Genomic DNA, 230686 nt, shown 5'->3' on the forward strand with positions numbered 1-230686 from the left:
GCTCGCGCCGGTCGCCGCCGCGGGCGGTGCGGCCGCTCCAGTCGTGTCCGGCGCTCTCGAAGAAGCGCTCGAGCGCGTCGTGCCGCTCCCGCAGCTCGGCGAGGGGATCGGCGGCGGGCAGCGGCCGGCAGAGCGTCTGCGCGACTCCGTTGATCCGTCCCACGCCGCTCACGGCGGCGAGCCGGAGCCAGTAGTCGAGATCGGCGGTGCGCGGCAGGTCGACGGCGTAGCCGCCCAGCGCGTCGGCGACGCTCCGGCGCACGAGCGCCGCGTGGTCGAGAACGAGATCGGAGCCGTGACGCGAGGTCCGCTCGATCCAGTCCGAGCCGCTCCACAGCGTCCAGTCGACCCGTCCGCGGGCCTCGGGCGCGGTGGCGTCCGAGATCTCGGCCGCGCCGTAGACGGCGCCGATCCACGGGTGCGCGGCGAGCAGCGCGGCGGCGCGCTCGAGTGCCCCCTCGGTCAGGACGTCGGTCACGGGGAGCACCATCACGGCGTCCCCCGAGGCGAGCGCCAGACCGAGGTTGCGGGCCTCGAGCGCCCCGGCGCGGGAGGGGACGACCCGGACCCGCGGATCCGTCACCGCGAGCGACCAGGCCGTCACGACGACGACGTCCAGGCGGACGCCGGTCTGCGCGAGCACGCTCGCGAGGGCCCGCGGCAGGCGGTCGTCGTGCTCCTCGACCGCGATCACGACCGAGACGAGCGCGGGGGCGCCGCTCGGAGCGAGGGCCGGGGTGCGGTGCCCGCGGACGGCGCTCATGCGCTCGCTCCCTCGAGCGCGGTGCCGGCGCGGCGGACCGGTGCCGGATCGATCCGCGCCGCAGCGGGGACGCCGACCCAGGTCTCCCCGGCCGGCTGGTCGCGGAGCAGGACCGCGCCCATCCCGAGGGTCGCCCTGCGGCCGATGCGGGCGCGCTCGCGCACCGACGCGCCCATGCCGAGGTACGCCTCCTCACCCACGCGCACGCCGCCGCCGAGGATGACGCCGGCGCAGAGCGTCGTGAAGGAGCCGATGCGGTTGCCATGGGTCAGGGTGACGTTGGGCATCGTGACGACGTGGCGGCCGAGCGATACATCGGCCGTGAGGACGACGCCCGCCATCACGATGCTCCCCGCACCGATCCGGCAGTCGTCGGGGACGTGCACGTCGGGGTGGACCAGCCGGGCGTAGCGCGAGTCGACGACTCCCACCGCGCGCAGCCGGTCGACGAGGCGGGCGCGCGCGCTGCCGTGGCCGACGCAGACGACGATCTCGGCGCGCGGGTGCTCGCGGACCGCGTCGAGTCCGCCGATCACGGGGACTCCCGCCAGCTCGGAGCCCCAGCGGGCCGCGCCGTCGTCGACCACGGCGACGGGTCTGTGCCGGCCGGAGGCGGCGACCAGCGCGAGGGTCTCCCGCGCCAGTCCGCTCGCGCCGACGATGATCAGCTCAGGCATCCGCGGGCACCTCCGTGAGGCGCGCGGGGGCGAGGACGGCGTCGATGACGCGGTCCTGCTCCTCGGCGGTGAGGGCGTGGAAGAGCGGCAGGATCAGCGTGCGGTCCGTGAGCCGCTCGGTGACGGGCAGTCGGTCCGCTCCCGGGTGCTCGCGGTACGGAGGCTGGCGGTGGGCCGCCATGATCCCGCGCCGCGCCGAGATCCCGCGCGAGGCGAGCTCGGCCATCAGTCCGTCGCGATCGAGCGGGTACTCGTCGCCGATCTCCACCCAGTACGACTGGTAGTTGCCGGTGCCGTGCGCGGGGTCCTCGACCGGGCGCAGGCCCGGGACCGGTGCGAACGCCTCCGAGTACCGCGCCGCGAGCGCGCGACGGCGGGCCACGAGCTCGCCGAGCCGGCCGAGCTGCACGAGACCGAGGGCCGCCTGCAAGTCCGTCATCCGGTAGTTGAAGCCGACCTCGTCGTACTGCTCGGGCGGTGCCAGCAGGCTGCCGTGGCGATCGGCCGCCGACACCGACATCGAGTGCTCGCGGAGGCGGCGGGCGCGCGCCGCGAGGCCGGCGTCGTTCGTGGTCAGCATCCCGCCCTCGCCGGTGGTGAGGAGCTTGCGCGGGTGGAACGACCACGCCGTCAGGGCGGCGGAGGCTCCGACCGGGCGGCCGCGGTACTGCGCACCGGCCCCGCAGGCCGCGTCCTCGAGCACGACGATCCCGAGCGGATCGCACAGCGCGCGGATCGGATCGAGGTCGACCGGGACTCCGCCCTGGTCGACCGCGATCACCGCGCGGGTCGCGGGGGCGAGCGCCGCCCTGATCGTCTCGGCCGTGACGTTCCCGGTGACCGGGTCGACATCGGCGAAGACGGGGCGGGCCCCGGTGTGCACGACGGCGTTGGCAGTGGCGATGAACGAGAAGGAGGGGACCACCACGTCGTCGCCCACCGTCACTCCCGCGACGACCAGGCCCAGGTGGAGGGCCGTCGTGCAGCTCGACAGCGCGACCGCGTGGTCGACGCCCATCGCGGAGGCGAACGCCTCCTCGAACCGCGCGACCCGCGGACCCTGGGCGATCCAGCCGGAGGCGACGACCTCGGCGAGGGCGTCCACCTCTTCCTGGCCGAGCCACGGGCGCATGACGTCGATGCGCGGCAGCACGTCGGCGCTCATCGGCTCGCCCCGCTCAGCGCAGGAGCGTCGGCGCGCTCGCCGCGCCACCACTGCACGAGCGAGCGCAGCCCGCTCGCCAGGTCGATGTCGGCGACGAAGCCGAGCTCGTCGCGCGCCGCACGCGTGTCGGCCAGGCGCCGGGTGACGCTGTTGACCGAGCGGGCGGGCGCGAACTCGACCTCGAGGTCCGACTCCATCACCTGCAGGAGCGTGCGGGCGAGATCGAGGAGGCTGGTCTCGACTCCGGCGCCGATGTTGAACGCCCCGTCGTGCCCCGCGGTGGCCGCGATCACGTTGGCGCGGGCGACGTCGTCGACGTGCACGAAGTCCATCGTCTGGCTGCCGTCACCGAGGATCAGCGGCGGCACCCCCGACTCGATCCGCTCCATCCAGCGCACGAGCACCTCGGTGTAGAGGCCGTGCACGTCCATCCGCGGTCCGTAGACGTTGAAGTAGCGCAGCGCCGTCGAGTGCAGGCCCGCCATCGCGCCGAAGCTGGTCAGCATGCCCTCGTTGAAGGCCTTCGCCGCGCCGTAGATCGTGTCGTTGGCGTAGGGGTGGTGCCGCTCGTGGGTGGGGAAGCGGGTCGCGAGACCGTAGATCGAGGCGCTCGACGCGGCGACGACGCGGCCGACGCGGTGAGCGGCCGCCGCCTCGAAGACGGTGAAGGAGCCCTGGGCGAGCACGTCGAAGGCGAGCCGCGGATCCTCGGCGCACTGCGTGATCCGGATCGCCGCCTGGTGGAAGACGACGTCCTTGCCGCGGACGAGCGAGTCGACGAGGTCGCGGTCGCGGATGTCGCCCTCGATCAGGCGCACCCGGCCGTCGGCCAGCGCGCCCTCGAGGTTCTCGCGGCGGCCGCGGACGAGGTTGTCGAGGATGTCGACGCGGTTCACCCCGGTCGCCAGGAGGCGGTCGACGATCGTCGAGCCGATCGTGCCGGCGCCGCCGGTCACGAGGACGTCCGCGCCGCCCAGGGTCACGGGGGAGGGGGTCAGCGCAGCCACGAGGCCTCCTCGAGACGGAGCGCCGGAGCGCTGGTGCGGCTGACCTGGCTGGCGTCCAGGAGCCGGTCGCTGACCTGCTCCAGCACGTTCAGCACGCGGAGCGCGGCGCGCCCGTCGGTGCGGGGCGCTCGGCGCTCCGAGATGGAGTTCGCGAACTCGGCGACCATGTCGGCGAGCGGCTCGCGCTCCGGCAGCGCCGGCGACCAGGTGTCGCCGAGGCGGTACGAGATGGCCGCGTCGCGACGCGAGGCTCCGGTGCGGAGGGAGGAGTTCAGGTCGACCCCGCGGTCGAAGACGCTCAGCCGCTGCTGCGGGTTCACGTCGTCCCAGACGAGCGTGCGCTGGGATCCCCCGATCACCATCCTGCGGATCTTGGTCGGGCTCAGCCAGTTGACGTGCACGTTCGCGATCGCCCCCTCGCCGAGCGGCACGGTGAGGTAGCCGACGCACGAGCGCCCCGAGCCGAGCGGGTCGGAACCCTGCGCGGCCACGGCGCCCTCGCGCAGACCGCCGGGGATGATGAAGTCGAGGATCGACAGGTCGTGCGGAGCGAGGTCCCAGAAGACGTCGACGTCGGGCTGGATCAGCCCGAGGTTGATCCGAACGGCATCGACGAACAGCACGTCGCCGAGCGAGCCGGAGGCGATCAGCTCCTTCATCTTCAGCACGGCCGGCGTGTAGCAGTACGTGTGGTCGGCCATCAGGACGACGCCCGCGCGCTCGGCGGCGTCGACCATGTCGATCCCGAGCACGCTGGAGTCGGCGAGCGGCTTCTCGACGAGCACGTGCAGTCCGGCGGCGATCGCGGCCATCGCGATGGCGTGGTGGGTGCGGGCGGGGGTCGCGATCGCGATCGCGTCGAGCCCGGGCAGGTCGAGCACGTCCGAGAGCGAGCGGAGGACGGGCACGGAGCCGTTCGCGCGAGCGACGTTCTGCGCGCGCACCGGGTCGAGATCGCAGATCGCGACGAGGTCCCAGTCGGAGCTGGCGGCGAAGTTCCGGGCGAGGTTCGGGCCCCAGTAGCCGGCGCCGACGAGAGCGACGCGGAGCCTCCGGGACGGGATGGTGGTTGTCATGGCGGTGTCCTTCGGGTGAGGAGGAGGGCGTGCGGGCACGCCGAGGGGACCGCGCTCCCCGACCAGGGAGAGGGGGAGCGCGGACGTGGTGGAGCGGCGCGGCAGGCGCGCCGGAGGAGCGGCGCGGAGCGCGCCGGGGAGAGCCGACGCGGGGTCCGGGCGTCAGCGGGCGAGGGGCGCGCCCCGTGGATCAGGGGCGGGCGCCGTCAGTGCGGGGAGTCGCGGGTCGTCAGTACGCGCCGACCGGGCGCAGCATCACGCGCAGCGTCCGCCAGAGGATCAGCAGATCGCCCGTCAGCGACCAGTTCTCGACGTAGTAGAGGTCGAGACGGATCCCGTCCTCCCAGTCGAGCTCGGAGCGGCCGCCGGTCTGCCAGAGACCGGTGATGCCGGGCTTGATGTACAGGCGCCGATTGACGGTCTCGTCGTAGCGCGCGACCTCGCTCGGGAGCGGGGGTCGCGGCCCGACCAGGCTCATGCTGCCGCGCAGCACGTTCCAGAACTGCGGGAGCTCGTCGAGCGAGTAGCGCCGCAGCACACGTCCCAGCGGCGTCACCCGCGGGTCCTCTCGCAGCTTGAACAGCAGCCCGGAGCCCTCGTTCGCCGTCTGCAGCTCGAGGAGCCGCGACTCGGCGTCGACGGTCATGGAGCGGAACTTCAGCATCGTGAACGTCCGTCCCGCTCGCCCCACCCGCTCCTGGCGGAAGAGGGCCGGCCCGGCGCTGTCGCGGCGGATCAGGACGGCGAGCACCGCGAGAGCCGGGGCCAGCACGAGCAGCGCGAGGGAGGCGACGATCACGTCGACCGCCCGCTTGAGCGCGTGCCGGGGCCCGGAGTAGCGCGGCGGCTCCACCCGCATCAGCGGAAGGCCGTCGACGGGCCGCCAGTGGATGCGCGGTCCCGCGACACTGCTGAGCCCGGGGGCGAGCACCAGCTCGACCGCGAACGGCTCGAGCGCCCAGCAGAGACGCCGGAGGAAGGCGTCGCCGCCGTCGACCGGGCCCGCGACGATGACCGCGTCGGCCCGTCGTTCGACGACGGAGCGGTCGACCTGATCGATCGGTCCGACGATCGGGAGGGAGCGCCCGCCCACGAGGATCGAGCGCTGGTCGCCGCCCGCGTGGTCGGCGAGGGCGACGCCGACGACGTCGTACTCGACGCGTCCGCGACGCCGCTCGATCTGACCGACGACGTGCGCGACGTCGCTGGTGCGACCCAGCACGACGACCCGCGAGAGGGAGCGGCCGGCACGTCGCTCCCGAGTCAGTCGACCCCGGGCGAGGGCGTGCACGGCGAGCATCCCGGCGAGGCCGATCGGCAGCGCCACCAGGACGTGCAGGCGCGGCAGGTCGATCCGGGTCAGGACCGAGGCGACGGAGGCGATCCCGAAGGTCAGGATCGTCGCCGACAGCAGTCGGCGGAACTCCTCCGCGCCCGATCCGCAGTACTGGTCGAGGCGGCGCTGCGAGAGCTGCACCGCGCCGATCCAGAGGCCGCAGAGGACGGCCGCGACGGCGAGGTCGCGCGTCGAGGGCTCAGCGCTCCAGCGCAGGGCCGCGGAGAGGCCGACGGCGCCGAGGAGGACGAGGGTGTCCGCGGCCAGGACCCGTCGCGAGAAGCGCCGCCGCCAGTCCGAGGCCGCCGCTCTCGGGGCGGGCACGAGGACGAGGGCGCCGGGGTCGCGCCGGGGTGGCCGGGCCGCGGCGGAGACGGCGGTCACCGCCGGCTCCGGCTCTCACCGCCGCTCGTATCTCGGGTCGCCGGGGGGTGGCGACGGGGAGTCGAGGGTGGACAGAGCGGGATGGGCGCGCCGAGGAGGCGCACCGAAGGTGCGTACACGTGGATCAACCTGCATTTCGGGTTTACAGGGAAAGGGATTTCTCAGGTGGGCACTGACCGCGTCGCGGTTTCGGGGCCGCGGGGGCGTCATCGCCTCGTCGACACCACCTCGACCGCCGAGCTCCCAGGATGAGCAGGGCGGGCGACGTGGCGCCTCGTGTCGGCGGCGGTCTCGCGACAGGGTTCGCGATCTCCGCCGGACCGATGGTCTGGTGGTGCTCTGCCGAACATAGCGGGAGAAATGGCGCGTTCTGCGACCCCACTACGGGGGTCACGATAATGGTGACACTCAGCTCTTGGCTCCCAACCGCGTGTCAGGCGGCCGCCTCCTAGAATCGTCTCGATGCCGATCGCGCGATCGGGTCGCGCCTCGGCATCGAGGGTTCCCGGACGCCCCCGACCGCCAGGAATCGTGACGGAGCGAGAGGGAGCCCGGCGCGGTTCGGAAGGTCACCTTCCGGACCGCGCTCCCTCCCTCTCGGATATCACTCGCCGGCTTCTCCCGGTGATATCGCGAGTCCACCGGCGGAATGCGTCTCGAGCTTCTCCGAACCGCGCGGCATCGCGACCGGACACGCCGTCTCATCAGGGGTTCCTGCAACCCGTTTCATTCTCGCGGTACCGCGGGAGAAGGCGCTCGATATCTCCGTCGAGAGAGCATTCGGCACCGTTGTCCGCGCATTCGCCGACATCACTTCTCCGAATGCCGGGGCTCCTTCTCAGTTCACTCTCTCGAGTGCGGACAGCCGCCTCCGCGAGGTGTTCCGGCCTGCCTCCGGAACCGGTCCGCCGACGCCCCGCGGGCGACTAAAGTCGAGGGGTCTGCAGAGCCTGAGGAGTGCCCGCGCGTGTCGAACGAATCGTCGAATCCCCCCCAGAACGAGTCGTCCTTCGAGGTGACCGAGGCCGGGACGGGGTTCACGCACTTCACGGATCGGGCCGTCGTCGCCCTCCGCGTCAACGGAGAACTGCGCGATCTGGCCACCGAGGTCGTCCCCGGCGACCGCATCGAGCCCGTCCTGATCTCCTCGCCGGCGGGTCTCGACATCCTCCGCCACTCGGCCGCGCACGTGCTCGCCCAGGCCGTGCAGCAGATCAACCCGGAGGCGAAGCTCGGCATCGGCCCGCCCGTCACCGACGGCTTCTACTACGACTTCGACGTGACCGAGCCCTTCACCCCCGAGGCGATGAAGGCGCTCGAGAAGGCGATGGACCGCATCATCCGCCAGGGGCAGCGCTTCGTGCGCCGCGTCGTGACCGAGGACGAGGCCCGTGCGGAGCTCGCCGGCGAGCCCTACAAGCTCGAGCTGATCGGCCTCAAGGGCGGCGGATCCGACGGCGAGTCGGTCGAGGTAGGCGGCCCCGAGCTCACGATCTACGACAACGTCGACCCGCGCACCGGCGACACGGTCTGGAGGGACCTCTGCCGCGGCCCCCACCTCCCCAACACCCGGATGATCGGCAACGGCTACGCGCTGACCCGCAACGCCGCCGCCTACTGGCGCGGCTCCGAGAAGAACCCGCAGCTCCAGCGCGTGTACGGCACCGCCTGGCCCACGAAGGACGAGCTCCGCGCCCACCAGGCACGGCTCGAGGAGGCGGCGCGCCGCGACCACCGCAAGATCGGCCACGAGCTCGACCTCTTCTCGTTCCCCGACGAGATCGGCTCCGGCCTCGCGGTCTTCCACCCCAAGGGCGGGATCATCCGCTACGAGATCGAGCAGTACATGCGCGAGCAGCTGCTCGCCCACGACTACGAGCTCGTCTACTCGCCGCACATCACCAAGGGCGATCTCTTCACGACCAGCGGTCACCTGCAGTGGTACTCCGAGGGGATGTTCCCCCCGATGCACCTCGACGAGCTGCAGGACGAGGACGGCACGATCACCCGCCAGGGCCAGGACTACTACCTGAAGCCCATGAACTGCCCCTTCCACAACCTGATCTTCCGCTCGCGGGGGCGCAGCTACCGCGAGCTGCCGCTGCGCCTGGCCGAGTTCGGCACCGTCTACCGCTACGAGAAGAGCGGCACGCTGCAGGGCCTCACCCGCGTGCGCGGACTCACGCAGGACGACGCGCACATCTACGTCGCCCAGGAGGACGTGGCGGCCGAGCTGACCCGCAACCTCGAGTTCGTGCTGCAGGTGCTGCGCGACTACGGCCTCGACGACTTCTACCTCGAGCTCTCGACCAACGAGGAGGGCAACCCGAAGTTCGTCGGCGACCCCGAGCAGTGGGAGTCGGCGATCGAGTCGCTGCGCGCCGTCGCCGTCGAGTCCGGCCTCGAGCTGGTCCCCGACCCGGGCGGAGCCGCGTTCTACGGCCCGAAGATCTCGGTGCAGGCGCGCGACGCGATCGGCCGCACCTGGCAGATGTCGACCATCCAGCTCGACTTCAACCAGCCCGAGCGCTTCGAGCTCGAGTACACCGCGTCCGACGGCACGAAGAAGCAGCCGGTGATGATCCACCGCGCCCTGTTCGGCTCGATCGAGCGCTTCTTCGCGATCCTCACCGAGCACTACGCCGGTGCGTTCCCGGTCTGGCTGTCGCCTGTGCAGGTGATCGGCATCCCGATCGCCGACGAGTACCTGCCCTACCTCGAGGGCGTCATCGGCGAGCTGAAGAAGTCGGGCGTCCGCGCCGAGATCGACTACTCGAGCGACCGCATGCAGAAGAAGATCCGCAACGCCACGCTGCAGAAGGTGCCGTTCCAGCTGATCGTCGGCGAGAAGGACCGCGACGCGGGCGCGGTGAGCTTCCGCTTCCGCGACGGGACGCAGGAGAACGGCATCCCCGTCGCCGACGCCGTCGCCCGCATCCGCGAGGCGATCGCGACGAAGGCGCAGGTCTGATGACCGACGGCGATCTCATCCCCGAGGGCGCCGAGGGCTCCGCGCACCTCGCGGGCGTGCCCGACGAGTTCCAGCGCCTGTGGACTCCGCACCGGATGGTGTACATCCAGAAGGGGCAGCCCGGCGCGCACGACTGCCCGTTCTGCGTCGCCCCCACGCTGAGCGACGAGGAGGGCCTCATCGTCGCCCGCGGGACGCACGCGTACGTGCTCCTCAACCTCTTCCCCTACAACTCCGGACACCTGCTGGTCTGCCCGTACCGGCACATCCCGCTCTACGACGAGGCCACCGCAGAAGAAGTGGCCGAGATCGGCGCCCTCACCCAGACCGCGATGCGCGTCATCCGCGAGGTCTCGAACAACGACGGCTTCAACCTCGGGATGAACCAGGGCGCCGTCGCCGGAGCCGGGATCGCCGCGCACCTGCACCAGCACGTGGTGCCCCGCTGGGCGACCGACGCCAACTTCTTCCCGATCATCGCCCGCACGAAGGCGCTGCCGCAGCTGCTCGGCGACGTCCGTGCGAGCATCGCCGCCGCCTGGCCCGCCGACTAGACCAGCCGGGCGGTGCGTGTCCAGCGCGGATCGCATGCGGCACCCTCTCGTAGACTCATTGCTGCCGTCGGCGGAAGACGCCGCACAGAACAGGACACCCCGAACATGACTGACACCACCACCTCGTCCTCGTCCGCCCCCGAGCAGTTCGGCTCGAGCCGCGTCAAGCGCGGGCTCGCCGAGATGCTCAAGGGCGGCGTCATCATGGACGTCGTCAACGCCGAGCAGGCCCGCATCGCGGAGGACGCGGGAGCGGTCGCCGTGATGGCGCTCGAGCGCGTCCCCGCCGACATCCGCTCGCAGGGCGGTGTGGCGCGGATGAGCGACCCCGACCTCATCGACGGCATCGTCGCGGCCGTCTCCATCCCCGTGATGGCGAAGGCGCGCATCGGCCACTTCGTCGAGGCGCAGGTCCTCGAGGAGCTCGGCGTCGACTACATCGACGAGTCCGAGGTCCTCTCGCCCGCCGACTACGTGAACCACATCGACAAGTGGAAGTTCACCGTGCCCTTCGTCTGCGGCGCGACCAACCTGGGCGAGGCGCTCCGCCGGATCACCGAGGGCGCCGCGATGATCCGCTCGAAGGGCGAGGCCGGCACCGGAGACGTCTCAGAGGCCACCAAGCACATCCGCACCATCTCGGCCGAGGTCAACCGCCTGAAGTCGCTCACGCACGACGAGCTCTACGTCGCCGCGAAGGAGCTGCAGGCGCCCTACGACCTCGTCGCCGAGATCGCTCGCACCGGCAAGCTGCCCGTCGTCCTCTTCACCGCCGGCGGAGTCGCGACTCCGGCCGACGCCGCGCTGATGATGCAGCTGGGCGCCGACGGCGTCTTCGTCGGCTCCGGCGTCTTCAAGTCGGGCGAGCCCGCGAAGCGCGCCGCCGCGATCGTCAAGGCGACGACGTTCTTCGACGACGCGAAGGTCATCGCGGAGGCGTCCCGCGGACTCGGCGAGGCGATGGTCGGCATCAACGTGGCCGACGTGCCCGCGCCGCACCGCCTCTCCGAGCGTGGCTGGTAGCCCCGGCGAGCCGCCCGTCGCGGGCGAGGGCGAGACGCGCGAGTCCCTCGAGGGGCTCCATGTCGGCGTCCTCGCTCTCCAGGGCGACTTCCGCGAGCACGCGCACGTGCTGCGCGAGCTCGGCGCCGAGGTCGTCCTGGTGCGGCGCCCCGCCGAGCTCGCCTCGGTCGCGGGCCTCGTGATCCCCGGCGGCGAGTCCACGGTGATGGACAAGCTGTCTCGCCTGTTCGGCCTCGCCGGGCCCGTGACGGAGGCGATCGAGGCGGGTCTGCCCGTCTACGGCACCTGCGCGGGGCTGATCATGCTGGCCGACCGGGTCCTCGACCGCATCGACGGGCAGGCCAGCTTCGGCGGGCTCGACGTCACCGTCCGGCGGAACGCCTTCGGGAACCAGCTCGACTCCTTCGAGACCGACCTCGACATCCCCGCCATCGGCGATCCGCCGATGCATGCGGTCTTCATCCGCGCTCCTATCGTCGAGGCGCTGGGGGAGCGGGCGACCGCGCTCGCCTCCGTCGCCGACGGCCGCGTCGTCGCCGTCGAGCAGGGCAACCTGCTCGGCACCTCGTTCCACCCCGAGATCACCGGCGACTACCGCTTCCACGAGCTGTTCCTGCGGAAGGTCGCCGCGACGCGCTTCGGCGCCTGAGCACACCGCGCCGCGCGCTCCGCCAGGGGTGGACGGTGTCGGTGGTGCGGTCCACAGTGGTCGCATGCCCGAACTCCCCGAAGTGCAGGCGCTCGCGAGCGACCTCGACGAGCGTCTCGGCGGCCGCGTCCTCGAGAGCCTCGGCGTGTACGCGATCTCGGCGCTCAAGACCGTCGCGATCACCCCGTCGTCCCTCGCGGGCGAGACGATCCACGGAGTGAGCCGCCACGGCAAGTTCCTCGACCTCGCGATCGGCGACGCCCACGTCCTCCTGCACCTCGCGCGCGCCGGCTGGGTGCGCTGGCGACCCGAGCGGCCCACTGCTCCGGTCAAGCCGGGCCGGGGTCCGCTCGCGGCACGCCTCGTCCTCGACGACGGCTCCGGCTTCGACATCACCGAGGCCGGGACGAAGAAGAGCCTCGCGCTCTCGATCGTGGCCGACCCGCGCGATGTGCCCGGCGTCGCCCGCCTCGGACCCGACCCGCTGGACCCCGCGTTCACCCGCGAGATCCTCGGTGCGATCCTCGCCACCGCCGGCCGCGCGCAGCTCAAGGGAGTCCTCCGCGACCAGTCCCGGATCGCGGGCATCGGCAACGCCTACTCCGACGAGATCCTGCACGTCGCCCGCATGTCGCCGTTCAAGCCCGCCACCCTCACCGCCGAAGAGCTCGACCGCCTCTACTCCGCCCTCCGCTACACCCTCGAGGAGGCCCTCGGCCGTGCCGTCGGCCTGCACGCCGCCGACCTCAAGCGCGAGAAGAAGCTCGGCATGCGCGTCCACGGCCGCACCGGCGAGCCCTGCCCCGTCTGCGGCGACACCGTCCGCCAGGTGATCTTCGCCGACTCCACCCTCCAGTACTGCCCCACCTGCCAGACGAACGGGAAGCCCCTCGCGGATCGTGTCCTCTCGAGGTTGCTCAAGTAGCAGATCCGCCGGCGGCGGATCTGCTACTTGAGCAACCTCGTCTGCGCCGGTCCCTGCCCGGCGCAGCGCAGTCGGCTCCCACAGGTGGTCGCGCGGGTGGAGCGTCCTGCGTACGGCTACGCCGATTCGCTGACACGCGAATCGTCAGTTCGGCGGTGCTCGCGGCCGGGCCGGTCCTTGCCCGGTCCGGCGCGGTCGGCCTTCAGAGGTGGTCGCGCGGGTGGAGCGTCCTGCGAACGGCTACGCCGATTCGCTCGCACGCGAATCGACGGTTCGCCTCGCGGGGCTCGCCGATCTGCAGGCTCTCCTTCAGATCGGACTCCCGCCCGTCCGCTCGCGAGCATGCTGGTCGAGTAGCCCCGCAGGGGCGTATCGAGACCAACGTCCGTCAGCAGGGTGGAACTGCAGACCTCCCGGCGGATCGGGTCGGACCGACGAGGCGGCCCCGTCCCGATCTTCCGCGCGGGCGGGCGAGCGTCCTCGCGCGGCACCGCTCGCGCCTCCGGAGCCTCGATTAGACTGCATCAGCTGATAGGCGGCGCCTGCGGGGGTCGCGCCGAAACGAACTTCCGAGGGAGCACCGTGTCCGGGCATTCCAAGTGGGCCACGACCAAGCACCAGAAGGCGATCAAGGACTCGCGTCGCGCGAAGTCGTTCGCCAAGCTGATCAAGAACATCGAGGTGGCCGCCAAGATCGGCGGCGCCGACCTCTCCGGCAACCCGACGCTCGTCGACGCCGTGCAGAAGGCCAAGAAGACCTCGGTCCCGAACGACAACATCGACCGCGCCATCAAGCGCGGCGCGGGCCTCACCGGCGAGGTCATCGACTACACGACGATCATGTACGAGGCCTACGGCCCGAACGGCATCGCGCTGCTCGTCGAGTGCCTGACCGACAACAAGAACCGCGCCGCCGCCGACGTCCGCACGGCGATGACCCGCAACGGCGGCACCATGGCCGACCCGGGGAGCGTCGCCTACAACTTCGCCCGCAAGGGCGTCATCACCGTCCCGCACGGCGACGGCGTGACCGAGGACGACGTGCTCGTCGCGGTCCTCGACTTCGGAGTCGACGACGTCATCGACCACGGCGGGAGCTTCGAGGTCCGCACCGAGCCGAGCGAGCTCGTCCCCGCCCGCTCCGCGCTGCAGGAGGCCGGCATCGACTACGACGCCGCCGACGTCGAGTTCGTCGCGTCGCTCCAGGTCGAGGCCGACGCCGAGACCGCGCGCAAGGTGTTCCGCCTCATCGACGCGCTGGAGGACTCGGACGACGTGCAGAACGTCTACACGAACCTCGACATCACGCCCGAGGTGCGCGCCGAGCTCGAGAACGACGAGGAGTGACGCGGTGACCCCGGTCCGTCCCGGGCAGGCGCTCTGATGCGCGTCCTCGGGATCGATCCGGGGCTCACCCGCTGCGGTGTGGGCATCGTCGACGTCGCCCGCGACCGGCGGGCGACGCTCGTGCACGTGAGCGTGCTGCGGACGCCCACCGACGACGCTCTCGAGCGCCGCCTCCTCGCGCTCGGCGACGGCATCGAGGCGCTCCTCGACGAGCACCGTCCCGACGCGGTGGCGATCGAGCGCGTCTTCGCGCAGAACAACGTCCGCACGGTGATGGGCATCGCTCAGATCAGCGGAGTCGCGCTCGTCGCGGCCGCGCGCCGCTCGCTCCCGGTCGGCATGCACACCCCGAGCGAGGTGAAGGCCGCGGTGACCGGATACGGCGCCGCGGACAAGCGCCAGGTCACCGCGATGATCCAGCGCGTCCTCCGTCTCGACGCCCCGCCCACCCCGGCCGACGCCGCCGACGCGCTCGCTCTCGCGGTGTGCCACGCCTGGCGCGCGCCGCTCGCGTCGGGCCCCGTGGCGGGCGCAGACGAGACGCCGGCGCAGCGGGCGTGGCGCGCCGCGGAGGCCTCCACTCGAACGCCTGTTCGAGGTCCTAGACTGTTGCGGTGATCTCCTCCCTCCGCGGCACCGTCCTCTCCGCCCGCGGGAGTCTCGCCGTCGTCGACGTCCACGGCGTCGGCTACGCGGTCAACGTGACCCCGCAGCACGCGATCGAGCTGCGCGTCGGAGACGAGACGACCCTCACCACGACGCTGATCGTCCGCGAGGACTCGCTCACCCTCTACGGCTTCCCCGACGCCGAGCAGCTCGAGATCTTCGAGCTGCTCATCGGAGTGACGGGGGTGGGTCCGAAGTCGGCCCTCGGCGTCCTCGGCGCGATCGAGCCCGATCGCATCGCGCAGGCCGTCGCCGACGAGGACGACGCCGTGTTCCGCAAGGTGACCGGCATCGGCCCCAAGACCGCGAAGCTGATCGTCCTGAGCCTCGCCGGCAAGCTCGCCGTCCGCCCGCGCGCAGCCCGCGGCTCGGGTCCCGGCGCCACCGCCGCCCAGAGCGTCCTGTCGGCGCTCGTCGGCCTCGGCTGGCCCGAGCGCGTCGCGGCCGAGGTCGTCGACGAGATCCTGCTCGACGCGCAGGCGTCCGACGCTGCCGACGTGCAGGCGCTCCTCCGCCTCGCTCTCGCCCGACTCGGCCCGGCGGCGCGATCGTGAGCGACGACGTGCTCGGTCCCGAGGTCGCCTCCGAGGCCGAGATCGCCTTCGAGGGGGCGCTGCGGCCCAAGAGCCTGAGCGAGTTCGTCGGGCAGCGCAAGGTCCGCGGGCAGCTCGAGCTGCTGCTCAAGGCGGCGGCGATGCAGGGCCGCACCCCCGACCACATCCTGCTCGCGGGCCCTCCCGGTCTCGGCAAGACGACCCTGGCGATGATCGTGGCGGAGGAGAGCTCGTCGCCGCTGCGCCTGTCGAGCGGACCGGCGATCCAGCACGCGGGCGACCTCGCGGCCGTGCTGTCCTCGCTCCTGCCCGGCGAGATCCTCTTCATCGACGAGATCCACCGGATGGCGCGCGCGGCGGAGGAGATGCTCTACCTCGCGATGGAGGACTTCCGCATCGACATCATGGTCGGCAAGGGTGCCGGAGCCACGTCCGTCCCCCTCGATCTCGCGCCCTTCACGCTGGTCGGGGCGACCACCCGCTCCGGTCTGCTCCCCAATCCGCTCCGCGACCGCTTCGGCTTCACCGCCCACCTCGAGTTCTACGCCGAGGACGAGCTGCGGCAGGTCCTCACCCGCGCCGCTCGCCTGCTCGATCTCGACATCGACGGCGAGGCCGTCGCCGAGATCGCCGGCCGCTGCCGCGGGACTCCCCGCATCGCGAACCGCCTCCTGCGCCGTGTCCGCGACTTCGCCCTCGTGCACGGAGGGCGGGCCGACGTGACCGCCGTCCGTGCGGCCCTCGAGCTCTACGACGTCGACGCGCTCGGTCTCGACCGCCTCGACCGCGCGGTGATGGACATCGTGCTGACCCGCTTCGACGGAGGCCCGGTCGGCCTCAACACCCTCGCCGTGTCGGTGGGGGAGGAGGCGGACACCGTCGAGTCCGTGGTCGAGCCCTTCCTGGTGCGGATCGGACTGCTGACCCGCACGCCGCGCGGCCGGGTCGCGACTCCGGCGGCCTGGCGGCACTTCGCCCTCACACCTCGTGGTGCGCCCTCGGCGGGGCCCCAGCAGTCGCTCTTCGGGGATGACCTATAATCTTCAAGGCCCGACGGGCCGCTCGATCCGCTCACGACCGGCACTGACGCCGAGGATCGCCACCCACTCCGGAAGGCTCACCCATGGATCCGACGATCATTCTGCTCGTCCTTCTTCTCGCCGTGATGATCATCTTCATGTTCCGCAACAACAAGAAGCGCCAGCGCGATGCGGAGAAGATGAAGAGCGGTCTCGTCCCCGGAGCCGAGCTGATGACCGGCTCCGGCCTGTTCGGCACCGTCGTCTCGATCGACGAGGACGAGAACAAGATCATCATCGAGTCGACGCCCGGCACGCTCCTGACGATCCACCGCCAGGCGATCGCGCGCATCATCGACCCGACCGAGAACGAGACCGCCGTCGCCGACGCCGACGAGGTCGAGCCGGTCGTCGCGGCCGAGTCGCCCGCGTTCGGCGAGCGCGACTCCGCGCACCAGGCCGACCCGCTGGTCGACCCCCTCGACCGCGACCGCAAGCCGGACGCGCAGTAGTCTCCAGGGCGGGCCGGGCGCGAGAGCGCCTCGCCCGCCCTTCCGCGTCCGGGGCTCGACCCCGACCGATCACCGTCGAACGAAGAGAAAGCTGAGCCCTGGGTGGCCGCATCAACCCCCGTCCGCAAGGCCCGGCGCTCACTGAGCTGGCTCGGTGTCCTGATCCTCGCCCTCGTCGGGCTCAACACCGCGGCCGTCCTCTGGGGCGGCGGCTCCTGGACTCCGAAGCTCGCGCTCGACCTCGAGGGCGGCACCCAGATCGTCCTGCAGCCGCAGCTGACCGACGGTGAGACCGTCTCGTCCGAGCAGCTCACCCAGGCCGTCTCGATCATCCGTCAGCGCATCGACGCGTCCGGCGTGTCCGAGGCCGAGATCACCACCCAGGGCTCGAGCAACATCGTCGTCTCGATCCCGGGGACCCCCGACGACGAGACGCTGCAGCGCATCGAGGCCTCGGCGAAGCTCGACTTCCGCCCCGTGCTGGTCGCCAGCCAGGCCACGAACTCCGCGGTCGGAGGCGACTCGACCTCGTCACCGACGCCCACTCCCGTGGATCCGTCGCTCTCGACCACGCCGACCGCGTCGCCGTCGAACGCGAGCGACCTCGCCTACATCACCCCCGCGCTCGAGGCTCAGTACACCGCCTTCGACTGCGCGTTCCTGAACGACCAGGACCCGAACCTCGCGCCCGCCGACCAGCCGCTGATCACCTGCGACGACACCGGCACCGTGAAGTACGTCCTCGGCCCGGTCGAGATCACCGGCGAGGACATCTCCGACGCCTCGAACGGCCTGATGACCACGTCCTCCGGTGCCAGCACCGGCACCTGGGCGGTCAACCTCTCGTTCGACGACCAGGGCACCGAGGCCTTCGGCGCCGTCACGTCGCGACTCGTCGCGCTGACCGGCTCGCAGAACCAGTTCGCCATTGTCCTCGACGGCAGGGTCATCTCGGCGCCGTCGACGAACGCCGCGATCACCGACGGCAACGCGCAGATCTCCGGCTCGTTCACCCAGGAGTCGTCGAAGACCCTGGCCGACCAGCTCAAGTACGGTGCGCTGCCGATCGGCTTCCAGGTGCAGAGCTCCGACAGCATCTCGGCGACGCTCGGATCCACGCAGCTCGCGAGCGGACTGCTCGCCGGCCTCATCGGACTGATCCTGGTCGTCGTCTACTCGATCGCGCAGTACCGCGTGCTCGGTGCCGTGACCATCGCGTCGCTGCTGGTGGCGGCGATCGTCACCTACCTCGTCGTGACGATCCTGTCCTGGCGCGAGGGCCTGCGGCTCTCGCTGGCGGGAGTGGCGGGTCTGATCGTCGCGATCGGCATCACGGCCGACTCGTTCATCGTCTACTTCGAGCGCATCCGCGACGAGCTGCGCGACGGCCGAGGGCTCGAGTCCTCGGTCGAGGCGGGCTGGCGGCGGGCGCTGCGCACGATCTTCGCGTCCGACATGGTGAACCTCCTCGCCGCCGTCGTGCTCTTCGCCCTGGCGGTCGGCAGCGTCCGCGGCTTCGCGCTCACGCTCGGCATCACCACGCTGATCGACCTCGTGGTCGTGATCCTCTTCACGCACCCGATGCTGCAGCTGCTCGCCACGACGAAGTTCTTCTCCGAGGGGCATCGGGCCTCCGGGCTGGATCCACGGGCGCTCGGTGCCGTCTACCGCGGCCGGGCGGCGTTCCGTCCGCAGGACGCGGTCGTCGCGGGCAAGGGCTCCTCCGCCGCCCGCGAGGCCGCGAAGCGCCAGACCATCGCCGAGCGCAAGGCCGCTGAGGCGGCCGGCCGGTCGACGTCCAACGATGCGAACGGGAAGGACGCGTGATGGCCAGCTTCTCGCAGTTCGGAAACGACCTCTACACCGGCAAGCGCTCCGTCGACTTCGTCGGCCGCCGCCGCACCTGGTACCTGATCTCGATCGTGATCATCCTGCTGACCGTCCTCGGGACGGCGGCGCGGGGCGGCTTCAACTTCAGCATCGAGTTCACCGGCGGCTCGGAGTTCACGGTCACGTCGCCGTCCAGCCTCGACCAGGACGCGGCGACCGATGCCGTGACGTCGGTCTCGGCCGACGCCGTCCCGCGCGTCTCGGTCGTCGGCGACGACTCGATCCGCGTGCAGACCAGCCAGCTCTCGACCGACGAGTCGACCGCTGTCCGCAACGCCCTGGCCGAGGCCTACAGCGTTCCCAACGATCAGGTCGCCTCCTCCTTCATCGGAGCGGCCTGGGGCTCGGACGTGACGCAGCAGGCGGTGCGCGGCCTGATCATCTTCGTGGTGCTCGCCGCCCTCGCCATGTGGGCGTACTTCCGCACCTGGAAGATGTCGCTCGCCGCCATCGTCGCCCTCCTGCACGACCTCGTGATCGTGGCAGGCGTCTACGGCATCACCGGCACGGAGGTGTCGCCCGCCGCGGTCATCGGCCTCCTCACGATCCTCGGGTACTCGCTCTACGACACGGTCGTGGTCTTCGACAAGATCCGCGAGAACACGGTCGAGGCGCTGGGGAGCACCACGCGCACCTTCTCCGAGACGGTGAACCTCGCCGAGAACCAGACCCTGGTCCGCTCGATCAACACCTCGATCGTGGCGGCCCTGCCGGTCGCGGCGATCCTCGTGATCGGCGCGTTCGTCCTCGGCGCCGGGACGCTGCGCGACATCTCGCTGGCGCTCCTGATCGGCATCATCGTGGGCACGTACTCCACGATCTTCGTGGCCGCCCCGCTCTACGCGCAGCTGCGCAGCCGCGAGCCCGAGATCTCGAAGCACGACAAGCGCGTCACCACGGCTCGCGAGCGCGCCGTGACACCTGTCGTCCAGGGCTCCTAGGAGGATCGCGATGGCCGAGTACGCACAGGTCTCCGCAGTCGACGCGGTCGGCCTCGTCGAGCGCGACGAGGTCTGGCTGCTCGACGTGCGCGAGCCGCACGAGTGGGCGCTCGGCCACGCGCCCACCGCGCACCACATCCCGATGGGCCAGATCGGCGAGCGGCAGGACGAGCTGCCGGCCGACGCGCCGATCCTCGTCGTCTGCCACTCGGGAGTCCGCTCGGCGATGGTGGTCCAGGCCCTCGATCGCGCCGGCTACGAGACGGCCAACATCGAGGCCGGGATGACGGCCTGGTCGGCGGCGGGCGGTGCGGTGGTCGCCGGCGACGGCACCCCCGGCCGCATCGACTGACATCCGTCCCGTCCGCCCACGGCGGAGCGGTCACCGCGGAGGTCGCCGCGGGCGATAATGGAGCGATGGAGATGCCCGCGTGAGCGACACGACGACCACGTCCTCGACGGCTGCCCTGCGCAGGCTCGTCCCGCGGATCTTCTCGCGTGCTCAGCCCTCCGGGGCGGTCGACACCCTCGTGCGCACTCTGCGGATGCACCACCCGAAGACCGACATCGCGCTGATCGAGCGGGCCTACTCGGTCGCCGAGCGCGCCCACGCCGGGCAGAAGCGCCGGAGCGGTGAGCCGTACATCACGCACCCCCTCGCCGTCGCGCAGATCCTCGCCGATCTCGGCATCGGCTCGAAGACGATCGCGGCCGCTCTGCTGCACGACACGGTGGAGGACACCGACTACACGCTCGACGAGCTCCGGGCCGACTTCGGCGACGAGGTCGCGATGCTGGTCGACGGAGTCACGAAGCTCGACAAGGTCAAGTACGGCGACAGCGCGCAGGCCGAGACCGTCCGCAAGATGATCGTCGCGATGTCGAAGGACATCCGCGTGCTGATCATCAAGCTCGCCGACCGCCTGCACAACGCCCGCACCTGGGGCTTCGTCCCGGCGGAGTCGGCGGCCCGCAAGGCGACGGAGACCCTCGAGATCTACGCCCCCCTGGCGCACCGCCTCGGCATCCAGGCGATCAAGTGGGAGCTCGAGGACCTCTCGTTCGCCGTGCTCTACCCCAAGATCTACAACGAGATCGAGAGCCTCGTGAAGGTGCGCACGCCGCAGCGCGAGGAGTTCGTCCAGAACGTCATCGACCTCATCAGCGAGGACCTCCGCGCCGGCAAGATCCGCGGCCGCGTCGTCGGCCGGCCGAAGCAGTACTACTCGATCTACCAGAAGATGGTCGTCCGCGGTCGCGAGTTCGACGAGATCTACGACCTCGTCGGCATCCGCGTGCTCGTCAACTCGGTGCGCGACTGCTACGCCGTGCTCGGCTCCATCCATGCGCGCTGGACCCCGATGCCGGGCCGCTTCAAGGACTACATCGCGACCCCCAAGTTCAACCTCTATCAGTCGCTGCACACGACCGTCGTGGGCCCGAAGGGCCGTGCGGTCGAGATCCAGATCCGCACCAACGAGATGCACCAGCACGCCGAGTTCGGCATCGCTGCGCACTGGAAGTACAAGGAGCAGATGGCCACCGGCAAGGTGCCCACCGACGGCTCGAACGACACCGACCTCGCCTGGCTCGCCCACCTCTCGGACTGGCAGTCCGAGACGACCGACCCCAACGAGTTCCTCGACTCCCTCCGCTTCGAGATCGGGGCCAAGGAGGTCTACGTCTTCACGCCGAAGGGCCGGGTCATCGGCCTGCCGACCGGCGCGACTCCGGTCGACTTCGCGTACGCGGTGCACACCGAGGTCGGTCACCGCACGATGGGGGCCAAGGTCAACGGCCGCCTCGTCCCGCTCGAGTCCTCGCTCACCACCGGCGACGTGGTCGAGGTGTTCACCTCGAAGAACCCCGATTCGGGCCCGAGCCAGGACTGGCTGAACTTCGTCCAGAGTCCCCGCGCCCGCAACAAGATCCGTCAGTGGTTCACCAAGGAGCGCCGCGACGAGGCCATCGAGCAGGGCAAGGACTCGATCGCCCGCGCGATGCGCAAGCAGAATCTGCCGCTGCAGAAGCTGATGAGCCAGGACACCTTCACCGAGGTGGCCAGCCAGCTGCGCTACAACGACGTCGAGGCGCTCTATGCGGCCGTCGGCGAGGGCCACGTCTCGACCCAGTCGGTGCTCGAGAAGGTCGTCGCCTCGATCCAGGGCGATCCGGAGTCGGACGAGAACGAGGTCACCCTCCCGCGCTCGCCCCGCCCGCGCAGCCGCAGCAGCGAGTCGGGCGTCCTCGTCAAAGGCGCTCCCGATATCCTCGTCAAGCTCGCCAAGTGCTGCACCCCCGTCCCCGGCGATCAGATCGTCGGCTTCGTCACCCGGGGCGCCGGCGTCTCGGTGCACCAGGCGAACTGCCACAACGTGCAGGAGCTGCTGAAGGAGCCGGAGCGGATCGTCGACGTCGAGTGGGCGCCGTCGTCCAAGAGCATCTTCCTGGTGCAGATCCAGGTCGAGGCGCTCGATCGGTCGGGCCTGCTCAGCGACGTCACCCGCGTGCTCTCGGAGCACCACGTCAACATCCTGTCGGCGACCGTGTCGACCTCGAGCGACCGCCTCGCGATCAGCCGCTTCGTCTTCGAGATGGGCGACACCACCCACCTCGATCGCGTGCTGAACGCCGTCCGCCGGATCGACGCGGTCTACGACGTGTATCGGGTCAACGCCGGCTGAGCCCCTCACGGAGCGACCGCGGGCGACTCGGTGCCGCCCGCGGCGCCGAGCGCCGTCCTCAGGCGGTCCTCCGCGATCCGTCGACCCGCCACGGTGGGCCCGGCACCGGGTCGGAGACGCTCGAGCAGCTCGGGCAGCGAAGTCCCGGTCGCCGCGGCCAGGGTGCGCAGCAGGGCGTCGTCGCACTCGCCGCGGGTTCTCGCGAGGTCGATCAGCGTCCGCTCGGGAGTCGTCACGAGGCACCCGCCGATGACGAGGACGTCGGCGTCCGTCAGGCGGACCTCGTGGTAGCGGACCCGGGACAGGACCGGCGGATGCAGCCTGTTGCGGCGGTCGATCGAGGCGCTGTGGATCCTCGGCGGGTCGATCGTCGCGCCGTGGATCCAGGCCGCTGAGCGCCGATCGGCGACCGTCCCGCGGGGGAGGACCGCGAGCAGCGCCGCTGCGCGCACCGCCGGCCCGAGCGGCAGATCGGCGACGAGGTAGCCCTCGTCGACCGCGATCAGCTCGCCGTCGAGGCGGGCGGCGCAGAGCTCGGCGAGGGGCAGGTGCCCGGGGAGCAGAACGGAGGGGAGGCGCGTCATCCACTCAGAGTGGACGAGGCGCCTCCCCTCCGGGACGTCATCGGCGAGTCTGTGGACAGATCCGCGTCAGCCGGGGAGGTGGGGGAGCTCAGCCGAGCGCGTCGAGCCAGACCTTGCGGGCGTCGAGCGCCTCCTGGGCCTGCTGGATCGCCGCACGGTCGCCGCGCGCCTTCGCCTCGTCGAGCTCGTCCTGCAGCTTCTGGATCGCCGCGGTCAGCTGCGACGCGAGCCCCTCCGAGCGCGCCTTGCGCTCGGGGTTGCTGCGGTTCCAGTGGTCCTCGTCCAGCTTGCGCACGTGGGCCTCGACCTTGCGGAGGCGGTCCTCGATCGTGCGGACCTGCTCGCGCGGGACCCGTCCGACGGCGTCCCAGCGCTCCTGGATCGAGAGCAGGACCCGCTTGGCCTTCTCGCGGTCCTCCTCCTGCAGGAGCGGCTCGGCCTCCTCGAGAAGGGCGAGCTTGAGGTCGAGGTTCTCGGTGTACTCGACGCTCTCCTGCGCGACGATCTCGGCCTTGGCGCCGTAGATCGCGTCGCCGGCGGCCTTGAAGCGCGCCCAGAGCGCGTCATCGAACCGCTTGCCCGCGCGCCCGGCGACCCGCCACTGCTCCAGCAGGGCGCGGTACTCCGGGATCGCCTCGGCTCCGCGCGATACGAGGGCCTCCGCCTGGTCGATGAGCGCCTGCTTGGCCGACTTCGCCTCACGGTGCGAGGAGTCGAGATCGGCGAAGAACGCCTTGCGGTTCTGCTCGATCGTGGTGCGGGCACCGCGGAAGCGGCGCCACAGCTCGTTCGCCTCGTTCTTGGGCAGTCGAGGACCCTGCTGCTGGTGGTTCTGCCAGCGGGCGAACAGGTCGTCGATGGCGGCGCTGGCCTGCTTCCACTGCGTCTTGGCCGGGTCGACGGCCGCGAGGGCCTCGGCCTCGGCGACGATGGCCTCGCGGTGCGCGAGAGCCTCGGCCAGCGCGGCCTTCGACTCTGCGGCCTGCTGCTCCGTCAGATCCTCGACGGAGCCGCCGAGCGCACCGATGCGCTTCTGCAGCGACTCGAGGTCTCCGACGGCGCGGGCGTCGGCGATCGCCGCGGTCAGCGACTGCACGGCGCGGGCGACGTCTCCCGCCGGAGCACCCCGCTTCGCGCGCTGCTCGAGCAGCGAGACCTGCCCGGCCAGCTCGACGTACTTGCGCTCGTAGTAGGCGAGCGCCTCCTCGGGAGTCGCATCGGGGTACTGGCCGACCTCGCGCTCCCCGTCGCCGACGCGGACGTAGACCGTCCCGTCGTCGCCGACCCGTCCCCACGGCTGCTGGTCACTCATCGCTCGGAGCCTCACCTTGCTGTTCGATGTCGTGCTGTTCGATACCGGACTCGTCCCCGTCGTCTCCGACAGCGGACCCCTCGGTATTGGGCTGTTCTCTCACAGCCCGGTCGTCGGCCGGTGTGGCACGACGGCCGGTGGGCCGGTGACCGCGCTCGGCCGCGAACGGGCAGTGGGGTTCAGCCTATTGCACTCCCCGCATCCGGGGTTCGTGCCCGGGGCGGCGGGGCGCCGCAGCGCTACTGGACGGTGACGGAGGTGATGGCGACCGGCTCGGCGGGGGCGCCGTCACCGGATCCGTCGGCGGTGCCCTTCGCGACGACGTCGCTGGTCAGGGTGTCGAGCCCCGAGGTGACCTGGCCGATCACGGTGTAGCCGCCCGCGGCGTCGGCCGGGAGCTCGGTGTCCTGGTAGACCATGAAGAACTGGCTGCCCTGGCTGTAGCCGTTGCCCGACTGGCGGGCCATCGCGATCGTGCCCGCCGGGTAGACCCCGTCGGCGGGGGCGTTCTCGACCGGCCCGTAGCTGTAGCCGGGCCCGCCGGTGCCGTCGCCGTTCGGATCGCCGCACTGCAGCACGTAGAGCCCCTCGGTGGTGAGGCGGTGGCACGAGACGCCGTCGTAGAAGCCCGACTGCGTGAGCGAGATGAACGACGACACGGCCTGAGGAGCGGCGGCACCGGCGAGCGTGATGCCGAGCGCGTCGGTGTTGATCGTCATGGTGCCGGTCCAGTCGCGGCCCTCGGCGATGTCGCTCGAGGGGACGTCCCCGGTGTTCGCTCCGGTGGCGGCCGGCGTCGGCGTGGCGCTCTCGGAGGTCGTCGGCTCGGCGACCGGGGTGCCGGGCCCGCCGGAGAAGTAGAAGAGCTGGGCGGCGACCGCCAGGGCGATCACGATCACTCCGGCGACGGCGGCGATGACGTTGTCGCGGGTCCGGCGCTTCACGCGGGTCCGGTGGAGGCTCTGGCGGGCCTGGTAGGCCCGGAGCCGGGTGCGCGCCTCGCGGTCGTTCGACTTGCCTTGAGCCACGTGTTCCTCCGCCGTGTCCGATCGCGCCCCAGTCCGGCGCGGCGGTCCGCGCGAGCGCGAACGGCGTAGAGCCTACGAGAATCGGCCGATCGTCGACAAAACGCGTCCTCCGGAGCGACCTGGCGGGCTCCGTCGTCCCGTCCCGGTGTCGGAGGCCGTCGTTACGCTGGACGGCATGACCATGCAGCAGGCAGGACTCCGCTCGGGGGCGACTCCGCTCGCGGTGCGGATGCGGCCGCGCAGCCTCGACGAGGTCGCCGGCCAGCGCCACCTGCTCACCCCCGGCTCCCCGCTCGTCGCCCTCGCGGCCGACAAGACCGGCGAGCGCGGAGCTGTCTCGGTCATCCTCTGGGGCCCTCCCGGCACCGGCAAGACCACGCTCGCCCAGGCGGTCGCGCACTCCAGCGGGCGCCGCTTCGTCGAGCTGTCCGCGGTGACCGCCGGGGTGAAGGACGTGCGCCAGGTGATGGAGGAGGCGCTTTCCACCCGCGATCTGTACGGCACCTCGACCGTCCTCTTCCTCGACGAGATCCACCGCTTCACGAAGGCCCAGCAGGATGCGCTGCTCCCCGGTGTCGAGAACGGCTGGGTCATCCTCATCGCCGCCACCACCGAGAACCCGTCCTTCTCGGTCATCGCCCCGCTGCTCTCGCGGTCGCTGCTGCTGACCCTGGAGCCGCTGAGCGACGACGACCTCGGGATCCTGGTCGATCGAGCCCTCACCGACGAGCGCGGGCTCCGCGGTTCCGTCGAGCTCGCCGACGAGGCGCGCGCGAGCATCGTGCGCCTCGCCTCCGGAGACGCACGGCGCGCCCTCACAGCGCTCGAGGCGGCGGCGACCTCGGCGCGCTCGGAGGCACGGGAGGCGGATCGCGTCGCGCTCGCGGAGCGCTCCGACGGGTCGGACGACGACGAGGACGACGAGGAGGAGGAGGAGGAGGAGGACGCTCCCGAGGCCGCCGAGCCCGGCCTGCCGCTCATCACCACCGAGGTGGTCGCCCGCGCCGTCGACCGAGCGCTGCTGCGCTACGACCGCAACGGCGACGAGCACTACGACGTCATCAGCGCCTTCATCAAGTCGATCCGCGGATCCGACGTCGACGCGGCGCTGCACTACCTGGCCCGGATGATCGAGGCGGGGGAGGATCCGCGCTTCATCGCCCGCCGCATCATCGTCTCGGCGTCCGAGGACATCGGCATGGCCGATCCGCAGGCCCTGGTCGTCGCGATCGCCGCCGCCGACGCCGTCCAGTTCATCGGGATGCCCGAGGGGCGCATCCCGCTCGCCCAGGCGGTCGTGCACCTGGCCACCGCTCCCAAGTCGAACGCCTCCTACTCCGCCATCGACCTCGCCATCGCCGATGTGCGCGCCGGGAAGGCCGGCCGGGTGCCGGCGCACCTGCGCGATGCGCACTACCCCGGAGCGAAGCGGCTCGGGCACGGCAAGGGCTACCGCTATCCGCACGACGCCGACCTCGGAGTGCTCGAGCAGCAGTACCTCCCCGACGCGCTGGAGGGCGCGCGCTACTACCGGCCGACCGAGCACGGGAACGAGCGCGACGTCTCGGCCCGGCTCGCGAAGCTGCTGCGGATCATCCGCGGCAAAGGCTGACGCCTCCCGCCTCTCCTCTGCCGCGTTCCTGTCAGCGGGTGACGCCCGCGACCCGAGGTGGTAGTCTTGCGAGGTTGCCCACCGCTCTGTAGCCGAGCGGAGCAGCGATCCCTCTGAATCGCGCAGTTCGTCACCGCGGTCACCCTTCCGCACGCACCCGCGAGCGGACACGACCACGGCGTCCGCCCTCCTCCCGGAGCAGGCGGTCGAGAGCTGCGACCGAACCTCTCAGACCTTGGAAGGACCACAGTGTCGACCACCTCACGTACCCGCTCGAAGACGCGCCTGTCGCGCGCCCTCGGCATCCCCCTGACCCCGAAGGCCGCCCGCTACCTCGAGAAGCGTCCCTACGCTCCCGGTGAGCACGGCCGCTCGAAGCGCAAGGCGGACTCCGACTACGCCGTCCGCCTTCGTGAGAAGCAGCGTCTGCGCGCCCAGTACGGCATCCGCGAGAAGCAGCTGCGCATCGCCTTCCAGGAGGCGCGCCGCACCCAGGGCCTGACCGGTGAGAACCTGGTCGAGCTCCTCGAGATGCGTCTCGACGCCCTCGTCCTGCGCTCGGGCTTCGCCCGCACCACGGCGCAGGCCCGCCAGTTCGTCACCCACCGCCACATCATGGTGGACGGCAAGACGGTCGACCGCCCCTCCTTCCGCGTGAAGCCGGGCCAGGTCATCCACGTCAAGCCGCGCTCCGAGGGCACCGACCCGTTCCAGGTCGCTGCCGCCGGTGGACACGTCGACGTGCTCCCCAAGACCCCGGGCTACCTCGAGGTCGAGATCGACAAGCTCCAGGCGACGCTGCTGCGCCGCCCGAAGCGCGCCGAGGTCCCCGTGACCTGCGAAGTGCAGTTCGTCGTCGAGTACTACGCGGCTCGCTGAGTCGACCCCCGCACGAGGAAGGCCCCGGTCCACGCCGGGGCCTTTCCCGTTAAGTCCCCGCGACGGGCCGTGCGGAGCCCCCGCCGCCCCGCGTCTAGGCTGGAGTGCCGCAACGCGCGGCGTCGAGAGGGAGGTCACCGTGTCCGGTGGAGACATCGCAGGACTCATCGCCGCGGGCGTGTTCGCGATACTGGTCGCGATCGCGGCCATCCCCCTCTGGAAGCTCGGGCGCGTCTTCGACAGCACCAGCGAGGCGATCAAGCAGGCCAGCGACGGCCTGACCCCGATCCTCGACGAGTCGGCCTCGACGCTCCGCGAGGCGAACCAGCAGCTCGCCCGCGTCGACACCATCACGAAGGACGTCGCCGAGGTCACCGGCAACGTCAACGCGCTCGTCGCCCTCACGGCCGCCACGATCGGCGGGCCGCTGATCAAGCTGGCCGGCTTCACGGCAGGCGTCCGTGCCGTGCTCGTGGCGGGTCGCACCGCCGACAAGGCCGGTGCCGCCGTCGGCCGCAGTGCCGCGAAGGCCTCCAAGCGCACCCGCAGGTCCGCCTCCAGGTAGCCCGGGGCTCGCGCCCTACAATCGAGAAGGCTCGCGCACCCCGCCGCCGTGGAAGGAACCCCCGTGAAGAATCTCGTCCTGATCGTCGTCGGGGTCGGCCTCGGCTTCGCCCTCGCGCACCAGGTCGCCCGGACTCCCGCCGGCGCCCGCCTGTTCGAAGACCTCAACCGCACGGCGAAGGAGCTGGGCGAGGCCGTCTCGGACGGCTATCACCAGCGCGAGGCCGAGCTCAAGGCCGCCATCGGCGAGGGCTGAGACCCCGCCACCCGACATCCGCGTCGTTCACCGACCGAACCGTAACGGAACCCATGCAGACCGCTGACATCCGCAACCGCTGGCTCGACTTCTTCGGGAGCCGCGGTCACACCGTGGTCCCCTCCGCCTCCCTCGTGAGCGAGGACCCGAGCCTCCTCTTCACGGTCGCCGGCATGGTGCCGTTCGTGCCCTACCTCACCGGAGTCGTCCCGGCGCCGTACCCGCGCGCGACGAGCGTGCAGAAGTGCATCCGCACCAACGACATCGAAGAGGTCGGCAAGACCCCGAGGCACGGCACGTTCTTCCAGATGAACGGCAACTTCTCGTTCGGCGACTACTTCAAGGAGGGGGCGATCGGCTACGCCTGGGAGCTCCTCACCGGTCTCGAGAGCGACGGCGGCTACGGCTTCGACGAGAAGGACCTCTGGGTCACCGTCTACAAGGACGACGACGAGGCCATCGCGCTCTGGAAGAAGATCGCGGGCCTCCCCGACGAGCGCATCCAGCGGCTCGACAAGGACACCAACTACTGGTCGACCGGTCAGCCCGGCCCGGCCGGCCCCTGCTCCGAGATCTTCTTCGACCGCGGCCCCGCCTACGGCATCGATGGCGGCCCCGCCACCGACGACGACCGCTACGTCGAGATCTGGAACCTCGTCTTCATGCAGTACCTGCGCGGGGAGGGCACGAGCAAGGTCGACTTCGACATCCTGGGCGAGCTGCCGCGCAAGAACATCGACACCGGCATGGGCCTCGAGCGCGTCGCGTTCCTCAAGCAGGGCGTCGAGAACATGTACGAGATCGACCAGGTGCGCCCGGTCCTCGACCGCGCGTCCGAGCTCTCGGGCCGCCGCTACGGCGCCGTGCACGAGGACAACGTCCGGATGCGCGTCATCGCCGACCACGTCCGCTCCTCGCTGATGCTGCTCTCCGACGGCGTGACGCCGTCGAACGAGGGGCGCGGCTACATCCTCCGCCGCCTCATGCGCCGCACGGTGCGCGCGATGCGCCTGCTCGGAGTCGACACGGCAACGTTCCCCGAGCTGTTCGCCGCCTCGCGCGACGCGATGGCGGCCGCCTACCCCGAGGTGCGGGACGACTACGAGCGGCTCTCGACCAGCGCGTTCGGCGAGGAGGAGGCGTTCCTACGCACCCTCGCCGCCGGCACCGAGATCCTCGACCTCGCGGTGCTGAAGACCAAGAAGGCCGAGGCCGCGACGCTCCCGGGCGACACCGCGTTCCTCCTGCACGACACCTTCGGCTTCCCGATCGACCTCACGCTCGAGATCGCCGAGGAGTCGGGGCTCGCGGTCGACCGCGAGGCGTTCGACTCGCTCATGACCGCGCAGCGCACCCGCGCGAAGGCCGATGCGAAGTCGAAGAAGTCGGCCCTCGCCGACCTCTCGGTCTACGCCGACTTCCGCGCCCGCGGCGAGACCCTCTTCACCGGCTACGACGTCCTCGAGACCGAGTCCCGCATCGTCGGACTGATCGTCGGCGGCCACGTCGTCACGAAGGCCGTCGCGGGCGACATCGCCGAGGTCGTCCTCGAGGCCACGTCGCTCTACGCCGAGTCGGGCGGTCAGGAGGCGGACGCGGGTCGCATCGTCGGCTCCGGCTTCGACCTCGAGGTCCTCGACGTGCAGAAGCCCGTCAAGGGGCTCATCAGTCACACGGTCCAGGTCGCGAGCGGCGAGGTGGGCGTCGGCGACGCCGCCACCTCCGTCGTCGACCGCGACTGGCGCCGCGGCGCGACCCAGGCGCACTCGGGCACCCACCTCATCCACGCCGCGCTCCGGCAGGTCCTCGGCCCGCAGGCGCACCAGTCGGGCTCCTACAACAAGGCCGGCTACCTGCGCCTCGACTTCTCGTGGAACCAGGCTCTCTCGCTCGAGACCCGGAGCGAGATCGAGGACATCGCCAACACCGCCATCCGCGACAACCTCGAGGTCGTCACCCGCGAGCTCCCGCTCGACGAGGCGAAAGCGCTCGGCGCGATGGCCCTGTTCGGCGAGAAGTACGGCGACGTCGTGCGCGTCGTCGACATCGGCGGTCCCTGGTCGCGCGAGCTCTGCGCCGGCACCCACGTCGGCACCTCCGCCGAGGTCGGCCTGATCAGCCTGGTCAGCGAGTCGTCGGTCGGATCCACGAACCGCCGCGTCGAGTCGCTCGTCGGCCGCGAGGCGTTCAAGGACCTGGCCGCCGAGCGCGCCCTGGTCGGCACGATCTCGTCATCGCTCAAGACGCCCCGCGAGCAGCTGCCCGAGCGCATCTCCGAGCTCGTCGCGAGCCTCAAGGCCGCCGAGAAGAAGATCGCGGCCTTCGAGGCGCGCGCTCTCGCCGACCGCGTGCCCGCGATCGCAGCGAACCGCCGCACCGTCGGCGGAGTCACCGTCGTCGCCGAGAACATCGGCACCGCAGGCTCCACCGACGAGCTCCGCTCCCTCGTCACCTCCGTGCGCGAGCGCCTCGGCCAGGAGGCGGCGGTCGTCGCCCTCGCGGCGGACGTGTCCGGCAAGCCCGCCGTCATCGTCGCCACCAACCAGGCCGCCCGCGACCTCGGCCGGAAGGCGGGCGTCCTCGCCCGCCGTGCCGCCGGGATCCTCGGCGGAGGCGGAGGCGGCAAGGACGACCTCGCGCAGGGTGGTGGCTCGGACGTCTCGGCGATCGGCGCGGCACTCGAGGCCGTCGTGACGGAAGCGACCCGCTGAATGGAGCGGTTCGGCGTGCGGCTCGGCATCGACGTGGGTCGCTCCCGCATCGGAGTCGCGCGCTCGGACGCCGACGGACTGCTCGCGCTGCCGGTCGAGACCGTCGCGCGCGCGGAGGACGACTCCGACATCGCCCGCATCGCGGCGATCGCCGCGGAGTACGACGCCCGCGCGATCGTCGTCGGCCTGCCCCTGTCGCTGTCCGGAGGCGAGACCGCCTCCACCGACGACGCGCGCTCCTTCGCGGCGCGGGTCGCCTCGGCCGTGCCCTCCGCGCCGGTCCGGCTCGTCGACGAGCGGCTCTCGACCGTCACCGCCCAGGGCGCCCTGCACCTCTCGGGCCGCAGCACCCGCGGCTCCCGCACCGTGATCGACCAGATCGCCGCCGTGGTGATCCTGCAGCACGCCATCGATTCCGAGCGCTCCTCCGGTACCCCGGCGGGCAGCGCGCTCGAACCGAACGAAGGACGACCAACCCGTGACCGACGTCCCCCCGAGCCGCCGCGCCGCCCGCGCAGCCGAGGCCGATCATCAGAGTCCGCAGTCCCAGGATCCGTCGTCCGCCTCGAGTGAGGTCCCGGCCGGGAACGATCCGCTCGACCGGCTCTTCTCCGGGCCGGACGTGCCGGCACCCCGCGATCGCGGTGTCGCCGTCGCGCCCGCGCACCCGGAGGCGGCTCCCGCTCCCAGGCGCCGCAAGCGCGAGCGGAAGCCGCGCAACCGCCGTGGACTGATCGGCGGGCTGCTCGCCTTCGGTGTGTTCGTGGCGCTCGTCGCGGTCGCCGTGACGATCTTCATCGAGCCGGTGCGAGCGCTCTTCGCGGAGCCGGAGACCACCGACTACACCGGCACCGGCACCAGCGAGGTCGTCTTCACGATCCACCAGGGCGACACGGGGAGCGACATCGCAGCGAACCTCGCGACCGACGGCGTCATCAAGTCGTCCCCGCCGTTCTACGACCTCCTCGTCTCGCAGACCCCGGAGCCCGTGTTCCAGCCCGGCGCCTACTCGCTGAAGGCCGAGATGAGCGCGAAGGCCGCCCTCTCCGCCCTGCTCGACTCGGAGTCGACCCGCCTCGCCAACACGTTCGTCATCCCGGAGGGCACCGCCCTCGCGTCGGCCCTGCCGCTGATCTCCGACGGCACCGGCGTCCCCCTCGCCGATCTGCAGGCGGCTGCGGCCGACTGGGGCTCCTTCGGGCTCCCGGCCGAGGCGACCAGCCTCGAGGGCTTCCTCTTCCCCGCGACGTACGACGTCGATCCGAGCACCCCGGCGCACGACATCCTGCAGACGCTCGTCGACCGGATGTACCAGTCGCTCGACGCCGCGGGGGTGCCCGTCGACCAGCGCTACCGGACCGTGGTCTTCGCGTCGCTCGTGCAGCGCGAAGCGCGCGTCGCGGAGGACTTCCCGAAGGTCGCGCGGGTGTTCCAGAACCGGCTCGACCAGGGCTGGCGCCTCCAGTCGGACGCCACCGTCGCCTACGGCACGGGAGCGACCGACCGCGTCACGACGACCGATGCCGAGCGCGACGACGCGAACAACATCTACAACACCTATCAGCGCGACGGGCTGCCTCCCGCGCCGATCTCGAACCCCGGTGACGTCGCCATCGACGCCGTGCTGCGCCCCGCCGACGGCACCTGGATGTACTTCGTCACCGTGAACCTCGAGACCGGCGAGACGGTCTACTCCACGACCGACGCCGAGCACGAGGCCGCCGTCGCGCAGTGGCAGGCCTGGATGCGGGACCACCCGGAGTACCAGTGATCGAGGGTCCGAGGCGCCTCGCGGTCCTCGGATCCCCGATCGCGCACTCGAAGTCGCCCGCGCTGCACGCGGCGGCCTACGGCGTGCTCGGGCTCGAATGGACCTACACGGCCGTCGAGGCCACCGAGGCGACGCTCGCCGATGTGATCGCGCGGGAGCGCTGGCACGGGCTGTCGCTGACGATGCCGCTGAAGCACGCCGTCCGGCCGCTGCTCGCCGAGGAGGATCTGGTCGCGCGGGCGACGGGCGCCGTCAACACGGTGCTCGTCGAGGGGGAGCGGCTCCGGGGCTTCAACACCGACGTCGCGGGGATCGTCCGCGCCCTCGCCGAGGCGGGGATCACCTCGGCCGACCGGGTCGAGGTGCTGGGCGGAGGCGCGACCGCCGCCTCCGCGATCGCCGCCGCCGCCGAGCTGGGCGCCGCGCGGGTGACCGTGACGCTGCGCTCTCCCGAGAGGGCGGCGGCCCTCGAGCCCGTCGCGACCGCCCTCGGGGTCGTCCTCGACGTCCGCCCGTTCGCCGACTGGGAAAGCGGCGCGCCGCATCCGCTCGTCGTCTCGACCCTGCCGGGGGGCGCTGCCGACGCTCTGCGCGTGCCCGACGTGGTCGCCGCCTCCTCGACGCTGTTCGACGTGGCGTACTCGCCCTGGCCGAGCACCCTCGCGCTCCGCTGGCGCGCGGCGGGGTCGCCGGTCGTCTCGGGCTTCGGCATGCTGCTGCACCAGGCGCTCGTGCAGGTGCGGATCTTCGCCGGGGGAGATCCCGCGGTTCCGCTGCCGCGGGAGGGCGCGGTGCTCGAGGCGATGCGCGCGGCGGTCCCGGTCGATCCCGGCGCCTGAGATCGGGCGCCGGAGCGCATGTGCGAGAATCGTGGGATGCTCCGTTGGCTCACGGCCGGGGAATCCCACGGTCCCGAACTCGTCGCCGTCCTCGAAGGACTCCCCGCAGGCGTCCCCGTCTCCCTCGACGACATCAGGGCGGATCTCGCCCGCCGCAAGCTCGGCTACGGCCGTGGCGCGCGGATGAACTTCGAGCAGGACGAACTGGCGGTGTCCTCCGGAATCCGCCACGGCGCCACGATGGGCAGCCCCATCGCGCTGCGCATCGGCAACACGGAGTGGCCGCGCTGGGTCGACGTCATGTCGGCAGAGCCGCGCGATCCCGAGACCCTGCCGAAGGGCCGCGGCGCCGCGCTCACCCGCCCGCGCCCCGGGCACGCCGACCTGGTCGGCATGCAGAAGTACGGCTTCCCGGAGTCGCGCAACGTGCTCGAGCGCGCCTCCGCCCGCGAGACGGCCGCCCGCGTCGCACTGGGCGCCGTCGCCCGCCGGTTCCTCGGCGAGCTCGGCATCACCCTCGTCAGCCACACCCTCGCGATCGGCCCGGTCCGCGTCCCCGAGGGCTCGGCGCTGCCGACCCCGGACGATGTCGACGCCCTCGACGCCGATCCGCTGCGCTGCCACGACGCCGCCACGAGCGCGCTGATGGTGGCCGAGGTCGACCGGGCGCACGACGACGGCGACACGCTCGGCGGCGTCGTCGAGGTGCTCGCCTACGACCTCCCCCCGGGTCTCGGCTCCTACGTGCACTGGGACCGCCGGCTCGACGCACAGCTCGCCGCCGCGCTCATGGGCGTCCAGGCGATCAAGGGCGTCGAGGTCGGCGACGGCTTCCTCACCACGACCCGCCGGGGCTCCGAGGCGCACGACGAGCTGTTCCAGGCCTCAGGAGGCATCGGCCGCTCGAGCGACCGCGCCGGCGGCACCGAGGGCGGCATGAGCACCGGCACCGTCCTGCGCGTCCGCGCGGGGATGAAGCCGATCGCGACTGTTCCGCACGCCCTCCGCACCGTCGATGTGTCGACGGGAGAGGCGGCCGGCGCGCACCACCAGCGCTCCGACGTCTGCGCCGTTCCCGCCTCCGGCGTGGTCGCGGAGGCGATGGTCGCCCTCGTGCTCGCCAACGCCGTGCTCGAGAAGTTCGGCGGCGACAGCGTCACCGAGACCCGCCGCAACCTCCAGGGCTACCTCGCCGCGATCCCGGGGGAGCTGCGGACCCTGCCCGCGAGCGACCCGGCGCTCGGCCTCGCCTGATGCGCGCCGGCTCCCGGGCGACGGCCCGCTGATGGCGGGTCACGATACCGGCGCGACTCGCGCGCGCGTCGTCCTGATCGGCCCGATGGGCGCGGGCAAGACGACGATCGGCAAGCGGGTCGCGAAGGCCCTGGCGGCCGAGTTCGTCGACTCCGACGCCGAGTTCGTCCGGATGCACGGTCCGATCGCCGCCTACTTCGATCGGCACGGCGAGGACGCCTTCCGCCGCGAGGAGCGCTCGATCGTCGAGCGCCAGGTGGGCCGCGACGTCGTGCTGAGCCTCGGCGGCGGTGCCGTGCTCGATCCGGCCACGCAGGCCGACCTGGCCGATGTCCCCGTCGTCCTCCTGACCACCACGGCCGAGGCCGTCGCCTCGCGCCTGGGCTCCGGCGTCCGCCCGCTCGTGCGCGGGGGAGTGGCCGACTGGACGCGCCTGCACGAAGCGCGGCGGCCGACTTACGACGCGCTGGCGGATCACACCGTCGACACCTCCCGGCGGCCGATCACCCTGATCGCGGCCGAGGTCGCCGACTGGGTGCGCGACCGCCACCGCGCCGAGCACCCGCCCTTCGACGACGCGACCGCCGCCGGCGGACCCGCACCGACAGAATCGGCGGCCGAGACCGGCCGCCCGAGTGGAAGACAGTCATGACCGACGGCACCACCGCCCTCACCGTCTCCGGAGACAACGGCTACGACATCACCGTCGGCCGGGGACTCCTCGACGGCCTCGCCGACGCGATCGGGCCCCGCGCCGCCAAGGTGCTGATCGTGCACCCGCCGACCCTCGCGGTCCTCGCCGCCGAGATGCGCGAGAGCCTCCTCGAGCGCTACGAGGTGCTCCTCGCGGAGGTCCCGGACGCCGAGGCGGCCAAGCGCGTCGAGGTCGCCGCCTTCTGCTGGCAGGTGATGGGGCAGTCGGACTTCACCCGGACCGACGTGGTCGTCGGCTTCGGCGGCGGAGCGATCACCGACCTCGCCGGCTTCGTGGCGGCCACCTGGCTGCGGGGCGTCGACCTCGTCCAGGTCCCGACGACCGTGCTCGGCATGGTCGACGCCGCGGTCGGCGGCAAGACCGGCATCAACACGGCCGAGGGCAAGAACCTCGTCGGAGCGTTCCACGCGCCGCGCGCCGTCGTCGCCGATCTCGACGTGCTCACCAGCCTCCCGCGCAACGAGATCCTCGCGGGCTTCGGCGAGATCGTGAAGTACGGCTTCATCGCGGAGCCCGAGATCCTCGACATCATCGAGTCCGACGTCGACCTCGCGACCGACCCGACCTCCGAGGAGTTCCGGCGTCTGGTCGAGCTCTCGATCGGCATCAAGGCTCGGGTCGTCGGCGAGGACTTCACCGAGCAGGGCCTGCGCGAGATCCTGAACTACGGTCACACCCTCGGCCACGCCATCGAGCACGCCGAGCGCTACCAGTGGCGGCACGGAGCGGCGGTGTCGGTCGGCATGGTCTTCGCCGCCGAGCTCTCGCGCTTGACCGGCACGCTCAGCGACGCCGTCGTCGATCGGCACCGGAGCGTGCTCGAGTCGCTGACCCTGCCGACGAGCTACCCGCTCGGCCGGTGGGAGACGCTGCTCGCCTCCATGCAGCGCGACAAGAAGTCGCGCGCGGGCATCCTCCGCTTCGTGGTGCTCGACGACCTCGCGCGGCCGAGCATCCTGCAGGGTCCCGAGACCTCGCTCCTCTTCGCGGCGTACCAGGAGATCGGCGCGTAGGAAGGCGCCTACGCGCCGCCGCCCAGGGCCGCGGTCCGGGCGGCGGTGTACTCCGCCTCGGTGATCGTGCCCGCCGCACGGAGATTCTCGAGCTCGGCGAGGCGGTCGGCGAGTGGACGGTCGGCGGCGAGACCGCCCTTGGCGAAGCGGGCGGCGACTTCGGTCTGCAGGGTGAGCGGATTCACTCCGAGCTTCTTCGCGCGGCGGACGTTGGCGACGACGATCACGACCATGATCACGACGACCACGCCGAAGAAGATCGGGAAGAACGTCGTTATGACGGTGAAGAGTCCTGAGGATCCGGGATCCGAGGGGATGTCCATCTGTCTCTCCTTCTCGCGCGTGATCCTCCACCGTCCCGCGCGGAGGGCGCGGGGTCAAGCCGCTCGGACCCGGCGTCCAGGCTCGGGCCGCCGGGAGCGCCCTCGGCTTCGAGGCGGTCTTCGACTACACTCGACGGGTTGGCCGTACCGGCCGATATCGCCGTGCCCGGAGCCGGGCGACGCGGCAGCAGACTTCCACCGAAACGGATCCCCCTTCGCATGGCCTCTACCACCGACATCAAGAACGGCACCGTCCTCAACATCGACGGTCAGCTCTGGAACGTCATCGACTTCCAGCATGTGAAGCCGGGCAAGGGCGGCGCGTTCGTCCGCACGAAGATGAAGAACGTGCTCACGGGCAAGGTCGTCGACAAGACCTTCAACGCCGGCGCGAAGATCGAGACCGCCAACGTCGACCGTCGCGACTTCCAGTACCTCTACCGCGACGGTGCCGACTTCGTCTTCATGGACACCAGCGACTACGACCAGGTGACGGTCCCCGAGGCCGTCGTCGGCGACGCGGCCAACTTCATGCTCGAGAACCAGAACGTGACGCTCGCCCTGCACGAGGGCGACCCGATCTACATCGACCTCCCCGCCTCCGTGGTCCTCGAGATCACCTACACCGAGCCGGGCCTCCAGGGCGACCGCTCGACCGGAGGCACCAAGCCCGCGACGGTCGAGACCGGCTACCAGATCCAGGTCCCGCTGTTCCTCGAGCTCGGCACGAAGGTCAAGGTGGATACCCGCACGGGCGACTACCTCGGCCGCGTCAGCTGAGCCGGGCCACCGGTGAGTGCTCGCACGAAGGCGCGCAAGCGCGCCCTCGACATCCTCTACAACGCCGACGTCCGGCAGATCTCCTTCGCGCAGTCGCTCCGCTCGGAGGCCGAGCGCGCGGTGAACGAGCCGGCGCGCGAGGCCTCCTGGCTCTACGCCCGCGAGATCGTCGACGGAGTCATCGACCACGCCGACGAGATCGACGCGCTGATCTCCGACCTCGCCCAGGGCTGGACCCTGTCGCGCATGCCGATGGTCGACCGCGCGATCCTCCGGATCGGCGTCTGGGAGATCCTGCACAACGACGCGGTGCCCGACGGCGTCGCGATCTCGGAGGCGGTGGAGGCGGCGACCGTCCTCTCGACCGACGACTCCGCCGGCTTCATCAACGGCCTGCTCGCCTCGGTCGCGGAGACGCGCGCGACGGCGTGACTCCGCGTTCGTCCGCTCGCCGTGTCTCCTCGGCGCTGCTGTCCTCCCCTCCCTCGCTGATCGAGTAGCCCGCGAAGCGGGCGTATCGAGATCCACCAGCTTCAGAAGGCCGGAGCAGAAGCCGCCTCTGTTGAAGCTCGTGGGTCTCGACACGCCCCTGCGGGGCTACTCGACCAGCATGCAGGGGCGCCGGGCGCCGCCTTCCTCCTCACCATTGTGATACGGAGCGGCTTCATCGCTGGACGCCGCCTGCGGGTGGGGTGCCGGGCGACTCGGACCTATACTCGACGAGGCTTTTCCTTTAACAGCCGTCCAGTGAGGCGGGGAAGGAGGTCGGTGTGACGGCACGAACAGTGCTCAACGACGCTGACATCACGCGCGCGCTGACGCGCATCGCTCACGAGATCCTCGAGTCGAACCGCGGCGCCGACTCGCTGGTGATCCTCGGGATCCCGACGCGCGGCGTCGTCCTCGCCCGGCGCATCGCCGAGACGATCGCCCGCATCGAGCCCGACGCCGATCCGGTGTTCGCCGGCTCGCTCGACGTCACGATGTACCGCGACGACCTCTCGCGCCACCCGGTGCGCACCCCCGCCCGCACGGCGGTCCCCGCGAGCATCGACGGCCGCACCGTCGTCCTCGTCGACGACGTCCTCTTCTCCGGGCGCACCATCCGCGCCGCCCTCGACGCCCTGAGCGACATCGGCCGCCCGCGGGCCGTCCGGCTCGCCGCACTCGTCGACCGCGGTCACCGCGAGCTGCCCATCCGCGCGGACTTCGTCGGCAAGAACCTGCCCAGCAGCCTCAGCGAGCGGATCAACGTGCGCCTGGTCGAGACCGACGGCGAGGACCTCGTCGCCATCGAGTCCGCGCGCGCCGCCGACGGGAGCGCCTCGTGAAGCACCTCCTCTCGACCAGGGACCTCGGCCGCGCCGAGGCGATCGCGCTCCTCGACATCGCCGAGGACATGGCCGACGTGCAGAACCGCGAGGTCAAGAAGCTGCCGACGCTGCGCGGCAAGACGGTCGTCAACCTGTTCTTCGAGGACTCGACCCGCACCCGCATCTCGTTCGAGGCGGCGGCGAAGCGGCTCTCGGCCGACGTCATCAACTTCAGCGCCAAGGGCTCGAGCGTGTCCAAGGGCGAGAGCCTGAAGGACACCGCGCAGACCCTCGCCGCGATGGGCGCCGACGGCGTCGTGATCCGGCACAGCGCCTCCGGAGCCCCGGCCGTGCTCGCGGCGAGCGGCTGGATCGACGCGTCGATCCTGAACGCAGGCGACGGCACCCACGAGCACCCGACCCAGGCTCTGCTCGACGCGTTCACCATCCGCCGCCGCCTGCACGGCTCTCAGGCCTCGCGCGGCAAGGGCCTCGACGGAGTCGCGGTGACGATCGTGGGCGACATCCTGCACTCGCGGGTCGCCCGATCGAACGTCTGGCTGCTCACGACCCTCGGCGCCGAGGTCACCCTGATCGCGCCTCCCACGCTGGTGCCGGTCGACACCCGGGACTGGCCCGCGACGATCCGCTTCGACCTCGACGATGCGATCGACACGGGACTGCCCGACGTGGTGATGCTGCTGCGCATCCAGCTCGAGCGGATGTCGAGCGGCTTCTTCCCCAACGGCCGCGAGTACGCGCGCATCTGGGGTCTCGACGACGAGCGGCTCGCCCGTCTCGGCCCGGATACCATCGTCATGCACCCCGGACCCATGAACAGAGGCGTCGAGATCTCCTCGGCGGCCGCCGACTCGAGCCGCTCCACAGTGCTCGAGCAGGTCGCGAACGGGGTCTCCGTCAGGATGGCCGCGCTCTACCTGCTGCTGTCCGGCGAACGGGAGGTCTACTGATGAATCGGATCCTTGTGTCGGGCGCCACGCTCGCCGACCAGTCCACGGCCGACGTGCTGATCGACGGCGGCGTGATCGTCGAGATCGGCACCGACCTCGACTCGAGCGGCGCCCGCGTCATCGACGCCGACGGCCTGCTCGCGCTGCCCGGCCTCGTCGACCTGCACACCCACCTCCGCGAGCCGGGCTTCGAGCAGAGCGAGACCGTGCTGACCGGCACCCGTGCCGCCGCGGCCGGAGGCTTCACCGCCGTCTTCGCGATGGCCAACACCTCTCCGGTGCAGGACACCGCGGGCGTGGTCGAGCAGGTGCAGAGCCTGGGCGAGGACGCGGGCTACGCGACCGTCCGCCCGATCGGCGCCGTCACCGTCGGCCTCGCGGGGGAGTCGCTCGCCGAGCTCGGCGCGATGGCCCGCAGCCGCGCCGCTGTCCGCGTCTTCTCGGACGACGGCAAATGCGTCTCCGACGCGCTCCTCATGCGCCGCGCGCTCGAGTACGTGAAGGCCTTCGACGGAGTCGTCGCGCAGCACGCCCAGGAGCCGCGCCTCACGATCGGCGCGCAGATGAACGAGGGCGCCGTCTCGAGCGCGCTCGGCCTGCAGGGCTGGCCGGCCGTGGCGGAGGAGGCGATCATCGCCCGCGACGTCCTCCTCGCCGAGCACGTCGGCTCGCGCCTGCACGTCTGCCACGTCTCCACCGCCGGCTCCGTCGACGTGATCCGCTGGGCCAAGGCCCGCGGCATCGATGTCACCGCCGAGGTGACCCCGCACCACCTGCTCCTCAGTGAGCAGCTGGTCGCCGGACACGGTCGCGACGGAGCCGCCTACGACGCCCGCTTCAAGGTCAATCCGCCGCTGCGTCGTGACGAGGACGTCCTCGCCCTCCGCGAGGCGCTGGCCGACGGCACCATCGACATCGTCGCCACCGACCACGCCCCGCACCCGGTCGAGGCCAAGGAGTGCGAGTGGGATTCCGCCGCCTTCGGGATGGTCGGCCTCGAGAGCGCGCTGAGCGTCGTGCACGCCGCGGTCGTCGACGACGGCCGCCTCTCCTGGTCCGACGTCGCCCGCGTGCTCTCCTCCGCCCCCGCGCGCATCGGCCGCCTCGACGGCTACGACCGCGGTCTCGTCGTCGGCGCCCCGGCGAACGTCGTGCTCTACGACCCGGAGGTGCGCCGGCGCTTCTCGACCGACGACCTGCGCGGTCGCAGCGTCAACTCGCCCTACCTCGACCGCGAGCTGCCGGGACGCGTCGTCGCGACGCTGCACCGCGGCTACCCGACCGTCCTCGACGGCGAGCTGGTCGACGCGTCGACCGTCGCCGAGTCCGCGAGGTCGGCCCGTGGATAGGACCGCCATCACGATCGTCTTCGTCGCCGTCCTCGTGCTGGTCTTCGCCGGCATGGCCCTGTCGTGGCGCGCCCGCCGCCGCCGGTCGGCCGACCTCGCTCCCGAGGCGGTCCCCGCGGCCTCCCTCGGCGCCGAGGTCGAGGCCGTCGAGCTGCCCTACGTCGCGACCACCCGCTTCGAGCAGCCGCTCGAGCGCGTCGTCCTGCCAGGCCTGGGCTTCCGCGGCCGCTCGATGCTGCGCCTGCACGAGCGCGGAGTCGTGATCGCTCCCGTCGGCGAGCGCGAGACGGTCATCCCGGCAGCGCTGCTCCGCGGTGCCGGCGAGGGCAGCTACGTGATCGACCGCGCGGTCGAGGAGGGCGGCCTGCTGGTCGTCTCCTGGTCGCCCCGCGGCGACGAGACCGTCGACAGCTACCTCCGCGTCGCCGAGCCGCTCCTGCGCGCGCACCTCGTCGCCGAGATCCGCCGGCTCGCCGGCACCGAGACCCCCCGTTCCCCCGTCGCCGACGGCGACTCCACCCCGACCCAGAAGGGCTCCTAGTCCGTGCCAACCACACGCCTCAGCACCGAACCCACCGCCGTCCTCGTTCTCGAGGACGGGCGACGATTCTCGGGTCAGGCCTACGGCGCGCGCGGCCGCACGCTCGGTGAGATCGTCTTCGCGACCGGCATGACCGGCTACCAGGAGACGCTCACCGACCCGTCCTACGCCGGGCAGATCGTCGTGCAGACCGCCCCGCACATCGGCAACACCGGGACCAACGACGAGGACAGGGAGTCGCGCCGCATCTGGGTCGCCGGCTACGTCGTCCGCGATCCCTCCCGCGTCGTCTCGAACTTCCGCGCGCAGCGCTCGCTCGACGACGACCTCGAGGCCGACGGCATCGTCGGCATCTCGGGCGTCGACACCCGGGCGATCACCCGCCACATCCGCTCGGCCGGATCGATGCGCTCGGGCGTCTTCTCGGGCGACGACCTCGCCCTGCCCGCCGAGGAGCAGCTCGCGCTGGTGCTCGGCGGCGCGCAGATGGAGGGCCTCAACCTCTCCTCCGCGGTCTCGACCGACGAGCAGTACACCGTGCCCGCTCAGGGCGAGCGGGTCGGCTCCGTCGCCGTGATCGACCTGGGCGTCAAGACCTCGACCGTCAACTACCTCTCGGAGCGCGGCTTCGACGTTCACGTGCTGCCCGAGTCGGTCACCGCCGAGCAGGTGCTCGAGCTCGACCCCTCCGCGCTGTTCTTCTCGAACGGCCCCGGCGACCCGGAGGCGTCCGACCGCCACGTGGAGCTGCTGCGCACCACGCTGCGCGCCGACCTGCCCTTCTTCGGCATCTGCTTCGGCAACCAGCTGCTCGGCCGCGCCCTCGGCTTCGGCACCTACAAGCTGCCGTTCGGGCACCGCGGGATCAACCAGCCGGTCCTCGACAAGCTGACCGGCCGCGTCGAGATCACCGCGCAGAACCACGGCTTCGCGGTCGACGCGCCGATCGACGGCGAGCTCGACTCGCCCGAGGGCTTCGGCCGCGTCGAGGTCAGCCACTACAGCCTCAACGACTCGGTCGTCGAGGGCCTGCGCTGCCTCGACATCCCCGCCTTCTCGGTCCAGTACCACCCGGAGGCGGCGGCCGGCCCGCACGACTCCAACTACCTCTTCGACCGCTTCCGCGCCATGGTCGTGCAGCGCACGGCAGAGCAGGACGGCGCCGAGCCCCTTTCCACCAGCGACTCCGGAGACCAGAACTGATGCCCCGCAGAGAAGACATCAAGAGCGTCCTCGTGATCGGCTCCGGGCCGATCGTCATCGGCCAGGCGGTCGAGTTCGACTACTCGGGCACCCAGGCCTGCCGCGTGCTGCGCGAGGAGGGCGTCCGCGTCATCCTCGTCAACTCGAACCCGGCGACGATCATGACCGACCCCGACTTCGCCGACGCGACCTACGTCGAGCCGATCACGCCGAAGGCCATCGAGGCGATCATCGCCAAGGAGAAGCCGGATGCGATCCTGCCGACCCTCGGCGGCCAGACCGCGCTGAACGCCGCGATCCAGCTGCACGACCTCGGGATCCTCGAGAAGTACGACGTCGAGCTGATCGGCGCGAGCTTCGAGGCGATCAACCGCGGCGAGGACCGTCAGATCTTCAAGCAGCTCGTGCTCGACGCGGGCGCCGGCGTCGCCAGGTCGTACATCGCGCACACGGTGGAGGAGGCGGTGGAGTACGCCGAGGACCTCGGCTACCCGCTCGTCATCCGCCCGTCCTTCACCATGGGCGGCCTCGGCTCCGGCTTCGCGTACACCCGCGAGGAGCTCGTGCGGATGGTCGGCGACGGACTGCACCAGAGCCCGACCACCGAGGTGCTCCTGGAGGAGTCGATCCTCGGCTGGAAGGAGTACGAGCTCGAGCTGATGCGCGACACGGCCGACAACGTCGTGGTGGTCTGCTCCATCGAGAACGTCGACCCGGTCGGCGTGCACACCGGCGACTCGATCACGGTCGCCCCGGCGCTGACCCTGACCGACCGCGAGTACCAGAAGATGCGCGACATCGGCATCCAGATCATCCGCGACGTGGGCGTGGACACCGGCGGCTGCAACATCCAGTTCGCGGTCGACCCGGCCGACGGCCGCATCATCGTGATCGAGATGAACCCGCGCGTCTCCCGCTCGTCGGCGCTCGCATCCAAGGCCACCGGCTTCCCGATCGCCAAGATCGCCGCGAAGCTCGCGATCGGCTACCCCCTCGACGAGATCCCGAACGACATCACCAAGGTGACGCCCGCGAGCTTCGAGCCGACGCTCGACTACGTCGTCGTCAAGGTGCCCCGGTTCGCCTTCGAGAAGTTCCCGGCCGCCGACCCGACCCTCACCACGACCATGAAGTCGGTCGGAGAGGCGATGGCCATCGGCCGCAACTACGCCCAGGCGCTGCAGAAGGCGCTCCGCTCGCTCGAGAAGCGCGGCTCCTCGTTCCACTGGGGCGACGAGTCGCGCTCGGCCGACGAGCTGCTCGAGATCTCGAAGACCCCGACCGACGGCCGGATCGTGACCGTGCAGCAGGCGCTGCGCGCGGGCGCGACTGCCGAGCAGGCGTTCGAGGCGACCAAGATCGATCCGTGGTTCCTCGACCAGATCGTGCTGATCAACGAGATCGCCGACCTCGTCCGCGACGCCGCATCGCTCGACGCGGGCGTCCTGCGCCTGGCGAAGGACCACGGCTTCTCGGACGTGCAGATCGCTCAGCTGCGCGGACTCGACGAGGCCGAGGTGCGCCGCCTCCGCTACTACCTGGACGTGCGCCCGGTCTACAAGACCGTCGACACCTGCGCGGGGGAGTTCCCGGCGCTCACTCCGTACCACTACTCGTCGTACGACGAGGAGACCGAGGTCGTCGCGGCCGACCGCCGCAAGGTCGTCATCCTCGGCTCGGGCCCCAACCGGATCGGGCAGGGAGTCGAGTTCGACTACTCCTGCGTGCACGCCTCGTTCGCCCTCTCGGCCGCCGGCTACGAGACGATCATGATCAACTGCAACCCCGAGACGGTCTCGACCGACTACGACACCTCCGACCGGCTCTACTTCGAGCCGCTCACGCTCGAGGACGTCCTCGAGGTCATCCACGCCGAGTCGCAGTCGGGCGAGCTCGTCGGCGTCGTCGTGCAGCTCGGCGGCCAGACCGCCCTCAGCCTCGCGGGCGGCCTCGAGGCGGCGGGCGTGCCGATCCTCGGCACCACTCCGGCGGCGATCGACCTCGCGGAGGAGCGCGGCGCGTTCTCGCGGATCCTCGACGAGGCGGGCCTGCTCGCCCCGAAGAACGGCACCGCGACCGATCTCGACGGTGCCCTCGAGGTCGCGGCCGGCATCGGCTTCCCCGTGCTCGTGCGCCCCTCGTTCGTCCTCGGCGGCCGCGGCATGGAGATCGTCTACAGCACCGACCAGCTCGAGGACTACTTCGACCGGATGGCGGGCCAGGGCATCATCGACGCCACCCACCCGCTGCTGGTCGACCGCTTCCTCGACGACGCGATCGAGATCGACGTCGACGCCCTCTTCGACGGCGAGCAGCTCTACATCGGCGGCGTGATGGAGCACATCGAGGAAGCCGGGATCCACTCCGGCGACTCCGCGTGCACCCTGCCTCCCGTGACCCTCGGCCGCACGCAGATCGACCGCGTCCGGGAGGCGACCCTCGCCATCGCGCAGGGCATCGGTGTCCGCGGGCTGCTCAACGTGCAGTTCGCGATCGGCCAGGGCGTGCTCTACGTCCTCGAGGCGAACCCGCGCGCCTCCCGCACCGTCCCGTTCGTCTCGAAGGCGCTCGGCATCCCGCTCGCGAAGGCCGCCTCGCGCCTGATGGTCGGCGAGACGATCGCCGAGCTCAAGGCCGAGGGTCTGCTGCCCGAGCGCGACGGCTCCGACGTGCCGATGGACTCGCCGATCGCCGTGAAGGAGGCGGTCCTGCCGTTCAAGCGCTTCCGCACCAAGGACGGCCAGATCGTCGACTCGCTGCTCGGCCCCGAGATGCGCTCGACCGGCGAGGTCATGGGCATCGACCGCGACTTCCCGCGCGCCTTCGCGAAGAGCCAGGACGCGGCGTACGGCGGCATGCCCGCGAGCGGCACCGTGTTCATCTCGGTCGCCGACCGCGACAAGCGCGCGATCGTGCTGCCGGCGCTCCGGCTCCGCCAGCTCGGCTTCGAGATCCTCGCCACCGAGGGCACCGCGGAGGTGCTCAACCGCAACGGCATCCAGGCCCGCGTGGTGCGCAAGTACAGCGAGGAGGCCGTCGACGACGCGCCGTCGATCGTCGAGCTCGTGAGCCGCGACGAGGTCGACGTCGTGATCAACACGCCCAGCGGAGGCGCCTCCCGCGCCGACGGCTACGAGATCCGGGCCGCCGCGGTCGCCGCCGACAAGCCGCTGTTCACCACGATCGCCCAGCTGGCGGCCGCGGTGGCGTCGCTCGATGCGGCCGCCGAGCCGTTCGAGGTGACCAGCCTGCAGGACTACGCGCTGCGCCGGTCGGAGCGCACGGCGTGACGTCGTTCGGGGAGCGCCTCGGGCGGGCGTTCGACGCCCACGGGCAGCTGTGCGTGGGGATCGATCCGCACGCGTTCCTGCTCGACGCGTGGGGCCTCTCCGACGACGCGGCCGGGCTCGAGAGCTTCGGCCGCGCCGTGGTCGAGGCCTCGGCCGGTCGGGTGGGCGTCGTCAAGCCGCAGGTGGCGTTCTTCGAGCGGCACGGCTCGGCCGGGTACCTCGCCCTCGAGCGGGTCCTCGCCGATGCGCGCGCGGCCGGCCTGCTGGTGATCGCCGACGTCAAGCGCGGCGACATCGGCACGAGCGTCACGGCGTACGCCGAGGCCTGGCTCCGGCCGGGATCGCCGCTCGAGGCCGACGCGATGACGGCCTCGGCCTACCAGGGGCTCGGCTCGCTCGACGGGATGCTCGCCCTCGCGGAGGAGACGGGCAAGGGCGTCTTCGTCCTGGCCGCGACCTCCAACCCGGAGGCGGCGCCGATCCAGCGCGCGATCGTCCAGGACGGCGCCCGCAGCGGCTCCCCCCTGGCCAGCGCGGTGCTGGCCGACGTGGCATCCTGGAACGAGGAACACGCGCGCTCGTCGATCGGCTCGATCGGCGTGGTGCTCGGGGCCACCGTCGCCCTCGGCGACTTCGGCATCGACACCGCCTCGCTCCGGCGCCCCGCACTCCCGGTCCTGGCCCCCGGCTTCGGCCACCAGGGTGCGACGGTCGCCGACGCGTCGCGGCTGTTCGGCGAGCTGGCCGCGGCGACGATCGTCAGCGAGTCGCGCAGTGTCCTCGGAGCGGGCCCCCAGGGGATCGCCGCCGAGATCGACCGACGCGCCACACACATCCAGGAGACCCTTGTCCGCTGAAACCGTCAGCCCCCAGAGTGTCGATGCGCAGGGCTCCGAGGCATCGAGCGCCGAGCCCGCCGGCCGCCGACCGTCCCCGCCCGAGGTCGACCGCCGCGCCGCGTCCGAGGCGGCGATCGCGGCCCGTCGCGCGCGCGCCGAGGTCAAGCGGGACGTGGCCTCCGGCGCGCGCCCCGCGACCGCCGTCCTCGCCGCGGCGCAGGCCGACCCGACCGGGGTCGAGGGGCGGATGCGCGTCACCGACCTGCTGCGCGCCGTCCCCGCACTCGGGGTGGTCAAGACTCCGCGCGTGATGGAGCAGCTGCAGATCGCGCCGTCCAAGCGCCTCGGCGGTCTCGGCCGCCGCCAGGTCGAGGGACTGCACGGGTTCCTCGAGCAGCGGGAGTCGCGCCAGCGCCGCGCCGAGCGCAACCGCCTCGTCGTGCTCGCCGGCCCGACCGCCGTCGGCAAGGGCACGGTCTCGACCTACATCCGCGAGAACTACCCCGACGTCCTGCTCTCGGTCTCGGCGACGACCCGCTCGCCGCGCCCCGGCGAGATCGACGGAGTGAGCTACTACTTCGTCGACGACGCCGCGTTCGACCGCATGATCGAGGCGGGGGAGTTCCTCGAGTACGCGACGGTGCACAACGCCTACCGCTACGGCACCCCGCGCGGACCGATCGACGCCGCTCTCGCGCAGGGCCGGCAGGTGATGCTCGAGATCGACATCCAGGGTGCGCGCCAGGTGCGCGAGCGGATGCCGGACGCCCGCCTGGTGTTCCTCCTCCCGCCCAGCTGGGACGAACTCGTCCGCCGGCTCGTCGGCCGCGGCACCGAGAGCCCGGAGGAGCAGGAGCGCCGTCTCGCCACCGCACGCGTCGAGCTCGCGGCGCAGGACGAGTTCGATTTCGCGGTGGTGAACAGCACCGTGCCCGAAGCGGCCCGCGAGGTCGTAGAATTGATGTCGCCTCGTGCCGACGGCGCACCCGCCGACGCGGGTCGCTGAGACCCGGGCCACCGACCACCTCCGGGCCGACGCCCCGGTGCCGCAGGGCTCACGCCCCCGTCACCTCGCGCCGTGCCGCTCCGGAGCCGCAGATCGGCGCTGGTGCCCCGCACAGCGCTGATCAGCCCAAACAAGGAGACACCATGGCCAACAACCTCGGCATCATCGACCCGCCCATCGACGAGCTGCTCTCGAAGGTCGACTCGAAGTACGCGCTCGTCATCTTCGCCTCCAAGCGCGCGCGCCAGATCAACGACTACTACGCCGACCTCCACGAGGGCAGCCTGTTCGACAACGTCGGCCCGCTGGTCGACTCGACCATCGACGACAAGCCGCTCTCGGTCGCTCTGCACGAGATCAACGAGGACAAGCTCGTCGCAGCTCCGCTGGCCGAGTAGCACGACCGGGTGCGCACCTCGCGGAAGGCCGCGGCGCGGCTGAACGTCGTCGTCGGGATCACCGGCGGCATCGCCGCCTACAAGGCCGTCGGAGTCGTGCGCGCCCTGGTCCTCGAGGGTCACGACGTCCACGTCGTGGCCACCGAGGCCGCCCTGCGCTTCGTGGGCAAGCCGACGCTGGAGGCGATCTCCCGGAACGCCGTCCACACCGAGCTCTACGAGGGCGTCGCCGAGGTCCGCCACGTCGCCATCGGGCAGGCGGCCGACCTCATCGTCATCGCACCGGCGACGGCGCACACGCTCGCCAAGCTCGCGACCGGCCTCGCCGACGACCTGCTCGGCAACACCGTCCTCGCCTCCACGGCCCCGGTCGTCGTCGCTCCGGCGATGCACACCGAGATGTGGGCCAACGCCGCGACCGTCGCCAACATGGAGACCCTCCGCTCGCGCGGCGTGCACGTCGTCGGCCCCGCGGTGGGCCAGCTGACGGGCACCGACTCCGGAGCCGGCCGCATGGAGGAGCCCGCGACGATCGTCGCCGAGGCCCTCGCGGTGCACGCCCGCTCCACCGGAGCGCGCCGCGACCTCGAGGGACTCCGCGTCCTCGTCACCGCCGGTGGCACCCGCGAGCCCCTCGACCCGGTCCGCTTCGTGGGAAACCGCTCCAGCGGGCGCCAGGGCGTGGCCCTCGCCGTCGCGGCGGCCGCCCGCGGCGCGCAGGTGAGCGTCATCGCCGCGAACCTCGACATCGAGGCGCCGCGCGGGATCGACGTCAGCGGCGTCGGCACGGCGCTCGAGCTGCGCGACGCGGTGCTCGCGGCCGTGAAGGACGCCGACATCGTCATCATGGCCGCCGCGGTCGCCGACTACCGGCCCGCGAGCGTGGCCGAGGCGAAGATCAAGAAGGAGCAGCAGGGCGACCGCCTGGTCCTCGAGCTGGTCAAGAACCCCGACATCCTGGCCGAGATCTCGGCCGCGAAGACCGCAGGCCAGCTGATCGTCGGATTCGCCGCCGAGACCGAGCCCGGACGCGAGGCGATGCTGGAGCTCGGGCGCGCCAAGATCGCGCGCAAGGGCTGCGATCTGCTCGTCCTCAACAGGGTCGGCTGGAGCGAGGGCTTCCAGAGCGACAGCAATACCGTCGTGGTCCTCGATCGGGCCGGAGATATAGTGATCGAGGCTTCCGGCACCAAGTCGTCGGTCGCCGATCGCGTCCTCGACGTGGTCGCGCGCTGACCGACGCCCCGCCCGTTCGACGGGTCCTGGAGCCGCGCCTCCTCGGCGCGGCCACGCCGCCCGCGGGCGCGAGAACGCTCCGCCGTGGCGCGGAAGCGCCTCGATACAGGGGCGAGAAGATCCGGCACGAGAACCTCCGGCACGACACGACCCGGCACGAAGAGAGACGCTGACCCCATGACCTCCGGACCCCTCCGCCTGTTCACCTCCGAGTCCGTGACCGAGGGCCACCCCGACAAGATCTGCGACCAGATCTCGGACCGCATCCTCGACGCCCTGCTCCGCGAGGACCCGCACAGCCGGGTCGCCGTCGAGACGCTCGTGACGACCGGTCTCGTGCACGTCGCGGGCGAGGTATCGACCTCGGGCTACGTCGAGATCCCCAAGATCGTCCGCGACACGATCGTCGAGATCGGCTACGACTCCTCCGAGAAGGGCTTCGACGGCCGCTCCTGCGGCGTCTCGATCTCGATCGGCCAGCAGTCGCCCGAGATCGCCGCCGGAGTCGACACCGCCCTCGAGGTGCGCACCGACTCCGCCGACGACGACGTGTTCGACCGCCAGGGCGCCGGCGACCAGGGCCTGATGTTCGGCTTCGCGACCGACGAGACCCCCGAGTACATGCCGCTGCCGAGCTGGCTCTCGCACCGCCTGGCCGAGCGCCTCGCCGCCGTCCGCAAGTCGGGCGAGCTCGACTACCTCCGGCCCGACGGCAAGACCCAGGTGACCATCGGCTACGAGGGCACGACGCCCCGGTCGATCGACACGGTCGTGCTCTCGACCCAGCACTCCGAGCACGTGAGCACCGAGCAGATCCACGCCGACATCGAGTCGCACGTCATCCGCCCCGTGCTCGAGACGGTCGATCTCGACTCCTCGGCGGTCCGCCTGCTCATCAACCCGACCGGCCGCTTCGAGATCGGCGGCCCGCAGGGCGACGCCGGGCTCACCGGCCGCAAGATCATCGTCGACACCTACGGCGGCGCCTCGCGTCACGGCGGTGGCGCCTTCTCGGGCAAGGACCCGTCGAAGGTCGACCGCTCGGCCGCCTACGCGATGCGCTGGGTCGCGAAGAACGCCGTCGCCGCGGGTCTCGCCTCCCGGATGGAGGTGCAGGTCGCGTACGCCATCGGCAAGGCGGCACCCGTCGGCCTCTACGTCGAGACGTTCGGCACGGGGAGGGTGTCGGACGAGCTGATCACCGAGGCGATCCGCTCGGTCTTCGACCTGCGCCCCGCGGCGATCATCCACGCCCTCGACCTCCTCCGCCCGATCTACTCCCAGACCTCGGTCTACGGCCACTTCGGCCGCGAGCTGCCCGACTTCACCTGGGAGCGCCTCGACCGCGTCGACGACCTCCGCTCCGCGGCGGGTCTGTCGTAGCGAGCCCCGTGATGGCGGACGCCGCTGCTCCGGCGGGATTCGTCGCGCGGGTGCTGCTCGACTCCCCGCTGCCGCAGCTCGATCGGCTGCTCGACTACGCGATCCCCGAGGCGCTGCGGGCCGAGGTGCGGCCGGGCGTGCGCGTGCGCGTCCCCCTGCGGACCGGCGGCCGCATCGCCGACGCCTTCGTCGTCGAGGTGGGCGAGGGCTCCGAGCACGTGGGAGCGCTGAGCGAGCTCGAGGAGCTCGTGTCGCCGCTGCCGGTGCTCACGCCCGAGGTCTGGGCCCTGGCCCGACGGGTGGCCGACCGCGCGTCCGGCGGGGCGAGCGACGTGCTGCGGCTCGCTGTGCCCCGGAGGCACGTGCGGGTCGAGCGCGCCTTCCTCGCGGCCGAGGCCGTCGACGGCGCGGCGCCCGTCGAGGCGGGCGGCGTCTCCGGGTACCCGGCCGACGCGTTCGCCCCGCTCGCGGACGGCGGAAGGCTGGCGGTCGCCTCCGTTCCGACCCCGGTGCGCCTCGACTCCGGAGCCTGGGTCGGCGGCTGGGCGCTCACCCTCGCCGAGCTGGCCCGCGACACGCTCGCGACGGGGCGCGACGCGATCCTCGCCGTCCCCGACTACCGCGATCAGGAGCAGCTCGAACTCGCCCTCGCCGAGACCGTTCCGAGCGACGCGATGGTGCGCCTCGACGCCCGGCAGAAGGGCGCCGGGCGCTACGCCGCGTTCCTCAGCTGCCTCCGGCCCGGACCGCGGGTCGTCGTCGGCAACCGCTCCGTCCTGTACGCGCCCTCGTCCGCACTCGGCCTGATAGCGCTGTGGGACGACGGCGATCCGCTCTTCGCCGAGCCGCTCGCTCCGTACGCGCACGCCCGCGACGTGGCCCTGGTGCGCCAGGAGCAGAGCGGAGCAGGCCTGGTGCTGCTCGGCAACACCCGGACGGTCGACGTCGAGCGACTCGTCGAGATCGGCTTCGCCGCCGAGGTCGGGCCGCGCCCGTCGAGGCGACCGCACGTGGTGCCGACCGCCCAGCAGTCCGCGGCCGACGAGCACGACGCGGCGGCGCGCATCCCCTCCTCGGCCTGGCGCCAGGCGCGGGCGGGCCTCGACTCCGGTCCGGTGCTCGTCCAGGTCGCTCGGCCCGGCTACGCGCCGGTCGTCGCGTGCGCCCGCTGCCGCACGGTGGCGCGCTGCAACCGCTGCCAGGGTCCGCTCGGCGTCCACGCTGCCGGCGCCCGGCCGAGCTGCGGCTGGTGCGGGCTGATCGCAGCGGAGTGGACGTGCTCGGTCTGCGAGGCCACGACGCTCCGGCTGGTCACCCTCGGTGCCGGGCGCACCGCCGAGGAGCTCGGGCGCGCGTTCCCCGGGGCGAAGGTCGTCGTCGCCGACGGACAGCGGCCCGTTCTGACCCTCCCCGACGAGCCCGCGCTCGTCGTCGCCACCCGCGGAGCGGAGCCCCGAGCCGACGGCGGCTACCACGCCGTGCTCCTGCTCGACGGCGAGCGGATGCTCGCCCGCGAGAGCCTGCGGGTCGCCGACGACGCCCTGCGCACCTGGTCGAACGCCGCCGCGCTCGCCCGCCCCGGCGCCCCGGTGCTCCTGGTCGGCGTCGGCGGCCGTCTCGCCACCGCGCTCGCGACCTGGCGGCAGGCCGAGTACCTCCGCGGCGAGCTGGTCGAGCGCCGGGCGCTCCGCTTCCCGCCCGCGGTGCGGCTCGCGACCGTCAGCGGCGATGCGCACGCCGTCGCGGAGGCGCTCGAGACGCTCGACGAGGCGGATCGTCACGAGGTGCTCGGGCCGGTCGGCCTCGAGGACGGCTCCGTCCGGGCCATCGTGCGCTTCGACTACGCTCGCGGAGCAGAGGTGGCCGCCCGCCTGCGGGCCGCGGTCATCCGCAACGCCACCCGTCGCCGCCGCCCGCCGACCACGCCGGGCCGCTTCCGCCCGGCCCCCAAGCTCCGCGTGCGCCTCGACGATCCCGACATCCTCTGACCCCAGGAGCCCCTCGTGCGCCTCGTCTTCGCCGGCACGCCGGCCGCCGCCGTCCCGACCCTGCGCGCCCTCGACGCCTCCGAGCACGAGATCGTCGCGGTCGTGACGCGCGAGGACGCCCCGGTGGGCCGGAAGCGCGTGCTCACTCCGTCGCCGGTCGCCGCCGTCGCCGAGGAGCTCGGGCTGCCGTTGCTGCGGGCGAACCGGCTCGACGAGGCCGTCACCGACCGGATCGCGGCGCTCGAGCCCGACCTCGGCGTGATCGTCGCGTACGGCGGTCTCGTGCGGGCGCGCCTCCTGGCCGTGCCGCGACTCGGCTGGATCAACCTGCACTTCTCGCTGCTCCCGCGCTGGCGGGGTGCCGCGCCGGTGCAGCGCGCGCTGATGGCGGGGGAGTCGCCGATCGGCGCGAGCGTGTTCCAGCTGGTCGCCGAGCTCGACGCCGGCGACGTCTACGCCGAGATCTCGGAGGAGGTCGACGGCCGCTCGGCGGGCGAGCTGCTCGACGTGCTGGCCGACTCCGGCGCGGCTCTCACCGTCTCCGTCGTCGACGACCTCGCCGCGGGCCGCGCCGTCGCCGTGCCGCAGACCGGCGAGGTCACCCTCGCCCCCAAGCTCGACGTGACGGACGGGCGCTTGGACTGGAGCCGGTCGTCGTCGCAGGTCCTCGCCCTCGTCCGCGGAGTGACGCCCGAGCCCGGTGCCTCCACCTCGCTGGGCGACCTGCGGGTCAAGGTGCTCGCCCTGCGGGCGGTCGCCGAGGCGCCGCAGCTCGCCCAGGGGGAGGTGCGCCTCGACGCCGGCCGCGCGCTGGTCGGCACCGCCGACGGGGCCGTCGAGCTCGTGAGCGTCCAGCCGGCGGGCAAGAACCCGATGCCCGGCGCCGCGTGGGCGCGCGGCCTGCGCGAGAGCGCGGTGCTCGCGTGAGCGCCGTGGCACCCGCGCGCCAGGTCGCCTACGACGTCCTCCTCGCGGTGAGCGGCTCCGACGCCTACGCGAATCTCGTGCTGCCGGCGAGGATCCGCGCCGCGGGCCTCTCTCCCGCCGACGCCGGACTCGCGACCGAGCTCTGCTACGGCACACTGCGCCTCTCCGGCTACTACGACCGGGTCATCGCCCTGGCCGCGGGCCGCGCCGTCGACGCGATCGACGCGCCCGTGCTCGACGCCCTGCGGCTGGGCGTTCACCAGCTCCTGGGCACCCGCGTCGCCGCGCACGCCGCCGTCAACGAGAGCGTGGCGCTGGTCGCCGCGGGATCCTCGCGCGGCGCCGTCGCCTTCGCGAACGCGGTCCTGCGCGCGGTCTCGCGCTCGAGCGCCGAGGAGTGGGGCACCCGCGTCTCGACCGCCGCCACCTCCGGCGACGACCGCCTCGCCGCCCTGAGCTCGCACCCGGCCTGGATCGTGAAGGCCCTGCGCCGAGCCCTCGCCGCGGAGGGCGCGGCCGACGAGCTCGACGCGCTGCTCGCCTCCGACAACGCCGCCCCCCGGGTGAACCTGGTGGCGCTTCCCGGTCTCGCCGAGGCGGCCGAGCTGCCCGACGCCGAGGCCGACCGCTACTCGCCGGTGGGCCTGGTGAGCACCGGCGGCGATCCGGAGGCGTTCCCCGCCGTCCACGACGGCCGGGTCCGCGTGCAGGACGAGGGCTCGCAGCTGGCGGCCCTCGCCCTCTCCCGCGCGCGCCCGATCACCCCCGGCGAGCGCTGGCTCGACCTCTGCGCCGGCCCGGGCGGCAAGGCCGCGCTGCTCGCCGCGGAGGCGCGCGGCGGGGGAGCGACGCTCCTCGCCAACGAGGTGGTGCCGGCGCGAGCGGGTCTGGTGCGCCAGGCGCTGGCGGCCGTCGATCCGTCGGTCGAGGTGCGCGTCGGCGACGGCCGCGAGATCGGCCGCGAGCACTCGGGGGAGTTCGACCGCATCCTCCTCGACGCCCCGTGCACGGGTCTCGGCGCGCTGCGACGCCGTCCGGAGGCGCGCTGGCGCAAGTCGGCCGAGGATGTCGCGCAGCTGGCCGAGCTGCAGGGCGAGCTGCTCGACGCCGCACTCGAGGCGCTCGCACCGGGCGGACTGCTCGCCTACGTCACCTGCTCGCCGCACCTCGGCGAGACCCGTCGCGTCCTCGCGCTGGCCGAGGAGCGGCACCCGGGCGCGCTGGAGCTCGTCGACACCCCCGGGATCCTCCGGAGCGTCACCCGCGAGCCCCTCCCGCTCGGCGGGTCCGGCTCGCACGTCCAGCTCTGGCCGCACCGCCACGGCACCGACGCCATGTTCATCCAGATCCTGCGTCGCACCGACTCCTGACCCGCCCCGCGAGGGTCCCCGAGGATGAGGGAGCCGGGTCGCCCCGCCTAGGCTGGGAGTCATGCCCGCACGGATCAACCCCAGCATCCTGTCCGCCGACTTCGTCAACTTCGAGGCCGAGCTGCAGCGGATCTCGACGGCCGATCTGGTGCATGTCGACGTGATGGACAACCACTTCGTCCCGAACCTCACCTTCGGGCTGCCCATGGTGCAGCGCCTCCAGGAGGTGTCGCCGCGCCCGCTCGACGTGCACCTCATGATCGACGACCCCGACCGCTGGGCACCGGGCTACGCCGAGACGGGCGCCTACTCGGTCACCTTCCACGCCGAGGCCGCCCGCGACGCCGTCGCCCTGGCGCGCCGCCTCCGCGAGATCGGGTCGCGCGCGGGCATCGCACTGAAGCCCGGCACCCCGGTCGACGACTACCTCGACCTGCTGCCCGAGTTCGACCAGGTGCTCGTGATGACGGTCGAGCCCGGCTTCGGCGGCCAGTCGTTCATGGCCGAGACGATGCCGAAGCTGCACGCGCTCCGCGCCGCGGTCGAGCGGACCGGGCTCGACGTCTGGCTCCAGGTCGACGGAGGGATCGCCCCCGGCACGATCGAGATCGCCGCCGAGGCGGGCGCCGACACCTTCGTCGCCGGCTCCGCCGTCTTCGGCGCCGATGACCCGGAGGCCGCCATCGCCGCCCTGCGCGACACCGCGACCGCGCACCTGCACCGGCACTGACCGGCCGGACGCTCCTGCAGACCGCACGTGCTCCTGCAGACCGCGCGCACCCCGCGCCGCCCCGCCACCCGCGGCGTATAGACTTCCCGGGTGAAAACTTTCGACGACCTCTTCGCCGAGCTGGGCGAGAAGGCCGCCGCCCGTCCCGCGGGCTCGGGCACCGTCCGCGAGCTCGACGCCGGGGTGCACTTCATCGGCAAGAAGATCGTCGAGGAGGCAGCCGAGGTCTGGATGGCCGCCGAGTACGAGGGTGACGAGCGCACGGCCGAGGAGATCTCGCAGCTGCTCTACCACTTGCAGGTGCTGATGCTGGCGAAGGGCCTGTCGACCGCCGACGTCTACCGGCATCTGTGAGCACCCTCTCGGGGGTGCGTCGTCGCTCAGCGCCGACGCGCCACCACGCTCCGCGCGCCGGGAGGCCCGCGCCCACCGATCCACCGTCGAGCTCTCGAGGACTCCCCGTGACCACCACCCCTCCCGCCGCGACCGCACTCCTGCGCGTGGCCGTGCCCAACAAGGGCTCCCTCTCCGAGACCGCCGGTCAGATGCTGGCCGAGGCCGGCTACGTCGGCCGTCGCGACCCCAAGGAGCTGCACGTCGTCGACGAGCGCAACGGGGTCGAGTTCTTCTACCTCCGCCCGCGCGACATCGCGACCTACGTGGGATCCGGCGCCCTCGATGTCGGAGTGACGGGGCGCGACCTGCTCATCGACTCCGGCTCCCAGGCGCGCGAGATCGCGAGCCTGGGCTTCGCGGACTCGACGTTCCGCTTCGCCGGCCCCGCCGGTCGCTACAGCTCGCTCGAGCAGATCGACGGCCTGCGCGTCGCGACCAGCTACCCCGGACTGGTCGGCGGCTTCCTCCGCGAGCACGGCGTCGAGGTCACCCTCATCCGCCTCGACGGAGCCGTCGAGTCGGCCATCCAGCTCGGTGTCGCGGACGTGATCGCCGACGTCGTCGAGACCGGCACCACGCTCCGCAAGGCGGGCCTCGAGATCTTCGGCCCGGTGATCCTCGACTCCACCGCCGTCCTGGTCTCCGCCGCGGGCGAGCCGGCGGGCATCCCCGTGCTGCTGCGGCGCCTGCAGGGCGTGCTCGTCGCGCGCGAGTACGTGCTGCTCGATTACGACTGCCCCGCGTCGCTCCTCGAGGAGGCCACGGCCATCGCTCCGGGCTTCGAGTCGCCGACCGTCTCGCCGCTGCACGACCCCGAGTGGCTGGCCGTCCGCGTCATGGTCACCCGTGCCGACATGAACCAGGTGATGGACCGCCTCTACGATCTGGGCGCCCGCGCGATCCTCGTCACGTCGATCCACGCCGCTCGGCTCTAGGGAGGCGCCGTGAGCCTCGCCGTCCGCGTCATCCCCTGCCTCGACGTCGCCGCCGGGCGCGTGGTCAAGGGCGTCAACTTCCAGAACCTGCGCGATGCGGGAGACCCCGTCGAGCTCGCCCGCCTCTACTTCGAGCAGGGCGCCGACGAGCTGACCTTCCTCGACGTCACCGCCACGGTCGACGACCGCTCCACCACCTACGACGTCGTCCGCGCGACCGCCGAGCAGGTCTTCATCCCGCTGACGGTCGGCGGCGGTGTCCGCGGCGTCGACGACGTGTCGCGCCTGCTCGCTCACGGCGCCGACAAAGTCGGCGTCAACTCGGCCGCCATCGCCCGCCCCGAGCTGATCGGCGAGATCGCCGACGTCTTCGGGGCGCAGGTGCTGGTGCTCTCGCTCGACGTGAAGCGGAGTGACGCGGCCGCGTCGGGCTTCGTCGTCACGACCCACGGCGGTCGCCGCGAGACCGACCTCGACGCTCTCGCCTGGGCGAGCGAGGCCGTCGAGCGCGGCGCGGGCGAGCTGCTGGTCAACTCCATCGACGCCGACGGCACCAAGCAGGGCTTCGACCTCGAGCTCATCGCCGCCGTGCGCGAGCTGAGCACTGTCCCGGTGATCGCCTCCGGAGGCGCCGGCGCCGTCGACCACTTCGCCCCCGCCATCGAGGCCGGCGCCGACGCCGTGCTCGCCGCCTCCGTCTTCCACAATCGCGAGCTCACGATCGGCGACGTGAAGCGCGCCCTCGACGACTCCGGGATCGAGATCCGCCGATGACCCCCGCCGCCCTCGCCGAGGTCCTCGACCGCGCGAGCTTCGACCCGAGCGGCCTGCTGCCCGCGATCATCCAGCAGCACGACACCCGCGAGGTGCTGATGATGGGCTGGATGGACCGCGAGGCCCTCCGCCGCACCCTGACCGAGGGGCGCGTGACGTTCTGGTCGCGCTCCCGCCGGGAGTACTGGCGCAAGGGCGACACCTCCGGCCACGCCCAGTACGTGCGGGGCGCCGCGCTCGACTGCGACGCCGACACCCTCCTCGTGCAGGTCGAGCAGATCGGTGCGGCCTGCCACACGGGAGCGCACGCCTGCTTCGACGTCGACCCGCTCGATCCGGTCGCCGACCTCCGGCCGGGGGAGTGAGCGCATGACCGGTCGGCGCCTCAAGTCCTCGGTGATCCTCGGGATCGTCCTGCTGGCGGCGCTCGAGCTCACCTCCTCGACCCAGACCTGGTTCACCCTCACCCTCGCCGCGACCGTCGGCGACGGCACGCCCCTCGCCGTCGTCGGCACGGTCGCCGCCCCCGCTCTCTCGGCCCTCGCGCTGGCCGGCCTGGCACTGGCCGCCGCGCTCGCCATCGCCGGGCCCGCCTTCCGGGTGGTCCTCGGCGTGCTGCAGGTCGTCCTCGGCGGATCGGTCGTGCTGGCCGCGTCGACCGCGCTCGGCGACCCGGTGCGGGCGGGGTCGTCGCTCGTCACGAACGCGACGGCGATCGCCGGGCAGGAGTCGGTCGCCGCGCTCGTCGACTCGTCCGGCTCGACCGCCTGGCCGATCGTCGCCCTCGTGGCCGGAGTGGTGACCGCGGTCCTCGGCGTCGTGGTCATCGCGACGGTCCGCCGCTGGCCCGGCGCGAAGAAGAAGCGCGCCTCGCGATTCGAGCCGGCCGACGGCTACGGGCACGGCGCGTCGACCGTCGAGACCGAGGAGGGCAGCATCGACCCGGTCGTCTCCTGGGACGAGCTGTCGCGCGGCGACGACCCCACCTCCGCCCGCTGAGGACCCCTGCACCGGCGGGGCCGCTCAGGCACCGCACGCTAGACTGCTGGGGTCCCGATGCACGTCCAGGAGGAGACCCATGAGCACCGAGCACGACGACGACAACCACGGCCACTCGCCCGCAGCGTGGACGGCCATCGTCATCATGCTGGTCGGGTTCACGATCGGCACCGTCGCCTTCTTCTTCGATCAGGCGATCGTCGTGTGGCTCTCCGCCGGCCTCGTCGTCGTGGGCCTGCTCGTCGGCGTCGTGATGGCCCGGCTGGGCTACGGCGTCAACGGAGCCAAGGCCAACCCGAAGGCGCGCGCGTAGAGTGCTGACCGATCTGACCGCCGGCGCCCTGGCCGATGCGGCCCGCCGCCGCGAGAGCGTCCCCCTCGCCGTCGTCGAGCGCCGCGCCTCGGAGCGTCCGCCCGCCCTCGACGCGCTGGCCGCCCTCGCTCCCGCCGAGCGGGTGCGGATCATCGCCGAGGTGAAGCGCTCCAGCCCCTCGCGCGGCGCACTGGCCGAGATCCCCGATCCCGCGCACCTCGCCGCGCAGTACGAGCTCGGCGGAGCGGGCGCCATCAGCGTCCTCACCGAGGAGCGCCGGTTCAAGGGCTCGCTCGCCGACCTCGAGGCCGTGCGCGCCCGCGTGTCCGTCCCCGTCCTCCGCAAGGACTTCATCGCCGAGCCCTACCAGGTGCTCGAGGCGCGGGCCGCGGGGGCCGACCTCGTCCTCCTGATCGTGGCGGCGCTCGAGCAGAGCGTGCTGCGCGAGCTGCACGGGCTCGTGCTCGAGCTGGGCATGACGCCGCTGGTCGAGACGCACTCGGGCGAGGAGCTCGCCCGGGCGGCCGATCTCGGCGCCCGCCTCATCGGCGTGAACGCCCGCGATCTCTCGACGTTCGAGCTCGACCGCGACCTCTTCGGCCGACTCGCCGACCGCTTCCCCGCCGACGCCGTGAAGGTGGCCGAGTCGGCCGTCCTCTCGGCCGACGACGTCGCCCACTACCGCCGCTCCGGCGCCGACGTCGTCCTCGTCGGCGAGGCCCTCGTCACCGGCGGCGACCCCGTCTCGACCCTCGACTCCTTCCTGCGCGCGGGCGACCTCCCCGGCGTGCAGGCACCCAACTGATAGGCGGCACTGCCATGGCACTCCGGGATGAACTCGGTCCCTACTTCGGCGACTTCGGCGGACGCTACGTCCCCGAGTCCCTCGTGGAGGCCCTCGACGAACTGAGCGCCGAGTACGACCGCACCAAGGTCGACCCCGCGTTCCAGGCGGAGCTCATGGAGCTGCACCGCAGCTACACGGGCCGCCCCTCGATCATCACCGAGGTGCCGCGCTTCGCCGAGCACGCCGGCGGCGCGCGGATCATCCTCAAGCGCGAGGACCTCAACCACACCGGCTCGCACAAGATCAACAACGTGCTCGGCCAGGCGCTGCTGACCAAGCGCATCGGCAAGACCCGGGTGATCGCCGAGACCGGCGCTGGTCAGCACGGTGTCGCGGCCGCCACCGCCGCGGCCCTCTTCGGGCTCGAGTGCGTCGTCTACATGGGCGAGGTCGACACCGAGCGCCAGGCGCTCAACGTCGCGCGGATGCGCCTGCTCGGCGCCGAGGTCGTCTCGGTGACGACCGGCTCGCGGACGCTCAAGGACGCGATCAACGACGCGATGCGCGACTGGGTCACCAACGTCGAGACGACCAACTACATCTTCGGCACCGTCGCGGGCCCGCACCCGTTCCCCGCCCTCGTGCGCGACTTCCAGAAGATCATCGGCGAGGAGGCGCGCGAGCAGGTCCTCGAGCTCACCGGCTCGCTGCCCACCGCGGTCACCGCCTGCGTCGGCGGCGGCTCGAACGCGATGGGCATCTTCCACGCCTTCCTCGACGACCCCGAGGTGCGCCTCGTCGGCTTCGAGGCCGGCGGCGACGGAGTCGACACCCCGCGTCACGCGGCGACCATCAGCAAGGGCCGCCCCGGCGTACTGCACGGCGCCCGCACCTTCCTCCTGCAGGACGAGGACGGCCAGACCACCGAGTCGCACTCGATCTCGGCGGGTCTCGACTACCCGGGCGTCGGCCCCGAGCACTCCTGGCTCGCGAGCATCGGCCGCGCCGACTACCGCGCCGTCACCGACGCCGCCGCGATGGACGCCCTGATGCTGCTCAGCCGCACCGAGGGGATCATCCCCGCCATCGAGTCCGCGCACGCCCTCGCCGGCACGCTCGAGCTCGGTCGCGAGCTCGGCCCCGAGGCGACCATCCTGGTCAACCTGAGCGGTCGCGGCGACAAGGACATGACCACCGCCGCGCACTACTTCGGTCTGATGGACCAGGGCGCGGTGCAGTCGTGAGCGGCATCGGACCGAGCGTCGCCGAGACCGTCCGCCGGCGGAACGTCGAGGCGGCGGGCGCCCTGATCGGCTACCTGCCCGTCGGCTTCCCCGATCTGGCGACGAGCATCGACGCGGCGGTCGCCCTGGCCGAGAACGGCGTCGACGCGATCGAGCTCGGCCTGCCCTACTCCGACCCCGTGATGGACGGCCCGGTCATCCAGGAGGCGACCCAGGCCGCGATCGCCGGAGGGTTCCGCCTGCGACACGGGTTCGAGGCCGTCCGCGAGATCCGTGCCCGCGTCGACGTGCCCGTCCTCGTGATGACCTACTACAACCCGGTGCTGCAGTACGGCGTCGAGCGGTTCGCGACCGACCTCGCGGAGGCCGGCGGCTCGGGGCTCATCACCCCCGACCTCATCCCCGACGAGGGTGCGGAGTGGATCGCCGTCTCCGAGCGCCTCGGACTCGACCGCGTGTTCCTCGCCGCCCCCTCCTCGACCGACGAGCGCCTGCGCCAGGCCGTCGGCCAGAGCCGCGGATTCGTCTACGCCGTCTCGACGATGGGCATCACCGGCGCCCGCGCCGATGTCGACCGCGCCGCCCGGACCCTCGTCGACCGGCTGCGCGCGGCCGGCTCCGAGAGCGCCTGCGTCGGAGTCGGCGTCTCGACCGGCGCGCAGGTCGCCGAGATCCTCGCCTACGCCGACGGCGCCATCGTCGGCTCGGCGCTCGTCCGCGCGCTCGCCTCCGGGGGAGTGGACGCGGTCGCCGAGACCGCGCGGGGCCTCGCCGAGGGCACGCGCGCCGCATCCGCTCGCTGACGAGCTCCCACTACACTCGGGATGCCCACCGGGCGCGCTGTCGTCGCGCCCGCGGGCATCCCTCCTTCGAAAGGTCGACCTGACGGTGTCCCTCCCGCTGAGCATCCCGAGCCCGCCCGAGGCGTGGAGACAGTACGACTTCTCCATCGGGACCTTCACGTTCTCGATCCACGCCTACGCGCTGTGCATTCTCCTCGGCATCGTCGCCGCCACGATCATGACGAACCGGCGCCTGGTGCGCCGCGGCGCCGAGCCGTGGGTCGTGCTCGACATCATCATCTGGGCGGTCCCGCTCGGCATCGTCGGAGCGCGGGTCTTCCACGTGCTCACCCACCCCGGCGACTACTTCTACGCGGGCGCCGACCCGTGGGAGGTCATCCGGATCTGGAACGGCGGCAACGCGATCTTCGGCGGCCTGATCGGCGGTGCCGTCGGCGCCTGGATCGGCTGCCGGTGGACGGGAGTCCGGTTCTGGACCTTCGCCGACGCCCTCGCGCCCGGCATGCTCGCGGCGCAGGCGCTCGGCCGCATCGGGAACTGGTTCAACGCCGAGCTGTTCGGCCTCCCGACGACGCTTCCCTGGGGTCTCGAGATCTCGTCCGACAACCCGGCGTTCCCGAAGGGCCTCCCCGAGGGGACGCTCTTCCACCCCACGTTCCTCTACGAGATCGTGTGGAACGTCGTCGGCATCGCCGTCATCCTGCTGCTCGAGCGCAAGTTCAGGCTGCAGTGGGGCACCGTGTTCGGCACCTACCTGATCTGGTACGGGGTCGGCCGCATCTGGTTCGAGTCGATCCGCATCGACCCCAGCGAGGTCTTCTGGGGCATCCGGACCAACGTCTGGGCCGCGCTGATCGCCGTGGTGATCGGGCTCGTCCTGATCGAGATCCAGCGCCGCGAGCACCCAGGAGGCGAGCCCTCCGCCTACCGCCCCGGCCGCGAGTGGACGCCCGCCCCGGCTGCGGTAGAATTCGAGGACGTCGACTCCGACCCGACGCACGCCACCACTGCCGACTCCGGCGACGACGCCGAGACGACGACGGTCTCCCGCACCTGAGGGAGGCCACGGGTCCGCCCGTGACCGCCCCGAGGTTGCCCGACGATCGCTCGATCATCACGCGGGGCCGACGCCACAAGCGCTGCCACCCGGACGTGATCGATCGGGCGCCCGATCACCCCGCACGCGCCCACGGCGCTCGATCCCTCGGCACTCGCTCCCACTGAGCTCGACCCACCCGACGTGACAGCCACCTCCGTCACTTCGCAGACACGGCCCTCCCGATCGGGGAGCCGCACCTCCCTCACCACCGCGGGCCAGCGACGTCCCGATCCGCCACAACTCTCGTGAAGACGGTTCCCATGGCACCTGCCCAGCACTCGCCCCGCGTCTCCTCCCTGCCGTTCCTCGGCGCCCCGGCGGCCCAGGGGATGTACGACCCGTCGGCCGAGAAGGACGCCTGCGGCCTCGCGATGGTCGCCACCATGCGCGGCACCGCCGGCCACGACATCATCGACCTCGCCCTCGAGGCGCTGCGGCACCTCGAGCACCGCGGCGCCGTCGGCTCCGACGCCGGCACCGGCGACGGCGCGGGCATCGTCACCCAGATCCCCGACGAGTTCCTGCGCGCCGTGGCGCCGTTCGAGCTCCCCGCCCTCGGGCAGTACGCCGTCGGCAACGCGTTCCTGCCGGTCGACGTCTTCGAGCGCGAGCGCGTCAAGTCGACGATCGCCGAGATCGCCCGGGAGGAGAACCTCTCGGTGCTCGGCTGGCGCTCCGTCCCGGTCCAGCCGGACGAGATCGGCACCCTGGCCCGCGCCGCGATGCCCGCGATCGAGCAGCTCTACGTCACGAGCGACCTCACCGACGACACCGGGGTCCCGCTCGCCTCGGTGCGCCTGGACCGGTTGACCTTCCGCCTCCGCAAGCGCGTCGAGCGCGAGCTCGAGGTCTACTTCATGTCGCTCTCGAGCCGCACGATGGTCTACAAGGGCATGGTGACGACGCTCCAGCTGGAGCCGTTCTACCCCGACCTCTCGGACGAGCGCTTCGCCTCGAAGCTCGCCCTCGTGCACTCGCGCTACTCGACCAACACCTTCCCGTCGTGGCCGCTCGCGCAGCCGTTCCGGATGATCGCGCACAACGGCGAGATCAACACGGTGCAGGGCAACCGCAACTGGATGCGCGCGCGCCAGTCGCAGTTGAAGAGCGCCGCCCTCGGCGACCTCTCGCCGCTGTTCCCGATCGTCTCGCCCGGGCGCAGCGACTCCGCCTCGTTCGACGAGACCGTCGAGCTGCTGAACCTCGCCGGTCGCTCGCTGCCGCACGCGATCATGATGATGGTGCCGGAGGCGTGGGAGAACCAGGCCGCCGCCATCGACCAGAAGCGCCGCGCGTTCTACGAGTACCACTCGATGCTCATGGAGCCGTGGGACGGCCCGGCCGCGATCGTCTTCACCGACGGCGAGCTCGTCGGCGCGACCCTCGACCGCAACGGCCTGCGCCCCGGGCGCTACGTCGTCACCGACGACGGCCTCGTCGTGCTCGCCAGCGAGATCGGCGTGCTCGACATCGACCCCGCGAAGATCGTCCGGAAGGGCCGCCTCCAGCCGGGGCGCATGTTCCTGGTCGACACCGAGCAGGGCCGCCTCGTCGAGGACGAGGAGATCAAGGCGCAGCTCGCCGACTCCGCTCCGTTCGAGGAGTGGCTCGACAAGGGCCGCATCAACCTCAAGGACCTGCCCGAGCGCGAGCACATCGTGCACACTCCGGCGTCCGTCAACCGCCGCCAGCGCACCTTCGGCTACACCGAGGAGGAGGTCCGCCTCCTCCTGCTGCCGATGGCGAAGGCCGGGGCCGAGCCGCTCGGCGCCATGGGCTCCGACACTCCCGTCGCGGTGCTGTCGAAGCGGCCGCGCCTCCTGTTCGACTACTTCACGCAGGCGTTCGCGCAGGTCACCAACCCGCCGCTCGACTCGATCCGCGAGGAGGTCGTCACCTCGCTGCGCCTCGGTCTCGGCCCGGAGCGCAACCTGCTCTCCTCCGGGGCGGAGCACGCCCGCCAGGTCGTCCTCGACTTCCCGGTGATCGACAACGACGAGCTCGCCAAGATCCAGCACATCGCGCCTCGCCCGCTCAGTCACATCACCACGACGATCCGCGGGCTCTACCGCGTCGACGCGGGCCCCCGCGCCATGCAGGACCGCATCGACGAGATGTGCAGCGAGGCCGACGAGGCCATCGCGGCCGGCGCGCAGTTCCTCGTGCTGTCCGACCGCGACTCCACGAAGGACCTGGCGCCGATCCCGTCGCTGCTCATGCTCGCGGCCGTGCACCACCACCTGATCCGCACCGAGAACCGGATGCGCGTCGGGCTGGTCGTCGAGGCCGGCGACGTCCGCGAGGTGCACCACGTCGCCACGCTGATCGGCTACGGCGCCTCCGCGGTCAACCCGTACCTCGCGATGGAGACGTGCGAGGACCTGGTGCGCAGCGGCATGCTCTCGGACATCTCGCCCGAGAAGGCCGTCAAGAACGTGATCAAGGCGCTCGGCAAGGGCGTGCTCAAGATCATGTCGAAGATGGGCATCTCGACGGTGTCGAGCTACGCGGGCGCGCAGACCTTCGAGGCCGTCGGGCTCAGCCAGCAGTTCGTCGACCAGTACTTCACCGGCACCGTCTCGAAGCTCGGCGGCATCGGGATCGACGTGGTCGCCGAGGAGAACGCCGCGCGCCACCGCGCCGCCTACCCGGAGGACGGCGCGATCATCGCGCACGAGCGCCTCGCGGTCGGCGGCGAGTACCAGTGGCGCCGCGACGGAGCCCCGCACCTGTTCAACCCGGACACGGTGTTCCGCCTGCAGCACTCCACCCGCAACCGCCGCTACGACGTGTTCCGCGAGTACACCAAGATGGTCGACGACCAGTCGACCTCGCTGATGACCCTCCGCGGCATGTTCGCGCTCGACACCGCGGGCCGCACGCCCGTCCCGATCGACGAGGTCGAGCCGGTCGAGTCGATCGTCAAGCGCTTCTCGACGGGAGCGATGAGCTACGGCTCGATCTCCCCGGAGGCGCACGAGACGCTGGCCATCGCGATGAACCGCCTCGGCGGCAAGTCGAACACCGGTGAGGGCGGCGAGGACACCGAGCGCCTGCTCGACCCCGAGCGCCGCTCCGCGATCAAGCAGGTCGCCTCCGGGCGCTTCGGCGTCACGAGCATGTACCTGACGCACGCCGACGACATCCAGATCAAGCTCGCCCAGGGCGCCAAGCCCGGCGAGGGCGGTCAGCTGCCGCCGACGAAGGTCTACCCGTGGATCGCGCGCACCCGCCACGCGACAGCGGGCGTCGGGCTCATCTCGCCGCCTCCGCACCACGACATCTACTCGATCGAAGACCTGAAGCAGCTGATCTTCGACCTGAAGCGGGCGAACCCGTCGGCGCGCATCCACGCCAAGCTGGTCAGCCAGTCGGGCATCGGAGCGGTCGCCGCCGGCACCGCGAAGGCCCTCGCCGACGTCATCCTGGTCTCCGGCCACGACGGCGGCACCGGCGCGAGCCCCGTGAACTCGCTCAAGCACGCCGGCACCCCCTGGGAGCTGGGCCTCGCCGAGACGCAGCAGACGCTGATGCTCAACGGCATGCGCGACCGCGTCGTGGTGCAGGTGGACGGTCAGATGAAGACCGGCCGCGACGTCGTGATCGGGGCGCTCCTGGGCGCCGAGGAGTTCGGCTTCGCGACGGCTCCGCTGATCGTCGAGGGCTGCATCATGATGCGCGTCTGCCACCTCGACACCTGCCCGGTGGGCGTCGCGACCCAGAACCCGGAGCTGCGCAAGCGCTTCTCGGGCAAGCCCGAGTTCGTCGTCAACTTCTTCGAGTTCATCGCGCAGGAGGTGCGCGAGTACCTCGCCCAGCTCGGCTTCCGCAGCATCGACGAGATCGTCGGCCACCGCGAGCTGCTCGACGTCAACCAGGCGATCGAGCACTGGAAGGCGAGCGGTCTCGACCTCACGCCGATCCTCGTGGGCCCCGTCTTCTCGGCGGAGGAGCCGCGCCGGCACGGCCGCGCCCAGCAGCACGAGCTCGAGCACCACTTCGACAACGAGCTGATCCGGCTCTCGGCGAACGTGCTCGACCACCGCGGCACGGTCGTGATCGAGCGCGAGATCAAGAACACCGAGCGGGCGGTCGGCACGATGCTCGGTCACGAGGTGACCGTCCGCTACGGCGAGAACGGCCTGCCCGCCGACTCGATCACGGTGCTCCTCACGGGGTCCGCCGGTCAGTCGCTCGGCGCCTTCCTCCCCGCGGGGATCACGCTGCGCCTCGAGGGCGACTCGAACGACTACGTCGGCAAGGGGCTCTCGGGCGGACAGATCGTGGTGCGCCCCGACCGGCGCAGCACCTTCGACGCCTCGACCAACGTGATCGCGGGCAACGTCATCGGCTACGGGGCGACCCAGGGCACGATGTTCATCCGCGGCATGGTCGGCGAGCGCTTCCTGGTCCGCAACTCCGGAGCGACCGCGGTCGTCGAAGGGGTGGGCGACCACGCGCTCGAGTACATGACCGGCGGTCTCGCGGTGATCCTCGGGGCGACCGGGCGCAACCTCGGCGCGGGCATGTCCGGCGGCACGGCGTACATCCACGACCTGCAGCGCGAGCTCGTGAATCGCGACGCTCTCGCCTCGGGCGAGCTGACGCTGTCCGAGCTCGGCAGCGCCGACGTCGAGATCCTCCGTGATCTCCTCGAGCGGCACGTGGCCGAGACCGAGTCGACCCTGGCCCAGGGGATGCTCGACGATTTCGACGGAACCGTCTCGCGTTTCGTCAAAGTACTGCCCCGCGACTTCGCCGCCGTGCTCGCCACGCGCGCATCGGCGGTCGAGGAGGGGCTCGACCCCGATGGCGACATCGTCTGGGGACGGATTCTGGAGGTGACCGGTGGCTGATCCCAAGGGGTTCCTGAAGGTGCAGGACCGGGAGCTGCCCAAGCGGCGCCCCGTGTCCGTCCGCCTGATGGACTGGAAGGAGGTCTACGAGCAGGGCGACTCCGCCGTCCTGCGTCGGCAGGCCGGCCGCTGCATGGACTGCGGCATCCCGTTCTGCCACAAGGGCTGCCCGCTCGGGAACCTGATCCCCGAGTGGAACGACCTGATGTGGCGCGGCGAGGGCCGCCAGGCCATCGAGCGCCTGCACGCGACGAACAACTTCCCGGAGTTCACGGGTCGGCTGTGCCCCGCGCCGTGCGAGTCGTCGTGCGTGCTGGGCATCAACCAGCCCGCGGTCACGATCAAGCAGATCGAGGTCTCGATCATCGATCAGGCCTTCGGCAACGACTGGGTGCAGCCGCACCCGCCCGAGCGCCTGACCGGCAAGACGGTCGCCGTCGTCGGCTCGGGGCCGGCGGGTCTCGCCGCCGCGCAGCAGCTCACCCGCGCCGGGCACACCGTCGCGGTCTACGAGCGCGACGACCGCATCGGCGGACTCCTGCGCTACGGGATCCCCGACTTCAAGATGGAGAAGAAGCACCTCGAGCTGCGTCTGAACCAGATGAAGGCCGAGGGCACGCGGTTCCGCGCCGGAGTCGACATCGGCTCCGACATCACGTGGGACGACCTGCGTGCGCGCTACGACGCCGTCGTGGTCGCGACCGGCGCCCTCGTGCCGCGGGATCTGCCGATCCCCGGTCGCGACCTCTCCGGCGTCCACTTCGCCATGGAGTACCTGGTGCAGTCGAATCACGCCATCGCCGGCGACCGCGTCTTCGAGCAGATCTCGGCCGAGGGCAAGCATGTCGTCGTCCTCGGCGGAGGCGACACCGGCGCGGACTGCATCGGCACCGCGCACCGCCAGAAGGCCGCCTCGGTCACCAACCTGGCGATCGGCAAGCAGCCGCCGTCGGAGCGTCCCGAGGGCCAGCCCTGGCCGATGGACCCGACGGTGTTCGAGGTCTCGAGCGCCCACGAGGAGGGCGGGGAGCGGATGTTCCTCGCCTCGACCGTGGAGTTCCTCTCCAACGAGGTCGGCGAGGTCCGCGCGGTGCGCGTGGCCGAGACCGAGTACCTCGACGGGCGCCGCGTCCCCAAGGCCGGCACCGAGCGCGAGATCCCGGCCGATCTGGTCCTGCTCGCCCTGGGCTTCACCGGCCCCGAGTCGCACCATCTCGCGGGCCAGCTCGCCGTGCCCTTCACCGAGCGCGGCAACGTCGACCGCGGAGCGAACTTCGAGACCAGCGTCCCCGGCGTGTTCGTCGCCGGAGACGCGGGTCGCGGACAGTCCCTGATCGTCTGGGCGATCGCCGAGGGCCGCTCCGTCGCTGCCGAGGTCGACCGCTACCTCGAGGGCAGCACCCAGCTCCCCGCACCCGTCGGGCCCAACGACCGCGGCTTCACGCTGTAGTCGCAGGGACGCGATAGTCTCTGGCCGCCAGCAATCCCTGCTCACCCTCCCCGCTAACGACGCGCCTCCGGGCGCAGAACAACGGAGCACCCCCTCAATGAGACGAGCGAAAATCGTCGCCACCCTCGGCCCGGCAACGTCCTCGTACGAGACCATTCGTGCGATCATCGACGCCGGCGTGGACGTGTGCCGCATGAACCTCAGCCACGGCAGCTACGACGTGCACGAGGCGATCTACCGGATCGTCCGCCAGGCGGCCGACGACGCCGGCCGCGCCGTCGCGATCCTCGTCGACCTCCAGGGTCCGAAGATCCGCCTGGGCAAGTTCGAGGGCGGACCGTACCCGCTCGCCGAGGGCGACGTCTTCACCATCACCACCGAGGAGGTCCTCGGCACCAAGGAGCTCTCGGGCACCACGTTCAAGGGCCTCCCCGACGACGTGAACCCGGGCGACATGCTGCTCATCGACGACGGCAAGGTCGCTGTCCGCGTCACCGCCGTCGACGGCCCGCGCGTCATCACCGAGTGCGTCGTCCCCGGCAACATCTCGAACAACAAGGGCATCAACCTGCCCGGAGTCGCGGTCAACGTCCCCGCCCTCTCGCAGAAGGACGAGGACGACCTCCGCTGGGGCATCCGCCTCGGCGCCGACATCATCGCGCTGTCCTTCGTGCGCAACGCCAGCGACATCGTCCGCGTGCACGAGATCATGGCGGAGGAGGGCCGCAAGGCTCCCGTCATCGCCAAGATCGAGAAGCCGCAGGCCGTCGACAACCTGCAGGAGATCATCGACGTCTTCGACGGCATCATGGTCGCCCGCGGCGACCTCGGCGTCGAGCTGCCCCTCGAGGCCGTCCCGATCGTGCAGAAGCGCGCCGTCGAGCTCGCCCGCCGCTGGGCCAAGCCCGTCATCGTAGCGACCCAGATGCTCGAGTCGATGATCGAGAGCCCGCGCCCCACCCGCGCCGAGGCCTCCGACGTCGCGAACGCGATCCTCGACGGCGCCGACGCGGTCATGCTCTCGGGCGAGACCAGCGTCGGAGCCTGGCCGGTCGTCACCGTCCAGACCATGGCCCGCATCGTCGAATCGACCGAGGAGCACGGGCTCGAGCGGATCCCCCCGCTCGGCAGCAAGCCGCGCACCCAGGGCGGATCGGTCACGCTGGCCGCCGCCGAGGTCGCCGAGTTCGTCGAGGCCAAGTTCCTCTGCGTGTTCACCGAGTCGGGCGACTCCGTCCGCCGCATGACCCGCCTGCGCCACGGCATCCCGATCATCGGGTTCACGCCCGAGCCGGCGGTCCGCCGCCGCATGGCGCTCAACTGGGGCGTCCAGTCCTTCGTGACGCCGCGGGTGAACCACACCGACGCGATGTTCGCGCAGGTCGACGAGGTGCTGCTGCGCGAAGGACTCGCCCAGCCCGGCGAGACCGTCGTCGTCGTCTCCGGATCCCCTCCCGGCCGCGCCGGCACCACCAACGACATGCGCGTGCACGTCGTCGGCTCCTCCACCTCGGACAAGCCCGTGGAGAACTGGGACCACTGAGTTCCTGCAAAGGCCCGGTCGCGTTGCGGCCGGGCCTTTGTCGACGGGCTCCTCGCTGTGCTCGTCGCCCGTCGCGCGGTCGGCTTCCGCGGGTGGTCGCGGTGGGGGAGCGTGTCGCGTTCCGGGTACGACGATCCGCTGTCACGCGGATCGCCGGTGACCCTGCGGAGGGGTCGACTGGATTGCAGGCCTCCGTTCTCGGCTCGGCAGCTGCGCTGCGAGGCCGCTCGGCGCGCATGCCGGGGACAACGTGCGTACCCGCTCGCCGCGCGCGAGCATGCTGGTCGAGCAGCCGCCGGAGGCGGCGTATCGGGACCCACCACCGTCAGTCGTGCGGGAAGCCACGTGCCTGCTCGCCTGCACGTGTCGCTCGCACGCATGCTGGTCGAGTAGCCGCCGAAGGCGGCGTATCGAGACCGATCTCCGTACGGGCATCGGTCTCCTGTGGGTGCTGCTGGTGCCGCCGCCGCCAGGGGCATGACGACGCCCGCGTCGTCCCCGGAGGCGCCGTGTCCGGGGGTGCGTCGGGCCCGCGCTAGCGTGGGCGCATGCGACTCGGCGTGCTCGACATCGGCTCCAACACGGTCCACCTGCTGCTGGTCGACGCGCATCCGGGAGCGCGGCCCGTGCCGTACCGGTCGCACAAGCGCAGCCTCGCGCTGGTCGCGTACCTCGACTCCGCCGGTGACATCACCGAGGAGGGGCAACGCGAGCTGATCTCGTTCGTGGCGGAGGCGCACGAGGTCGCCCGCGCCCACCGGGCGGAGGATCTGCTCGCCTTCGCGACGTCCGCGATCCGCGAGGCGGGCAACGGCGCGGCGGTCCTCGACCGCGTGCGCGCCGAGACCGGGGTGCACCTCCAAGAGCTCGGCGGCGAGGCCGAGGCCTCCGCGACGTTCCTCGCGGTCCGCCGCTGGTTCGGCTGGGGCGCCGGGTCGATCCTCGACCTCGACATCGGCGGCGGGTCCTTCGAGCTGTCGCAAGGCGTCGACGAGGTCCCCGAGCTCGCCGTGTCCGTCCCGCTCGGTGCCGGTCGCGTCACCCGCGATCTCCTGGTCGGCGATCCGGCGTCGGCCACCAGCGTCAAGGCGGCCCGCCGTCACGCCCGCGAGATCCTGGCGGAGCCGGTGCGCGCCTTCCTCGCCCTCGGCCGCCCCGATCTGGTCGCCGGCACCTCGAAGACGTTCCGCTCGCTGGCGCGGATCGCGGGCGCCGCTCCGAGCGCGGCCGGCCCGCTCGCCCGCCGCGAGCTGCACCTCATCGATCTCCGGCTGTGGTCCTCGCGCCTGGCTGCGATCAGCGCCGCCGATCGCTCAGCGCTGCCCGGCGTCTCGGTCCTCCGTGCGCCGCAGCTCCTGGCCGGCGCTCTCGTCGCTGAGGCGGCGATGGACGCGCTCGGCGTCGAGAAGCTCGTCATCTGCCCCTGGGCGACGCGCGAGGGGCTGATCATCCGGCGCTTCGAGCTCCTCGACGCCCGGCTGCAGCGCGAGGACCTTCAGGCCAGCGTGATGCTGTAGGCGAAGGCGCGCTGCTCGCCCGGCTGCAGCACGAACTGGCCGGGCTTGTCGAGGATGTCGCCGTCCCACCCCGCCGGGGTCGGGATGCTACGCCACGGCTCGATGCAGACGAACGGCGCCCCGACCGGCTTCCACACGCCGACGACGTCGAAGTCGCCGGAGTCCACCTCGATCGTGCGCGCACCGTCGGCCTCGAGCCGGAGCGTCCTGCGGCGCGGCTCGTCGAAGATCATCACGCCCTCCTCGAAGTGCGCATCGTCGACGGTGAGCACTCCGTCCTCGAGCGGTGCCGGGTGCCGCTCGTCGAGCAGCAGGTTCTCGGGCGCGCGGCGGAACCCCTCCGGCTCCGCCTGAGCGAAGCTGATGCGGTGCCCGCCGGTCGCCCCCGGCAGCGGAAGCGCGAACGCCGGGTGGTTGCCGACGGAGGCGCCGAGCGGACCCGTGCCGCGGTTCTCCACCGTCTGCGTGATCCGCACGCTCGAGCCGGTGACGGCGTAGGCGATCAGCAGCGTCCAGTCGAACGGGAACACCGCGCGGGTGGCGTCGTCGCTCCGCAGTCGGAACACGGCCTCGTCGCCCGAGACGCCGGCCAGCTCGAAGACGCGGTCGCGGGCGATGCCGTGCTGGCCCATCCGGTGGTCGACGCCGTCGTGGTGCAGAGTGTCGCCCGGCAGGCGCCCGATGATCGGGAAGAGGACCGGGGCGTGCCGGCGCCACTCCGGGCCGGCCTGCCAGAGGTACTCCCGGCCGGCGTCGTCGCGGAGGGAGGTCATCTCGGCGCCCGCGGTGGTCAGGGCGACGCGGAGTCCGCCTCCGCCGATCGCGAGGACAGTGGGTTCGGGGGAGTCGCTGCTGGTCATGCTCCGATTCTGCCCCCCTCCCGCCGCGGGACGGCCGTGTCGGAGGGTCGTGACAGCATGGACCGGTGCCTCCCGAAGCGTCCTCCTCCGCGTCCTGGCGCGCCCGCGTCGGCGAGCTCAGCGGGGGAGCCGCGGCCGAGAGCACCGGGCCGCTCACGCCGATCGGGCTGCAGTTCGAGCTGCGCCGCCTCGTGCGCCGGGCGGACGACCCCTGGCGCGCCCCGGCGAGCGAGCGGGTCGTCGCCACGGGCTACGACGCCGCCGACCGCGACGACCACCGCCTCGCGACCCGGCCGGTCGTCGCCGGGCGCGGGGGAGCGTGGAACCGGACGACCCTCACCTGGAAGTCGCTGAACCACCAGACCCACCGGCTCTCCCTCGATCCCTCGCACCAGCGCTGGTTCGCGGAGTTCGCCGCGCTGCACCGCGCGACCCGGACGGTCCACCTCGGCCAGGACCCCGACTGGATCCACCTCGACGACTACGAGAGCCCGCTGCTCTGGCAGCTGCTCGCACAGGCCGAGGCGCTGCGGATCCCGCTGCTCGCCCCCGACAAGGGCGCCCTCGCCCTCGCGTCGGCCGCCCAGGTCTCGCTGCGCGCCGAGTCGAGGTCGGGCGCCCTCGAGCTCCGACCGGTGCTGCGGATCGACGACACGGAGCCGCCCGTCGAGTCGGCGCGTCCGATCGCCCGGCACGGCCTCTACGCGGTCGTCGGCGGCGATCCGTCCCGCCTCGTGCTCGCGCCGACGCCGCTCCCGCTCGACGACGAGGAGCTCCGGCTCCTCCGCCATCCCGGGAGCACCCTCGTCCCCCCGGACGATGTCGACGAGTTCCTCCGCGAGCACCTGGTGCCGCTGCGCGGCCGGGTCGCGGTGCGGAGCGACGACACCGCACTCGTGCTCGACGAGCCCGAGCCGCCGCGCCTGGTCTGCACCGTCTCGTTCGAGCCGCGCCGCGTCGCGCGGGTGAGCTGGCACTGGCGGCGCACTCCCGATCGCGCCGGCGAGCTCGACGGTGGCGGGCCGGTCGACCTCGAGTCGGCGATCCTCCGCAGGGCCACGGCCGTGCTGGCCGAGGCGGGGTCGTCGATCGTCCCCGACACCGATCGGCCCGCCGTGCTCCGCGGAGCGGATGCGGCGGTGTTCGTGGTCGAGCAGCTGCCCCTGCTCGACGCGGTCGGAGGCGTCAGGATCGAGCGCGAGGGCGTGCCGCCCGACTACCGGCTGCTGAACGGTGCCCTCACGCTCACCCTCACGGCCGTCGACACCGAGAGCGCCGACTGGTTCGACCTCGGCGTGGTGGTGAGGATCGGAGACGTGACGGTGCCGTTCGGTCCGCTGTTCCGCGCGCTCGCCACGGGCGGCGACCGCATCCGCCTGGTCGACCACTCCTACCTCTCGCTGGCGCACCCCGGCCTCGACCGGCTGCGCGAGCTGCTGAACCACGCCGACGACATCGACGAGTGGGAGACGGGCGCCCGCATCGGTCGGCACCAGACCGCGCTGTGGGACGAGCTCGAGGAGCTGGCCGACGAGACCGTCGCGTCCGACGCCTGGCGGCGGGTGCTCGAGACCGCGCTGGCCGCCGGCGCACCGGTGGAGGTGCCTCCGCCCGCCGGTCTCGTCGGCGAGCTGCGCCCCTACCAGCTCGACGGCTACGCCTGGCTCGTGCACCGGCGCCGGCACGGGCTGGGCGGGATCCTCGCCGACGACATGGGGCTCGGCAAGACGCTCCAGACCCTCGCGATGATGCTCGAGGCCGTCGAGGAGTCGCGGGCCTCGGGCGAGCGTCGCGCGCCTTTCCTCGTCGTCGCCCCCACCTCGGTGGTGCCGGGCTGGCTGTCCGAGGCGGCGCGCTTCGCGCCGGGTCTGCGCGTGCACGCAGTCACCGGCTCGCGGGCGGGGAGCACGGGGTCGCTCTCGGGCGTCCCCGCCGACGTCGACGTCGTCGTCACCAGCTATGCGGTGCTGCGCCTCGCGGCGGAGCAGTGGAGCGCCCGCGAGTGGTCGGCGCTCGTGCTCGACGAGGCGCAGTTCGCGAAGAACCCGGGCTCGCAGACGCACCGAGCCGTCCGCGGCATCGGCGCTCCGATCACCCTCGCGCTCACGGGGACGCCGCTCGAGAACTCGCTCGACGAGCTCTGGGCGATCCTCGCGCTCGTCGCACCGGGCCTGCTGCCGTCGCTGCGGCGCTTCCGCGAGGAGTACACCCGGCCCATCCAGCACGCCGAGGCGCCGGTCGGCATCACGTCGCCCGATCTCTCCGACGGACGCACCGTTTCGCAGTCCGAGGGCGCGCGCCGGCGCCTCGACCGGCTCCGCTCGCGCATCCGCCCCTTCCTCCTGCGCCGCACCAAGGAGGCTGTGGCCCCCGAGCTGCCCGAGAAGCAGGAGCAGACCCTCGAGGTCGCGCTCGCTCCCGGCCACCGCGTGCTCTACGACACGTATCTGCAGCGCGAGCGGCGCAAGCTCATGGGCCTCGTCGAGGATCTCGACAGGCAGCGCTTCACCGTGTTCCGCTCGCTGACCCTGCTGCGCCTGCTGGCGCTCGACGCGTCGCTGGTCGATCCCGCCTACAGCCATGTCCCCTCCGCCAAGCTCGACGCGCTGCTCGAGCACCTCGACGACGTGATGGCCGAGGGCCGGCGCGCGCTGGTGTTCAGCACCTTCACCTCGTACCTCGAGCGGGCGGCGGTCCGACTGCGCGCTCGGGGCATCCCGTTCGTCCAGCTCGACGGGTCGACCCGCGACCGAGCGGCCGTGATCGAGGCGTTCCGCTCGGGCGACGCTCCGGTCTTCCTGATCAGCCTCAAGGCGGGCGGGACGGGACTGACCCTCACCGAGGCCGACCACGTCTTCATCCTCGACCCGTGGTGGAACCCGGCGGCCGAGGCGCAGGCGATCGACCGGACCCACCGGATCGGTCAGCAGCGCCGCGTGAACGTCTACCGCCTCGTCGCGAAGGACACGATCGAGGAGAAGATCGTGCGGCTGCAGGCCCGCAAGACGCGGCTGAGCACCGCGGCGCTCGACGAGGGCGAGCTCTTCGGCCGGGCGCTGACCGCGGACGACGTGCGGGAGCTCCTCGCCGAGTAACACCCGAGGAGGGGTGACGCAAGAGCCAGCACCGACCCAGGAGCCGCGCGCACACTGAGCGGATGAGCTCTCGCCGCCCCCGCCCCCGCCCCGACTGGGTCGCCGCTCTCGAGACGGGCGAGGACGCGGGGCTGTTCGGCCCCGGCAGCGCCGTGTGGGCCGTGAACGGCGCCATGCCGACCACCATCGCGGGAGTGCGGGCGCTGCTCATGCAGACGCTGCACGCGGGCGCCATGGCGGGCGTGCACGACCACTCCCGCTACCGCGAGGACCCGATGGGGCGCCTCGACAACACCATCCGCTGGGTGCTGACCACCACCTTCGGCGACACCCGCGCGGCGAGCGGCGCCGCCCGCTGGGTGACCGGTGTGCACGAGCGGATCGTCGGCTCCTACGAGGACGCCGCGGGGACCGAGCGCGACTACTCCGCGCAGGATCCGCGCCTCCTGCTCTGGGTGCACGACGCCTTCACCGACGCCTTCCTCGGCGCCCACGAGATCTGGGGCCGGCCGATCCCCGGCGGCCCCGACGCCTACGTCCGCGAGTGGGCGGCGTCCGGTCGTCTCCTCGGCGTCGAGTCACCGCCGGAGACTGTCGCCGAGCTCCGTGAGCAGCTCGCGGGATTCGCCGGCGAGCTGAAGCCCGATCACCGGGTGCGGGAGGCGGTCGGCTTCCTGCGTCGCGTGAAGCTGCCCGGCGAGGCCGGCGTCGTCTACCCGCTGCTGTTCGCCGGAGCCGTCGCCTCGCTCAGCCCGGAGGTGCGGCGCCTGCTCGGACTCCGCCGGGCCTGGTGGCCGGCGATCACGGCGAACCGCCTCCTGATGCGCTTCCTGGAGCAGTACCTCGGCAGGGTCTCGCCGAGCGAGCAGGCCGCCCGTGCCCGCATCGAGGGTCTGGAGCGCGCCCGCGCCGATGCGCGCTGAACCGACTCGGGGTGCTTTTCCGAACACCTGTCCGGGAAGTGGTAGACTTCCCTGGATGACTTCCGCTCGCCTCGCCTCCCTGCCCGGAGCGGAACACCCCCTCAGCCCGCGCGCGGGCGATCCCCGGTCCCGCCGCACCCGCCGTCGAGTCTTCGACGCGGTCGAGCGGCTCGTCATGCAGGCCGAGGGCGAGCGCGCGGAGGGCATCGCCGTCAGCGACATCGTGCGCGAGGCCGGCATCAGCCGCAGCTCGTTCTACGCGCACTTCGACGACGCGGCCCATGTCGCCTCCGCCCTGATCCGCGAGGATCTGGTGGTCGCCGAGGTCGCCGGGGCCGACGCGACCGACGGCAGCGGTGCTCTCGCACTGCGTCGCGGCTACGCCCGCCTGATCGACCGGCTCGTCGACCGGCACGCGTTCCACGCCCGCCTCCGCGCCCGCGCCTCGGCGCGCGTGGCCTCCGACGACGCGGTCCTCGACACCGTCCTCGCCCTGCACCGCGAGGTCCTCGCGCGCGTCGAGGTCCCCGGCTCCGTCGACCCCGAGCTGACCGCGACCTTCGCCGCCGGCGGTGTGCTCGCCGTCGTCGGCTCGTGGCTCGCCGGATCCCTCGACGGCACCGACGAGGAGCTCGTCGAGCGCCTCGTCGCCCTCCTGCCTCCGTGGCTGGCCGATGCGCCGCTGCGGACCCTCGACCCCACCACAGGCCCCACGATGAAAGGCACGACATGATGTTATTCGAGGTCGGCGAGACGCTGGTCTACCCGCACCACGGAGCGGTGACGATCACCGGACTCGAGAAGCGCTCGGTCAAGGGCGTCGAGAAGACGTTCATGACGATGAACGTGCACACGAGCGAGCTGACGATCACCCTTCCCGTCGAGAACGCCGAGCTCGTCGGCGTCCGCGAGATCATCGACGACGCCGGAGTGCAGGCCGTCTACGACGTGCTGCGCAGCGATGTCGCGGAGGAGGCCAGCAACTGGTCGCGCCGCTTCAAGGCCAACCAGGAGAAGATGGCGAGCGGCAGCGTCTACCGCGTCAGCGAGGTCGTCCGCGACCTGTGGCGTCGCGAGCAGGCCGGTGGAGTGTCGGCCGGCGAGAAGCGCATGCTCCTCAAGGCCCGCCAGATCCTGGTGTCCGAGCTCTCCCTCGCCCTCAAGGGCACCGACGAGGAGGCCTCGGCCAAGCTCGACGAGGTCCTCGCCTCGGCGATCTGACCCGGGTCGGTCGCGGCGTGCGGGGTCAGTCGGCCCGGCACGCCGCGACGACCTGTCGCGAGACCTCGTCCTGCGCGGCGCTGCCGTCGACGCGGACGAGGAGTCCCGCGGCGGCGTAGACCTGCTCGAGCGGCGCGGTCTCGCGCTCGTAGACGGCGATCCGGTGCCGGATCACCTCCGGGTCGTCGTCGGCGCGGTTCTGGTCGGCGGCGCGCGCGAGCAGCCGCTCGACCACGACCTCAGTGTCGGCGGTCAGCATCACGACGCGGGCGACGGCGGCGCCCCGCTCCGTGAGCATCCGGTCGAGCTCCTCGACCTGCGCCGGAGTCCGCGGATAGCCGTCGAGGATGAATCCGTCGCGGGCGTCCGGCTCGTCGATCCGCTCGGCGACGAGGGCGTTCGTCACCTCGTCCGGCACGTACGCGCCGGCCTCGACGATCGCCTGCAGCCGGCGGCCGAGCTCCGTGCCGTCCGCCACGTGCGCACGGAAGAGCTCGCCGGTCGAGATCGCCGGCACGCCCAGGGCCTCGGCCAGGACCGCCGCCTGAGTGCCCTTGCCCACGCCGGGTGGTCCCATCATGATGACGCGCATCGCTCGTCCTCCTCGGTGTCGTCAGGCGATCGTAACGGTGCGCGAGCGGGAGCCGTCGCGGCGCCCGAGGCGTGCGTCACCCGTTCTAGGCTGGTCGCGATCGAGGAGAGGCCGGATGGCGGATGACGCGGAGCGGGCGGCGGCCCGGCTCGTCGACGTGCTCGCGGAGCTGTCCGCCGAGCTCCACCGGCGCGGAGTCGAGGACCAGGCCCTCGCGGAGCTCCGGCGCCCGCGCGCGATCCTCGGCTTCCGGCGCGCCCCGGTCATGGCGCCCGTCACCCGCGCCTGGCGGCTCGGCGTCGTGCTGCTCGAGCGCTCCGGCGGGCTCTTCGCCACCGGCTCGGTGACGCGGGCCGTGGCTCCGCTGCACGCCAACAACCAGTCGGAGTCGCAGGAAGCGCGTCGCGAGATCCGGCGCGCCGCGTTCGACGGCCCGTTCCGCGAGGGCGAGATCGTCAACTACGGCTGGCGCCGACTGCAGACCGATGCCGCAGGCCTCGCCGCGGGTCAGGAGCCGCTGGCGCTGCGCGGGGCGGACGTCCTCGTGCGCTGGGCTCCCGGTCTCGGCGAGCAGGGCCTCATGCCGATCGAGCGCTACCTCGCCGACAGGATCGACCTGCTCGACGTCTGACGCCCTCCGGGGTCACTCCTCGACGGCGACCGGGTGGAACCACGGCGGGTACACCGCGACGCGCGGCGATGCGGAGGTGCCCTCGAAGAGCGCCTTGACCTTGTTCTTCATCGTCACGGACGGCACGCCGACCACCGTGATCTCCTCGAGCGGGAACCGCTCCGGAACGAGCGCCTCGGCGCTGCGGAGCGCCGGCTCGTCGACGAGGAGCCGGGCGAAGGTGCGCACCAGGGCGTCGCCCTCGCTGAAGCGGGTGAGCACGTGGGAGGCGTCGCCGTCGCTCAGGACGGGAGCCGAGGCGAGGGAGCCGACGAGCACCACGAACTGCGACGCGGTGGTGCCCTGCGCGCGGGGCGACCAGTGCGGAGCGACCTTCTCGCCGCGCAGGTCGGCCCAGAGGGCGGCGTCGGGGGAGAGGAAGAAGGGGACGAAGCCGGCGACGTTCGCGCCGTCCTTGATCTGCACGGCGCGGCGGTGCTCGCGGGTGGTCTCGGCGCTGACGTCGATCGCGGGGCGCTCGGCGAGGTGCTCGTCGGCGATCAGGGCACCGGAGGCGACGATCGCGGCGAGGTTGTCGAGGTGCGTCACGTGGTAGATCCGCTGCGCGGCGATGTCGACCTTGGGCAGCGGCTTCTCCCGCGCGGTTCCGCGCGCGGCGGCCCGAGCTGTCGCGGCGCGGGAGGTCCCGGGGACGCGCACGGGCACGCGGGGAGTGCGCGCCGGCGGCTCGGGGAGCTTGGCGGGCGAGCAGACGTCGCAGAGCGCGATGTCGAGGCCGTGGATGCATTCGGTGGGCACTCTGTAGTCCTTCTGCGGCCGGTCTCGGGGTTCCGGGCGCAAGGACGACGTTACGCGACCGCAAGGGCCTTGCGGGGCTGGCGGCGGCGATCCGCGGCCGCCGGAGGGGAGCCGCCGCGCATCGGCTGGGAGGCTGCGGTCTGCAGGGGGCGGCCGCGTAGCGTGGACGGCATGAAGCGCGCAGTGCCCGCCGAGGGTCAGGAATCCGTCTGGGACTACCCGAGGCCGCCGAGAGTCGAGCCGAGCTCCGAGCACGTCGTGGTGCGGCTCGGGGGCGCGGTGGTCGCCGAGTCGCGCGCCTCGTTCCGCGTGCTCGAGACGAGTCATCCGCCCGTCTACTACCTGCCGCGCGGCGACTTCGCGGAGGGGGCGCTCGAGCCCGCTCCCGGCCGGAGCGTCTGCGAGTTCAAGGGCGCGGCCTCCTATCTCTCGGTGCGGGGCGGCGGGGTCGTGGCCGAGGCGGCCGGGTGGACGTACCCGGAGCCGATGCAGGGCTTCGACGTGCTCCGCGACACGATCGCGCTCTACCCGGGGCGGATGGACTCCTGCACGGTGGACGACGAGGTCGTGGAGCCGCAGCCCGGCGACTTCTACGGCGGCTGGATCACCTCCCGCGTCGTCGGCCCATTCAAGGGGGCGCCGGGCACCATGTTCTGGTGACCGCGCCCCTCCGCTCGGCGTAACGCCGGGTAACCGCCCGGCGCCCCGCGCTCCTCCCGTGCGACTGTTGTCCGCGCCGGACGGCGGCGACGAGGAGGCGGTGGACCATGGACGCGGACGACGCGCGCACAGGACGCGGGGGCGAGTGGGGCTTCTCGACTCGCCAGCTCCACGCCGGGGCGGCGGACGACGCCCTGCACGCGCGCCGCACCCCGATCTACCTGACCGCCGGCTTCAGCTTCGACTCCTTCGACGAGGCGCGCGACCGCTTCGCCGGCGCGGACGGCTACACCTACACCCGCGTCGGCAACCCCACGACGGACGCGGTCGAGCGGCGGATCGCCGCCCTCGAGGGCGGTCGCGAGGCGCTCCTCGTCGGGAGCGGGCAGGCCGCCGTCTCGGTCGCCCTCCTCACCCTCGCCTCCGCGGGCGACCACGTCGTCGCCGCCGCGAGCCTCTACGAGGGGACGCGCAACCTCCTCCTCGAGAACCTCGCCCGCCTCGGCGTCTCCACGACCTTCGTCGAGGACGCCGACGATCCGCTCGCGTGGGAGCAGGCGATCACCCCGCGCACCCGCGCCGTGCTGGTCGAGTCGATCCCGAACCCGCGCAACGACGTCGTCGACCTGCAGCTGGTCGCCGACGCCGCGCACCGGTCCGGCGTGCCCCTGGTCGTGGACAACACCTTCGCCACTCCGTACCTCCTGCGGCCGATCGAGCACGGAGCCGACGTCGTCGTGCACTCGGCGAGCAAGTTCCTCGCGGGGCACGGAGCGGTCATCGCGGGAGTCGTGGTCGACTCCGGCCGGTTCGACTGGGAGGCCGCGTCCGCCGGGTTCCCGCATCTCGCCACCGGAGAGGTCGCCCCCGAGCGCGCGTTCCTCGCCTACGCCCGCGACGTCGTCGCCGGCCGCATGGGCCCGACGGTCTCGCCGCTCACCTCGTTCCTCCTCGAGCAGGGGCTGGAGACGCTGTCGCTGCGTGTCCGCCACCAGTCGCGGAGCGCCCTGCTCGTCGCCCGGTGGCTCGAGGCGCGACCGGAGGTCGAGAGCGTCGACTACAGCGGCCTCTCGTCGAGCCCGTCGCATACCCTCGCCCAGCGCTACCTGCCGCTCGGGCAGGGGTCCGTCTTCTCGTTCACGCTGCGCGGCGGCCTGGAGGCGGCGCGGCGCTTCTCCGACGCCCTCGACGTGTTCACCCGGATGACGCACCTGGGCGACGTCCGCTCGCTGATCCTGCACCCGGCCAGCACCACGCACACCGGCCGCACCCTCGAGCAGCTCGAGGCCGCCGGGATCGGGCCGGGCCTCCTCCGCCTGTCGATCGGCATCGAGGACGTCGAGGATCTGCTGGCCGATCTCGAGCAGGGCCTCCGGGCCGCGGCGACCCTCCCGCTCCGGCTGGCGGAGGCGTCGTGAGCGCCCCGCAGCACTTCGCCTGGTTCCTCTCGCGCGGCTTCGGCCCGCAGGCCTGGGGTCGGCCGGACTGGGACTGGGACCGCTCGTGGACCGGCCCCGAGCTCTACCGCCGGAGCGCCCGCGAGCTCGAGCAGGCCGGCTTCGACCTGGTCATCATCGAGGACGCGCTCTCGCTCGGCAGCGCCGGCACGCTCGACCTCCGTGTCCGTCGCGCCTACGGCGGGCCCAAGCACGACCCGATGCTCCTCGCGCCCTACCTCTTCGAGGCGACGCGGCACCTCGGAGTCGCGCCCACCGTGAATCCGATGGCCTACAGCCCCTACCAGGCCGCCCGCCAGTTCGCCTCCCTCCAGCACCTCAGCGGGGGCAGGCTCGGCCTCAACGTCGTGACGGATGTCGGCAGCAGCCGCCACTTCGGGCTCGAGAAGGTCCCCCACGACGTCGCCTACGACCGCGCACACGAGTGGCTCGACTCGATCCGGGAGCTCTGGCGCAGCTGGGACGACGGCGCCCTGATCCAGGACGCGGCGACCGGTCTCTTCGCCGACGGCACGCGGCTGCGGCCCGTGCAGCACCGCGGCACCCACTACACGTTCGACGGACCGCTCAACGCGCTGCCCTTCGACGGCGGCGAGCCCGTCATCGTCTCGCCCGGCGGCTCGCCCCGCGGCATCGACTTCGCGGGAGCCCAGTCCGAGATCCAGCTCGCGCTCGCCTCGCTCGACGTCGGCACCGTCCGGGCCTACCGCGAGCGCGCCCGCGCCGCGGCGGCGGCGCACGGCCGCGACCCCGACGACCTCACGGTCCTCTTCGTCTTCAAGCCGATCGTCGTCGCGAGCCGCGAGGAGGCGGAGCGGCTCGTCGCCGCCTCCGCGCACCCCGACGACGCGGCCCTGCTCGCCGTCGCCGCGGCGCAGTCCAGCGACCTCGAGACCGACCTGACCTCGCTCGATCTCGATCGGCCGATCGATCCCGTGGTGTTCGGGGAGCACGTGTCACGCGGCAGCATCGCCGGGCTCTACGGCGGGGCGGGACAGGACGCGCCGCTGCGCGAGCTGCTCACCGCCAAGGCCAGGCTCGGCCTGATCGCCGACCGTCAGGGCGTCGTCGGCACCGCGGAGGAGGTCGCCGACTTCATCCAGGAGCTCGGCGACGAGGCCGACAACGACGGCATCGCCTTCTCGGGCGACTTCCACCCGGTCACGCTGCACCGGATGCTCGACGAGCTCGTCCCGATCCTGCGCCGTCGCGGCATCCTGCGCCGGAGTCACCCGAGCGGCGGGCTGCGGGGGAGTCTCGCCGAGTTCTGACGCTCACGCCGGCGGCGCGAGCAGGACGGCCCTGGCCGACTCGATCCCCTCGACCTCGAGCGGCCAGTCCGGGCGGCGGAAGGCCTCGGGCGTCACGCGGAAGCGCGACTCCTCGACCGCGACACCGTCGGCCCCGATGGTGCGCTGCGTGCCGTTCGGCCGGTAGCCGAGCGCGGTCGACACGCCGATCGACGCGGTGTTCCAGGCCAGTGCGCTGCTCTCCGCGACCTCGGCGCCGAGGTGATCGAAGGCGAGCGCGAGCACCGCGGCGCGCATCTCGCGCCCGAGCCCCCGGCCCTGAGCCGAGCGCGTCAGCCACGAGCCCGACGACACCGTCCGGGTCGCGGCGAAGCCCTCGGCGAGGAGGTCCTGGCAGCCGACGACGACCCCGCCCTCGAGGATCGCGAAGGCGACGCGCCAGGAGTCGGCGGTCGTCGCCGCCCTGAGCGACCAGTGGTAGCGCGCCAGGTCCGCCGGCAGCCGCTCGGGAGGCGCCTCCGCCCACGGCGACGGGAACGGCGAGCGGCCGGCCTCGTGGATCCCGGCCGACGCGGCTGCGGCGAGACCGCTCAGATCGGAGTCGCGCACCGGGTGCAGCTCGAGCCGCGGGGTGCGCAGGACCAGCGAGAAGAGGGGCCAGACGTCAGAGGGATCGCTCATCCGACGACGCTAGCGAACGCCGCCGCGCCGCACGGCGCACGTCGTACCGGTGATGGGATTCGAACCCACAAGCCCTCTCGGACAGAGCATTTTGAGTGCCCCGCGTCTGCCATTCCGCCACACCGGCGCACAACAAGCCCGTTGAGAATACCGTAGGCTCTTCGGCGTGACAGACCAGGAACCCACGTCGACCGCACCCCGTCGGGTCGTCGTCGCCGAAGACGAATCGCTCATCCGCATGGACATCGTGGAGATCCTCCGCGACAACGGCTTCGAGGTCGTCGGTGAGGCCGGCGACGGCGAGACCGCCGTGGCCCTCGCCACCGAGCTCCGTCCCGACCTGGTGATCATGGACGTCAAGATGCCCCAGCTCGACGGCATCTCCGCGGCCGAGCGCCTCTCGAAGGCGCACATCGCCCCCGTCGTGCTCCTCACCGCCTTCAGCCAGAAGGAGCTCGTCGAGCGGGCGAGCGAGGCGGGCGCCCTCGCCTACGTCGTCAAGCCGTTCACGCCGAACGACCTGCTCCCCGCGATCGAGATCGCGCTGTCGCGCTACGCCCAGATCATCACCCTCGAGGCCGAGGTCGCCGACATGGTCGAGCGCTTCGAGACCCGCAAGCTCGTCGACCGCGCCAAGGGCCTGCTCAACGAGAAGATGGGCCTCACCGAGCCCGAGGCGTTCCGCTGGATCCAGAAGGCGTCGATGGACCGCCGCCTCACCATGCACGACGTCGCGCAGGCGATCATCGAGCAGCTGAGTCCCAAGAAGTAGGGTCGGCCGCTCAGCGGCTGCCGATCACGGCCAGAGGCGGGTGCGCTCCCAGGGGGAGCCGCCCGCCTCCGTCGTTCCGGGGCGGTACTCCAGCCGCACGTGGTCCTGCTCGGGCGACGTCGAGCCCTGCCAGAACTCGATCCGCTCGGGGACGACGCGGTAGACGGCCCAGTCCCGGTCGAGGGTGGCGGGGGAGCAGCCCACGGCGACGCTGGTCTGCAGCGTGACGAGACCGAAGTCGGCGGAGCTGCGCATCGGCTCGCTCTGGCGACCGACGAGGAGCGCGGTGCGCGCCGCCTCCGATCGCCGGCGGAAGTCGTCCGCCGACTCGTCGGCGGTGCCCCGCTCTGCGCGGCCCTCGACCCTGACCTGGCGACCCTGCACCGGCCAGAAGAAGGTGAGCGACGCGTGCGGGTTCGCGGCCATCGCCCGGCCCTTGGGGCTGGAGGCGTGGGTCGAGAACGCCCAGCCGCGGTCGTCGATGTCGCGCAGCACGAGCACCCGCGCGGTGACGTCGCCCTCCGCGTCGGCGGTCGAGAGCGTCGCGCCGTGGGGGAGGAGCTGCCCGGCCGCCGCCGACTCCTCGAGCCACTGCGAGAACAGCTCGACGGGATCCGCCGGCGCGGCCTCGGCATCGAAGGCGGGCAGCTCGTGCGGCATGGACGGCATCGAACGCAGCAGGTCTCGGAAGGTCACGCCCCGAGCCTAGGTCGCTCCCGCCGCCCCGTCCCGGGCTTGCGCTCGGGCCTTTAAGCCCCGCCTAGCAGTGGCCACTATCGGCGCTTCCGCCGGCAGACCAGCCTGGCTCCGCGAGGCGAACCGGGAAAACGCGTGTCAGCGTTTTCCCGTAGCCGCCCGCGACCCGCTCCACCAGACGCAACCATCTCGTCGAGCCGACCGCGCCGCGGCGGGCGGGGACCGCCGCGGAATCAGACGGATCTGATGATGTTGGTGATCCTCACCGTCGAGAGGCGGCGCCCCTCCTCGTCGCGGATCACGATCTCGTGAGTGGTGAGCGTGGAGCCGAGGTGGATCGCGTCGCAGGTGCCGATCACGAAGCCGGAGCGGGTCGAGCGGCTGTGGCTCGCGTTCAGCTCGATGCCCATTGCGACCCTGCCCTCGCCGGCGTGCACGTTCGCCGCGATCGAGCCCATCGACTCGGCGAGCACCACGTGCGCGCCTCCGTGCAGGATGCCGAACGGCTGGCGGTTGCCCTCGACGGGCATCGAGGCGACGGAGTGCTCGGGGGTGAGCTCGTGCCAGACGATGCCCATCGTGTCGGCGAGCTCGCCGCCGCCGCGCCCGATCGAGCCGACGAGATCGAGGGCCGGCGGGCGGGTCCAGGCGGTGTCGCGGGGCGCGGGATCGGTCACGGTACTCCTCGTCGTGGTGCCTCGCGAGGGTCTCGGCGTGCGGGCTCGAACGGGCCGGATCCGGTGTCGGAGGCGCTGTGTAGTCTTGCCCTGTGTCAGATCCGGAACAGCCTACCCTCCTGCTCATCGACGGTCATTCGCTGGCTTTCCGCGCCTTCTACGCGCTCCCGGTCGACAGCTTCCAGACCCGCGACGGCCAGCACACGAACGCCATCCACGGCTTCCTGTCGATGCTGATCCTGCTGCTCAAGAACGAGAAGCCCACGCACCTCGGCGTCGCGTTCGACATCTCCCGCTACTCCTTCCGCACGCGCGAGTACCCCGAGTACAAGGGCACGCGCGGCGAGACCCCTCCCGAGTTCAAGGGCCAGGTGCCGCTGCTCGAGGAGGCGCTGCACGCGATGAACATCCGCACCGTCTCGAAGGAGGACTTCGAGGCCGACGACATCCTCGCGACCCTCGCCAAGCAGGGCGCCGAGGCCGGCTTCCGGGTCCTCGTCGTCTCGGGTGATCGCGACACCATCCAGCTCGTCACCCCCGACGTCACCCTGCTCTACCCGTCGACCCAGGGCGTCTCGCAGCTCACCCGCTACGACCGCGACAAGGTGTTCGAGAAGTACGGGGTCGAGCCGCACCAGTACCCCGAGATCGCGGCGCTCGTCGGCGAGACCAGCGACAACCTGCCCGGAGTCGACAAGGTCGGCCCGAAGACCGCGGCGAAGTGGGTCAACCAGTACGGCACCGTGGCCGACATCATCGCCCACGCCGACGAGATCAAGGGCGTCGTCGGCGAGAAGCTGCGCGAGCAGAAGGAGAACGCGCTCCGCAACCGCCGACTCAACCGCCTCGTCACCGATGTCGAGCTGCCGCTCGGCCCCGCCGACCTCGATCGCCGACCGATCGACGTCGACGCCGTCCGCGAGATCTTCAGCCGCCTCGAGTTCAAGACACTGCAGGAGCGCGTGCTCACGATCGCCGCCGACGAGGGTGTCGAGGGCGCCGCCTCCGCTCTCGCCGGCGACACCGTCGTGACCGCCGCCCCCGCCGTGCGCACGCTCGTCGACGAGGAGCTCGCACACTGGCTCGACCGGGTCTCGGCGAAGGGGACGACTCCGGTCGCGGTGCAGGTGCAGCTCGGCCCCGACGGCCTCGACGCCATCGGGCTCTCGACCGAGACCGAGTCGGCGTTCGTGCCGTGGGCGGCCGGCCGCCCCGACTACACCGCACTCGAGGAGTGGCTCGCGAGCGACGCTCCCAAGGTCTTCGCCGACGCGAAGCCGCAGATCAAGGCACTGCGTCGAGCGGGGCTGACCGTCTCCGGTCTCGCCTTCGACACGCGCGTCGCGGCCTATCTGCTGCAGCCCACCGGGCACGCGGCGACGCTGCCGGCGCAGGTCGCGCAGTACCTCGACGAGGCGATGGCGCAGGGCGACCCGAATCAGCTCGTGCCGAGCGTCGAGCCGATGGGCCCGGCGACGGAGGCGTGGTACGCGTTCCGCCTGGTCGCGCCCCTCACCGAGCTGCTCGGCGAGGGCATGCTCTCGGTGCTCGTCGACATCGAGCTGCCGATCGTGCAGGTGCTCGCGACGATGGAGCTCACGGGCGTCTCGATCGACTCCGAGGTGCTGGCGCGCCTCCGCGGCGAGCTGACGACCACGGCCGCCGAGCTCGCGAGCCGGGCGTTCGCCGAGATCGGCCACGAGATGAACCTCGGATCTCCCAAGCAGCTCCAGCAGGTGCTCTTCGAGGAGCTCGCGATGCCGAAGACCCGGGCGACGAAGACCGGGTACACGACCGACGCCTCCGCCCTCGCCGACCTGCAGGACTCGCACCCGCATCCCTTCCTCGGCCTGCTGCTCGAGCACCGCGACGCCACGAAGCTGAAGCAGATCATCGAGACGCTCGAGAAGTCGGTGACCGCCGACCAGCGGATCCACACCAGCTACGACCAGACCGGCACCGCCACGGGCCGCATCTCGTCGAACGACCCCAATCTGCAGAACATCCCGGTGCGCAGCGAGGTCGGCCGCCGCATCCGCACCGCCTTCGTGCACGGCAGGGAGGCGAGCACCCTCCTCACCGCCGACTACTCGCAGATCGAGATGCGGATCATGGCGCACCTGTCGGGCGACGCCGGGCTGATCGAGGCCTTCCACAGCGGCGAGGATCTGCACCGCTTCGTCGGTGCGCGCATCTTCGGCGTCGAGCCGGTCGACGTCACCTCCGCGATGCGCAACAAGGTCAAGGCGATGTCGTACGGGCTCGCCTACGGGCTCAGCGCCTTCGGCCTCTCGAAGCAGCTGCGGATCTCGAGCGCCGAGGCGAAGCAGCTGATGACCGACTACTTCGTCCGCTTCGGAGCGGTGCGCGACTACCTCCGCAGCGTGGTGGAGCAGGCCCGGGAGGCGGGATACACCGAGACGATCTTCGGCCGCCGCCGGCCGTTCCCCGACCTCCAGAGCGCCAACCGCGTCCTCCGCGACAACGCCGAGCGCGCGGCGCTGAACTCGCCCATCCAGGGCTCCGCCGCCGACATCATGAAGATCGCGATGATCGGCGTCCAGGCCGACATCGACGAGCAGGGTCTCGGCTCGCGGATGCTCCTCCAGGTGCACGACGAGCTGATCTTCGACGTCGCTCCCGGCGAGGAGGAGGCGCTCGAGGCCGTCGTCCGCTCGCGGATGGCCGGAGCCGTCGATCTCAGCGTGCCGCTCGAGGTGCAGGTCGGTCACGGAGCCGACTGGGACGACGCCGCGCACTGACCCCGCGGCGCACGAGGGCCTGGCTAGGCTCGAGCGCATGACCTCCGACACCTCCCGTCAGCCGACCGCCGTCGATCTCGTCGCGGAGCGCTGGGTCGACACGCTGGTCGAGCTCGATCCGACCATCGGCACGTACATCGGCCGGGCGGAGTCGGGCGGCCGCCTGGGCGACCTCTCCCCGGAGGGTCGTGCCCGCTCCCGCGAGGCCGTGACGGCGGCTCTCGTCGAGCTCGAGGCCGCGACACCGGTCGACGCGGTCGACCGCGTCACCGTCGCCGATCTCGGCTCCGAGCTGCGGCTCACCCTCGAGGCCCACGACGCTCAGCTGCCGCTGCGCGATCTCAACGTCATCGCCTCCCCTCCCCAGGAGCTGCGCGACGTCTTCGACCTCATGCCCACGGACGACGTCGCCGACTGGGAGGCCGTCGCCGACCGCCTCCTCGCCGTCCCCGCCGCCCTCGCGGGCTACCTCGAGACCCTCCGCGAGGGCATCGACTCCGGAGTGACGCCCGCGGCACGCCAGGTGCGGCTCGTCGCCGAGCAGGTCGACTCGACCGCGGCGCCGCACGGATTCTTCGCCTCGCTCGCCGCCGACGCGGCTCCCGCCTCCGGATCGCTGCCCGCCTCCCTCGCGCTCCGGCTCGAGGAGGGCGCCCGCCGCGCCGCCGCCGCGTACGGCGGACTCGGGCGCTTCCTCCGCGAGGAGCTCGCCCCGGCGGCCCGCGAGGAGGACGCCGTCGGCCGCGAGCTGTACGCGCTGCAGTCCCGGCGCTTCCTCGGCGCGGTCGTCGACCTCGACGAGACCTACGAGTGGGGCATCGAGGAGCTCGCTCGGATGACGGCCGAGCAGGAGGCGATCGCCCGCGAGATCCTGCCCGGCGCCTCCGTCGCCGAGGCGATCGCGCACCTCGACGCCGATCCGTCCCGCACCCTGCACGGCGTCGACGCCCTGCAGGGCTGGATGCAGGAGACGAGCGACCGCGCCGTCGACGAGCTCGCCGGGACCGCGTTCGACATCCCCGACGAGCTCCGCCGGCTCGAGTGCCTGATCGCGCCCACGCACGAGGGCGGCATCTACTACACCGGGCCGAGCGACGACTTCGCGCGCCCCGGCCGGATGTGGTGGTCGGTGCCCGACGGCGTGACCGAGTTCGCGACCTGGCGCGAGCTCACCACCGTCTACCACGAGGGCGTGCCCGGACATCACCTCCAGGTGGGCCAGGCCGTCGTCAACCGCGGGCAGCTCAACACCTGGCGCCGCCAGCTCGCGGGCAGCTCGGGACACGCCGAGGGCTGGGCCCTCTACGCCGAGCGCCTGATGGAGGGCTTCGGCTACCTCGACGACCCGGCCGACCGGCTCGGCATGCTCGACGGGCAGCGGATGCGCGCGGCGCGCGTCGTCCTCGACATCGGCGTGCACCTGGGCAAGCGGATGCCGGGCTCGACGGAGGTCTGGAGCGCCGCGTCCGCCCTCGCGTTCATGCGGGCGAACGTGAACATGGACGACGCCTTCATCCGCTTCGAGGTGAACCGCTACCTCGGCTGGCCGGGCCAGGCGCCCTCGTACAAGATCGGGCAGCGGATCTGGGAGGAGCTTCGCGATGGGACCGCAGCCCGCGAGGGGTCGGCGTTCTCTCTGGCCGGATTCCACCGCCGCGCACTCGATCTCGGCGGGGTCGGGCTCGACACGCTGCGGGCGAGCCTCGCGGGCTGACTCCGAGCCCTCGATCCGCGCGGATCCGGCGCGCACGGAGGCCCTGGGAGATTGCTAGCACCCTGCTGGGTCGGATAGTCTGGACTGTCACGTTCGTGGCGCCGCTGTGCCCTCGGCGTGCGATGAGGTCCGGAGTCATCCTCCAGAGCATCGTCCCGTCGCCGGAGGCACCGCACACCCCTTCACTCCGCGGCACCCGTCACTGCGCCCCTCCTCGGGGCGTCCGGCGGTGGCCGCCCGATACCCATCCATCCTGGAGCATCCCTTAATGACAACCGCAACGACCGAAAAGGCAGCCAAGCAGGTCGCGATCAACGACATCGGGTCTGCTGAAGACTTTCTTGCCGCGGTCGAAAAGACTCTGAAGTTCTTCAACGACGGAGACCTCATCGAAGGCACCGTCGTGAAGATCGACCGCGACGAGGTCCTCCTCGACGTCGGCTACAAGACCGAGGGCGTCATCCCCTCGCGCGAACTCTCCATCAAGCACGACGTCGACCCCTCCGAGGTCGTCAACGTGGGCGACAGCGTCGAGGCTCTCGTCCTGCAGAAGGAGGACAAGGAGGGTCGCCTGATCCTCTCGAAGAAGCGTGCGCAGTACGAGCGTGCGTGGGGCGACGTGGAGAAGATCAAGGAGTCCGACGGTGTCGTCACCGGTTCGGTCATCGAGGTCGTCAAGGGCGGTCTCATCGTCGACATCGGCCTCCGCGGCTTCCTCCCGGCCTCGCTCATCGAGCTGCGCCGCGTCCGCGATCTCACGCCGTACCTCGGCCAGGAGATCGAGGCGAAGATCCTCGAGCTCGACAAGAACCGCAACAACGTGGTCCTGTCGCGCCGCGCGCTCCTCGAGCAGACCCAGTCCGAGAGCCGCACGACGTTCCTGAACAACCTGCACAAGGGTCAGGTCCGCAAGGGCGTCGTGTCGTCGATCGTCAACTTCGGTGCGTTCGTCGACCTCGGCGGCGTCGACGGTCTCGTGCACGTCTCCGAGCTCTCCTGGAAGCACATCGAGCACGCCTCCGAGGTCGTCGAGGTGGGCCAGGAGGTCACCGTCGAGATCCTCGAGGTCGACCTCGACCGCGAGCGCGTGTCGCTCTCGCTCAAGGCGACCCAGGAGGACCCGTGGCAGGTCTTCGCCCGCACCCACGCGATCGGTCAGGTCGCACCGGGCAAGGTCACGAAGCTGGTCCCGTTCGGTGCGTTCGTCCGCGTCGCCGACGGCATCGAGGGCCTCGTCCACATCTCCGAGCTCTCGGGCAAGCACGTCGAGCTCGCCGAGCAGGTCGTGTCGGTCGGTGAGGAGGTCTTCGTCAAGGTCATCGACATCGACCTCGACCGTCGCCGCATCTCGCTCTCGCTCAAGCAGGCGAACGAGAACATCGACCCCGAGGGGACCGAGTTCGACCCGGCCCTCTACGGCATGGCGACGGAGTACGACGACCAGGGGAACTACAAGTACCCCGACGGCTTCGACCCCGAGACCAACGAGTGGCGCGAGGGCTTCGAGTCGCAGCGCGAGGCCTGGGAGCAGGACTACGCCGCGGCGCAGGCCCGCTGGGAGGCCCACAAGGCCCAGGTCGCCAAGTCGCAGGAGGAGGCGGCCACCGTCTCCGAGGGCGTCTCGGTCGGCGGCGGCTTCACCAGCGAGGCGACCGGAGCCGGCACCCTCGCCGACGACGAGTCGCTCGCCGCACTGCGCGAGAAGCTGTCCTCGAGCAACTGATCGAGTGCACGCGTCTGAACGGCCGGTCCCCTCGGGGGCCGGCCGTTCGGCGTTCCCGCCCTCTCTGCTTCACGGGGTGACCGCTGGATAGGGTGGCCGGGTGCATCTCGTAGCCCTCACCGGCGGCATCGCCTCCGGCAAGTCGACCGTCGCCCGCCGCCTCGCCGAGCACGGAGCGGTCGTCGTCGACGCCGACGTGCTGGCCCGAGAGGTCGTCGAACCGGGGGAGCCCGCACTGCAGGCCGTCGTCGAGCGCTTCGGCCCGGCGATGCTGCGGGAGGACGGATCGCTCGACCGCGCCGCTCTGGGTGCCGTCGTCTTCGCCGACGCCTCCGCCCGCGCCGATCTGAACGCCATCACGCATCCCGCGGTGGGGGAGCGCTCACAGCGGCTGTTCGACGAGGCCGCGGCGGCCGACCCTGGGGCCGTCGTGGTGTACGACGTGCCCCTGCTGGCCGAGGGCCGGGGTGCGGGCGAGTTCGACGAGGTCGTCGTCGTGCACGCGCCCGAGGCCGTCCGCGTCGAGCGCCTGGTGGCGCTGCGCGGCATGTCCGAGGCGGAGGCCCGGGCCCGCGTCGGCGCGCAGGCGACCGACGAGCAGCGGCTCGCCCTCGCCGACGTCGTCGTCGACTCCTCCGGAACCTTGGAGGACACCCTGGCGCGGGCGGACCTGCTCTGGGAGCGCCTCGTCTCGCGCACAGGTCGAGCGAGCGGCCCGACGGCCGTCGATCAGCCGCCGTCCGTAGGGTAGGTCGCTCGACATCGGAACGCCGAGAGAGAGGCTGCAATGAGCTCCTTCGGACCTGTCCCACCCGCTGTCGAATCCCGGCGCACCGTCCTCGCCGCCGGAGCCGGTGCCCTCCTCGGCGCGGGTGCCCTCGCCGCTCGAGGAACCGCGGGAACGACCTCCGTCGTCGTCCGACCGGCGGGGACGGAGCGGATCGTCGACGTCCACGACTACCTCGATGCGTCGATGGCCCCCGGGCCCGCTCGGGACACGGCGGCCTGGAAGGCCGCGCTCGCAGCCGCGGCGGTCCCGGACGAGGGCGTCGCCCCCGAGGAGCACCACGCCGTCGTGACGGCGATCGGAGGCAGCTTCACGGTGGAGGAGACGCTGTCCTGGGACACACGGGTCAGCATCATCGGGCACTGCGAGATCGTCAACGCGGGCAGCGGCTTCCTCTTCCGCACGGTGAGCCCGGTGGTCCAGAAGACGGCCGCGGGATTCACCCGTCAGCATCAGACGGTCCTCAGCGACATCCACCTGGTCGGCTCGGGGGGCAGCAGCGGCATCGCGATCGGCGCCGCGCCCCATCTGCGCGAGTCGGGTCCGAAACCCGCCTACCTGACGCTGGTGAACGTGGTCCTGCGCTCCTTCGACATCGCCGTCGAGCTCGGGTCGCACGCCTACCTGCTCGAGTTCCGGTCCTGCTCGATCCAGGGCAACAGGATCGGCGTCCTGGCGACGAAGGAGGCCGTCGACGCGGGTGAGCGCATCTCGATCCAGAGCTGCGACCTCACCAGCAACACCCAGAGCGCCATCGAGATCCTCGGCGACCAGGAGTTCTTCGTCAATCAGTGCTCGTTCGACACCTTCTCGACCAACCAGAGCCGAGCCGCCCTCGTCGAGCTGGGCCAGATCTACTTCACGAACTGCCACTTCGAGATGCAGATACCGGATCGGAACGGCTGGTTCGAGCTCGCGGGGTGGGGTGCGCTGCTCACGCTGACGGACTGCCGCTACCTGGTGCGCGGCCGCGTGGAGGTCCGCGCCGAGGCCGAGCGGGGCCTCATCGAGTTCTCCGGCGCCGGCGGGCAGCGTGCCGTCGTCAGAGGGGGTCAGTTCCAGGGCGGCACGGCACTCCTGCCGTTCCTGGCGCGGGGGGACGGCGTCCTGACGGTCGAGGACACGTCCGCGCTGCCGAGGACGGCGCTGCGTCCGCACGCCGGTGAGAGGGAGCGCGGGGTGCTCGATGCGTCAGCGGCTCGATCGTCGCTCGCCGACGACTGGGTCGCCTCCGGTGAGGCGGAGGTCACGCCGGTGGACTCGCCGGTCTCCGGCGTCCGCGCCTTCGCGGTCGGGGACGGATCGGGCGAGGGGGCCGTCCATCTGTTCGTCGGCATCAAGACCGGTGCCCGAGTGCTCGTGAGCCTCGACGCGCTGTTCTCCGGCGCGGGGAGCGCCACTGTGGATCTGGGATTCTCGACCGCTCGGCGCACGGAGGGACTCGGCCAGGACTGGTACTCGGCGTCCCGGATCGTCGACTCCGACAGCTTCGCGGGGATCCGGCTCGACGGCGCCTACTCGATCCCGGCGCCGGACTGGGCGGGCTTCGCCGTGCTGCGCATCCGGACGGGGGCGATGGGTCCCGACGATCGCCTGTACCTCCGCGACCTGCGCTTCTCGCGTCTCTGAGCGGCGCCGTTCGCGCCCAGCGCACGCCGGGCTCCGTGTCGGTGGTCGCGGCTACGCTTCGAGCATGGAGCCCACCCGTGCCGTGCATCCCTTCGAGGTCGTCAGCGAGTACAAGCCGAGCGGCGATCAGCCGGCCGCGATCGCCGATCTGAGCGCCCGGATCCGGGCGGGCGAGGCCGATGTCGTGCTCCTCGGCGCCACGGGAACGGGCAAGTCGGCGACCACCGCGTGGCTCGTCGAGGCCGTCCAGCGACCCACGCTCGTGCTCGCCCACAACAAGACCCTCGCGGCGCAGCTCGCGAACGAGTTCCGCGAGCTGTTCCCCAACAACGCGGTCGAGTACTTCGTCTCGTACTACGACTACTACCAGCCCGAGGCGTACGTCCCGCAGACCGACACCTTCATCGAGAAGGACAGCTCCGTCAACGCCGAGGTCGAGCGCCTCCGCCACTCGACGACCAACTCGCTGCTCAGCCGACGGGACGTGATCGTCGTCTCCACCGTCTCGTGCATCTACGGTCTCGGTCAGCCCGAGCAGTACCTCGAGGCGATGGTGGCCCTCCAGGTCGGCCAGCGGGTCGACCGCGACCGCCTGATCCGCAAGTTCGTCTCGATGCAGTACGCGCGCAACGACGTCGACTTCGCCCGCGGCACCTTCCGCGTCCGGGGCGACACGATCGAGATCATCCCGATGTACGAGGAGCTCGCGATCCGCATCGAGATGTTCGGCGACGAGATCGAGGCGCTCTACACGCTCCACCCGCTCACCGGCGACATCGTGAAGAAGCTCGAGTCGGTCTCCGTCTTCCCCGGTTCGCACTACGTGGCCAGCCAGGACGTCATGCACCGCGCGATCGACACGATCCAGCAGGAGCTCGAGGTGCGCCTCGCCGATCTCGAGAAGCAGAACAAGCTGCTCGAGGCCCAGCGCCTCCGGATGCGCACCACGTTCGACCTCGAGATGATGCAGCAGATCGGCTTCTGCTCGGGCATCGAGAACTACTCCCGCCACATAGACGGCCGCGAGTCGGGCGAGGCGCCGCACTGCCTCCTCGACTACTTCCCCGACGACTTCCTCGTCGTCATCGACGAGTCGCACGTCACCGTGCCCCAGATCGGCGCGATGTACGAGGGCGACGCCTCCCGCAAGCGCACGCTGGTCGAGCACGGCTTCCGCCTCCCCTCGGCGATGGACAACCGTCCGCTCAAGTGGGAGGAGTTCAAGCAGCGCGTCGGCCAGACGGTCTACCTCTCGGCGACCCCCGGCCGGTACGAGATGGGGATCGCCGACGGCATCGTCGAGCAGATCATCCGCCCGACCGGCCTCATCGACCCCGAGATCGTCGTCAAGCCGACCAAGGGCCAGATCGACGACCTGCTCGAGGAGATCAAGCGCCGCACCGAGCGCGACGAGCGCGTGCTGGTGACGACCCTGACCAAGCGGATGGCCGAGGAGCTGACCGACTTCCTCACGGAGGCCGGCGTCCGCGTCCGCTACCTGCACTCCGACGTCGACACCCTGCGGAGGGTCGAGCTGCTCTCCGAGCTGCGCGCCGGCGTCTACGACGTCCTCGTGGGCATCAACCTCCTCCGCGAGGGACTCGACCTGCCCGAGGTGTCGCTGGTCGCGATCCTCGACGCCGACAAGGAGGGATTCCTCCGCTCCTCGACGTCGCTGATCCAGACCATCGGCCGCGCCGCTCGCAACGTGTCGGGCGAGGTGCACATGTACGCCGACCGGGTGACCGACTCGATGCGGCTCGCGATCGACGAGACCGATCGCCGCCGCGAGAAGCAGGTCGCGTACAACCTCGAGCACGGCATCGACCCGACGCCGCTGCGCAAGAAGATCGCCGACATCACCGACGCCCTCGCCCGCGAGGGTGCCGACACGGCCAAGCTCCTCGCGGGCCGCGACGCGAAGAAGAAGAGCCCGACGCCGAACCTCCGCAGGCAGGGGCTCGCCGCGAACGGCGGCAACGACCTCGAGGCGATCATCTCCGACCTCAACGGCCAGATGCTCCAGGCGGCGGGCGAGCTCAAGTTCGAGCTCGCGGCGCGCCTGCGCGACGAGGTCCAGGAGCTCAAGCGGGAGCTCCGTCAGATGGAGAAGGCGGGTCACCTCTCCTGAGGGCGGGCGCCGGGGCGGGGGCGGCCGATGCCGTCCCCGTCCGCAGAGCGGCGCCCGAACCGCAAGCTCCGATGACCGGTATCAGCGCCCAGCGAACGCCCCCGGGCGATGTCGGTGGCTCCGCATACACTTTCGAGGTGTCGATCGCGAATGCCGTAACAGACCCCTCGTCCACCCCCTCTCCCTCCTTCCACCGCTTCGTCAGCTCCCTCGACGAGTCGGTGTCGAAGCTGGTCGTCAGTGGCGCCCGGGTGCACAACCTGCACGACGTCGACCTCGAGATCCCGCGTGACTCGATGGTCGTCTTCACCGGTCTGTCGGGGTCCGGCAAGTCGTCGCTGGCCTTCGACACGATCTTCGCCGAGGGGCAGCGCCGCTACGTCGAGTCGCTGTCCGCCTACGCCCGCCAGTTCCTCGGGCAGGTCGACCGCCCCGACGTCGACTTCATCGAGGGCCTCAGTCCCGCGGTCTCGATCGACCAGAAGTCGACCAACCGCAACCCGCGCTCCACCGTCGGCACCATCACCGAGATCTTCGACTACATGCGCCTGCTCTGGGCGCGCATCGGCGTGCCGCACTGCCCCATCTGCAGCGAGAAGATCTCAGCGCAGACCGTGCAGCAGATCGCCGACCAGATGATGGAGCTCGAGGGCGGCACCCGCTATCAGATCCTCAGCCCGGTCGTCTCGCAGAAGAAGGGCGAGTTCGTCGACCTCTTCAAGGAGCTGACCGCCGGCGGCTACTCGCGTGCGATGGTGGACGGCAGCCTGATCCAGCTCAGCGATCCGCCGACCCTCAAGAAGCAGTACAAGCACGACATCTCGGTCGTGGTCGACCGCCTCGTCGCAGGCCCCGACATCCTCGGCCGCCTCACCGACTCCCTCGAGACAGCTCTGCGTCTCACCGACGGCATCGTGCAGATCAACTTCGTCGACGGTGAGGGCGAGGGCGCGTGGACCACCTTCTCCGAGAAGCTGTCCTGCCCCAACAACCACCCGATCTCGCTGACCGAGATCGAGCCGCGCACCTTCTCGTTCAACGCGCCTTTCGGCGCCTGCCCCGAGTGCTCCGGCCTCGGCACGCGCATGTCGGTCGACGACGAGCTGCTCCTCGGCGACCCCGACCTCAGCATCGCCGAGGGCGTCATCATCCCCTGGACCACCCAGGGCAAGGGCCTCTTCCAGTACTACGAGAAGCTGCTCGACGGCCTCTCGCGAGACCTCGGCTTCAAGCTGACCACCCCGTGGAAGCGCCTGAGCTCCGAGGTGCAGCAGGCAGTGCTGCACGGCGACAACTTCGAGGTCAAGGTCAAGTGGAAGAACCGCTACGGCCGTGAGATGAGCTACACCTCCGGCTTCGAGGGCGTCGTGCCCTACATCGAGCGCCAGTACGTGCAGGCCGAGACGGATGTGCAGCGCACCCGCTGGTCCGAGTTCCTCCGCGAGGTGCCCTGCCCCGTCTGCAAGGGCTCGCGCCTCAAGCCCGAGGTGCTCGCCGTCCTCGTGCACGGAGCGAGCATCGCCGACATCGCCGACCTCAGCCTCGGCGACGCGCAGGAGTTCATGGGCCGGCTCGAGCTGACCCCGCGCGAGGCGACGATCGCCGCGCAGGTCCTCCGCGAGATCCGGGCGCGCCTCGACTTCCTCATCGAGGTCGGGCTCAACTACCTCAACCTCTCGCGAGCGGCCGCGTCGCTCTCCGGAGGCGAGGCCCAGCGCATCCGACTGGCCACCCAGATCGGCTCCGGACTCACCGGCGTGCTCTACGTGCTCGACGAGCCGAGCATCGGCCTGCACCAGCGCGACAACCGCCGCCTCATCGACACCCTGCTGAAGCTCCGCGACCTCGGCAACACGCTGATCGTCGTCGAGCACGACGAGGACACCATCCGCACCGCCGACTGGATCGTCGACATCGGCCCGGGCGCCGGCGTCAACGGCGGAAAGGTCGTGCACTCCGGCTCGTACGACGCCCTGCTCGAGAACACGCACTCGCTCACGGGCGACTACATCTCGGGCCGCAAGTCGATCGACATCCCGAAGAAGCGCCGCAGGATCGACCGCAAGCGGATGATCAAGGTCGTCGGGGCCAACGCCAACAACCTCCGCAAGGTCGACGTGGAGTTCCCCCTCGGCACCTTCGTCGCGGTCACCGGAGTCTCGGGGTCGGGCAAGAGCACGCTGGTCAACGACATCCTCTACCGGGTGCTCGCCAACCAGCTCAACGGGGCGCGCAAGGTGCCGGGCAAGCACACCCGCGTCACCGGCCTCGAGAACCTCGACAAGGTCGTGCACGTCGATCAGAACCCGATCGGCCGCACCCCGCGCTCCAACCCCGCCACCTACACCGGCGTCTTCGACCGCATCCGCAACCTCTTCGCCGAGACGACCGAGGCGAAGGCCCGCGGCTACCTCCCGGGCCGGTTCAGCTTCAACGTCAAGGGCGGCCGCTGCGAGGCCTGCTCGGGCGACGGCACCATCAAGATCGAGATGAACTTCCTGCCCGACGTCTACGTGGCCTGCGAGGTCTGCGGGGGAGCGCGCTACAACCGCGACACCCTGACGGTCCACTACAAGGGCAAGAACATCGCCGAGGTCCTCGACATGCCGATCGCCGAGGCTGCCGACTTCTTCGAGCCGATCACCTCGATCCACCGCTTCCTCAGGACGCTCGTCGAGGTCGGCCTCGGCTACGTGCGGCTCGGGCAGAGCGCGACGACGCTCTCGGGCGGCGAGGCGCAGCGCGTCAAGCTCGCCACTGAGCTGCAGCGCCGCTCCAACGGCCGCAGCGTCTACGTGCTCGACGAGCCGACCACCGGCCTGCACTTCGAGGACGTCCGCAAGCTCCTCCTCGTGCTGAACTCGCTCGTCGAGAAGGGCAACACGGTCATCACCATCGAGCACAACCTCGACGTCATCAAGTCGGCCGACTGGCTGATCGACATGGGTCCCGAGGGCGGTGCCGGCGGCGGGCAGGTCGTCGCGATCGGCACACCGGAGCAGGTGGCGAAGGTCGCGGAGAGCCACACCGGCGGGTTCCTGGCCGAGATCCTCGGCCGATAGCGCGGCCGGGCGGGCACGGGGCATGGCGCAGACACTCGACTACCGGCCCAAGGCCGGCGAGATCCCGACCCTCCCGGGGGTCTACCGATTCAAGGACGCGAGGGGCCGGGTCCTCTACGTGGGCAAGGCCAAGAACCTGCGCGCGCGACTCAGCAACTACTTCGCGCCGCTGCCGAGCCTGCACGAGCGGACCCGGCGGATGGTCACCTCGGCGTCGGGCGTCGAGTGGACCGTCGTCGGCACCGACGTCGAGGCACTGCAGCTCGAGTTCACCTGGATCAACGAGTTCGACCCCCCGTTCAACGTCAAGTTCCGCGACGACAAGTCGTACCCCTACATGGCGGTGACCCTCGGCGACGAGGCGCCCCGCGTGATGGTGACCCGCAACTCGAAGATCCGCGGGGCGAGGTACTTCGGCCCCTACCCGAAGATCTGGGCCATCCACGAGACCATCGATCTGATGATCAAGGCCTTCCCGATCCGCACCTGCAACGACTCGAACTACAAGCGGGCCATGCAGAGCGGGAAGCCGTGCTTCGCCTCCCAGATCGGCCGCTGCGGCGGTCCCTGCTCGCACCGCGTCACCTTCGCGGAGCACCGCGAGATGGTCGACCGGTTCGTCGCGTTCATGGGCAGCCACGACCGGAGGATGATCGGCGAGCTCGAGAAGGAGATGCGCGAGGCCGCGGGCGAGATGCAGTACGAGCGCGCCGGCAAGCTGCGCGATCAGGCCGCCGCTCTCGACGCCGTGCTCGCCAAGAGCGCGGTCGTGCTCAAGGACAACGTCGACGTCGACCTCTACGCGATCGTGCACGACGAGCTCGCGGCGTCCGTGCAGCAGTTCCGCGTGCGGGGCGGACGCATCCGCGGCGAGCGCGGCTGGGTCGTCGACAAGGAGCTCGACATGACGACGGCCGAGCTCGTCGACACGGCACTCCAGGCGGCCTACGAGAACGGCGACATCCCGCCGAAGGAGGTCGTCGTCCCCGAGCTGCCGGAGGACAGCGAGGCGCTCGAGGAGTGGCTCTCGAGCCTCCGCGGCGCCAACGTCAGGCTGCGGGCGGCGCAGCGCGGCGACAAGGCGGCGCTGCTCGAGACCGCGACGCAGAACGCCGGTCACTCGCTGATGCTCTACAAGACCCGCCGCTCGGCCGACTTCACCGCGCGCACCCAGGCGCTGGAGGACATCCGCGACGCCCTCGGCATGACCGAGGCCCCGCTCCGGATGGAGTGCTACGACGTCTCGCACCTCAGCGGCACCAACATCGTCGCGTCGATGGTCGTCTTCGAGGACGGCCTCGCCCGCAAGGACCAGTACCGCCGGTTCTCGATCGCGGAGTCGACCGACGACACGGAGTCGCTGCACCAGGTCCTCACCCGGCGACTCGCCTACCTGAAGGAGCCGGTCGAGCCGGCGATCCTCGATCCCGAGACGGGGGAGGCGAAGCGCCGCAAGTTCGCCTACCCGCCCCAGCTCCTGATCGTCGACGGCGGTCAACCGCAGGTCGCGGCCGCCCAGCGCGCCCTGGACGAGTCCGGAGTCACCGGGATCACCCTGTGCGGCATCGCCAAGCGACTCGAGGAGATCTGGCTCCCCGACTCCGACTTCCCGGTGATCCTGCCGCGCAACAGCGACGCCCTCTTCCTCTTCCAGAGGATCCGCGACGAGGCCCACCGCTTCGCCATCACCCACCAGCGCCAGCGCCGCAAGCGCGACATCGCGTCGCAGCTCGGCGAGATCCCCGGGCTCGGTGGCACGCGGGTGCGCGATCTGCTCAAGCACTTCGGATCCGTCGCGCGGCTGCGCGAGGCCTCCGACGCCGAGATCGCCGAGGTGAAGGGGATCGGGCCGACGCTGGCCGCCGCGATCCACGGGTACCTGCACCCCTGACGCCTCCGCCCGGTGTCGGGCCCACGCCCTAGGCTGGACATCCGACCCTCCGAGGAGGGCGCGGGCCCCCGTCACGAGCGACGCAGAACTCACGAGCGACGCAGAACTCACGAGCGACGCAGAACTCACGAGCGACGCAGAACTCACGAGCGACGCAGAACTCACGAGCGACACAGCACTTTTCGAGCGCCACAGACACTTTCGAGCGACACAGATACGAGCACGGAGAACCCATGAGCACGGAGAGCGAGCAGCAGGACGTGCTGATCGTCACGGGGATGTCGGGTGCCGGCCGGTCCACGGCCGCGAACGCCCTCGAGGACCTCGGCTGGTACGTGGTCGACAACCTCCCGCCGCAGATGCTCCGACCCCTGGTCGACCTCGCCCAGCGCGCGGGCGACACGCTGCCGAAGATCGCGGCCGTCGTCGACGTCCGCGGGCGCGACTTCTTCGCCGACCTCGGCGAGATCGTGCGCGAGCTCAAAGCGGGTGTCGACCTCCGCGTCGTGTTCCTCGAGGCGACCGACGCTGCCCTGGTGCGCCGCTTCGAGCAGGTGCGGCGCCCGCACCCGCTGCAGGGCCGAGGCACGCTGCTCGACGGCATCTCGGCGGAGCGCGGACGACTGGCGCAGCTGCGCGAGTCCGCCGACATCGTGATCGACACCTCCGACCTCAACATCCACCAGCTCGCGACGACCATCACGGAGCGATTCGCCGAGGCCGGGCGTGCGGGCCTCCAGATCACCGTGATGAGCTTCGGCTTCAAGTACGGCCTGCCGACCGACGCCGACATGGTCGCCGACGCGCGCTTCCTCCCCAACCCGTACTGGATCCCCGAGCTCCGCCCGCACACCGGGCTCGACGAAGAGGTGAGAGAATACGTGCTGGCCCAGCAGGGGGCGGAGGAGTTCATCGACTCCTACTCGCGAGCCCTGCGCCCGGTGCTCGACGGCTACCAGCGCGAGAACAAGCGCCACGCGACGATCGCCATCGGCTGCACGGGGGGCAAGCACCGCTCCGTCGCGGTCGCCGGACGCATCGCGGCCCGACTGGCCGAGCTGCCGGGAGTCGCCGTGAACGTGGCGCACCGCGACCTCGGCCGAGAATGATTCCCGCGCGCTCCGCCGCGCACCCGACGTAAGGAAGACTCCGTGGCCCTCACCGCAGACGTCAAGGGCGAACTGGTCGCGATCGTCTCGCGCAAGAACACCGTCCGTGCCGCCGAACTGGCGACCGTCCTCCGCTTCTCCGGCGGACTGCACATCATCTCGAACCGCCTCGCGGTCGAGGTCGAGCTCGACTCCGCAGCTCTCGCGACCCGCGTGCGCCGCGATCTCGCAGAGCTCTACGGCGTCCGCAGCGAGGGCACCATCATCTCCGCCGGCGGATCGCGCCGGACGACCAGCTGGCTCGTCCGCGTGGTCGAGGGCGGCGACACGCTCGCCCGGCAGACAGGGCTGCTCGACCAGCGCGGTCGCCCGGTGCGCGGCCTCCCGAACCGGCTGACGACGGGCTCCCGGGAGGAGCTCGCCGCAGTCTGGCGCGGCGCCTTCCTCGCGCAGGGCTCGCTGACCGACCCGGGCCGCTCGGCGGCGCTCGAGATCGTCTGCCCCGGCAACGAGTCGGCGATGGCCATCGTCGGCGCGGCCGGCCGCCTCGGCGTGCAGGCGAAGTCGCGGGAGGTGCGCGGTGTGCACCGGGTCGTCGTCCGCGACGGCGAGAGCATCAGCGCGATGCTCACCCTGATGGGCGCCACCTCGACGGTGGCGAGCTGGGAGGAGCTGCGCCAGCGACGCGAGGTGCGCGCGACCGCGAACCGGCTCGTCAACTTCGACGACGCCAACCTCCGCCGGTCGGCGCAGGCCGCCGTCGCCGCGTGCTCGCGTGTCGAGCGCGCGATGGAGATCCTCGGCGACGACATCCCCGAGCACCTGCGCTACGCCGGTCGACTCCGGCTCGCGCACCGCGACGCGAGTCTCGACGAGCTGGGCCACCACGCCGACCCCCCGATGACGAAGGACGCGGTCGCCGGTCGCATCCGCCGCCTCCTCGCGATGGCCGACAAGCGCGCCGCCGACCTCGACATCCCCGGCACCGACGCGAACCTCCCGGCCGAGCTGCGCGACCTCTGAGCCGTCCACCCGGCGAACGCTGAGTGTCTCCTGGTTGAACGGGGGAGACCGTCCGAGTGCGCGGGTGCCCCGTCACTAGACTGGAAACGTCGCTCGGACACGCCGACCCCCGCTCCAGCGCCTCGCGCTCGGACGGTCGGAGCCGGTGGGACTGCCGAGGTCGACGACCACGAACAGGAGATCGCACATGGCTGACTACACGCTCGCCGAACTGCCCTACGACTACTCGGCCCTCGAGCCGAACATCAGTGGGCGGATCATGGAGCTCCACCACGACAAGCACCACGCCACCTACGTGACGGGCGCGAACACCGCCCTCGCCGCGCTCCAGGAGGCCCGCGACACCGAGAGCCTCGCGAACGTCAACAAGCTCCAGAAGGACCTGGCGTTCAATCTCGCCGGTCACGTGAACCACACCGTGTTCTGGAACAACCTCTCGCCCGACGGCGGCGACAAGCCGGTCGGCGAGCTCGCCGCGGCGATCGACGACAACTTCGGCTCGTTCGACAAGTTCCGCGCCCACTTCACCGCCTCCGCCCTCGGCATCCAGGGCTCCGGCTGGTCGATCCTCGCGTGGGACTCGCTCGGCGAGAAGCTCATCATCGAGCAGCTCTACGACCACCAGGGCAACCTCGCCGCGGCGACCGTGCCGGTGCTGCTGCTCGACATGTGGGAGCACGCCTTCTACCTCGACTACGTCAACGTGAAGGCCGACTACGTCAAGGCGTTCTGGAACATCGTGAACTGGGCCGACGTCTCCGCGCGCTTCGAGAAGGCCCGCGAGAAGACTTCGGGCCTGCTGCTACTGTCATAGCGATCTCGGCGTCCCGGGCCTCTGCGCCCGGGACGCCCGGGCCGGTTCCCACCGGCCCACTGCGATCAACACCCTCCACTGCACCGTCGAGGTGCCCTTCCTCATCAGGAGATATCTGTGTCCGTCAAGATCGGCATCAACGGCTTCGGCCGTATCGGCCGTAACTTCCTCCGTGCGGCCCTCGCCAAGGGCAGCGACCTCGAGATCGTCGCGGTCAACGACCTCACCGACAACAAGGCGCTCGCGCACCTCCTGAAGTACGACTCCATCACCGGACGCCTCGACGCGACGGTGGAGCTCGACGGCGACAAGATCGTCGTCAACGGCAAGCCGATCATCGTCCTCGAGGAGCGCGACCCCGCGAACCTCCCCTGGGGCGAGCTGGGCGTCGATGTCGTCATCGAGTCGACCGGCCGCTTCACCAAGTCGGAGGATGCGCGCAAGCACATCACCGCCGGCGCCAAGAAGGTCATCGTCTCGGCACCCGCCTCGGGCAGCGACGTCGCGACCATCGTCCTCGGCGTCAACGAGGGCACCTACGACCCCCAGGTGCACGACATCGTCTCGAACGCGTCCTGCACCACGAACTGCCTCGCGCCGCTCGCCAAGGTGCTGCTCGACAACTTCGGCATCGAGCGCGGCCTCATGACCACGGTCCACGCCTACACGGCCGACCAGAACCTCCAGGACGGCCCGCACAGCGACCTCCGTCGCGCGCGCGCCGCCGCGGTCAACATCATCCCGACCTCGACCGGTGCCGCCAAGGCGCTCGGCCTCGTCATCCCCGAGCTCGTCGGCAAGCTCGACGGCTACGCACTGCGCGTCCCGGTCCCGACCGGCTCGATCACCGACCTCACCGTCGAGCTGACCACGCCGGCCACCGTCGAGGAGATCAACGCGGCGTACAAGGCCGCGGCCGAGGGCGACCTCAAGGGCATCCTCAAGTACACCGAGGACCCGATCGTCTCGAGCGACATCGTGACCGACCCGCACTCGTCGATCTTCGACTCCGGCCTCACCAAGGTCATCGGCAACCAGGTCAAGGTCGCCTCCTGGTACGACAACGAGTGGGGATACTCCAACCGCCTCGTCGACGTCGCCGAGCTCGTCGCCGGCAAGCTCTAGGGCTCGCAGCAGTGACCTTCCGCACTCTGGACTCACTGGGTGCACTGTCGGGCAAGCGCGTCGTCGTCCGCTGCGATCTGAACGTCCCCCTGAAGGACGGTTCGATCACGGACGACGGCCGCGTGCGCGCGTCCGTCCCCACGCTCCAGCGGCTCGTCGCCGAGGGTGCCCGAGTCGTGGTCGTGAGCCACCTCGGGCGCCCCGACGGGGAGCCCGACCCGAAGTACAGCCTCGCGCCGGTCGCGAAGCGACTCGGTGAGCTCCTCGACGCCCCCGTGGCGTTCGCCGGCGACACTGTCGGCGACGAGGCCTCCTCCGCGGTCGAGGCCCTCGGCGACGGCGAGATCGTCGTCCTCGAGAACCTGCGCTTCAACGCAGCCGAGACCAGCAAGGACGCGGACGAGCGCCGCGCCTTCGCCGAGAAGCTGGCCGCCTTCGGCGACGCCTTCGTCTCGGACGGCTTCGGAGTCGTCCACCGCAAGCAGGCGAGCGTCTACGAGCTCGCGCAGCTGCTCCCGAGCGCTGCCGGCACTCTGATCGCCGCCGAGCTCGAGGTCCTCGACCGCCTCACCGAGAAGCCGGAGCGCCCCTACACGGTCGTGCTCGGCGGATCGAAGGTCTCGGACAAGCTCGGCGTGATCGAGCACCTGCTGCCGAGGGTCGACTCGATCCTCATCGGCGGAGGCATGCTCTTCACCTTCCTCAAGGCCCAGGGCCACGAGGTCGGTTCGAGCCTGCTCGAAGCCGACCAGGTCGACGTCGTGCTCGGCTACCTCGCGAAGGCGAAGGAGCTGGGCGTCGAGATCGTCCTGCCGACCGACGTCGTCGTCGCCTCGAAGTTCGGAGCCGACGCGGAGCACGAGGTCGCTGCGGCCGACCTCATCGAGGGCACCCCGTTCGGAGCGAGCGGACTGGGCCTCGACATCGGCCCGGACACTGCGAAGCGCTTCGCCGAGATCGTCGCTGCGTCGAAGACGGTGTTCTGGAACGGCCCCATGGGCGTCTTCGAGCTCGAGCCGTTTGCGGCGGGCACGAAGGCCGTCGCCCAGGCCCTCACCGAGGTCGACGGACTCAGCGTCGTCGGCGGAGGCGATTCGGCCGCGGCAGTGCGCGCCCTCGGCTTCGAGGACGGGCAGTTCGGCCACATCTCGACGGGAGGCGGCGCGAGCCTCGAATTCCTCGAGGGCAAGCGACTCCCCGGACTGGAGGTCCTCGGATGGCAGTAGACAGCACGGGAGGAGCTCCCTCCTCCCTCGGGCGGACGCCGCTCATCGCGGGCAACTGGAAGATGAACCTGGACCACCTCCAGGCCATCGCCTTCGTGCAGAAGCTCGCGTGGAGCCTGAAGGACGCGAATCACGACTTCGACGGTGTCGAGGTCGCAGTGTTCCCGCCCTTCACCGACCTCCGCCCGGTGCAGATCCTCGTCGACTCCGACAAGCTGCCGCTCAAGTACGGCGCGCAGGACCTGTCGAAGTTCGACAGCGGGGCCTACACCGGTGAGATCTCGGGTCAGTTCCTGAAGCAGCTCGACTGCGACTACGTGATCGTCGGGCACTCGGAGCGTCGCACGCTCCACGCCGAGACGGACGCGGACATCGCGGCGAAGTCGGCTGCGGCGATCAAGCACGGCGTCGCACCGGTCATCTGCGTCGGAGAGACCGCCGAGGACCTCGAGAAGCACGGCCCGTCGGCCGTGCCCGTCGCGCAGCTGAAGGAGGCCCTCACCGGCCTGCCCGCGGACGCCGACCTCGTCGTCGCCTACGAGCCGGTCTGGGCCATCGGCTCCGGCCAGGCCGCCACGCCCGAGCAGGCCCAGCAGGTCTGCAAGGCGCTCCGCGACGTCGTCTCCGACATCCTCGGAGCCGACACCGCGGCGAAGACACGCATCCTCTACGGCGGCTCCGTGAAGTCCGGCAACATCGCCGGCTTCATGCGCGAACCCGACGTCGACGGCGCCCTCGTCGGAGGCGCCAGCCTCCAGGTCGACGAGTTCGCAGCGATCGCCCGGTTCCGCAATCACGTAGGCGTCTAGCGCTCTGAATCTGAAGGGGTGGGCCTCGCGGCCCACCCCTTCAGTCGTCTCTGCTGCTCATGTACCGAGCGCAGATTGCGGAGTGCTGTTCTTCCACGGCGCTCTTCGCGCGGCGCGGCGCAGTCGGCTTCCATGCATGGTCGCGTCCCGAAGAGCTTCGTGCGTCCGGCTACGCCGATTCGCTCGCACGCGAATCGCCGGTTCGCCTTGTCCCGAGCAGCGATCTGCAAGCCTCCGCTTCTGACGGTGGGAGATCTCGATACGGCCGCTGCGCGGCCTACTCGATCAGCAGGGCAGCGGGCGACAGCGTCTGCCGACCCCGCCTTCAAGGATGTGTGCTGAGAAGACGTCGGGCTCACCCCTGCTGGCCGAGTAGCCGCTGGAGGCGGCGTATCGAGACCCACCTCCCTTCGAACCTCGGTCCCGAGTCCCGTCCTCCGGACGCGGACGGGAGGGGCGGCCTCGTCGCGGCGCCTGGCTCGGGTCTGGCGGGCGCCGCGCAGCGGCGCGGGATGGCGCCGCGACGAGGCCGCCCCTCCCGTCACTCTTCAGAGCGCCCCGCGCCTCCCGTCATCCGCCGCCACGTATACCGCTCGCCGTAACAGGGGGTGTGGTTTCGTCGGGGGATTCGCAGGCGCCCGTTATACTCGACGGGGCGCGCAACGCGCCAGAACTTCGAAAGGTACCGCGTGGACATCCTCCAGGTCGTGCTCCAGGTCGTCCTGGGCATCACGAGCCTCCTGCTCACCATGCTGATCCTGCTCCACAAGGGGCGCGGCGGCGGTCTGTCCGACATGTTCGGCGGCGGAGTGACCTCGAACCTCGGCGCCTCGGGCGTCGCAGAGCGCAATCTGAACCGCATCACCGTGATCCTCGGTCTCGTCTGGGTCGCCAGCATCGTGGTTCTCGGTCTCATCACCAAGTTCGACACCGGAGCATAGGGGTACACGGAATGGCATCAGGCGGCAGTGCAATCCGCGGTTCGCGCGTCGGCGCGGGACCCATGGGCGAGCAGGACCGAGGCTTCCACGCGGAGCGCGTCGCGGTCTCCTACTGGGACGCTCTCGGCAACGAGACGGTGCGCCACTTCTCGGCGGCGCTCCCCGAGGACGAGATCCCCGAGGTCATCGACTCTCCGCAGTCGGGTCTCCCGGCCGGTCGCGACCGGGCGAACCCGCCTCAGGTCGCGAAGACCGAGCCCTACAAGACGCACCTCGCGTACGTGAAGGAGCGTCGCACCGAGGCCGAGGCCGCGCAACTCCTCGAGGAGGCGCTCCAGCAGCTCCGCGCGCGCCGCGGGACCGCGACGCCGTCCTGATCGGCCCCACGGCCGACGAACGACGAAGGGCCCGACCCCCGCGAGGGAGTCGGGCCCTTCGTCGTTCTCACGGGCCGGCGCCGCGGGACCGCGACGCCGTCCTGATCGGCCCCACGGCCGACGAACGACGAAGGGCCCGACCCCCGCGAGGGAGTCGGGCCCTTCGTCGTTCTCACGGGCCGGACGGTCCGGTCCGGCCCGGCTCAGTAGCTCGGCGCGATGAGCGACTCGGGGACCTCGGCTGCGGCCTCCTGGTCGACGAAGAACACCGTGCGCTTGCGGCCGAACGCGCCGGCGGCCGGCACCTCGTTCGTGCTGGCGCCCGCGAGTGCCAGACCGAGCGCGGAGGCCTTGTCGGCACCCGCCAGGACCATCCAGACCCGGTCGGACTGATTGATCAGAGGCAGCGTGAGCGTGAGGCGCTCCGGCGGCGGCTTGGGCGAGTTGCGGACGGCCAGCACACCGGGCTTCGGGTGGCGGATCGCGGAGCGCTCGGGGAAGAGCGACGCGATGTGCCCGTCGGGGCCGACTCCGAGGAAGGTGATGTCGAAGCGCGGGTAGTCGCGGCCCTCGGTCGCGTGCGCGCGGAGCTCGGCGTCGTACTGCGTGGCGGCGGCGTCGAGGTCGATGCCCTCGTCGGAGGCCGGATACGAGTGGACGTTCTCACTCGGCACGTCGAGTGACGCGAACAGGTCGCCTGCCTGCACGTCGTTGCGGTCCTCGTGCCCGCGGGGGACCCAGCGCTCGTCGCCCCACCAGAAGTGGACCCGCGTCCAGTCGACGTTCCCCGCGGCCGAGGAGCCGGCGATCTCCTTGAGGGTCGCCGCCCCCATCGTGCCGCCCGTCAGGACGACGTTCGCCGACCCGAGGTCGTCGAGGATGTCGATCGTCTTGGTCAGGAAGCGCGCGGCGACCGAGCCGGCGAGGGTCTGCTTGTCTCGGTGGACGAGCACACGACGTTCGGTGGTCATGCAGGGTCTCCTTCTGGTGGTCGCCGATCGGCGGATGGTCGACTCCGGGTCAGGAAGCGTCGGCCCGCGAGCGGGCCGACGACATCAGGACGCGCTGCGGGCCCCGGACTTCTCCGAGAGCATGTCCACACCGCGCGAGATCACTTCACCGTACAGGTCATCGGGGTCGAGCCTGCGCAGCTCCTCCGCCAGGCAGTCGCGGAGACTGCGGCGGGGGAGCGAGATGTCGTGGACGGGCTGATCCGGCTGGGTCAGCGTCGCCACGTTCGGTATCGAGCGCTCGAGCTCGATGACGCCCGACTCGCGGAAGAGACGGACCCCGTGGATGCCGCTCGATCCGGTCGCGCTGATGGTGAGCTCGTGGTCGACGGGGATGTCGAGCTCGAGCTGCAACCAGGCGGCGAGCAGGATCGTCGAGGGGGAGTCCGGGGCTCCCGAGACCTCGACCGCGGTGATCGACTCGTACGGCGGCTGGTCGAGGACCGCCGCCAGCTGAGCGCGCCACAGCGTGAGCCGGGTCCAGGCGAAGTCGGTGTCGCCCGGGGCGTAGGTGGAGGCGAGGTGGTGCAGCGCCTCCGCCGGGTTGGACTGCGCGGACGCGTCCGTGATGCGGCGCTGCGCGATCCGGCCGATGGGCGACTGGGAGGCGCTCTCGGGCGCGCTGTTCGGCCACCAGGCGACGACGGGCGCATCGGGCAGGAGCAGACCCGTGACGAGGCTCTCCTCGTCGCTCGCGGCGTCGCCGAACGGGCGGAGCACGACGACCTCGCTGGCCCCCGCATCGCCGCCCACGCGGATCTGCGCGTCGACCCGGGGGGTCGCGTCGACGGGCACCGTGGTGAGTCCGTCGTCCTTCGAGACGACGATGACGCGCATCGGGTGCTCGCGCGAGGCGTCGTTCGCGGCGTCGATCGCCTCCTCCTCGTGACCCCGGGAGGTCGCGATGATGAGGGTGAGGACGCGGCCGAGGGCGACGGCGCCGCCCTCCTCGCGGATCTTGACGAGAGTCTTCGAGACCTCGCTGGTCGTGGTGTCGGGCAGATCGACGATCATGGACGCCTCCAGGTGCGGCCGTCGCGAGCGAGGAGCTCGTCGGCGGAGTCGGGGCCCCAGGTTCCGGGGCGGTACTGCTCGGGCTGGCCCTGCGTGCTCCAGTACTCCTCGATCGGGTCGAGGATCTTCCAGGACAGCTCGACCTCCTCGTGCCGCGGGAACAGCGGCGGCTCGCCCAGGAGGACGTCGAGGATGAGGCGCTCGTAGGCCTCGGGGCTGGCCTCGGTGAACGCGTGGCCGTAGCCGAAGTCCATCGTGACGTCGCGCACCTGCATGCCGGCGCCGGGCACCTTCGAGCCGAAGCGCATGGTCACGCCCTCGTCGGGCTGCACGCGGATGACGAGCGCGTTCTGGCCGAGCGAGGTGGTCTGGCTCTCGGCGAAGAGCTGCTGCGGCGCGCGCTTGAAGACGACGGCGATCTCGGTCACGCGGCGGCCGAGGCGCTTGCCCGCCCGCAGGTAGAACGGGACGCCGGCCCAGCGGCGGGTGCCGATGTCGAGGCGCATCGCGGCGAAGGTCTCGGTGGTCGAGGTCGGGCTCATGCCGTCCTCCTCGAGGAAGCCGAGGACCTTCTCGCCGCCCTGCCAGCCGCCGGAGTACTGACCGCGCGCCGTGACCGTGGAGAGGTCCTTCGGCAGGCGGACGGCGGCGAGCACCTTCTCCTTCTCGGCGCGCAGGTCGGCGGCGTCGAACGAGATCGGCTCCTCCATCGCCGTGAGGGCGAGGAGCTGCAGCAGGTGGTTCTGGATGACGTCGCGAGCGGCGCCGATCCCGTCGTAGTAGCCGGCACGGCCGCCCACTCCGATGTCCTCGGCCATCGTGATCTGGACGTGGTCGACGTAGTTCGAGTTCCAGAGCGGCTCGTACATCATGTTGGCGAAGCGCAGCGCCAGGATGTTCTGGACCGTCTCCTTGCCGAGGTAGTGGTCGATCCGGAAGACGGAGTCGGGCGGGAACACCGACTCGACGACGGCGTTCAGCTCTCGGGCGGTCTTGAGGTCGCTGCCGAAGGGCTTCTCGATGACGACGCGTCGCCACTGGCCCTCCTTCTGCTCGGCGAGGCCGGAGCTGCGGAGCTGCTCGGTCACCTGCGGGAACGACTTCGGCGGGATCGAGAGGTAGAAGGCGAAGTTGCCGTTGGTGCCGCGCTCGCGGTCGAGCTCGTCGACGGTGGTCTTCAGGCGCGCGAACGCGTCGGGGTCGTCGAACTCGCCCTGCACGAAGCGGATGCCCTGCGCGAGCTGGGTCCAGACCTCCTCGTGGAACTCGGTGCGGGCGTACTTCTTGACGGAGTCGTGCACGACCTTCTCGAAGTCCTGGTCGTCCCAGTCGCGTCGGGCGAAGCCGACGAGCGCGAAGCCGGGCGGGAGGAGGCCGCGGTTGGCGAGGTCGTAGACCGCCGGCATGAGCTTCTTGCGCGACAGGTCGCCGGTGACTCCGAAGATCACGAGGCCGCTGGGGCCCGCGATCCGGTTCAACCGGCGGTCGAAGCTCAACCGCAGCGGGTTGAACTCGGGGGTGATGTCCACAGGCATGTGCAGTGTCCTTCTGTGTTCCTGGGTCTTCTGCGTGCCGGGGCGGCCGGGGATGCCGGCCGTGACGGCGCACTGCTCTCGGTGAGGGAGGGGGAGGGGACGCCCGCCCGCTCCGATGAGGGCTTGCGATCGCGGCTCGCGAGGAGCCGCGGACGACCGCGGGCACGCCGCCCCCGCCTCGAGGGCGGGGAGCGGCGTGCCCGTCGGATCAGGTGTTGAGCGCCTCGAAGAGCGCCTCGAGGTCGGCCTCGGGGTCGGTCAGCGTCAGCGTGAGCACCGGGCGGCCGTGCTCCGCGAGCACGCTCGCGTCGCCGGCGGCCTGGGCGAGGATCAGCTGGCCGAAGGTGAACGGGCTCTCGGGGATCTCGAGGTCCACGTCCGCGCGCTCGGTGATCTGGAGGAAGACGCCGGTCGGCGCTCCACCCTTGTGGTACTGACCGGTCGAGTGCAGGAAGCGAGGGCCCCAGCCGAAGGTCACGGGACGCTGCGCCTGCGCGGCGAGGAGGTCGCGGACGCCCTCGAGCTGCGGGAGGGCGAGGCGGTCGACGTAGGCCTGGATGGAGACGTAGCCGCCCTCGCCCAGCTGCGCGAGCAGCAGGTCGACGGCCTGCGCCACGGTGGTGACGCCCTCGGTGACGGCCGCGGTCCCGGTGACCTCGATGCCGGCGTCCGTGAAGGCCGGCTGAGCCGGCTCGGGGCGCTTCTCGAGCAGCGCGCGGGTCGCGATCTTCGCCGACTCGACGTCGGGCTGGTCGAACGGGTTGATCCCGAGCAGACGGCCCGCGACGGCGACCGCGTACTCCCAGGTCAGCATCTGCGCGCCGAGCGACCCGGAGAGGAGGATCTCGCCCTCGTGCCGGTCGCGCGGGAACAGGTGCAGCGCGGACGCGTCCTCGACGAGACGGACGACCTGCACGTCGGGCAGGTTCTCGGAGAGCTCGGGCGCGAGCGTGCCGAGGACGACGGGGAGGATGCCCGTGCCGTCCTTGCCGGTCGACTCGGCGATGAGCTGCTCCGCCCAGTCGGCGAAGCCCACGATGTGCGTGCCGTCGGCGACGATCGCGAGCTTGTCGCGGCGCGGGCTGGTCGCGGCGATGGCCGCGCCCAGGATCAGACCCGGGTTCTCGGGGGTGTCGACGGCCAGGCCGAGCGACGCCTCCGCCGCCTCGTCGAGCAACGCCTCGATGTCGGCGCCGGCGAGACCGGACGGCACGAGACCGAAGGCGGAGAGCGACGAGAAGCGTCCGCCGATGTTCGGGTCGGCGTTGAAGACGCGGTAGCCCGCCTCGCGCGAGGACGAATCGAGCGGCGAGCCCGGGTCGGTCACGATCACGATGCGGTCGAGCGGGTCGATACCGGCCTCGGTGAAGGCCTTCTCGTACGCCTTCTTCTGGCTCGCCGTCTCGACGGTCGAGCCCGACTTCGACGAGATCACGACGGCCGTGGTGGCGAGGCGGTCCTGCAGAGCGGCGAGGACCTGACCCGGGGCGGTCGAGTCGAGCACGGTGAGCTCGACGCCCGCCGTGCGGGTGATGACCTCGGGCGCGAGCGACGAACCGCCCATGCCGCCGAGCACGATGTGGTCGATGCCCTTGGCCTGGAACTCCTCGCGGAGGGCCAGGATCCGGGGGACCAGCGGGCGCGAGACCGTGGTCGACTCGGTCCAGCCGAGGCGCTTGGCCGACTCCTCCTCGGCCGCCGCTCCCCAGAGGGTGGGGACCTGGGCGGTGATGCCGGAGGCGACCTCGTCGGCGACGAGATCGGGGACGACGCGGTCGACGGCCTTCTCGGCGTCTCCGCTGACGTGGATCTGGATCGTCATGCTCAGGCCTGCGCCTTCGCGCCCTCGAGCGCCGCGGTCACGGTGTCGAGCAGCTCGTTCCAGGAGACGACGAACTTCTCGACGCCCTCCTTCTCGAGCAGCTCGGTGACGTCGGCGTACGAGACGCCCTGCGCGGCGACGGCGTCGAGGACGGCGTTCGCGTCGGCGTAGGACCCGGTGACGGTGTCGCCGGTGATGTCACCGTGGTCGAAGGTCGCCTCGAGGGTCTTCTCGGGCATCGTGTTGACGACGCCGGCCGCGACGAGCTCGGTCACGTAGAGGGTGTCGGGGAGGTCGGTCGACTTGACGCCGGTCGAGGCCCACAGCGGGCGCTGGCGGTTCGCGCCCGACTCCTGGAGCAGGAGGGCGCGCTCGGTGGCGAACGCCTCGACGAAGACCTCGTAGGCGAGCTGCGCGTTGGCGACGCCCGACTTGCTCTTGAGCGCGCGGGCCTCCTCGGTGCCGACGGCCTCGAGGCGCTTGTCGATCTCGGTGTCGACGCGCGACACGAAGAACGAGGCGACCGAGTGGATGGTGGCGAGGTCGATGCCCGCCTCCTTGGCCTTCTCGAGACCGGCGAGGTAGGCGTTGATGACCGCGCGGTAGCGGGCGAGCGAGAAGATCAGGGTGACGTTGACCGAGATGCCGGAGCCGATGACCTCGGTGATGGCCTCGAGGCCCTCGACGGTCGCGGGGATCTTGATCATCGCGTTCGGACGGTCGACCTTGGCCCAGAGGGCCTTGGCCTGCTCGATCGTGCCCTGCGCGTCGTGCGCGAGGCCCGGCTCGACCTCGATCGACACGCGGCCGTCGTAGCCGTGGCTGGCGTCGTAGATCGGGCGGAAGATGTCCGACGCCGCGGCGACGTCGTCGGTCGTGATCTCGAAGACGGCGTCGGTCACCGAGGTGCCGGCGGCGGCGAGCTCGCGCACCTGGGCGTCGTAGGACTCGCCGTTCGCGAGTGCCGCGGCGAAGATGGTGGGGTTAGTGGTGACTCCGACGACGTTCTTCTCGTCGATCAGCTTCTGCAGTCCTCCGGAGGAGATGCGCGAGCGCGAGAGGTCGTCGAGCCAGATGCTGACGCCTGCGGCGGAGAGCTCTGCGGTGGGGGTGTTCTCAGTCATGTCTCTTCTTCTTCGTGCGTAGGTGGAACGGGTCGTGGGGGAGTCGTCGGGCTGACGGCGAAGGCCGCGTCCGGGGTGGACGCGGCCTTCGGGGTCAGGAAGCCTCGATCGACTCCTTCGCGGCGGTGAGGGCCGCGTCGGTGGTGATCCCGAACTCGCGGAACAGGGTCTTGTAGTCGGCGGAGGCGCCGAAGTGCTCGATCGAGACCGAGCGGCCGGCATCGCCGACGTACTTCTGCCAGCCGAGGCTGAGCCCCGCCTCGATCGAGACGCGGGCCTTGACGGAGGAGGGCAGGACCTTCTCGCGGTACTCGGCGTCCTGCTCCTCGAACCACTCGAGGGACGGAGCCGAGACGACGCGGGCGTTGACGCCCTCGCCCTTCAGCAGCTCGCGCGCCTCGACGGCGATCTGCAGCTCGGAGCCGGTGGCGATGAGGATGACGTCCGGGGTGCCGTTCGGCGCGTCGGCCAGGATGTACGCGCCGCGGGCGACGTTCGAGGCGTGAGCGAAGGTCTCGCCCTCGGCCTCGCCCTCGCCGCGCTCGAAGACGGGGATGTTCTGGCGGGTGAGCGCGAGCCCTGCCGGGCCCTCGCGACGCTCGAGGATCGTCTTCCAGGCGTAGGCGACCTCGTTCGCGTCACCGGGACGGACGATGTCCAGTCCCGGGATCGCGCGGAGGGCGGCCAGCTGCTCGACCGGCTGGTGCGTCGGGCCGTCCTCGCCGAGGGCGACGGAGTCGTGGGTCCAGACGTAGATCGCCGGCGCCTTCATGAGCGCGGCGAGACGGACCGCCGGGCGCATGTAGTCGGAGAAGATCAGGAAGGTGCCGCCGAAGGGGCGGGTGTTGCCGTGCAGGACGATGCCGTTCAGGATCGCGCCCATGGCGTGCTCGCGGATGCCGAAGTGCAGCACACGGCCGCCCTTCTTGCCGGTCCACTCGTGGGTCGAGAACTCGGACGGGACGAACGAGCCCGCTCCCTCGATCGTCGTGTTGTTCGACTCGGCGAGGTCGGCCGAGCCGCCCCAGAGCTCGGGGACGACACCGGCGAGAGCGTTGATGACCTTGCCGGACGCGGCGCGGGTCGAGACCTCCTTGCCGGGCTCGAAGACCGGGAGGGCGTCCTCGACGCCCTCGGGCAGCTCGCCGCTCAGGACGCGGTCGAGGAGGACCTTCTTCTCGGGGTTCGCCGAGGCCCACGCGTCGAACTGCTCGTTCCACTCGGCGTGCGCCGCCTGGCCGCGCTCGACGGCCTTGCGGGTGTGCTCGATGACCTCGTCGGCGACGTCGAAGGTCTTCTCGGGGTCGAAGCCGAGCACCTCCTTGAGGCCGCGCAGCTCGTCGGCGCCGAGGGCGGAGCCGTGGATCTTGCCGGTGTTCTGCTTCTTCGGCGACGGCCAGCCGATGATCGTGCGCAGGATGATGAGCGACGGCTTGTCGGTCTCGCCCTTCGCGGCCTCGATCGCGGCGTGGAGCTCGGCGACGTCCTCGTGGTACTCGCCGGTCTTCTTCCAGTCGACGACCTGCACCTGCCAGTCGTAGGCCTCGTAGCGGGCCTTGACGTCCTCGGTGAAGGCGATGTTGGTGTCGTCCTCGATCGAGATCTGGTTGGAGTCGTAGATGACGACGAGGTTGCCGAGCTTCTGGTGGCCGGCCAGCGAGGACGCCTCGCTGGTGATGCCCTCCTGCAGGTCGCCGTCGCCGGCGATCACGTAGACGAAGTGGTCGAACGGCGAGTCGCCCGCGGCGGCCTCGGGGTCGAACAGGTCGCGCTCGAAGCGCGAGGCGTAGGCGAAGCCCACGGCCGAGGCGAGACCCTGGCCGAGCGGCCCGGTCGTGATCTCGATGCCGTCGGTGTGTCCGTACTCGGGGTGCCCGGGGGTCTTCGAGCCCCAGGTGCGCAGCGCCTTGAGGTCGTCGAGCTCGAGGCCGTAGCCGCCCAGGTAGAACTGGACGTACTGGGTCAGCGAGGAGTGGCCGACCGACAGGATGAAGCGGTCGCGTCCGATCCAGGTGGCGTCGGACGGGTCGCGGCGCATGACCTTCTGGAACAGGAGGTAGGCGGCGGGCGCGAGGCTCATGGCGGTTCCGGGATGGCCGTTGCCGACCTTCTCGACCGCATCCGCGGCGAGGACCCTCGCCGTGTCGACTGCCTTCTCGTCAATGGATTCCCATTGCAGTTCTGACACTTGGTACTGACCCTTCTCGAGACGTGGGGGAGACGGGGACCGTCCGCCCTCTCGCATGGTGGAGCACGCCGCATGACGACTTCGGCACGATGCTCCGGCGACGATCCTCTTCATGCGCGTCGTGACCGATCGGTCGGACGGGCGGCGGAAGCGTGCCGGCGGCTCTGGCGAGCACGTCCGATCATACCGAGGGGGGTGCGCCGGGCCGCGGGGGTTGCGGGGTCGCATATGTCGGCGATCGATTGGACAAGCGTGCACTCCCGGCGTCCGCCTCGGCGACGCGCATTACACTCGTTCGGGATCGTTCGAACGTTAGAGGAGCAATGGACCTAGTCGTGGAGACCACCGCCGTCGAGCGAGGCGGGCCGTCGGGGTCGCCGCTCTCGCGCAAGGTGAAGGCCTTCGTCTCGCTGACGAAGCCGCGGGTCATCGAGCTGCTCCTCGTCGTGACCGCGCCGACGATGATCCTGGCCCAGGGCGGGATCCCGAACCTCCTGCTGGTGCTGAACGTCCTGATCGGCGGCGCTCTGAGCGCCGGGTCCGCCGGCGCGTTCAACTGCTACTTCGACCGCGACATCGACCGGCTGATGAACCGGACGAAGAACCGCCCGCTCGTCACCGGGGAGATCTCGGACCGCGCCGCGCTGGTCTTCGCGACCACGATCGGAGTCCTCTCGATCGTCTGGCTCGGATTCACCGCGAACTGGCTCTCCGCCGCCCTCTCGCTCGCCGCGATCCTCATCTACGTCGTGTTCTACACGCTGTTCCTCAAGCGCCGCACCCCGCAGAACATCGTCTGGGGAGGGATCGCGGGCTGCATGCCGGTCCTGATCGGCTGGGCCGCGGTCACCGACTCGCTCGACTGGGCGCCGATCATCCTCTTCTCGGTCATCTTCCTCTGGACCCCGCCGCACTACTGGCCGCTCTCGATGAAGTACCGCGACGACTACCGAGCGGCGGGTGTGCCGATGCTCGCCGTCGTCCGGGGGCGCACCATCGTCGGCCTGCAGGTGATCCTGTACGCCTGGGCGACGGTCGCCTGCTCGCTGCTCCTCATCCCCGTGGCGGGGATGGGAGTCGTGTACACCGTCGTCGCCCTCGCGAGCGGCGTCTGGTTCATCGCCGAGACCCACCGCCTCTACAGCCTCGCGATCCGTCACGAGCACGTCTCGCCGATGCGCGTCTTCCACGGCTCGATCGGGTACCTGACGCTGCTCTTCCTGGCGGTCGGCATCGACCCGCTGCTGCCCTTCTGATGATCACGCCGTTCTCCCTCCTCGCCGATCGGGTGACCCTGACGCCGCGGGCGCTGCGCTGGGGGACGACCGCAGCGCTCGTCGCGAGCATCCTCATCATCTTCTTCGGCGGAGTCGTGCGCCTCACCGGCTCCGGACTCGGCTGCCCGACCTGGCCCGCCTGCGAGGCGGGTTCGCTCACCTCGACGCCGGAGCTCGGGATCCACGGGTTCATCGAGTTCACCAATCGGGCCTTCACGGGTGTGCTGGTCGTCGCCGTCGGCTGGGCCATCACCGCGGCGAGGCTGCAGAAGCCGCGCGATCGCACGATGACGCGACTCGCGTGGTCGCAGTTCTGGCTCGTCGTCGCGAACGCCCTCGCCGGTGGCGCGACCGTCCACTCCGGGCTGAACCCGTACATCGTCGCGGGTCACTTCGTGCTCGCGATCGCCCTGCTCACGACGACCTCGCTCACCTGGCACCGCGCGCACCGCTCGCAGTCGACATCGTTCGAGCCGGACGCCCTCACCCGCGGCACGAGCATCGCTCTCGTCGTCGCGACCCTGCTCGTCATCCTGGTGGGGACGCTCGTGACGGGCACCGGCCCGCACGCCGGCGACTCCGCGGAGGTGCCCCGGATGCAGTTCCACTGGGAGAGCGTCACGATCGTCCACGGCGTGCTCGGGACGGCCTCTCTCGGGCTCGGGATCGCCCTCTACCTGCTGCTCCTGCGCGCCCCCGGCGCCGAGCTGGCCCGCCGGCGGGTGGCGGCCTTCGTGATCGTCGTTCTGCTGCAGGCGCTCGTCGGCGTCGCGCAGTCGCTCCTCGCGCTGCCGGAGGCCCTGGTCGCCGTCCACCTGCTCGGCTCGGCCCTGGTCTGGGTGGGGGCGGTGCGCGTCCTGCTCGACGTGAACCCCCGGCTCTTCACGGTGGGCGCGCAGCGCCGTCGCGCCGCCGAGCAACTCCAGACGACCCGCTGACCGACGCTCCCGACGGTCGGCGTCAGCGCGATCGAGGTGTCGACGGAGCCGCACGAGCGCGACCGGCAGTGCCCCGATGGTGAGCTCCTGCGCGAGCCCCTCGGCGAGCAGAGTGAACGTGCGTGCGGAGCGGGCGGACCCGGGGGGTCGCAGCAGCGCGATCAGGAGGCGGGGGAGTGGGCGGGGGCAGTCGTCGTTCGGCATGTCCGCACTCCATCACGGACCACCGACACTCGTATGGTCATGCGTGTCTGACGGCGCGATCCGCCGTACCCGGCCGACACCCAGCTGCAGAGGTTCCGCTCGGCGCGCGGCGTCCGTAAGATGGGCATTTGGTTCGAGTTCGGCGCGGGACGCGCCCTCCGCTCCCCACCGCGGGAACTCGGACCGTCGGCCCGACGCAGCGCCGCAGCACGCCTCAGGACATCCAGGGACGCACATCACCCGCTCCGCGCATCGCACCGATCGCGCGACCGGCCGGAACGCACCTCACGGGTCCACCCCGGGGGAATGACTCCGGAGCCCGACCGGTTATCAGTGGGTAGGAAACGAGGTACACATGTCAGACATCCTGATCGACCGCCCCGAGCTCGAGAGCCTCGGCGTCTACGAGTTCGGCTGGTCCGACTCGGACTCCGCAGGCGCGTCCGCGCGTCGCGGCATCTCACCCGAGGTCGTCTCCGACATCTCCGCGCTCAAGAACGAGCCCGCATGGATGCGCGAGCGCCGCATGAAGGCGCTGAAGCTCTTCGAGCGCAAGCCGATGCCGACGTGGGGAGCCGACCTCTCGGACATCGACTTCGACAACATCAAGTACTTCGTCCGCTCGACCGAGAAGCAGGCGCAGACCTGGGACGACCTCCCGGACGACATCAAGAACACCTACGAGCGCCTCGGGATCCCCGAGGCCGAGCGCCAGCGCCTCGTCGGCGGCGTCGCAGCGCAGTACGAGTCCGAGGTCGTCTACCACCAGATCCGCGAGGACCTGGAGGAGCAGGGCGTCATCTTCATGGACACCGACACCGCGCTGCGCGAGCACCCCGAGATCTTCCAGGAGTACTTCGGCACGGTCATCCCGTCGGGCGACAACAAGTTCGCGGCGCTCAACACGGCCGTCTGGTCGGGCGGGTCGTTCGTGTACGTGCCCAAGGGCGTCCACGTCGACATCCCGCTGCAGGCCTACTTCCGGATCAACACCGAGAACATGGGCCAGTTCGAGCGCACGCTGATCATCGCCGACGAGGGCAGCTACGTGCACTACATCGAGGGCTGCACGGCTCCGATCTACAAGTCGGACTCGCTGCACTCGGCTGTCGTCGAGATCATCGTGAAGAAGAACGCCCGCGTGCGGTACACGACCATCCAGAACTGGTCGAACAACGTGTACAACCTCGTCACCAAGCGCGCTATCGCGCACGAGGGGGCGACGATGGAGTGGATCGACGGCAACATCGGCTCCAAGGTCACGATGAAGTACCCGTCGATCTTCCTGGTCGGCGAGCACGCCAAGGGCGAGACGCTCTCCGTCGCGTTCGCGGGCCCCGGCCAGCACCAGGACGCCGGCGCCAAGATGATCCACATGGCGCCCTACACGCAGTCGTCGATCGTCTCGAAGTCCATCGCCAGGGGCGGCGGCCGCGCCGGCTACCGCGGCGAGGTGCGGGTCGATGCCAATGCGCACCACTCCGCCAACACCGTGCGCTGCGACGCGCTGCTGGTCGACACCATCTCGCGCTCCGACACCTACCCCGCCATCGACATCCGTGTGGACGACGTCCAGCTCGGACACGAGGCGACGGTCTCGAAGGTCAGCGAGGAGCAGCTCTTCTACCTGATGTCCCGCGGGATGCCCGAGGACGAGGCCATGGCCATGATCGTGCGCGGGTTCATCGAGCCGATCGCGCGCGAGCTGCCGATGGAGTACGCCCTCGAGCTGAACAAGCTCATCGAGATGGGCATGGAGGGCAGCGTCGGATGACCGTCGCCGCCCCCGTCCCCGGGTCGGCCCTCGCGGCCGGCCCGCTCACTTCGAAAGGAACCACCGCCTGATGACGGTCCCCACGACCGCCCCGACGACCACCGAGGTCGTCGGCGCGGATGCCGCCGCGCGCCTGGGCATCAGCGCGCACTCGGACGGCGCGTTCACGCCCGTCCAGACGCGCTCCGAGCGCTTCGCCTCGACCGATGTGGACGCCTTCGAGGCGGTCACCGGACGCGAGGTCGCCTGGAAGCTGACGCCGGTGGCGCGCCTCGCCGATCTGATCGACGGCGAGCTGGACGGGTCCGCCCCGCCGCTCGAGTCGGCTCCGGTCGACGGTGTCGACATCACGTGGGTGGGCCGTGACGACGCGCGGATCGGCACCGCGGGACTCCCCGAGGACCGCGCCGCCGCCAACGCCTGGTCGCGCTTCGAGACGGCCCTCGCCGTCCGCGTGACGGGTGAGGACGAGAAGGTCGCCACCCTCGTGCGGACGGGCCTCGGCTCGGCCCCCCGGGCCGCGCACACGATCATCGAGGCCGCGCCGTACTCGCGCGCTGTCGTCGTTCTCCAGAACGAGGGCGAGGCCACCCTCGCCGAGAACGTCGAGATCCTCGTCGGCGAGGGCGCTCAGCTCACCGTGGTCACGCTGCAGGAGTGGGACGACGAGGCGCGCCACCTCGCCAACCACTTCCTCCGGGTCGGTCGCGACGCGAAGGTGAAGCACATCGTGGTCACGCTCGGCGGCTCCATCGTCCGGGTGGACCCCTCGGCGCACCTGGTCGAGCGCGGCGCCGACGGCGAGCTCTTCGGCCTGTACTTCGCCGACGGCGGCCAGCACCTCGAGCAGCAGGTCTACGTCGACCACGACGCCCCCGACACACGCAGCCGCGTGACCTACAAGGGCGCGCTGCAGGGCGAGGGCGCCCGCACGGTGTGGATCGGCGACGTGCTGATCCGCAACAGCGCGACCGGCACCGACAGCTACGAGCAGAACCGCAACCTGGTCCTTTCCGACGGCACTCGCGCCGACTCGATCCCGAACCTCGAGATCGAGACCGGCGACATCGCCGGAGCGGGCCATGCCTCCGCGACCGGCCGCTTCGACGACGAGCAGCTCTTCTACCTGCAGTCGCGCGGAATCGCCGAGGACGAGGCGCGTCGCCTCGTCGTCCGCGGCTTCCTGAGCGAGGTCGTCCAGCAGATCAAGGTCGCCGAGCTCGAGGACCGCCTCCAGCTCGCGATCGAGGCCGAGCTCGCCGGCAGCGCCGGCCAGACCGGCTCGCGTTCCTCGGAGGTCTCCGCATGAGCGACGCCGCCATGATCTGCTCGGTCTCCGAGCTGGTCCCCAACCAGGCCATGCGCGTCGAGGTCGACGGAGTCGCGATCGCCGTCGTCCAGGACTCGGCCGGCGAGATCCACGCCATCGGCGACACCTGCACGCACGGTGAGATCTCGCTGTCCGAGGGCTTCGTCGAGGGCGAGAACCTCGAGTGCTGGGCGCACGGCTCGCAGTTCTCCCTCCGCACCGGCGCCCCGCTGAACCTCCCGGCCTACGAGCCGGTCCCCGTCTTCGTCGTCGAGATCATCGACGGCGACGTCTACATCGACCCGACCGTCACGAAGGAAGCCTGAATGTCCGTTCTCCAGATCACCGATCTCCACGTCAGTGTCGAGACCGAGCAGGGGACCAAGCAGATCCTCCGCGGCGTCGACCTCACGATCAACCAGGGCGAGATCCACGCGATCATGGGCCCGAACGGGTCGGGCAAGTCGACCCTCGCGTACACGATCGCCGGTCACCCCAAGTACCACGTCGACGGAGGCTCGATCACCCTCGACGGCGTCGAGGTGCTCGACATGAGCGTCGACGAGCGCGCCCGCGCCGGTCTCTTCCTCGCCATGCAGTACCCGGTGGAGATCCCCGGCGTCACCAACACCAACTTCCTCCGCACCGCGAAGACCGCGATCGACGGCGAGGCGCCGGCGATCCGCACGTGGACGAAGGACGTCAAGGCGGCGATGTCGAACCTGAAGATGGACCCGTCCTTCGCCTCGCGCAACGTCAACGAGGGCTTCTCCGGTGGTGAGAAGAAGCGCAACGAGATCCTGCAGCTCGAGCTGCTCGCTCCCCGCTTCGCCGTCCTCGACGAGACCGACTCCGGCCTGGACGTCGACGCGCTCAAGATCGTCTCCGAGGGCGTCAACCGCGCCCACGCGACGACCGGCCTCGGCGTCCTGCTGATCACGCACTACACGCGGATCCTTCGCTACATCGAGCCCGACTTCGTGCACGTCTTCGTCGCCGGCCGCGTGGCCGAGCAGGGCGGCAAGGAGCTCGCGACCCGACTCGAGGACGAGGGCTACGACCGCTTCCTCGCCCCGGCGACGGTCTGATCATGGGCGTCACGACACTGGAGCCGAAGCTCTTCGACCGGGTCGAGGAAGCACTCAAGGACGTCATGGACCCCGAGCTCGGAGTCAACGTCGTCGATCTCGGTCTGATCTACGACCTCGGCTGGGACGACGAGAACGACGCTCTGGTCATCCACATGACGCTGACCTCCGCGGGCTGCCCGCTGACGGACGTGCTCGAGGAGCAGACCGCTGAGTCGCTCGACGGCATCGTCGAGGCGTTCCGGATCAACTGGGTCTGGATGCCGCCGTGGGGCCCCGAGCGGATCACCGAGGACGGCCGCGACATGATGCGCGCGCTCGGCTTCTCGATCTAGTCACCCTACGACGAAGGGCCCGGAGGATGATCCTCCGGGCCCTTCGTCGTACGGGTCGTGCGTCAGCGCGTGCGACGCGAGAGCAGCGCCCAGCTCGCGGGAAGCAGTGCGGCCGCGACCAGGGCCTTGAGGGCGTCCCCGACCAGGAACGGCACGAGACCGGCGTTCAGCACCGAGCCGAGATCGGCGGGGACGCCCAGCGAGGCGAGGGCGGTCGCGAGCCAGGGGAGGCCGACCAGGTAGATCGTGGCGGTTCCGGCGAGGAACGTGACGAGGGTTCCGACGACGCGGCGGTCCCACTGGCGCTGTGCGAGCCAGCCGGTCACGATCGCGGCGAGGACGAAGCCGACGATGTAGCCGCCGGTCGGACCGGCGATCACGGACCAGCCGCTCGAGGCCTCGGTGAAGACCGGGGCGCCGAGCGCGCCGACCAGGGCGTAGACCAGCATCGACAGCGCGCCGCGAAGGGCTCCGAGCGCCGTGCCGACCAGCAGCACCGCGAAGGTCTGGCCGGTGATCGGGACCGGCCACATCGGGATGTACAGCTGTGCCATGGCGGCGGTCAGGCCGGCGCCGGCGAGGACCAGCACGAGGTCGGTGGCGATCGATCGCGTGAACATGCGGTCCGCGAGGACCGGACGCGACGGAGCGAGCGAGTAGTTGGACATGTCTGTGTCTCCCAAGACCGTGTCGCCCGAGAGCGAGGATCGAACGCGTCCGCGGGAAGCGGACGTGAAACCGCCCCGCGGCTCAGGAAATATACTAGGGGGCTGCCGCGTTGCGGCTCCTTGCTCCACACCTCTCGAACGGACCGCCATTTCTTGGCGAGAACGGACAGCACAGTGCTCAGCGTGCACGACCTCGAACTCCGAGTCGGCGCCCGACTCCTGATGGAGAACGTCTCCTTCCGGGTCGGCGACGGCGACAAGGTCGGCCTCGTCGGCCGCAACGGAGCCGGGAAGACGACGCTGACCAAGGTGCTCGCCGGCGACCTCATCGCGGCGAAGGGCTCCGTCGACCGCGGCGGTGAGATCGGCTACCTTCCCCAGGATCCGCGCTCCGGCGACCCCGAGGAGCTGGCGCGCACGCGCATCCTCGACGCCCGCGGCCTCGGCCAGCTCGTGCTCGGCATGCAGGAGGCGACCGTCGCGATGTCGAGCACCGACACCTCCGTCAGCGAGGCCGGGATGAAGAAGTACGGCAACCTCACCGATCGCTTCCTCTCTCTCGGGGGCTACGCGGCCGAGGCCGAGGCGGCCTCGATCGCCAGCAACCTCAACCTGCCCGACCGCATCCTCGACCAGCCGCTGAAGACCCTCTCGGGTGGACAGCGTCGCCGCATCGAGCTTGCCCGCATCCTCTTCTCCGACGCGAGCACCCTCATCCTCGACGAGCCGACCAACCACCTCGACGCCGACTCGGTCGTCTGGCTGCGGGAGTTCCTCAAGGGCTACCGCGGCGGTTTCATCGTGATCAGCCACGACATCGAGCTCGTCGGCGAGACGGTCAACCGCGTCTTCTACCTCGATGCCAACCGCCAGGTCATCGACGTCTACAACATGAACTGGAAGAACTACCAGCGCCAGCGCGCCGCCGACGAGGAGCGCCGCAAGAAGGAGCGCGTCAACGTCGAGAAGAAGGCCGGTGCCCTGCAGCTCCAGGCCGCCAAGTTCGGCGCGAAGGCCTCGAAGGCCGCGGCGGCGCACCAGATGGTCGCGCGGGCCGAGCGGATGCTCAGCGGGCTCGAGGAGGTGCGCGCGGTGGACCGCGTCGCGAAGCTCCGCTTCCCGACTCCCTCCGCGTGCGGTCGCACCCCGCTGCAGGCACAGAACCTCTCGAAGAGCTACGGTTCGCTCGAGATCTTCACCGCGGTGGATCTCGCCATCGATCGCGGGTCGAAGGTGGTCATCCTCGGGCTGAACGGTGCGGGCAAGACGACGCTGCTCCGCATCCTGGGCGGCGTAGACGCGCCCGACACCGGCTCGATCGAAGCGGGGCACGGCCTCCGGATCGGCTACTACGCCCAGGAGCACGAGACGATCGACGTCAAGCGCTCGGTGCTCGAGAACATGGTCTCGGCGAGCCCGAACCTCACCGAGACCGAGGCGCGTCGCGTCCTGGGCTCGTTCCTCTTCACCGGGGACGACTCGCACAAGCCGGCCGGAGTCCTCTCGGGCGGCGAGAAGACCCGGCTCGCGCTGGCGATGATCGTCGTCTCGGGAGCGAACGTGCTGCTGCTCGACGAGCCGACGAACAACCTCGACCCGGCGAGCCGCGACGAGATCCTCGACGCCCTCGCGCACTACGAGGGCGCCGTGGTGCTCGTCAGCCACGACGAGGGCGCCGTCGAGGCGCTCAACCCGGAGCGCGTGCTGATCATGCCCGAGGGCACCGAGGACCACTGGACCACCGACTACCTCGACCTGATCACGCTGGCGTAGCGCTGGCCGGGATCAGCGGGAGGCGTCGAGCAGCTCGTCCTCGATCTCGGAGTCGGTGCGCCCGCGCTTGAGCCGGCGCTCCTCGCGCCGCTCCTCCGCGGCGATGACGTCGGGATCGTCGGCGTTGCGGATCCGGTACTCGTGGCGGATCGCCCAGCCCAGTCCTCCGAAGCCCATCAGGGCGAACAGCACCCACTGGATGGCGTAGCTGATGTGCAGGCCCTCGTCGGCGACCGGCTTGATCGCGGCGAGGGGTCGCGTGTCGACAGGCGCCGGGCTCTCGGCGACGAGGAGGCCGTAGGCGGCGGTGCGCAACGGCTCGTCGAGCTGCGCCGACAGGTCCTCGAGCTGGATGGTGGCGATCTGCCCGGCCGGGGCCGAGCGGCCCTCGATCCGTCCCTCTCCAGGCTTCAGGCGCGCCACGACGGTCACCTCCCCCTCCGGGGGAGCGGGGACGACGTCCGGAAAGTCCTGCTCGGAGCCGACGGGCACCCAGCCGCGGTCGACGACGAAGACGCTGCCGTCGTCGAGGCGGAGCGGGGTCAGGATCTCGAACCCCGGGTTGCCGTTGTAGGGCCGATTGCGCACCAGCGTCTGGCCGTCGGTCTCGTAGACCCCTGTCACCTCGACCGGCCGGTACTCGAGCGCGTCGTCCCAGGGGGAGTCCGCCCCCAGCAGGCTGTCGAGGGCGACCGGATCCGCCGTCCAGTTCGCGGTCACCAGCCGGTTGGTGGAGGCCGCCTCGTCGAGCCGGGCCACCTGCCAGCGCGACAGGAGCACGCAGGCGACCGCGAAGACGACGGTGAGGGCGAGGTAGCCGAACCACCGGCGCGAGAACGCGAAACGCCAGGACGCACGGGGAGCCATACCCGTCACGGTACAGGGCCTCGCACTGGGAGATCCCTGCCCTCGACGACTCCGGTCACGGCAGAGTGTCGGTCACAGCGCGGCACCCCGGTCCACTGTGTGGAGCGGCTTCACCTCGAGCGGGAACTCGCGCGCCGCGAGGAACTCGCGCAGGTAGTCGACGTGCTCGCCGCACGCGAGCCAGGTCTTCCTGCGGTCCTCGGCGTGGATGCGGGGGTTGCGCCACTCGACGGCCCAGGAGGCGACCCGCGTGCAACCCGCTCGCGAACAGGTCTGCGCGTGGGGAGTCGAGCCGAGGGGGATCACGGCCGGTCTCCGGTCGGATCGCCGCCCTGGGGAGCGCTCGGGGCGCTCGGCTCCGGGGCGGGCGACGGCATGGGGCGCGCGAGCACGACGGCACCCGGTCGCTGCACCGTGCCGCTCTCGCCGAGTCCGCCGACGTTCGCCAGCACGACGGCGAAGTAGGGGAGCACGATCGCACCGACGGCGAAGAAGGCGAGCCACCAGCCCTGCGCGAAGATCAGGCAGATCACGCAGACCATCCTGATGCTCATCGCGATCGAGTACTTGATCACGCGGGAGTGCCGCACGGCGTCGGGCGACGGCGGGAGAGTGGTGAGCGATTCGCGAGGTTTCACAGCCCTGCAAGCCTACGTCTCTGTGAACGGCCGGAGCCTTCCGCGCCGTCTTCCCGGAATCTGTTGCGCGACGCGCCTCTAGGATGTACGGGTCGTCCGGCGCCGTCTGCGCGCCGGCAGGAGGGACATCATGACCACGCCGCGCACCGTCCTCGTCACCGGGGGCAACCGGGGGATCGGCTACGCCATCGCCGAGGAGTTCGTCGCTGCCGGTCATCGCGTCGCCGTCACCGCGCGATCGGGGTCCGGGCCCGAGGGCACGCTCACGGTCGTCGCCGACGTCACCGACAGCGCCTCCATCGACGCCGCCTTCACGCAGATCGAGGCGGAGTACGGCCCGGTCGAGGTCGTCGTCGCCAATGCCGGGATCACCCGCGACATGCTCCTGCTGCGGATGTCGGAGGACGACTTCACCTCGGTGCTCGACACGAACCTGACCGGCGCCTTCCGCGTGGTCAAGCGCGCCTCGAAGGGCATGCTGAAGCAGCGCTTCGGTCGCATCGTGCTGATCTCGAGCGTCGTGGGGCTCTACGGCTCGCCCGGGCAGATCAACTACTCGTCGTCGAAGGCCGCTCTCGTCGGCTTCGCGCGCTCGCTGACCCGCGAGCTCGGCGCCCGCGACATCACCGCCAACGTCGTCGCTCCCGGCTTCATCGAGACCGACATGACCGCCGAGCTGTCTCCCGAGCAGCAGGCGGAGTACCGCTCGAGCATCCCCCTCGCCCGCTACGGCACCGCGACCGAGGTCGCCCGGGTGACCCGCTGGCTGGCGAGCGAGGAGGCCGACTACATCTCGGGCGCGGTCATCCCCGTCGACGGCGGTCTCGGCATGGGTCACTGACCCGTACGGCATAAGCTGGGAGCTTATATCGCGGAGATATCAGCTCTATGCTTATCGGGTGACCACCCCCACGCCTGTCGCTGTGCTCCTCGACCTCGTCGACTCGCGCGCTATCGTCGAGCGGGACGCCGTCCAGATCCGCATCGAGCGCGGCTTCGAGGCGGTCGACGTGGCGGTCCCCGCGCTCGAGGCACTGCACGCCACTGTCGGCGACGAGTTCCAGGCGGTGTACTCCTCCACCTCCGCCGCGCTGGTGGCCACGCTCCAGGCGCGCTTGTCGCTGCCGGAGGGGATCGACTGCCGGGTCGGTCTCGGTGCCGGCGCGATCCGGACGATCGGCTCCGGAAGCTCGGGCACGCTCCAGGACGGACCGGGCTGGTGGAGAGCGAGAGCGGCGATCGACAGGGCCCATGAGCTGCAGGACGCCGGCGTCCCCACTGCGCGCGGCTGGTACATCGGCTCCGATGCACCCGACGCGGATGCGGCCTCGATCAACGCCTACCTCCTCGCGCGCGACGCCCTGGTCTCCCCCCTGAGCTCCCGCGATCGTCGACTGCTCCTCGGAACGCTGAGAGGGCGTTCGCAGAAGGCCCTCGCCGACGAGGAGTCGATCTCGCAGTCAGCAGTGTCCCAGGCGCTGCGGCGAACGGGAGCGGGCGCGCTCCTGACCGGGGTGCGACTCCTGGAGGATCTGTGCTGACCGCTCTGCTGCTCGCTCTCGTCGGTGGAGCGGACCTGCTGCGGACCCACCTCGGTCGGCGAGGAGCCGTCGCCGGGGTGATCGCCCTGTGGGCGGTCGCACTCTCGGCCGCGCTCGTGGGCCTCGGTGCTCCCCTGCTCGGCGTGATCGTCGTGGCTGCGCTCGGAGGGATGTGGCTCCTCCTCACCACCACGGCCGAGGGACGGCGCCCGCCGGGTGGACTGCGACCGGCCGCAGGGCTGGTCGTCGCCGTCCTCCTGCTCTCGGTCGCCGACCGGTCCGGTGGGGCGCTCTCGGGGTTCCTCGTCGACGCCTACCCGGCTCTCGGCCGCTCGGGTCCTCTCCCGCCCCTCGACCAGGCGCTGATGGCGCTCGGGGCGGCCGTCTTCCTCCTCGAGAGCGGCAACGTCATCGTGCGCGCCGCCCTGTACCGCGAGCTGGCGCAGCCGGAGGGTCCGCCGCAGAGGAGGCTCTCGCTCCGCGCTCGCTTCTCGCGCCCGCCGACGGAGGAGGTCCGCCTCCCGGATCTGCGCGGTGGCCGGGCCATCGGCCCGCTCGAGCGGATGCTGGTCGCCGGGCTGACGCTGGCCGGCGCCGTCGGCCTGGCCGGCGCCGTGTTCGCGGCGAAGGGGATCGTGCGGTTCCCCGAGATCTCGCGGGACGGCGCGAGCGGAGCGAAGGCCGAGTACTTCCTGGTCGGCTCCCTCGTGAGCTGGGCGATAGCCCTGGCCTGCGCCGCGCTCGTCGCGGTCGCCTGAGCGTCAGCCGCGCAGGCCCAGCACGGGCAGCAGCTGGCTGAGGTCGAGGCCGTCGACGACGAGGTCGGCGCGCTCGCGCACGACGGGCTTCGCGTTGAAGGCGACCGCGAGGGCTGCGACGGCCATCATCTCGAGGTCGTTCGCACCGTCTCCGATCGCGACGGTGCGGTGCAGTGGGACGCCCGACTCCGCCGCCCACTCCTGCAGCGCGGCGGCCTTCGCCGAGGCGTCGATGACGGGCCCGTCGACGCCACCGGTGAGGCGGCCGTCGCTGCTCGACAGCCGGTTGGCGCGGATGAAGTCGAGACCGAGCGCTCCGGCGACCGGGTCGAGGATCTCGTGGAAGCCGCCCGAGACGACGCCGATCCGCCCGCCGGCCGCGTGGACGCCCTCGATGAGCTGCTCGACGCCGGGGGTGACGCGGACGTCGCCGCTGACGCCCGCGCACACCTCCATGCCGAGACCCTCGAGGGTGGCGACGCGCTCGCGGAGGCTCTCGCCGAAGTCGATCTCGCCGTGCATCGCCCGCTCGGTGACCGCGGCGACCTGCTCCTCGGAGCCCGCGTGAGCGGCGAGGAGCTCGATCACCTCGTCCTGCAGCAGGGTCGAGTCGGCGTCGAGGACGACGAGGAAGCGGGCGGGCGTCGTGAGGCGCTCACTCATGGACGGTCCGATCGATCGGTCCGCGGCGGGCGCGGGAAGACGCTGTGCAGCCCGCGGGGATGCTACGGGCGGACGACGACGCCCTTGCCGACGACGGTGATGCCCGACTCGGTGACGGTGAACCCGCGCTCGCGGTCGTGGTCGTGATCCACTCCGACACGCGCTCCGGGTTCGACGACGACGTCCTTGTCGAGGATAGCGCGAGCCACCACGGCGTCCGGGCCGATGCGCACCTTGTCGAAGACGACGGAGTCGGCGACGGTCGCGTTCGACTCGATGTTCACCCACGGGCCGATGACGCTGCGCTCGATGTGCGCTCCCGAGATGACGGTGCCGAGCGAGACGACCGAGTCGACGGTCGAGCCCATGTTGCCCTTGCCGTCGCGGACGATCTTCGCCGGCGGCGAGTTCAGCTGAGACGAGAAGATCGGCCACTTCTGGTTGTAGAGGTTGAAGATCGGCAGGGCCGAGATGAGGTCCTGGTGCGCCTCGTAGAAGGAGTCGATCGTCCCGACGTCGCGCCAGTAGTAGCGGTCGCGATCGGTCGAGCCGGGCACCTCGTTGAGCTTGAGGTCGTAGACGCCCGCCTCGCCGCGTGCGACGAAGTCGGGGATGATGTCGCCGCCCATGTCGTGATCGGAGGTGGAGAGCTCGCCGTCGCGGATCACCGCGTCGATCAGCGCGTCGGCGTCGAAGACGTAGTTGCCCATCGACGCGAGCACCTCGTGAGGCGAGTCGGCGAGGCCGATCGCGTCCTTGGGCTTCTCGAGGAACTCGGCGATCTTGGTCGGGACGATGCCGTCGCCGGCCTCGTCTCCCGCGAGCTGGATGACTCCGAACTGGTCGGCGAGCTCGATCGGCTGACGGATCGCGGCGACGGTCGCCTTGGCGCCGGACGCGATGTGCGCCTCGATCATCTGCGAGAAGTCCATGCGGTACACGTGGTCGGCGCCGACCACGACGACGATGTCGGGCTTCTCGTCGCGGATCAGGTTGAGGCTCTGCAGGATCGCGTCGGCGGATCCGCTGAACCAGCGCTTGCCCAGGCGCTGCTGCGCGGGCACGGAGGCGACATAGGAGTTGAGCAGACCCGACAGGCGCCAGGTCTGCGAGACGTGGCGGTCGAGCGAGTGCGACTTGTACTGGGTCAGCACGACGATCTGGGTGAGCCCCGAGTTGATGAGGTTCGACAGCGCGAAGTCGATGAGTCGGTACTGCCCGCCGAAGGGCACCGCGGGCTTGGCCCGATCGGCCGTGAGGGGCATGAGCCGCTTGCCCTCGCCGCCGGCGAGGACGATGCCGAAAATCTTCTTTGACTGCATGGCTCCACAGTAGAGGTGCCGGACGCCGGTGCGAACCCGGGTGTCAGCCGAGACGTGCGCTGTACTACGGTTCGGGTGTGCGAGTCGATCTGCTGACCAAGGAATATCCGCCCGAGGTGTACGGGGGAGCCGGTGTCCACGTGGCCGAGCTCACCAAGGCGCTGCGCACCGACATCGATGTCGTGGTGCGCTGCTTCGGTGCGCCGCGCGAGGAGCCGGGGGCGTTCGCCTACCCGGTGCCCGCTGAGCTCGCTGCCGCCAACGGCGCGCTGCAGACCCTCGGCGTCGATCTGCAGATCGCGCAGGACACCGCCGGCGCCGACCTGGTTCACTCCCACACCTGGTACGCCAACGCGGCCGGCCGTCTCTCGCAGCTGCTGCACGGCATCCCGCACGTGGTCTCGGCGCACAGCCTCGAGCCGCTGCGTCCGTGGAAGGCCGAGCAGCTCGGCGGCGGCTACCGCGTGTCGAGCTGGATCGAGCGCGAGTCGTACGAGAGCGCCGACGCCGTCATCGCGGTCTCGGGCGGCATGCGGAACGACATCCTCCGCTCCTACCCGGCACTCGACCCCGCGAAGGTGCACGTCGTCTACAACGGCATCGACCTCGACGCGTGGCACCCCGTCGACGACGAGGCCGTGCTGCACGAGCTGGGGATCGATCCGTCGCGCCCCTCCGTCGTCTTCGTCGGTCGCATCACCCGGCAGAAGGGCCTGCCCTACCTCCTCCGGGCGGCGGCGACCCTGCCCCCCGAGGTGCAGCTCGTGCTCTGCGCAGGCGCCCCCGACACCCCCGAGATCATGGCCGAGGTCACCGCCCTGGTCCGCGGGCTGCAGGAGGAGCGCACCGGCGTCGTCTGGATCGACCGCCACCTGCCGCGCCACCAGCTGTCGGCGGTCCTGACCGCCGCGACCACCTTCGTCTGCCCGTCGATCTACGAACCGCTGGGCATCGTGAACCTCGAGGCGATGGCCTGCGGTGCCGCCGTCGTCGGCACCGCCACCGGAGGCATCCCGGAGGTCGTCGTCGACGGCGTCACCGGGCGGCTCGTTCCAATCGAGCAGGTCACGGACGGCACGGGCACCCCGGTCGATCCCGATCGCTACGTGGCCGACCTCGCCGAGGCCCTCGCCGAGGTCGTCGCCGACCCCGCGGCGGCGAAGCGGATGGGCGCCGCCGGCCGCGAGCGCGCGCAGAGCGACTTCAGCTGGACACAGATCGCGAGGGACACCCGCGCGATCTACGACTCGCTCGTCTGACCGGCTGCGCTCCTCCGCCTAGGATTGGCGGTATGCCCAGTGTTGTCTCGTTCGTCGATGTGTCCTTCGTCCGGAACGGCAAGCGGATCCTCGACCGCGTCGAGTGGGCCGTCGCCGAGGAGGACCGCTGGGTGATCCTCGGGCCCAACGGCGCCGGGAAGACCTCGATCCTCCAGATCGCCGCGGCCCAGAACTACCCGTCGACCGGGCAGGCGCACCTCCTCGAGGAGACGCTAGGCCGCGTCGACGTCTTCGAGCTGCGCCCCCGGATCGGCTACGCCTCGACCGCCATGGCGCGTCGCCTGCCCGCGGGCGAGACTGTCCTCGACGTCGTGATGACCGCCGCCTACGCCGTCACCGGCCGCTGGAACGAGGGTTACGACGAGATCGATGAGCGCCGCGCCCGCCGCGTTCTCACCGAGTGGAAGCTCGACCACCTCGCCGACCGCACCTTCGGCACCCTCTCGGACGGCGAGCAGAAGCGCGTCCAGATCGCCCGCGCGATCATGACCGACCCGGAGCTGCTCCTGCTCGACGAGCCGGCCGCGAGCCTCGACCTCGGTGCGCGCGAGGAGCTCGTGCAGCTGCTCAGCGGCTTCGCGAAGGACCCGGCGTCGCCGGCCATCGTGATGGTGACCCACCACGTCGAGGAGATCCCCGACGGCTTCACGCACGCCCTCCTGCTGCGCGACGGCGCCGTGGTGGCGGCGGGCCCGCTCGACGAGGCCCTCACGGAGGCGACACTCGCCGAGACCTTCGGGCTCGACATCGCGCTCAGCCGCGAGAACGGGCGCTACTCGGCTCGAGCGCGCTGACGAACCGGGCCGCGGCGCTCCTTCTCGCTCCGCGGCGGATCTGGTAGCCTCGGTAGCTGGTTCGGGCCCCGTTCGCGGCGTGCCCACCACCACTCCACCCGTTCCCGTCGACGACAGGTGCGGTTCAGGACCACTCAGCGACAGGAAACGACCATGAAGACCGACATCCACCCCGTGTACGAGGCCATCGTCTTCCGCGACCTCGCGTCCGGTGAGACCTTCCTCACCCGTTCGACGGCGAAGAGCAGCAAGACCATCGAGCTCGACGGAGTGACCTACCCCGTCATCGACGTCGAGATCTCGTCGGCCTCGCACCCGTTCTACACGGGCAAGCAGCGCATCATGGACTCGGCCGGCCGCGTCGAGAAGTTCAACAGCCGCTACAAGAACTTCGGCAAGTAGGACGCTCCTCCGAAGGGCCCTCGACCTCGCGGTCGGGGGCCCTTCGTCGTTGTCCCCTCCCTGCTGATCGAGCCCGCAGCCCGCGCAGCGGGCCTATCGAGATCCACGTCCGTCAGAGGGGCGGACAGACGCTTGATCTGCTGACGCTGGTGGGTCTCGATACGCCCCTGCGGGGCTACTCGACCAGCAAGGAGTGGCGGCCGGCGCCGACTTCTCTGCAATGCAGGCATGTCGCGCGAGGCGGGCGTTCCGGTGGGGGAGAGGGTGCGGTAGCGTCCGGGCATGGTGTCCTGGGCCGACAAGCCGATCCTGCCGTTCGTCACGGCCGAGGAGTGGGACGCGTACCTGAGCGGGGAACCGGATCCGGGCGGTGTGCGGCTGAAGATGCGCAAGAAGGCGGCCGTCGATCCGGGGATCACCTACGCGGAGGCGCTCGACGTCGCGCTCTGTCACGGCTGGATCGACGGCCAGGCGGGTGCGTTCGACGACCAGTTCAGCCTGCAGGCCTTCACGCCGCGCCGGCGCGCGAGCCCCTGGTCGAAGGTGAACCAGGAGCACGTCGCGCGCCTCATCGAGGAGGGGCGGATGCGTCCGGCGGGTCACGCCGAGATCGAGCGCGCGAAGGCGGACGGCCGGTGGGACGCCGCGTACCGTCAGAAGGGCGCGGAGGTGCCCGCCGACTTCCAGCGGGCGATCGACGCGGATCCGGCCGCCAAGGCCTTCTTCGAGACCGTGACGGGTCAGAAGCGGTTCGCGTTCCTGTTCCGGATCCAGCAGCTGAAGCGACCCGAGTCGCGCGCGAAGCGGATCGCGGAGTACGTCGCCCTCCTCGCCGAGGGGCGCACGCTGACATAGGCCGCCCGCCTCAGTGCCGGACGGGCCACCCTCCGTCGGCGACGAAGCCCTCGTCGCGGACGCGCCGCATGTACTCCTGGAACGACTCGGCCTGCGTGCGGCACCAGTCGACCTGCAGGGCGTGCAGCGCGCGCGCGTCGCCCCCCAGCTCGTCGGCGTAGGCGCGGCCGAGGGCCTGCGCGAGGCGCCCGGCGGCGACGGCGTCTGCTCCGGCGTCGTGAGCGTCGGTGAGGGCGACTCCGTAGTGCTCGGCGGCGGCGACCAGGGTGCGCTTGCCCTTGCGGTAGCGGTCGAGCGCCTTGTCGATGACGAGGGGATCGATCACCGGGCTCGGGTCGAGCAGGACCGGGACGCCCCAGCGGCGCGACTCGTGGGCGAGGAGCGACAGATCGTACGGCGCGTTGTAGACGACGACGGGGATCTCGCGCTCGAGGAGCGAGCGGAGCGCCTCCGAGATCTCGGCCACCACCTCGCCGGCCGGACGACCGTGGGCGCGGGCGTGCTCGGTGCTGATCCCGTGCACGGCGCTCGCGCCCTCGGGGATATCGACGCCGGGGTCGGCGAGCCAGGTCATCGCCTCGACGGGGGTTCCGGAGGCGTCGATCACGCCGACGTGCGCCGTGACGATGCGACTCGTGCGCACGTCGATCCCGGTGGTCTCGAGATCGAAGACGGCGAGCTCGTCGAACCAGCGCGGGGCCGCCGTCTCGGGCACCGAGGTGCCCCCGAGCGTGCGGCCGAAGCCGGGGCTCAGCTCGACGCCGTACGCCCCGCCCTCCGATGCTCGGTGCGAGGGGGACAGCTCGCCGCCCGGCTCGAGATCGAACAGCGTCGCGTCGGTGCCTGTCTCGGTGATGCTCACTCGACCAGAGTAGGCGGGGCCTCCGACATCGTCAGGAGGCCCCGCGGCGTGCTGCCGACCGGGTCAGCGGGCCGCCGCTTTCGTGACGTGCAGCCAGAAGAAGCCCTGCGTCCCGAGGGTCATCGTGAGCGCGCCGTCGTCCGAGAAGCCGGGGAAGCGTCCGCCGCCGAAGAGGTCGGTGAGCGTCGATCCGCCGTTCTCGGGGTCGGTGATCGTCACCGAGACCGGGTTGTGGTTGAAGCTGAAGACGCACAGCACGTCCTCCGGCTGGTCGCCCATCGCGCTGCCGGAGCCGGCGTACTCGCGGACGAACGCCAGCACGGACTCGTGGTCGGTCTCGAGGACGCGCATCGAGCCCAGCCCGAAGGCGGGGTGGCCGCGGCGCACGTGCAGCACGTTGCGCATCCAGTGCAGGAGCGAGCGCGATTGGGCGAGCTGCGCCTCCACGTTGACCTGGTTGTAGTGGTAGACGAGCGACTGCACGACCGGCTGCACGAGCTTGCCCGGGTCGGCCGCCGAGAAGCCGGCGTTCCGGTCGGGCGTCCACTGCATCGGCGTGCGGGAGGCGTCGCGGTCGTTGAGCCAGATGTTGTCGCCCATCCCGATCTCGTCGCCGTAGTAGAGGAACGGGCTGCCGGCGAGGGAGAACAGGAGGGCGTTGATCAGCTCGAGCTCGGCGCGCGAGTTGTCGAGCAGGGGAGCCAGGCGGCGCCGGATGCCGATGTTGGAGCGCATCCGCGGGTCGTAGGCGTACCAGCCGTACATCGCCTGCCGGTACTCCTCCGAGACCATCTCGAGCGTCAGCTCGTCGTGGTTGCGGAGGAAGACGCCCCACGCCGCTCCGGAGGGGATGTCGAAGGTCTCGGAGAGCACCTTCTTGAGCTCGTTCGCCGTCTGCGCGCGCAGCGAGTAGAAGATCCGGGGCATGACGGGGAAGTCGAAGGCCATGTGGCACTCCGGCTCCTCCTCGGTGCCGAAGAACGCGGCGACCTCGCGCGGCCACTGGTTCGCCTCCGCGATGAGGATGCGGCCGGGGTAGTCGCGGTCGACCATCGTGCGCAGGTTCTTGATGAAGTCGTGGGTCGGCGGCTCACCCTCTCCGTTGCCCTCGTCGGACTCGTAGAGGTAGGGGATCGCGTCGAGCCGGATGCCGTCGACGCCGAGGTCGAGCCAGAACTTGACGATGTCGTGGATCGCCTCGTGCACGGCCGGATTCTCGAAGTTGAGGTCGGGCTGGTGCGAGAAGAAGCGGTGGAAGTAGAACTGGCGCCGCTCGGAGTCGAAGGCCCAGTTCGAGTCCTCGGTGTCGACGAAGATGATGCGGATGTCGGGGTAGCGCTCGTCGGTGTCGTTCCAGACGTAGAAGTCGCCGTAGGGGCCCTCGGGGTCGGACCGCGACTGCTGGAACCATTCGTGCTGGTCGCTGGTGTGGTTCAGCGGGAAGTCCATCACGATGCGCATGTTGCGCTCGTGCGCCTTGCGCACCAGGTCGCGGAAGTCCTCCATCGTGCCGAACTCGGGCAGGATCGCCTTGAAGTCGGAGACGTCGTAGCCGCCGTCGCGCAGCGGCGACATGTAGAACGGCGGGAGCCAGAGGGCGTCGATCCCGAGCCACTGCAGGTAGTCGAGCTTCGACGCGAGTCCGTTGATGTCGCCGGCACCGTCTCCGTTCGAGTCGACGTACGTGCGGATCATCACCTCGTAGAACACCGCCCTGCGGTACCACTGCGGGTCGAGGGCGAGTCCTGGGAGTTGGATCGGCGACGTGAAGCTCACGGTGCTCCTTCTGCTGCGCCCTGAGCGGATGAGGGTCAGGGGGACGGGGCGGTGCGACGCGGTGAAAGCGCGTCCTCATGTTCTCGGCTGGGATCGGGTGAGGCAAGGCGTTGCGGCCAGAAGTTCACCGGGCGGTGCCTACGATGGGGAACGCCATGACCACTGCCTCACCCTATGCGGACGACCTCGCACGACTCGCCATCGGCGAGGGTGTCGTGAGCGTCTCCGGGGCCCCCACCGCCTACTGGACCTACGGCTCGGCGTCGGCGGGCACCGTGCTCGTGCTGGTGCACGGCTTCCGCGGCGAGCACCACGGGCTCGAGCCCGTCGTCGCGCGGCTGCTGGCCGGGGGAGCGGACGTCAGGGTGATCGCACCCGACCTGCCGGGGTTCGGCGCATCACCGCCGATGATCGACCGTGCGCACGACGTCGAGGGCTACGCCGCATGGCTCGGAGAGTTCCTCGAGGCCCTGGGCGTGCGGGGGAGCGCGGTCGTGCTCGGGCACTCCTTCGGCTCGATCGTCGCCGCCGCCGCGGTCGCGGGCGGGCTGCCGACGCCCCTCCTGGTGCTCGTGAACCCGATCGCGGCGCCCGCGCTGGCCGGCCCGCGCGGAGTCCTCACGCGACTCGCCGTGCTCTACTACCGCCTCGGGGCGGTGCTGCCCCGCCCCCTCGGCTTCGCCCTGCTGCGCGACCCGCGGATCGTCCGCGTGATGAGCCTCTCGATGGTGAAGACGAAGGAGCCGGCGCTCCGGCGGTTCGTCCACGATCAGCACGACCGCTACTTCAGTGCGTTCGCGTCCCGCGACACGGTCCTGGAGGCGTTCCGCGCCTCGGTCTCGCACGACGTCGGCGAGTACGCGCGCGACATCACCGTGCCGACGCAGCTGATCGCCGCCGCGCAGGACGACATCACCCCGCTCCCGGCCCAGTACCGCCTCCTGGAGGCGCTGCCGCACGGGCGCCTGCACGTGATCGACGGAGTGGGCCACCTGATCCACTACGAGACGCCGGACGAGGCCGCCGCAGTGCTGCGCCGAGCCCTCGAGGAAGGGATCGACCGATGAGGATCGTCGTCGACTGCCGGTACACCCGGCTCGGCCGGCACGACGGCATCAGCCGCTACACGGCCGAGATCGTCCGTGAGCTCGCGCGGCTGCACGACGTCACGATGCTGATCAGCGACCGTCGGCAGCTCGCGATGCTCCCGGCCCTGCCGTGGGAGAAGGTCACGAGCCCGACCGGGCCGTTCGAGCCGTTCGTCGCGCTGCTGGTGAACCGGCTGCGGCCGGACGTGGTCTTCTCCCCGATGCAGACGATGGGCTCGCTGGGGCGGCGCTACCGGCTCGTGCTCACGGTGCACGACCTGATCTACTACCGCCACCGCACGCCTCCGCGCGATCTGCCTGCACCGGTGCGCGGCCTCTGGCGCCTGTACCACCTGGCGTGGTGGCCGCAGCGTCGTCTGCTGCAGCGGGCGGACGCCGTGGTGACGGTCTCGGAGACCACTCGCTCGCTCCTGCGTGAGCACCGCCTGACGACTCGCCCCGTCGTGGTCGTGCCGAACGCCGCCGGCGAGGGGGATGAGGCGAGCGCCGCTCTGGCGGCGTCGCTCCCCGATCGCTCCGACGCCCGCTCGCTCGTCTACATGGGCTCGTTCATGCCCTACAAGAACGTGGAGTCGCTCGCGCGGGCGATGCGGCTGCTGCCCGACTACGAGCTGCACCTGATGAGCCGCGCGAGCGAGGAGACGGTGGAGACGCTCCGCTCGCTCGCGCCGACCGCGAAGCTGGTGTTCCACCAGGGGGCGGACGACACCGAGTACCGCGCCGTGCTCGCCCGGGCGACCGCGCTGGTCACGGCCAGCCGGGACGAGGGCTTCGGGATCCCGCTGGTCGAGGCCATGTCGCTCGGAACGCCGGTCGTCGTCAGCGACATCCCCATCTTCCGCGAGATCGGAGGCGACGCCGCGGTCTACGTGGACCCGGCGAGCGCCAAGTCGATCGCCGACGGGGTGCGCTCGCTCGAGACGCCCGAGGTCTGGGCCGAGCGGTCGAGCCGCTCGCGGGAGCGGGCCGCCGCGTACTCGTGGCGCGACTCCGCGCGGGTGCTCTTCGAGCTGCTGACGGAGCTCGGGCACCGCTGATCGGCGCTCAGCCGCCGGGGGTCGGGTCGAGGACGTCCTCGAGGTCGGGGTCGGTCACGACCACGTCACCGGAGTCGTCGAACGCGACGATCTGCAGTGATCCGTCGACGATCGCGAAGTCGTGCCGCGAGCCGTTGCCGACCGTGATCCCCTGCGGCGGGAGCGCGTCCTGGCTCAGGGAGCGCAGGAGGCTGCCGATCACGGCGCCGTGGGTCGCGACGATCACGCGGGCGTCGGGGAAGCGCTCGGCCACTTCGGCCAGCGCGGCGCTCGCCCGCTCGACGACCTCGGCCCGCGTCTCGCAGCCGGGGACACGTTGGCCCTCGATCCCGCCGGGGAACAGCTCGCGGAGGTCGGCGGACGTCATGCCCTCGGCCTCGCCGTAGGCGCGCTCGGCGAGACCGGGGACGACCAGCGGCTCGTCCAGCCCGAGGCCGCGCGCGATGATCGCGCCGGTCTCGTAGGCACGACCGAGGGGGCTCGCGACGACCGCGTCCCACGGGCGATCGCGCAGGAGGCGGGCGGCCGCCCTGGCCTGCGAGCGGCCGACCTCGTTGAGGGGGATGTCGCTCGCGCCCTGGATGCGGCGGGCGGCGTTCCAGTCGGTCTGCCCGTGTCGGACGAGGGTCAGCTGGGTCACGGAGGCCTTTCGGGGTGTCTAGAGGGAGGGGAGGCGGTCTGCGAGGACCTGGAGGACCTCGCTCGTCCCTCCGTCGATCTTGATGCTCGCGCGCGAGTCGCCCTTGGTCGTCCCGCGATTGACGATCACGATCGGCAGCTTGCCGCGGCGGGCGATCTCGAGGAAGCGGATGCCGGAGTTCACCACGAGCGACGAGCCGGCCACGAGGAGCGCCTCGGCGCCGGCGACGATGGCCTTCGCCTCCTGGAAGCGCTCGGTCGGGATGAACTCGCCGAAGAAGACGATGTCGGGCTTGAGGATCCCGCCGCAGACCGTGCACTCGGGCACGATCATCGCCGAGACGTCGTGCACCTCGGCGTCGCCGTCGGGGTTGAGCGAGGAGATGTCGGGGTCGTCGAGCCAGGGGTTGAGCGAGGCGATCCGCTCGGCGATCGCGTCGCGGGCGAAGTACTGGCCGCAGGTCATGCAGCGGACGCGGTCGGCCGAGCCGTGCAGGTCGACGACGCGGCGCGAGCCCGCGCGGACGTGCAGGCCGTCGACGTTCTGCGTGACGACGCCGGTCAGCAGGCCGCGCTCCTCGAGCCGGGCGAGGGCCCGGTGGCCGTCGTTGGGCAGGGTGCTCGTGAAGCGGCGCCAGCCGAGCTGGCTGCCGGCCCAGTAGCGGCGGCGGTAGTCGGGATCGGCGACGAACTGCGAGTAGGTCATCGGGGTGCGGACGGGGGCGCCCGCTCCGCGGTAGTCGGGGATGCCCGAGTCCGTGCTCATGCCGGCTCCGGTGACGGCGGCGATGCGCCGCCCGCCGAGGAGTTCGACGGCCTGCTCGATCGCCTCGGCCCGCAGGCCGTCGGCGACCGGTGTCGGACTCGACTCCATCCGCGCCTCCTGTCAGAGGGCCACCGCAGTCGCGAGAGCCCCCGGACGAGTTTAGTCGGCCCCGTGCCCTAGGGTGCCGGGATGCCGATCGTGCACATCGCGGACCTCGACCAGCCCCTCCTCGCCGACTACCACCGCCTCACCGACGTCGCCCTGCGCCGCGTGCTGGAGCCGGAGGGCGGGCTGTACATCGCCGAGTCGGCGAAGGTCATCGGGCGGGCGCTCGACGCGGGCCACCGGCCGCGCTCGGTGCTGGTGCAGGAGAAGCGGCTCCCCGATGCCGCCGAGGTCCTCGAGCGCTTCCCCGACGTGCCCGTCTTCGTGGGCCCGGACGCGGTGATCGAGGAGCTGACCGGGTTCCACCTGCACCGCGGCGCGCTCGCGTCGATGCACCGGCCGGTCCTCCCCGCGCTGAGCGAGCTGCTCGCCCGGGCGCGGCTCGTCGTGATCCTCGAGGACATCGTCGATCACACGAACGTCGGCGCGGTCTTCCGCGCGGCGGCGGGGATGGGCGCCGACGCCGTGCTGGTCACTCCGCGCTGCGCGGATCCGCTGTACCGGCGCAGCGTCCGGGTGAGCATGGGCACGGTGCTCCAGGTGCCGTGGACGAGGACGCCCGAGTGGGGGCCGACGAGGGCCGAGCTGATCGCCGCCGGCTTCTCGGTCGCCGCCCTGGCGCTGGCGCCGGGCGCGGTGCCGCTCGACGAGTACGCGGACGCGCGGCCCGAACGGGTCGCGCTGGTGCTGGGAACCGAGGGCGACGGTCTGTCCCGCGCGGCTCTGGACGCGGCGGACACCGTCGTGACGATCCCGATGCTGCACGGAGTCGACTCGCTCAACGTGGCGTCGGCGAGCGCAGTGGCGCTGTGGGCGCTCACCCGACCGCCGCGGATCTCTCCGGACTCCCGCTCTACGATGGCCGGGTGACCTCCCCGACGCGACCCGACGCCTCACCTCTCGACGTCTTCGCCGGTCTGGAGGGCGAGGCTCCCGCCGTTCGTCCCCGCCGCCGTCGTCGTCGACCCGCCGCCATCGCGGCGATCGTCGCCGGGGCGATCGTGCTCAGCGCGGGTGGCGCCTACGGAGCGAACGCGGCGAGCGCCGAGCTCCCCGCGGCGAGCGCCGCCGTCGTGGACGCGCCCGCCGTCTCGGTCGACGCCCCGGCGCTCGCCTGGCCGTCCTACGGCTCGGGCGCCGTCGCCGCGGTGGGGATGGACGGCACGGGCGAGGGCGGGGTGCTCGCGAGCTACGGATCGGCCGACACCGTGCCGATCGGCAGCATCGCCAAGGTCGTGACCGCCCTGGTGGTCCTCGCGGCGAAGCCGATCGCGGAGGGGACCGACGGAGACACGATCGCGTTCACGAGCACCGACGTCGGCTACTACGACGAGTCGGTCGCCGAGAACGGCTCGGTCGCGCCCGTGTCCGCCGGACTCGAGCTGACGGAGCGCGAGGCGCTGACGGTGCTGATGCTCCCGTCCGCCAACAACTACGCGAAGTCGCTCGCGATCTGGGCGTACGGCTCGGAGGACGCCTACCTCGCCGCCGCGCGGACCTGGCTCGACGGGCAGGGGCTCACCCGGACCGCGGTGACCGACACGAGCGGGCTCTCACCCGACACGGTGAGCACCACCTCCGAGATGGTGCGACTCGGCGAGCTGCTGGTGGCCGATCCGGTGCTCGCGCCGATCGTCGCCCTGCCGTCGGCCGTGATCCCGGGAGTCGGCACCGTCGAGAACACGAACACGCTGCTCGGGCGCTCGGGCGTCGACGGCATCAAGACGGGGACGACCGACGAGGCGGGCGCGTGCCTCCTCTTCGCGCTGGACACGACGGTCGAGGGTCAGCCGATGACGCTGGTGGGCGTCGTGGTCGGCGCGCGGACGCATCCGCAGCTCGCCGCCGACATCGAGTCCCTCATCCCGAGCGTGGAGGCGGGGTTCCACTCGGTCGCCCTCACCACCGCGGGGCAGGACTTCGGCTCGTACACGAGCGCGTGGGGGGAGTCGGCGGTCGCCGAGACCGCTGAAGCGCAGTCCGTGCTCGTCTGGGGCGCGGTCTCGACGTCGACGACCGTGGCGCTCGACACGGTCGAGACCGTGGCGGCTGGCGAGCGGATCGGCACGGCGACGGTCGACGTCAACGGCACCCCCTACGAGCTGCCGCTCGTCGCCGACGGCGGGATCGAGGACCCCGGCTTCGGCTGGCGCCTCTCGCACCCGGCCGAGCTGTTCGGCTAGCGCCTCTCGCACCCGGCCGAGCTGTTCGGCTAGCGCCCGGTGGGAGCCTTTTCGACGACGATGCGGATGCCCGCCGTCGCGATGTCCTCGGCGACCTGCTCGGGGGTCGCGTTGCCCTCGACCGCGGTGCCCGGGATGCTCGCCCGCAGGTAGGGCTCGGCCGACGGGCGCTTCGCGGTGATGAAGTCGCCCGACGACTGGTGCCGCACGCGGCGGACGACCCAGGGCACCAGGTACTCGCGCGCCCACTGCAGGTCCTCGGTGCGTGCGGCGCGCCAGGTGACGTCGTGCAGCGGCTCCGGTGCGAAGGGCTGCAGCGAGTTCTCGACGCCGAGCGCGTCGAGGACCATCCGGGCGACCTCGTGGTGGCCGTGCGGATTGAGGTGCAGGCGGTCGGGCGCCCACATCCGCGCGTCCTGGATCTCCTCGAGCGACCACTGGTCGGCCACGATGCAGCCGTAGCGCTTCGCGAGGGCGCGGAGGTTCTCGTTGTAGATCGCGACCTTGCCGCGGATCCGGCTGAAGACCGGGGAGAAGCCCACGTCGACGCCCGTGAACAGGACCACGGTCGCGCCGCCCGACCGCAGTCGGGCGAGGCCCGCCTCGAACCGCGCGGCGATGTCGTCGGGGTCGGTGCGGGGGCGGATCACGTCGTTGCCGCCGGCGGAGATGGTGATCAGATCGGGCTTCAGCGCCAGGGCGGGCTCGATCTGCTCGTCCACGATCTGCTGGAGCAGACGGCCGCGCACCGCGAGGTTCGCGTAGGTGAAGTCGTCGTTGGTGCTGCCGAGAACCTCGGCCACGCGGTCGGCCCAGCCGCGGTGCCCACCGGGGCTCGCGGGCGCCGGATCGCCGATGCCCTCCGTGAACGAGTCGCCGAGAGCGACGTAGCGGGACCAGGAGTGAGGCTGTTCGACCATCCCTCCATTCTGCTCCGGACGGAGCCCGCGAGGATCCGCCGTGCGATCGATCACGACACGCCGATGCACCCGCGGGGGAGCGCGGAGGCCGTGCCCGTGTCGGTGCCGTCGCGTAGCCTTGGCCCACGTGAACAGTCCCTCGAGCTTCGGTCATCCGGTCGGCACCTCCGCGGCCGAGCACCTGTCGCCGTCGTTCCCCGGGCGTGCTCCGTGGGGCACCGCGAACAAGCTCCGCGCCTGGCAGGCCGAGGCGCTCGAGTCCTACTTCGAGCACGAGCCGCGCGACTTCCTCGCCGCCGCGACACCGGGCGCGGGCAAGACGACCTTCGCCCTCCGCCTCGCCGCCGAGCTGCTTCACAACCGCACCGTCGACCGCATCACCGTCGTCGCGCCCACCGAGCACCTCAAGCGCCAGTGGGCCGAGGCGGCCCATCGCGTCGGCATCCGGCTCGACCCCACCTTCACCAACCGGATGGGCCGACACGCCCGGCACTACCACGGCGTCGCCGTGACGTACGCGCAGGTGGCCGTCCGCGCCGAGCTCCACCGCGAGCTGACGCTCTCGGGGCGCACGCTCGTCATCCTGGACGAGGTGCACCACGCGGGCGACGCGATGAGCTGGGGCGACGCGGTCCGCGAGGCCTTCGAGCCGGCGGTGCGCCGTCTCTCGCTGACGGGGACGCCGTTCCGCTCGGACACGGCGCCGATCCCCTTCGTCAGCTACCTGGCCGACGAGGAGGGGATCCGGACCTCCCTGACCGACTACAACTACGGCTACGGCCGCGCTCTCGCCGACGGCGTCGTGCGCCCGGTGCTCTTCATGGTCTACGCGGGCCAGATGCGCTGGAAGTCGAAGGCCGGCGACGAGATGGAGGCGCGGCTCGGCGAGGGCAACACGAAGGACATCACCTCCCAGGCCTGGCGGACGGCCCTCGACCCCAAGGGCGACTGGATCCCCTCGGTCCTGCGTGCCGCGAACACCCGCCTCACCGAGGTGCGCCGCGCCGTTCCCGATGCCGGCGGGCTCGTCATCGCGACCGACCACTACACGGCCCGCGCCTACGCCGCGATGCTCCGCGAGATCAGCGGCGAGCCCGTCACGGTCGTGCTGTCGGACGAGAAGGAGGCGAGCGACCGGATCGAGGGATTCGCCCAGGACACCTCGCGCTGGATGGTCGCCGTCCGCATGGTGTCGGAGGGAGTGGACGTGCCGCGCCTCGCCGTGGGCGTCTACGCCACCTCCGCCTCCACTCCGCTCTTCTTCGCGCAGGCGATCGGCCGCTTCGTACGAGCGCGGCGCCGCGGGGAGACCGCCTCGGTGTTCCTCCCCAACGTGCCAGGGCTGCTCGCGCTGGCGGGCTCGATGGAGCTGCAGCGCGACCACGCGCTCGACCGTCGTACGTCGGACGACGAGGAGTACCCCGAGGCCGACATGATGGCCGACGCCGAGCGCAGCGAGAAGGCGTCGTCGGAGCTGCTCGAGGAAGGGCGCTTCGAGTCGCTCGGTTCCGCCGCGACCTTCGACCGCGTCGTCTACGAGGGCGCGGAGTTCGGGATGGAGGTCGAGGTCGAGAGCGAGGAGGAGCTCGACTTCATCGGTCTCCCCGGGCTGCTCGAACCCGACCAGGTGCGGGAGCTGCTGCAGCACCGGCAGCAGCGGCAGGCGAAGCGCGCGGGCGGCCGCGCGGCGGCGCAGGCGGCTCCGGAGGCGAAGCAGGCCGAGATCCCGGCACCGCTGTACCGCACGCTCAAGGAGCAGCGCAGCCTGCTCAACTCCCTCGTGGGCCTCTGGGCCCGCAACACCGGCGAGACCCACGGCACGGTCCACTCCGAGCTCCGTCGTCTCTGCGGCGGGCCGGCGGTCGCCCAGGCGAGCGTGACCCAGCTCCAGGCGCGGATCGACCTCCTCCGCCGGCGGCTCGGCTCGCACTGAGCGGGCGGCACTACCGGATCGCCTCGACGTGGCGCCAGCCCTCCCGGCGAGCGGGGGCCGGCCGTACTGTTCGAGCGTGACACCCCCCGCCTGCTCGAGCGCACACACGGCTCGGCTCCACCGGGGCGTCGGAGCGTGAGCGCGTCCACCCCGCAGACCGGGGAGGCGCCTCTCGCTAAGCTGGGCAGTCGGTCCGTCGCGCGAGTGGTGGACCCCCACCCCCGACGTCGGGCATCCGCAGACCGCACGACGGCCTCTCCCGGATCGCCCGAGACCAGAACTCAGAGGAGTCTCGTGGAGACCTGGCCCGGAACCGCCTACCCCTTGGGCGCCACCTTCGACGGAAGCGGTACGAACTTCGCCCTGTTCAGCGAGATCGCCGAACGTGTGGAGCTGTGCCTGTTCGACGAGGACGGCACCGAGACGCGCGTCGACGTGCTCGAGTCGGACGCGTACGTCTGGCACTGCTACCTGCCGCAGGTCCAGCCCGGCCAGAAGTACGGCTACCGCGTCCACGGACCGTACGACCCGGCCGAGGGCAAGCGCTGCAACCCCAACAAGCTGCTGCTCGACCCGTACGCGAAGGCCGTCGCCGGCGAGATCGACTGGGACCAGTCGCTGTTCTCGTACACGTTCGGCGACCCGGACTCGACCAACGACGAGGACTCGGCGGCCCACATGATGATGGGCGTCGTCATCAACCCGTTCTTCGACTGGGCCGGTGACCGACGCCCGCTCACCTCCTACGACAGCACCGTGATCTACGAGGCGCACGTCAAGGGACTCACCAAGACGCACCCCGACATCCCGGAGGAGCTCCGCGGCACGTACGCCGGAGTCGCCCACCCGGCGGTCATCGCGCACCTCAAGCACCTCGGCATCACGGCGATCGAGCTGATGCCGGTGCATCAGTTCGTGAACGACTCGACGCTGATCGACAAGGGCCTCTCGAACTACTGGGGCTACAACACCATCGGCTTCTTCGCGCCGCAGAACACCTACTCCTCGACCGGCGACAGCGGCCAGCAGGTGCAGGAGTTCAAGAGCATGGTGCGGGCGCTGCACGCGGCCGGCATCGAGGTCATCCTCGACGTGGTCTACAACCACACGGCCGAGGGCAACCACCTCGGGCCGACGCTGTCGTTCCGCGGGATCGACAACGACGCGTACTACCGCCTCGTCGACGACGACAAGCGCTACTACATGGACTACACCGGCACCGGCAACACGCTGAACGTGCGGCACCCGCACTCGCTGCAGCTGATCATGGACTCGCTGCGCTACTGGGTGACCGAGATGCGCGTCGACGGCTTCCGGTTCGATCTCGCCTCGGCTCTGGCCCGCGAGTTCTACGACGTCGACCGCCTCTCGACCTTCTTCGAGCTCGTGCAGCAGGACCCGGTGGTCTCGCAGGTCAAGCTGATCGCCGAGCCGTGGGACGTCGGCCCCGGCGGCTACCAGGTCGGCAACTTCCCGCCGCAGTGGACGGAGTGGAACGGCAAGTACCGCGACACCGTCCGCGACTTCTGGCGCGGCGAGCCCTCGACTCTCGGTGAGTTCGCCTCGCGGCTGACGGGATCGGCCGACCTCTACGCCCGCTCCGGCCGTCGCCCGGTCGCGTCGATCAACTTCGTCACCGCGCACGACGGCTTCACCCTCCGCGACCTGGTCTCCTACAACGAGAAGCACAACGACGCGAACGGTGAGAACGGCAACGACGGGGAGTCGCACAACCGCTCCTGGAACCACGGCGCCGAGGGCCCGACGGACGACCCGACGGTGCTCGGCCTGCGCGCGCGCCAGCAGCGCAACTTCCTCGCGACGATGCTGATCTCGCAGGGAGTCCCGATGATCCTGCACGGCGACGAGCTCGGCCGCACGCAGAACGGCAACAACAACACCTACGCGCAGGACAGCGAGCTGACCTGGATCGACTGGACGACCGCGGACCGGCCCCTGGTCGAGTTCACGGCCGCGCTGATCCGCCTCCGCGCCGAGCACCCGACGTTCCGCCGCGGGCGGTTCTTCGACGGCCGCCCCGTGCTGCGCGGCACCGGGGAGCCCCTGCCCGACATCGTCTGGTTCAAGGCCGACGGCACCGAGATGACGCCGTCCGACTGGGATTCGGGTCTGGACCGCTCGGTCGGCATCTACCTGAACGGCAACGGGATCCGCGAGCGCGACGAGCGCGGCCAGCCGGTGATGGACGACAGCTTCCTGCTCTACTTCAACGCGGACGACGTCGACGTCGAGTTCACGATCCCGAGCGACGAGTACGCGCTCGCGTGGGCCGTCCTCGTCGACACCGCGGGAGCCGAGGCCGACTCGATCCCGCGCCCGGCCGGCGCGATCCTGACGGTGCAGGCGAAGTCGCTCGTGATCCTGCAGGAGCACAGCGCACCCGAGCCCGAGGTCGACCACTCCGTGGCAGCCTCCCTCGCCTCGCAGGCCGCCACCTCGGCGATCCCGATCATCACCAGCCACATGAGCCCCCACGCGGAGTCGACCGACGCCGCGACCGCCCCTTCGACAGGAGCCTGACGTGCGACTGCCCGCTTCGACCTACCGACTGCAGATCCGCTCCGGCTTCGATCTCGACGAGGCGGCGCAGATCGCCGACTACGTGCGTGCCCTCGGCGCGGACTGGCTCTACTTCTCGCCCCTCCTCACGGCGGAGCCCGGCTCCGACCACGGGTACGACGTCGTCGACCACGACTCCGTCGACCCCGCCCGCGGCGGTGCGGAGGGTCTCGCGCACGCCTCGGCGGCCGCCCGCAAGGAGGGGCTCGGCGTTCTGATCGACATCGTGCCCAACCACATGGGCGTCGCGACTCCGATCGAGAACGCGTGGTGGTGGGACCTGCTGAAGAACGGGACGTCGTCGCGCTACGCGAACGCGTTCGACATCGACTGGGAAGCGGGCGCCGGTCGCCTGCGCGTCCCGATCCTCGGCGACGGGGCTTCGGAGGGCGACAGTGACAGCGAGCTGGATGCGCTCGAGGTGGTCGGAGACGAGCTGCACTACTACGAGAACCGTCTGCCGATCGCTCCGGGGACGGTCGAGCCCGGCGACTCCGGCCGCACGGTGCACGCGCGGCAGAGCTACGAGCTGGTCAACTGGCGGCGCGCGGACGCCGAGCTCAACTACCGCCGCTTCTTCGCGGTGAACACCCTCGCGGCGATCGCGGTGGAGCGCCCCGAGGTGTTCGACGCGTCGCACCGCGAGATCATCCGGTGGTTCACCGAGGGGCTCGCCGACGGCCTCCGCGTCGACCACCCCGACGGTCTCGCCGACCCGGGGGGATACCTCGACGACCTGGCGCGCGCCATCGACGGCGCGCCGGTGTGGGTCGAGAAGATCCTCGAGGGCGACGAGCAGCTGCCCGCGCACTGGGCGACCGTGGGCACCACGGGCTACGACGCCCTGGCCGACGTGGACCGCATCCTGGTGGACCCCGACGCGCGTCCCGTCCTCGAGGGACTCGACGCCGAGCTCGCCGGCGGCGGTGCGCCCCTCGTGTGGGCCGACCTGATCCACGACACGAAGCGCGGCATCGCCGACGGGATCCTGCGCTCCGAGGTCCTCCGACTCGCCCGCCTGATCCCCGAGGTCGACGGGGCCGACGACGCCCTGGCGGAGCTCCTGGCGACCTTCCCGGTCTACCGCAGCTACCTCCCCGCCGGGGCCGAGCACCTCGAGCACGCCCGCCGCGACGCCGTCCACCGCCGCCCCGAGATCGCGCCGGTCATCGATCGGGTCGCCGAGCTGCTCGGCGAGACCGGCAGCCCGGTCTCGATGCGGTTCCAGCAGACCTCGGGCATGGTCATGGCCAAGGGCGTCGAGGACACGGCGTTCTACCGCTACAGCCGGCTCACGTCGCTGAACGAGGTCGGCGCCGATCCGGACGAGTTCTCCATCGAGCTCGACGAGTTCCACCGCCGGCAGTCGGTGCGTCAGGCGTCGTTCCCCGCCTCGCTCACCACGCTGTCGACGCACGACACCAAGCGCGGCGAGGACACCCGGGCGCGCATCACCGCGCTGGCCGAGGACCCGGAGGCGTGGGCGAGCACGCTGCGCGAGCTGCACCAGCTGGTGGGCTTCGGCGACGGGCCGATCGAGCACCTGCTCTGGGAGGCCGTCGTCGGCACCTGGCCCGCGACCCGCGAGCGCCTGCACGCCTACGCCGAGAAGGCGTCGCGCGAGGCCGACAGCTCGACGCACTGGACCGCTCCGGACGAGGCCTTCGAGAAGCGGATGCACGCCGCTGTCGACGCCGCGTTCGACGAGCCCGCCGTGCGCCGACTCGTCGAGGAGACCGTCACGCGGGTGAAGGCCGCCGGGTGGTCGAACGGCCTCGCGGCGAAGCTCGTGCAGCTGACGGCTCCGGGAATCCCGGACGTCTACCAGGGCAGCGAGCTCTGGGAGACGTCGCTCGTCGATCCCGACAACCGGCGTCCGGTCGACTTCGGCGAGCGGCGCGCGCTGCTCGAGCGGATCGACGGGGGCTGGCTGCCGCCGATCGACGAGCAGGGTGGGGCCAAGCTGCTCGTCACCTCGCGCGCTCTGCGCCTGCGTCGCGACCGGCCGGAGCTCTTCACCCGCTACGTCCCGGTCTCGGTCGTCGGGCCGGCCGCGGACCACGCCATCGCCTTCGACCGCGGCGGCGCGCTGACCCTCGCGACGCGGCTCCCCGCGGGCCTCGTCTCGGCCGGTGGCTGGGGGGAGACCCTGGTCGTCCTGCCCGGACACCCCGTCGAGGACGTGCTCACCGGACGCACCTTCGCCGGGGGGCCGACGGCGGTGGCCGAGATCCTGGGTGATCTCCCGGTCGCCCTCCTCGCTCCCGTCGCCTGACCGCTTCCCCTTCCCCGTTCCTTCCGATCGACTCTGGAGATCTCCGTGAACAGCACGACCCACTACCGCCACGCCCTGCCGACGACGGGTCCCGAGCGGTTCGACGTCTGGGCGCCCGACGCCTCCTCCATCGAGCTCGTCCTCGGCGGAGGCAGCGCCGTGCCGATGGCCTCGAGCGGGGAGGACGGCTGGTGGCGCGTGACGGATCGGGTCGCGACCACGGGCGAGGTCGACTACGGCTACCGCATCGACGGGTCCGGTCCCTTCCCGGACCCGCGGTCGAGGCGACAGCCGAGCGGTGTCCACGAGCTGTCGCGGACGTTCGACCCGGCGGCGCACGAGTGGGCCGATCAGGCGTGGACCGGGCGCCAGCTCGCCGGTGCGGTCATCTACGAGCTGCACGTCGGGACGTTCACTCCCGAGGGCACGCTCGAGGCGGCGGCCGGCAAGCTCGAGCACCTGCGCTCGATCGGTGTCGACTTCGTCGAGATCCTTCCCGTGAACGCGGTGAACGGGACGCACAACTGGGGTTACGACGGAGTGCTCTGGTACGCCGTCCACGAGCCGTACGGCGGACCGGAGGCGTACCAGCGCTTCGTCGACGCCGCTCACCGCGCCGGGATCGGCGTCGTCCAGGACGTGGTGTACAACCACCTCGGCCCGAGCGGCAACTACCTCCCCGAGTTCGGCCCCTACCTCAAGAGCGAGAAGGCCAACACCTGGGGCAGCTCCGTCAACCTCGACGGCCCCGGAGCCGACGTGGTGCGCGGCTACATCATCGACAACGCGCTGATGTGGCTCCGCGACTACCACGTCGACGCGCTGCGCCTGGACGCGGTGCACGCCCTCTCCGACGAGAGCGCGGTGCACGTGCTCGAGGAGATGGCGGCAGAGGTCGCCGTGCTGTCGGCGCACGTCGGTCGGCCGCTGACGCTGATCGCGGAGTCGGATCTGAACGACCCGAAGCTGATCACTCCGCGCGAGGCGGGGGGCTACGGCCTCGACGCCCAGTGGAGCGACGACTTCCACCACGCCGTCCACGTCGCGCTCACGGGTGAGACGACCGGCTACTACGAGGACTTCGCTCCGCTCGGCGCTCTGGGGAAGGTGCTCACGCGCGGCTTCTTCCACGACGGGACCCTCTCGACCTTCCGCGGCCGTCACCACGGTCGCCCTGTCGATGTCGAGCACATGCCGACCTGGCGACTCGTCGTCTGCAGCCAGAACCACGACCAGATCGGCAACCGTGCGATCGGAGACCGGCTCACCGCGACCCTCGACGAGGGCCGGCTCGCCATCGCCGCCGCGCTGACCCTGCTCGGCCCCTTCACCCCGATGCTCTTCATGGGCGAGGAGTGGGCGGCGTCGACGCCGTGGCAGTTCTTCACCTCGCACCCCGAGAAGGATCTGGGCGAGGCGACGGCGAAGGGTCGCATCGAGGAGTTCGCCCGGATGGGCTGGGACCCCGCCGTCGTCCCCGACCCGCAGGACCCCGAGACCTTCACGCGCTCGCGCCTCGACTGGTCGGAGGCCGAGGAGGGGCGTCACGCTCGCATCCTCGGCGTGTACCGCGAGCTCGCCGCCCTGCGCCGCCGCTTCCCCGAGTTGACAGACCCGCGCTTCGGCTCGGTCGAGGTCGCGCTCGACGAGCAGGCGCGCTGGCTGACCCTCGGACGCGGTCGCGTGACGATCGCGATCAACGTCGGCGACGCCGCAGCCCGCGTCCCGCTGCCCGAGGTGGCGGAGTCGCTGCTCGGCGTGGGCGAGTACGCGGTGCAGCCCGGCGACACCGAGGTCGACCTCGGCGCCTCGTCGCTGCTGATCACCCTCGCCCGTCCCGTCTGAGTCGCCGTCCCGCGGGGACGTCGCCGATCGCCACCGCCCTCACCGCACCGCCCCCGCGTACTCTCCTGTCGCGATGATGCGCACGCCGTCGTCGTGAACGAGCAGGAGGGCTCGCAGGGGGATCGCCCTGCGGTGGCAGGCGGCGGCGAGGTGCCGGGCGAGGACGCGGTCGGACTCGCCGAGGAAGGCCCGGCCGGGGCGCTCGAGCGCGAAGGCGAGCGCTCCGACGTCCTGATGGGCGACGGCCTTGGCGAGCGTCGCGACGATGCGCTCCGTCTTCTCCTCGTCGGGGTGCACGGGCAGGCCGTCGACCGGGTAGAGGATCGGCAGCTGGTAGCCGTCGCGGTCGAGGAAGAGCGGCCAGAGAGCCCTGCGGTAGGCGGGCCCGATCAGCGAGGAGACGCGGTCGCGCAGCTCGCGGTCCTCCACGAGGGGTGCGTCGATCGTCGTGGTGGGGACGTGGTCGGTGTGCGTCATGGTGTCGCTTCCTCGTGGGTCGAGCTGTCGTCGGTGTGGTCGTCGTCGCGTGCGTGCGGTCATCGGAAGTTGCGGGACGTGGTTCGGGCGCCGAGCGTCAGCGCCTCGAAGCGGTCGGCGAGGAGGTTGGTCACGCCCTCGTCGGAGCGCTCGAGGATCCCTCTGACGAGCAGAGCGGGCGCCTCCCGGGCGATGCGCCGGTAGCGGTTCCATACTCCGACGGAACAGATCACGTTGAGGATCCCGTGCTCGTCCTCGAGGTTCATGAAGGTCACTCCGCCGGCTGTGGAGGGACGTTGACGGTGGATCACGACCCCGCCGACCTCCACCCGGGTTCCGGAGGGCGTGCCCGGGAGATCGGCGGTCGACCGTGCTCCCCGGTCGCGCAGATCGCCGCGCAGGTGCCGGAGGGGGTGGTCGTCGGGGGAGATCCCCGTGGCCCAGAAGTCGAAGACGACGCGCTCCTGCGCCGAGAGCATCGGGAGCAGGGGAGGCTGAACGGCGACCACGGAGTCGGGGAGGAACTCCTCGCGGTCGGCGGACGCCGTCCCCGCCTCCCACAGCGCCTGTCGGCGGTCGAGTCCGAGCGAGTCGAACGCTCCGGCCGCGCCGAGCGCCTCGAGCTGACTCGCCGTGAGGCCCGCCCTTCGCGAGAGGTCGGCCATGCTCGCGTACGGGCCGCCGCGCTCGCGCTCGGCGACGACGTGCTCGGCGAGGGCCGCTCCGATGCCCTTCACCTCGGCCAGCCCCAGTCGCACGAGGAAGCCGCCGTCGCGACGGTGGTCGTCGGTGTCGAACGGCTCGGAGCGGTCGAAGAGACCCGTCGGGGGCTGATCCGCCGCGAGGCAGCGGTCGTGGCCGAGGGGTGCGCCGTTCCGCCGGAGGGCGGGCCCGTCGGTGATCGCCTCGAGACCCGGGTGCGAGAGGGACAGGTTGACGTCGGGGGAGCCGATGCGCACTCCGTGCCGCCGGGCGTCGGCGACCAGCGTGTGCGGGGCGTAGAAGCCCATCGGCTGCGCGCGCAGCAGGGCGGCGGTGAAGGCGGCCGGGTAGTGCAGGCGCAGCCACGCGCTGGCGTAGACGAGCAGGGCGAAGCTGATCGCGTGGCTCTCGGCGAAGCCGAAGTTGGCGAAGGCCTGGATCCTGCGGTAGATGTCGTCCGCCACGTCGCCCGTGATCCCGTTGCGGGCCATGCCCTCGTAGAGGCGGCCGCGCAGGGTCTCGATCTTCTCGGTGCCCCGCTTGGAGCCCATCGCCCGGCGGAGCAGGTCGGCGTCCTCCGCGCTGCAGTCGCCGACGGCCACGGCGACCTGCATGAGCTGCTCCTGGAACAGCGGCACCCCGAGCGTGCGCTTGAGGGGCGTCACGAGGAGGGGGTGCTGGTAGCTGACCGGCTCCTCGCCGAGCTTGCGGCGGATGTAGGGGTGCACGGCGCCGCCCTGGATGGGACCTGGGCGGATCAGGGCGACCTCGATCACCAGGTCGTAGAAGCGTCGCGGCTGCAGCCGGGGGAGCGTGCCCATCTGCGCCCGGCTCTCGACCTGGAAGACCCCGATGGAGTCGGCCCGGCAGAGCTGGTCGTAGACGCCCTTCTCCTCGCGGGGGATGGTCGAGAGGTCCCACTTCTCGCCGACGTGCTCGGCGACGAGGTCGAAGGTGTACTGCAGGGCGGCGAGCATCCCGAGGCCGAGGAGGTCGAACTTGACGAGCCCCATCCAGGCGCAGTCGTCCTTGTCCCACTGCAGGACCGTCCGCTTCTCCATCCGCGCGGGCTCGATCGGGCACACCTCGCCGACCGGCCGGTCGGTGAGCACCATGCCGCCCGAGTGGATGCCCAGGTGGCGGGGCGCCCCGAGGACGCGGGTCGACAGCGCGACGACGTCGTCGGGGATGTCGTGGTCGGCGCTGCTCTCGGTGATGGCTCCCCATCTCTCCACCTGCTTCGACCAGCCGTCCTGCTGGCCGGCGCTGTAGCCGAGCGCCTTCGCCATGTCGCGCACCGCGAACTTGGGCCGGTAGGTGATCACGTTCGCGACCTGGGCCGCGTTCAGCCGTCCGTACTTCTCGTAGACGTGCTGGATCACCTCCTCGCGCCGCTCGGAGTCGAAGTCGACGTCGATGTCGGGCTCCTCATCGCGGATGCTCGAGAGGAAGCGCTCGAAGGGGAGGTCGTAGAAGATCGAGTCCACCGCCGTGATGCCGAGGACGTAGCAGACCGCGGAGTTGGCGGCGGATCCCCGCCCCTGGCAGAGGATCCCCTTGCCCTTCGCGAAGTGGACGATGTCGTGCACGATCAGGAAGTAGCCGGGGAAGTCCTTGTCCTCGATGACAGCGAGCTCCTTGTCGAGGCGGTCGAGCACGTCCGAGTCGGCACGCGGGTACTTCCGGGGCACGGCCTCGCGGACCAGCTCGCGCAGCCAGCTCATCGGCGTGTGACCCTCGGGGACCTCCTGACGAGGAAGCCGGGGCCGCACCCGGCTCAGCTCGAAGGCGACCTCGTCCGCGACGCGGACCGTGTTCTCGACCGCACCGGGATAGCGCGCGAAGCGCTCGGCCATCTCGGCTCCGGAGCGCAGGTGCGCCCCTGCTGCTGCGGGAAGCCAGCCGTCCATCTCGTCGAGACTCCGTCGGGCGCGGACGGCCGCCAGCGCCGTCTGCAGCGGCCGGTCCTCCGGCCGGGCGTAGTGCACGTTGCCGGTGGCGACGAGGCGCAGCCGGAGGCGGCCGGCGATCTCGGCGAGCACGTCGTTGTGCAGGGAGGCGAGCGGGTCGCCGTGGTCGAAGAGCTCCACGAGGACGTTGGGGACGCCGAACAGGCGCACGAGCTCGCGCACCTCGTCCTCGGCCGCCGCCGCTCCCTCCGCGAGGAGGGCCTGGCGCACGCGGCCCTTCCTGCACCCGGTGAGCACGATCCAGTGCCCGTCGGCCGCGCGGGCGAGCTCGTCGAGGTCGTAGCTCGGCTTGCCCTTCTCGGCTCCGGCGAGCTGAGCGGTCGTGATCGCTCGCGCGAGGCGGTGGTAGCCCTCCTCGCGGCGTGCCAGGACGAGCAGGTGCGAGCCCTCCGGGTCGGCGATGCCGTTCTGCGGGCTCCGCAGCCCGAGCGAGAGCTCGGCACCGAACGCGGTGCGCACGTCGTGACCCAGGGCTCTCTGCCCCTGTGCCGCCTCCGCCATCCGCACGATGCCGTAGAGGCCGTCGTGGTCGGTCAGGGCGAGGGTGTCGATCCCGAGTCGGACCGCCTCCTCGATCAGCTGCTCGGGGCGGCTGGCGCCGTCGAGAAAGCTGAAGTTGGAGTGGGCGTGCAGCTCGGCGTAGGGCACCTTCTCGGCGGGCGCCGTGACGTCGTCTGCCGAGGAGTAGGCGCCGCGCTTGTGCGACCAGGCGGGGCTGTCGCCTCCGTCGCCGCGGACGACGGTGCCGTCGGCGCGGCGACCGGTGGACAGGCGCCGTTCGAACTCCGACCAGGGGATCGGCGGGTTGTTCCAGCCCATGGGGCTCCTTCGTCGGAATCGGGAGTGCGGAGTGTCGGGGTCGCAGTCTCGGAGTGCAGAGGTCCGGGAGTGCGGAGGTCCGGGAGTGCAGGGCAGTGCGGATCCGGAGACGTGCGGTCAGTCGTAGCGGGCCTCGGCCGCCCACTCGCCGTCGAGGCAGAGCAGCAGCCAGGCGACCCCTCCGGAGTCGACCACCTGGAAGCGGTCGTAGCGGACGGCCGTGCGCGCGTCCCACCACCGCTCGTCGATCGGCCACGGGCCGGCCCAGCCCGTCACCGGCTCGAGCCGGGCCTGGGAGGTGCCGGGGGTGAAGTAGGCGGGGACGGAGGTGAGGGTGCCGCGGTCGTCGACCGAGACCGGCTCGCCCCGCGGCCCCCGCACCAGCACGGCCGCCGGCTCGGGGAAGACCGTGGGCGGCAGCGGCGGCGGGAGGGAGCCCGGCCACGGCAGTCCGCGCGGGCGGGCGTCGCCCGGTTCGCGGTCCCCCCAGGGGATCAGGTGCTGGCGGTCGCGCAGGGCCCGTCCTCCGCCGACCGATGCGGTGACGACCGCCTCGTGGCCCAGGACGCTCTGCACCCGGCTCAGGCCGTGGTGGACCCGCTCTTCGGGTGCCGTGCCCCACAGCCCCTGCTCGTGGTTGCCGATCGCGTCGACGGCCTCGGGCTCGACGTGGATGCGGGAGATCGGCGAGCCGAGCCCCGCGTCGATCGCCCCGCTGCCCTGCAGCTGCCAGCGCACGCGGTCGAGGACGTCGGCGGGGGTGAACCAGCGTGGGTGCAGCCAGCTCCGCGATGAGAGCTCTCCTCGATCGCTGGTGACCTCGATGCGGATCGCCGTCGCGACCAGCATCGAGCGGGTGAGCCCGTCGACGAACTCCTCCGCGGGGACGCGGAAGGCGAAGGCCGCCTGGTCGATCCGGTCGAGCGGCGGCTCGAACTCGAGCGCCCGATCGAGGCGCTCGGGGGGCAGCCGGGGGACCACCGTCTCGGTCTCGGAGCCGGAGGCCAGGAGGTGCGCCCGGGCTCCGTCGGGGCCGAACCGCGCTGCGACGTCCTCTCGGGGGAGGGCGGCGAAGGCGCCGAGCGTCCGCACGCCGAGTCGACGCAGGAGGGTCACGAGATCCTCTCCTCTGACCGGAGGCCGGGAGCGCATCCCGACGGCCTCGGTCTCGAGGGCGTCGAGCGGCAGGGAGGAGAGGAACTCCGCGGTCGCGCCGGTCGGCACGATCGCGACGGGCTCACCCGAGTGCTTCGCCGCGAGCTCGGAGGCGAAGAGGCCGTCGGCGATCCCGATGCGCGCCCGCGCCACGCCCAGCTCGGCGAGCCGGCGCAGCACGGCCTCCGCCGCGGACTGCTCGCTCCCGTAGTAGCGCCGGGGGCCCCTGGCCCGGATCGCGCACAGGCCGGGACGGATGAGCTGGACGCCCGGGGTGATCTCCTCCAGCGCCTGGACGAGGGGCTCGAAGGCGCGGTGGTCGAGCACCGGATCGTAGGGGAGGACCGTGAGGCCGGTGCAGCGCGACTGCGCCTCGCGGATCCTCATGCCCCGGCGCACTCCCTCGGCGCGCGCAGAGGGGGAGCAGGCGAAGACCCTGCTCTTCTCGGTCAGGGCGAGAGGCGCCTCCGCCGCGAGACCTGCGTCGGCGGCCGCCGCGAGCAGCGGCCAGTCGGGGCACCAGACCAGGATGGTCCGGCGCAGCTCGGGAGCGCTCGCCATCTCACACCGCCCGTTCGTGCAGGCGCGAGCGCTCGGTGAGGACGCCGAAGGCCCCGCCCGTGCCCGGCATGCTCATCCGCACCGTGCGCACGCGCGTCCCCGCGCGGCCGACGACGTCGACGAGCGCCTCCCGCGAGCGCAGGTAGCCGTGCCCGGCCCCCAGCCCCTCCCAGCGGCTGCTGCGCAGGCTGAGCCGCGCCTCGGCCTGCGGCCACTCGCCGAGGACGACGAGGGCGGCGCCCCGCTGCCTCAGCCGAGCACCCAGCCGGGAGACGTCGGCCGAGGACACGGAGGCGGGCGGGCGGGTGAGGACGACCGTCAGGACGTCGACCAGCGCCGCGGTGACGGTGAGCCAGTGCTCGGCCGGCGAGGGCACGAGCACCAGCCGCTCGAGGTCGATCCCCATGCCGGCCGCCGCCTCGGCCCCGAACTCGGGCACGCCCACGACGCCGCACCAGGCGCCCTCGGCGGAGGGGCCGGCGAGCAGCCCCATCGCGAGGCTCATCGAGCCCTCGACCGAATAGGCGGCGCCCTGCTTGAGCGATCCGCCGGGAAGAGCGGAGGCGAACGCCGGCAGGGTCGCCATGCTCTTCGTCTCGAGCGTGGTCGCCTGCATGTCGCGGATCCGCGACTGCAGCTCCTTCACCGACGCGAGCTGCCGCAGAAGGGGTTCTGCTGCCTCGGTCGTCCCTGCGGAGAGGGGGCGGGAAGGGGGGCTCATCTGCCCATGTTCGAACATGTGTTCGAGTATGTCAATCGCCACCGACATCCGTGGCGAGTCGCTCACGACCCGGGGAGAAGGCCCTGCTCGACGCCCCTGTGGAGGAGTCTCACCGCCCCGTTCCGCGGGCCCGGAGCCCCTCTAGAGAGCGAGTCCGTGTCCGAAGCGGAACAGCGGATCCTCCGTGTCGAACGGCACATCGGGTCGTCGCGCCGACGCCGCGGCCATCGACCGCGGAAGGTCCATCGGCAGCCTCCCACGGGCCTCCGACATTCCGAACACCACGTCCAGCAGCGCTGCGCCCGAGGCGCCGAAGTCGCCCAGCAGTGCGGCGACCGTTCCGACGAACGGCGTCAGGATCGCCGGCCGGTCCAGGAACACGTCGACGACGGTGGGGACCCTCCCCGCGACCGACGTGACGTGCTCCAGCGCCTCGGGCGAGAAGTCGAGCGACCCCGCGTGGAAGAAGTTCTCGAACGCCGTCGTCCGCCGCTCGAACGGCGCCTGGAGCCGGATCACCGCCAGATCGGCCTCTTCCGGCGAGTCGACGACCGTTCCGTAGGACGAGGCGGTCGCCGCGTCGATCCCCTCCACGTACAGCCGGAGCCCGCGCCGCGCCGGGAGGACCCCGTCGTGCGCCAGCACCGTGATCGCCGCGCGCTGGGCCTCCTCGCCCGCCGCCCGGAACTCCGCCGAGCCGACCACGGACTCCGCGGCCGCCGGGTCGACGGCCCGCTCGTCGAACAGCCCGAGCACGAACTTCTCCCGCAGCAGTCGCCGCGCCGAGACGTCGAGCCGCTCCTCGCTGATCACGCCCTCCTCGACCAGCGCGACCAGCACCTCGGGGATCGCCTCGCCGCCGAACTGGTCGACGCCCGCCTCGATCGCCTTCCGCATCCGCTCCGGCACCGACAGGTGCTCGACTCCCCAGGCCCGAGCAGGGTGCAGATCGCCCATGATGTGCGCGTCGGACAGCAGCCCCCAGTCGGTGCAGACGATCCCGTCGAACCCGAAGCGCTCCCGCAGCAGACCGGTGATCACCGATCGGTTGAAGCCGAAGCCGACCTCCTCGAGCGCAGTCCCGACCGGCATCCCGTAGTACGGCATGATCTGGCTCGTCCCGGCCTCGAACGCTCGCTCGAACGGCCGGAGGTGGTACTCGGCGTTGTCGCCCGGGTAGACCTGCTCGCGCCCGTAGGCGAAGTGCGGATCCTCCCCGTCCTTCTGCGGACCGCCGCCCGGGAAGTGCTTGGTCATCGTCGCCACCGATGTCGATCCGAGCGTCTCGCCCTGGAACCCGCGGATGTACGCCGCTCCGAGACGTCCGGTGAGCTCGGCGTCCTCGCCGAACGTGCCCACCTGCCTGGCCCAGCGCGACTCGGTCGCGAGGTCGATCTGCGGATGCAGGGCGACCCGCAGTCCGACGGCCAGGTACTCCCGCCGGGCGATGTCGCCGAAGCGCTGGACGAGCTCCTCGTCGCCGATCGCGCCGAGGCCGAGGGGCTCGGGCCACTGCGAGAACGCCGCGGCCTGGGCGCCCGTCCCCGGGTTGTCGGTGAAGGAGTGCCGCGGATCGGTCGACAGCGTCACCGGGATGCCGAGCCGAGTCCCGGAGGCGAGCTCCTGCAGTCGGTTGTGCCACTCGGCGATCTCTCGCGCCGTCGCGCCTCCGCCGCCCAGGAGGTTGAAGTGGGTCATCCTCTTCTCGAGCACCATCGACGATGTCGAGGGCAGGCCGAAGGCTCCGTCCGCGTCGGCGAGCTCGCCGCCCTCGCCCATCACGATCATGGTCTGGAAGAACAGACCGGCCTTCTCCTCGACGCTCATCTGCGCGAGGAGGATCTCGACCCGCTCCTCGACGGGCCGCAGAGGATCGAGGTAGCGGCGGTCGACGTCCGAGGGAGTTGACGGCAGTGTCACGGGAGGTCCTTCCGAAGGGGGAGCCCGCATCGGCTCCTCCCGCAGGCTACCCGCGAAAACCGATCCCCACTAGGTAATCGCCGCTCCGACCGTGCGCGACCGCGCCTCTACCATGGGAGCCATGCCCGACGCCCTCTCCGATTCCGCCGAGCCCTCGACCGTCTCCCGGAGGCGGATCCTCGTGGTCAAGATGGGATCCAGCTCGGTCACGAAGCAGTCCGGGCCCGATCCGGTTCTGCTCGCGAGCGCACTCGAGAGCGCGTTCGCCGCTCACGAGGCGGGCTGGGACGTCGTCCTCGTCTCCTCCGGCGCCGTCTCGTCCGGACGGGCTCTCTTCGCCCGCTCGCAGGACGCCCCGATCAGCCCGCGTCTCGCCGCGGCCGTCGGCCAGACCGTCCTGATGGGCTTCTACCGCTCGGTGGCGGAGCTCTCCGGCGCCCTCGTCGCGCAGATCCTGATCGGCGAGTCCGACCTCGCCTCCCCGACGCAGATGGCGCACGTGGCGGAGGCGATCCGTCACGCCCTCGACGCCGGCGTCGTCCCCGTGGTCAACGGCAACGACACCATCGACTCCGCGGGCTCCGACAACGACGGAGTCGCGGGCGCTCTCGCCATGCTCCTCGGTGCCGACCTGCTGCTGCTGCTCACCGACGTGCCGGGCGTCTTCGCCGGCAGCATCGCCGAGGGCGTGCACCTCGACGAGCTCGGCATCGCCGAGCTGCGCGGCATCGGGGTCCAGAAGGGCGGCACCGGTCGCGGCGGCATCCGCTCGAAGCTCCGGGCGGCCGAGCTGGCCGCGCACAACGGGGTCTCGACCAGGATCGCCGGCTCCCGCACCCCCGAGGTGATCCTCAGCGCCCTGAGCGACCCGGGCCCGGGAACCCTGGTCCGCGCGGTCCACGGGCACCCCGCCGTCGACCAGCGCTGGATCTCGGGCGTCGCGACCGCCCGCGGACGCGTCGAGATCAACCTCGAGGCCGAGCGGAGCATCGCCGCCGGATCGAGCCTGTTCGCCTCCGGGATCAAGAGGGTCTCGGGCGATTTCGTCGGAGGCGACGTCATCGAGGTGCGCGCTCTCAGCGGCGAGCTCCTCGCACGCGGAGTCTCCCGCGTGTCCTCCCGCCTCCTGACCCTCGTCCGCGCCCTGCGCGTCGATGAGATCGCGCGGGTGTTCGTGGCGGTCCTGGCGCACGCCGCCGACCCGGGCTCGGCCTCGGCGCTGCCCGCCGGAGAGCGGCCCCAGCTGGCTCGGGCCGTGGAGTACGCGCACGGACTCTCGTTCGAGCACGCCCGCGCCGTCGCGATGGAGATCGTGGGCCTGTTCCCCGCCGAGAGCATCTCGGCCCTGCTCGGCCAGGGGTCGGAGGAGTCGGAGCTCGTCGAGCGCTACACGCGCCTGGTCCGCACGCTCGCGATCGTCGAGAACGAGCAGCTCTCGGTCTTCCGCGACTGACGGGCGCGAGTGCACTTCGCGCCACCTCGGGGGTACATTCCGCGCCAGTGCGTCATCGATGGCGCCCCTGCGTGTCTCTCTGGGGACGGCGCCGACACCGGGCGCCCCGATGGATCGGATCATCATGAGCACCTCCGCCCGAACCGCCCACTCCCCGTCCGAGGACAGGATCTCCGCCGAGACGTACGAGTCTGATCGTCTCGCGCGTCGACTCGAGCTCCTCGAGGAGTCGATCGCCGAGGGGGAGCGCGCCCTTCGCGGCTTCGTCGACCCCCGCTCCGGAGAGGTCGTCCCGCCTGCTCGCGGTGGGCATCGGGAGCAGGTGCTCAGCAACCTCGCGATCGAGCGCGCCCTCGTCGAGCGGATCCGTCGGACCGGCCCCGCCCGGTCGTGACGGCGCCCGATGCGGCACGATGGGACGATGGCCACCATCACCGTCGCTGGCACCGCCCAGCACTTCCTGCCCGCTGAACGAGGCACCGTCCGTCTCGAGATCCGGCGCGAGTCGCGATCGCGATCGCAGGCGCTCTCCGAGGTGACCTCGGTGCACACGCGGGTCAGGGAGGAGGCCGTCGCCGAGCAGGCGTCGGGCGTCGCGACCTGGTGGTCGGCCGACCAGGTCTCGGTCTCGACGGTCCGCCGCTACCTCAAGGACTCCGACGTGACCCAGCTCTTCCACGTCGCCGCCGCCAGCGTCCGGGTGAAGTACCGCGACTTCGAGGCGCTCGGCCGCTGGGTCGCGTCGGTCTCCGAGCTGCCGGGCGTGGTGGTGTCGGGTGTCGACTGGGACGTCACCGCCGCGCACCGCGCGACCGCCGAGCGCGAGGTGCGGATCGCGGCGGTGCGCGACGCCCGCGAGCGCGCTGCGGCCTACGCCTCGGCGCTCGGGTTCGACGAGGTCCGGGTGCTCACGCTCTTCGAGCCGGGACTCCGCCCGCACACCCGCATCGAGGGCGGCTCCGCACTGATGAGCCGCGCGGCGAAGTTCGGCGGTCAGGAGGAGGCGCTCGCCCTCAAGCCCGAGGACATCGAGGTCTCGGCCTCGGTCTCCGCCGACTTCGAGGCTCTCTGAGCGACTCCCCTCTCCCGGTGCTGCTCAGACGCCGTGGACCTTCGCCCAGGTGCGCCCCGGCAGCCCGAAGAGGTCGATGAACCCGGTCGCGCTGCCCTGGTCGAAGGTGGAGCCCTCACCGTAGGTGACCAGGTCGCGCCGGTAGAGGGGCGCGCGCGCTTCCCGCCCCACCACCGTCGCCGATCCCTTGAACAGGCGCAGCCGGATGGTGCCGTGGACATAGCGCTGGGTGAAGGCGACGAACGCGTCGAGGGCTGACCGCAGCGGTCCGTGCCAGAGCCCGTCGTAGACGAGCTTCCCGTACGCGGTGTCGAGAGCGCGCTTGTGGTGCAGGACGTCCGGCGGGAGGACCAGCATCTCGAGTTCGAGGTGCGCTCGGAGGAGGACCGTCAGCGCCGGCGCCTCGTACAGCTCTCGCGAGAGGACGCCGACCACGCGGTTCTCGAGCATGTCGATGCGTCCGATCCCGTGCGCCCCGGCCCGGGCGTTCAGTGCCTCGACCAGGGAGAGGGGGTCGAGGACCAGTCCGTCGAGCGCGACGGGTCTGCCGTTCTCGAAGGACACCTCGACGTAGTCGGCCTCGTCCGGCGCATCGGCGGGAGCCGTCGTCAGTGCCCACACGTCCTCCGACGGCTCCCACTCGAGATCCTCGATCGGACCGGCCTCGATGTTGCGGCCGAGGACGTTCAGGTCGATCGCCCACGGGCGATCGGGAGCGACGTGAGGCGGGATGCCGAACGACTCCGAGTAGGCGATGGTCTGAGCGCGGGTGAAGCCCCACTCGCGGGCCGGAGCGAGCACGATGAGGTCCCGGTCGCGCAGCGCGACGCCGAGGTCCATCCGGACCTGGTCGTTCCCCTTGCCTGTGGCACCGTGTGCGACGGCGTCGCAGCGATACCTCCTGGCGGTCTCGACCAGCAGCTCTGCGATCAGAGGTCTTCCCAGGGCCGACGCGAGCGGGTAGTGCAGATCATGGACGGCGTTGGCCGCGAGTGCGGCGAATCCGTACTCGTCGACGAAGCGCTCCTTCACATCGAGGACGATCGCCTCGTCGGCCCCGGCGAGAAGCGCCTTGCGGCGGATCGGCTCCAGCTCGTCGCCCTGCCCCAGATCGACCGCCATCGCGACGATGTAGTCGCAGCCCATCTCGTGTCGGAGGTAGGGGATGCACGCTGTGGTGTCCACGCCTCCGGAGTAGGCGAGGACGACGCGGTGCCCCGTGCCGTTCACCGGGCCCTCCTCTCCCCGGAAGGGGCTCTCGTCGGGCTCTCGGCGACGAGGGCTCGAAAGGCGGTCACGGCCGCTCGCACCCGATCCGGTGATGTCCCTCCGGTCGAGTCGCGGCGGCGGAGAGCGCTGTCGACGGTGAGCACGGAGGCGGGGAGGCCGCGGAATCGATCCGAGCACTCCACGAGGAGGGCGGGATCGGCGTCGCGCAGCTCCAGCCCGCGGGCCTCGAGTGACTGGACCGCGGCGCCGACGATGCCGTGTGCCTCGCGGAACGGCAGTGCACGCTCCTGCACCAGCCAGTCGGCGAGCTCGGTGGCCAGCGATCCACCGCGGGAGGCATCGTCGCGGGTGCGAGCGGTGTCGAACGCGATGCCGCGGATGATCGCCGTCATGGTGCGGAGGCAGATCTCGACCGTGTCGGAGGCGTCGAACACCGCGGACTTGTCCTCCTGCATGTCTCGGCTGTAGGCGAGCGGCAGGCCCTTCATCACGACCAGCAGCGACACGAGTTCGCCGATCAGCCGCCCGGACTTGGCGCGGACGAGCTCTGCGGCATCCGGGTTGCGCTTCTGCGGCATGATCGAGGACCCCGCCGTCAGTCCGTCGGGCAGAGCGACGTAGCCGAACTGGGGAGTGCTCCAGATCACCAGCTCCTCGCAGATCCGCGAGAGGTGGATGCCCAGCGTCGCCGCCGCCGCGAGGAAGTCGAGCATGAAGTCGCGGTCGGAGACGGCATCGATCGAATTGCGCATGGGACGGCTGAATCCGAGCGCCGCCGCGGTGGCAGCGGAGTCGATCGGGAAGCCGGTTCCCGCCAGGGCGGCCGCGCCGAGCGGCGACTCGTCGGCTCGAGCGTCGGCGCAGAGGAAGCGGTCCCGATCGCGCTGGAACATCTCGGCGTAGGCGAGGAGGTGATGCCCGATCGTGACGGGCTGCGCGACCTGCAGGTGGGTGAAGCCGGGCATCGCTGAAGCGGCCTCGTTCTCGGCACGGTCGAGGAGGGCGTCGATGAGCCCCCTGAGGAGCTGATCGATTCGCGCCGTCGACTCGCGGACCCAGAGGCGCGAGTCGAGCGCCACCTGATCGTTCCGGGATCGAGCGGTGTGGAGCTTGCCCGCGACCGGTCCGACCAGTGTCTGCAGCCGCGACTCGATGTTCATGTGGATGTCCTCGAGAGAGCGATCGACGGGGAACGTCTGCGTCCGCAGCTCCTCCTCGATGGTTCGGAGACCCTCGGACAGCACGCGCGCCTCGTACTCCTCGAGGATGCCGGAGCGCCGGAGCATGTCGAGGTGGGCGAGCGAACCGCGGACGTCGACAGCGGCGAGCCTGACGTCGATGTCGATCGACGCGTTGATCTCGACGAGCAGCTCGTGCGCGTCTCCGTGGAAGCGGTGCTCGCGCAGTCGATCGGTCGGAGTGTCGGTGGAGGTCATGGCACGTCCTTCGTGAGGGGGTGGCTCCGGGGGTCGAGGGTGGCGACGGAGAAGTCGAACGAGCAGCCGAACCGTTCGCGCTTGCGCCTCGTCTCCGATCGTCGATACGCGTCTCCGCGCCACTGGAGCGGATACAGGACCGAGAAGAAGAACCGGTCGGCCCAGGTCCGGCGGGAGACGTCCGAGGGATCCGGGTGCACGGTGAACCCGGCCCGCTGCGCGAGCCCGGCCATTCGGTCCTCGCAGAAGTAGAGGAGGAGCCTGTCGGAGGGCAGCCTGCGGACCACTTCGGCGAGCAGATCGGCACCCGTGCCGGCACCGCGGTGCGGCTCTCGGACGAACAGCACGGCCACCTCGCTCCAGCCGCCGATCAGTCGATGGACGAGTGCCGCACCGACGAGCTCCTCGGATGCGGAGTCCCTCGCCGAGAAGACGACTCTGCGGCCCGTCCACTCCGCCAGGCTGTAGCCGGTGATGGTCAGGGAGGAGCGGATCTCCTCCATCAGATCGTGAGCCTCCGGCCGGGTGAGGGGACCGCGCTCGATGACGACCCGCGGGCCGACCCGTCTCCGGTGCTCCGACGGCGTCGTCTCTCCGGCGGCTCTCGACGCGCTCATCCCGCCACCGCGATGGTGACGACAGCGCCGGTCGCGAGCGCCATGCCGAGCAACTGACCCGGCCCGACTCGCTCGCGCAGCACCGCCACGGCGAGGCCGACGGTCACGGCGGGGTAGAGCGCGATGAGAACGCTCATGAGCGAGAGCATGCCGTCGCGGAAGGCGTAGAGCATGCCGATGTTGGCGACGACGTCGAGAAGTCCGACACCGACGGCGAGGACGAGCAGCCGGCCGCGGAGTCGCGCGGACTCCTTGCTCCGCATCGCGGCGACCGCGACGAGGCAGGACGCCACCACCCGGGCGGCGACGAGAGCCCAGAGTCCCGAAGCGCCGTCGATCCGATCGGTGAAGACGAAGCTCAGCGCGAAGCAGGTGCCCGCGGCGAGGGTGAGGCGAGCGACCCGTGGCGTGAACCGTCGGCCGTCGCCTCCGGCGGCCGACTCGCGGCTCACGAGGACGATCGCTGCGATGGCGAGGAGGATGCCGACGATCGAGACGGGGGAGAGGCGCTCGCCGAGGGCGACACCGACGACGACCGGCACTCCGGCGACCATCACCGCGGTCACCGGCGAGACGACGCTCATGGGCCCCTCGGCCAGCGCCGAGTAGAAGCACCACATCGCCACGGCCATGACGGCCCCGGAGGCGGCTCCCCACGCCAGCGACGCCGGATCGAGTCGGCCACCGACGAACGGCGCCATGACGGCGATCACGAGTGCCGAGACGGGGTACGAGACCAGCACCACACGGAGTGCGGCGACGCGTCTCGAGGCGAGCCCGCCGAGGAAGTCGCTGACGCCGTAGGCCGCGGCGGAGATCAGGGCGAGGAGGAGAGCGGCCATGGAGTTCGATCCGATCGTTCGACCCGCGGAGCGCGGCTGGTCGGGAGGGGGCGTAGGATCCGGACACCATACGGGTATCGAGCGTGTCTCGACCGGTCTGTCACAGAGCGTCTGCATGTGCACGACCGTAGGAATCGCGGCGGTCCCCTGGGGCCGAGACGCTGGATCTGTGGACAACTCGCGTGGTCCCGTCCCTGGGGAGGAGTCTCCGACCACTCCGGGAACGCAGGGAATAGCACCGGGCGCCCCGACGCTGAAGCAGGCATGGTCTCGCGCATCGGCTTCCTCTCCTTCGGTCACTACCAGTCGGTCCCGGGCTCGCAGACGCACACCGCGCGCGACGTCCTCCTGCAGACGATCGAGCTCGCCGAGGCGGCGGAGGAGATCGGCCTCGACGGCGCGTACGTGCGCGTGCACCACTTCGCCCCGCAGCTGGCCTCGCCCTTCCCCCTCCTCTCGGCCATCGCCGCGCGCACCCGCCGCATCGAGATCGGCACCGGCGTGATCGACATGCGCTACGAGAACCCGCTCTACATGGCCGAGGAGGCCGCGGCCGCCGACCTCATCTCTGGCGGCAGGCTCGAGCTCGGCGTGAGCCGGGGATCGCCCGAGACGGCCCTCCGCGGCTCGGAGGCCTTCGGCTACGTCCCCCCGGAGGGCATGACGGACGCCGACTTCGCCCGTCGCAAGGTCCAGCTCTTCCGCGAGGCCCTGTCGGGCGCTCCCGTCGCCGAGTCGGACTCGGCGATGACCCGCCAGTCGATTCCGCTCGCGATCGAGCCCCGCTCACCGGGACTCGAGGACCGCATCTGGTGGGGCGCGGGCAGCTTCGCCACCGCGCGCTGGGCCGCGGAGCAGGGCATGAACCTGCAGTCCTCCACCTTGCTGCTCGAAGAGGAGGGGATCCCGTTCGACGAGCTCCAGGCACGGCAGATCCGCGAGTACCGCGCGGCCTGGTCCGAGGCCGGCTGGGAGCGCACCCCGCGCGTCTCGGTCTCGCGGAGTGTCCTCCCGATCACCAGCGACCTCGACCGCCTCTACTTCGGCGGCCGGGGCGAGCGCGACCAGGTCGCCTCCCTCGAGGGCGTGCGCGCGCGCTTCGGCCGCAGCTACACCGGCGAGCCCGACGTCATCGCGGCCGAGCTCGCAGCCGATGTCGCGGTCCAGGAGGCGGACACGCTGCTGCTGACCGTGCCCAACCAGTTGGGCGTCGCCTACAACGCCCGCCTCCTGCAGACCGTCGTCGAGTCGATCGCGCCGGCTCTCGGCTGGTCGTCGACGGCGCTCACGCCCGCCGCCTGACGACCGGGCTTCCGGAGACGGGAGACGCCGCAGGCGGAGCGGCGTCTCTCCCGTCTCCGGAGGATCCTGGTCAGGCGCGACGACGCCGGGCGAGCAGCAGCACAGCTCCCGCGGCGAGCAGCATCGCTGCGGCGCCGAGGGGCACCACCGCCGAGGTGCCCGTCTCGGCCAGCGCGCCGCCGCGCGGCCCTGCGCCTGTGCTCGACGGGTGCGCGATCGGAGTCGCAGACGGCGACGAGCTCGGCGAGGCCGTGGGCTGGGCCGTCGCGGTCGGCTCCGGTGCCGCGGTGGGCCGAGCCGTTGCGGTCGGCTCAGGAGTCGCGGTCGGCTGAGCGGTCGGTGTCGCCGTCGGCTCCGGCGTCGGCTCCACCGTCCGCGCGTGCGCCGCGAAGAAGTCCCACATCAGCGCGGAGGCGCTGATCGTCCGGTTCACCACACCGAGCCCGGAGGCCTCCAGATCGACGGCCGTCCCGGGCCAGGTGTGCCCGCCGCCCTCGACCGCGTAGGCCTCGACACCGGTGCCGTCAGCGCAGTCCGCCAGCACGGCCCGGCCGACCTCCGCGGTGACGGCCGTGGTGACGGGCTCGCCCTCGCAGTCGTCGAGCCCTGCCCACCCCGCGGTCGCCGTCGCGACGCTGTAGCCCCAGCGCGGATCCGTGTTGCCCTCGAACGGATTGACCGCGTCGGCGGTGCCGTGGAAGGTCAGCACCGACACCGGCCGGCTCGGAGTGCAGGAGCCGGCCTCGATGGTCGTCAGATCGTCGAGGTCCGCGCGCCCGGCCCGCAGGCCCGCGACCGGCGCCACGGCGGCGAACAGATCGGCCCTGGTGCAGGCGAGCGCGGACGCCATCCTGCCGCCCCCCGAGAACCCGGTCGCGAAGACGCTGCCGGCATCGACGCAGCCCTGCGCCGACAGCGTCTCGACCACGGTCGAGAGGAACGCCACGTCATCGCGCGACCCCTCGGGCGGGAAGGTGCCCGACGTCAGCGGGACTCCCGGGACGTTCCAGGCCCAGTTGCCGTCCTCGAGCGTCTTCTCGAACTCGATCGCCCCGGTCGGGTTCGCGACGATGAACCCCTCGTCGTCGGCGACCGAGGCGAGGTCCGAGATGCCGGCCTGGACGCCTCCGTTGCTGTTCGACCCGTGCAGGTCGAGCACGAGGGGGAGTGCGCCGTCGTCGGCGTCGGCGGGGACGTGCATGAGCACGTCGTAGGTCGTCCCGCCGAAGGCGACGGCGACGGTCGAGTCGCCCGCGGGGAGCGAGCGGACGCAGTCGGCGCCGGTGGCCGCGGAGGCGGACCCGGCGACGCCGACGCCTCCCGCGGCGAGGGCGGTGACCGCGAGGATCGAGAGCAGGCCCGAGCGAGTGCGCCGGGCGGAGGGGGAGGGTGACACGGAGGAGTCCTTGCTCGTCATCGAGAGGGGCACCGGTCGGTGCGCTCCGAACCCTAGCTGTCTTCGGTTTTCAAGAGAAGAGGCGGGTGCGACGAGCGGACGAGCCGTTAAACACGAGGAACCCCCGCACCTTCTCACGAAGATACGAGGGTTCCGATCGGTGTCCGAGGGGGGACTTGAACCCCCACGCCCTATACGGGCACTAGCACCTCAAGCTAGCGCGTCTGCCATTTCCGCCACCCGGACGAGTGTTTCCTCCGGCCTGCGTTTCCGCGGCCGAAGAAGACATTAGCACGGTTTCGCGGGGCGCCAGGCCACCGGCCGGGGCTTCGCTGTCGCACCTCCGCGGTACCGTTGCTCGCATGACGACGCCCCACCGCGACGACCTCCCCGAGCTCGACGAGACCGCGCTGATCGCGCGCGACCTGATCCGCTTCGACACGAGCAACTACGGCGACGGGCGGGCCGAGCCCGAGCGCGAGGCCGCCGAGTACGTCGCCGCGCACCTGCGCGACCTCGGTCTCGAGCCCGTCCTCGTCGACTCCGATCCCGGCCGCACCAGCGTGGTCGCGAGGGTCGCGGGGGAGGACCGCGAGCGCGGCGCCCTGGTCGTGCACGGCCACCTCGACGTGGTCCCCGCGATCGCCGACAACTGGAGCGTCGACCCCTTCGGCGGCGTGATCAAGGACGGCATGCTCTGGGGTCGCGGCGCGGTCGACATGAAGAACATGGACGCGATGATCCTCGCCTCCCTCGGCGACATCCTCCGCTCGGGCCGCAAGCCCTCGCGCGACCTCGTCGTCGCCTTCTTCGCCGACGAGGAGGCCGGCGGAGTCCGCGGCTCCGCCCACCTCGTGAAGACGCGGCCCGAGCTGTTCGCCGGAGCGACCGAGGCGATCAGCGAGGTCGGCGGCTACTCGATCGAGCTGGGCGGCAAGCGCGCCTACCTCGTGCAGACGGGTGAGAAGGCGCTGATGTGGCTGACTCTGCGCGCCCACGGCACTGCGGGCCACGGCTCGCAGATCAACCGCGAGAACCCGGTCACCCGCCTCGCGGAGGCGATCGCGCGCATCGGCAGCGAGGAGTGGCCGACCCGGCTCACCGACACGACCCGTCAGCTGCTCGACGAGGTCGCCCGCATCCTCGGCCACGACCCGCAGCGCAGCACCCCGGAGGAGCTCGCCCTCGCGACGGGTACGGCGTCGCGCTTCATCGCCGCGACCCTGCGCACCACGGCGAACCCGTCGATGCTCTCCGCCGGCTACAAGGCGAACGTGATCCCCGACACCGCCGAGGCGACGATCGACGTCCGCGTGCTCCCGGGGGAGGAGGACTCGGTGCTCGAGCGCATCAAGGTCCTCGCCGGCGAGCACGTCGAGATCCTCGTGCAGCACCGCGACATCGGACTCGAGGTCCCCTTCGCCGGGCCCCTCGTCGAGAGCATGGCCGAGTCGTTGCGACGCTTCGATCCCGAGGCCGAGGTGCTGCCCTACCTGCTCTCCGGAGGCACCGACAACAAGGCCCTCTCGCTCCTCGGGATCACCGGCTACGGCTTCGCTCCGCTGCAGCTCCCGGGCTCGCTGGACTTCCCGGCGCTCTTCCACGGGGTCGATGAGCGGGTCCCACTCGACGCACTAGTGTTTGGCAGGAAGGTCCTGACCGATCTGCTGCTGCGATCCTGAGGTCAGATCCACGACCGCCACCGACCGCCTGCTGGCCGACGACGCCCCAGCCCTCCTCGAAAGTGACGCATGGGCCTGCTCGACGCGCTGATCCTGGGACTCGTCCAGGGTCTGACCGAATTCCTCCCCGTCTCCTCCAGCGCTCATCTGCGGATCGTCAGCGAGCTGCTGCCGAACCTCGACGGGAGGGACACCGGAGCGGCGTTCACCGCGATCACGCAGCTGGGCACCGAGACCGCGGTGATCATCTACTTCTGGCGCGACATCGTGAAGATCATCTCGAACTGGTGCCGCTCCCTCGTCGGCCGGGTCCCGCGCACCGACGCCAACGCCCGCATGGGCTGGCTCATCATCATCGGCAGCATCCCGATCATCGTCCTCGGCCTGGTCTTCCAGGACCAGATCGAGACCACCCTCCGCTCGCTCTGGGTCGTCGCGACCACCCTCATCGTCTTCGGCATCCTCCTCGGCATCGCCGACGCGGTCGGTGCGAAGAAGCGCCGTCTCCGCGATCTGAACGTCCGCGACGGCCTGATCTACGGAGGCGCGCAGGCGCTCGCCCTCGTCCCGGGCGTCTCGCGGTCGGGCGGCACCATCACGGCCGGCCTCTTCATGGGCTACGAGCGCAAGGCCGCCGCCCGCTACTCCTTCCTCCTCGCGATCCCCGCCGTCTTCGGCAGCGGTCTCTACCAGCTGTACAAGAGCATCAGCGATCCCGAGATCCTGCCCAACCAGATCCAGGTCGGCGGTCTCGAGACCCTGGTCGCGACCATCGTCGCCTTCGTCGTCGGCTTCATCGTGATCGCGTTCTTCATGGGCTACATCTCGCGGCGCAGCTTCCTGCCGTTCGTGATCTACCGCATCGTCCTCGGCGTCGGCCTCATGATCGCGCTGGGCACCGGCGCCATCGCCGCCTAGATGCGCGCCTGGACCACGGCCGCCGTCCCCGCCCTCCCCGGCCACGGCAGCGCTCCCCGAGTGCACGACACCGCCACGGGCGCTCGTGTCGAGGCCGCCGCGACCGACGGCGTCGCGAGCCTGTACGTCTGCGGGATCACGCCCTACGACGCGACGCACCTCGGCCACGCCTCCACCTACCTCGCCTTCGACACCCTGCAGCGGGTGTGGCTCGACGCGGGCAGCACGGTCGACTACGCGCAGAACGTCACCGACGTCGACGACCCGCTGCTCGAGCGCGCCGCGGCGACCGGAGTCGACTGGCGCGCGCTGGCCGAGGAGCAGGTCGAGCTGTTCCGCGGCGACATGGCAGCGCTGCGCATCCTGCCCCCCGCGCACTACGTCGGCGTGACCGAGACGGTCGAGCCGATCGCCGAGGCGGTGGCCCGCCTCGAGCGCGAGGGCGTCGCCTACCGCGTCCCGACCCCCGACGCCGTGGTCGACGGAGGCGAGGACGTCTACTACGACATCGCCGCCGCCGAGAGCGCGGTCTGGCACCTCGGCGCCGAGAGCCGTCTCGACCGCGAGTCGATGCTGCGGCTCTCCGCCCAGCGCGGCGGCGACCCCGACCGCGCCGGCAAGCGCGACCCGCTCGATCCGCTGCTCTGGCGTGCCGAGCGCTCGGGCGAGCCCGCCTGGGACTCCCCGATCGGCCGCGGCCGCCCCGGCTGGCACATCGAGTGCTCGGTGATCGCGCTCGAGCGCCTCGGCCCCGATTTCACCGTCCAGGGCGGAGGCAGCGACCTCGTCTTCCCGCACCACGAGTTCAGCGCCGCCCATGCGGCGTCACTGTCGGGCGAGCCCCTCGCCGGCGCCTACCTGCACGCCGGGATGGTCGCGTTCGAGGGCGAGAAGATGAGCAAGTCCCTCGGGAACCTCGTCCTGGTGTCGCGACTGCGCGCCGAGGGTGCCGACCCGAGGGCGATCCGCCTCGCCCTGCTCGCCCACCACTACCGGTCCGACTGGGAGTGGCTCCCGGACGATCTGCCGGGCGCCGTCGCGCGTCTCGCCCGCTGGGAGGCGTCGCTCGCGAACCGCGGACCGGTGTCGTCCCTCGAGACGCTGAGTCGCCTCCGCGCGGCCCTCGCCGACGATCTCGACACGCCGACCGCCCTCGCGGTCGTCGACAGCGCGACCGCCGAGGGAGTGGACGACCCGGCGCTGCTGCGCGACGCGGTCGACGCCCTGCTCGGCGTCCGACCGGCCTGACCCCGGCGCCCCCGTCAGGAGCGCCGGGTTCCTCGCCGGAACGACCGGCCAGGGGTCTCCGTCAGGAGCGCCAGGGCTCCTCGCCGGAGCGCCCGTCGCCGCGCCGGCGCAGGTAGCGCTCGAACTCCTGGGCGATCGCCTCGCCGCTCGCCTCGGGGGAGTCGACCGTATCGCGCGCCTGCTCGAGCTGGGCGATGTAGGCGGCCATCTCCTCATCGTCGGCGGCGAGCGCATCGATGCCGTGCTCCCACTCCTCCGCCTCCTCGACGAGCTCGCCTCGGGGGATCGCCAGCCCGACGACCTCCTCGAGCTTCTCGAGCAGCGCGAGCATCGCCTTGGGCGACGGCGCGTTGTGCACGTAGTGGGGCACGGAGGCCCAGATCGAGACGGCGGGGATGCCCACCTTCGCGGCGGCCTCGCCGATCACGCTCAGGATGCCGACCGGACCCTCGTAGCTCGAGCGCTCGAGCTCGAACGCGGAGCGCAGCTCGGCGTTCTCGCTCGAGGCGAAGATCGAGATCGGCCGCGTGTGCGGGACGTCCGCGAGCATCGCTCCCAGGAAGACGACGGTCGAGATGTCGATCGCCAGCATGGCGTCGACGACCTCGGCGGCGAAGCTCTTCCAGCTGCGCGAGGGCTCCGTGCCGATCATCAGGTAGAGGGCGCTCTCGGCGTCCACGGACGTGTCGGCGGGGCCGAAGATCTGGGTGCCGGGCCAGGAGAGGGTGCGCCGGCCGTCCTCGCCGATCGAGAGCATCGGCCGGGTGTACTGGAAGTCGTAGTACTGCTCGGCGTCGACGGAGAAGAGGGGGACGTACTCGCCGCCGTCGTCCTTCACGAGTCGCACGGCACCGCTCGCAGCGTCTCCGGCGTCGTTCCAGCCCTCGAAGGCCACGACCAGGACGTTCCCCTTGATGACGTTCATAGGTGAGGTCTCCGCGTTCGACTCGGTGTGGGGGGACGCGCAGGCTGCGCCCGTCCCCGTCGGACAAGGATAGGACCCGCCCTCCGACCGCTCCGCCGCCCCCGGGGCTTTCCGCTGTCCGCGTACGGGGCCGGGCCGACGGCCTCCCGCTACCATGGACGCTCGTGACTGCCGACACCACCGCCCCGACCTCTCCCGGCCGAACCCTCCCTGCAGGACAGCCGGCCGGGGTCCCGGCCGCTGTGCTCTGGGACATGGACGGCACCCTGGTCGACACCGAGCCCTACTGGATGGCCTCGGAGCACGCCCTCGTCTCGTCCTTCGGCGGAGTCTGGACCCACGAGGACGCGATGAGCCTGGTCGGCTCCGGCCTGCCCGCCTCCGCGCGCATCCTGCAGGGCAAGGGCGTCGATCTCCCCGTCGAGGCGATCATCGACCGGATGACCGACGAGGTCGTCGCGCGCCTCGCCGAGAGCATCCCGTGGCGCCCCGGCGCCCTCGAGCTCCTCCGCGCCGTGCGCGACGCGGGTGTCCCCCAGGCGCTGGTGACCATGTCGATCGGACGCATGGCCCACGCCGTCGTCGACCGCCTCCCGTTCGCCGCTTTCGACACCGTCGTCAGCGGTGACATGGTCGAGCGGAGCAAGCCGCACCCGGAGGCGTACCTCCTCGCCGCGCGCACGCTCGGCGTCGACGTCGCGCGGTGCGTCGCGATCGAGGACTCGCACGCCGGCCTCGCCTCCGCAGTCGCCTCCGGTGCCGCCGCCATCGGCGTCCCGCACCAGCTCGAGCTCGACGCCGACGCCCCCTACGCCCTCTGGCCCACCCTCTTGGGCCGCACTCTCGCGGACCTCGCGCAGGTGTCCACCGAGCACCGTGGCTCGTCGCCGCGCCCCACCGAGACGGAGGCCCGCCGATGACCGGTGAGGCACTGCAGCATTCCGGCCCCTTCCGCGCGGGCGACCGCGTGCAGCTGACCGGCCCCAAGGGCCGCATGAACACGATCACCCTCGTGCCGGGCAAGGTCTTCCACACCCATCGCGGGGGCATCGAGCACGACACCGTGATCGGCCTGCCGGACGGCTCCGTGGTCGAGAACACCGTGGGCGTCGAGCACCTGGCGCTGCGCCCCCTGCTCGCCGACTTCGTGATGTCGATGCCGCGCGGAGCGGCCATCGTCTACCCGAAGGACGCCGCGCAGATCCTCGCGCTGGCCGATGTCTTCCCGGGCGCGCGCGTCGTCGAGGCGGGCGTCGGCTCCGGCGCTCTCTCGCTCTGGCTGCTGCGCGCGGTCGGCCCCACCGGTCGGCTGTCGTCGTTCGAGCGCCGCGACGAGTTCGCGGAGGTGGCCCGCGGCAACGTCGAGACCTTCCTCGGCTACACCCCCGACAACTGGAGCGTCACCGTCGGCGACCTGGTCGACGCGCTCCCGGAGGCGGTGGCGCCCGGCGAGGCGGATCGCGTGATCCTCGACATGCTCGCTCCGTGGGAGTGCCTCGACGTCGCCGCCGACGCTCTCACTCCTGGAGGTGTCGTCCTCTGCTACGTCGCCACGGTGACGCAGCTGTCGCGGACGGCCGAGGCGATCCGCGCCTCCGGGCTCTTCACCAACCCGGCGTCGAACGAGACCATGGTGCGCGGCTGGCACGTCGAGGGGCTCGCCGTGCGACCCGACCACCGGATGATCGGCCACACCGGCTTCCTGATCACGGCCCGACGCCTCGCTCCCGGGGCCGTCCTCCCCGAGCTCAAGCGCCGACCCTCGAAGACCGACTTCAGCGACGACGACGTCGAGGCCTGGACGCCGGGCGCCCTGGGCGAGCGGGTGGTCAGCCCCAAGAGCCTGCGCAAGCGCGTGCGCGAGTCGGCGACGAGCGCCGAGCTCTCGCGGGCCCGCGGGTTCGGCGAGGACACCGCCGAGCCCGGTGGCGACGAGGGCATCGTCTAAGCTGAATCCGGCCTCTCGGCCTCCTCCCGATCGTCTCGCACTCGGGCATCACCACTCCCACCCCGACGAATAGAGGACCCGTGCGCAGGACTGTCGCGCTCATCGCCAGCATCGGCATCGTCGCCGCCCTCACGGGATGCACCGCGTCCTCCTCGTCGGCCGACTGCGACGCGCCCTTCGGCTCCGGCGACTCCTCGTCCGCTGTCACGGCGACCGGCGACTTCGGAACCGCGCCCGACGTCACCGTCCCCACTCCGCTCAACGCGGGCAGCTCCCAGGTCAGCACCCTCATCGAGGGGTCCGGCGACCCGATCGAGAAGGGGCAGCTGGTCAGCCTCGACTACACCCTCGTCAACGGCGCCGACGGCTCGGTCCTCGAGGCCTCGCCTTACGACGGCGAGAGCCTCGCCAGCTTCGTGGCCGGCGGCTCCGGTCTCGTCGGTCTGAACGAGGGGCTGCTCTGCGCCCAGGTCGGCTCGCGCGTCGCCATCGCGATCGCCCCCGAGGACGGCTTCGGCGACTCCTCCGCGCAGCTCGGCATCTCGGCCGACGACACCCTCGTGCTCGTCGCCGACGTCCGGAGCGCGGCGCTCGCCCGTGCCGACGGCGACCCCCAGCCCGCGCCGAACGGCTTCCCGACCGTCACGCTCGCCGAGGACGGCACGCCCGGACTCGCGAAGCCCTCGGGCGACGCTCCCGCCGAGCTGAAGATCGCGCAGCTCAAGAAGGGCGACGGCGACGTCGTGCAGGAGGGCGACCAGGTCGTCGTCCACTACACCGGATGGCTCTGGAGCACCGGCGAGATCTTCGACTCGAGCTGGGAGAAGGGTTCGCCCGCCCCCTTCACCGCTGCTGACGGAGCCACCACTCAGGGCGGCGTCATCGCCGGCTTCGCGAAGGCGCTCATCGGCCAGCCGGTCGGCTCGCAGGTCATCGCGATCATCCCGCCCGGTGACGGCTACGGCGACACCGAGCAGCAGGGCATCCCCGCCGGGTCGACTCTCGTCTTCGTCGCCGACGTGCTCGCGATCAGCTGATCGTACGCGCGTCATCCGCCAGCAATGATCTTGAAGGCTCACTCGACAGCGCTCACGGTCGGCTCTAGGAGAAGGCTCATCGTGATTGGCCGTCGGGGCCGGATCCTGCAAAGAAGAGCTTCTAGCAGTAGGAGCGAGCAGTGAGGCGTCGGCTCGATCCAACCCGAATATTGATGGTGGGCTTTCACTTTTCGGCTATTCAGCCTTGAAACCGCGCTAACGCGGGACGCCTTTCGCGCCAACTCGCACCTCCGACGTGATCCTCGGTACCGTTTCTTTAACGCGAGAGTCGCTCGCGCATTGGCAGGAATAGAGGGGCAGTCATGGTAAGCAAGCGTAGGGGGCGCGGGGTCGCGACTATGGCCCTGTTGGTCGGGATCGTCGGAAGCAGTGTGCTTGCTGGACCGGTGCAATCCTCGGAGGCGGCCATTCGGGCTTCCCGAATCGCCTGCGGTACAACGAGTTCGTTCGGCTATGACAACGCCTTCGGGAGTCAGGGAAGCGACAAGTACTTCGACGCCGGTGACCTTTGTCTGACAAACGGTCGATTTAAGGCCGTTTTTCAGAAGGATGGTAATCTTGTTATCTACAAGAACAGTAATCAACCTGTCTGGGCGACGAATTCATCCTCGTCCGACCCGAAGACGTTGTCTTTCCAAAAAGACGCCAATGTTGTGATCTACAATATTCCACCCCGTCCGTCCAGGGCCTGGTGGTCAACCGGGACTCAGGGGCATCGAGGCTCTTTCGATCTCGTGATGCAAGCTGACGGCAACTTGGTGATCTATCAGCGAAGCGGCAACTCGAGCGGTGCGATCTGGGCATCAGGGACTGCTGGTGCTTAAAGACCGCCTCGTTATCGGTCATCAGGATCCGCATTCTGAGACGGCCGAGTCGGCACTCGTCTTCGTTGCCGACGTGCTCGCGATCAGCTGATCCAGCCCGCCCCTAGACTGGTGGGCGTGCCTGCCGACGTCTCGTCCTCGAGCCGCATCCCGGCCGAGGAGCGTCTCTTCAATCTGGTGCTCGCGCTCGTCGCCGCCGAGAACGGGCTGACGAAGTCCGACGTGCTCTCGACGGTGCAGGGCTACCGCCAGCGCGCCGAGACGGCCGACCGCGCCGCGCTCGAGCGGCAGTTCGAGCGCGACAAGGACGACCTGCGCGAGCTCGGCATCCCGATCGAGACGGTGGACACGCCGGGCGACCCGGGCAACACGCAGACCGTGCGCTACCGGATCGCGAAGCGCAGCTACGACCTCCCCGCCGACATCTCCTTCGACCCGGAGGAGGTCGCCCTGCTGCGCCTGGCGGGAGCGGTCTGGCGTGAGGGGACGCTGTCGGCCGAGTCCCGTCGCGCGCTCATCAAGCTGCGCTCGATCGGAGTCGAATCCGTCGACCCGGTCATCGGCGTCAGCCCCTCGATCCGCGTGCGCGAGGCCTCGTTCGAACCCCTCAGCACGGCGCTCGACCGCAACCAGGTCGTCCGGTTCCCCTACCTCAAGCCGGGCGCCGATGCTTCCCGGCTGCGCACCGTGCATCCGCGAGCCCTCGTGAACCACCAGGGCCGGTGGCACCTGCACGCCTGGGACGAGGCCGCGGAGGGGACGCGCACGTTCCTCCTCTCGCGGATCGTGGGCCCGGTCGCCTCGACGGGGCGGACCGCGCCGGTCGAGGAGGGCGATCACGCCGCGACCGCGCTCGCCCAGCTCGACGAGATCCTCCGTCGCAGCACCGCCCTCGTACGGGTCGCCGCCGACTCCGATGCCGCCCTGCGACTCGGCCGCCGCGCCGAGGCCGAGGGGGAGGGCGAGCACACCCTCCGTCTGCACTTCACCGACCCCGACATCCTGGCCGACGAGCTCGCCGGCTACGGGCCGGAGGTCGTCGTGCTCGAGCCCGCCGATCTGCGCCGGAAGGTCGTCGAGCGGCTGCGCCGCTCCCTCTCCGATCACGGAGGTGCGACCGATGGCTAGGCCGCGCTCGCTGCAGGCCCGCGACAGGCTCGCCGTCCTGCTCTCCCTCGTGCCCTACCTCCTCGACCGCGGTCGCGTCGGCGTCGACGAGGTGGCCCGGCACTTCGACATCGCCGAGGACGAGGTGCGCCGCGCGGTCCGGCTCATCGCCGTCTCGGGGGTGCCGGGGGAGACCTCGCAGTACCAGGCCAACGACCTGTTCGACATCAGCTGGGACGACTTCGAGGAGAACGACCACATCGTCCTCACCCAGCAGGTCGCCATCGACGACTCGCCGCGCTTCTCGGCACGGGAGGCGGCGGCCCTGATCGCGGGGATGCAGTACCTCGCCGCGCTCCCCGAGAACCAGGGCAACGACCGGATCGCGGCTCTGATGGGCAAGCTCGCGCGCGGCGCCTCGTCGGCCCCGAGTGCGGTGGCGGTGGCGCGGGGGACGGGTGCCGACGCGTCGGTCTCCCTCATCCGCACCGCACTCGCCGCGGGGACCCAGCTCGCCTTCGACTACCGCAACGCCCGCGGCGAGACGGAGTCCCGGCTCGTCGACCCCTTCCTGCTCGAGTCCGTCGATCGCGACTGGTACCTCCGCGGCTGGGACCACCTGCGGGAGGGAGTCCGGACGTTCCGCGTCGACCGCATGCGCTCGCTGACCGACACCGAGTCGCCGATCGTCCGGAGGCGCAACGAGGTCACGCTGTCCGAGCGGCTCTTCGAGGCGTCCGCCTCCGACCTCGTCGTCGACCTGCGGGTCGCGCCGGGCTCCGTGGCGCTCCTCGGGGACTACGCGGTCGACGCCGAGTTCCCCGAGGTGCCGGGCGACGAGTCGAGCGACGGAGTCGTGGTGCGGATCCGCGTCGCCCACCTCGAGGGCCTCACCCGGCTCGTCGCCTCCCTCCCGGGGCTGGTCGTGGTCGTCGCGCCCGACGCCGCCCGGCGAGCGGTGGCCGACTGGACCCGCGCGGCGCTCCGCGCCAACGACGAGGAGGCACCGTGACCTGGTGGTCCTGGATCCTGATCTGGCTCGGACTCGCCGTGCTCGCCGTCGGCGTGCTGGTGCTGTTCGCGCTGTCCTACTGGCGGAAGGGCGGGATGCTCCTCCAGCAGATCGACGAGCTCACCGCGAAGCTGGACGCCCTGCAGCCCGGGGGAGGGGCCGAGGCCGAGACGCGGCCTCCCTCGTCGTTGTTCGCCGACCGCGACGACGTCCGCCGCGCTCATGAGTCACGTCGCGACGTTCGCCGCGACAGGGCTGAGGATCGACGGTCCGCGCGCATCGATCGGGGTAAGCTCCTCGTACACCGCAACCGACAAGTGAAGTGAGTCTGCAATGTTCGCTGGCCTCCAGGGGTGGCACCTCCTCATCATCCTCGCCGTGATCCTCCTCCTCTTCGGTGCGCCCAAGCTTCCGCAGCTGGCCCGCAGTGTCGGGCAGTCGATGCGCATCTTCAAGAGCGAAGTGAAGACCATGAAGGACGAGGACGGCTCCGAGCGTCCTGCTGACGGAACGGTCCCCGGTTCCACCGCGACCGGCACCACCGGCACCGGCACGACGCTGCCGCCCGAGACTCCGATCAAGTAATGACGTCTGTGGCAGCGAAGAAGCCACGGACGAAGCGCTCGAAGAAGGACCCAGAAGGACGCATGTCCCTCGGGTCGCATCTGATCGAGCTTCGCAACAGGCTCTTCAAGTCGGCCATCGCGATCGTGATCGGCTGCGTCGCAGGGTGGTTCGTCTCCGAGTGGGTGTTCGAGTCGCTGAAGGCGCCGATCCTCGAGGTGGCGTCCACGCAGGGCAAGGACGCGATCCTCAACTTCCCGACGATCGCGGGTGCCTTCGATCTCCGTCTCCAGATCGCGATGACCGTCGGTGTCGTGATCGCCAGTCCGGTGTGGCTCTACCAGATCTGGGCCTTCCTCGTGCCCGGCCTCACGCGCAAGGAGATGAAGTACGGTCTCGGCTTCATCCTGACCGCGATCCCTCTGTTCTTCGCCGGCTGCGCGGCGGGCTGGTTCGTGTTCCCGCACATCGTCGAGCTGCTCACCGGCTTCACCGGGCAGAACGCGGCCAGCTTCATCGACGCGAAGTACTACTACGACTTCGTGCTCAAGCTCGTGCTGATGGTGGGCATCGCGTTCGTGCTGCCCGTGTTCCTCGTGCTCCTGAATTTCCTCGGGATCCTGTCGGGCATGCTCATCCTCAAGTCGTGGCGCGTCGCGATCATGGTCATCGTGCTGTTCACCGCGATCGCCACCCCCGCGGCCGACCCGATCTCGATGTTCCTGCTCGCAATCCCGATCATCGTCCTGTTCTTCCTCGCCTGCGGGATCGCGATCCTGCACGACAAGCGGGTCGCCAAGCGCCAGGTGGTCTTCGACGGCAGCCCGTCCGACCTCCCCGCGTGATCGAGCCGTCTCCGGCGGAGCGCTTCGCGGCGTTCCGGACACGACAGGGCCACGCCAGGGTCGAGACGTTCCGCTCGACCCTGGCGTTCGACCTCGACCCGTTCCAGTACGAGGCGTGCAGCGCGCTCGACGACGGTCGCAGCGTCCTCGTCGCCGCTCCGACCGGTGCGGGCAAGACGGCGGTCGCCGAGTTCGCCATCCACCTGGCCATGCGGGACCCCACCGCGAAGGTCTTCTACACGACGCCGATGAAGGCTCTCAGCAATCAGAAGTTCCAGGAGTTCGTCGGCGAGTACGGCGCCTCCGAGGTGGGGCTCCTCACCGGCGACTCCAACGTCAACGCCCGCGCGCGGATCGTCGTGATGACGACCGAGGTCCTGCGCAACATGCTCTACGCCGACTCCGACCTCCTGCGCGATCTGGCCTACGTGGTGATGGACGAGGTGCACTACCTCGCCGACCGCTTCCGCGGCGCCGTCTGGGAGGAGGTCATCATCCACCTCCCGCAGCGGGTGCGTCTCGTCTCCCTCAGCGCGACGGTCTCGAACGCCGAGGAGTTCGGCGACTGGCTGCAGACCGTCCGGGGCGAGACTGAGGTCATCGTGTCGGAGGAGCGTCCCGTGCCGCTCGATCAGCACGTGCTGGTGGGCGGCAAGCTGCTCGACCTCTTCGACTCCTCGGGGCGGGCGGCCACCAACCGGGTCAATCCCGAGCTCGCGCGTCTGGCGCAGGGCGGTTCCCGGGTCGAGCGCGGTGGTCGCGGATCGCAGCGCGGCGGACGCAGCCGCTTCCAGGAGTCGCGCACCGAGGATCTGGTCCCGCGGTCCGAGGTCGTCGAGATCCTCCGCGGCAAGAACCTGCTGCCGGCGATCTTCTTCGTCTTCAGCCGCGCCGGCTGCGACCAGGCGGTCCGGCAGGTCCTCCGCTCGGGCGTCCGGCTGACCGAGCGCCACGAGCGCGACGAGATCCGCGCGATCGTCGAGGAGCGCTGCCGCACGATCCGCGACGAGGACCTCGCCGTCCTCGGCTACTGGGAGTGGCTCGACGGCCTGCAGCGCGGAGTCGCCGCGCACCACGCGGGCATGCTGCCCGCCTTCAAGGAGGTCGTCGAGGAGCTCTTCCTCCGGCGCCTCGTGCGCGTCGTCTTCGCCACCGAGACGCTCGCCCTCGGCATCAACATGCCCGCCCGCACCGTGGTGCTCGAGAAGCTCGAGAAGTTCAACGGCGAGGCGCGGGTCCCGATCACGCCGGGGGAGTACACCCAGCTGACCGGTCGCGCCGGCCGCCGCGGGATCGACGTCGAGGGCCACTCCGTCATCCAGTGGCGCGGCGGGATGAACCCGCAGGCGGTCGCCTCGCTCGCCTCGAGGCGCACGTACCCGCTCAACTCGAGCTTCCGCCCGAGCTACAACATGGCGGCCAACCTCATCGAGCAGTTCGGCCGCACCCGCACGCGCGAGATCCTCGAGTCGTCGTTCGCGCAGTTCCAGGCCGACAGATCGGTCGTCGACCTCGCCCGCCGCGTGCGCCAGCAGGAGCAGTCGATGGAGGGCTACCTCACCGCGATGCAGTGCCACCTCGGCGACTTCGCGGAGTACGCGTCCATCCGCCGCGAGATCGGCGACCTCGAGCGCCGCGGCGCCGTGCGCAAGGAATCCGCGTCGCACAGCGAGCGCGAGCGGCGTCAGTCGCAGCTCGCCGAACTGCGTCGCCGGATGAAGGCGCACCCCTGCCACGCCTGCTCCGACCGCGAGCAGCACGCCCGCTGGGCCGAGCGCTGGTGGAAGCTCCGCAAGGAGACCGACGAGATCGAGCGTCAGATCCGCTCGCGGACGGGCGCCGTCGCGCGGATCTTCGACCGGATCACCGAGGTCCTCCTCGAGCTCGGCTACTTCCGCCGGGACGACGTGGGCGAGCTGTCGCTGACCCCCAACGGGCGCACCCTGCGCCGGATCTACGGAGAGCGCGATCTGCTGATCGCGGAGTGCCTCCGGAAGCAGGCCTGGACCGAGCTCGACCCCGCCGGTCTCGCCGCGATGGCCTGCTGCCTCGTCTTCGAGCCGCGGCGCGAGGAGGGGACCCTCGGCGAGAAGTTCCTGCCGCGCGGCACGTTCCCGGAGGCGCTCGAGAAGACGCAGCTGCTCTGGGCCCGCCTCGACGACGTGGAGCGGGAGCATCGCCTCCCGGGCAGCAACCCGATCTCGGCCAGCCTCGCCCTCGCGATGAACATGTGGGCGCGCGGCATGCCGCTGGATGCGGTGCTGCGCGAGGCCGACATGGCGGCCGGCGACTTCGTCCGCTGGTCGAAGCAGACCATCGACCTCCTCGACCAGCTCTCCGTCGTGGCCGACGGCAAGGTCGGGCGCGCCGCGCGCACCGCTCTCGAGTCCGTCCGCCGGGGGATCGTCGCCTACTCCTCGGTCGCATGAGGGGCGGGATGACGCCGCCTGCGGGGCGGACTGCTCCGCTGTGGCTCGCGCTGCCGTTGGCTGCTCTCGGCGGCGCGGTGCTCGACCAGGGCTTCCCCGACGCCGACGTCTGGCCGCTCGCGATCCTCGGGGCGGCCGCGATCCTGCTGGCCCTCGCCGGTCGCGGGTTCTGGAGCGGTGCGCTCGTCGGTCTCGTCGGCGGCGGCGTGTTCTGGGGCGTCCACATCTCGTGGCTCACGCTCTACCTCGGTCTGGTCCCGTGGGCCGCGCTCGCGGGCCTGCAGGCGATCTTCTTCGCGCTGTCGGCGGGGCTGATGGCCGTCGTCTCGACGCGGGGGCACCGAGTGTGGACCGGTCCGCTGGGCCGGATGGTCGGGCTGCCCGCGATCCTGGCGGCCCTCTGGGCGGGTCGCGAGACGATCACGAACGTCTGGCCCTACGGCGGCTTCGCCTGGGGGAGGCTCGCCCTGTCGCAGTCCACGGGTCCGCTCGCCGAGCTCGCCGCATGGGTCGGCTTCGCGGGGCTCAGCTTCGTCGTCGCCTTCCTCGCGGCCGCGCTCGCACAGGCGGTCCGCGAGGTCAGCGTCCCCGCGACCGGACGGGTCGCGGCCGTCGCCGGATTCACGATCGTCGCCCTCGTGTTCCCCGCCTGGCCGGCGCCGACGGAGGGCACGGCGCGCATCGCCGCGATCCAGGGCGACTCCGATGCGGGCCTGTTCTCGCAGAGCTACCGCGGGCAGATCCTCGAGGACCACACCTCGGCGACCCTGCCCGTCCTCGACGAGGACGTCGACATGGTGGTCTGGCCGGAGAACGGCGTCGACATCGATCCGACGAGGAACGCGCAGTCGGCCGCGGTGCTCGACTACCTGAGCCGCACGATGGACGCGCCCTTCATCGTCGGCACGATCACGAACCCCGAGGAGGACGTGTTCTACAACAGCTCGCTGCTGTGGAAGGCGGGGGAGGGAGCGACGCAGGTCTACGACAAGGTCCACCCGGTGCCGTTCGCCGAGTACATGCCCGATCGGGCATTCTGGCGGATGTTCGCTCCGGATCTCGTCGACCTCGTCAGTCGCGACTACTCGATCGGCACCCGCTCGAACGTCTTCGACATCGACGGCATCCTCGCCGGCATCGCGATCTGCTTCGACATCTCGGACGACGCCCTCACCAACGCGATGGTCGACGGCGGTGCGCAGGTGATCCTGGCGCAGACGAACAACGCCGACTTCGGCCGCACCGACGAGAGCGTGCAGCAGCTGGCCATCGCCAGGCTCCGGGCCATCGAGACGGGGCGGAGCGTCGTCAACATCTCGACCGTCGGGACCAGCGCGATCATCGGCCCGGACGGCGCGACGATCGACTCCCTGACATGGTTCGAGCCGGGTGCCATGGTGGACGAGGTCCCCCTCGCCTCCACCACGACCCCGGCTCTGGTGTGGGCCCGCGACCTCGGCTGGTACTTCCTGGCCGCCGGTCTGATCGCCCTGGTCTCGTTCGTCCTGCGGACGCGCGAGCCGCGACGACGGGCTCGGGTCCGGCGCTAGACGCCGATCCGATACCCGCCGCGACCGGCGCTAAGCGCCGATCTTGTGCTCCCCGCGTCGGGCGCGGAGGAAGGCGAGTCGCTCTTCGAGCAGCTCCTCCAGCTCCGCGCGCGTGCGGCGTTCGAGCAGCATGTCCCAGTGGGTGCGGACGGCTTTCTGCTCACCCCGGTCGATGACGACGGGCTTGGAATCCACCATCAGGATGGCTTCGTGGCCGCATGAGCGGCACTCCCAGGTCTCCGGCGCTTCGGCGTCGGCCGAGAACACCATGTCGGTGTCGTAGCCGCAATTCGAGCAGTGGTACTCGTACGTCGAACGCGGTGAGAAGACGACGCCTTCTTCGCTCTGCAGGCTCTGGGATCCGAGCCTCATGCCGCGCAAGCTTCGATCTGCCATTGTGTGGTCTCCTCTCGCTGTGCTCCGACCAGTGTCGACCGCCTACCTGGAGGTGGTCCCGGCGGACCATCCTTTGCCAGAGAACAATCAGGTCGGAGCGGATTTCCGCGCCTGCTCAGCGCTGCGGCCCGGCGCCCCGGAGGAACGCGTCGACGGCCGCCCGAGCGAGGTCGGTGCGGTCGGTCACGAGCCCGTCGACGCCCAGCTCGAGCAGCTCCGTCATCCGCTGTCGGTCGTTCACGGTCCAGAGGTGGATCTCGCAGCCGGAGGAGCGCAGGCGCGCCAGGATCCGTGGAGTCGTGACCCGCAACCCGAGCGCGCTCTCGGGCACCTGAAGGGCGTCGACGCCCCGGAGGGCCACGCGCACGACCGCAGTGGCGTTCGCGTGTGCGGCCACGAGTGCGAGCAGGAACAGGGGAGCGGAGGCGGAGGTCGCCGCCCCGGGAAGCCCTCGGAGGGTGCGCCGGCGGCGCGACTCCGAGAAGGAGGTGATGAGGACCCGCGACTCGGCGTGAGCGCCCCGCACCGCCGCGATGGTCGCGTCCACCGCCTCACGCGCCTTCACGTCGATGTTGAAGCGCGCCTCGGGGAAGCGATGGAGCGCCTCCGCGAGGGAGACCGGGTGCTCGCCGCCATCGAGCACGAGCCGCTCGAGCTCCTCGGCGCGGAGGCGGTCGACGCGGTGCCGATGGCCCGTCTCGTCGACGACCTCGTCGTCGTGCTGGAGGAACGCCACTCCGTCGAGCGAGGCGCGCACGTCGGTCTCGAGCAGGTCGGCCCCTGCATCGAGGGCCCGCTGGAAGGCGCCGATCGTGTTGCCGAAGCCGCGGGAGCCGAAGCCGCGGTGCGCGAGGACGCGGGGCCGCGGACCCTCGAGGAAGGGAACGCGGTCCCGGTCGCTCATCGGCGCGGTGCGGGTCAGAAGGACGGGGTCGGGGGAGTGCCGGACGCGTCGCTCGGACGATCGGCTCTCGCGGCGTTCTGCCCGAACGCGTGACCGACGCCCTTGAGCGCCTCCGTGAGCTCACTCGGGATGACCCAGAGCTTGTTGGCGCTGCCCTCGGCGATCTTCGGGAGCGTCTGCAGGTACTGGTAGGCGAGCAGCTCGGCGTCGGGGCGGCCGTCGTGGATCGCCTGGAAGACCGTGGTGATGGCCTTCGCCTCACCCTCCGCGCGGAGGACGGCGGCCTTGGCCTGACCCTCCGCCGCGAGGATGGCGGCCTGACGCTGTCCCTCCGCGTTGAGGATCTGGGACTGCTTCGTCCCCTCCGCGGTGAGGATGACGGCCCGACGGTCGCGCTCGGCGCGCATCTGCTTCTCCATCGAGTCCTGGATGGACAGGGGCGGGTCGATCGCCTTCAGCTCGACGCGTCCGACGCGGATGCCCCACTTGCCGGTGGCCTCGTCGAGGACGATGCGCAGCTGTCCGTTGATGTTGTCCCGCGAGGTCAGGGCCTCCTCGAGGTTCAGCCCGCCGACCACGTTGCGGAGAGTGGTCGTGGTGAGCTGCTCGACGGCACCGAGGTAGTTCGCGATCTCGTACGTCGCGGCGCGCGCGTCCGTCACCTGGAAGTAGACGACCGTGTCGATCGACACCACGAGGTTGTCCTCGGTGATCACGGGCTGCGGCGGGAAGGAGACGACCTGCTCGCGGAGATCGATCAGCGGGCGGACGCGGTCGATGAACGGCACGACGAGGTTCAGGCCGGGGAGGAGGGTCTTGTGGTATTTGCCGAGACGCTCGACGACTCCCGCGGTGGCCTGGGGAATGATCCGGATCGACCGGAAAAGGATGGTCAGGACGAAGAGGACGATGGCGACGACGACGACCGTCGTCACGATGGCGGAGGTGTTCACGAGGAGCTCCTTTCGGCGGGGACGACCACGGCCGTCGCGCCTTCGATGGCGGTGACGACGACACGCTCGCCGACTCCGAGCGGGCGGTTCTCGACGAGGGGGGACAGGCGCGCCGTCCACGTCTCGCCGTTGGCGAGCTTGACCTGACCCGGGCCCGAGCCGGCGATGACGACGCTGCCGGCGAGACCGAGGAGGGCGTCGGAGCCTGTGGGCGTCGGGTCGCCTCCCCGCTTGAGGAGTCTCAGCAGCGGTGGCCGCACGGTGAACAGCAGCAGGGCTGCGATCACCGCCGCGACGGGGACCTGCACCCAGAAGGGAGCGCCGACGAGGCCGGTCAGCAGGCCGCCGACACTGCCCACGGCGAGCATCAGGAAGGTGAACTCGAGTGTGATCATCTCGACGATCACGAAGATCAGAATGAGCGCGAGCCAGAGGATCCACGCGAACTGGGTGACAGCATCCATTGCCGTTGCTCCTTCCCCACGATGAGCCCTTCCACGGTACCAAGGCCCCCCGTCAACGGGCTGGGAGGGGGATTGGTAGGCTCCTCGGCGGGCCCTGGGGCCCGTCATCGTGCCCGATCCGGTTCGTCGCCGGCGTCCTGAAGGATCTCCTCGTGTCCAACCCCCTCGCTCCCGGTTCTCTCGACGGCAAGCGGATCCTCGTGACCGGCTCGTCCCGCGGGATCGGCGCCGACACGATCCGCTACTTCGCCGAGGCCGGCGCCCGCGTCGTCGTCAACTACCGCTCGAAGGCGCCCCGCGCGACGAAGCTCGTCGACCAGATCGTCGCCGCCGGCGGCTCGGCCTTCGCGGTCGGCTCCGACCTCACCGACGCGGAGTCGCGCTCGGCGCTCTTCGCGCGCATCGAGGAGGAGCTCGGTGGTCTCGACGTCCTCGTGCTGAACGCCTCCGGGGGCATGGAGAGCAACATGGGGGAGGACTACGCGATGGTCCTCAACCGCGACTCGCAGGTCGCCACGCTCGAGGCGGCGCTCCCGCTGCTCGGCGCCGGGTCGCGCGTCGTCTTCGTGACGAGCCACCAGGCGCACTTCATCCGCACGACCCCGACGATGCCCGAGTACGAGCCGGTCGCGCTGTCGAAGCGGGCGGGCGAGGACGCGCTGCGCGAGCGGATCGCCGAGCTGTCGGAGCGGGGCGTCGAGTTCGTCGTCGTCTCGGGCGACATGATCGAGGGCACCATCACGGCGACGCTCCTCGAGCGCTCGAATCCCGGCGCCATCAGCTCGCGGCGCGAGTCGGCCGGGAAGCTCTACAACGTGGGGGAGTTCGCGGCGGAGGTCGCACTCGCGGCTGTCGAGCAGATCCCGGCGGACAACACGCGGCTCGTGGGCGACACGTCGGACTTCGTCGCGAAGTAGGCCATCGGCCGGGTGGCCCGCTCAGCGCTCGAATCGAGATCCACCAGTGTCGGATGGCCGTGTCGACGGCCTGACCTGAAGCTCGTCGGTCTCGATACGCCCCTGCGGGGCTACTCGACCAGCGTGGGGGCCGATGCGCGCCGATGACGGCGGGCACGTGCTTCGGGTGCAGGAGCGCTTGTCGGCACTCGTGCCTTGATCCGATAATGCACATTATGTCAGTTTGCTCTGCGGAAGATGCACGAATGGGATCCCCTCCTACGAGTCGGCGAGTGAAACGCTGTCGACGGAGTGAATGCCTCCTGCCGGGCCGTTCTTGCGTGGAGGCGCGCGAACCTGATGCCCCCACCGGCGCCGTAGAAGCTTCGCGCTGCTCGATGAGCGAGAGGACATAAGCTCGCCCACATGGCAGCCGGCGCAGTGATGCACAACTTCGCCATACAGCTGGCTGATGTGGACCGCGGCGTCTACGAAGACATCACGCTGCGGGCCGCTCGGCACCCGTCCGAGACCGACGCGTACATGATGACGCGCGTGCTCGCCTACTGCCTCGAATACGTGGAGGGGATCACCTTCAGCGAGGGGATCTCGTCGACGGCGACCGAGCCGGCGGTGCTGGTCCGCGATCTCACCGGCAGGCTGACCACGTGGATCGAGGTGGGCGCGCCGGATGCCGAGCGACTGCACTTCGGGAGCAGGCTGGCCGACCGCACGACGGTCTACACGCATCGCAACCCGGAGAAGGTGATCGCGGCGTGGTCCGGCAAGCGCGTCCACCAGCTCGAGCAGATCACCGTGCAGAGCTTCGACCACGGGTTTCTGGATGCCGCGGTCGCGGTACTCGAGCGCCGCAACACGCTGACCGTGTCGGTCGTCGAGGGGCAGCTGTATCTCGAGTTCAACGGCGTGACGTCGAGCAGCGACATCCACGTGCATCAGCTGGGCTGAGCCGGCGCGAGAGGGTGCTCAGCGTTGCGGGAGCTTCGCGGCGGGAGCGGTGATGGCGCGTCGCGCTGCCCGGTTGCCTCTGCGCTGAGACCCATGTGTGCACCCTCGCACGCAGTCGCCCCGCTGCCCGCAGCACCGCCGGATCTGTGGCGGCGCTACCTCGACGTGATTTTCGACGGGCTCCGGCCAGACGGTGCGCACCCGCTCCACGGCGATTCGTCGACGGCTACCCGCTGAGTTCACGCGCGGCATCGAAGAAGTTCCCCGTCCCGGCACCACTGGACCCTGCGGGAACGCTGAGCTTCGTTTCCAGTAATCGAGAGTTTGTCAGTTCGCGGAGACGACCGCTCCTTTAGCCGCGCGGGGCCGCTACAGTCGAGACATCGTGTTCTCCGCGGCGTGCCGCAGACCTGCCGAAATGGTGCCCGTGACCTTCCGCCGCCGTCGTGCTCGCCCCCTGTCCTCCCTGGCGATCGGCGCGCTGGCCGTCATCGCGCTCGTCGCCGGGCCGGCGGTCCAGGCCAGCGCAGACGAGCAGTCCATCAGCGGGACGATCAGGACGCCCGCGGGCGCACCCGGTACGCACCGCTACTCCGTCGAGGCGTGGAGTCTCGGCGAGGGCGGGCCGCGGTCGGCGGTCCTGCTAGCGTCCACCGAGGTGACGCTCGGCAGCGGCGTCACAGGTGGATACACCCTCACCGGAGACCTCGGCGGCAGCTCCCCCGTGGTCCGCGTCGTCGAGCGGCCGGCCGACGGACGCGTTCCTGCGGTCGGGGACGAGTTCTGGAAGGACGCGGGCTCGGTCGCCGGCGCCTCGACGGTCGATCTGCGGAGCGGCTCCGCGTCGGGCATCGACCTCTCCCCCTCCGTCTACGCCTTCTCGAGCAGCCGGGTCGCCGGCACCGACCGCTACGGCACGTCGGTCGCGACCACGCAGGCGTTCGAGCCCGGAGTGCCGGTCCTCTACATCGCGAGCGGCGCGAAGTGGGCCGACGCGCTCAGTGCGGGTCCCGCCGCCGCGGTCCGAGGCGGAGCGCTCCTCCTCACCGATCCGGACCGGCTCACGGACGCGGTGTCCGCCGAGATCAGGCGGCTCGCGCCGAAGAAGGTCATCGTCGTCGGGAGCGAGCTGACCGTCTCGGGTCCCGTGTACCAGCAGATCCGCGGTCTCGTCGGCGAGATCACCCGGATCGGCGGCACCGACCGGTACGACACCTCGCGGCGGCTCGTCGCCGACGCCTTCGGGTCCGACACGACGTCGGAGGTGTTCCTCGCGACGGGCGGGAACTTCCCCGACGCGCTGTCGATCGCGCCGGTCGCCGGCCGGACCGGTCAGCCCGTCCTGCTCGTGGACGGGGCGGAGGACGGCCTCGACGAGGAGACCCGCGAGGCGGTGGCGAGGCTCAGCCCGTCGCGAGCGATCGTGCTCGGCCGGACGCCCTCGATCTCCTCCGGTATCGAGAAGCAGCTCGTCTCGTCGGGCGTCGTTCCTGCGACGCAGCGCATCGGCGGTGCGAGCCGGTACGAGACCAGCCGCCTGATCAACGAGGCGTGGCCCTCGGCGCCGCTCCTGGACACCACGTATCTCGCGTCGGGCGAGGGCTTCGCCGACGCGCTCTCCGGAGCGACGGTCGCGGCGGCCCAGGGGGTGTCGGTCTCGCTGAGCCGCCCGGACTGCGTTCCCGCGGCGACGGTGGACTCGCTCAGACGCGCCCACATCGACTCGGTGAAGGTCCTCGGGAGCGAGCTCACGCTGTCGCGTGCGGCCGGCAGAGTCACCTCCTGCGACGACGGGGGCTCCACGCCATCGCCCACTCCTGTTCCCACCTCCTCCCCCGTGCCGACAGCGACGACCACTCCGACGGCCGCCCCCACTCCGACGGCGACCCCGACGAGCACTCCTCGTCCGACATCCACCCCGCCGACCGCCGACGTGCCCGCCCCGATGACCGAGTGGGACTTCTCCGAGTCCGGTGCCCCGTACTACTCGACGGCCGGCGATCTCCCGCTGAGCCAGGCGGGCAAGACCCAGGCGACGACCACCACGACGCCGTGGGGGTCCGGGGTGACCATGACCGGCACCAGCTTCCTCCGCGTCGCAGCGCAGGATGCGGGGCGCCTCACCGTCGGCGCGACCGGGAACGCGGTGACGGTCGCGACCTGGGTGTACATGACGGACAACAGCACCGGCTTCGTCGCGGGCGCCTGGAACGAGAACGAGACGAACCACGGCCGCTCCTACGGGCTGTTCTACGACCTGGGCCTGTACGGCGGCGACGAGCGGACCAACTTCCACGTCTCCCGCACCGGCGGACCCACCCCGGGCTATCCCTACTCGCGGGACTACTCCTCCTCGGGCGACACCTTCCTGCGCGACACGTGGCAGCTGCACGTGGGCACCTACGACGGCACTCGAGCCGTCTCGTACCTCGACGGGACCGCCGTGGCCTACCCGCGCTTCGTCGACAACCAGGGGAACACCTACGCGAAGAACCCCTACCTGTTCCCCGACGGCCTGAATCCCACCGCCGGGGACTTCACCGTGGGAGCGGTGGAGCTCTCGTCGGGCCCCGGCAACTACGCGAAGGGCGCTTTCGCGAAGATCCGGGTGTGGGACAGCGCGCTGACCGCCGAGCAGGTCCGCGCGCTGTACACGGCGGAGAGCTCAGCGCTCCGCTGACGAGGCCGGGTGCGGGTCGACCGCCGGTACCGGCCGCAGCCGCTTCGCGAAGAACCGGGCGTCGGGCTCGTCGCTCCAGTAGCCGAAGCCCGGGATCGAGGCATAGCCGGAGCTGCTGTAGAGCGCCATCGCCTCGGGCTGCTCGGTGCCGGTGACCAGGCGCAGCACCTCCACTCCGTCGCGCCGCGCCAGGTTCTCGACGCCGGCGAGGAGGAGGCGGCTGAGACCGCGTCCTCGCGCCGACTCGGCGACGAACATCCGCTTGATCTCCGCGACCCGGCCGTGGATCGACAGGGCGACGCAGCCGGCCGGCTCGTCGCCGACGCTGAGCAGGAGGGCCGGCGCGTCCGAGGGCGGACGCTCCCCGGTGTCCTCTCCCCCGTAGCGCCGCAGGAGCTCCGCCTCCTGGAGGGCGAACAGCGTCGTGGCTCGGGCGTCTTGGGCGGTGGTCTCGATCAGGCGGGGCTCGTCGTGCACAGCAGCGATGCTACGGCCGCGGAGTCCCGCCGAGTGCTCGAACTGCTCCGCGGAGGAGTCCGCCCTCGGCCCGGACCCCACCGGTGCTCTCCCGACACGAGGTCGCCGCGGCTCGTGCCACCGGAGATGTCACCGATACTTGTCCCATGGTCGTCGGGCGCATCGGTGTCGTCGACACGCATTTCCAGCCGATCCTCGATCTCGCGTCGGGCCGGGTCGTGGCGCACGAGGCGCTCTCGCGGTTCGCGGACGCGTCCGGCCCGGTCTCCCCCGACTCCGCTTTCGAGGACGCCTACCGCCGAGGGGCCGTCGAGATCGTGGACGACCAGTGCATCAGTCGCGCGGTCGTGGCCGCGGACGGGCTCGGCGGCCGGGACGCGCACGAGCTGTTCGTGAATGTGGAGCCGCCGACGCTCTGGCGCGGGCAGCTGCCGGCCGGCCTCACGAGCGGCCTGCCGCTCACGATCGAGATCACGGAGCGGGCGCTCGCGCAGGACACGGGCCGGCTGCTCTCCGCCATCGAGCGGCTGCGCGAGCACGGCCACGCCATCGCCGTCGACGACCTCGGCGCGGAGCCCGCGACTCTCGCGCTCCTGCCGCTGATCGCTCCCGACGTGATCAAGCTCGACATGGGCCTCATCCGGCAGCGGCCCGATGTGCACGCGGCCCGCATCATGACAGCGGTCGCCGACTACGCGGGCCGCAACGAGACCGTCGTGCTCGCCGAGGGCATCGAGAACGAGCGGCACGAACTGACCGCGCGCGCCCTCGGCGCCACCCTCGGGCAGGGCTGGCACTACGGCCGTCCCGGGTCGGCGGAGGCGGCCCCGCGGGTGGTCACCAGCTCCGCCGAACGATCCGAGTGGCGGGCCCGGATCGCGCGCTCGGCGTCGGCGGCCTCCGCTCGCGCGGCGACGCCGTTCGAGATCATCAGCGCAGCCGTCCCCGCGCGGCGTGCGGACCGGGCGCTCCTGCTGCAGGTGAGCACCTTCCTCGAGGAGCGCGCGCACTCGGGCGGCGACAGCGCCGTGCTCCTCGCGACCTTCCAGCACGACTCCAACGTGACACCGGCGACACGGCGCCGCTACGAGCGGCTCGCCGACAGCGGCTGCCTGCTGACCGTGTACACGGTCGGCGGCGCCTCGGGTCTCCCCGTCGGGGCGCTCAACCGACTGGTCGACCGCGACGACCGGCTCGCGGCCGAGTGGGACGTGATCGTGCTCACCGCCGACCACGCGGCGGCCCTCACGGCACGCGAGATCGACGCCGCCAGGCACGCCGAGGGCGAGTACGACTTCGTCCTCACCACGGATCGCGAGCTGGTCACGCACGCGGCGCGGGCCCTCCTCGCCCATCGCTGACAGGAGTCGTCGCTCTCGGCGCGACCATGCGGGTATCGGCTCGCAGGTGACCTCGGCCACGCGCAGATGTTGATCGGCGCCTCGAAAGGCGCGACGCTGGGTGCGGGCCGGAGTTCGCAGCCCACTCGATGCAGTGGAGGATCGCATGGGCAGGATCGTCGTCAGCAGCATGGTGAGCGTCGACGGATTCACCGAGGGGGCCGGCGGCGACGTGTCGCAGATGCCGATGGACCTCGCCTTCGCCGAGCACAACGCCGACCGGGTCCGCTCTGCCAGCCGTCTGCTCTTCGGAGCGGTGAGCTACGTCGGGATGATGCAGTACTGGCCGCACCAGGTCGACAACGCCGACGCCATCCCGGAGGACCGCTACATCGCCTCCCGGTACGCGACCGACCTGGGCATCACCGTGGTCTCGGACACTCTCACCCGCGCCGATGTCGCGGTCTGGGGCGATCGCACCGAGATCGTCTCCCGTGCAGACGCGCACGATCACCTCAGGCGGCTGCGCGACTCCGAGGCCGGCGACATCCTCGTCTTCGGCAGCCGCACCCTCTGGACGGACCTGCTGGCCCACGGCCTGGTGGACGAGCTGCACCTCCTCGTCGGGCCGAAGGTCGTCGCCGGCGACGCCCGCGCCTTCACCGGGCTCCCGCAGATCGACCTCACCCTGCTCGGAGTGCGCACCCGGAAGGGCTCGAGCACGGTCGCCCTGTCGTACCGCCCGGAGAACGCCCCCGCAGCGGCCCCGCGCGACGTCGACTACAACTGAGGGCTCTGGTCAGAGGTCGCCCTCGGTGCGATCCTGAACCGGTGACCGATGACACCGCAGCACTCGAACTCCGCACCCTGATCGACGAGCGCGTTCAGGCCATCGCACGGCACGACGCCCTGTACCTCGCGGACGCGCAGGCCGACGATGTCCTGGCCTACAACGTCCTGCCGCCCCTGCGCCTCCGCGGCTCGGATCAGGTGGCGGAGCAGACGCGCGCGTGGTTCGACGGCTACGCGAGCGGTCCCGGCTACGAGGTGCACGACCTGCAGATCGACGTCGGCGGCGACGTCGGCTCGACGGCGTTCCTCTATCACGTGACCGGGACGTTGCACTCCGGCGACGAGGTGTCCATGTGGGTCCGCGCCACGCTGGTCTGGAAGCGCATCGACGGCAGCTGGAGGATCATCCACGACCACGAGTCGATCCCCTGGGATCCCGCCACCGGTCGAGGGCTCACGAACCTCGAACCCTGACGGCGGCCCACTCCCCGCAGCACAGGTCGGTCGACCCTCCGGAGCCGCCGCGCCCTCAGCGCGGTACCGAGTACTGGGCGATGATGACGCCGGTCGTGGTGGTGACGCTCCGCTCCAGCACGAGATCCCTCCGCTCGGCCTCGCCGAACAGCCGCTGCCCGGTGCCCAGCAGGATCGGGTGGATCTGCAGGACGTACTCGTCGACGAGCCCTGCGCGATGGAGGTCCCGGATGAGGGCGCCGCTGCCCAGGACGGTGAGGACTCCGTCGAAGGACTCGCGGAGCGAGCCGACGGTGCCGACCGCGTCGCCCGCCAGGAGGATCGACTCGGGGTACGCCAGTGCCGTCGTCGCGGAGCGGGACACGACGTACTTCGGCACGTGGGTGAGGAAGTCCGTGAACGGGTTCGGAGCCGGGTTCGTCGTCCAGTAGCCGAGCAGATCCTCGTAGGTGCGGCGACCGAAGAGCATCGCTCCGTCGCCGGTCATCCCCTCGGACATGAACGCCGCCGACACCTCGTCCTGGTAGCCGTCTCCCCATCCGCCGTGCGGGAACCCACCCCGGGTGTCCTCGTCCGGGCGTCCGAGGCCCTGCATGACCCCGTCGAGGCTCATGCTCTCCGTCGCGCTGATCCGTCCCACCGTGCCACTCCCCCTCGTCGCACCACCGCGTGCGATACGCGCAGACTAGACCGAGGAGCCGCATCCGGCGATGCTGCGTCATCGTCTCCGCCCTGACGTCCCTCGGCGAGAGCTCGAGGAGGCGTTCACAGGGGGCGACCCGAGCAGGCGACGGTGTCCCGATCCACTGTCGGGTGACCCTCCCCATCCTGAGACGAAGGAGTGCACAGCATGGCGGCGACCTACACGTGGGACGTCTTCTCCACCCTCGACGGCTACGGGTCCTACGACCCCGGGCCGGAGGGCGTCGACTGGGGAGGCTACTGGTCGAAGCAGGGTCCCGAGCTCCTCGAGCGGCGAGCAGAACTATTCGCCGAGCCGCAGCGCATGGTCTACGGAGCGACGACCTTCCGCGAGATGGCAGGGATCTTCGCGGCCGGGGTCGACCCGAACGCGCTCGACGAGTGGAACGTGCGGCTCCTGTCGATGCCGGCCACCGTCGTGTCCTCGACCCTGCGGGACACGCTCGGCTGGCCCGACGCGACGATCGAGAGCGGGGACGCGGTGGACATCGTCGGCCGACTCAAGGAGACGTCCGGTGTCCCGCTCCGATCCCAGGCGAGTCTGACCTTGAATCGCGCGCTTCTGGCGGCCGGGCTCGTCGACCGGATCGAGGTGACGGTGTTCCCGGTCATCACGGGACGCACGGGCGTCAGCCCGATCTTCGCCGGGCTGGGCGACTACGACCTCGACCTGCTCGACAGCCGAACGCTCGATGGACGCACCCTCGCGCTGACCTACCGCCCGACGAGACGGAGCTGACCCGCGCCTCCGGTCGAATCGGGATCGGCTGGTCCAGCGCGCAACCGTCCTCCTGGCGTCGCGGCCGCGCTCCTCTTCCGCGGAGACTTGCGACGTCTCCGCCTCTCGAAAGGGATCACCATGCTGGCCGGCCTCAGCGCCTTCCCCCTCACGCCCCTCCGCGACGACGCGGTCGACGAACCCGCGTTCGCCGGTCTGATCGAGCGCCTGGCGGGAGCGGGCGTGGACTCGATCACCGCCCTGGGCTCGACCGGGTCCTACCTCTACCTCGACCGCGACGAGCGGCGCCGGGTGGCCGAGTCGGCGGTCGCGCACGCCGGAGCGGTCCCGGTCGTCGTCGGGATCGGGGCACTCCGCACGTCGCAGGTCCTCGCTCTCGCGGAGGATGCGCAGGACGCGGGCGCGAGCGCGCTGCTCCTGGCTCCGGTCACCTACCAGCCGTTGACCGACGACGACGTGCTCGGGCTGTTCGAGGACGTCGCGGCGAACGTCTCCGTGCCGCTGGTGGTCTACGACAATCCCGGAACCACGCATGTCACCTTCACCGATGACCTCTACTCGGCGATCGCGCGTCTGCCGCGGGTCGCCTCGATCAAGGTCCCCGGAGTCCCCGCCGACCCGACCGCGGCCGCCCAGCGCGTGCGCACGATCCGGAGGCGCCTGCCCGAGGACGTCACGATCGGGGTGTCCGGGGACGCGTTCGCCGCCCTCGGGCTGAACGGCGGCTGCGACGCCTGGTACTCGGTGATCGGCGGGACCCTCCCCCGGACCGCACTGGCGATCACCCGCGCCGCGCAGGCCGGAGACCACGCGACCGCGACCGCGGAGTCCGTCCGGCTGCAGCCGCTGTGGGATCTCTTCGCGCGGCACGGCGGCAGCTACCGGGTCATCGCCGCTGTCGCGGAGATCCTCGGCCTCGTACCCGAGAACTGCCTCCCGCGCCCGGTGCGCGGCCTCGATGCGCACGCCCGGGCGGAGGTCGCGGAGGTCGTGGCCGCGCTCGAGCTCGACGCGCGGGACGGGTGAGTCGGCCCGTTCAGCTGTTCCAGACTCGAAGGTGGCCTGCCGCGAACGGAGGTGAGGCGGACTCATGAGGTTCGTTAACCTTCGTGCCCCATCCTGTCGACATGACCACTGATCTCGATGTCGACCAGGTCGTCCGCGATGCGACCGCCGCGGTGCGCAAGAAGTACCCCGATCGTGCCGAAGGCGTTGTCGAGGCGATCGTGCGGGACGAGCTGACCAAGCTCCTCGATCGCCCCGTGCAGGACTACCTCTCCGTCCTCACCGAGCGGGCGGCGAAGCAGCGCCTCAAGCGCGACGCCACGACCTAGGCGTGTCTTCCGCCCGTCTCCGTGCCGCGGGGCCGGCAGTCGCTCTCGGCGGCGCAGTCGCCCTGGCTCTCTCGGGCTGCGGCGTGCACTGCCACGAGATCGGCTACACGAACGAGCTCCGCGTCACGGTGCGCGGCGACGATGTCGAGATCATCGCGGACATCGGACTCTGCGCGGAGGACATCTGCGCCTACCCGTCGCAGGCGGCCGCGCCCCCGACCGGGCGTTCCTACTGGGTGACCCACTCCGTGTCGAATCTGTGGATCTACGACTTCGGTGACCATCACCCCGACGCGGTGCACCTCACCCTCCTCGACTCCGCTGGTCGCACCCTGGAGGAGCAGGATCACGAGATCGATTGGGTGCTCACGGACGAGCCCAACGGTGCCGGCTGCGGTTGGCGAGCGGACCCGTACGACCTGACCGTCGCGCTCTGACGCAAGGGGCCGAGCGAGCCGCCGATGAGTCGACGGCGCCTCAGCGCTCCGATCGGGGCGGCAGGAGGCTCACGCAGTCGCTCCGCAGCGGGGTGAGGACGGCCTCCGCGAAGTCCTCGACCTGGTCGAGCTGCCGGCCCTCGAGGCGCTCGAAGACGCGCGCGCGGACCTCCGCGACATAGCCGGGCTCGACCTCCTCGAGGAGGCCCGCTCCCGACTCGGTCAGCCGGGCCAGCGTCCTGCGGGCGTCCGCCGGATCCGTGCTGCGGGCGAGGAGGTTCCGCTTCTCGAGCCGGGCGACGATCCGCGAGAGGTGCGACGGGGTCACGCTCGCGGTGGCCGCCAGGCGTCCCATGTGCACCTCGCGGTCCTCGCTGACGGAGAGGCAGCGCAGTACTCCGTACTCGGCGTGGCTGAGATCGGCGGAGCGCTCGAGGTAGGCGTCCAGCTCGGCGGGCAGCCACATCATGACCCCCACGAGCAGCGACCAGGTGCGGTCCTCCTGCGGCGAGAGGCGATCGGCTGCGGGCATGCACGCACCTTACCGTCGTTTGCTGCGGAAAGGAAAAGGGCGTAGCGTTCGTTTCCGCAGCAAGGATCTGCTGCACCGCCCCGATCAGAGAGCAGTCCTCGCATGCGCGCAGTCCGTTTCCACTCCTACGGTGCCCCCGACGTCCTCGTCGTCGAGGACGCGCCGGAGCCCCACGCCGTCGAGGGATCGGTGCGGATCGCCGTGCAGGCCACCAGCGTGAATCCGATCGACGTCCTGCTCCGCGCGGGGCGTCTCGCGCAGTTCCTCCCCCTCGCCCTGCCCGCCGTCCCGGGCCGCGACGCGGTCGGAGTCGTCGACGAGGTCGGCCCGGGGGTGACGGACACGCAGATCGGCGACGTCGTGTTCGGACTGGGCGGGGTCAGCGACACCACGGCCGAGTTCGCGGTCCTCACCGCCTGGAGCGCCGTCCCCGAGCGCTGGTCGACGGCGCAGGCCGCTGCCGCGGGACTCGCCTCCGCCACCGCGGCGGCGGTCATCGACGCCCTGGGTGATCTGAACGGACGCACCCTCCTCATCGAGGGTGCGTCCGGCGCCGTGGGCAGCGCGGCGGCGGCCTTCGCCCTCGCCGCCGGCGCCACCGTCATCGGCACCGGGAGCGCCGGCAACGCCGGCTATCTCGAGTCGCTCGGCGTCCTCCCCACCACCTACGGCCCCGGGCTCGCCGAGCGCGTGGCGGCCCTGGCCCCGGGCGGAGTGGACGCGGCCCTGCACTCGGCCCCGTCCGACTCCCTGCCCGAACTACTGGCCATCGTCGGGGACGCCTCTCGGGTCGTCACTGTGATCGACGACCAGGGCGCTGCTCGCCTCGGCCTGCGGAAGGTCGACGCCCGCAACGATTCGGCCCTCCTGCGGTTCGCGGCCGCGCTGGGCCGCGACGGGCACTACACGCCCCGCGTCGATCACGAGCTCTCGCTGGCCGACGTCGTCGAGGCGCACACCCTGGCGGAGAAGGGCAGCGGCAAGGTCGTCATCGTGCAGGGCTGACCCGCTGCCTCCGGGGCCGCTCGCGCCACGAGACCGCGCCGGGCGGCCCTCGGGAGTCCCGTCCGCCCCGGTTCCGCTCGGTCGACGGAATCGGCGCGCGACTGCGGGAAGATAGACACATGTCGAAGAAGATCGAATCCGCACACCGCAAGCTCGCCGACGCACTCGAGAAGCACGCCGAGCTCGCCTCCGGCAAGAAGAGCCGGCGCGGCCGCATCGAGGGTGCCGCCGCCGACGTCAAGCGAGCCGCGACGAAGTACGCCGCCGCCGTCTCGGCGCGCACCGGCACCGAGAGCCCCTTCAGCGACATCGCCGACCCGCGTCTGGACCGGCCGACGATCGCCTCCCTCACGGCCGAGCGCGACGCGCTGAGTCGCAGGCTGGCGGAGACCCCGCTGACCGCCTCCGACCTTCAGGTCCCTCTCCCGCACGCGGAGGCGGACCAGGCCTAGAAGGCCGCGAGACCCCTCGGGTCGTCAGTGGGCCGGCTCGCCGCAGAAGCGCCGACGCCTGTCTGCTCACGTGAGAGGTGACGAGAGGAGTTCCCGTGAGCACGAGCCCCGGTCCGATGGATGTCCGCTTCACCGCGCCGATCGGAGTCACCGTGAAGGGTGAGCTCTGGTCGTGCGTCGAAGTCCCGGGATCGGTCGAGCTGCTCGGCACCGGCAAGGCGGTGCGGGTCGTCGCGACGGTCGATGGCGAGCCGATCACCGCCGGGCTGATGCCGACCGGCACCGGCGGCCACATGCTCTCGATCAGCGCGAAGCTCCGCAAGAAGCTCGGCCGGGAGCTGGGGGATCCGGTCACCGTGCACCTGACCGAGCGCCTCACCTGATCGAGTGCGCCGCGAGCACCGAGCACTCGAGCACCCCTCCGTCAACCATCGGCACGGCGAGAAGCCCCGCCTTCCGAGGGAGGCGGTCAGCGCGCTACGGTCGTTACTCAGCCAGCTGAGTAACTGAGGAGCGACATGACCGCCACAGCATCCCCCACCCGCGCCGACCGGATCCGGCAGGCGGTCGTCGCGGTCAGCGCGGTCCTCGCCCTCGTCGGCTCGTTCATCGGGTCCGGTGCCGCGGGCGGCACGCAGATCCAGGACGCGGCGGGAGGCGCCCTGAGCGCGTCCTCGACTCCCGTCGCCCCCGACGGCCCGGCGTTCGCGATCTGGAGCGTCATCTACGCCGGGCTCATCGCCTACGCGATCTGGCAGTTCCTGCCCTCGCAGGCGGCCCGGAGCCGTCACCGCCGCCTCGGCTACTGGGCCGCCGCCAGCCTCATCCTCAACGCCGCGTGGATCCTGGTCGTGCAGGCCGGTCTCCTCGCGCTCAGCGTCGTGGTCATCGCCCTCCTGCTGGCCGTCCTCGCCCGGATCTTCGTGCTCCTGCGCGCCACGCGCTCGAGCGGAGTCGTCGACGCGATCATCACCGACGGCACGTTCGGCCTCTATCTCGGCTGGGTCTGCGTCGCGACGGTGGCCAACGTCACGGCGGGTCTCGTCGGCGCGGGGATCGGCAGTGCCGACGGACCGGGCGCGTCGGCCTGGGCCGTCATAGTGCTCATCGTCGCCGCGCTGGTCGGTCTGCTGCTCGCCGTCACGGGCCACGGGCGCATCGCCCCGATGCTCTCGCTGTGCTGGGGCCTCTCCTGGGTCGCCGTCGGCCGATTCGGCGGCGACCTCGTCTCGGTCCCGGCCGGGATCGCGGCCCTCGTCGCCGCCGCGATCGTGCTCGCGGGGACCCTCCTCCTCCGCTTCACCGCGGGACGTCGGGCCGGAGCCGGGGGCGTGCGCGCGGCCTGAGAGCGCTGACGGCACCGCAGTGCTGCTCGAGGAGTGCTGCTCCAGCCTGCCCGGGCCCGACATCGTCTCTGCCGCGGAGTGCCGTCGCGCCCTGCTCGTGACCGCGAGTCTCCGACCTGGACCGGTGGACTGAGGCAGCAACCGATCCGCACAGCAGGAGGCGGCGCTCGTAGCAACTCGGGTTGACACCCCCGTCGTGAGCAACATAGGTTGACAGCATGGAGTCCTTGGAGATCGCAGCAGTCGCAGCAGACCTGAGCGACCCGAAGGCGGGCCTGCGGGCCGTCTCCTCGCTGCGCGTGCTCGCCGACACGATGGAACTGCGCCAGGTCGAGGCCGCGCTGCGGGCGGGGATGACCTGGCAGGACATCGCCGATGCGCTCGGCGTGAGCCGTCAGGCCGCGCACAAGAAGCACTCCAAGCGGATCGACCCGACCATCCCGACCCCCAGGAGAAGAGCATGAGCAAGTTCGCTCGCGTCGCGCAGACCAGTCAGTCCCTCAGTCTCGCCGCGATGGAGGAGGCCTCCCGGCTCGGGCTGCGCGAAGCGGACCTCGAGCACCTGCTCCTCGCGCTCGTCATCAGCGACCAGTCCGCGGGCCGGGCGCTGCGCAGCCTGCAGATCGACCTCGCCGCCGCCCGCCGCGCTGTGCAGGCCCAGCACGCGGAGCAGCTGGCGTCGCTCGGTATCGACGCGCCGTTCCCCGAGTCGGGGCGGATCGTCCTCCACGAGACCTCCGGATACGAGTGGAGCAGGCGCGCGGCCGACCTGCTCGCCCGTGCCGGGGGCACCGGCAAGGGAGGCGACGCCGCGGCGGTCCTGCGCGAGCTCGTCGCCGAGCCGAGCGGCCAGATCACCGACCTCCTCCGCCGTCTCGGCACGACGCCCGATGCCGTGCTCGCCCGTCTCGACCGCTTCGACTCGCCGGAGACGACGCCCTGGCCCGCGGCGAGTGGGCGAGCCTCGGGATCGACGGAGGCCTTCGTCCCTGCGCCGATCGAGGACGTGTGGGCGCTCGTCGCCGATCCCCTCCGCGTCCCCGAGTGGGAGCTGAGCGTAGGCCATCTCGACGACTCGGGCCAGGACGTGATGCCGGGTGCGGTCTGGCAGGGTCACGCGCGCCTCCGCCGACCCGATGGGAAGCCGGTGAGGATCAAGCCTCGATTCCGACGCAAGCGCATCGAGCTCGTCGAGCTGGATCGGCCGGAACACGTGGCGTGGCGCGTCGCCTCTCCCGACGCTCCCCGGAGCTCGGCGATCCTCACGGAGTTCTCCCTGACGCCCACGACGGGCGGCACGCAGGTCACGATCGCGATCAGCTGGCCCGAGCGGGCAGGGTGGCGGCGACTCGTCGGATGGCCCCTGCGTCCGCTCCGGAAGTTCCTCGTGTGGATCGTGCTGTTCCAGACGACCAGCGCCATCAGCCGGCCTTTCCGCTGAGCACCACCGTACGGTTCCGCCCGCGGGCGCCCCTCCCCCGGCCGGGCGATGCGGGCGCGGAGGGAGCGGAGCAGACTCGAGGGACGCCCATCACCGAGGAGGTCGCATGACCCTCAGCACCGTTCACTCCGGGATCGTCTCTGCGGCGCTCCACTCGGACTTCTCCGCCCCGACGGTGCCGGAGCAGATCATCGTGCCCCCGTGGTACTCGGTCGTCTTCGCGGTCGTCCCGATCGTGATCCTCGCGGTGATCGTGCTGATCGTCGTGCTGATCGTCCGGTACGTGCGCCGCGCGCGGCAGCTCGGCGTCGATCCGACCACGATGCAGACCGACATGGCCGCCCGCTACCTGCGGCACGGAGTCGGACCTGCCGGCGCCCCGCTCACCGACCGGCTGGCCGAACTCGACGCTCTCCGCGCGGCGGGCACGATCAGCGCCGACGAGCACAGCCGAGCCCGCGAGGCCGCGCTGACCGGCGACCGCGGGCAGGACGACCCACGGAGCTGACGCGTTTCCGGGCCGCCGTTCCTCGCGAGCGCGACGCCGTACAGCGTTCCACGAGCGCAGTGACCTCTCCGCGCCGACGTCACCGGGTCGAGGCGGTCTCCGCCAGCCACGCGACGACTCGCTCGTCGAACCAGCTCGAGCGCTGGAGGGGCACGCCGTGGCCGGCCCCGTCGACGGTCTCCAGCCGGCTCGTCGGGAGGGCCGCATGCAGGATCGACGCCGACTCCCGCATCACGGCGCGCTCGCGACCACCCACCATCACCAGGGCGTCGCCGGGGTAGCTCGCCCAGCCCTCCGGCACGCGGAACCGCAGGTTCTCGCCCACCGCCGCGAGAAGCGTCCGACGCGAGATGCCGGCACTCGTCTCGAGGTAGGCCTCCATCGACGCGGGCGGCACGAAGAGCTCACGGGCCTGCAGCCGGGCGAACCGGCGAGAACGGGCGAGCGGCGCCGCGAGCGCGAGCAGGCCGAGCGTGGGGCCGGCGAACGGGAGGGGGCTCGCCTGGGCGCTCACCACCGCGACCCGCTCGACCGCCTCCGGGTGCCGGGCGGCGAGCTGCACGGCGAGCTGCGCGCCGAGGGAGAAGCCGATCACGGCGACCGGGCCCACCTTCTCGCGGCGCAGCATCGCCACCAGCGCCTCCACCGTCGCGTCATGAGAGCGGTACGGCTCGTCGGCGCTCGATCCGTGCCCGGGAAGATCGGGGACGAGTACGCCGTGCGTCGCCTCGAGGCGTGCACGCAGCGAGTCCCACATCCAGCCGGCGACTCCCCCGCCGTGCAGGAGCAGCACCGGACTCCCGCCGTCGAGGCCCGATCGTCGCGTGTGCATGGGCTCCAGGGTCCCACCGATGACGGATCAGCGCCCGCCGACCGCACGCGGCCCGCCCTGGGCGACCACACGGCTCGAGCGTCTGCTCAGCACCCAGACGAGCGCGCCCGCCGCGAGAACGGCGGCGCTCAGGCCGACGACGTGGAGCGCCAGGGAGGTCGCGCCGTTCTCGGGGAGCAGGAAGCCGTACGGAACCCAGCCGTCGGTCGCCCCGCGGACGAGGACGACGACGAGCCAGACGAGCGGATACGGCAGGACCACCCACAGTCGCCGCCACGGCAGCAGGCTCCGGTCGGGCACGAGGGCCCAGTCGAGCAGGACGATCGCGGGGAGGACGACGTGCAGCGCCGCGCTCACCCACGGCGGCGCGGATCCGGTGCCGGGCACGAGGGTGTTGTAGATCACGGCCACCACGATCGAGTAGGTAGTCGCCGCGCCGCGGAGGACGCTGAACCAGGCGGGAGTCGCACGCCGGGCGAGCGAGCGCACGCCCGCGATGACGAGCAGGACGCTCACGACGACGCTCGTCTGGTTGGTGAAGTAGCCGAAGTAGTCGAACGGGTTCGGCTCGCCGGCTGCCACGGACAGGCCGTAGGCGTACCCGACCACCGCGATCGCGAGGACGCCGACGGCGACGCGGATCGCGCCCACAGCGGCGAGGGTCGGCGCTGCGGGAGTCACGCCGATCAGCCTAGGTCGACACCGCTCGCCGAGTCGTCCGTGAACGGACCGCGGGCCTCGTCCGCAGGTGAGCTGCCGCTCAGAGCCTCGTCGCGCGGGTGTGAGCCGTCCACGGGGCGGTAGTGCCGGACCACCGAGGCGTTCGCGCTCGCCGGATCGCGCTCCTCGATCACGAGGCGCTGCACGAGGGCCGGCTCGGTGGGGGTCAGCTCGATCCGGCACTCGAGATCGCCCGTGCGTCCCGGGAGGAGGAACGTCAGCTGGGCCGCGGACGCGCTCCACAGCATCCGCTCGGTCAGCGGGGCGGCACCGCGAGCCTCGTCCAGGCCGCCGACCTCGGCGAGCGCGGCGGAGAGCCGCTCTCGACGGACGTCGGCCGGGACGTCGCTGAGCAGGTTCGGGCTGAAGAGCGCGGCCGCACCGGGAGCGGCCACGTCGCCGAACCGGACGATCGCGTCCTCGACGGCCCGCGCGGCGGCGAGGGTCGACGGCAGCAGGGCGATCTCCCGGGCGGGGAGGTCGAGATCGACGAGGACCGCTCGGAGCATCGCCGCAGCGGGGACCGCGGCTCGCACGCCGTCGGTGTTCGCGAACACGGCCACTCCGATCCCCGAGGCGGGATGCCAGCGCATGTTCGCCGACCATCCGGGCAGCCCGCCGGAGTGCTGGACGAGCGTGCCGAAGCGCTCGTCCTGCTCGACGACCAGCCCGAGGCCGTAGGCGGCGGAGGCGAGGTGCGGGCTCGCCGGCTGGAGCGGTCCTGCGGGGATGGTCGTCGATCCGCGCTGCATCTCGCGGCGCGACGCGCGGCTGAGGATCGCGTCGTCCGCGTTCTCCGGGTCGAAGGCGCTGCCGAGCCAGGAGCTCCAGCGGGCGATGTCCGGGAGCGTGCTGAACAGGCTCGCGGCGCAGGCGCCGACCCCGGATCCGACGACGGGTCGCGCGGACCAGGTCCGGCCCCGGTCGACCGTGCTGAAGCCCTGGGCGATCCCTCCCCCGACGCCGTCCGCCGCGTAGTCGGTGACGCGGTAGCGGGTGCCGGTCAGCCCGAGCGGTTCGAGCAGCTCGGAGGCGACGAGGTCGGCGAACTCCCGGCCCGACACGTTCTCGACGAGGATCCCGAGCAGCCAGAAGCCGATGTTCGAGTACTGGTAGCCGTCTCCGGGCCGTTCGGTGAAGGCGAGTCCTCGGGCGACGAGCGCGAGGAACTCCTCCCGCGCCATACCCATCTCGTGGTCGGCCCAGCCGTTGTCCTCCGGCAGTCCGGAGCAGTTGCTCAGGACCATCCGCACCGTGACCGGCAGGACGACACCGGCCCGGTCGACCGGATCCGTGAACTGCGGGACGTGCGCCGACAGCCGGTCGTCGAGGGTGAGCAGGCCCCGATCGCGCAGGAGGAGGACGGCCGCGGCCTGGAAGCTCTTCGAGAGGGAGGCGATCCGGTAGACCGTGTCGCGACGCGGGAGTGCGCCGGACGCATCCGCCTCCCCGATCGCGTGCTCGAACAGGATCCCCCGGCGGTCGAAGACCGCGTAGCTGATCGACCGGGCGACGGGTGCGTCCCGGTCGAACCAGTGCGTGAGCGCGTCGATGACGGACGCGGACAGCAGCCCGGCATCCCCGCCCGGATCGCCGTCGTGCCCCGAGGTCGTTCCCGCTGCCGTCACCGTGTGGATCCTGACTCCTGTGCTCCGCGCCTCGCGCGCAGAGAGCCTGATCGCGACAGTAGACCACTTGCCGAGTCCGTCTCGCCGCCCTCTCTCCCGTTCGGCGACAGTGCGGCAGGAATGCGCAGAAGAGGTGACGATCCTCTCTCGATGATTCATCGCTGTCGGCTCTGTCCGGGACGACTCGACGGCGTGAACACCCGATTCCGAGAAGGGACGGCGCGAAGAGGGGATCTGCCAGCGCACCTTGCGGGTGTTGTCCCTAGAGCGGTCGGACCTGCCGGATCAGAATCCGGAAGGACCGTCGGAGGATCGCCGGTCGGAGCCATTCGGGTTGGCTCCGGCATCCGATCGATCCTCCTGGGCGCAGGCCCGCTCGGCCGTGACGGGAAGCCAGGTTCGCCGTCACGGCCGAGGTCGCCTTCTGTCCAGAGACGTCTCTCTGTCGAGGGCGTCATCGGTGGGGCTCCCGGGCGAAGAGCATCGCTGGTGATCCGTCCGGCGATACTGATCTCGGGCAGGGATGCGCCCACCGACTCGATCCAGGCGGTCCGCCGCTCTCTCGAGCAGGGGCATCCGATCCTCAGAGGCGCCGATCGCCGCGAAGTGGATGCGACTCTGGCACTGATGGTCCAGACGCTGCACCGCGCGATGACGGACTGATCCGCACTCTCCTCTCCGCGCTGTCGCTCGGTGCTCTCCCGCGGCGATTCGCAGCGTCCCTCGGCGTGGCGACGTCGAGGTTCCTCCCGAAGCGGCTGCGCCGTGAGGGAATCGACTGCGGCGCGCCCCTCGAGCCGAGGGCATCGCACTCCCCCGCCGCCTCACAGAAAGCCAGGTCGACCATGACGCTCAGTGTTCTGTTCATCGGAGGAACGGGCATCATCAGCTCGGCCTGCGTCGTCCGCTCCCTCCTGCTGGGTTTCGACGTCACGGTGCTGAACCGCGGCACGACCGCGATCCGCCCCCTCCCGGACGGGGTCCGCGAGCTCCGCGGCGACATCCGCGACGCCGAGTCCGTCCGCGCCGCGCTCGGCGACGAGAGCTTCGACGTCGTCGTCGAGTTCGCCGCCTTCACTCCCGAGCACGTGCAGCAGGACATCGACCTGTTCACCGGGCGCACCGGTCAGTACGTCCTCATCAGCTCCGCGTCCGCCTACCAGACCCCGCCGAGCCGGCTGCCGGTCACCGAGTCGACTCCGCTGCGCAATCCGTTCTGGGAGTACTCGCGGGACAAGATCGCCTGCGAGGACCTGCTGGTGGCCGAGTACCGCCGCAGCGGCTTCCCGATCACGATCGTGCGGCCCTCGCACACCTACGATCGGACGGCTCTGCCGGTCGACGGCGGCTGGACGGTCGTCGACCGGATGCGCCGCGGCCTCGAGGTGGTCGTCCTGGGCGACGGCACGTCGCTGTGGACGCTCACCCACACCGACGACGTCGCGGTCGGTCTCGTCGGGCTGTTCGGCGCGACCGGAGCGATCGGCGAGGCCTTCCACATCACCGGCGACGAGACGCCGACCTGGGACCAGATCCACCACGCGCTCGCCGCGGCCGCAGGAGTCGAGGCCCGCCTCGTGCACGTGACCTCGGACGCGATCGCGGCGGCCGACCCCGCTCTCGGCGCCGGGCTCCTGGGCGACAAGGCCCACTCGATGGTCTTCGACAACGCCAAGATCCGGAGCCTCGTGCCCGCCTTCTCGCCGACCGTCCGCTTCAGCGACGGCGCGCGCGAGATCGTCGAGTGGTACGACGCCGATCCGTCGCGCCGGGTCGTCGACGCGCGGATGAACACGCTCTTCGACTCGCTGATCGAGGCCTACCGGCCCCGCCCGCTCTGACGCGACCTCGCCGATCGAGCCCTCGGCCCTCGCCGCGGGCGTATCGAGATCCACGGCCGTCAGAAGCCCGGGTCTCCTAGGAGAGGTCACCTCACCGGTGTCGCCCCGTCCTCGCTGATCGAGTAGCCCGCGCAGCGGGCGTATCGAGAGCCACGTCCGTCAGAAGGCCTGGCCATGAGGCCGATCTGCTGACGTCGGTGGGTCTCGGTACGCCCCTGCGGGGCTGCGGGCTCGACCAGCATGGGTGGCGACGGGCACCGCCTTCTCCCTCAGCACGGAGACGCGCCGCCGCTCCGCCGCCTGGGGCGGCTACTCGACCAGCGGGCGCGCATGGTCTCGTCCCAGTAGATCCGCCACCGCCGGAGGGCCCGGCCGGCTGGTCGTCAGGCGCGCGCGTCCCGGAGCGCGTCTGCCGACTGCTGGGCCACGCGGCGGACATCGCGGTCGGGGTCCCGCAGCATCGCGGTCAGCGTCTGCTCGACGCTGGCCGCGAACTCGCCCTTCTCGTCGCGACCCGAGGTGGTGCCGGCGACGGCGACGGCCGCCAGCGCGCGGGCTCCGGCGGCGCGGACGCGGGGGTGCTCGTCGGTCGTGAGGCGCGCCAGCTTCTTCTGACCGCCCAGGAGGCGCTCGGCGCAGACCCGCGCGCACATCTCGCGGACGCGCCAGGAGGCGTTCGCGAGACCGGCGGTCACGGCCTCGGCCGCGGCGTCGTCCCAGACGTACAGCAGGGCGCGGGCGCCCCACAGCTCGGGCCAGTAGAGCGACGGTGCACCCTTCAGGATCCCGTCGGCGTGCTCGCCGCCGACCGTCAGCAGGAAGGACTCGCCCTCGTAGCCGCCGGTGAGCAGGGCGGCAGCGCGCAGGGCGACGGTCCGCTCCCCCTCGCGGGCGACCTGGGCGCGCAGCCGGTCTTCGAGGGAGTCGGTCAGGGTGACGGGCGGTTCGCTGTCGGGAGTCATGTGGGTCCCCAGAGTACCCGGACGCCGGTCCGGGACCGCCGCTGTCGAGCGGTCCCGGGCGGGGCGTCAGAGGATGAAGAGCATCTCCTGGTAGGTCGGCAGCGGCCACAGGTCGTCGGCGATGATGCTCTCGATGGTGTCCGCGGCCGTGCGGACCGCGTTCATCGCCGGCAGCAGCGTGTCCTTCGCGTGCTGCGCCTCCGCGAGGGCGTCGTGCGCGACCTCCTCGGCGAGCGCCGAGGTGAGCGTCGCGAGGGCGGCCCGCAGGGCGGTGACGGAGTCGCCGACCTCGGTGAGCGGCGCGAGGTCGGCCTCGACCCCGGCCGCCTTCAGTGCTCCCACGTTCACCGCGAGCTCCGTCTGGTGCCGTACGGCCGCGGGCAGGATGGAGGTCCTGCCCATCTCGAGCGTGAGCCGCGCCTCGACGCCGATGCTGAGGCTGTACTGCTCGAGGCCGATCTCGTACCGGCTGTGCATCTCGCGGTGATTGAACACCCGGTACTTCTCGAACAGCGCCAGGGCCTCGTCCGTGATCAGCTCGGGCAGGGCGTCCAGCGTGGTGCGCAGGTTCGCCAGACCGCGTCGCTCCGCCTCGACGGGCCAGGCGTCCGCGTAGCCGTCGCCGTTGAAGACGACAGCGCCGTGCTCGGTGATGATGCGGGTCAGCAGCTCCTGCACGGCCGTGTCGAAGTCGGCGCCGTCGGCGACCGCGTTCTCGAGCTCGGTCGCCGCGTAGTCGAGCGAGTCGGCCATGATCGTGTTGATCGTGACCATCGGGCCGCTCACCGACTGCATCGATCCCGGTGCGCGGAACTCGAAGCGGTTGCCCGTGAAGGCGAACGGGCTGGTGCGGTTGCGGTCACCCGGGTCCGTCGGCAGGACGGGGAGGGTGTCGACTCCGATCTGCATCGTGCCTTTGCCCTTCGACGAGGTCGCCGGGCCCTTCGCGAGCTGCTCGAAGACGTCGCCGAGCTGGTCGCCGAGGAAGATCGAGATGATCGCCGGCGGCGCCTCGTTGGCGCCCAGGCGGTGGTCGTTCGAGGCCGATGCGACCGAGGCGCGCAGCAGCCCGCCGTAGAGGTGCACCGCGCGGATGACCGCGGCGCAGAAGACGAGGAACTGCGCGTTCTCGTGCGGGGTGTCGCCCGGGACGAGGAGGGAGCCGAGCTCGCTGTTGCCGAGCGAGAAGTTGACGTGCTTGCCCGAGCCGTTGACGCCCTGGAACGGCTTCTCGTGGAAGAGGCACTCCATCCCGTGCTTCTTGGCGATCGTCTTGAACGTGGTCATCAGCAGCTGCTGGTGGTCGGCCGCGATGTTGCCGCGCTCGAACATCGGCGCGATCTCGAACTGGCCGGGCGCCACCTCGTTGTGCCGGGTCTTCGCGGGGATGCCGAGCTTGAACAGCTCCCGCTCCGTGTCCATCATGAAGCCGAGCACACGCTCCGGGATCGCGCCGAAGTAGTGGTCGTCGAACTCCTGGCCCTTGGGCGGCGTGGTGCCGAAGAGGGTGCGCCCGGCGTTCAGCAGGTCGGGCCGCGCGAGGAAGAAGTGCCGGTCGATCAGGAAGTACTCCTGCTCGGGTCCGCAGAAGGACACGATCTTCGCCGGATCCGCGTGCCCGAAGAGCGTGAGGATCCGCGCGGCGTGCTCGCCCATCGCCTGCTGCGAGCGCAGCAGCGGCGTCTTGTGGTCGAGCGCCTCCCCCGTCATCGAGACGAACACGGTGGGGATGCAGAGGGTGTTGCCGTTCGGGTTCTCGAGGACGTACGCCGGGCTCGTGACGTCCCACCCGGTGTAGCCGCGGGCCTCGAAGGTGTTGCGCAGGCCGCCGTTGGGGAAGCTCGAGGCGTCCGGCTCGCCCTGGACCAGCGTCTTGCCGGCGAACTCCGCGAGGGCGGAGCCGTCGCCGACGGGCTCGAAGAACGAGTCGTGCTTCTCGGCGGTCAGGCCCGTGAGCGGATAGAACACGTGCGCGTAGTGCGTCGCGCCCTTCTCGAGCGCCCAGTCCTTCATGGCCGAGGCGACGGCGTCGGCGACCAGCGGGTCGAGCTTCGCTCCGTGCTCGATCGTGGCCATGACCGACTTGAAGACCGACTTCGGCAGTCGCTGGCGCATCACGATGGTGCTGAAGACGTTCTCGCCGAAGATCTGCCCGGGCGCCTCCGCGTCGGTGAAGCTGACGGCCGGGGGCACGTACGCCTCGACGTCCTTGATCGCATCGCGACGAACCGTGTTCCCACTCATTGCTGCTCCTCTGCCCGGCCCTCAGCGGCCCGTCGGGTCGCGGGTCGCTCCGGCTCACGCTACGGACGGGGTGTGGCGGCGGCGTTTCGGGGGCGTGACGGTCTCTCACCGATACCGACCTCCATGACGGGCGGCCGCTCCGCAGCCCCTACGTCTCTCTGGCAGCTCGAAGAACCGCTCCTCCGCTTCCATCAGGGCACGGTGCTCCCACGCGCGTGAGGAGCGCGCACATGCTCACCAGTCGGCGGGCCCAGCGCTCCCCGCGGGGTACTCCTCGAGGGGAGCCTCGCCGCGCGCCCACTCGGTGAGCACCGGAGTGACGATGCGCCAGCACTGCTCCGCCACGTCGCCCGGCACCGACAGCAGCGTGTCGCCCTGGAGGATCCCGGCCAGGACCTGCGCATAGGGGTCGAGCGTGGCCGTCCCGGGCTGCGCCTCGAGCGTCACCCGCTCGAGGTCGGTGAGATCGTCGGCCGAGTTCACGAAGAGGTCGAGGTGCACGTCGCCGCCCTTCAGCGACATGCGCAGGACCGTCCCGGCCTCCTCAGCCGCACCGCGCAGGCCCCGGGGAGGCGTCGCGGGACGGAAGTGCACCGCGACCTCGGAGCGCGGGTCGCCGATCCCCTTGCCGGAGCGCAGCAGGAACGGGACCCCGGCCCAGCGGGGCGAGTCGATCTGCAGCAGCACCTGGGCGAGCGTCTCGGTGCCGGCGGAGGGGTCGACGTCGGGCTCGTCGACGTACGAGGGGAAGAAGCGGCCGTCCACGCGACCCTCGGTGTAGCGGGCGCGGCGAGCGGAGGAGGGATCGTCCCGCCACAGCCGGACGGCTCCGAGCACCTCGGCCATCCGCTCGTGGACGTCGCGCGCGACGATCTCGTCGGGTCGCTCCATCGTGGTGAGGGCGAGCACCATCAGGAGGTGGCTCTGCAGCATGTCCCGCAGCGCACCGGTGCCGTCGTAGAACGCGGCGCGCCCCTCGATCCCCAGCGTCTCGTCGTAGACGATCTCGATCTTCTCGATGTTCTCGGCGTTCCAGCTCGACTCGAGCAGCCGGTTGCCGAAGCGCAGTCCGAGCATCCCCATCACGGTGGTGTTGCCGAGGAAGTGGTCGATGCGCCAGAGGCGGCCCTCGGGGAGGACGGCAGCGAGCGCGGTGTTCAGGGCGACCGCGTCGTCGAGGTCCTCGCCGAACGGCTTCTCGATGGCGACGACGAGGTCGTCGGGGAGCTCGATCGCGGCGAGCGAGTCGGCGACGGCGTGGCCCATGGCGGGCGGGAGGGCGACGTAGAGCACCGGAGCCGACGGGCACGCGTCGAGCAGGGCCTTCAGCTGCTCCGGGTCGGAGGCGTCGGTCGCGACGAAGAAGGCGCGCGAGACCAGCGACTCGACGGTGTGCGCTGACGTCCCGGCGGTCTCGAGGCTGCGCCGGACGAGCGCCTTCCACTCGTCGTCGCTCTGCGGCGTCCGCGCGGCGCCGATCAGCGTGAGCTCGGAGGCGCGGGCGAGCTCCGCCACCCGGCCGAGGCCCGGGATGAGCAGCCGCTCAGTGAGATCGCCGCCCGCTCCGAGGATCGCGATGGTGCGCTGCGTCCCCTCGAGCGTGGTGGCCTCGGGGATTCCGGCCTGATCGGTCATCGTGTCTCCTTCGTGGGATCGTGACGTCGCGCCGCACCACCGCCTGCACCGGTCTGCGATTCCGGGCGCGTCGGTGGTATCCGACTTCTGCAGTGTTCCGGACCCACCTGACCGTCCGGCCCACGACACTCGGCGAGGGGGTCTCAGGCGGCGCCGCGCTCCACGGCCGCGGCCACCCTCCGCAGCGCCGCGAGCACCGTGCGCACCGGCGTCCGGGCGAGTGCGTCGGGGCGGGCCAGCACGTCGACGTGGCGGACGAGCGAGGCGCCGACGACCGGCCGCAGCACCATCCCGTCGACGGCGAGCGCGGCCGCCGTGATCCGCGGCATCACGGCGAGGGCGGCGCCGGCGCGGACGACGTGCGCCGCGACCGAGAACTCGTTGATCCGGTGCTCGATCCGGGGCGACTCGCCGATCAGGGCGCCGAGGTGCTCGAGGACCCCGGTGAGCGGGAAGCCCTCGTGCGTCGAGATCCAGCGCTCGGTGCGCAGCTGCTCGGGCCGGATGCCGGCCTGGGCGGCGAGCGGGTGATCGGCGGGCAGGGCGATGTCGAGGGGCTCGACGACGAGCGGAGTCACGACGAGGCGGGCGAGGGGCCACGGCGGGTCGTGGGCCAGGCGGTGGGCGATTACAAGGTCGTGGTCGGCGGTGAGGCCCGCGAACGCGTCCTGGGCGACGTCTGCGTCGGCGAGCGAGACGCGCGGGCGGCCGTCGAGCTCCCGCAGCAGCGGGCCGAACAGGGCGAGTCCCGCGCTGTGGAAGGCCGAGAGGCCGACCGACCGCTCCTCCTGCTCGAGGAACGACTCGACCGCGTCCCGCGCCTGGGCGAGAGCCTCCTCCACCCGCGTCGACGCGACGGCGAGGGCCTCCCCCGCCTCGGTGAGCACGAGCCTGCGGCCGTCCTTGACCGTCAGCGGCACCGGGATCGCGGCCTGCAGCGCCGCGAGCTGCTGAGAGACGGCCGAGGGGCTGACGTGCATCGCGGTCGCGACGGCCGCGACGCTCCCGCGGTCGCCGAGTTCGCGGAGGAGGCGGAGTCGAGTCGGATCCACGAGTCCTTCCTAATGCAACGATGCAGGAGATACCCGTTGTTCTTCCGCGTTCCCGCCCGCGACAGTGGTCGCATGGCCCCGCGCACCCGCTCCGAACCCGTCGTCGACCTCCTCCTGATCGGCGTCGCCGCGGTCTGGGGTGCGAGCTTCCTCGCCGCGAAGGATCTCGCCGCCGAGACGGGGGTCCCGTCCGCCGTGGCACTCCGCTTCCTCGTCGCGGCGATCGCGACCGCCCTGGTCTGCGTCGCCCGGAGGGAGCGCCTCCCCCGCGGCCGGGGGCTGCTGATCGCCGCGGTCCTCGGCTGCTCCCAGGCGGTGATCATCGGTCTCGAGACCTGGGGCGTCCACCTCACGTCGGCGACCAACGCGGGCCTGCTGATCAGCTTGGCGCTGGTGATGACGCCGGTCCTCGAGGGCGCCGCCTCGCGCGCCTGGCTCCCCCGCTCGTACTTCGTCGCCGCGGTCGCCGCGGTGGTCGGTGTCGCGCTCCTCGTGTCCGAGGGCGGACTGCGCACCCCGACCTGGGGTGACGGCCTGGTGGTGGCGGCCGCGATCGTTCGGGCGATCCACGTCACGGCGAGTGCGCACCTCACCCGTGGCCGCACCGAGGGATCCCTCGGAGTCGTTCTCGTCCAGATGCTGGTCTGCGCGAGCGCGTTCTCGCTGCTGGCCGGTGGCGACCTGCCCGTCGCCGTCGCGCGCCTGGACGCACACGCCTGGGCCGACGTCCTCTTCCTCGGGCTCCTCTGCTCCCTGTTCGCGTTCGTCGTGCAGCTGTGGGCGGTGCGACGCACGTCGGCGTCGCGCGCGAGCATCCTGATGGGCACGGAGCCCGTGTGGGCGCTGCTGGTCGGAGTCGTGGTCGCGGGCGAGGCGATCGGCCCCGTCGGCGTCTGCGGCGCCGCGCTGATCGTCTCGGCGAGCTACGCGGGTCAGGCGATCGAGCGGCGCCACCGGCGGCGCGGGGCGGTCGCGGCGGCCGAGAGGGAGGCGGCGGCCGTGCCGCTCTGAGCGGGATCCGGGACGACAGAGCGCCGCACGCCGAGCGCCCGCCGCCGGAGTACAGTGCGACGATGCCCCGCCGAGGAACCCGATGACCGCCGTCCGTCTCGTCGCCATCGGCGACTCCTTCACCGAGGGCGTCGGCGACGAGCTGCCCGACGGCACGGCGCGCGGCTGGGCCGATCTCGCCGCGCAGGGCTGGGCGGATGCGACGGGCGAGAGCATCCAGTACGCGAACCTCGCGATCCGCGGGCGCCTGATCGCCCCGATCGTCGCCGAGCAGCTCGAGCCCGCCCTCGCCCTGAAGCCGACGCACCTCTCCTTCAACGGAGGCGGCAACGACATGCTGCGCCCGCGAGCGGACATCGGCAGCATCGCCGACTCCTACCTCCGCGTCCTCGAGCGCTGCGACGAGGAGGGGGTCACCCTGATCGCGCTCGCCGGCGCCGACCCCTCGGCACGGCTGCCCCTCGGCCGGATGATCAAGCGCCGCGGAGACGCGCTGACGGACGCCGTCCTCCGCCGGCTCGACGGCCGTACCGACGTCGTTGTGGCCGACAACTGGAACGACCCGGAGTTCCGGCGCACCGAGCTGTGGTCCGAGGACCGCCTGCACATGGGTCCGCGCGGGCACCACCGGGTCGCCTCGCGCGTGCTGTCCTCGCTCGGACTCACCCCGCCGGCCTCGTGGCAGGCTCTGCCCGAGCAGCCCGCCTCAGCGCCGGGCGGATCGGCGCAGTACTACCGGCAGCACGTCGCGCCCTGGGTGCGCCGCCGACTGGCGGGGACGTCGTCGGGCGACGGACGCTCGGCGAAGTACCCCGAGTTCGTCACCATCGCCCCGACCGCCTGACCTCAGCGCCAGCCGTAGCGCGCCGAGACCGACTTCGCGACGGAGTCGAAGTGCGAGCGGTCGAGCGCCGCGCCCTCGCGCCGCATGCCGGCGGGGTGCACCCGGAACACCCGCTCCGGATCGACGTAGCTCGGGCGCCCCTCCGGGTCCCACGCTCCCGTCCCGATCGGGAGGTAGTCGTCGTGCTGCTTCGAGCTCAGGCGGACCGCGAGCACCGTCCCCGCCTTCTCGACGGCGAGCACCAGCACGGGGCGGTCCTTGCCGCGACCGTCGTCCTCCTCGTAGGGCACCCAGGTCCAGACGATCTCCCCCGGGTCGGGATCCCCGTCGGCGGTCGGCGCGTAGCCGAGGTGGACGCCGCGGACGCGGGTCGGATCGACCTCGGTGGTCCGCCCGACTCCCGTCGCTCCCGGAGCGGCGTCCCGCGCGGTGAGGAAGGGCCGCTGCGCCGTCGGGGCCGTGTCGGGTCGGGAGGCGCTCACCCGCCCCAGCAGCCGGAGGAGGAACGATGCGACCGAGCGTGAGGAGGGCACCCCGGAACCCTAGCCCGGATCGGCGACCCGGCGTCGGACGGCGTGCACGACGAGGAGGGGGTGCCGACTCCGAGGAGCCGGCACCCCCTCCGGGTGGTGCGCGCGGTGGTGCGAGTGCTAGTCCGCCAGGACGTAGCCGTTCTCGCCGTGGATCGCGGTGTCGATGCCCGCGACCTCGTCCTCGTTCTTGACGCGGAATCCGATCGTCTTCTGGATGACCCAGCCGATCAGGAGGGTCATCAGGAACGAGTAGGCCAGGACGGTGAAGGCCGCGAGGGCCTGCTTGCCGAGCTGGTCGAATCCGCCGCCGAGGAACAGTCCGACATCGGTGCCGAAGAAGCCGATGTAGAGCGTTCCGATCAGACCGCCGACGAGGTGGACGCCGACCACGTCGAGCGAGTCGTCGTAGCCGAGCTTGTACTTGAGGTCGATCGCCAGGGCGCAGACCGCACCGGTGATGACGCCGAGGACGATCGCCCAGAACGGCGAGAGGCTGGCGCAGGCCGGGGTGATCGCGACGAGGCCGGCGACGGCACCCGAGGCGGCGCCGACCGAGGTCGGCTTCCCGTCCTTGATCTTCTCGATGACGAGCCAGCCGAGGATCGCCGCGGCGGGGGCGGCGATGGTGTTGAGGAACGCGATGGCCGCGAAGCCGTCGGCCGCGAGCTCGGAGCCGGCGTTGAAGCCGAACCAGCCGAACCAGAGGAGTCCGGCGCCCAGCAGCACGAAGGGCGGGTTGTGCGGCTGGTGCGCACCCTTGGTGAAGTTGACGCGCTTGCCGAGGACGATCGCGAGGGCGAGGGCCGCCGCACCGGCGTTGATGTGGACGGCGGTGCCGCCCGCGAAGTCGATCGCTCCGATGTTGTAGGCGATCCAACCGCCGTCGACGACGCCCTCGTCACCGAGGGTGAAGTTGAAGACCCAGGAGGCGACGGGGAAGTAGACGACGGTCGCCCAGACTCCGGCGAAGACCATCCAGGCGCCGAACTTGGCGCGGTCGGCGATCGCACCAGAGATGAGCGCGACGGTGATGATCGCGAAGGTCGCCTGGAAGGCGGCGAAGGCGAGGACCGGGTAGGCGCCGGTCTGCTCGCCGAGTGCGTCGTCGTAGACGCCCTGCAGGCCGATCTGCGCGACGTCGATCCCGAGGAAGCCGTCGATGCCGACGAAGGAGTCGGTGCCGGCGGGGCCCGCGGGGCCGTTGCCGAAGGCGATCGCGTAGCCGTACAGCACCCACAGCACCCCGATGAGCCCCATGGCACCGAAGCTGAGCATCATCATGCTGATGACGCTCTTGGCGCGGACCAGGCCGCCGTAGAAGAACGCCAGTCCTGGCGTCATCAGCAGCACGAGTGCCGCCGCGATGAGAAGGAAGGCAGTATTGCCTTGATCCATTCTGAAACCTTTCCTCGGGTGCGCAGGAGCGGCCCGGTGAACGCCAGGGCGTCAGCGGAGTCGGGTCGCTTGAGTACGCCCGTCAGTCTGGCGGGGTGAGGTTTCGTGCCGAGGGGTGCCACGTTTCGAACGTGTTACAGGCGGGCCGTCTCGGTAAACAACGCGTTACACGGTGCTGCCAGAGCCCCGTCCGCGAGCGGAGAATCCCTTGAGGGAACCGCGGATCCTACGAGGTCCGCGGATCGCGAGGTCCGCGGCCTACGACGTCCGGGGCCCGAACGGATCCATCGAGGTGAGCGCGATCAAGCGCGACATCGAGCGCAGGTACTTCTTGCGGTAGCCGCCGCTGAGCATGTCGCCGCCGAACACCTCGTCGAGGGCGACTCCCGAGGCCAGCACCGGGATCTGCGCGTCGTAGACCCGGTCGATGAAGGCGACGAGCCGCAGGGCGTCGGTCTGGTCGGTGAGAGCGGTGACGTCGCGGAGCACGATGGCGTCGACTCCCTCGATCACCTTGATGTAGCGCGAGGGGTGAACCGACCCGAGGTGGTCGACCGCCGCCCTGAAGGTGTCGTCCGTGACGACCGCCCCCTCCGGCGCCCGGGCGAGGAGCGCCTCGATCTCGGAGTCGTTGCGCGTGAGGGCGTGGCCCTCGATCTCGCGGCGGCGGTAGTCGGTGCCGTCGATCCGCATGGTGCGGAAGTGCTCGGCCATCGCCGAGATCTCGCGCAGGAAGTCCGCGGCGGCGAACCGCCCCTCCCCCAGTGCGTTCGGCGGGGTGTTCGAGGTCGCGGCGATCCGGGTACCGGAGGCGACCAGCTCGCCCAGCAGGCGGGTCATCAGCATCGTGTCGCCCGGGTCGTCCAGCTCGAACTCGTCGATGCAGAGCAGCGCCGAGCCCTTGAGCAGCGACACCGTCGCCGCATAGCCGAGGGCGCCGACGAGGGCGGTGTACTCGATGAAGGTGCCGAAGTAGGTGCGACCGGGGACCGCGTGCCAGATCGCCGCGAGCAGGTGCGTCTTGCCGACTCCGAAGCCGCCGTCGAGGTAGACGCCGGGCTTCACCTCCGGCGCCTTCTTGCGGCCGAAGCCGAAGAACCCGCCCCCGCCGCCGCGGGAACCGCCGCCCGCTGCGAAGGCGCGCAGGGCCTCGACGGCCTCGGCCTGCGAGGGGTGCTCGGGGTCCGGACGGTAGCTCTCGAACGTCGCGCCCTCGAACTGCCGGGGCGGGACGAGGGTCGACGCGATCTCGTGCCCGCTGATCTGAGGCGATCGAGCGGTGAGACTGCTCGTGGATCGGACGTCGTCGTGGGTCACGCGCACCTCGCATCATGCGTCCGGAGGGGCCGGCCGCGGGGGTCCGACAGGGTGTCGGAGTACTGTGTCGAACTCTTACGGCGCCTTCCGTGCACCCGCACCGCGGGGCGCGTACTGTCGCTGAAGGGCGGGCTCCAGCGTAGCCCGATCCCGGAATCACGCCCGCGCTCCGCGCACCACCCTGGAGGTCCTCCTTGTCCGTTGAACTCGATCCGTCGCCGAAGTTCGCCGCCTACGCGCACCCCGAACGACTCGTCAGCGGTGAGTGGCTCGAGCAACGGCTCGGCACACCCGGTCTGGTGGTCGTCGAGTCCGACGAGGACGTCCTGCTCTACGAGACCGGCCACATCCCCGGCTCCGTCAAGATCGACTGGCACACCGACCTCAACGACCCGGTCGAGCGCGACTACATCGACGGCGCGGCCTTCGCCGCTCTCGCCGGCGGCAAGGGGATCTCGCGCGACAGCACCGTCGTGATCTACGGCGACAAGAACAACTGGTGGGCCGCCTACGCCCTCTGGGTCTTCACCCTCTTCGGCCACGAGGACGTCCGCCTCCTCGACGGCGGTCGCGACAAGTGGATCGCCGACGGCCGCCCGATCACGACCGAGGCCTCGACCCCCGAGGCGGTCGAGCACCCCGTCGTCGAGCGCCGCGACGCCGACATCCGCGCCTTCAAGGAGGACGTGCTCGCCCACTTCGGCAACCCGCTGATCGACGTGCGCTCCGCCGAGGAGTTCTCGGGCGAGCGCACGACCGCTCCCGCCTACCCGGAGGAGGGCACCCTCCGCGCCGGCCACATCCCGAGCGCGCAGAACGTGCCGTGGGGCAAGGCCGCGGCCGAGGACGGGACCTTCCGCGGCCTCGACGAGCTGAACGGGATCTACCGCGACGGCGCCGGCCTCGAGGAGGGCGACACCGTCATCGCCTACTGCCGCATCGGCGAGCGCTCCTCGCACACCTGGTTCGTGCTGACCCACCTCCTCGGCTTCGAGGGCGTCAAGAACTACGACGGCTCGTGGACCGAGTGGGGCAGCGCCGTGCGCGTCCCGATCGTCAAGGGCTCCGAGCCCGGCGAGGCCCCCGCGCCCCGCTGACGATCCGCCCGAGGACCCCGCCCGTCTCGACGGTCGGGGTCCTCTTCTCTGAGAGAATGACCCCTGATGACCTACGAACTGCCCTCTGCGCTCCGCGACATCCGCGACGAGTTCCTCGCCCTCGAGAAGCCGGAGCGTCTGCAGCTCCTCCTCGAGTTCTCGAACGAGCTGCCCGAGCTGCCCGAGCGCTACCGCGACCACCCCGATCTCTTCGAGCGCGTCGAGGAGTGCCAGTCCCCGGTCTTCATCGTCGTCGAGTTCGACGGCGAGCTGATCCACCTGCACGCGACCGCTCCGCGCGAGGCGCCGACCACCCGCGGCTTCGCGTCGATCCTGGCGCAGGGCCTCGACGGCCTCACCGCCGAGCAGGTGCTCGCCGTCCCCGACGACTTCCCGCAGACCATCGGCCTGTCGGAGGCGGTGTCACCGCTGCGCCTGCGCGGGATGAGCGCCCTGCTCGGCCGCACCAAGCGGCAGATCCGCGCGCACCTGGCCGCATGATCCTCCGGCCCCTCCTGCCCGCCGGCGAGCCGGTGCGTCTCGGCGAGGAGGGGGCGCGCAGGGCCCTCGAGGAGGCGTACCGCCCGCCGGACGCGCTCCGCGTGCGCCTCAACATGATCGCGAGCGTCAACGGCTCGAGCATCGGCTCCGACGGCACCAGCGAGACGCTGACGAACCGCGTCGACCGGACGATCCTGGGCGTCATCCGCGCGCAGGCCGATGTCGTGCTGGTCGGTGCGGCGAGCGTGCGCGCCGAGGGCTACCGCGTCCCGAAGCGCGTGCCGCTGGCGATCGCGTCGGTGTCCGGAGATCTGGCGGGTCACCGCCTCGAGCTGCAGGAGGGCGCGCGCGTGCTCCTGCTGGTGCCGGAGTCGCGCCGTCCTGTCCACGATCTCCCCCGCGGAGTCGAGGTCGTCGAGGTCCCCGGTGACGGCGGCCGTCTCAGCGTCGATGCGATGCTCGACGCGCTCGCCGACCTCGGACTGCACCGGGTCGTCTGCGAGGGCGGAGCGACGCTCTCGGGCCAGTTCCTCGCGTCCGGCCGGGTCGACGAGATCTGCCTGACCACTGCCCCGCGAATCGTACTGCCCGGGCTTCCGGTCGCCGCGACGGGCGCCGTGGTCGACGATCGCTACGCCCTGACGCTGCTGGCGGTCGACGACTCCGGCTTCAGCTACGCGCGCTGGGGCCGAGCCGACTGAGGCCCAGACGTGCCAGCCAGCCCTCGACCGACGACTCCCACAGCTCCGGATCGTCGTTCCACAGCCGCGTGTGACGCGCACCGTGGAAGAGCACCGGCTCGACCAGGTCCGGGCGGACTGCGGCGAGAGCCTCCGACGGCCCGCTGGGGACGAAGTCGTCGTCGACGCTGTGCATCAGGAGGATCGGAGTCGTCAGCTCGGCGGCCCGCGTGACGAGGTCGAGACCCGCCAGCGGGATCGCGGAGCTCTGACCGGTCAGTGCCGTCGACCACGGCCGCTGCATCACCGTGATGGCGAGCGCTGCGATGACGGGCGGGATGCCGCGCAGGCGCGCCTGACCGCGCAGCGTCTCCCGCCAGTCGATCACCGGGGAGTCAAGCACGAGGCCGGCGACGAGTGCCCGGCGCGAGGAGCGCAGGACGGTCTGCAGGGCGATGGCGCCGCCCATCGACCAGCCGACGAGGACGACCGAGCGGGCTCCGCGCTGCTCGGCGAAGCGGATCGCGGCGTCGACGTCGCGCCACTCGGTGTCGCCCAGTCCGTAGCGCCGGTCAGGACTCGCCGGAGCGTCGCCGTCGTTGCGGTAGGAGACGACGAGCGAGGTGAGGCCCGACCGGTGGAGGACGTCGACACCGCGGAGGGTCTCCTCCCGCGTGGTCGCCCGGCCGTGCACGTGCACGGCCCACACGTCGCCGAGGCCGTCGGGGCCGGGGAAGAGCCAGGCGGGCGCGACGCCGAACTGCGTCGGCACCTCCTCCGTGGTGAACGGAAGTCCCGTCTCGCGGGGGCCGAGCAGGAGCCAGCCGTTGATCCGGGCGCGGGCTCCCGCCCGGAGGCTCCCCCGGTCGACGCGCTCGAGCTCGCGGACGACGCGGCCGTTCCGGGTCTCGAGGAGCTGTCCGACGCGGGCGTGCCCGCGACCCCGGTCGAACCAGAGGCTGAACCCGCCGCGCACCGCCGAGTCGGCGTCGGCCGCCAGCTCGATCTCACCCGCGTCGGGACGGACGGCGAGGACGCGGGCGTCCTGGGAGCGGCGGGACGGCGGGATGACGACCCCGCGGACGAAGGCGGCGACGAGCGCCGAGGCGCCGACCGCGCCCGTCGCGACGAGGGAGGGGATCGCGAGGATCCCGAGGAGCAGGAGGCCGGCTCGACGCCCGCCCTCCGCGGCGTGCCTGCGGGCTTCGGGCATGCGGGAACTCTAGTCTGCGAAGGTGCCCGAATTCTCAGCGCCGTCTCAGCTCCCGGACGAGTTCCGGGTCGCGGCGGAGTCGATCCGCGCGGTCTCGCCGCGGTCCGAACTGACCGTCTCCGAGATCACCTCGCCGACCGGCCTCGCCCCCTGGGCGCTCGCGCTCTCGGGTGACGTCTCGCCGAGAGCGCACGGCCGCGACTCCGAGCTGGGCACAGGGCGGTTCATCCTGCTCTACGACCCCGACGAGCCCGAGCAGTGGGGCGGTCCCTTCCGCGTCGTCTGCTTCGCGCAGGCTCCGCTCGAGATCGAGATCGGCACGGATCCGTTCCTCGCCGAGGTCGCCTGGTCGTGGCTGATCGACGCGCTCGACGTCCGCGGTGCGACCTACACCGCCGCGTCCGGCACGGCGACGAAGGTCCTCTCGACCGGATTCGGCGAGCTCGCCGCCCAGGGCGACGGTGCGCAGATCGAGATCCGCGCCTCGTGGAGCCCCGATGATGCACAGCTCGCCGCGCACGTGGAAGGCTGGGGCGAGCTGTTGTGCATGCTGGCGGGCCTCCCACCGGTCTCGGGCGACGGCGTGACCTCACTCGCCTTCCGACGGAACAATCGTGACTGACTACCGCGTCCTCTCCACCCCCGACGAATTCCGCGCCGCGGTCGACGCCCTCGCGGCGGGTCACGGACCCGTCGCCGTCGACGCCGAGCGGGCCTCCGGCTTCACCTACTCGCAGCGCGCGTACCTGATCCAGGTGTACCGGAGGGGCGCCGGCGCGTTCCTCTTCGACCCGCCCGCCATCGGCCGCATGGACGCCCTGCAGGCTGTCATCGGCGACGAGGAGTGGGTGCTGCACGCGGCGAGCCAGGATCTCGCGTGCCTGCGCGAGGTCGGCCTCGATCCGACGCGGATCTTCGACACCGAGCTCGCCGCCCGGCTCCTCGGGTTGCCCAGGGTGGGGCTCGGCGCCGTCGTCGAGGACCTCCTCGGCATCCATCTCGCCAAGGAGCACTCGGCCGCCGACTGGTCGACCCGGCCGCTCCCGCAGAGCTGGCTGGTCTACGCGGCGAAAGACGTCGAGCTCCTCGTCGATCTGCGCGACCGGATGGAGGAGATGCTCATCGAGGCGCGCAAGACGCGCATCGCCCGCGAGGAGTTCGAGGCGACCCTCCGCCGGCAGCCGAAGGTCGCGCCGCCCGACCCGTGGCGCCGTCTCTCCGGTGTGCACTCCCTCCGCGGGCTCCGTCCCCTCGCCGTGGCCCGCGAGCTCTGGCTGGCCCGCGACGCCTTCGCCCGCGAGCGCGACATCGCGCCGGGGCGCCTGATCCCCGACGCCTCGATCATCGCCGTCGCTCGCAACATCCCCACCAGCGTCAGCCAGCTCTCGGGCCGGCGGGACTTCACCGGTCGCGCGAGCCGCGGCGAGGTCGAGCGCTGGTGGTCGGCGATCGAGCGCGGCACCACCACGGAGGACCTGCCGAGCGCGGTCCGCCCGGCGGCCGACACCCTGCCGCCGCCTCGCGCCTGGGGCGATCGCAATCCCGCCGCCGACGCGCGCCTGAAGGCCGGACGCGCCGTGGTCATCGAGATCGCGGAGCTGCTGTCCCTCCCGGTCGAGAACCTGCTCACTCCCGACCTGCTCCGCCGGCTCGCCTGGAGCCCGCCGGAGCCGCTCGACACGGCGTCCATCGCCGCCGAGCTCGAGCGCGCCGGCGCCCGGCCCTGGCAGATCGACGCCACAGCGGCGTCCCTCGCCACAGCGTTTGTCGAAGCGGCCCAAGCCCCGCCGGAGAGCACGGAAAGCGCTTCGTAGGAAGCGGCAAAGGATTCCGGCGCGGTTCGCGCCCTTCCTACGATCGACGACGACCGTGAGTTCCTGGGAGGCATTGTGGCCGAGAGATCCGAAGTCGTTTTCGTCGATGGAGTCCGTACTCCGTTCGGGCGAGCCGGTGAGAAGGGCATGTACTGGCAGACCCGTGCCGACGACCTCGTCGTCAAGGCGATGATCGGTCTGCTGGAGCGCAACGCCTCGCTCCCGAAGGAGAGGGTCGACGAGGTCGCCATCGCCGCGACCACGCAGCAGGGCGACCAGGGCCTGACCCTGGGGCGCACGAGCGCTCTCCTCGCAGGGCTGCCCCGCTCCGTCCCCGGCTACGCGATCGACCGGATGTGCGCCGGAGCGATGACCTCCGTCACGACGACGGCGGGCGGCATCGCGTTCGGCGCGTACGACGTCGTCATCGCCGGCGGTGTCGAGCACATGGGCCGCCACCCGATGGGCTTCAACGCCGATCCGAATCCGCGCTTCCTCTCCGAGCGGCTCGTCAGCGAGGACGCTCTGAACATGGGCAAGACGGCGGAGCGCATCCACGACCGCTTCCCCCAGCTCACCAAGGAGCGCTCCGACCGCTACGCGCTGCGGAGCCAGCAGAAGCTCGCGGCCGCCTACGCCGCAGGCCACGTGCAGCCCGACCTGGTGCCCGTCGCTACGCGCAGCGCCTCCGGCTGGGGCCTCGCCACCGCCGACGAGGCGCCGCGGCCCGAGACGACGCTCGAGGGTCTCGCGGGTCTTCGCACCCCGTTCCGTCCGCACGGACGCGTGACGGCGGGCAACTCCTCCGGACTCAACGACGGCGCCGCCGTCTCGCTGCTCGCGAGCGCCGACGCCGCGAAGGAGCTCGGGCTGCCGACGAAGATGCGGCTGGTGAGCTTCGCGTTCGCCGGAGTCGAGCCCGAGATCATGGGCATCGGCCCGGTCCCCTCCACCGAGAAGGCTCTGAAGAAGGCCGGACTCGGCATCGAGGACA

At 71.3% G+C, this 230686-nt stretch carries 211 protein-coding genes and 2 tRNA genes (1 of these 213 cut by a window edge); 149 read left to right on the forward strand and 64 right to left on the reverse strand.

Features of this window, described 5'->3' with window-relative positions:
* The 6 genes from GRS92_RS03355 to GRS92_RS03380 all read right to left on the reverse strand — a co-directional run.
* A partial coding sequence (locus GRS92_RS03355) for a glycosyltransferase (RefSeq protein ID WP_327437420.1) occupies positions 1–763 on the reverse strand: 763 nt, incomplete at its 3' end.
* Positions 760–1440: an acetyltransferase gene (locus tag GRS92_RS03360; RefSeq protein ID WP_159853327.1), complete on the reverse strand. Its 681-nt coding sequence runs from the start codon at positions 1438–1440 to the stop codon at positions 760–762. The genes GRS92_RS03355 and GRS92_RS03360, both read right to left, overlap by 4 nt.
* Positions 1433–2605, reverse strand: coding sequence for a DegT/DnrJ/EryC1/StrS family aminotransferase (locus tag GRS92_RS03365; RefSeq protein ID WP_159853329.1), 1173 nt, complete (start codon positions 2603–2605; stop codon positions 1433–1435). The genes GRS92_RS03360 and GRS92_RS03365 overlap by 8 nt, the downstream gene beginning before the upstream one ends.
* Positions 2602–3612, reverse strand: coding sequence for an NAD-dependent epimerase/dehydratase family protein (locus GRS92_RS03370; protein WP_235021804.1), 1011 nt, complete (start codon positions 3610–3612; stop codon positions 2602–2604). The genes GRS92_RS03365 and GRS92_RS03370 overlap by 4 nt, the downstream gene beginning before the upstream one ends.
* Positions 3600–4688 carry a Gfo/Idh/MocA family protein gene (locus tag GRS92_RS03375; RefSeq protein ID WP_159853331.1) on the reverse strand — a complete coding sequence of 363 codons (1089 nt, stop codon included), beginning with the start codon at positions 4686–4688 and terminating at the stop codon, positions 3600–3602. Before GRS92_RS03375 ends, GRS92_RS03370 begins: the two co-directional genes overlap by 13 nt.
* A 229-nt stretch (positions 4689–4917) precedes the next feature.
* On the reverse strand, positions 4918–6408 hold the full coding sequence (locus tag GRS92_RS03380; protein ID WP_159853341.1) for a sugar transferase: 1491 nt from the start codon (positions 6406–6408) through the stop codon (positions 4918–4920).
* A 1015-nt stretch (positions 6409–7423) separates the two neighbouring features.
* On the opposite strand from GRS92_RS03380, the gene thrS reads away from it, so the two are divergent.
* The 14 genes from thrS to GRS92_RS03450 all read left to right on the forward strand — a co-directional run bounded on the left by thrS (position 7424) and on the right by GRS92_RS03450 (position 22143).
* Positions 7424–9379 carry a threonine--tRNA ligase gene (gene thrS / locus GRS92_RS03385; protein ID WP_235021823.1) on the forward strand — a complete coding sequence of 652 codons (1956 nt, stop codon included), beginning with the start codon at positions 7424–7426 and terminating at the stop codon, positions 9377–9379.
* Positions 9379–9933, forward strand: coding sequence for an HIT family protein (locus GRS92_RS03390; protein WP_159853345.1), 555 nt, complete (start codon positions 9379–9381; stop codon positions 9931–9933). The genes thrS and GRS92_RS03390 overlap by 1 nt, the downstream gene beginning before the upstream one ends.
* Before the next feature lie 105 nt (positions 9934–10038).
* A complete protein-coding gene (gene pdxS / locus GRS92_RS03395; RefSeq protein ID WP_159853347.1) occupies positions 10039–10956 on the forward strand; it encodes a pyridoxal 5'-phosphate synthase lyase subunit PdxS in 918 nt (305 codons plus the stop codon).
* A gap of 106 nt (positions 10957–11062) precedes the next feature.
* A complete protein-coding gene (pdxT, locus tag GRS92_RS03400; protein ID WP_235021824.1) occupies positions 11063–11605 on the forward strand; it encodes a pyridoxal 5'-phosphate synthase glutaminase subunit PdxT in 543 nt (180 codons plus the stop codon).
* Between the two features lie 64 nt (positions 11606–11669).
* The gene (locus GRS92_RS03405) at positions 11670–12530 is read left to right on the forward strand and encodes an Fpg/Nei family DNA glycosylase (protein ID WP_159853351.1); all 861 of its coding nucleotides are present in this window, start codon (positions 11670–11672) and stop codon (positions 12528–12530) included.
* A gap of 582 nt (positions 12531–13112) precedes the next feature.
* Positions 13113–13877, forward strand: coding sequence for a YebC/PmpR family DNA-binding transcriptional regulator (locus GRS92_RS03410; RefSeq protein ID WP_159853353.1), 765 nt, complete (start codon positions 13113–13115; stop codon positions 13875–13877).
* A 36-nt stretch (positions 13878–13913) separates the two neighbouring features.
* Positions 13914–14495 (forward strand): crossover junction endodeoxyribonuclease RuvC, encoded by a 582-nt coding sequence (ruvC, locus tag GRS92_RS03415; RefSeq protein ID WP_159853355.1) that lies wholly within the window; start codon positions 13914–13916, stop codon positions 14493–14495.
* Positions 14492–15097, forward strand: coding sequence for a Holliday junction branch migration protein RuvA (ruvA, locus tag GRS92_RS03420; protein WP_159853357.1), 606 nt, complete (start codon positions 14492–14494; stop codon positions 15095–15097). The genes ruvC and ruvA overlap by 4 nt, the downstream gene beginning before the upstream one ends.
* Positions 15094–16137 carry a Holliday junction branch migration DNA helicase RuvB gene (gene ruvB / locus GRS92_RS03425; RefSeq protein ID WP_159853359.1) on the forward strand — a complete coding sequence of 348 codons (1044 nt, stop codon included), beginning with the start codon at positions 15094–15096 and terminating at the stop codon, positions 16135–16137. Before ruvA ends, ruvB begins: the two co-directional genes overlap by 4 nt.
* Before the next feature lie 83 nt (positions 16138–16220).
* Positions 16221–16628 (forward strand): preprotein translocase subunit YajC, encoded by a 408-nt coding sequence (yajC, locus tag GRS92_RS03430; RefSeq protein ID WP_159853361.1) that lies wholly within the window; start codon positions 16221–16223, stop codon positions 16626–16628.
* Between the two features lie 102 nt (positions 16629–16730).
* Positions 16731–18455 (forward strand): protein translocase subunit SecD, encoded by a 1725-nt coding sequence (gene secD, locus GRS92_RS03435; protein ID WP_159853363.1) that lies wholly within the window; start codon positions 16731–16733, stop codon positions 18453–18455.
* Positions 18455–19459, forward strand: coding sequence for a protein translocase subunit SecF (secF, locus tag GRS92_RS03440; protein WP_159853365.1), 1005 nt, complete (start codon positions 18455–18457; stop codon positions 19457–19459). The genes secD and secF overlap by 1 nt, the downstream gene beginning before the upstream one ends.
* 10 nt (positions 19460–19469) lie before the next feature.
* Positions 19470–19811, forward strand: coding sequence for a rhodanese-like domain-containing protein (locus GRS92_RS03445; protein ID WP_159853367.1), 342 nt, complete (start codon positions 19470–19472; stop codon positions 19809–19811).
* Between the two features lie 79 nt (positions 19812–19890).
* A complete protein-coding gene (locus GRS92_RS03450) occupies positions 19891–22143 on the forward strand; it encodes a RelA/SpoT family protein (protein ID WP_159853369.1) in 2253 nt (750 codons plus the stop codon).
* A gap of 5 nt (positions 22144–22148) precedes the next feature.
* Here the strand turns inward: GRS92_RS03450 and GRS92_RS03455 are convergent, their stop codons facing one another.
* From GRS92_RS03455 to GRS92_RS03465, 3 genes are all read right to left on the reverse strand, one after another.
* Positions 22149–22727, reverse strand: a complete 579-nt coding sequence (locus tag GRS92_RS03455; protein ID WP_159853371.1) for a hypothetical protein — start codon at positions 22725–22727, stop codon at positions 22149–22151.
* Between the two features lie 88 nt (positions 22728–22815).
* Complete coding sequence (locus GRS92_RS03460; protein ID WP_159853373.1) at positions 22816–24039, reverse strand: DUF349 domain-containing protein; 1224 nt, start codon at positions 24037–24039, stop codon at positions 22816–22818.
* A 239-nt stretch (positions 24040–24278) separates the two neighbouring features.
* Positions 24279–25067, reverse strand: coding sequence for a peptidylprolyl isomerase (locus GRS92_RS03465; RefSeq protein WP_159853375.1), 789 nt, complete (start codon positions 25065–25067; stop codon positions 24279–24281).
* Positions 25068–25242: 175 nt separating this feature from the next.
* Between GRS92_RS03465 and GRS92_RS03470 the strand changes: the two genes are divergently transcribed.
* The 11 genes from GRS92_RS03470 (at position 25243) to aroB (ending at position 36681) form a co-directional block, all read left to right on the forward strand.
* Positions 25243–26679: a replication-associated recombination protein A gene (locus tag GRS92_RS03470; RefSeq protein WP_159853377.1), complete on the forward strand. Its 1437-nt coding sequence runs from the start codon at positions 25243–25245 to the stop codon at positions 26677–26679.
* Positions 26680–26928: 249 nt separating this feature from the next.
* Positions 26929–27558: a 30S ribosomal protein S4 gene (rpsD, locus tag GRS92_RS03475; protein WP_056042936.1), complete on the forward strand. Its 630-nt coding sequence runs from the start codon at positions 26929–26931 to the stop codon at positions 27556–27558.
* A 139-nt stretch (positions 27559–27697) separates the two neighbouring features.
* Positions 27698–28123 carry a DUF948 domain-containing protein gene (locus GRS92_RS03480; protein WP_159853379.1) on the forward strand — a complete coding sequence of 142 codons (426 nt, stop codon included), beginning with the start codon at positions 27698–27700 and terminating at the stop codon, positions 28121–28123.
* Positions 28124–28186: 63 nt separating this feature from the next.
* Positions 28187–28378, forward strand: a complete 192-nt coding sequence (locus GRS92_RS03485) for a hypothetical protein (RefSeq protein WP_159853381.1) — start codon at positions 28187–28189, stop codon at positions 28376–28378.
* Between the two features lie 53 nt (positions 28379–28431).
* Positions 28432–31089 carry an alanine--tRNA ligase gene (gene alaS, locus GRS92_RS03490; RefSeq protein WP_159853383.1) on the forward strand — a complete coding sequence of 886 codons (2658 nt, stop codon included), beginning with the start codon at positions 28432–28434 and terminating at the stop codon, positions 31087–31089.
* Positions 31090–31662 (forward strand): Holliday junction resolvase RuvX, encoded by a 573-nt coding sequence (ruvX, locus tag GRS92_RS03495; RefSeq protein ID WP_159853385.1) that lies wholly within the window; start codon positions 31090–31092, stop codon positions 31660–31662. It abuts the gene before it with no gap.
* 49 nt (positions 31663–31711) lie between these two features.
* The gene (mltG, locus tag GRS92_RS03500) at positions 31712–32860 is read left to right on the forward strand and encodes an endolytic transglycosylase MltG (protein WP_235021805.1); all 1149 of its coding nucleotides are present in this window, start codon (positions 31712–31714) and stop codon (positions 32858–32860) included.
* Positions 32857–33699, forward strand: a complete 843-nt coding sequence (locus GRS92_RS03505) for a shikimate dehydrogenase (protein WP_159853387.1) — start codon at positions 32857–32859, stop codon at positions 33697–33699. The genes mltG and GRS92_RS03505 overlap by 4 nt, the downstream gene beginning before the upstream one ends.
* A 36-nt stretch (positions 33700–33735) precedes the next feature.
* Complete coding sequence (gene aroC, locus GRS92_RS03510) at positions 33736–34953, forward strand: chorismate synthase (RefSeq protein WP_159853389.1); 1218 nt, start codon at positions 33736–33738, stop codon at positions 34951–34953.
* Positions 34954–34984: 31 nt separating this feature from the next.
* Positions 34985–35605, forward strand: coding sequence for a shikimate kinase (locus tag GRS92_RS03515; RefSeq protein ID WP_159853391.1), 621 nt, complete (start codon positions 34985–34987; stop codon positions 35603–35605).
* Positions 35602–36681 (forward strand): 3-dehydroquinate synthase, encoded by a 1080-nt coding sequence (gene aroB / locus GRS92_RS03520; protein ID WP_159853393.1) that lies wholly within the window; start codon positions 35602–35604, stop codon positions 36679–36681. The genes GRS92_RS03515 and aroB overlap by 4 nt, the downstream gene beginning before the upstream one ends.
* A gap of 8 nt (positions 36682–36689) precedes the next feature.
* Here the strand turns inward: aroB and GRS92_RS03525 are convergent, their stop codons facing one another.
* A complete protein-coding gene (locus tag GRS92_RS03525) occupies positions 36690–37004 on the reverse strand; it encodes an SHOCT domain-containing protein (RefSeq protein WP_159853395.1) in 315 nt (104 codons plus the stop codon).
* Between the two features lie 219 nt (positions 37005–37223).
* On the opposite strand from GRS92_RS03525, the gene efp reads away from it, so the two are divergent.
* The 31 genes from efp (at position 37224) to GRS92_RS03680 (ending at position 73044) form a co-directional block, all read left to right on the forward strand.
* Positions 37224–37784, forward strand: a complete 561-nt coding sequence (gene efp, locus GRS92_RS03530; protein WP_159853397.1) for an elongation factor P — start codon at positions 37224–37226, stop codon at positions 37782–37784.
* Positions 37785–37796: 12 nt separating this feature from the next.
* Positions 37797–38216 carry a transcription antitermination factor NusB gene (gene nusB, locus GRS92_RS03535; RefSeq protein ID WP_159853399.1) on the forward strand — a complete coding sequence of 140 codons (420 nt, stop codon included), beginning with the start codon at positions 37797–37799 and terminating at the stop codon, positions 38214–38216.
* A gap of 338 nt (positions 38217–38554) precedes the next feature.
* Positions 38555–39115 (forward strand): bifunctional pyr operon transcriptional regulator/uracil phosphoribosyltransferase PyrR, encoded by a 561-nt coding sequence (gene pyrR, locus GRS92_RS03540; protein WP_159853401.1) that lies wholly within the window; start codon positions 38555–38557, stop codon positions 39113–39115.
* Entirely contained in the window at positions 39112–40068 is a 957-nt protein-coding gene (locus GRS92_RS03545; RefSeq protein ID WP_159853403.1) for an aspartate carbamoyltransferase catalytic subunit, read from the forward strand. Before pyrR ends, GRS92_RS03545 begins: the two co-directional genes overlap by 4 nt.
* Positions 40068–41417, forward strand: a complete 1350-nt coding sequence (locus tag GRS92_RS03550) for a dihydroorotase (protein WP_204162074.1) — start codon at positions 40068–40070, stop codon at positions 41415–41417. Before GRS92_RS03545 ends, GRS92_RS03550 begins: the two co-directional genes overlap by 1 nt.
* Positions 41410–41958, forward strand: coding sequence for a PH-like domain-containing protein (locus tag GRS92_RS03555; protein ID WP_159853405.1), 549 nt, complete (start codon positions 41410–41412; stop codon positions 41956–41958). Before GRS92_RS03550 ends, GRS92_RS03555 begins: the two co-directional genes overlap by 8 nt.
* Positions 41959–41961: 3 nt before the next feature.
* Positions 41962–43161, forward strand: a complete 1200-nt coding sequence (carA, locus tag GRS92_RS03560; RefSeq protein WP_159853407.1) for a glutamine-hydrolyzing carbamoyl-phosphate synthase small subunit — start codon at positions 41962–41964, stop codon at positions 43159–43161.
* Complete coding sequence (carB, locus tag GRS92_RS03565) at positions 43161–46451, forward strand: carbamoyl-phosphate synthase large subunit (protein WP_159853409.1); 3291 nt, start codon at positions 43161–43163, stop codon at positions 46449–46451. Before carA ends, carB begins: the two co-directional genes overlap by 1 nt.
* Complete coding sequence (gene pyrF, locus GRS92_RS03570) at positions 46448–47308, forward strand: orotidine-5'-phosphate decarboxylase (protein ID WP_159853411.1); 861 nt, start codon at positions 46448–46450, stop codon at positions 47306–47308. The genes carB and pyrF overlap by 4 nt, the downstream gene beginning before the upstream one ends.
* Positions 47298–48296 carry a guanylate kinase gene (gene gmk, locus GRS92_RS03575; RefSeq protein ID WP_159853413.1) on the forward strand — a complete coding sequence of 333 codons (999 nt, stop codon included), beginning with the start codon at positions 47298–47300 and terminating at the stop codon, positions 48294–48296. The genes pyrF and gmk overlap by 11 nt, the downstream gene beginning before the upstream one ends.
* A gap of 143 nt (positions 48297–48439) precedes the next feature.
* Positions 48440–48694 (forward strand): DNA-directed RNA polymerase subunit omega, encoded by a 255-nt coding sequence (gene rpoZ, locus GRS92_RS03580; protein WP_159853415.1) that lies wholly within the window; start codon positions 48440–48442, stop codon positions 48692–48694.
* Between the two features lie 39 nt (positions 48695–48733).
* Positions 48734–49930: a bifunctional phosphopantothenoylcysteine decarboxylase/phosphopantothenate--cysteine ligase CoaBC gene (gene coaBC / locus GRS92_RS03585; RefSeq protein ID WP_159854060.1), complete on the forward strand. Its 1197-nt coding sequence runs from the start codon at positions 48734–48736 to the stop codon at positions 49928–49930.
* A 177-nt stretch (positions 49931–50107) separates the two neighbouring features.
* On the forward strand, positions 50108–51313 hold the full coding sequence (gene metK / locus GRS92_RS03590; RefSeq protein WP_159853417.1) for a methionine adenosyltransferase: 1206 nt from the start codon (positions 50108–50110) through the stop codon (positions 51311–51313).
* A gap of 11 nt (positions 51314–51324) precedes the next feature.
* Positions 51325–53301: a primosomal protein N' gene (locus GRS92_RS03595; RefSeq protein WP_159853419.1), complete on the forward strand. Its 1977-nt coding sequence runs from the start codon at positions 51325–51327 to the stop codon at positions 53299–53301.
* 15 nt (positions 53302–53316) lie between these two features.
* Complete coding sequence (locus GRS92_RS03600; protein ID WP_235021806.1) at positions 53317–54228, forward strand: methionyl-tRNA formyltransferase; 912 nt, start codon at positions 53317–53319, stop codon at positions 54226–54228.
* Entirely contained in the window at positions 54225–55598 is a 1374-nt protein-coding gene (locus GRS92_RS03605; RefSeq protein WP_236553618.1) for an RsmB/NOP family class I SAM-dependent RNA methyltransferase, read from the forward strand. Before GRS92_RS03600 ends, GRS92_RS03605 begins: the two co-directional genes overlap by 4 nt.
* Positions 55599–55659: 61 nt before the next feature.
* Positions 55660–56328 (forward strand): ribulose-phosphate 3-epimerase, encoded by a 669-nt coding sequence (gene rpe / locus GRS92_RS03610; protein WP_159853421.1) that lies wholly within the window; start codon positions 55660–55662, stop codon positions 56326–56328.
* 90 nt (positions 56329–56418) lie between these two features.
* Complete coding sequence (locus GRS92_RS03615; RefSeq protein ID WP_159853423.1) at positions 56419–56682, forward strand: phosphoribosyl-ATP diphosphatase; 264 nt, start codon at positions 56419–56421, stop codon at positions 56680–56682.
* 107 nt (positions 56683–56789) lie between these two features.
* Complete coding sequence (gene hisG, locus GRS92_RS03620; RefSeq protein ID WP_204162075.1) at positions 56790–57659, forward strand: ATP phosphoribosyltransferase; 870 nt, start codon at positions 56790–56792, stop codon at positions 57657–57659.
* Positions 57660–57668: 9 nt separating this feature from the next.
* Positions 57669–58433: an imidazole glycerol phosphate synthase subunit HisF gene (hisF, locus tag GRS92_RS03625; protein ID WP_159853425.1), complete on the forward strand. Its 765-nt coding sequence runs from the start codon at positions 57669–57671 to the stop codon at positions 58431–58433.
* On the forward strand, positions 58430–58798 hold the full coding sequence (gene hisI, locus GRS92_RS03630; protein ID WP_159853427.1) for a phosphoribosyl-AMP cyclohydrolase: 369 nt from the start codon (positions 58430–58432) through the stop codon (positions 58796–58798). Before hisF ends, hisI begins: the two co-directional genes overlap by 4 nt.
* A 4-nt stretch (positions 58799–58802) precedes the next feature.
* On the forward strand, positions 58803–59432 hold the full coding sequence (locus GRS92_RS03635) for a Trp biosynthesis-associated membrane protein (RefSeq protein WP_159853429.1): 630 nt from the start codon (positions 58803–58805) through the stop codon (positions 59430–59432).
* A gap of 79 nt (positions 59433–59511) precedes the next feature.
* Complete coding sequence (locus GRS92_RS03640; RefSeq protein WP_159853431.1) at positions 59512–59745, forward strand: DUF6704 family protein; 234 nt, start codon at positions 59512–59514, stop codon at positions 59743–59745.
* 1 nt (position 59746) lies between these two features.
* On the forward strand, positions 59747–60550 hold the full coding sequence (trpC, locus tag GRS92_RS03645; RefSeq protein WP_159853433.1) for an indole-3-glycerol phosphate synthase TrpC: 804 nt from the start codon (positions 59747–59749) through the stop codon (positions 60548–60550).
* A gap of 14 nt (positions 60551–60564) precedes the next feature.
* Positions 60565–61776, forward strand: coding sequence for a tryptophan synthase subunit beta (gene trpB / locus GRS92_RS03650; RefSeq protein WP_159853435.1), 1212 nt, complete (start codon positions 60565–60567; stop codon positions 61774–61776).
* Positions 61773–62579, forward strand: coding sequence for a tryptophan synthase subunit alpha (trpA, locus tag GRS92_RS03655; protein ID WP_159853437.1), 807 nt, complete (start codon positions 61773–61775; stop codon positions 62577–62579). The genes trpB and trpA overlap by 4 nt, the downstream gene beginning before the upstream one ends.
* An 85-nt stretch (positions 62580–62664) precedes the next feature.
* Entirely contained in the window at positions 62665–63636 is a 972-nt protein-coding gene (gene lgt, locus GRS92_RS03660; RefSeq protein ID WP_235021808.1) for a prolipoprotein diacylglyceryl transferase, read from the forward strand.
* A gap of 302 nt (positions 63637–63938) precedes the next feature.
* Entirely contained in the window at positions 63939–68534 is a 4596-nt protein-coding gene (gene gltB, locus GRS92_RS03665; RefSeq protein ID WP_159853439.1) for a glutamate synthase large subunit, read from the forward strand.
* On the forward strand, positions 68527–69984 hold the full coding sequence (locus GRS92_RS03670) for a glutamate synthase subunit beta (protein WP_159853441.1): 1458 nt from the start codon (positions 68527–68529) through the stop codon (positions 69982–69984). The genes gltB and GRS92_RS03670 overlap by 8 nt, the downstream gene beginning before the upstream one ends.
* Before the next feature lie 97 nt (positions 69985–70081).
* On the forward strand, positions 70082–71527 hold the full coding sequence (gene pyk / locus GRS92_RS03675) for a pyruvate kinase (protein ID WP_159853443.1): 1446 nt from the start codon (positions 70082–70084) through the stop codon (positions 71525–71527).
* A gap of 548 nt (positions 71528–72075) precedes the next feature.
* Positions 72076–73044, forward strand: coding sequence for a Ppx/GppA phosphatase family protein (locus GRS92_RS03680; RefSeq protein WP_159853445.1), 969 nt, complete (start codon positions 72076–72078; stop codon positions 73042–73044).
* Here GRS92_RS03680 and GRS92_RS03685 read toward each other — a convergent pair.
* Positions 73023–73904 (reverse strand): aldose 1-epimerase family protein, encoded by an 882-nt coding sequence (locus GRS92_RS03685; protein WP_159853447.1) that lies wholly within the window; start codon positions 73902–73904, stop codon positions 73023–73025. The two genes, GRS92_RS03680 and GRS92_RS03685, sit on opposite strands and share 22 nt — an antisense overlap.
* A 65-nt stretch (positions 73905–73969) precedes the next feature.
* Between GRS92_RS03685 and GRS92_RS03690 the strand changes: the two genes are divergently transcribed.
* The 4 genes from GRS92_RS03690 (at position 73970) to GRS92_RS03705 (ending at position 79143) form a co-directional block, all read left to right on the forward strand.
* Entirely contained in the window at positions 73970–76999 is a 3030-nt protein-coding gene (locus GRS92_RS03690) for a DEAD/DEAH box helicase (RefSeq protein ID WP_159853449.1), read from the forward strand.
* Positions 77000–77061: 62 nt separating this feature from the next.
* A complete protein-coding gene (locus GRS92_RS03695; protein ID WP_159853451.1) occupies positions 77062–77922 on the forward strand; it encodes an oxygenase MpaB family protein in 861 nt (286 codons plus the stop codon).
* Between the two features lie 55 nt (positions 77923–77977).
* Positions 77978–78655 (forward strand): TetR/AcrR family transcriptional regulator, encoded by a 678-nt coding sequence (locus tag GRS92_RS03700; protein ID WP_159853453.1) that lies wholly within the window; start codon positions 77978–77980, stop codon positions 78653–78655.
* Positions 78655–79143: a CarD family transcriptional regulator gene (locus GRS92_RS03705; RefSeq protein WP_056043500.1), complete on the forward strand. Its 489-nt coding sequence runs from the start codon at positions 78655–78657 to the stop codon at positions 79141–79143. The genes GRS92_RS03700 and GRS92_RS03705 overlap by 1 nt, the downstream gene beginning before the upstream one ends.
* 25 nt (positions 79144–79168) lie before the next feature.
* On the opposite strand, the gene GRS92_RS03710 is transcribed toward GRS92_RS03705, so the two are convergent.
* Positions 79169–79735 (reverse strand): adenylate kinase, encoded by a 567-nt coding sequence (locus tag GRS92_RS03710; RefSeq protein WP_159853455.1) that lies wholly within the window; start codon positions 79733–79735, stop codon positions 79169–79171.
* Positions 79736–79850: 115 nt separating this feature from the next.
* Between GRS92_RS03710 and GRS92_RS03715 the strand changes: the two genes are divergently transcribed.
* Positions 79851–80366 carry a hypothetical protein gene (locus GRS92_RS03715; protein ID WP_159853457.1) on the forward strand — a complete coding sequence of 172 codons (516 nt, stop codon included), beginning with the start codon at positions 79851–79853 and terminating at the stop codon, positions 80364–80366.
* A gap of 12 nt (positions 80367–80378) precedes the next feature.
* Here GRS92_RS03715 and GRS92_RS03720 read toward each other — a convergent pair whose 3' ends face one another.
* Positions 80379–81164 carry a DarT ssDNA thymidine ADP-ribosyltransferase family protein gene (locus tag GRS92_RS03720; protein WP_159853459.1) on the reverse strand — a complete coding sequence of 262 codons (786 nt, stop codon included), beginning with the start codon at positions 81162–81164 and terminating at the stop codon, positions 80379–80381.
* Between the two features lie 171 nt (positions 81165–81335).
* Between GRS92_RS03720 and GRS92_RS03725 the strand changes: the two genes are divergently transcribed.
* The 3 genes from GRS92_RS03725 to GRS92_RS03735 all read left to right on the forward strand — a co-directional run bounded on the left by GRS92_RS03725 (position 81336) and on the right by GRS92_RS03735 (position 84552).
* Entirely contained in the window at positions 81336–81824 is a 489-nt protein-coding gene (locus GRS92_RS03725; protein ID WP_159853461.1) for a DUF427 domain-containing protein, read from the forward strand.
* A 107-nt stretch (positions 81825–81931) separates the two neighbouring features.
* Positions 81932–83242, forward strand: a complete 1311-nt coding sequence (locus GRS92_RS03730; RefSeq protein ID WP_159853463.1) for an O-acetylhomoserine aminocarboxypropyltransferase/cysteine synthase family protein — start codon at positions 81932–81934, stop codon at positions 83240–83242.
* On the forward strand, positions 83239–84552 hold the full coding sequence (locus tag GRS92_RS03735; RefSeq protein WP_159853465.1) for an NtaA/DmoA family FMN-dependent monooxygenase: 1314 nt from the start codon (positions 83239–83241) through the stop codon (positions 84550–84552). The genes GRS92_RS03730 and GRS92_RS03735 overlap by 4 nt, the downstream gene beginning before the upstream one ends.
* A gap of 3 nt (positions 84553–84555) precedes the next feature.
* Here GRS92_RS03735 and GRS92_RS03740 read toward each other — a convergent pair whose 3' ends face one another.
* Entirely contained in the window at positions 84556–85212 is a 657-nt protein-coding gene (locus GRS92_RS03740) for a GNAT family N-acetyltransferase (RefSeq protein WP_159853467.1), read from the reverse strand.
* 44 nt (positions 85213–85256) lie between these two features.
* Positions 85257–85339, reverse strand: a tRNA-Leu gene (locus tag GRS92_RS03745).
* Positions 85340–85378: 39 nt separating this feature from the next.
* Here GRS92_RS03745 and GRS92_RS03750 point away from each other — a divergent pair.
* Complete coding sequence (locus GRS92_RS03750) at positions 85379–85984, forward strand: ANTAR domain-containing response regulator (protein WP_056042832.1); 606 nt, start codon at positions 85379–85381, stop codon at positions 85982–85984.
* 24 nt (positions 85985–86008) lie between these two features.
* On the opposite strand, the gene GRS92_RS03755 is transcribed toward GRS92_RS03750, so the two are convergent.
* Both GRS92_RS03755 and GRS92_RS03760 read right to left on the reverse strand, forming a co-directional pair.
* Positions 86009–86680 carry a pyridoxine/pyridoxamine 5'-phosphate oxidase gene (locus GRS92_RS03755; RefSeq protein ID WP_159853469.1) on the reverse strand — a complete coding sequence of 224 codons (672 nt, stop codon included), beginning with the start codon at positions 86678–86680 and terminating at the stop codon, positions 86009–86011.
* Between the two features lie 233 nt (positions 86681–86913).
* Positions 86914–87357 carry a PaaI family thioesterase gene (locus tag GRS92_RS03760; RefSeq protein ID WP_442966217.1) on the reverse strand — a complete coding sequence of 148 codons (444 nt, stop codon included), beginning with the start codon at positions 87355–87357 and terminating at the stop codon, positions 86914–86916.
* 92 nt (positions 87358–87449) lie between these two features.
* Between GRS92_RS03760 and polA the strand changes: the two genes are divergently transcribed.
* The 16 genes from polA to GRS92_RS03840 all read left to right on the forward strand — a co-directional run bounded on the left by polA (position 87450) and on the right by GRS92_RS03840 (position 110480).
* Entirely contained in the window at positions 87450–90119 is a 2670-nt protein-coding gene (polA, locus tag GRS92_RS03765) for a DNA polymerase I (protein ID WP_159853471.1), read from the forward strand.
* Positions 90120–90156: 37 nt separating this feature from the next.
* Positions 90157–91833, forward strand: a complete 1677-nt coding sequence (locus GRS92_RS03770; RefSeq protein ID WP_159853473.1) for a DUF885 domain-containing protein — start codon at positions 90157–90159, stop codon at positions 91831–91833.
* Positions 91834–92101: 268 nt separating this feature from the next.
* Entirely contained in the window at positions 92102–93556 is a 1455-nt protein-coding gene (gene rpsA / locus GRS92_RS03775) for a 30S ribosomal protein S1 (RefSeq protein ID WP_159853475.1), read from the forward strand.
* 100 nt (positions 93557–93656) lie between these two features.
* Positions 93657–94307: a dephospho-CoA kinase gene (coaE, locus tag GRS92_RS03780; protein WP_159853477.1), complete on the forward strand. Its 651-nt coding sequence runs from the start codon at positions 93657–93659 to the stop codon at positions 94305–94307.
* Between the two features lie 36 nt (positions 94308–94343).
* On the forward strand, positions 94344–95972 hold the full coding sequence (locus GRS92_RS03785; RefSeq protein WP_159853479.1) for a hypothetical protein: 1629 nt from the start codon (positions 94344–94346) through the stop codon (positions 95970–95972).
* Positions 95973–96036: 64 nt separating this feature from the next.
* The gene (uvrB, locus tag GRS92_RS03790) at positions 96037–98103 is read left to right on the forward strand and encodes an excinuclease ABC subunit UvrB (RefSeq protein ID WP_159853481.1); all 2067 of its coding nucleotides are present in this window, start codon (positions 96037–96039) and stop codon (positions 98101–98103) included.
* 137 nt (positions 98104–98240) lie between these two features.
* On the forward strand, positions 98241–101165 hold the full coding sequence (gene uvrA, locus GRS92_RS03795; protein WP_442966218.1) for an excinuclease ABC subunit UvrA: 2925 nt from the start codon (positions 98241–98243) through the stop codon (positions 101163–101165).
* Positions 101166–101187: 22 nt separating this feature from the next.
* Positions 101188–103056, forward strand: coding sequence for an excinuclease ABC subunit UvrC (gene uvrC, locus GRS92_RS03800; protein WP_159853485.1), 1869 nt, complete (start codon positions 101188–101190; stop codon positions 103054–103056).
* Between the two features lie 233 nt (positions 103057–103289).
* Entirely contained in the window at positions 103290–104165 is an 876-nt protein-coding gene (gene rapZ, locus GRS92_RS03805; protein WP_159853487.1) for an RNase adapter RapZ, read from the forward strand.
* Between the two features lie 42 nt (positions 104166–104207).
* Positions 104208–105188 carry a DNA-binding protein WhiA gene (whiA, locus tag GRS92_RS03810; protein ID WP_159853489.1) on the forward strand — a complete coding sequence of 327 codons (981 nt, stop codon included), beginning with the start codon at positions 104208–104210 and terminating at the stop codon, positions 105186–105188.
* Between the two features lie 187 nt (positions 105189–105375).
* Positions 105376–106002, forward strand: coding sequence for a superoxide dismutase (locus GRS92_RS03815; protein WP_159853491.1), 627 nt, complete (start codon positions 105376–105378; stop codon positions 106000–106002).
* A 117-nt stretch (positions 106003–106119) separates the two neighbouring features.
* On the forward strand, positions 106120–107127 hold the full coding sequence (gene gap / locus GRS92_RS03820) for a type I glyceraldehyde-3-phosphate dehydrogenase (RefSeq protein ID WP_068207959.1): 1008 nt from the start codon (positions 106120–106122) through the stop codon (positions 107125–107127).
* 11 nt (positions 107128–107138) lie between these two features.
* Entirely contained in the window at positions 107139–108353 is a 1215-nt protein-coding gene (locus GRS92_RS03825) for a phosphoglycerate kinase (protein ID WP_159853493.1), read from the forward strand.
* Positions 108344–109162, forward strand: a complete 819-nt coding sequence (tpiA, locus tag GRS92_RS03830; RefSeq protein ID WP_159853495.1) for a triose-phosphate isomerase — start codon at positions 108344–108346, stop codon at positions 109160–109162. The genes GRS92_RS03825 and tpiA overlap by 10 nt, the downstream gene beginning before the upstream one ends.
* Before the next feature lie 689 nt (positions 109163–109851).
* Entirely contained in the window at positions 109852–110103 is a 252-nt protein-coding gene (gene secG, locus GRS92_RS03835) for a preprotein translocase subunit SecG (RefSeq protein WP_056042800.1), read from the forward strand.
* Positions 110104–110114: 11 nt separating this feature from the next.
* Positions 110115–110480 (forward strand): RNA polymerase-binding protein RbpA, encoded by a 366-nt coding sequence (locus GRS92_RS03840; protein WP_055791968.1) that lies wholly within the window; start codon positions 110115–110117, stop codon positions 110478–110480.
* A 203-nt stretch (positions 110481–110683) separates the two neighbouring features.
* Here the strand turns inward: GRS92_RS03840 and pgl are convergent, their stop codons facing one another.
* The 6 genes from pgl to tkt form a co-directional block, all read right to left on the reverse strand.
* The gene (gene pgl, locus GRS92_RS03845; RefSeq protein ID WP_159853497.1) at positions 110684–111451 is read right to left on the reverse strand and encodes a 6-phosphogluconolactonase; all 768 of its coding nucleotides are present in this window, start codon (positions 111449–111451) and stop codon (positions 110684–110686) included.
* A gap of 84 nt (positions 111452–111535) precedes the next feature.
* On the reverse strand, positions 111536–112504 hold the full coding sequence (locus GRS92_RS03850) for a glucose-6-phosphate dehydrogenase assembly protein OpcA (RefSeq protein ID WP_159853499.1): 969 nt from the start codon (positions 112502–112504) through the stop codon (positions 111536–111538).
* Entirely contained in the window at positions 112501–114039 is a 1539-nt protein-coding gene (gene zwf / locus GRS92_RS03855; RefSeq protein WP_159853501.1) for a glucose-6-phosphate dehydrogenase, read from the reverse strand. Before zwf ends, GRS92_RS03850 begins: the two co-directional genes overlap by 4 nt.
* 208 nt (positions 114040–114247) lie before the next feature.
* Positions 114248–115861: a glucose-6-phosphate isomerase gene (locus tag GRS92_RS03860; RefSeq protein WP_159853503.1), complete on the reverse strand. Its 1614-nt coding sequence runs from the start codon at positions 115859–115861 to the stop codon at positions 114248–114250.
* A 2-nt stretch (positions 115862–115863) separates the two neighbouring features.
* Positions 115864–116985, reverse strand: a complete 1122-nt coding sequence (tal, locus tag GRS92_RS03865) for a transaldolase (RefSeq protein WP_159853505.1) — start codon at positions 116983–116985, stop codon at positions 115864–115866.
* Between the two features lie 94 nt (positions 116986–117079).
* A complete protein-coding gene (gene tkt / locus GRS92_RS03870) occupies positions 117080–119173 on the reverse strand; it encodes a transketolase (RefSeq protein ID WP_159853507.1) in 2094 nt (697 codons plus the stop codon).
* 323 nt (positions 119174–119496) lie between these two features.
* Here tkt and GRS92_RS03875 point away from each other — a divergent pair, with 323 nt between their 5' ends.
* From GRS92_RS03875 to GRS92_RS03905, 7 genes are all read left to right on the forward strand, one after another.
* Positions 119497–120429: a heme o synthase gene (locus GRS92_RS03875; protein ID WP_159853509.1), complete on the forward strand. Its 933-nt coding sequence runs from the start codon at positions 119497–119499 to the stop codon at positions 120427–120429.
* Positions 120429–121388: a COX15/CtaA family protein gene (locus tag GRS92_RS03880; protein WP_159853511.1), complete on the forward strand. Its 960-nt coding sequence runs from the start codon at positions 120429–120431 to the stop codon at positions 121386–121388. The genes GRS92_RS03875 and GRS92_RS03880 overlap by 1 nt, the downstream gene beginning before the upstream one ends.
* Before the next feature lie 559 nt (positions 121389–121947).
* On the forward strand, positions 121948–123366 hold the full coding sequence (gene sufB / locus GRS92_RS03885; protein ID WP_159853513.1) for a Fe-S cluster assembly protein SufB: 1419 nt from the start codon (positions 121948–121950) through the stop codon (positions 123364–123366).
* Between the two features lie 70 nt (positions 123367–123436).
* Positions 123437–124675 (forward strand): Fe-S cluster assembly protein SufD, encoded by a 1239-nt coding sequence (sufD, locus tag GRS92_RS03890; protein WP_159853515.1) that lies wholly within the window; start codon positions 123437–123439, stop codon positions 124673–124675.
* A complete protein-coding gene (locus GRS92_RS03895) occupies positions 124672–125001 on the forward strand; it encodes a non-heme iron oxygenase ferredoxin subunit (protein ID WP_235021809.1) in 330 nt (109 codons plus the stop codon). The genes sufD and GRS92_RS03895 overlap by 4 nt, the downstream gene beginning before the upstream one ends.
* On the forward strand, positions 125002–125763 hold the full coding sequence (gene sufC / locus GRS92_RS03900; protein WP_159853517.1) for a Fe-S cluster assembly ATPase SufC: 762 nt from the start codon (positions 125002–125004) through the stop codon (positions 125761–125763).
* Between the two features lie 2 nt (positions 125764–125765).
* Entirely contained in the window at positions 125766–126098 is a 333-nt protein-coding gene (locus GRS92_RS03905) for a metal-sulfur cluster assembly factor (RefSeq protein ID WP_159853519.1), read from the forward strand.
* Positions 126099–126160: 62 nt separating this feature from the next.
* Here the strand turns inward: GRS92_RS03905 and GRS92_RS03910 are convergent, their stop codons facing one another.
* Complete coding sequence (locus tag GRS92_RS03910; RefSeq protein WP_159853521.1) at positions 126161–126766, reverse strand: biotin transporter BioY; 606 nt, start codon at positions 126764–126766, stop codon at positions 126161–126163.
* 174 nt (positions 126767–126940) lie between these two features.
* Here GRS92_RS03910 and GRS92_RS03915 point away from each other — a divergent pair, with 174 nt between their 5' ends.
* On the forward strand, positions 126941–128539 hold the full coding sequence (locus tag GRS92_RS03915) for an ABC-F family ATP-binding cassette domain-containing protein (RefSeq protein ID WP_159853523.1): 1599 nt from the start codon (positions 126941–126943) through the stop codon (positions 128537–128539).
* Positions 128540–128551: 12 nt separating this feature from the next.
* Here the strand turns inward: GRS92_RS03915 and GRS92_RS03920 are convergent, their stop codons facing one another.
* The 3 genes from GRS92_RS03920 to GRS92_RS03930 form a co-directional block, all read right to left on the reverse strand.
* Positions 128552–129406, reverse strand: coding sequence for an SURF1 family cytochrome oxidase biogenesis protein (locus GRS92_RS03920; protein ID WP_159853525.1), 855 nt, complete (start codon positions 129404–129406; stop codon positions 128552–128554).
* 72 nt (positions 129407–129478) lie between these two features.
* Complete coding sequence (locus tag GRS92_RS03925) at positions 129479–129712, reverse strand: hypothetical protein (protein ID WP_442966219.1); 234 nt, start codon at positions 129710–129712, stop codon at positions 129479–129481.
* A complete protein-coding gene (locus tag GRS92_RS03930) occupies positions 129709–130044 on the reverse strand; it encodes a DUF3099 domain-containing protein (protein ID WP_159853527.1) in 336 nt (111 codons plus the stop codon). Before GRS92_RS03930 ends, GRS92_RS03925 begins: the two co-directional genes overlap by 4 nt.
* Positions 130045–130174: 130 nt before the next feature.
* Between GRS92_RS03930 and GRS92_RS03935 the strand changes: the two genes are divergently transcribed.
* The 3 genes from GRS92_RS03935 to GRS92_RS18825 are packed head-to-tail and all read left to right on the forward strand — an operon-like array spanning position 130175 to position 132343.
* Entirely contained in the window at positions 130175–130885 is a 711-nt protein-coding gene (locus GRS92_RS03935; RefSeq protein ID WP_159853529.1) for a beta-ketoacyl-ACP reductase, read from the forward strand.
* Between the two features lie 58 nt (positions 130886–130943).
* Positions 130944–131585 carry a SatD family protein gene (locus GRS92_RS03940; RefSeq protein ID WP_159853531.1) on the forward strand — a complete coding sequence of 214 codons (642 nt, stop codon included), beginning with the start codon at positions 130944–130946 and terminating at the stop codon, positions 131583–131585.
* Entirely contained in the window at positions 131579–132343 is a 765-nt protein-coding gene (locus GRS92_RS18825) for a hypothetical protein (RefSeq protein ID WP_204162076.1), read from the forward strand. The genes GRS92_RS03940 and GRS92_RS18825 overlap by 7 nt, the downstream gene beginning before the upstream one ends.
* A 3-nt stretch (positions 132344–132346) precedes the next feature.
* On the opposite strand, the gene serB is transcribed toward GRS92_RS18825, so the two are convergent.
* Positions 132347–133006 carry a phosphoserine phosphatase SerB gene (gene serB / locus GRS92_RS03950; protein WP_159853533.1) on the reverse strand — a complete coding sequence of 220 codons (660 nt, stop codon included), beginning with the start codon at positions 133004–133006 and terminating at the stop codon, positions 132347–132349.
* Between the two features lie 62 nt (positions 133007–133068).
* Positions 133069–134328, reverse strand: coding sequence for a glucose-1-phosphate adenylyltransferase (locus GRS92_RS03955; protein ID WP_159853535.1), 1260 nt, complete (start codon positions 134326–134328; stop codon positions 133069–133071).
* A 77-nt stretch (positions 134329–134405) separates the two neighbouring features.
* Between GRS92_RS03955 and glgA the strand changes: the two genes are divergently transcribed.
* From glgA to GRS92_RS03975, 4 genes are all read left to right on the forward strand, one after another.
* Positions 134406–135587: a glycogen synthase gene (glgA, locus tag GRS92_RS03960; protein WP_159853537.1), complete on the forward strand. Its 1182-nt coding sequence runs from the start codon at positions 134406–134408 to the stop codon at positions 135585–135587.
* A 32-nt stretch (positions 135588–135619) separates the two neighbouring features.
* Positions 135620–136402 (forward strand): ABC transporter ATP-binding protein, encoded by a 783-nt coding sequence (locus GRS92_RS03965; protein WP_159853539.1) that lies wholly within the window; start codon positions 135620–135622, stop codon positions 136400–136402.
* A 153-nt stretch (positions 136403–136555) separates the two neighbouring features.
* Positions 136556–136804: a type B 50S ribosomal protein L31 gene (locus GRS92_RS03970; RefSeq protein WP_056042757.1), complete on the forward strand. Its 249-nt coding sequence runs from the start codon at positions 136556–136558 to the stop codon at positions 136802–136804.
* Between the two features lie 282 nt (positions 136805–137086).
* A complete protein-coding gene (locus tag GRS92_RS03975; RefSeq protein ID WP_159853541.1) occupies positions 137087–137659 on the forward strand; it encodes a YdeI/OmpD-associated family protein in 573 nt (190 codons plus the stop codon).
* A gap of 10 nt (positions 137660–137669) precedes the next feature.
* Here the strand turns inward: GRS92_RS03975 and GRS92_RS03980 are convergent, their stop codons facing one another.
* Together GRS92_RS03980 and treS are read right to left on the reverse strand one after the other, a co-directional pair.
* On the reverse strand, positions 137670–138374 hold the full coding sequence (locus GRS92_RS03980) for an exonuclease domain-containing protein (RefSeq protein WP_235021830.1): 705 nt from the start codon (positions 138372–138374) through the stop codon (positions 137670–137672).
* A gap of 210 nt (positions 138375–138584) precedes the next feature.
* Positions 138585–140297, reverse strand: coding sequence for a maltose alpha-D-glucosyltransferase (gene treS, locus GRS92_RS03985; protein WP_159853543.1), 1713 nt, complete (start codon positions 140295–140297; stop codon positions 138585–138587).
* A 155-nt stretch (positions 140298–140452) separates the two neighbouring features.
* Here treS and GRS92_RS03990 point away from each other — a divergent pair, with 155 nt between their 5' ends.
* On the forward strand, positions 140453–141364 hold the full coding sequence (locus tag GRS92_RS03990; protein WP_159853545.1) for an alpha/beta fold hydrolase: 912 nt from the start codon (positions 140453–140455) through the stop codon (positions 141362–141364).
* Entirely contained in the window at positions 141361–142443 is a 1083-nt protein-coding gene (locus GRS92_RS03995; RefSeq protein WP_159853547.1) for a glycosyltransferase family 4 protein, read from the forward strand. The genes GRS92_RS03990 and GRS92_RS03995 overlap by 4 nt, the downstream gene beginning before the upstream one ends.
* A 7-nt stretch (positions 142444–142450) precedes the next feature.
* On the opposite strand, the gene GRS92_RS04000 is transcribed toward GRS92_RS03995, so the two are convergent.
* Both GRS92_RS04000 and GRS92_RS04005 read right to left on the reverse strand, forming a co-directional pair.
* Positions 142451–143083 carry a histidine phosphatase family protein gene (locus GRS92_RS04000; RefSeq protein WP_159853549.1) on the reverse strand — a complete coding sequence of 211 codons (633 nt, stop codon included), beginning with the start codon at positions 143081–143083 and terminating at the stop codon, positions 142451–142453.
* 18 nt (positions 143084–143101) lie between these two features.
* A complete protein-coding gene (locus GRS92_RS04005) occupies positions 143102–143956 on the reverse strand; it encodes a Sir2 family NAD-dependent protein deacetylase (protein ID WP_159853551.1) in 855 nt (284 codons plus the stop codon).
* Positions 143957–144037: 81 nt separating this feature from the next.
* Between GRS92_RS04005 and GRS92_RS04010 the strand changes: the two genes are divergently transcribed.
* Both GRS92_RS04010 and GRS92_RS04015 read left to right on the forward strand, forming a co-directional pair.
* Positions 144038–144883, forward strand: a complete 846-nt coding sequence (locus GRS92_RS04010) for a TrmH family RNA methyltransferase (RefSeq protein ID WP_159853553.1) — start codon at positions 144038–144040, stop codon at positions 144881–144883.
* Positions 144880–146196 (forward strand): D-alanyl-D-alanine carboxypeptidase family protein, encoded by a 1317-nt coding sequence (locus GRS92_RS04015; RefSeq protein ID WP_159853554.1) that lies wholly within the window; start codon positions 144880–144882, stop codon positions 146194–146196. Before GRS92_RS04010 ends, GRS92_RS04015 begins: the two co-directional genes overlap by 4 nt.
* 29 nt (positions 146197–146225) lie before the next feature.
* Here the strand turns inward: GRS92_RS04015 and GRS92_RS04020 are convergent, their stop codons facing one another.
* Positions 146226–147116, reverse strand: a complete 891-nt coding sequence (locus GRS92_RS04020; RefSeq protein WP_159853555.1) for an SGNH/GDSL hydrolase family protein — start codon at positions 147114–147116, stop codon at positions 146226–146228.
* 127 nt (positions 147117–147243) lie between these two features.
* Here GRS92_RS04020 and GRS92_RS04025 point away from each other — a divergent pair, with 127 nt between their 5' ends.
* The 4 genes from GRS92_RS04025 to treZ all read left to right on the forward strand — a co-directional run bounded on the left by GRS92_RS04025 (position 147244) and on the right by treZ (position 155749).
* Entirely contained in the window at positions 147244–149049 is a 1806-nt protein-coding gene (locus GRS92_RS04025; RefSeq protein WP_159853556.1) for a DEAD/DEAH box helicase, read from the forward strand.
* A 294-nt stretch (positions 149050–149343) separates the two neighbouring features.
* Positions 149344–151590 carry a glycogen debranching protein GlgX gene (gene glgX, locus GRS92_RS04030; protein ID WP_159853557.1) on the forward strand — a complete coding sequence of 749 codons (2247 nt, stop codon included), beginning with the start codon at positions 149344–149346 and terminating at the stop codon, positions 151588–151590.
* 1 nt (position 151591) lies between these two features.
* A complete protein-coding gene (gene treY / locus GRS92_RS04035) occupies positions 151592–153904 on the forward strand; it encodes a malto-oligosyltrehalose synthase (RefSeq protein ID WP_159853558.1) in 2313 nt (770 codons plus the stop codon).
* Between the two features lie 45 nt (positions 153905–153949).
* Complete coding sequence (treZ, locus tag GRS92_RS04040; RefSeq protein WP_235021810.1) at positions 153950–155749, forward strand: malto-oligosyltrehalose trehalohydrolase; 1800 nt, start codon at positions 153950–153952, stop codon at positions 155747–155749.
* Positions 155750–155788: 39 nt separating this feature from the next.
* On the opposite strand, the gene GRS92_RS04045 is transcribed toward treZ, so the two are convergent.
* The 5 genes from GRS92_RS04045 to GRS92_RS04065 form a co-directional block, all read right to left on the reverse strand.
* The gene (locus GRS92_RS04045) at positions 155789–156226 is read right to left on the reverse strand and encodes a hypothetical protein (protein WP_159853559.1); all 438 of its coding nucleotides are present in this window, start codon (positions 156224–156226) and stop codon (positions 155789–155791) included.
* Between the two features lie 59 nt (positions 156227–156285).
* Positions 156286–159717, reverse strand: coding sequence for an error-prone DNA polymerase (locus GRS92_RS04050; RefSeq protein WP_159853560.1), 3432 nt, complete (start codon positions 159715–159717; stop codon positions 156286–156288).
* 117 nt (positions 159718–159834) lie between these two features.
* Positions 159835–161433, reverse strand: a complete 1599-nt coding sequence (locus GRS92_RS04055) for a DNA polymerase Y family protein (RefSeq protein ID WP_159853561.1) — start codon at positions 161431–161433, stop codon at positions 159835–159837.
* 1 nt (position 161434) lies between these two features.
* Positions 161435–162154 carry a hypothetical protein gene (locus GRS92_RS04060; RefSeq protein WP_159853562.1) on the reverse strand — a complete coding sequence of 240 codons (720 nt, stop codon included), beginning with the start codon at positions 162152–162154 and terminating at the stop codon, positions 161435–161437.
* 141 nt (positions 162155–162295) lie between these two features.
* Entirely contained in the window at positions 162296–164104 is a 1809-nt protein-coding gene (locus tag GRS92_RS04065; RefSeq protein ID WP_159853563.1) for a glycoside hydrolase family 3 N-terminal domain-containing protein, read from the reverse strand.
* A 91-nt stretch (positions 164105–164195) separates the two neighbouring features.
* Between GRS92_RS04065 and proB the strand changes: the two genes are divergently transcribed.
* From proB to GRS92_RS04080, 3 genes are all read left to right on the forward strand, one after another.
* On the forward strand, positions 164196–165527 hold the full coding sequence (proB, locus tag GRS92_RS04070; protein WP_159853565.1) for a glutamate 5-kinase: 1332 nt from the start codon (positions 164196–164198) through the stop codon (positions 165525–165527).
* Between the two features lie 124 nt (positions 165528–165651).
* Entirely contained in the window at positions 165652–165921 is a 270-nt protein-coding gene (locus GRS92_RS04075; protein WP_159853567.1) for a hypothetical protein, read from the forward strand.
* Between the two features lie 27 nt (positions 165922–165948).
* A complete protein-coding gene (locus tag GRS92_RS04080; RefSeq protein ID WP_159853569.1) occupies positions 165949–166599 on the forward strand; it encodes an SIMPL domain-containing protein in 651 nt (216 codons plus the stop codon).
* Positions 166600–166623: 24 nt separating this feature from the next.
* Here the strand turns inward: GRS92_RS04080 and GRS92_RS04085 are convergent, their stop codons facing one another.
* Genes GRS92_RS04085 through GRS92_RS04100 form a run of 4 tightly spaced genes read right to left on the reverse strand, consistent with a single transcriptional unit; the run spans position 166624 to position 170724 of the window.
* Positions 166624–167829, reverse strand: coding sequence for an argininosuccinate synthase (locus GRS92_RS04085; RefSeq protein WP_159853571.1), 1206 nt, complete (start codon positions 167827–167829; stop codon positions 166624–166626).
* Positions 167826–169265, reverse strand: coding sequence for an argininosuccinate lyase (gene argH / locus GRS92_RS04090; protein WP_159853573.1), 1440 nt, complete (start codon positions 169263–169265; stop codon positions 167826–167828). Before argH ends, GRS92_RS04085 begins: the two co-directional genes overlap by 4 nt.
* Entirely contained in the window at positions 169262–169882 is a 621-nt protein-coding gene (locus GRS92_RS04095; RefSeq protein ID WP_159853575.1) for a GNAT family N-acetyltransferase, read from the reverse strand. Before GRS92_RS04095 ends, argH begins: the two co-directional genes overlap by 4 nt.
* The gene (locus tag GRS92_RS04100; protein ID WP_159853577.1) at positions 169879–170724 is read right to left on the reverse strand and encodes an EamA family transporter; all 846 of its coding nucleotides are present in this window, start codon (positions 170722–170724) and stop codon (positions 169879–169881) included. Before GRS92_RS04100 ends, GRS92_RS04095 begins: the two co-directional genes overlap by 4 nt.
* Before the next feature lie 264 nt (positions 170725–170988).
* On the opposite strand from GRS92_RS04100, the gene GRS92_RS04105 reads away from it, so the two are divergent.
* Positions 170989–172026 carry an LLM class flavin-dependent oxidoreductase gene (locus GRS92_RS04105; RefSeq protein ID WP_159853579.1) on the forward strand — a complete coding sequence of 346 codons (1038 nt, stop codon included), beginning with the start codon at positions 170989–170991 and terminating at the stop codon, positions 172024–172026.
* A 70-nt stretch (positions 172027–172096) separates the two neighbouring features.
* On the opposite strand, the gene GRS92_RS04110 is transcribed toward GRS92_RS04105, so the two are convergent.
* The gene (locus tag GRS92_RS04110) at positions 172097–173422 is read right to left on the reverse strand and encodes an alpha/beta hydrolase family esterase (RefSeq protein ID WP_204162077.1); all 1326 of its coding nucleotides are present in this window, start codon (positions 173420–173422) and stop codon (positions 172097–172099) included.
* 161 nt (positions 173423–173583) lie between these two features.
* A tRNA-Leu gene (locus GRS92_RS04115) sits at positions 173584–173668 on the reverse strand.
* 116 nt (positions 173669–173784) lie between these two features.
* On the opposite strand from GRS92_RS04115, the gene GRS92_RS04120 reads away from it, so the two are divergent.
* The 3 genes from GRS92_RS04120 to mshC all read left to right on the forward strand — a co-directional run bounded on the left by GRS92_RS04120 (position 173785) and on the right by mshC (position 177270).
* Entirely contained in the window at positions 173785–175104 is a 1320-nt protein-coding gene (locus GRS92_RS04120; RefSeq protein ID WP_159853581.1) for a M20/M25/M40 family metallo-hydrolase, read from the forward strand.
* A 69-nt stretch (positions 175105–175173) separates the two neighbouring features.
* A complete protein-coding gene (locus GRS92_RS04125; RefSeq protein ID WP_159853583.1) occupies positions 175174–176022 on the forward strand; it encodes an undecaprenyl-diphosphate phosphatase in 849 nt (282 codons plus the stop codon).
* Positions 176023–177270, forward strand: coding sequence for a cysteine--1-D-myo-inosityl 2-amino-2-deoxy-alpha-D-glucopyranoside ligase (gene mshC / locus GRS92_RS04130; RefSeq protein ID WP_159853585.1), 1248 nt, complete (start codon positions 176023–176025; stop codon positions 177268–177270). It abuts the gene before it with no gap.
* Positions 177271–177331: 61 nt separating this feature from the next.
* Here mshC and GRS92_RS04135 read toward each other — a convergent pair whose 3' ends face one another.
* Positions 177332–178195 (reverse strand): PAC2 family protein, encoded by an 864-nt coding sequence (locus tag GRS92_RS04135; protein ID WP_159853587.1) that lies wholly within the window; start codon positions 178193–178195, stop codon positions 177332–177334.
* A 242-nt stretch (positions 178196–178437) separates the two neighbouring features.
* Between GRS92_RS04135 and GRS92_RS04140 the strand changes: the two genes are divergently transcribed.
* From GRS92_RS04140 to lnt, 11 genes are all read left to right on the forward strand, one after another.
* On the forward strand, positions 178438–179115 hold the full coding sequence (locus GRS92_RS04140; protein WP_268817136.1) for an HAD family hydrolase: 678 nt from the start codon (positions 178438–178440) through the stop codon (positions 179113–179115).
* A complete protein-coding gene (locus GRS92_RS04145) occupies positions 179112–180143 on the forward strand; it encodes a tRNA (adenine-N1)-methyltransferase (protein ID WP_159853589.1) in 1032 nt (343 codons plus the stop codon). The genes GRS92_RS04140 and GRS92_RS04145 overlap by 4 nt, the downstream gene beginning before the upstream one ends.
* 80 nt (positions 180144–180223) lie before the next feature.
* Positions 180224–181180, forward strand: a complete 957-nt coding sequence (locus tag GRS92_RS04150; protein WP_159853591.1) for an FKBP-type peptidyl-prolyl cis-trans isomerase — start codon at positions 180224–180226, stop codon at positions 181178–181180.
* A 359-nt stretch (positions 181181–181539) separates the two neighbouring features.
* The gene (locus GRS92_RS04155; RefSeq protein ID WP_159853593.1) at positions 181540–182025 is read left to right on the forward strand and encodes a hypothetical protein; all 486 of its coding nucleotides are present in this window, start codon (positions 181540–181542) and stop codon (positions 182023–182025) included.
* A gap of 117 nt (positions 182026–182142) precedes the next feature.
* A complete protein-coding gene (locus GRS92_RS04160; protein WP_159853595.1) occupies positions 182143–183153 on the forward strand; it encodes a helix-turn-helix transcriptional regulator in 1011 nt (336 codons plus the stop codon).
* Positions 183146–184144, forward strand: coding sequence for a helix-turn-helix transcriptional regulator (locus tag GRS92_RS04165; protein WP_159853597.1), 999 nt, complete (start codon positions 183146–183148; stop codon positions 184142–184144). Before GRS92_RS04160 ends, GRS92_RS04165 begins: the two co-directional genes overlap by 8 nt.
* 38 nt (positions 184145–184182) lie before the next feature.
* A complete protein-coding gene (locus GRS92_RS04170; protein WP_159853599.1) occupies positions 184183–184470 on the forward strand; it encodes a hypothetical protein in 288 nt (95 codons plus the stop codon).
* Between the two features lie 7 nt (positions 184471–184477).
* Positions 184478–184729, forward strand: a complete 252-nt coding sequence (gene tatA / locus GRS92_RS04175) for a Sec-independent protein translocase subunit TatA (protein WP_159853601.1) — start codon at positions 184478–184480, stop codon at positions 184727–184729.
* 62 nt (positions 184730–184791) lie between these two features.
* Positions 184792–185553, forward strand: coding sequence for a twin-arginine translocase subunit TatC (gene tatC / locus GRS92_RS04180; protein ID WP_159853603.1), 762 nt, complete (start codon positions 184792–184794; stop codon positions 185551–185553).
* Positions 185550–187982, forward strand: a complete 2433-nt coding sequence (locus tag GRS92_RS04185) for a DEAD/DEAH box helicase (protein ID WP_159853605.1) — start codon at positions 185550–185552, stop codon at positions 187980–187982. The genes tatC and GRS92_RS04185 overlap by 4 nt, the downstream gene beginning before the upstream one ends.
* Before the next feature lie 8 nt (positions 187983–187990).
* Positions 187991–189532 carry an apolipoprotein N-acyltransferase gene (gene lnt / locus GRS92_RS04190; RefSeq protein WP_159853607.1) on the forward strand — a complete coding sequence of 514 codons (1542 nt, stop codon included), beginning with the start codon at positions 187991–187993 and terminating at the stop codon, positions 189530–189532.
* A gap of 30 nt (positions 189533–189562) precedes the next feature.
* On the opposite strand, the gene GRS92_RS04195 is transcribed toward lnt, so the two are convergent.
* The 4 genes from GRS92_RS04195 to GRS92_RS04210 form a co-directional block, all read right to left on the reverse strand.
* Positions 189563–189928, reverse strand: a complete 366-nt coding sequence (locus GRS92_RS04195) for an RNA polymerase-binding protein RbpA (RefSeq protein WP_159853609.1) — start codon at positions 189926–189928, stop codon at positions 189563–189565.
* Positions 189929–190043: 115 nt separating this feature from the next.
* Positions 190044–190832 (reverse strand): glycerophosphodiester phosphodiesterase family protein, encoded by a 789-nt coding sequence (locus GRS92_RS04200; RefSeq protein ID WP_159853611.1) that lies wholly within the window; start codon positions 190830–190832, stop codon positions 190044–190046.
* Between the two features lie 14 nt (positions 190833–190846).
* Positions 190847–191785 carry an SPFH domain-containing protein gene (locus tag GRS92_RS04205; RefSeq protein WP_159853613.1) on the reverse strand — a complete coding sequence of 313 codons (939 nt, stop codon included), beginning with the start codon at positions 191783–191785 and terminating at the stop codon, positions 190847–190849.
* The gene (locus GRS92_RS04210; protein ID WP_159853615.1) at positions 191782–192249 is read right to left on the reverse strand and encodes an NfeD family protein; all 468 of its coding nucleotides are present in this window, start codon (positions 192247–192249) and stop codon (positions 191782–191784) included. The genes GRS92_RS04205 and GRS92_RS04210 overlap by 4 nt, the downstream gene beginning before the upstream one ends.
* Positions 192250–192401: 152 nt before the next feature.
* Here GRS92_RS04210 and GRS92_RS04215 point away from each other — a divergent pair, with 152 nt between their 5' ends.
* The 3 genes from GRS92_RS04215 (at position 192402) to GRS92_RS04225 (ending at position 196794) form a co-directional block, all read left to right on the forward strand.
* Positions 192402–193166 (forward strand): SDR family oxidoreductase, encoded by a 765-nt coding sequence (locus GRS92_RS04215; RefSeq protein ID WP_159853617.1) that lies wholly within the window; start codon positions 192402–192404, stop codon positions 193164–193166.
* Between the two features lie 405 nt (positions 193167–193571).
* Complete coding sequence (locus GRS92_RS04220; RefSeq protein ID WP_159853619.1) at positions 193572–194114, forward strand: YaeQ family protein; 543 nt, start codon at positions 193572–193574, stop codon at positions 194112–194114.
* 418 nt (positions 194115–194532) lie between these two features.
* Positions 194533–196794, forward strand: coding sequence for a cell wall-binding repeat-containing protein (locus GRS92_RS04225; RefSeq protein ID WP_159853621.1), 2262 nt, complete (start codon positions 194533–194535; stop codon positions 196792–196794).
* Here the strand turns inward: GRS92_RS04225 and GRS92_RS04230 are convergent.
* Positions 196780–197271 (reverse strand): GNAT family N-acetyltransferase, encoded by a 492-nt coding sequence (locus GRS92_RS04230; protein ID WP_204162356.1) that lies wholly within the window; start codon positions 197269–197271, stop codon positions 196780–196782. The genes GRS92_RS04225 and GRS92_RS04230 overlap by 15 nt on opposite strands.
* A 146-nt stretch (positions 197272–197417) precedes the next feature.
* Here GRS92_RS04230 and GRS92_RS04235 point away from each other — a divergent pair, with 146 nt between their 5' ends.
* The 3 genes from GRS92_RS04235 to GRS92_RS04245 all read left to right on the forward strand — a co-directional run bounded on the left by GRS92_RS04235 (position 197418) and on the right by GRS92_RS04245 (position 199877).
* A complete protein-coding gene (locus tag GRS92_RS04235; protein WP_159853623.1) occupies positions 197418–198632 on the forward strand; it encodes a sensor domain-containing phosphodiesterase in 1215 nt (404 codons plus the stop codon).
* A 145-nt stretch (positions 198633–198777) separates the two neighbouring features.
* Entirely contained in the window at positions 198778–199401 is a 624-nt protein-coding gene (locus GRS92_RS04240) for a dihydrofolate reductase family protein (protein WP_159853625.1), read from the forward strand.
* Between the two features lie 41 nt (positions 199402–199442).
* Complete coding sequence (locus GRS92_RS04245) at positions 199443–199877, forward strand: YybH family protein (RefSeq protein WP_159853627.1); 435 nt, start codon at positions 199443–199445, stop codon at positions 199875–199877.
* A 55-nt stretch (positions 199878–199932) separates the two neighbouring features.
* Here the strand turns inward: GRS92_RS04245 and GRS92_RS04250 are convergent, their stop codons facing one another.
* Positions 199933–200490 (reverse strand): dihydrofolate reductase family protein, encoded by a 558-nt coding sequence (locus GRS92_RS04250; protein ID WP_235021812.1) that lies wholly within the window; start codon positions 200488–200490, stop codon positions 199933–199935.
* A gap of 237 nt (positions 200491–200727) precedes the next feature.
* Between GRS92_RS04250 and GRS92_RS04255 the strand changes: the two genes are divergently transcribed.
* The 4 genes from GRS92_RS04255 to GRS92_RS04270 all read left to right on the forward strand — a co-directional run bounded on the left by GRS92_RS04255 (position 200728) and on the right by GRS92_RS04270 (position 203089).
* Positions 200728–201318, forward strand: a complete 591-nt coding sequence (locus GRS92_RS04255) for a dihydrofolate reductase family protein (protein WP_159853631.1) — start codon at positions 200728–200730, stop codon at positions 201316–201318.
* 120 nt (positions 201319–201438) lie between these two features.
* Positions 201439–202344: a dihydrodipicolinate synthase family protein gene (locus GRS92_RS04260; RefSeq protein WP_159853633.1), complete on the forward strand. Its 906-nt coding sequence runs from the start codon at positions 201439–201441 to the stop codon at positions 202342–202344.
* Between the two features lie 101 nt (positions 202345–202445).
* Positions 202446–202652, forward strand: coding sequence for a three-helix bundle dimerization domain-containing protein (locus tag GRS92_RS04265; RefSeq protein WP_159853635.1), 207 nt, complete (start codon positions 202446–202448; stop codon positions 202650–202652).
* 2 nt (positions 202653–202654) lie between these two features.
* Complete coding sequence (locus GRS92_RS04270; protein WP_159853637.1) at positions 202655–203089, forward strand: hypothetical protein; 435 nt, start codon at positions 202655–202657, stop codon at positions 203087–203089.
* A gap of 40 nt (positions 203090–203129) precedes the next feature.
* On the opposite strand, the gene GRS92_RS04275 is transcribed toward GRS92_RS04270, so the two are convergent.
* A complete protein-coding gene (locus tag GRS92_RS04275) occupies positions 203130–203621 on the reverse strand; it encodes a MarR family winged helix-turn-helix transcriptional regulator (RefSeq protein WP_159853639.1) in 492 nt (163 codons plus the stop codon).
* Positions 203622–203723: 102 nt separating this feature from the next.
* On the opposite strand from GRS92_RS04275, the gene GRS92_RS04280 reads away from it, so the two are divergent.
* The 7 genes from GRS92_RS04280 (at position 203724) to GRS92_RS04310 (ending at position 208373) form a co-directional block, all read left to right on the forward strand.
* Positions 203724–204626 carry an alcohol dehydrogenase catalytic domain-containing protein gene (locus GRS92_RS04280; protein ID WP_159853641.1) on the forward strand — a complete coding sequence of 301 codons (903 nt, stop codon included), beginning with the start codon at positions 203724–203726 and terminating at the stop codon, positions 204624–204626.
* A gap of 119 nt (positions 204627–204745) precedes the next feature.
* Complete coding sequence (locus GRS92_RS04285) at positions 204746–205078, forward strand: hypothetical protein (protein ID WP_159853643.1); 333 nt, start codon at positions 204746–204748, stop codon at positions 205076–205078.
* A 95-nt stretch (positions 205079–205173) separates the two neighbouring features.
* Positions 205174–205461 (forward strand): DUF1905 domain-containing protein, encoded by a 288-nt coding sequence (locus GRS92_RS04290; RefSeq protein WP_235021813.1) that lies wholly within the window; start codon positions 205174–205176, stop codon positions 205459–205461.
* A gap of 135 nt (positions 205462–205596) precedes the next feature.
* Complete coding sequence (locus GRS92_RS04295; protein ID WP_159853645.1) at positions 205597–206424, forward strand: tryptophan-rich sensory protein; 828 nt, start codon at positions 205597–205599, stop codon at positions 206422–206424.
* Positions 206425–206642: 218 nt separating this feature from the next.
* Positions 206643–206888: a hypothetical protein gene (locus GRS92_RS04300; RefSeq protein WP_159853647.1), complete on the forward strand. Its 246-nt coding sequence runs from the start codon at positions 206643–206645 to the stop codon at positions 206886–206888.
* Positions 206885–207865, forward strand: a complete 981-nt coding sequence (locus tag GRS92_RS04305; protein ID WP_159853648.1) for an SRPBCC family protein — start codon at positions 206885–206887, stop codon at positions 207863–207865. The genes GRS92_RS04300 and GRS92_RS04305 overlap by 4 nt, the downstream gene beginning before the upstream one ends.
* A gap of 106 nt (positions 207866–207971) precedes the next feature.
* Positions 207972–208373, forward strand: coding sequence for a hypothetical protein (locus GRS92_RS04310; RefSeq protein WP_159853650.1), 402 nt, complete (start codon positions 207972–207974; stop codon positions 208371–208373).
* 79 nt (positions 208374–208452) lie between these two features.
* Here GRS92_RS04310 and GRS92_RS04315 read toward each other — a convergent pair whose 3' ends face one another.
* Genes GRS92_RS04315 through GRS92_RS18955 form a run of 3 tightly spaced genes read right to left on the reverse strand, consistent with a single transcriptional unit; the run spans position 208453 to position 211553 of the window.
* Entirely contained in the window at positions 208453–209205 is a 753-nt protein-coding gene (locus GRS92_RS04315; RefSeq protein ID WP_159853652.1) for an alpha/beta fold hydrolase, read from the reverse strand.
* Positions 209206–209232: 27 nt separating this feature from the next.
* Positions 209233–209886 (reverse strand): Pr6Pr family membrane protein, encoded by a 654-nt coding sequence (locus GRS92_RS18950; RefSeq protein ID WP_235021814.1) that lies wholly within the window; start codon positions 209884–209886, stop codon positions 209233–209235.
* 5 nt (positions 209887–209891) lie between these two features.
* Positions 209892–211553, reverse strand: a complete 1662-nt coding sequence (locus GRS92_RS18955; RefSeq protein ID WP_159853654.1) for a serine hydrolase domain-containing protein — start codon at positions 211551–211553, stop codon at positions 209892–209894.
* 489 nt (positions 211554–212042) lie between these two features.
* On the opposite strand from GRS92_RS18955, the gene GRS92_RS04330 reads away from it, so the two are divergent.
* The gene (locus tag GRS92_RS04330; RefSeq protein ID WP_159853656.1) at positions 212043–212216 is read left to right on the forward strand and encodes a hypothetical protein; all 174 of its coding nucleotides are present in this window, start codon (positions 212043–212045) and stop codon (positions 212214–212216) included.
* 182 nt (positions 212217–212398) lie between these two features.
* On the forward strand, positions 212399–213394 hold the full coding sequence (locus tag GRS92_RS04335) for an NAD-dependent epimerase/dehydratase family protein (RefSeq protein ID WP_159853657.1): 996 nt from the start codon (positions 212399–212401) through the stop codon (positions 213392–213394).
* Positions 213395–213777: 383 nt separating this feature from the next.
* On the opposite strand, the gene GRS92_RS04340 is transcribed toward GRS92_RS04335, so the two are convergent.
* The 4 genes from GRS92_RS04340 to GRS92_RS04355 all read right to left on the reverse strand — a co-directional run bounded on the left by GRS92_RS04340 (position 213778) and on the right by GRS92_RS04355 (position 219287).
* Positions 213778–214356, reverse strand: coding sequence for a HEAT repeat domain-containing protein (locus GRS92_RS04340; protein ID WP_235021815.1), 579 nt, complete (start codon positions 214354–214356; stop codon positions 213778–213780).
* A gap of 66 nt (positions 214357–214422) precedes the next feature.
* A complete protein-coding gene (locus GRS92_RS04345) occupies positions 214423–216600 on the reverse strand; it encodes a glutamine synthetase III family protein (protein WP_159853659.1) in 2178 nt (725 codons plus the stop codon).
* A 234-nt stretch (positions 216601–216834) separates the two neighbouring features.
* Positions 216835–218235 (reverse strand): glucose-6-phosphate dehydrogenase, encoded by a 1401-nt coding sequence (locus GRS92_RS04350; RefSeq protein WP_159853661.1) that lies wholly within the window; start codon positions 218233–218235, stop codon positions 216835–216837.
* A gap of 143 nt (positions 218236–218378) precedes the next feature.
* Complete coding sequence (locus tag GRS92_RS04355) at positions 218379–219287, reverse strand: LysR family transcriptional regulator (protein ID WP_159853663.1); 909 nt, start codon at positions 219285–219287, stop codon at positions 218379–218381.
* 72 nt (positions 219288–219359) lie between these two features.
* Here GRS92_RS04355 and GRS92_RS04360 point away from each other — a divergent pair, with 72 nt between their 5' ends.
* Together GRS92_RS04360 and GRS92_RS04365 are read left to right on the forward strand one after the other, a co-directional pair.
* Positions 219360–220298: a DMT family transporter gene (locus tag GRS92_RS04360; protein ID WP_159853665.1), complete on the forward strand. Its 939-nt coding sequence runs from the start codon at positions 219360–219362 to the stop codon at positions 220296–220298.
* Between the two features lie 82 nt (positions 220299–220380).
* Positions 220381–221142: an SGNH/GDSL hydrolase family protein gene (locus GRS92_RS04365; protein ID WP_159853667.1), complete on the forward strand. Its 762-nt coding sequence runs from the start codon at positions 220381–220383 to the stop codon at positions 221140–221142.
* A 2-nt stretch (positions 221143–221144) separates the two neighbouring features.
* Here GRS92_RS04365 and GRS92_RS04370 read toward each other — a convergent pair whose 3' ends face one another.
* The 3 genes from GRS92_RS04370 to zapE form a co-directional block, all read right to left on the reverse strand.
* Positions 221145–221675: a type II toxin-antitoxin system PemK/MazF family toxin gene (locus GRS92_RS04370; RefSeq protein WP_159853669.1), complete on the reverse strand. Its 531-nt coding sequence runs from the start codon at positions 221673–221675 to the stop codon at positions 221145–221147.
* 117 nt (positions 221676–221792) lie between these two features.
* Positions 221793–223070: an ammonium transporter gene (locus GRS92_RS04375; protein WP_159853671.1), complete on the reverse strand. Its 1278-nt coding sequence runs from the start codon at positions 223068–223070 to the stop codon at positions 221793–221795.
* Between the two features lie 258 nt (positions 223071–223328).
* Positions 223329–224387: a cell division protein ZapE gene (gene zapE / locus GRS92_RS04380; protein WP_159853673.1), complete on the reverse strand. Its 1059-nt coding sequence runs from the start codon at positions 224385–224387 to the stop codon at positions 223329–223331.
* A gap of 194 nt (positions 224388–224581) precedes the next feature.
* On the opposite strand from zapE, the gene GRS92_RS04385 reads away from it, so the two are divergent.
* The 3 genes from GRS92_RS04385 to GRS92_RS04395 all read left to right on the forward strand — a co-directional run bounded on the left by GRS92_RS04385 (position 224582) and on the right by GRS92_RS04395 (position 226686).
* Positions 224582–225484, forward strand: coding sequence for a sulfurtransferase (locus tag GRS92_RS04385; protein WP_159853675.1), 903 nt, complete (start codon positions 224582–224584; stop codon positions 225482–225484).
* 66 nt (positions 225485–225550) lie between these two features.
* Positions 225551–225985: a SufE family protein gene (locus GRS92_RS04390; protein ID WP_159853677.1), complete on the forward strand. Its 435-nt coding sequence runs from the start codon at positions 225551–225553 to the stop codon at positions 225983–225985.
* Positions 225982–226686: a dihydrofolate reductase family protein gene (locus GRS92_RS04395; RefSeq protein WP_159853679.1), complete on the forward strand. Its 705-nt coding sequence runs from the start codon at positions 225982–225984 to the stop codon at positions 226684–226686. Before GRS92_RS04390 ends, GRS92_RS04395 begins: the two co-directional genes overlap by 4 nt.
* Here the strand turns inward: GRS92_RS04395 and GRS92_RS04400 are convergent.
* Positions 226655–227878, reverse strand: coding sequence for an alpha/beta hydrolase family protein (locus GRS92_RS04400; RefSeq protein WP_159853681.1), 1224 nt, complete (start codon positions 227876–227878; stop codon positions 226655–226657). The genes GRS92_RS04395 and GRS92_RS04400 overlap by 32 nt on opposite strands.
* 22 nt (positions 227879–227900) lie before the next feature.
* Here GRS92_RS04400 and GRS92_RS04405 point away from each other — a divergent pair, with 22 nt between their 5' ends.
* The 3 genes from GRS92_RS04405 to GRS92_RS04415 all read left to right on the forward strand — a co-directional run.
* Positions 227901–228500 carry a DUF3000 domain-containing protein gene (locus tag GRS92_RS04405; RefSeq protein WP_159853683.1) on the forward strand — a complete coding sequence of 200 codons (600 nt, stop codon included), beginning with the start codon at positions 227901–227903 and terminating at the stop codon, positions 228498–228500.
* On the forward strand, positions 228493–229692 hold the full coding sequence (locus GRS92_RS04410) for a ribonuclease D (protein ID WP_159853685.1): 1200 nt from the start codon (positions 228493–228495) through the stop codon (positions 229690–229692). Before GRS92_RS04405 ends, GRS92_RS04410 begins: the two co-directional genes overlap by 8 nt.
* 75 nt (positions 229693–229767) lie before the next feature.
* Positions 229768–230686, forward strand: the 5' portion of a protein-coding gene (locus tag GRS92_RS04415; protein ID WP_159853687.1) for a thiolase family protein. It continues 296 nt past the right edge of the window; 919 of the gene's 1215 nt are visible here — the first part of the coding sequence; the start codon lies at positions 229768–229770; its stop codon lies off the right edge, out of view.

The sequence above is a fragment of the Rathayibacter sp. VKM Ac-2754 genome, from assembly GCF_009807095.1.
GTDB lineage: Bacteria > Actinomycetota > Actinomycetes > Actinomycetales > Microbacteriaceae > Rathayibacter.

Coding starts and splice junctions, on each gene's coding strand:
- GRS92_RS03360 (WP_159853327.1), bottom strand. CDS start 1,440: ATGCCTGAGCTGATCATCGTCGGCGCGAGCGGACTGGCGCGGGAGACC.
- GRS92_RS03365 (WP_159853329.1), bottom strand. CDS start 2,605: ATGAGCGCCGACGTGCTGCCGCGCATCGACGTCATGCGCCCGTGGCTC.
- GRS92_RS03375 (WP_159853331.1), bottom strand. CDS start 4,688: ATGACAACCACCATCCCGTCCCGGAGGCTCCGCGTCGCTCTCGTCGGC.
- GRS92_RS03390 (WP_159853345.1), top strand. CDS start 9,379: ATGACCGACGGCGATCTCATCCCCGAGGGCGCCGAGGGCTCCGCGCAC.
- pdxS (WP_159853347.1), top strand. CDS start 10,039: ATGACTGACACCACCACCTCGTCCTCGTCCGCCCCCGAGCAGTTCGGC.
- GRS92_RS03405 (WP_159853351.1), top strand. CDS start 11,670: ATGCCCGAACTCCCCGAAGTGCAGGCGCTCGCGAGCGACCTCGACGAG.
- ruvC (WP_159853355.1), top strand. CDS start 13,914: ATGCGCGTCCTCGGGATCGATCCGGGGCTCACCCGCTGCGGTGTGGGC.
- yajC (WP_159853361.1), top strand. CDS start 16,221: ATGGATCCGACGATCATTCTGCTCGTCCTTCTTCTCGCCGTGATGATC.
- secF (WP_159853365.1), top strand. CDS start 18,455: ATGGCCAGCTTCTCGCAGTTCGGAAACGACCTCTACACCGGCAAGCGC.
- GRS92_RS03445 (WP_159853367.1), top strand. CDS start 19,470: ATGGCCGAGTACGCACAGGTCTCCGCAGTCGACGCGGTCGGCCTCGTC.
- GRS92_RS03455 (WP_159853371.1), bottom strand. CDS start 22,727: ATGACGCGCCTCCCCTCCGTTCTGCTCCCCGGGCACCTGCCCCTCGCC.
- GRS92_RS03460 (WP_159853373.1), bottom strand. CDS start 24,039: ATGAGTGACCAGCAGCCGTGGGGACGGGTCGGCGACGACGGGACGGTC.
- GRS92_RS03470 (WP_159853377.1), top strand. CDS start 25,243: ATGACCATGCAGCAGGCAGGACTCCGCTCGGGGGCGACTCCGCTCGCG.
- alaS (WP_159853383.1), top strand. CDS start 28,432: ATGCAGACCGCTGACATCCGCAACCGCTGGCTCGACTTCTTCGGGAGC.
- ruvX (WP_159853385.1), top strand. CDS start 31,090: ATGGAGCGGTTCGGCGTGCGGCTCGGCATCGACGTGGGTCGCTCCCGC.
- aroC (WP_159853389.1), top strand. CDS start 33,736: ATGCTCCGTTGGCTCACGGCCGGGGAATCCCACGGTCCCGAACTCGTC.
- GRS92_RS03515 (WP_159853391.1), top strand. CDS start 34,985: ATGGCGGGTCACGATACCGGCGCGACTCGCGCGCGCGTCGTCCTGATC.
- aroB (WP_159853393.1), top strand. CDS start 35,602: ATGACCGACGGCACCACCGCCCTCACCGTCTCCGGAGACAACGGCTAC.
- GRS92_RS03525 (WP_159853395.1), bottom strand. CDS start 37,004: ATGGACATCCCCTCGGATCCCGGATCCTCAGGACTCTTCACCGTCATA.
- efp (WP_159853397.1), top strand. CDS start 37,224: ATGGCCTCTACCACCGACATCAAGAACGGCACCGTCCTCAACATCGAC.
- GRS92_RS03550 (WP_204162074.1), top strand. CDS start 40,068: ATGAATCGGATCCTTGTGTCGGGCGCCACGCTCGCCGACCAGTCCACG.
- carB (WP_159853409.1), top strand. CDS start 43,161: ATGCCCCGCAGAGAAGACATCAAGAGCGTCCTCGTGATCGGCTCCGGG.
- rpoZ (WP_159853415.1), top strand. CDS start 48,440: ATGGCCAACAACCTCGGCATCATCGACCCGCCCATCGACGAGCTGCTC.
- metK (WP_159853417.1), top strand. CDS start 50,108: ATGACCTCCGGACCCCTCCGCCTGTTCACCTCCGAGTCCGTGACCGAG.
- GRS92_RS03595 (WP_159853419.1), top strand. CDS start 51,325: ATGGCGGACGCCGCTGCTCCGGCGGGATTCGTCGCGCGGGTGCTGCTC.
- rpe (WP_159853421.1), top strand. CDS start 55,660: ATGCCCGCACGGATCAACCCCAGCATCCTGTCCGCCGACTTCGTCAAC.
- hisI (WP_159853427.1), top strand. CDS start 58,430: ATGACCCCCGCCGCCCTCGCCGAGGTCCTCGACCGCGCGAGCTTCGAC.
- GRS92_RS03635 (WP_159853429.1), top strand. CDS start 58,803: ATGACCGGTCGGCGCCTCAAGTCCTCGGTGATCCTCGGGATCGTCCTG.
- GRS92_RS03640 (WP_159853431.1), top strand. CDS start 59,512: ATGAGCACCGAGCACGACGACGACAACCACGGCCACTCGCCCGCAGCG.
- trpB (WP_159853435.1), top strand. CDS start 60,565: ATGGCACTCCGGGATGAACTCGGTCCCTACTTCGGCGACTTCGGCGGA.
- gltB (WP_159853439.1), top strand. CDS start 63,939: ATGGCACCTGCCCAGCACTCGCCCCGCGTCTCCTCCCTGCCGTTCCTC.
- pyk (WP_159853443.1), top strand. CDS start 70,082: ATGAGACGAGCGAAAATCGTCGCCACCCTCGGCCCGGCAACGTCCTCG.
- GRS92_RS03680 (WP_159853445.1), top strand. CDS start 72,076: ATGCGACTCGGCGTGCTCGACATCGGCTCCAACACGGTCCACCTGCTG.
- GRS92_RS03685 (WP_159853447.1), bottom strand. CDS start 73,904: ATGACCAGCAGCGACTCCCCCGAACCCACTGTCCTCGCGATCGGCGGA.
- GRS92_RS03695 (WP_159853451.1), top strand. CDS start 77,062: ATGAGCTCTCGCCGCCCCCGCCCCCGCCCCGACTGGGTCGCCGCTCTC.
- GRS92_RS03700 (WP_159853453.1), top strand. CDS start 77,978: ATGACTTCCGCTCGCCTCGCCTCCCTGCCCGGAGCGGAACACCCCCTC.
- GRS92_RS03705 (WP_056043500.1), top strand. CDS start 78,655: ATGTTATTCGAGGTCGGCGAGACGCTGGTCTACCCGCACCACGGAGCG.
- GRS92_RS03710 (WP_159853455.1), bottom strand. CDS start 79,735: ATGCGCGTCATCATGATGGGACCACCCGGCGTGGGCAAGGGCACTCAG.
- GRS92_RS03715 (WP_159853457.1), top strand. CDS start 79,851: ATGGCGGATGACGCGGAGCGGGCGGCGGCCCGGCTCGTCGACGTGCTC.
- GRS92_RS03725 (WP_159853461.1), top strand. CDS start 81,336: ATGAAGCGCGCAGTGCCCGCCGAGGGTCAGGAATCCGTCTGGGACTAC.
- GRS92_RS03730 (WP_159853463.1), top strand. CDS start 81,932: ATGGACGCGGACGACGCGCGCACAGGACGCGGGGGCGAGTGGGGCTTC.
- GRS92_RS03740 (WP_159853467.1), bottom strand. CDS start 85,212: ATGAGCGATCCCTCTGACGTCTGGCCCCTCTTCTCGCTGGTCCTGCGC.
- GRS92_RS03770 (WP_159853473.1), top strand. CDS start 90,157: ATGACCTCCGACACCTCCCGTCAGCCGACCGCCGTCGATCTCGTCGCG.
- rpsA (WP_159853475.1), top strand. CDS start 92,102: ATGACAACCGCAACGACCGAAAAGGCAGCCAAGCAGGTCGCGATCAAC.
- GRS92_RS03785 (WP_159853479.1), top strand. CDS start 94,344: ATGAGCTCCTTCGGACCTGTCCCACCCGCTGTCGAATCCCGGCGCACC.
- uvrB (WP_159853481.1), top strand. CDS start 96,037: ATGGAGCCCACCCGTGCCGTGCATCCCTTCGAGGTCGTCAGCGAGTAC.
- uvrC (WP_159853485.1), top strand. CDS start 101,188: ATGGCGCAGACACTCGACTACCGGCCCAAGGCCGGCGAGATCCCGACC.
- rapZ (WP_159853487.1), top strand. CDS start 103,290: ATGAGCACGGAGAGCGAGCAGCAGGACGTGCTGATCGTCACGGGGATG.
- GRS92_RS03815 (WP_159853491.1), top strand. CDS start 105,376: ATGGCTGACTACACGCTCGCCGAACTGCCCTACGACTACTCGGCCCTC.
- tpiA (WP_159853495.1), top strand. CDS start 108,344: ATGGCAGTAGACAGCACGGGAGGAGCTCCCTCCTCCCTCGGGCGGACG.
- GRS92_RS03840 (WP_055791968.1), top strand. CDS start 110,115: ATGGCATCAGGCGGCAGTGCAATCCGCGGTTCGCGCGTCGGCGCGGGA.
- pgl (WP_159853497.1), bottom strand. CDS start 111,451: ATGACCACCGAACGTCGTGTGCTCGTCCACCGAGACAAGCAGACCCTC.
- GRS92_RS03850 (WP_159853499.1), bottom strand. CDS start 112,504: ATGATCGTCGATCTGCCCGACACCACGACCAGCGAGGTCTCGAAGACT.
- zwf (WP_159853501.1), bottom strand. CDS start 114,039: ATGCCTGTGGACATCACCCCCGAGTTCAACCCGCTGCGGTTGAGCTTC.
- GRS92_RS03860 (WP_159853503.1), bottom strand. CDS start 115,861: ATGACGATCCAGATCCACGTCAGCGGAGACGCCGAGAAGGCCGTCGAC.
- tal (WP_159853505.1), bottom strand. CDS start 116,985: ATGACTGAGAACACCCCCACCGCAGAGCTCTCCGCCGCAGGCGTCAGC.
- GRS92_RS03875 (WP_159853509.1), top strand. CDS start 119,497: ATGGACCTAGTCGTGGAGACCACCGCCGTCGAGCGAGGCGGGCCGTCG.
- GRS92_RS03880 (WP_159853511.1), top strand. CDS start 120,429: ATGATCACGCCGTTCTCCCTCCTCGCCGATCGGGTGACCCTGACGCCG.
- sufB (WP_159853513.1), top strand. CDS start 121,948: ATGTCAGACATCCTGATCGACCGCCCCGAGCTCGAGAGCCTCGGCGTC.
- sufD (WP_159853515.1), top strand. CDS start 123,437: ATGACGGTCCCCACGACCGCCCCGACGACCACCGAGGTCGTCGGCGCG.
- GRS92_RS03895 (WP_235021809.1), top strand. CDS start 124,672: ATGAGCGACGCCGCCATGATCTGCTCGGTCTCCGAGCTGGTCCCCAAC.
- sufC (WP_159853517.1), top strand. CDS start 125,002: ATGTCCGTTCTCCAGATCACCGATCTCCACGTCAGTGTCGAGACCGAG.
- GRS92_RS03905 (WP_159853519.1), top strand. CDS start 125,766: ATGGGCGTCACGACACTGGAGCCGAAGCTCTTCGACCGGGTCGAGGAA.
- GRS92_RS03910 (WP_159853521.1), bottom strand. CDS start 126,766: ATGTCCAACTACTCGCTCGCTCCGTCGCGTCCGGTCCTCGCGGACCGC.
- GRS92_RS03920 (WP_159853525.1), bottom strand. CDS start 129,406: ATGGCTCCCCGTGCGTCCTGGCGTTTCGCGTTCTCGCGCCGGTGGTTC.
- GRS92_RS03935 (WP_159853529.1), top strand. CDS start 130,175: ATGACCACGCCGCGCACCGTCCTCGTCACCGGGGGCAACCGGGGGATC.
- serB (WP_159853533.1), bottom strand. CDS start 133,006: ATGAGTGAGCGCCTCACGACGCCCGCCCGCTTCCTCGTCGTCCTCGAC.
- GRS92_RS03955 (WP_159853535.1), bottom strand. CDS start 134,328: ATGCAGTCAAAGAAGATTTTCGGCATCGTCCTCGCCGGCGGCGAGGGC.
- GRS92_RS03965 (WP_159853539.1), top strand. CDS start 135,620: ATGCCCAGTGTTGTCTCGTTCGTCGATGTGTCCTTCGTCCGGAACGGC.
- GRS92_RS03970 (WP_056042757.1), top strand. CDS start 136,556: ATGAAGACCGACATCCACCCCGTGTACGAGGCCATCGTCTTCCGCGAC.
- GRS92_RS03975 (WP_159853541.1), top strand. CDS start 137,087: ATGGTGTCCTGGGCCGACAAGCCGATCCTGCCGTTCGTCACGGCCGAG.
- GRS92_RS03990 (WP_159853545.1), top strand. CDS start 140,453: ATGACCACTGCCTCACCCTATGCGGACGACCTCGCACGACTCGCCATC.
- GRS92_RS03995 (WP_159853547.1), top strand. CDS start 141,361: ATGAGGATCGTCGTCGACTGCCGGTACACCCGGCTCGGCCGGCACGAC.
- GRS92_RS04005 (WP_159853551.1), bottom strand. CDS start 143,956: ATGGAGTCGAGTCCGACACCGGTCGCCGACGGCCTGCGGGCCGAGGCG.
- GRS92_RS04010 (WP_159853553.1), top strand. CDS start 144,038: ATGCCGATCGTGCACATCGCGGACCTCGACCAGCCCCTCCTCGCCGAC.
- GRS92_RS04020 (WP_159853555.1), bottom strand. CDS start 147,116: ATGGTCGAACAGCCTCACTCCTGGTCCCGCTACGTCGCTCTCGGCGAC.
- GRS92_RS04045 (WP_159853559.1), bottom strand. CDS start 156,226: ATGACGCACACCGACCACGTCCCCACCACGACGATCGACGCACCCCTC.
- GRS92_RS04050 (WP_159853560.1), bottom strand. CDS start 159,717: ATGGGCTGGAACAACCCGCCGATCCCCTGGTCGGAGTTCGAACGGCGC.
- GRS92_RS04055 (WP_159853561.1), bottom strand. CDS start 161,433: ATGGCGAGCGCTCCCGAGCTGCGCCGGACCATCCTGGTCTGGTGCCCC.
- GRS92_RS04060 (WP_159853562.1), bottom strand. CDS start 162,154: ATGAGCCCCCCTTCCCGCCCCCTCTCCGCAGGGACGACCGAGGCAGCA.
- GRS92_RS04065 (WP_159853563.1), bottom strand. CDS start 164,104: ATGCGGGCTCCCCCTTCGGAAGGACCTCCCGTGACACTGCCGTCAACT.
- proB (WP_159853565.1), top strand. CDS start 164,196: ATGCCCGACGCCCTCTCCGATTCCGCCGAGCCCTCGACCGTCTCCCGG.
- GRS92_RS04075 (WP_159853567.1), top strand. CDS start 165,652: ATGAGCACCTCCGCCCGAACCGCCCACTCCCCGTCCGAGGACAGGATC.
- GRS92_RS04080 (WP_159853569.1), top strand. CDS start 165,949: ATGGCCACCATCACCGTCGCTGGCACCGCCCAGCACTTCCTGCCCGCT.
- argH (WP_159853573.1), bottom strand. CDS start 169,265: ATGACCTCCACCGACACTCCGACCGATCGACTGCGCGAGCACCGCTTC.
- GRS92_RS04095 (WP_159853575.1), bottom strand. CDS start 169,882: ATGAGCGCGTCGAGAGCCGCCGGAGAGACGACGCCGTCGGAGCACCGG.
- GRS92_RS04100 (WP_159853577.1), bottom strand. CDS start 170,724: ATGGCCGCTCTCCTCCTCGCCCTGATCTCCGCCGCGGCCTACGGCGTC.
- GRS92_RS04105 (WP_159853579.1), top strand. CDS start 170,989: ATGGTCTCGCGCATCGGCTTCCTCTCCTTCGGTCACTACCAGTCGGTC.
- GRS92_RS04120 (WP_159853581.1), top strand. CDS start 173,785: ATGACGACGCCCCACCGCGACGACCTCCCCGAGCTCGACGAGACCGCG.
- GRS92_RS04125 (WP_159853583.1), top strand. CDS start 175,174: ATGGGCCTGCTCGACGCGCTGATCCTGGGACTCGTCCAGGGTCTGACC.
- mshC (WP_159853585.1), top strand. CDS start 176,023: ATGCGCGCCTGGACCACGGCCGCCGTCCCCGCCCTCCCCGGCCACGGC.
- GRS92_RS04135 (WP_159853587.1), bottom strand. CDS start 178,195: ATGAACGTCATCAAGGGGAACGTCCTGGTCGTGGCCTTCGAGGGCTGG.
- GRS92_RS04145 (WP_159853589.1), top strand. CDS start 179,112: ATGACCGGTGAGGCACTGCAGCATTCCGGCCCCTTCCGCGCGGGCGAC.
- GRS92_RS04155 (WP_159853593.1), top strand. CDS start 181,540: ATGGCCCTGTTGGTCGGGATCGTCGGAAGCAGTGTGCTTGCTGGACCG.
- GRS92_RS04165 (WP_159853597.1), top strand. CDS start 183,146: ATGGCTAGGCCGCGCTCGCTGCAGGCCCGCGACAGGCTCGCCGTCCTG.
- tatA (WP_159853601.1), top strand. CDS start 184,478: ATGTTCGCTGGCCTCCAGGGGTGGCACCTCCTCATCATCCTCGCCGTG.
- tatC (WP_159853603.1), top strand. CDS start 184,792: ATGTCCCTCGGGTCGCATCTGATCGAGCTTCGCAACAGGCTCTTCAAG.
- lnt (WP_159853607.1), top strand. CDS start 187,991: ATGACGCCGCCTGCGGGGCGGACTGCTCCGCTGTGGCTCGCGCTGCCG.
- GRS92_RS04195 (WP_159853609.1), bottom strand. CDS start 189,928: ATGGCAGATCGAAGCTTGCGCGGCATGAGGCTCGGATCCCAGAGCCTG.
- GRS92_RS04200 (WP_159853611.1), bottom strand. CDS start 190,832: ATGAGCGACCGGGACCGCGTTCCCTTCCTCGAGGGTCCGCGGCCCCGC.
- GRS92_RS04210 (WP_159853615.1), bottom strand. CDS start 192,249: ATGGATGCTGTCACCCAGTTCGCGTGGATCCTCTGGCTCGCGCTCATT.
- GRS92_RS04220 (WP_159853619.1), top strand. CDS start 193,572: ATGGCAGCCGGCGCAGTGATGCACAACTTCGCCATACAGCTGGCTGAT.
- GRS92_RS04225 (WP_159853621.1), top strand. CDS start 194,533: ATGGTGCCCGTGACCTTCCGCCGCCGTCGTGCTCGCCCCCTGTCCTCC.
- GRS92_RS04235 (WP_159853623.1), top strand. CDS start 197,418: ATGGTCGTCGGGCGCATCGGTGTCGTCGACACGCATTTCCAGCCGATC.
- GRS92_RS04240 (WP_159853625.1), top strand. CDS start 198,778: ATGGGCAGGATCGTCGTCAGCAGCATGGTGAGCGTCGACGGATTCACC.
- GRS92_RS04250 (WP_235021812.1), bottom strand. CDS start 200,490: ATGAGCCTCGACGGGGTCATGCAGGGCCTCGGACGCCCGGACGAGGAC.
- GRS92_RS04255 (WP_159853631.1), top strand. CDS start 200,728: ATGGCGGCGACCTACACGTGGGACGTCTTCTCCACCCTCGACGGCTAC.
- GRS92_RS04260 (WP_159853633.1), top strand. CDS start 201,439: ATGCTGGCCGGCCTCAGCGCCTTCCCCCTCACGCCCCTCCGCGACGAC.
- GRS92_RS04265 (WP_159853635.1), top strand. CDS start 202,446: ATGACCACTGATCTCGATGTCGACCAGGTCGTCCGCGATGCGACCGCC.
- GRS92_RS04275 (WP_159853639.1), bottom strand. CDS start 203,621: ATGCCCGCAGCCGATCGCCTCTCGCCGCAGGAGGACCGCACCTGGTCG.
- GRS92_RS04280 (WP_159853641.1), top strand. CDS start 203,724: ATGCGCGCAGTCCGTTTCCACTCCTACGGTGCCCCCGACGTCCTCGTC.
- GRS92_RS04285 (WP_159853643.1), top strand. CDS start 204,746: ATGTCGAAGAAGATCGAATCCGCACACCGCAAGCTCGCCGACGCACTC.
- GRS92_RS04295 (WP_159853645.1), top strand. CDS start 205,597: ATGACCGCCACAGCATCCCCCACCCGCGCCGACCGGATCCGGCAGGCG.
- GRS92_RS04300 (WP_159853647.1), top strand. CDS start 206,643: ATGGAGTCCTTGGAGATCGCAGCAGTCGCAGCAGACCTGAGCGACCCG.
- GRS92_RS04305 (WP_159853648.1), top strand. CDS start 206,885: ATGAGCAAGTTCGCTCGCGTCGCGCAGACCAGTCAGTCCCTCAGTCTC.
- GRS92_RS04310 (WP_159853650.1), top strand. CDS start 207,972: ATGACCCTCAGCACCGTTCACTCCGGGATCGTCTCTGCGGCGCTCCAC.
- GRS92_RS04315 (WP_159853652.1), bottom strand. CDS start 209,205: ATGCACACGCGACGATCGGGCCTCGACGGCGGGAGTCCGGTGCTGCTC.
- GRS92_RS04335 (WP_159853657.1), top strand. CDS start 212,399: ATGACGCTCAGTGTTCTGTTCATCGGAGGAACGGGCATCATCAGCTCG.
- GRS92_RS04340 (WP_235021815.1), bottom strand. CDS start 214,356: ATGACTCCCGACAGCGAACCGCCCGTCACCCTGACCGACTCCCTCGAA.
- GRS92_RS04345 (WP_159853659.1), bottom strand. CDS start 216,600: ATGAGTGGGAACACGGTTCGTCGCGATGCGATCAAGGACGTCGAGGCG.
- GRS92_RS04350 (WP_159853661.1), bottom strand. CDS start 218,235: ATGACCGATCAGGCCGGAATCCCCGAGGCCACCACGCTCGAGGGGACG.
- GRS92_RS04360 (WP_159853665.1), top strand. CDS start 219,360: ATGGCCCCGCGCACCCGCTCCGAACCCGTCGTCGACCTCCTCCTGATC.
- GRS92_RS04365 (WP_159853667.1), top strand. CDS start 220,381: ATGACCGCCGTCCGTCTCGTCGCCATCGGCGACTCCTTCACCGAGGGC.
- GRS92_RS04375 (WP_159853671.1), bottom strand. CDS start 223,070: ATGGATCAAGGCAATACTGCCTTCCTTCTCATCGCGGCGGCACTCGTG.
- GRS92_RS04390 (WP_159853677.1), top strand. CDS start 225,551: ATGACCTACGAACTGCCCTCTGCGCTCCGCGACATCCGCGACGAGTTC.
- GRS92_RS04395 (WP_159853679.1), top strand. CDS start 225,982: ATGATCCTCCGGCCCCTCCTGCCCGCCGGCGAGCCGGTGCGTCTCGGC.
- GRS92_RS04400 (WP_159853681.1), bottom strand. CDS start 227,878: ATGCCCGAAGCCCGCAGGCACGCCGCGGAGGGCGGGCGTCGAGCCGGC.